The sequence below is a fragment of the Janibacter cremeus genome (assembly GCF_013409205.1).
Taxonomy (GTDB): Bacteria; Actinomycetota; Actinomycetes; order Actinomycetales; family Dermatophilaceae; genus Janibacter; species Janibacter cremeus.
In genome coordinates this window covers 2,953,301-3,183,986 of record NZ_JACCAE010000001.1, presented here as the reverse complement: position 1 = coordinate 3,183,986, position 230,686 = coordinate 2,953,301, and the positions used below count along the sequence as shown (strand labels likewise).

Genomic DNA, 230,686 nt, shown 5'->3' with positions numbered 1-230,686 from the left:
CCGCGGCGACGGTCCGCGGGGGCCAGCGCGATCCACGCCACCGCCGGCACGAGGGCGACGAGGGAGACCGTGGCATTGACCCCGCCGAGGCAGGCCGTCAGCAGGCCGGTCGCCGCCGCCCCGCTGCGGCGACCGGTCGACCCGGCCGCGGGCGCGACCATCCGGTCCGCCGCGAGCACCAGCCAGGGTGCGAGCGCGTACGGCCACACCTCGACGGAGATCTCCGCCAGCACCGTGAGTACCCGAGGTGACAACGCGAAGACGAGCGCGGTGACCAGGGCGGGCACCGTCGGCAGACCGACGACGCGACGGGCCAGCCGCTCCGCCCCCACGAAGGCGACGACGAGCAGCAGGGTCCACCACAGCCGCTGGGTCACCCATCCGGGCAGGCCGACCGCGTCCCCGGCGAGGAAGAACGAGCCCATCGGCCAGAGATAGCCGTACGCCTGGTTCTGCAGCTCGCCGATCCCGGTGTGGTCGTTCCACGCCCACAGGGCCCGCTGGAGGTACCTGGCCGGGGAGACCACGAGGTCGGTCTTGGTGTCCGGCTGCAGCCGTCCGGGCGCGATGAGCCACGGCAGGAGACCCACGAGCAGTGTCGCCGCCAGCCGCTGCACCCGGCGTCTGACCTCCTCGACGCCTCCCATCTCCGCCGCCGACGCGGTCTCCTGCGCGGTCATCGCCGCCGGAGGACGAGCAGGAGGTTCCAGGTGACGACCTCACGGACACCCGGCAGCCGCAGAACCGTCGCGCACCAGTCGGGCAGGTAACGAGGTCGGGCGGCGAGGACGTCGGCATCCGACCTGCGGGCCCACTCGAGCCCCTGGCGCACGGACACGCGGTGGAGCGTCTCCCCCACCCTGTTCTTCGGCGGGTGCCCGTGCCTGCGCTCGTACCGGCGGATGGCCCGCTGCCCCCCGAGCCAGTGCCAGGGTGAGGTCTCGTGCCCGCCCCACGGCGAGAGCCAGTTGGTGTAGGAGAGGAAGACGATCCCCCCGGGTCGGGTCACGCGCAACAGCTCGTCGGCGACCGCCTCAGGGTCCGGCACGTGCTCCCACATGTTGCTGGAGAAGACGACGTCCACCGACGCGTCGGCCAGGGGCAGTCGCAGCGCGTCGCCGACCACACCACCGTCACGTACCGAGGCAACGCTCGCGTCGTGGTCGAGCGGGATGTACCTCGCTCCCTCCTGCCGGAAGGCCCGCGCGAACTCCCTCGGCCCCGCACCGACGTCCAGCACCGTCCGGCCGTGCAGACCGGTGTGCTCACGCAGCAGGTCGATGGAGTCGGCCGCGAGCTCGGAGTAGAAGCGGTGCGGGTCGCTCTGCTCGACGAGGAAGGCCGAGAAGAGACGCACCGAGCGTCGGATCCCACGATGCGCGGAGGGTGGGGTGGTCATCGACCCGCCATCCATCGGCGGAACTGCACCACGAGCACCTGATTCGCCTGCCCGACGGGCGAGCAGGTGAAGCGTGGGCCGGGTGCGCGGTCGTACCAGGCGCTGCGCGAGGACGATCGGCAGACTCGCGACGGCTGAGGCGACCACTGCCCTGGACGCGAGCACGCCGCGGGGTCGCGGCCCCGGTCGCACGGCCCGGGCCACGCTGGCGGCATCGACGCTCAGACTGTCGAGCAGGAGGCGACGCACCTCGATGTCGACGAAGCCGGCCGCCTCGGCGGCCCGGGTCAGCGAGTCCGCGGTGAAGAACCGCACGTGCGTCGGGTCCTCCAGCATCCACCAGGCGGCCCCGTACCGCTCCACAGCCGTGCCGTCACCGGCCGGGGTGAGGAAGCTCACGCGCCCGCCGGGACGCAGTAGGTCGTGGGAGGCCGCGAGCGCCCGGTGGGGGTTGTCCACGTGCTCGAGGACGTGGATGCCGTAGACGAGGTCCTGGTCGCCCGGCAGGTCTGCCGTCTCCTCGATGCCTCCGACGCGCAGGTCCCCGTGGGCCCGCACCACCGGGTCGACGTCGACGAGGAGCTGGTCGGGGTCGACTCCGGCGACCTCGGCACCGTCGTCGAGGAATCGGCGCAGGAGGGATCCGGCCCCGTACCCGATCTCCAGCACGCGCCCCGGCCTGCCGTCGCGCACGAGCTCCCGGTGGGTCAGGTCGAGACGGATCCGGTCGAGAGTGGGTTCGCCCCCGTAGGCGAGGTCACGGTGGTCGGCCGGACAACGCCCGAGATCGCGCTCGATGTGCCCGCACCGGGTGCAGCGATCGAGGACGCACCCGCCCTTGATGGCCTCGCCGACCACTGAAGAGCCGCACATCTCACACTCGGATCGGGGCCGTTGCCCTACCGTTGGGTAACTCACGGCAGTAGCCTAACCGTCGGTGCCGTGATCTCCCCGGCACCGGCAAGGAGAGACGATGACGATCAGCGGGACCCGCCCGAAGACCCCCCTTCGGGTGCTGTACCTGTCCTGGCGCGACCGCGAGAACCCGGAAGCGGGTGGCGCCGAGACCTTCACCGAACGCACCTCCGAGGTCCTCACCCAGCAGGGTCACGAGGTGACGATCTTCACCGCCTCCTACCCCGGCGCCAGCCCCACCACCCGGCACGGCGACGTACAGGTGGTCCGCCGCGGCTCGAAGTTCAGCGTCTACCTCCACGGCATGTGGCACCTGCTGCGCCACGGCCGCGACTACGACGTCGTGCTCGACGTGCAGAACGGCGTGCCCTTCTGGTCCCCGCTGGTGTCGAGGACCCCGATCATCAACATCGTCCACCACGTCCACCACGACCAGTGGCAGGCCGTCTTCAACGGCACGGTGGCCCGCATGGGCTGGTTCCTGGAGTCGAAGGTCGCGCCGTGGGTGTACCGCAACAACCGGTACGTGACCGTCTCCAAGTCGACCCGCAACGAGCTTGCCGGCCTGGGCGTCGACCCCGGCCGGGTGGATCTCGTCTACTCCGGCAACGATCGGCCGGGCGACCTGGACCACTACGCGGCGCTCGAGCGCACCGATGCTCCCTCGATCCTCTTCCTGGGTCGCCTCGTGCCGCACAAGCACGTCGAGCAGGCCGTCGACATCCTCGCCTCACGCGCGACGACCCACCCCGACCTCGAACTGCACGTCGTCGGCGGCGGCTACTGGGAGGCCGAGATCGCCAGGCACGCGCAGGAGCGCGGCGTCGCCGATCGCGTCCATCTCCACGGCTTCGTCGACGAGCCGGTCAAGCACGAGCTGCTGGCCCGGGCCTGGGCCGTCGTCATGCCCTCGCACAAGGAGGGGTGGGGCCTGACGATCGTCGAGGCGGGCCTGCACGGCACCCCTGCGGTGGCCTACGCCTTCGCCGGGGGCCCGAGCGAGTCCATCGTCCACGCTCGCACCGGTCTTCTCGCCGACTCCGTGGAGGAGTTCGAGGAGCACGTCATCGAGCTCATCGACGACCCGGTGCTCCGGCGCACCCTGGGCCGCACGGCCCGCCTCTACGCCAGCTCCTTCGACTGGGGCCGTACCGGTCGGCGTCTGGAATCCGTGATCGCCTCCGTCATCGGCCACGCCGACCGCTACCGTGATGACGTCATCGACCTCGACGCCCTCATCGCCCGGGCGCCCGAGACCCCCGCCACGGAGGTGGCACACGAGGAGGACCTGGCGGCCATGGCGTCCTGAGGCACGACGAAGGGGCCGGCCACCATGCGGTGGCCGGCCCCTTCGTCGTGGTGCGGGATCAGCTGTTGTAGTTGATGACCTGCTGGTTCTCCTGGGGCATGGAGGCGCTGTTCTGCGACTGGACGATGCCAAAGATGGCCAACGCCGCCACGAGAGCGCCCAAGACGGTGCCGCCGACGTTGTAGGCGATCTTCTTCGAGCCGGTGTTCACAGGGAAGCCTCCAGGAGTGGATGTCTTTCGTCCATGGTAAACCCGCGAGTCACTACGGCGCCACTCATACGGGAGTGCGTCGTGTCTCACCGCGACGTGACCGCACGCCCAGACCGACGGACACGAGGACGGCAATCAGCGTACCGACCAACCCTGCAGCCGCCAGAGGGCCGCTTGAGGTGGTCGTTGCGTTCGAGCGCCCGAGGTCGTGCACCTCGAGATCACCGGTGACGAGGGCCGGCTCACCGGGAAGGTCCGGCACCGACCGCGCCGGAGCCGGTTGGTCCGTCTGGACGACGACCCAGCGCACGCCCTCCTGACGCAGGACGTCGGCCAGGTCCGTGCCCGCCGCCAGCGACGCGGTCACGGCAGCCGCCGAAGGGCCCTCCCCCGCAACGGTCGGCTCGCCGCGCAGGGCGAGTCGGTCGTCGGTGACGACCCGCTGGGGCAGGAGTCGGTTCCACGGGTCGAGGACGACCCGGTCGTCGTTCCAGTCGTAGCGACGGTAGGTCGACCACGGGAAGACCGCCACCGACTCGGTCGAGGTCGACAGCCGATCGGTCACGGTCTCGAACTCGTCCGGCCAGCTGACGCTGCCCCAGGTGCCCGAGTGCCCCCACGCCAGTGTCGGGAGGGTGGCCACGGGCCAGGCCACGGCGACAGCCAGCAGGACCACCGGGAGTCGTTGCACCCGGATGCGGTCGACGACCCGAGCCGTGGCGACCGCCAGGAGGAGCACCCACAGTGCCGCGAACTTCTGGCCGTCACGCAGGATGCCACCGCCGGGGACGGTCGTCACCACGGCCTCGAGGAGCAGGTGCCCTGCGGGCAGGGCACCCAGCCCCGCCAGGACCAGCCCCAGGACGCCGCCCACCGTGGCGCCCCGGGAGAGCGGGTCCGCCCACCAGTGCCGGCGACCCAGGCAGAGCAGGAGCAGGGCGAGCACCGCCAGCAATGCTCCCGCGGCCACCGGCCAGGTCGTGCGTTCGACGAACCACGTTCCCTCGTGCCAGAGCCCGCCGCCGAGGGCCAGTGAGCCCAGGGCCCCGAAGGGGGTGTCCCCCGCCGCGGCGAAGGCACGTGCGCCGTCCGGGTCGGCCGCGTGGGAGGCCGAGCGCAGGAAGGGATACCACCACGACGCATTGGCCAGCAGTGCGGTGCCGACGACGATCGCGAGGTGCCGCGGACGGGGCCGTCCCGGTCCGCCCGGGAGGAGCACCACCACCGCCGCGAGGATCGTCGCGATGACCCCGGGGGTCGAGCCGGCGAGCGCCGACGCCGTGAGCGTCGCGACGAGGGCGGCGACCCCCTTCCCCGAGGACCGCAGACGGGCTGCGGCCGCGAGGACCCACGGCAGCAGGGCGAAGCCGACGAGGTAGCCCCAGTGGCCGATGCCGAGCCGTTCACCCACCCACGGGTTCCACGACCACCAGGTCGCAGTGGCCACGGCACCCATCCGGGTGGTGGCCAGCCGTCCGGCCCCGGCGCCACCGAGCACGAAGCTGCCCAGGAGGACCAGCTTCTGCACCACCCATCCCGGCAGGACCAGGGACGCGAGTGCGACCAGCAGGTCGTTGGGGACGGCACGCGGCACGGTCCCATCGGTGCCGAGGGTGCGTGCCGACAGCGGCAGGTCCGGGACGAAGACGAGGTCGTAGTGCAGCGTGTAGCCCGGCGCCAGCGCCGGGCCGAGGACGAGGATGCCGAGCACGAGGCCGACGCCTCCCCCGACCGTCACCGGCCGCAGCCGGGAGCGTGTGCGGTCCATCAGCGCGACCGGTGCAGCGCCTCGACCTCGCTGAAAGCCGCGCCCATGGCCACGCACTGTGTTGCCAGATCGTGGTGGGTCAGGGCATGGCGTCGGTTGGCCACCCCGACCTCGGCGCGTCGGACCGGGTCGGCCAGGTGGTGCAGGATCCCCTCGGCCAGTGCCTCGGCCGAGTCCTCCACCAGGTGGTTCGGCGGGTGGACCGCCTCGTCGTTGGTGCCGCACCGGGTGGTGACGATGGCCAATCCGCTGGCCAGGGCCTCGAGATAGGCCAGGCCCAGCTGCTCGGTCCACTTCCAGGTCGCGCGCGGCGCCGTGGTGAACACGGCGGCAGAGCGCATGACCTCGGCCACGCCGGCGGCGTCCAACGTCCCCATGAGTTCCACACCGTTGCGCGGGTCCTCGGCCTCGGCCCGCACGAGGTGCTCCAGGGGCCCCCTGCCGGCGACCCGCAAGCGGGCCTCGGGGATCGAGCGGCGCACGATGCGCATGGCCTGAAGAACGCGGTCGATGCCCTTGTTCTCCGCCAACGGCGAGGCGAAGACGACGACCGGCTCCTGCGTCGGCTCCTGCGCCGGGTGGAACAGCGCGGTGTCCACGCCCGGCTTGACCACCCGGATCAGCTCCTCGTCGAACCCGTTGGCCAGCAGGTGGTCCTTGGCCGCGTCGACCATGCACAGCAGCAGGTCGGCGTCACGACAGGAGTTCAGGGCCTGGCGGTAGGGCGGGATCCGGTAGAGGGGCTGGTCGGGCAGGTTCTCCCACGTGACCACCGCCTGCAGCGGACGAGCCGAGCCGGCGGCGCGTGCCGCACGGCGCCACGCCGACGCCTGTCCCGTCACGAGCGAGCAGAGCTCGAGCGAGGCCACCCAGTCGTGCGCCAGGGGATCCTGCTCGTCCAGACCGCGGACCCAGGCGAGAGCCCCTGCCTCGACGAAGCGCTTGATGGGCCGGCGATAGGTGCTGGGGATCCAGTCGACCTCCCCCACGGGCTCCTGCCGAGCCATCGCCCGAACCCGGGTGCCGGGCATGCGTGACATCCAGTACAACTCGCGGCGGGCTCGCTGGTCGGGCAGCGAGACCCACAGCATGCGTCGCACGTCGTCGGACCCCGGGCTCATCGTCCCGCCTGCCCGGTCCGGTCCCGTCGTCCCCGGCGGGCACCGAGCGCGTAGCCACCGGCCTCAAGAGCGCGCAGCAGCACCATCCCCGCAGCGTGCCCGGGTTGCCGCAGCAGGCGGCGGTGGTTGCGCACGTAGGACTTCACGACGGCCCGGCCCTGCGCCGTCACGGCACCGTCGTGCTCCTGGGCGAAGGCGGGGATGCTGCGGCCGTAGTAGTACCGCTTGCGGATGACGTCAGCAACCGTGAGCCGTCCCTCGTCGTGATCGATGATGATCGGGGCCAGCTCGATGCCGGCGCCACTGGAGCGCATCTTCATCCGCAGGTCGGCGTCCTCCGGCCCCGACATGTCCAGGTGGAAGGCCCCGTCCCCGAGCAGGTAGTCGCGCCGCACCAGTCGCGGGTTGTGCAGCCACGGGTCGTCGAGGTAGCACTCGCGCTCCAGGGCACGGCACGCCGTCCAGAACCCGTCGCCGATCGTGCGCTCCGGCAGGGCGATCCCCATCGCACCCGTCGCGTGCGCCGTCTCCAGGGCCAGGGCGATCGTCCGGGGCGGGAGGATCATGTCGCTGTCGAGCCACAGCACCCACTCGGACGTCGCGGCGCGCACTCCGGTGTTGCGTTGTGCCGAGCGCTCCGGTCCGGCGGTGATGACCCGGTCGGCGATCTCCTCGGCGATCTGCGGGGTGCCGTCACTGCTGTGGTTGTCCACGACGATCAGCTCGACGTCGGGGTGGGTCTGGTCGACGACCGAGCGCAGACACGCCTCGATCGTGCGCATGTTGTTTCGGGTCGGGACGACGACTGTCACGGAGGTCACAGGCCGGGCTCCTCTGGTGGGTCTTGTCGCATGAAGGTACCGAGGACCGCGAGCACGAGGCCGGCACCGGCGATGTGGTGGGGCACGAGGGCCGACTTGACCGCATCTGCACTGACCGTACCCAAGGTGTCGGTGACGAAGCCGGCGTACAGGACGAAGACTGCTGCGGACAGCAGGACGAGTCCGGCCCCGGCCGTGATGAGGAGGCCGGGGCGCGCGGCCCGGCGGCGCACGAGGAACACGACCGCCAGCGCAGCCAGGCCACCGCCGACCCCGGTCAGGGCGGCGGTGCCCAGAACGAGTCCGGCCTCGACCGCCAGTCGTCGACCACCACGCTGCTCGGTCAGCAGCTCAGCGAGCCCACGGGTGACGGGACGGTGGCGCAGACCATGGATCCGAGCGGACCGGGTCGGTTCACCGTCCACGGCAACGGCGTCGTCGCCACCCGGGAGGGAGCCGGCACCGCTGTTGAAGGGGTCGTCTTCGGGCACGTCACCGGCGAGGAAGGCATCGTCCTCGCCCGTGGTCGAAGGTGGGCCCTCGGCGGAGGAGGCGGGCGGCCCGCCGGGCTCATGCTCCCACTCGCTCTCCCGCTCGGTGCGCAGGCTGGCGACACGACGTCGCACAAGGGGGCCGAAGAAGACCGCGATGGCCACGAGCAGTCCGGCCCCGGACAGCCCCAGGGCGACGTTCGCCCGCCGCTGCGGCCCGTACCCGATGTGGACGGTGTGCGCATCGAGGTCGTCGACGTACCAGCCGACGGCGTACCCGTTGACGACGACCGGCTCACCCAGGTCGGTCCCGTCCTCGAGGGCCGCGTTCCAGCGGGGGTCGTAGCCCTGACCAATGGACAGGAAGTAGGGCTCCTGCGCCCGACCGACGTCGACGGTCATGCCGGAGGTGAAGGTCTTTCGCTCCACCTCGACGACGGGCGAGGGCACCTCCTCGACGACCTCGCTCCCGTGGACGTCGCGCAAGCTCAGCTCGTCGAGCTGGAAGTCCTCGACCGGGCGCAGTCGGTGCTCACCCCAGACGAGTGGCTGCTCCTCGCACCCGACCCAGGGGGTGCCGTGGCCGTCGGTCCCGCCGATCTGCTCCGGGTCCTTCGGCCGCATGCGGACGGGCTCACCGTCGATGGTGGCGACCGTGACGCACGGGCGCTCGATCCCTCCGCCGGTGACCGTGGCGCCGGTGTCGATGGTCACGAACCTCGCCGGCAACTCACCCCGTGACTCGTCCACCTCATCGATCCGCAGGCGAACGGTCCTACCGCTCGTGCCGGGTGGCAGCCCGATCGTGGCCGTGCCGGGGCCCAGACTCCCGGTCGCGACCTCCTCGCCGTCGACGAGCACGGTGGCGGTGGTCGCCCAGGCCGTGTCGTCATCGTCGCCGGGGCCCGGCTTCTGTGTGACCGTGACCTGCGAGAGGTCCCGCTCCGCTCCGGTGAGCTGCCACCACGCCTCGGTGATCTCGCCACCGGGCACCCAGGCCGTCTTCGCCGAGCCGTCGGCAGCCTTCGAGGCACGACGAGCGAGCGAGTCGAAGTACGTGCGATTGGAGCGGGCCCGATAGGTGTCGTCCATCCCGGAGAGCCGGTCGGCCGCCGGCTCGAGATCACCGCGGACACGTACCCGGGCGCCGACCTCGAAGGTCCGCTCGTCCGGGAGCGTGAAGTTGCGGCGCAGGTCGGTCTCGGTGTCGTCGTCAGGGTCCGAGGTGTTGTCCACCCGGGTGAAGAGCACGTCGAGCGGGGCGTCCGCGAAGTCCCGGCGCTCCTTCGCGGACAGCTCGCCGTACAGGCGCGAGAAGGTGTCGGGCGTCTCGATCGCGCGCTCGGCGACGAGGCCGTCGTCTCCCAGGTCGACCTCGGAGACGCCCACCAGGCTGACGCCCTCGCCTCGCAACCCCGTGACGGTCAGCTCCACCTCGTCGGTGCGCACGCCACCCAGGTCGATCGTCGCGGTGCCGTCCTCGGCGACCTCGACCGTCCGCGCCACGTCGCCCGCGCGCACCTCGAGTGAGGAGATCGCCACATCACCCAGCGACGTGGTGTGGATGCTCACCGTGTCGAGGGTGCGCTTCTCCGGCAGTCGGAGGGTGAGCGATTCCCCCTTCGCTCGCCGGAAGTCACCGAAGAGCCACGAGGTCGACGGGTCCCCGTCGACGGCGTTCTCCGCAACGCCGTACGGCAGGTCGAAGAATGCGCCGCCCTCGCTGGTGGCATCGACGAGCACGCCGCTCGCGGTGAGCGTGCTCTGGTCCTCGGCACTCCCGAGAGCCCGGGTGATCGTCGGTGTCTCGTCGGGAGGCAGCACGGCTCCCTGGTTTGCGGTCAGCCGGTTGGTGATGGCCTCACGACGCTGGTTGGTGTCGGTGAGGACCATCCGGGACTGCTGCTCGAGGAGATCCCTCAACTCCTCCTGCGACATGTCCTGGGCATAGCGCATGGCAGGTGACCCCTTGAGCAGCCCCTGCTGGGCCATCGCAGGGATGGCCCACGCGTCACCTGCCACGACGAGGCTGCCGGGCACCGTCGACGCGCGCACCATCCCCCGGGAATCCTTGACCCCGTACAACTGCAGGGGCGGGAGCAGGGCCTCCGACTCGGGTTCGGGGGGGACGGCCCGGGTGAACATGTTCTGACCCGATTGGCCGAAGTTCTGCAGACCCTGGAGGCCATCGTCCTCACTCAGCGCCCGGGCATTGTGCGCCGGACGGGCCCCTCCGGTGTCCTCCCACTCCACGTCATGGCGCAGCAGGACGTGGTCGACCCCCAGGTAGCGGGCGAAGGGAGAGATGTCCGTACTCCCAGACGTCCCCGACTGCAGGGTGGTGTTCAGCGCCGCCAGGTAGTTGCCACCCCACTGGGAGGTGTTGGGGATGGTCTCGGGGATGACGGCATCACGCTCGAACAGAGAGTTGGGCAGGTCGTCCGGTCGATCGAGGCTCCAGCGGTAGTCGGACCTGGTCTGCCCGGGCAGGAGGAGCGCCCTGTGGTTGGGGTCGCCCGTGTCGACGGCGTCTGCGGCCTGCTCCCAGTAGTCCGGCACGTCCAACGGCGAGACGTAGAGGTTGCCGGTGACCGCGGGGGCGACCAGCGCGATCACGGCCGCGGTGCCCAGGGTACCGACAACCGGCGCACCACCGGGTCGTCGCACGAGGGTGGGCAGCAGGCGGACGATCGCCCACCCGATCACGAGCGCGAAGGCCAGTGCCAGGCCTGCACCGACCTTGTTGGTGGTGCGGAAGGCCACGAGTGGCCCGACGTGCTCGAAGACCTGGCGCAGAACGAGCGCGAAGAGCGATCCGCCGCTGCCGCCGGGGTAGAGCCCGACCATGATCACCGCGACGATGCCGGTGGCCACCGCCGACAGCCGGGCCAGGCGTGTCGGCACCACCTTCAACGCCAGGAGCGCCAGCGCCGGCCAGAGCATGGTCAGCAGGATGATCACGGCGCTGGTGAAGTACATGGCGAACTGCGGCAGCCACGGGCCGGCGTCTCCCGACCCGTAGTACGACCACAGCCCCAGACCACGCAGGACCTCGACGAAGGAGCTCGTACGGGCGATCCCGTCCAGCGACTCCGACCCGGCGGCGATCTGGGTTCCCGTGTCCGTGGCCGCCGCACCGGGGATCAGCCAGTAGAGGGAGACGACGATGACGAACAGGGCACTCCTGCCCAGGGAGGCCGCCACCTGGGACCAGCGCAGACCCTGCTCGGCGCGCACGTAGAGGGCCACCGGGATGACCAGCAGGAGCTGGTAGACGGGGATGATGCCGACGTTCATCCCGCTCATGCCGAAGAAGACCAGTCCGACGGCGGCCGGCCACGCCCAGCTCGACGGGGTGCGCAGCGACTTCGTCACCGCGACGAGCAGCCAGGGCAGCAGGGCCATCGGCAGGGCGACCGCCAGAGTGCTGCCCGCGGCCACCGCGTAGGGGTTGGCGATGTAGGCAACACCGGCGAGCAGGCCTGCCCAGACGCTCGCGCTGGGGACGAGGGTGCGCAGGAGACGGTTGGTCCCCCATGCGGCCAGCGCCCAGAGGATGAGGTGGTAGATCTTGAAGGCCAACTCGGGGTCGAAGCCGAGTTGGCGCAGGAGGGCCGTCGTGGCCAGGACCGGGACCAGTCCCACGTTGAAATTCGGCGACCCGAGGTAGGGCGAGGACGTCCACGCCGACAGGTACCGCGGAAGCATCTCGCCGGGGTTGAGATAGACCTCTGGTTTGATGTCGGTCTGGAAGACACCCCAGCTGTTGGCGAAGACGATGACGGCCAGGACCACGAAGAGGATGGCGGAGACCGTCCGAACGGAGACCGCACGGGGTAGCCGGAGCCGGCTGCGCACGCTGACGTCTCCTCTCGTCCGGGTTCTGGGGTGACGCACCTGCAGCACGCCGGTCGAGCGATCCTAGCCGACGGGACTGACGCTGCTACCGGGGCGTAACATCTAAGCCGTCTACCCACCCATCGACCGCATCAGGAGTGCCATGTTCTCGCGCACTCGCCGGATGCTGCCGACCGCCGGGCTGCTGCTCGGGGTCGCGATGGGGCTGGCCAACGTCATGGGCTACGTCTTCGTCGCCCTGGTCTCGGCGACCCTGGGGCCCGCTGACTTCGGTGGGTACTCCGCGCTGAACACCTACGGCATCCTGCTCGCGATGCCCGCCGGGGCATTCCAGGTGATCGTCGCCCGGCGCCAGACCCGCACGCACCGTGACCAGCACCGTCACGTGACCGGACTGGGGACCTCCCTCGTCGTCGGCGTGGTCCTTGCCGCGATCACCATCGCCCTTGCTCCCCTGCTGCGCGACCTCCTGCGCCTCGAGACGGCCTCGTCGGTCGTCTGGTTGGCGTTGATGCTGCCGCCGATGACCGTCACCGGCGCCCTGCAGGGTGTGCTGCTCGGGCGCGAGGCCTACGCGCGTCTCTCACTCGTCTACCTCGTGACGGCCGGCACCCGACTCGCCGCCGCCGGGGTCGCCGTCGGCTGGCGATTCGACGTGGCCGAGGTCTTCGCGGCCACCTTCGTCGCGTCGGTGGCCACGATCGGGGCTGCTCTGGCCCTCGCCCGGAGGGATCTGGGCGCGGGAACCCGTGCACCACGGATCCTCGAGTTGCTGGACGACCTCGTCCGCAGCAATGTCGCGCTCGCCGGACTGATGGCCCTGTCGAGCCTTGACGTGGTGCTCGCTCGCACGGTCCTGACCGACCACGACAGCGGCTCGTACGCCCTGGCCGCGCTGTTCGGCAAGGTCGTCTTCTGGGGGACGCAGTTCGTCGCCCTGGCGATCGTGCCCGCCCTGGCCGACTCCCGCACGGGCGGGCAGGTGCGCACGACGCTGCACCGCTCCGCCCTGGGTGTACTGCTCATCGGCTCCGCGGTCTCCATCGGGTGCGCCCTCTTCCCCGGCCCGCTCGTCGCGCTCTCGGGAGGCTCGGCATTCGTCGACGCCGAACCGCTCCTGGTGTGGGCCGCCGTCGTCGGGACCCTGTGGGCCATCGTCCAGGTCTGGCTCTTTGCCGGGATGAGCCGCGGCGACCACGTCATGACGGTCGTGGTCTGGTTCGCCGCGGGTGTCCAGGCCGTCCTGGTGCTCGTGGCCTTCAACAGCTCGCCCTACGAGATCTTCGCGACCGTGGGGACCACCGCCGGGGTCGTCGCCCTCATCGGTCTGGCGCGAGTGCCCAGGGGTGGGATGACCCCGGCCCCGGACTCGGCCGAGACTGCGGAGGCACTGGGCATGACGCGGGAGTGACCCGCGGTGGTCCCGATCAGCCCTGATCGATCGAGCTGGCCTTCTTGGATGGGTAGAGCTTCTTGGCCAGCGGGATGAGCTCCGGGAAGTGATGGATCGCCTTCCAGGCCGCCTTCTGGCCCGGCCCCAGCGAGGCCAGGTAGGCAAGGCGGCGCCAACGCACGTCCCAGGGCTCCTCGCTGCCTCGTGCCGTCGCCTCGTCACGGCGGAAGCTCAGGGCGTGCAGGCCGTTGGCCCATCGCGGATCACCGTTGACCTCGGCATCCCACCGGCGCTCGACGCGCCACTGCGGGTGCCGCGCGATGAACTCCTCGTGTGCACCGCTCACCATCGGGTAGCTCGCGTCGTCGACGAGGATGATCGCCTCATCGGCCAGCCACGGCTCGATGATGCCCAGCGCGAGGTAGTGCGAGAGCCCGGTGTGCTCACCGTCGTAGAAGTAGACCCCGACCGGTTTGTCGATGATCCCGGGCCGACGCAGCAACGAGAAGCAGTTGCCCTCGATGAGGCGCACGTCCGCGTGGGCGGCGAACGTGGCCAGGTTGCGCTCGAGTTCCACACGGGCCGCCCGGCCCTGCATCCCGAACTCGAGGTAGTTCTCGACGACGTAGAACGTCTTGTCGTCAACGTCCTGGACCGCGGCGGACATCGAACGACCCTTGTAGCTGCCGACCTCGAGGTAGCACTCGTCAGCGGGCATGACACGCGCCGCCGCGTTCAGCACCGCGAGCTCGTTGGCCGAGGTGTAGCCGTTGACGGACTCGGCGATCTCGACGAAGCGCGGGTCACGTGGCGCGCTGGCCTGCGGGTCCCCGTCGAAGGCCCGTTCGACCTCGGCGAGGAACTCCTCGACCCGCATCAGCGCCAGCCGTCCGAGGACCAGTCGTCGTCTGCACGGCGCCGGGGAGCCGGGGACGCGAAGTCGTCGTCCCGCAGTACCGAGCGGCGTCCTCCGCGGCGGCGGCGGGCCGTCCGGCTGTCCGCGACGTCGAGGTCGTCATCGACCGCGCGGTCACGTCCGTTGTCCACACCGCGCAGGCCTTCGGACCGCTCCGCGGTGGGCGGTACGTCGTCACCGCGGTCGCGCAGGTCCTCATCGCGGTCGCGCGTGTCGGCGCGCAGGTCGATGTCGTCGTGCCCGCGGCGACGCGGGCGGTCGTCATCCCAGTCCTCGTCGTCGCGCCGACCGCGCAGCAACCAGAACGCGCCCAGCCCCACCAAGGAGACCCCGGAGAGACCGGAGTAGATCGCCTTGTTGCGGGCGACCGTCTCGGGGTCGTTGCAGACGTTCTTCGCGTCGGTGTTGGGGGAGCTCGGGGATCCGCACTTGAAGATGCCCTGCTGGCCACCGGTCTCGAGGACGACCGGGCTGGTGTAGAAGAACACCGCGGCGAAGATCAACGGGATCCCGAGGATGATCGCCAACGGAGCGATCTGCCGTGTGGTGGACGTCGCCTCGGTGTGCTCATTCATGGAGCGAACATTACCCGCCGGTCGGGTAATAATGGCCTCGCCCCCTTCGGAATCAGGTCATGACCGCGACAACCTCAGCCCCCCAGCACAAGTCCCTGCCCTACCGTCCCGCCATCGACGGTCTGCGGGCATTCGCCGTCCTCGCCGTCATCGCCTTCCACCTGCTGCCCGGGACCTTGCCCGGAGGCTGGTTCGGCGTGGACGTCTTCTTCGTCATCTCCGGTTTCCTCATCACCGCTCTCCTGCTGGCCGAGTACCGCCGCGAACGAGGCCGCATCAATCTCGTCGGCTTCTGGCTCGCCCGCGCCCGTCGGCTCCTGCCCGCCCTCTTCGTCGTGCTCGCTGCCGTCCTCGTCGGCGCGACATTCCTGACCATGTCGGGACGCACCGGAAATGTCGCGGGCGATGTGCTGGCCACCCTCGGGTATGTGGCCAACTGGCGCTTCGTCCTCGGCGATGAGGCCTACTTCGGTCAGGTGGCCTCGCCCTCACCCCTGCGGCACGCCTGGTCGCTGGCGGTCGAGGAGCAGTTCTACCTCATCTACCCCATGATCCTCATCGGCCTGCTCGCGCTCATCCGACGCCGGGTCACCCTCTTTGCGGTCCTCACGGTCGTCAGCGGCGCCTCGGCGGTCCTCATGGCCCACCTGCACCACCCCGGGCTCGACCCGAGCCGCATCTACTACGGCACGGACACCCGCGCCCACCAGCTGCTCGTGGGCGCAGCCGTCGCCGCGCTGATCAGCGGGGGCCCTGGAGCAATCGACCGCGACAAGGCCCGCATCCTCGACACGTGGTGCCGTCGGCTCGCCCTCCCTGCGCTGCTCGTGGTGCTGTCGGCCTTCTGGTGGGCCGGCCCCGCCCAGAGCGTGATCTTCGAGGGCCTGGCCGTACCGCTCTCCCTGGCCATCTGCGTGGTGCTCGTCGCCGCGACGAGCCCTGCCGCATCGCTGACCCAGAGACTGCTCTCGTGGGAGCCCTTGCGACGGATCGGGATGGTCTCCTACGGCCTGTACCTGTGGCACTGGCCCATCATCGTCTTCCTCAACGACCAGGTCCTGCCCATCCCGACCGCACCACGGGTCGTGCTGCAGGTGGGGCTCACCTCGCTGCTGGCCTGGCTGTCCTACCGGTATGTCGAGCGTCCGGTCCGGCGGGAGGGCATCAGAGCCCTCGTGCCCCGGTTGCCCAGGGCGAGCGTGGTCTTCGCCTGGGCCGCGGTCCCCGCCCTGGTCGTCGGCGCGGTGACGATGCCGGCTGCGGCCCGCACCGTCGCGACGACGACCGCGTCACCGAGCGAGCTGACCATCCCCCAGCCCGCGTATCGTCCCGGTGGCCAGATGGTCTCGGTCATCTTCATCGGGAACTCGGTTCCGCAGAGCCTGATCACCTACTTCAAGCCATCGAACCACCCTGACCTTCGCCTGTTCGACACGACGAACATCGGCTGTGACCCTTTGGCTGCCGCCAAGTTCAGCAACGGCAAGGTGCAGCCTGAGCAGGAGGGGTGCTCTGCCTGGCGGGCCGGATGGGGTGAGGAGATCGCGTCGGATGATCCCGATGTGGTCCTCTACTTCGTGGCGCACACCATGGTCACCGACCGAATCGACCGCGGGACCGTGGTCGAATTCGGTTCGCCCGCGTGGGTCGACCTCATCGAAGAGGGCCTGGACAGCGCTCGATCGGCCGCCGGAAGCCACCAGTTCGCCGTGATCAACGTCTCCTGCCACAAGATGCCGACGTTCAACAGCGAAGAGATCAAGCGCGTCAACGACGCGGAGTACGTCACGACCCTCAACGAGGCTGTCTCGGCCTGGGCGGAGGACAACAACGTGCCGGTCCTGGACCAGTACTCCCTCCTGTGCCCCGGGGGCGAGTACCACGACACGATCAACGACGTCCCGCTCTACCAGGACGCGATCCACTTCACGAACGAGTCGGGCCCGATCTTCTGGCGCTGGTTGGCACCACGCCTGCAGCGAGTCTCCCGCGGGGAGGACCTCTCCTGAGCCGCACCGATGCCGTGATCCTTGCCGGGGGCCTGGGCCGGCGGATGCACCCGCTGACGCAGGACTGCCCCAAGCCGCTGCTCCCCGTCGGGCCGTGGAGCCTCGTCGAGCACCAGATCGCTGCGCTCGCCCGAGCCGGTGTCGGGCGGGTCGTCCTCTCCACCGGGTACCGCCACGCGGACTTCGAGAAGCTGGTCACCACGCTCCGGGCGAAGGGGGTCGACCTCATCACGGTCGTCGAGGACACCCCACTGGGGACCGGGGGTGGCCTCAGGGAGTCGCTACGGGCCCTCCCCGGCGCCGAGGCCGTCATCGTCCTCAACGGGGACCTGCTCACCGGGCACGGCCTCGCAGCCCAGGTGGACCTCCTGCGTGCCGCTCCTCCTGCGGTGGCCGCCGCCGTACACGTGCGGGAGGTGCCCGATGCCCGGCCCTACGGCAGCGTGCTCGCCGATGGTGACGGGCGGATCACCGCCTTCGTCGAGAAGTCGCCCACTCCCCCTTCGTCCACCGTCAACGCCGGCACCTACGTCGTGCGCCCCGCGCTGCTCGATGCCATCCCCGACACCGGGGCCGCCTCCCTCGAGCGGGACGTCTTCCCCCCTCTCGCCGAGCGGGGAGCCCTGCTTGCCCACCGCGAGGACGCCTACTTCCTCGACGTCGGCTCCCCGGCAGCGCTCGTGCGGGCCACCCGGGACCTGCTGCTCGCCCCCTGGCCCGGCGCGGCCCCGACGCCGCGCGGGGAGTCGCTCGTGCTGCCGGGCGCCGTCGTGGCCCCGGGGGCCAGGCTGTCCGCCGGCACCGTCGTCCACGCCGACGCGCGCATCGGAGCGGGAGCGCGACTGGAATCGGCCGTCGTGCTCCCCGGCGCACGGGTCGACGACCACGCCGAGGTGGTCCGGTCGGTGCTCGGTCGCGGTGCCCGTGTCGGCGCCGGTGCCCAGGTCGTCGACTCCGCGCTCGGCAGTGGCCAGCAGGTGGCCCCGGGCGAGCACCTCACCGACGCAGTCCGCCCCGAGGTCTGACCCGCCCCGCCCCGATCAGTGGGCGGCGTCGTGCCAGCTGTCGCCGAGCCCGATGGACACGTCGAGCGGGACATCCATCTCGACCGCAGCGCCCATCTCTGCCCGGACCAGCTCCTCGACCTTCTCCGCTTCGCCGGAGGCGATCTCGATGACCAGTTCGTCGTGCACCTGGAGCAGGACGCGCGAGTTCAGGGCGGCGCGGGTCAGTGCCTTGTCGACACGCAACATCGCCAGCTTCATGATGTCGGCCGCGGACCCCTGGATCGGCGCGTTGAGCGCCATCCGCTCCGCCATCTGACGCCGCTGACGGTTGTCGCTGTTCAGGTCGGGCAGGTACCGGCGTCGACCGAGCATGGTCTCGGTGTACCCGGTGGCACGTGCGCGGTCGACGATCTCCTCGAGGTAGTCGCGCACCCCGCCGAAGCGCTCGAAGTACTCCTCCATGAGCCCGCTCGCCTCGCCGGTGGAGATGCCCAGCTGCTTGGACAGGCCGAAGGCGCTCAGCCCGTAGGCCAGGCCGTAGGACATCGCCTTGACCTTGCTGCGCATCTCCGGCGATACCTCATCGGGCGCGACGGAGAAGACCCGGGCACCGACGAAGCGGTGCAGGTCCTCACCGGTGCGGAATGCCTCGATGAGCCCCTCGTCCCCGGACAGGTGCGCCATCACACGCATCTCGATCTGGCTGTAGTCGGCCGACATCAGGGTCTCGTACTGCGGGCCGACGACGAAGACCTCGCGGATGCGTCGACCCTCCTCGGTCCGGATCGGGATGTTCTGCAGGTTGGGGTCGGTCGAGGACAGCCGGCCGGTGGCCGCGATCGTCTGCTGGTAGGTCGTGTGGATCCGCTCGTCATCGGCGATGGACTTGATCAGACCCTCGACGGTGACCCGCAGACGGGTGGCGTCGCGGTGACGCAGGAGGGCCTCCAGGAAGGGGTGCTCCGTCTTGGCGTAGAGGTCCGCGAGCGCATCGGCGTCGGTGGTGTACCCCGTCTTGGTCTTGCGGGTCTTGGGCAGGCCGAGGGTGTCGAAGAGCACCGCCTGCAGCTGCTTCGGCGAGCCCAGGTTGATCTGCTCGTCACCGATCGCCGCCCACGCATCCGCCTGGGCGGCGGCCACCTTGCCGGCGAAGTCCGACTCGAGCCCGTCCAGAGCGGCGCGGTCAACGGCGATCCCTGCCGTCTCCATCTGGGCGAGTACCCCGACGACGGGCAGCTCCACCGCGCGCATCAACTCGGTGCCACCGGTCTCCTCGACCTGCGCCTCGAGCACCTCGGCGAGCTCCACGGCGGCTGCCGCGCGGACCATCGCCTCACGCCCGGCCTCGGCGTCGTCCGCGGAGAAGTCGAGCATCCCCTGGTCCTGGGGCTCCTCGTCGCCACCGGCGAGATCTCGGCCCAGGTGACGGACGGAGAGGTCAGCCAGGTCGTAGGAGCGCTGATCGGGACGGACGAGGTACGCCGCGATCGCGGTATCCACCGCCAGCCCGTCGAGAGGCAGTCCGGATGCGGTCAGGGCGAGCAGCGGGCCCTTCGCGTCGTGGAGGACCTTGGGTCGAGCCTCGTCGGCAAGCCAGTCACGCAGGGCCGACTCGTCAGCAGCATCGAGGCGAGGGACGCTGACGAATGCCGCCGTGCCATCGACTGTGGCCAACCCGAGACCGGTGACCTCGCCCGTGCCCCGTCCCCACTCACCGACGACGTCGACACCGAGCCGCCCCGAGGCGTGCTCGGCGAGCCACCCGGCCACCTCGCCCTCGGCCAGCACCGTGCCATCCACCTCGATGCCACCGCTGACCTCGGTCTCGGCCGTGTCGAAGGTCGAGAAGAGTCGGTCGCGCAGCACCCGGAACTCCAGGCTGTCGAAGAGGGTGTGGACCTTCTCCCGGTCCCACTCCCTTCGCTCGACATCAGCGACACCGACCGGGATCGGGGTGTCGCGCACCAATGCGTTGAGCCGACGGTTGCGCAGGACCTGGTCGAGGTTGTCGCGCAGCGACTGGCCGGCCTTGCCACCGATCTGGTCGACCGCCGCGACGATGCCCTGCAGGTCGCCGTGGGCATTGATCCACTTCGCCGCGGTCTTGGGGCCGACTCCCGGGACACCCGGAAGGTTGTCACTCGCCTCACCGACGAGCGCCGCGAGGTCGCTGTATCGCTCGGGCCCCACCCCGTACTTCTCCGTCACCGCTGCTGGCGTCATCCGGGCCAGGTCCGAGACCCCCTTCTTGGGATAGAGGACGGTGGAGTGCTCGTCGATCAGCTGCAGGGTGTCGCGGTCACCGGAGCAGATCAGCACGTCCATCCCGGCCTCTCGGCCCTGGGTGGCGAGGGTGGCGATGATGTCGTCCGCCTCGTAGCCCTCGAGCTGCACATGAGTGATGTTCAACGCATCGAGGACCTCCTGCAGGAGGGGTATCTGCCCGGCGAAGGCGTCCGGCGTGGCGCTGCGGCCGGCCTTGTACTCGGCGTACTCCTCGCTGCGGAAGGTGGCGCGCGAGACGTCGAACGCCACGGCGACGTGGGTCGGGTCCTCGTCGCGCAGCACGTTGATCAGCATGGCGACGAAGCCGTACACGCCATTGGTGTGCTGACCCGTGCTCGTCGAGAAGTTCTCCGCAGGGAGGGCGAAGAAGGCGCGATAGGCCAGGGAATGTCCGTCCAGCAGCAGTAGTCGACTCACGCGCGCCAGCCTAAGTGCTTGGGCCGACAGCTCCTCCTCGTGGCAGGCTGTCCCGAGACCATCGACGGATGTAGGAGACACCGATGACCGACACCAGTGTGCCGCGCGGGGAGAACGCCTTCTCTCTCGACGAGCTCAACGCCTACCGTGGCGCCCTCCCCGAGCGCATGGGCATCGAGATCCTCCAAGCGAGCTCCGAGCGGGTCGTCGCCCGGATGCCCGTCGAGGGCAACACCCAGCCGTACGGGATCCTCCACGGAGGCGCGAGCGTCGTTCTCGCGGAGACGGTCGGATCTATCGGTTCCGCGATCCACGGCGCCCTCTCGGGCAAGATCTCCGTCGGCCTGGACATCAATGCCACCCACCACCGCGCGGCCCGGTCGGGCTGGGTCACCGCGACCGCCATCCCCGTGACGCTCGGTGGCACAGCCACCTGCTACGACGTCACGATCACCGACGACAGCGGCCGACGCACCTGCACGTCCCGGATCACGTGCTTGCTGCGCGAGCAGCCCCCCGGCGCCTGAGTGCCACTCCGAGCGCGCTCGGTCCGCCGGACCCGACGTCCCCTTCCCACTGCCCTCGACCCCCGGTGCTGGGGACCCACGGACCGGTTCCTCGCCCTGGCGATCCTGGCGGTGCTGCTCGCACCGACCGTCGCAGTGATCAGGGCGATCTCCCAGGACTGGGCACCCAACGGCGACGACGCAACCGTCGCCCTGCGCAGCGCCGGAGTCCTCGACGGTCACTTCCCGCTGACCGGGATGCGAAGCACGGCCGGCAACGGCGTTGACGTCAACCTCTCCACGCACCACCTCGGGCCGCTGCAGTTCTACCTGCTTGCCCTCCCCCTCGCCGCGACCGGCGGGGCCGCCGCGGGCGTAGCGATCGGTGGCGCGCTCATCGCAGCCATCGCGTCGGTTCTCACCGTCGTGTGGGCACGCCGTCTTGGCGGCACCCTCGCAGTCGCCGTCTTCACCTGCGGGCTGCTCCTCGCGCAGTGGGCGCTCGGTGCGGAGGCGATGTTCCGTCCGCTCAACCCGTATGCGCCGCTGCTGCCGACCTACCTTGCGCTCCTCCTGCTGTGGGCGCTGGCTCGCGGCGACCACCGGGCGTTGGCCCCCTTCGTGGTCGCCGTCTCGCTTCTGGCGCAGGCCAACCTCGCCTTCCTACCGCTCGCGGGAGTTCTCGTCCTGGCCGCGGTGGCCGTGTCCGTGTGGCCACCCACGGACACCCCGCGCCCCGACCGTTCGGGTCGGCGGGGCCGACGGCCGGGACACGTGACCACAGCGCGTGCCCACTCCCGGCGGTGGGCCGTGGGGTTGGGTGTCCTGGTGTGGCTACCGAGCCTGCTCGAGCTGTTCGTCCACCGGCCCAACAACCTGCGCCAGTTCGTGCGTTGGGCCACCTCCGGCTCGGGCGACCCGATCGGTGTGCTCGCCGGCATCGAGCACCTGAGCCTGTTGGCGCCGGTGCCCGGTGGGTTTCGCCGCTACTCGCCGGACCTGCTCACGACGGGCACCACGGTGGGGACCGCGCTCGGGGTCCTCGCGCTGCTCGTCCTCGTGGCGATCAGCACCGGATGGCGTGTCCCGCAGGGCCGCGCCAGCAGCGCCTGGCCCGCGCGCGTGGCCCTGGTGGCCAATGTCGGCATGCTCGCGACCGCATCCCGCCTGCCGGAGTGGCCGGCCGCCCCCTACTGGGTCATCACCTGGTTACCGGTCGCGGCCTTCACCTGGGCTGCCTTCGCCTGGCGGGGCCTGGCCTACCTCGAGAGCGCCACTCCCCGACTACCTCACGGGGTCGCCGTGCCCGTCGCCGGAGGTCTCGTGGTCGGCGGTCTCGCCGCGGCACTCCTGGCCACGCAGCCCAACTGGTCGCAGACCCGGACGATGACCGCTGTCGCTCGGACCAGCGTCTCCGAGATGGGGCCCGGCGATGAACGTCCCGTCCGCATCTCCGGCTTCGGTTTCGTACCAACCCTCGGCGCGGCTCCAGCGATCGCCTGGGAGGCGCACCGGGCCGGGTGGGAGCCGCACTACCTGTCCTCGTGGCCCTTCGAGGAGGATGCCGAGTACCTCTGGGCCGGGTCGGCCCCGCAGGGCGCGGACGAGCTCTTCGTCATCGACAGCACGGAACCCGAATTTCACGACGGCGTCCCCGAGACGGCCCGGGAGGTCGCCGCGGTGAAGTTGACCTACCGGGACGGAACCATCTCGGTCTACCGTGAGCCCGGACCCACCAACGGACCGAGCCAGTGACCGCGACGAAGGGCGACTGAGTGAGCTTCATCGGCGCGGGCACCGCCCTGAACGTCCTGACGGTGATCGTCGGTGCCCTGGCCGGCATGGCCATCGGAGGACGTCTTCCGCAGGCGACCCGGGACGTGGTCACCGACTGCCTCGGGCTGGTGACGCTCCTGATGGCGGCCCTGTCGGTGATGGAGGTGCTCTCCCCGGCCCTGACCGCGGCCGTGGGGTCGAGCGCCCCGGTACTCATCGTCCTCGGCTCGCTGCTCATCGGCAGCATCCTCGGTTCGCTGGTCGGTATCGAGCGCCGGTTGGAGTCGCTGGCCGGCCGGGTCCAGGGGTACCTGGGCCGGGGCCGGTCCGACCACGACGCCCGTGAACGTTTCATCGAGGGCTGGCTGACCGCGAGCCTGCTCTTCTGCGTCGGTCCGCTGACGATCCTCGGCAGCCTCGACGACGGTCTCGGGCGGGGCATCGACAAGCTCGCGCTGAAGTCCGCTCTCGACGGCTTTGCCGCGCTCGCCTTCGCCTCGACCTTCGGAATCGGGGTGCTCATGTCAGCCGTCAGCGTGGCGGTCGTCCAAGGTTCCCTGACCATCGCCGGAGTCGCCCTCGGCGCCGTGCTGCCGGAGGCGTACATCGCAGCCCTCACCGCCACGGGAGGCCTGATCCTCGTCGGGATCGCCCTGCGGCTGCTGCGGATCCGTCAGATCCCGGTGGGAGACATGCTCCCGGCGCTGGTGATCGCGCCGGTACTCACGCACCTCGTGGTGGTTTTGGGCTAGATCAGGCCTTGTCCATGCCGGAGACGACCGCGTCGGCGACCTCGCGCATGCCCAGTCGCCGGTCCATCGCCGTCTTCTGGATCCACCGGAAGGCCTCTGCCTCGGTGATCTTCAACTTCTTCATCAGCACACCCTTGGCCTTCTCGACGGCCTTGCGGGTCTCCAGGCGCTCACCGAGGTCCGCGACCTCGGACTCGAGGGCCTTCAGCTCCGCCCAGCGAGACAGCGCCACCTCGACGGCCGGCGTGACGTCGGAGACGGTGAAGGGCTTGACGATGTAGGCCATCACGCCCGCGTCGCGGGCCCGCTCGACGAGCTCCTTCTGCGAGAAGGCCGTGAGCATGATCACCGGGCAGATTCGCTGCTCGCCGATCGTCTCGGCGGCGGTGAGCCCGTCCATGACCGGCATCTTGATGTCCATGATGATCAGGTCGGGCTGCAGCGACTCGGCCAGGGAGACGGCTTCCTCCCCGTTGCTGGCCTGCCCGACGACCTCGTACCCGGCCTCGGTGAGCATCTCGGCCAGGTCGAGACGGATCAGCGCCTCGTCCTCGGCGAGCAGCACCCGCTGGCCCTGCTGGGCGTCCGTCTGCGCCGTCATGGTCCATCCTTCGTCGTTGAGTCGTACCTGGTGCCGAGGGCGGGACTCGAACCCGCACGCCCTTTCGGGCAGAGCATTTTGAGTGCTCCGTGTCTGCCATTCCACCACCCCGGCCGGAGTGCGCCGCAATCATACCGACCCGCGCAGGTGCTCCTGCCCTCAGCCCATCCCTCCGGGCAGGGCACCGTCCACGGTGGCTGCGTCCTCCTCGTAGGCGACCGCCGTCTTGTTCCTCGCATCACCGATCCGATGCACCCGCAGGGCATTGGTCGATCCGGGCACGCCCGGCGGGGATCCGGCGACGATGACCACCAGGTCACCCTCCACGCACCAGTCCAGTCCGAGCAGCTGCTCGTCCACCTGGAGGGCGTACTGGTCGGTGTGGGTCACCGGTCCGGTGAGGAAGGTCTGGATCCCCCAGACCAGGGAGAGCTGGGACCGGGTGTCCTGCACGGGCGAGAAGGCGAGCATCGGCAGGCCCGAGCGCACCTGGGCCAGACGACGGGCGCTCCCGCCCAGCTGGGTGAAGGCGATGAGGTACTTCACCCCGAGGGCCTCCCCCACCTCGGCCGCCGCCGCCGTGACGACACCGCCCTGGGAGGTCGGCGGGGACATCAGCGAACGCATGCGACCCAACCCCTCCTCCTCGGTGGCCTCGATGATTCGCGACATCGTCCTGACGACCTCGACGGGGAACTTGCCGACCGCCGTCTCCCCGGAGAGCATCAGCGCGTCAGCGCCGTCGAGCACCGCATTGGCCGCGTCGGACGCCTCCGCCCGGGTCGGGCGCGAGTTGTCGATCATCGACTCGAGCACCTGCGTGGCCACGATGACCGGCTTGGCGCGCTGGCGGCTCAACTCGACGGCCCGCTTCTGCACGAGCGGTACCTCCTCGAGGGGCATCTCCACACCGAGGTCACCGCGGGCGACCATGATGCCGTCGAAGGCGTCGATGATCTCCTCGAGGGCGTCCACGGCCTGGGGCTTCTCGATCTTGGCGATGACCGGGAGGCGCACCCCGACCTCGTCCATGATCTCGTGCACACGGTCGATGTCACGGGGCGAGCGCACGAAGCTCAGTGCGATGTAGTCCGCGCGCAGTCCCAGGGCCCAGCGCAGGTCCTCCTCGTCCTTGTCGGACAGGGCGGGAGCGCTCACGGCGGCGCCGGGCAGGTTGATCCCCTTGTTGTCCGAGAGCGGTCCCCCGTAGACGACGACGCAGCGCACGTCCTCCTCGTCGACGTCGTGGACCGTCAGGGTGATCTTGCCGTCGTCGACGAGGATCCGGTCACCGGCACCGACGTCACCGGCCAGGCCGGAGTGGGTCGTGCCGACGATCTCCTGGCCGCCCTCGACATCTCTCGTGGTGATCGTGAAGTGGTCGCCCGCCTTGAGGTGGATCGGCCCGTCGGCGAACCTGCCGATACGGATCTTGGGGCCCTGCAGGTCCACGAGGACGCCGACGGCGCGACCGACCGCGTCACTGGCGGCGCGCACGTTGCGGTAGTTGGCCTCGTGGATCGAGTGGTCACCGTGGGAGAGGTTCAACCGTGCCACGTCGACACCCGCGGCGACGAGCTCGCGGATGCGATCGGGAGTGGAGGTCGAGGGGCCGAGCGTGGAGACGATCTTGGCGCGTCGCATGGTTCCACCCTAACGCTCAGGGGCTCACGGCCCTGGCGGCCTGCGCCCCCGAGTACCCCCCGATAGCACTCGCTGGCCGCGGCAGGCCAGCGTCCCCGAGTGCCCCGAAGAGCACTCGGAGACAACGCCTTTCACGCCGTGAGCGGCCGGTCCGTCGGGTTGACGGGCCGGGGCAGCTGGGAACTGCCCGTGAGGAAGGTGTCCACACCGTTGGCCGCGGCCCGCCCCTCGGCGATGGCCCACACGATGAGCGACTGCCCGCGGCCGGCGTCGCCGGCGACGAAAACACCGGGGACGCCGGACTGGTAGTCGCCACCGCGGACGATGTTCGAGCGCTCGTCGGTCGCCAGGCCCAGCTGGGCGACGATGCCGTCCGGCTCGGGGCCGAGGAAGCCCATCGCCAGGAGGACGAGCTGGGCCGGCAGGACCCGTTCGCTGCCCTCCACCGGCTCGAAGCCGGACTCGGCACGCTTGACCTCGGTGAGACGCAGACCGTCGACGCGCCCCTCGTCGTCACCGACGATCTCGGTCGTCGACACCGAGTAGACACGCTCACCTCCCTCCTCGTGGGCCGAGGCGACCCGGAAGAGCATCGGATAGGTCGGCCACGGTTGGCTGCCGGGACGCTCCGGCCCGGGCTGCGGCATGATCTCCAGACTGGTGACCGAGCGCGCTCCCTGACGGATCGAGGTGCCCAGGCAGTCGGCGCCGGTGTCGCCGCCACCGATGATGATGACGTCCTTGCCGTCGGCGCTCACCCGGCCCTCGACCTCCTCGCCGAGGGCGGCCCGGTTGGCCTGGGGCAGGAAGTCCATCGCCTGGACCACGCCATCAAGGCCCCGGCCGGGAACCGGCAGGTCCCTGGGCACGGTCGAGCCGATCGCGAGCACGACGGCGTCGTACCGGTCCCGCAGCTGCTGGCCGGTCAGCTCGGCGCCGACGTCGATGCCGGAGCGGAAGCGGGTGCCCTCGGCCTTCATCTGCTGGACGCGGCGGTCGACGATCCGCTTTTCCATCTTGAACTCCGGGATCCCGTAGCGCAGGAGGCCGCCGGGGGCGTCGTCCCGCTCGTAGACGGCGACGGTGTGCCCGGCGCGGGTGAGCTGCTGGGCGGCTGCGAGCCCGGCCGGGCCGGAGCCGATGACCGCAACGGTCTTGCCGCTGAGCCGGTCGGGGATCTGCGGCGGGACGTCACCGCGACCGAAGGCCTCCTCGATGGTGGTGACCTCGACCTGCTTGATCGTCACGGCCGGCTGGTTGATACCCAGCACGCACGCGGTCTCGCAGGGCGCCGGGCACAGTCGGCCGGTGAACTCGGGGAAGTTGTTCGTCGCGTGCAGTCGTTCGATGGCTTCGTGCCACTCACCGCGCCGCGCGAGGTCGTTCCACTCCGGGATGAGGTTGCCCAGCGGGCAACCCGAGTGGCAGAACGGGATGCCGCAGTCCATGCACCGGCCGGCCTGGCGCTGCAGTTCCCCTTGCTGCTGCTCCTCGTAGACCTCCTTCCAGTCCTTGATGCGCACGTCGACGGGTCGGCGAGCCGGCAGCTCACGCTCGCGGGTGCTGAGAAAGCCGTGCGGGTCAGCCACGGGAGGCCTCCATGATCCGGTCCCATACGAGCGGCCCATCGATGTCCAGGCCCTCGGCCTCGGCATCGGTCCGCACGTCCAGGACACGCTGGTAGTCGCGGGGCAGGACGAGCGAGATGCGGTCGAGACCGACCTCCGCATCATCCAGCAGTGCCTTCGCCACGGCCGAGTCGGTGTGCTCGAGGTGCTGGCCGAGCAGCTCCAGGACCACCTCTCGGTCCGCCGGGCGAAGGGGGGTGACGTCGACGAGCTCCCGGTTGACGAGCGACTCGTCCAGGTCGAGGACGAAGGCGTTGCCACCGGACATCCCGGCCGCGAAGTTGCGGCCGGTCGGTCCGAGCACGACAACCGTGCCACCGGTCATGTACTCGCACCCGTGGTCGCCCACTCCCTCGACGACGGCGGCGGCTCCGGAGTTGCGCACGCAGAAGCGCTCGCCGACGATGCCGCGCAGGAAGAGCTGCCCGGACGTTGCTCCGTAGCCGATGACGTTGCCGGCGATGACGTTCTCCTCGGCAACGTAGCGCGCGTCGAGAGGGGGCCGCACGACGACCCGGCCACCGGAGAGGCCCTTGCCGACGTAGTCGTTCGCGTCTCCGACCATGCGGAGCGTGATCCCGGCCGGCAGGAACGCGCCCAGACTCTGGCCGGCCGACCCGGTGAGCGTCAGCTCGATCGTCCCGTCGGGCAGGCCGTCCGGACTCAACTTGGTCACCTCGTGCCCGAGCATCGTGCCCAGCGTGCGGTTGACGTTGCGCACCGGGATCTCGGCCCGCACGGCAGCACCGCTCGCCAGGGCGGGTGCAGCGAGCTCGATGAGCTGATGGTCGAGAGCGTTGTCAAGGCCGTGCTCCTGGGCGCGGGAGTGCCGCACGCCGGAGCCGTCGAAGGAGGCGACCTGCGCGAAGATCGGCCCGAGGTCCAGCCCGGAGGCCTTCCAGTGCTCGACCGCTGCACGGGTGTCGAGCAGGTCGACCCGACCGATCGCCTCGTCGAGGGTGCGCAGGCCCAGCTCAGCAAGCAGCTCGCGTACCTCCTGCGCGATGTACTCGAAGAAGGTCTCGACGAATTCCGGCTTGCCGGAGTAGCGCTCCCGCAGTTCGGGGTTCTGGGTCGCGATGCCCACCGGGCAGGTGTCCAGGTGGCACACGCGCATGAGGATGCAGCCGCTGACCACGAGCGGCGCGGTCGCGAATCCGAACTCCTCGGCCCCGAGCAGGGCACCGATGACCACGTCCCGCCCGGTCTTTATCTGACCGTCCACCTGGACGACGATCCGGTCACGCAGCCCGTTGAGCACGAGTGTCTGCTGGGTCGAGGCGAGGCCGAGCTCCCACGGTCCCCCGGCGTGCTTGAGCGAGGTCAGCGGCGAGGCGCCCGTTCCACCGTCGTGCCCGGAGATGAGCACGACATCGGCGTGGGCCTTGCTCACACCCGCGGCGACCGTACCGACGCCGACCTCGCTGACCAGCTTCACGTGCACCCGCGCGCGAGGGTTCGCGTTCTTCAGGTCGTGGATCAGCTGGGCCAGGTCCTCGATCGAGTAGATGTCGTGGTGCGGCGGCGGGCTGATCAGGCCGACGCCCGGCGTGGAGTGCCGGGTGCGGGCCACCCACGGGTAGACCTTCGGACCGGGCAGCTGCCCCCCTTCGCCCGGCTTGGCGCCCTGCGCCATCTTGATCTGGATGTCGTCGCTGTGGGTGAGGTACGTCGAGGTCACGCCGAAGCGTCCCGATGCGACCTGCTTGATCGAACTGCGACGCTCCGGGTCGAGGAGGCGGTCGAGGTCCTCGCCGCCCTCCCCCGTGTTGGAGCGTCCGCCGATGCGGTTCATCGCGACCGCCAAGGTCTCGTGCGCCTCACCGCTGATCGAGCCGTAACTCATGGCCCCCGTCGAGAAGCGCCGCAGGATCTCGCTGATCGGCTCGACCTCGTCGATGCTGATCGACGTCCTGCCCTGCCCGCCGCCCAGGGAGAAGAGTCCGCGAAGCGTCATCAATCGTTCGGCCTGCTCGTCCACCCGCGAGGTGTACTGCTTGAAGATGTCATACCGACGTGCCCGGGTGGAGTGCTGTAGTCGGAAGACGGTCTCCGGGTCGAAGAGGTGCGGCTCGCCCTCCCGGCGCCATTGGTACTCGCCGCCGACCTGAAGCGTGCGGTGCGGCAGGCGCACCCCTTCCCTGGGGTAGGCACTGGCGTGCCGGGCCGCGGTCTCCGCGGCGATCACGTCCAGGCCGATGCCGCCGAGCTGGCTGACGGTGCCGGTGAAGTACTCGTCGACGAGATCCTGCCCGAGGCCGAGCGCCTCGAAGACCTGCGCTCCGCGGTAGGAGGCGACCGTGGAGATGCCCATCTTCGACATCACCTTCAGCACACCCTTGCCGAGTGCCTTGATGAGGTTGACGACGGCAACCTGCTCGTCGACCTCGGTGATCACCTCCCGTCGGGCCATGTCCTCGACGGACTCCATGGCGAGGTAGGGGTTGACCGCCGCGGCGCCGTAGCCGATGAGAAGGGCGACGTGGTGCACCTCGCGGACGTCACCCGCCTCGACGATGAGCCCGACCTGGGTGCGCGTGCGCTCCCGGATGAGGTGATGGTGCACAGCAGAGGTGAGCAGCAGCGACGGGATCGGAGCACGGTCCCGGCCGGAGTCGCGGTCCGAGAGCACGATGAAGCGCGCGCCGTCCGCGATCGACTCGGACACCTCGTCGCAGATCGTGGTCAGGCGGGCACGCAGCGTCTCGTGCCCACCGGTGACGTCGTAGCAACCGCGCACGACGTGGGTCGCCTTGCCGGGCCGCTCCCGGTCGGCATCGATGTGCACGATCTTCGCCAGCTCGTCGTTGTCGATGACCGGGAAGGGCAGCACGACCTGGCGCGCGTGGCTCGGATCAGCGGAGAGAACATTGCCCTCCGGCCCGATCGCCGTGCTCAGCGCCGTCACCAGCTCCTCGCGGATCGAGTCGAGCGGCGGATTGGTCACCTGCGCGAACATCTGGGTGAAGTAGTCGAAGAGCAGCCGGGGCTTCTCCGACAGGACGGCCACCGGGGTGTCGGTGCCCATCGACCCGAGGGCCTCGGCTCCCTTCGTCGCCATCGGCGTGAGCAGGATCTTCAGCTCCTCCTGCGTGTAGCCGAAGGTCTGCTGCCGACGCGCGACAGAGGCGGGTGTGTGCATGATGTGCTCCCGCGGTGGCAGGTCCGCCAGCATGATCCGCCCCTCGTCGAGCCACTGCCCGTAGGGGTGTTCGCTCGCGAGCTGCTCCTTGATCTCCTCGTCCTCGATGATCCGTCCCTCAGCGGTGTCGACGAGGAACATACGACCGGGTTGGAGGCGCCCCTTGGCGACCACGTGCTCCGGCTCGATGTCCAGGACCCCCGTCTCCGAGGCGAGGACGACGAGCCCGTCGTCACTGACCTGGTAGCGCCCGGGGCGCAGGCCGTTGCGGTCGAGCACCGCCCCGACGAGGCGCCCGTCGGTGAAGGTCACGCAGGCGGGGCCGTCCCAGGGCTCCATGAACATCGAGTGGAACTCGTAGAAGTCCCTCAGCGCGGGATCCATCGTGGCGTGGTTCTCCCACGCCTCGGGAATCATCATCAGCACTGCGTGCGGGAGCGAGCGGCCACCGAGGTGGAGCAGCTCGAGGACCTCGTCGAAGGACGCCGAGTCCGATGCCTCCGGCGCGCACGTCGGCATGATCCGCTGCAGGTCACCGGGGATGATGTCGCTGCGCAGGAGCGACTCCCGGGCCCGCATCCAGTTGCGGTTGCCCTTGACGGTGTTGATCTCCCCGTTGTGGGCGATGAACCGGAAGGGGTGGCTCAGCGGCCAGCTGGGGAAGGTGTTGGTTGAGAAGCGCGAGTGAACCAGACCGAGCTCGCTCTCGAACCGCTCGTCGGACAGGTCGGGGTAGAAGGGCTCGAGTTGCGCCGTGGTCAGCATGCCCTTGTAGACCATGGTCCGCGCGGACAGCGACGCGAAGTAGACGCCGGTCTCCCGCTCGGCACGCTTGCGAGCGACGAAGGCCAACCGCTCGAGGGTGAGTCCGGAGACCTCCCCACCGGGAGCGGCAACGAAGAGCTGGTGGAAGTCCGGCATGCAGTCCCGAGCCATCTCGCCGACGATCTCCCGGTTGACCGGGACCTGCCGCCAGCCGAGGACCTGCAGTCCCTCCTGGGCGATGATCTCCTCGATCCGGTCGACCATCGCCTCGCGCTCGGCTGCGTCCGTCGGCACGTACGCCGTTCCGACCGCATAGTGCCCGACCTCCGGCAGGTCGAAGTCGACGACCTCACGGAGGAACCGGTCCGGCACCTGGGTGAGGATGCCCGCTCCGTCACCGACCAGCGGGTCGGCGCCGGTCGCACCGCGGTGCTCGAGGTTGGTCAGGGCGAGCAGCGCGTGGTCGATGATGTCGCGCCCGGCGTGACCCCGCATCGTCGCGACCATTGCCACGCCGCAGGCGTCGCGCTCGGTGTCGCGGCGGTAGAGACCCGTGTCAGGGGGGAGGGACGACCAGCGCTCGTACGGGGAGAAGGACACAGAAGTCACGTCGGTCACCGTCCTCGGGTGAAATCGGGTCGGACAGGCTCCGATCGATCTGGGATGGACGTCGCGGATACCTGCTGGTGGGATCCGCAGACAGCGGTGGCCGCGGGTGGTGAAGACTAGCAGCGTCTCGTCTCACTGGATGAGAACTTCGTTCTCATCCAGTGAGATTTCAAGCGCGGACGCGTTCACGCCTCCCGAAAATCCAGAAGATGACGACTCCGAACGTGAAGACGATCACACTCACCCAGATATTCACGCGAAGTCCCAGAATCGTGTTCGCCGCGTCCGTACGCATCATCTCGATGAAGAGTCGGCCCGCGGGGTACCCGGCGACGTAGAGGGCGAGGACCTGCCCCCGCGCCAGCACGACCCGGCGGTCCACGACGAGCAGCACGATCGCCAGGGCGAAGAGGAAGAGCGACTCGTAGAGGAAGGTCGGCTGGAAGGTACCGAGGACGATCGGGGTCCCTGCCGCATCCACCACCGCGTGGCCGGAGGCCGCATCGAAGCGGTGGATCTCCAGCCCCCAGGGCAGGTCGGTGGGCTCACCGTAGATCTCGTTGTTGAACCAGTTGCCCCAGCGGCCGATCCCCTGGGCGACGAGCACGCCGGGCGCGACGGCGTCGGTGAAGTCGAGAAAGCGGACATCGGTCTTGCGCAACCCGATCCAGGCGCCGACGGCGCCGAGGGCGACCGCGCCCCAGATGCCCAGGCCGCCCTGCCAGATCTTCAGGGCGTCGACCGGGCTGCCGTTCTCCCCGAAGTACGGCTGGGGTGTGGTGATGACGTGGTAGAGCCGACCACCGATGATGCCGAAGGGCACGGCCCACATGGCCACGTCGAGGACGACCCCCTCCTGCGCACCGCGGTCGCGCAGGCGCCGGTCCCCCATCCAGACGGCCACCGCGATCCCGACGAGGATGCACAGGGCGTAGGCGTGGATGGTCAGGGGGCCGATCTCGATCGCAGCGGTCGTCGGCGAAGGGAGCGCCGAGGGGTGGGTCACTGCGTAGCCACCAGGTCCTCAGGGACCTTTCCGCTGGTGAGGATCTGCTTGAGCCGGTCGGTGTCGACCTGCTGCTTCTCCTGGTCGATGAGCCCACCCCAGTTCAACCGCGTGCCCTCGACCTCGATGACCGGCGTTCCGGTGATCCCGTCCTGCACGGAGGCGTCATCGACGCTCTGGACGTAGTCGACGTAGCTGTGTGCGTCCGTGCACTGCTGCCACGCGGCGAGGTCGTCACCGCTCAGACCAGCCATTTTCGCGGCCTCGGTGTACGTTTCCTCGGCGAAGCCGTCCTTGGTCTCACTCGCCGGCTGGAGCGCGAAGAGCGCCTTGTGGTACTCGGTCCACTTCCCCTGGTCCGCGGCGCAGATCGCACTCGATCCGGCCACGGCGGAGGACTCACCGCCGGTCAACGAGTCGATGACGGTCTTCAGATGCACCCGCAGTCGGATCTCTCCGTCCTCGGCGAGCTGGGTGATGGTCTCGCCGGTGGCCTGCTCGAACCCCTTGCAGGCCGGGCAGCGGAAGTCCTCGTAGACATCGACGACCGGGGCGTCCTCGGGCGGATTCGTGCCTGCGTACGGCTCGAAGGGCTGACCCTCCTCCACCCCCTGCGGCAGCTCGCTCGCGGAGTCAACGCCCCCTGACTGGGTCGTCGCCCAGATCGCACCGCTGACGATGACGACCATCGCGATGATGACGACGATGCCGCCGACGACGAAGGCATTCGCTCCGCGGTTCGAGCGGCTGGCGGCGGCCGCCGCCTTCGCCTTGCGGTCCTGGCTGCTCATGCGTGCTCCTTGTTGTCTCCGAAGAGGGTCCGGTCAAGACTGTAGGTGGAGGACTCCCTCACCACGAGCCAGACCCCACACAGGGCAAAGCCGACGTCCCGCAGGATCTCCCGGCCATACTTCGTTTCTGACTCCGCCACCTGGCCGCCACCACCGAAACACCCGCAGTCGATGGTCAGACCGCGCGCCCATGCCTGGGCGATGCCGACGACGAAGGCGAACATGAGCAACGTCCCCAGCACGGCGCTGATGCGTGTGAAGAGGCCCAGGACGAGGAGCAGCCCGATGACGATCTCCACCCAGGGCAGGGCGTAGCCCACGTACCGAGCCACCTCGAAGGGCATGACGTCGTAGCCCTGCACGGCACGAGCCGACCCCAGGGGATTGCCCACCTTGGCACCCCCCGCGACGAGGAGGACGGCCCCGAGGACGAGACGGGCCGCCAGTCCCACGAGGTCGAGGACACGTTGTCGGGTCATGCCCTGCCCCGCACGCCCTCCGCCAGCTCCCGGGTGAGGTCACGCAGCGCGACCAGCCCCTCCTCGGGATCACGATCGAGCATGGTACTCACCAGGGCGGAGCCGACGATGACCCCGTCGGCGAAGGAGGCCACCTCGGCGGATTGGGCACCCGTGCTCACCCCGAGACCCACGCAGAGCGGCAGGTCGGTCGTCGCCCGGACGCGGGCGACGAGGTCTGACGCCGCCCCTCCCACGCTCCCGCGGGCACCGGTGACGCCCATCGTCGAGGCGGTGTAGACGAATCCGCTCGTCGCTGCGGTGACCACGCTGATGCGCTCGGTCGTCGAGCTCGGCGCGACGAGGAAGATGCGGTCGAGTCCGTGCCGCTCACTCGCGGTGCGCCACTCGCCGGCCTCCTCCGGGATGAGGTCCGGGGTGATGATGCCCGCGCCCCCGGCCGCGGCGAGGTCGGCAGCGTAGCGGTCGACCCCTCGGCGCAACACGAGGTTCCAGTAGGACATGACGACCGGCACGGCTCCTGCCTCCCGGGCGGCCGAAACGGCCCGGAAGACGTCGTCGACGTGGACCCCCTTCGCCAACGCCTCGGTGGCCGCACGCTGGATGACGGGGCCGTCCATGACCGGGTCGCTGTAGGGCATGCCGACCTCGACGATGTCGGCACCGGCCTCGGCCAGGGTGCGCACCGCGTCGATGGAGCCCTGGACGCTCGGGTACCCGACGGGCAGGTAGCCGATGAGGGCAGCGCGACCCTCTCGGCGGCACGTGGCGAAGACGTCGGCCAGACCTGTCGGGGCACTCATGCCTGACCTCCTTCGTCACCATCGACGAGGCCGAACCACTCTGCGGCCGTGTGCATGTCCTTGTCCCCGCGGCCGGAGAGGTTGACCAGCAGCAGGGCATCGCCGCCGAGCTCGCGGCCGAGCTCGAGCGTCGCGGACAGGGCGTGCGCCGACTCGAGGGCCGGGATGATCCCTTCGGTGCGGCAGAGCAGCTCGAAGGCGTGCATCACCTGCTCGTCCGTGGCGTAGTGGTACTCCGCCCGGCCGGAGTCACGCAGGAAGGAGTGCTCCGGGCCGACGCTCGGGTAGTCCAGGCCGGCGGAGACCGAGTGCGTCTGCAGGGTCTGGCCCTCCTCGTCCTGCATGAGGTAGCTCATCGCCCCGTGCAGCACACCGGGCTCGGCGGTCGCGAAGCGCGCCGCGTGCCGTCCGGTCCCGATGCCCTCGCCACCGGCCTCGACGCCGATGAGACGCACGGCCTCGTCGCTGATGAAACGGTGGAAGATGCCCATCGCGTTCGACCCACCGCCGACGCAGGCGATGACGGCGTCCGGGAGGCGTCCGGTCAGTTCCAGGACCTGCTCGCGAGCCTCCTCGCCGATGATCTTGTGGAAGTCACGGACCATCTCGGGGAAGGGGTGCGGCCCGGTGACCGTGCCCAGCACGTAGTGCGTGTGCTCGACGTTGGTCACCCAGTCGCGCATGGCCTCGTTGATCGCGTCCTTCAGGGTCGCACTGCCGTGCTCGACCGGCACGACGTTCGCCCCGAGGACCCGCATGCGGGCGACGTTGAGCGCCTGGCGCTCGGTGTCCACGCGCCCCATGTACACCGTGCACTCCAGGCCCATGAGCGCCGCGGCCGTCGCGGTGGCGACACCGTGCTGGCCGGCGCCGGTCTCCGCGATGACCCGACGCTTGCCCATGCGCCTGGTCAGCAGCGTCTGGGCGAGGACGTTGTTGATCTTGTGACTACCGGTGTGGTTGAGATCCTCACGTTTGAGGATGATCCGCGCTCCCCCGGCGTGCTCCGCGAAACGGGACACCTCGGTGATGATGCTCGGCCGGCCCGTGTAGGTGCGGTGCAGCCGGGCCAGCTCGTCGAGGAAGTCGGGGTCGACCATGGCCTTCAGGCGTGCCTCGTCCAGCTCCTCGAGCGCGGGGACCAGCGCCTCGGGCACGTAACGGCCGCCGAAGGCGCCGAATCGTCCCGGCGTGGGGGTCTGGTCGTCGGTCATCGTGCTGCTCCCGCCTCGATCATGCTGCGCACTCCCGCCGCCGGGTCTCCCCCGATCACGAGGGCCTCGCCGACGAGGATGGCGTCGGCTCCGGCGCGGGCGTAGAGCTGCGCCTCGTCAGGGCCCTGCACCCCGGACTCAGCGACCCGCACGCACGTCTGTGGGATGAGCGGGGCCAGTCGGGCAAACGTGTCGATGTGGACCTCGAGGGTCTTCAGGTCGCGGTTGTTGACCCCGATCACGGTGGCCCCGAGGTCGACCGCCCGGGTGGTCTCGGCCTCGTCGTGGACCTCCACCAGGCAGGTCATGCCGAGCGTCCCGGCCAGGTCCATCAACGAGGCCAGCCGCCGGTCGTCGAGGGCCGCGACGATGAGCAGGATCATGTCGGCGCCCCTGGCCCGGGCCTCCCAGACCTGGTACTCGCTGACCATGAAGTCCTTGCGCAGCACCGGCAGGTCGACGGCGTCGCGGACGGCCGTGAGATCGTCCAGGGACCCGGAGAAGCGCCGTTCCTCGGTGAGCACCGAGATGGCGGTGGCCCCGCCCCGGGCGTAGGCGCTCGCCAGCGCCGCCGGGTCGGGGATCTGGGACAGGTCGCCCTTGCTCGGGCTCTTGCGCTTCACCTCGGCGATGACGGACAGTCCCGGACGCCGCAGCAGGGCTTCCGCGTCGCGTGGTGCCGGCATGCCGTCGCACTGTCGCTGGAGCTGCTGGAGCGGGAGCCGGGCCTCGCGCCCGGCCAGGTCCTCACGGACACCGTCGATGATCTGGTCGAGGACAGTGGGCATGTCCACAGGCTAGTCGACGCTCGGGTCGTCCCCGCGTGTGACCCGGTCCCAGTCGGAGTCGACGCGCTCACCGCGTGCCCCACCCGCCTGTGTGGGGTCGTCCCCGGTCGGCCGCTCGTACTTGCCGCCGAGCGCCCCCCACCGGCTACCGCCCAGGACCGCCCCGACCGCGGCGAGCAGCAGCACCACGGCGCCGATGACGGCGACCCATGGCCAAGCGCTGGCGGAGCCGGTCGCCTCGAGGGTGCCCGTGGTGCCGGAGCCCTCGGCTGCGACGACCCCGAGTACCGCGGGGGCACTCAGCACGGCGCGCACCGACAGCGCGATGACCCCGACGCCGACACCGATCATCGCCAGGATGCTGACCCACCGTGCGATCCGACCGGAGGTCGTCGCCGCGACCGCGGCCGCCATCGCGACGAGCGCCAGACCGGCCAGGCCGGGGGCGGCGTCGGTCCCGACCGCGCTCGCCTGCATGGGCCCGGCCGGTCCGTCGACGGTCCCGGAGATCCAGTCCGCCCGACCGGCCGCGAGCATGATGATCCCGGCAGCGATCGCGAGCAGCACCACGACGGGCTTGCGCGTGAGCATGCTCATCGGGCCGTGCACCCCACGGGGCGCACCGCCCTGGCGGCCGCGACGGCTGCCAGGGCCGAGCCGGCCTTGTGAACAGTTTCCTCCTGCTCCAGGGCGGGGACGGAGTCCGCGACGATGCCGGCACCGGCCTGCACGTGTGCGATGCCGTCCTTGATCAGGGCGGTGCGGATGGCGATCGCCATGTCCATGTCCCCGTGGAAGTCGAGGTAGCCCACGACTCCGCCGTAGACTCCGCGGCGGCTGCGTTCGTACTTCTCGACCAGCTGCAGCGCCCGTGGCTTCGGCGCCCCTGACAGGGTCCCGGCGGGGAAGGTGGCGACGAGCACGTCGAAGGCGTTCACCCCCTTCGCCATCTCGCCGACGAGAGTGGACTCCAGATGGATCACGTGGCTGTAGCGGCGCAGGTTCATGAACTCGACGCAGTCGACCGTCCCGGCGGCACACACCTTCTGCAGGTCGTTGCGTCCCAGGTCGACGAGCATGACGTGCTCGGAGCGCTCCTTGGGGTCCCCGATCAGGTCCTCCTCGAGCGTCAGGTCGTGCTCGGGGGTCTTCCCGCGCGGCCGGGTGCCGGCGATCGGGTGGGTGATCGCCCGGCGGCCGGTGACCTTGACCAGGGCCTCCGGCGAGGAGCCGACGACGTCGTAGGTGGACCCGTCGGGGTGCGGCAACCGCACGAAATACATGTAGGGGCTGGGGTTGGATCGACGTAGCGCCCGGTACACCTCGAGCCCGTCGACGGGGCACGGGGTGGAGAAGCGTTGGGAGAGCACGACCTGGAACACCTCGCCGGCGCGGATCTCCTCCTTGGCCTCCTCGACGATCTCCTCGAACCGCTCGACGTCCACGTCGCTGACGACCTCGGTGCGAGCCGCTGCGGCCACGTCGGGGTCAACCGTCGCCACCGTGCTCGCCGCCGGCTCCGCGAGGCGCTCGGCCATCGCGTCGAGTCGGGCCACGGCGTCCTGCCATGCCTCCTCGACGCGGTCGTCGGTGTCGTCGTAATTGATCGCGTTGGCCACGAGCAGCAGTGAGCCGTCGCTGTGGTCGAGCACGGCGACGTCGGTGGCCAGGACCAGGCCGAGCTCCGGCACCCCGAGGACGTCCGGCAGCTGACTCGGGATCTTCTCCCACCGGCGCACCGCGTCGTAGGAGACGGCGCCGACCATGCCGCTGGTGAACGGCGGCAGACCGTCGATGGGCTCGGTGGCCAGAGTCTCCAGGGTGGAGCGAAGGGCGGTGGTCGGGTCGCCCTTCGTCGGCACCCCGACGGGCGGATCACCGATCCAGTGCACCTGCCCGTCCTGCTCGGTCAGCGTCGCGCGGCTCTGCGCGCCGATGATCGACCATCGGGACCACACGCCCCCGTGCTCGGCGGACTCCAGCAGAAAGGTCCCCGGAGCACCACCACCGAGCTTGCGGTAAACGCCGACAGGCGTCTCGCCGTCGGCGATCAGGCGGCGTATGACCGGCACGACCCGACGATCGCGGGCGAGGACGGTGAAGGCGTCGAGGTCGGGCCAGGTGCGACCCGGGGTCAGGTCGGGGATCTCGGTGCGGGGCGCGCTCATGCACGCGCCCCCACGACGGCCCCGAGGTCACCGGCATCGAAGCAGGTGCGCTCCCCGGTGTGGCAGGCCGCACCGATCTGGTCGACGCCGACCAGGAGCGCGTCACCGTCGCAGTCGAGGGCGACCGAGCGCACGTGCTGCGTGTGGCCCGACGTATCGCCCTTGCGCCAGTACTCCTGGCGGCTGCGCGACCAGAAGGTCACCCGACCGGAGGTCAGGGTGCGGCGCAGTGCCTCGTCGTCCATCCAGCCGAGCATCAGCACCTCACCGGTGTCGTGCTGCTGGACGATGGCCGCGACGAGTCCGGCGGAGTCACGGCGCAGGCGGGCCGCAACATCTGCCGGCAGGGGCGAGGACTCGGGGGTGGACACGCCTGCCATTCTGCACCCCGGCGACTGACACCGCCGAGCCGCCCACGCCCTGCGCACCGGGTCTCGAATGGGCCACGGGCGGGCGGCCCGCACGTCGCGCTCAGGCGACGGGGCTACCCTTCCACGTCAGACACCCCCGCCTACCGACCCGGAGTACCGATGATCCGCCATGCCAGCATCGAGCGAGCCGCCCTGTGCGACACCTTCCTCGAGGTCGGGCCCGACGCGCCCACGCTCTGCGGTGGCTGGACCAGTGGGGACCTGCTGGCCCACCTCCTCGTTCGCGAGGGACGGCCTGATGGTGCCGCCGGGATCCTCGTACCGGCGCTGGCCGGCCGGACCGAGAGAGCGATGGCCCGGCTCCGGGAGGAACACGACCACGCATCCCTCGTGGAGAGGCTGCGTCAGGGGCCACCGGTATGGCACCCGACCCGTGTCCCCGCGGTCGACGAGAAGGCCAACCTCGTCGAGATGTTCGTCCACCACGAGGATGTTCTGCGCGCCGGGCTCGGCGCTCCCCGACGCTCCTTGAGTGCGGCGCTGGTCTCAGCTCTCGGTGACCGGCTCGAAGCGATGGCGCCCCTGCTCTTCCGCCGTACCCGTGGGGCACGCGTGGAACTCGTCACGGCCAAGCGCCGCACCCGGATCGGCTCCGGTGACGGGCCGGTGGTCCAGATCCACGGGCGTCCGGGCGAGATCCTGCTCTTCGGTTTCGGTCGGCGCGATGTCGCCGAGGTCGAGCTGATCGGCCCTCCCGAGGCCGTCGAGACGGTCCGGACGACCGACTACGGGCTCTAGGAGCCACTCCCGTCGACTCCGGCGTCACCTCGACGCACCGCGTGCCCGGCGGCGGCCAACACATCCTTGACCGCCCCGATCGTCACCTCACCGAAGTGGAAGATGCTCGCTGCGAGAACGGCATCGGCGCCGGCGTCCACGGCCGGTGGGAAGTGCTCTGCAACGCCCGCTCCTCCGCTGGCGACCACCGGTATGTTCACCTCGGGCCGGACCGCCGCGATGAGCTCGAGATCGAAGCCGGCCTTGGTGCCGTCCCCGTCCATCGAGTTGAGCAGGATCTCACCGGCACCGAGCTCGGCAGCCCGGGCGCACCACTCGACGGCATCGATCCCGGTGCCGCGGCGACCGCCGTGGGTCGTCACCTCGAAGCCACCCACGAGCGAGCCGTCCTCGGCCCGCCGGCGTCGAACGTCAGCGGAGAGCACGAGCACCTGGGCGCCGAAGCGGTCGGCGACCTCGCTGATCAGCTCGGGGCGCGCGATGGCTGCGGTGTTGACCCCGACCTTGTCCGCTCCGCAGCGCAGGAGCCGGTCGACGTCCTCGACGGTGCGCACTCCCCCGCCGACGGTCAACGGGATGAAGACCTCCTCGGCGGTGCGGGTGACCACGTCGTAGGTGGTCGACCGGTCACCGCTGCTGGCGGTGACGTCGAGGAAGGTCAGCTCGTCCGCGCCCTCGCGTCCGTACCGACGGGCGAGCTCGACCGGGTCACCGGCATCGCGGAGGTTCTCGAAGTTGACGCCCTTGACGACCCGTCCGGCGTCGACGTCGAGGCAGGGGATGACACGCACGGCAAGGGACACGCTGGCAGCCTACCGAGTGGCGGCGCAGGCTACGCTTCGCCCCGATGCCGCCCCTGACCCAGATCCTCGCCCACGCCCGCGACGCGCCCCCGTCCTGCGGTCGGGTGCACGTGATCGGAGTCGACGGCCGCAGCGGGGCGGGCAAGACGTCGCTGGCGCACCAGGTGGCCACGGCATGGTCGGCGCCCGTGGTGTCCATGGATGAGATCTATCCCGGCTGGGACGGCCTGGCGGAGGGTGCGGCGATCCTCCTGTCCCATGTACTCATTCCCCTGTCGAGGGGCCGCAACGTGGCGGTTCCCACCTGGGACTGGGTCCGCGACGCCCCCGGGGCACCCCGGAGGCTGGAGGTCGGTGATCGGCTCGTCGTCGAGGGGTGCGGCAGCACCGTCGGCCCCGCTGCGGACCTCATCGGCACCTTGGTGTGGCTCGACGGCCACGAGAGCGTGCGGCGGGAACGCGCCATCGTCCGTGACGGCGAGGTCTTTGCCGCGCACTGGGACATGTGGGCGCAGCAGGAGGCGCGGCTCTTCGGCGCGGACCGGACCCGTGAGCGAGCCGATCTGGTCCTGCGGGTCTAGCCTCAAGGGGGTGACCCACGAGGAACTTGCCCGCGAAGCGGCTCAGACCATCGTCCTGTGCCTCGGGGTCGCGGTCGTTGCCGTCATCCTCTCCGACGTCCTCGCGCGGTGGCTGCCGCTGCCCACGGTCGTGCTCGAGATCCTGGGGGGCATCGTCATCGGGCCCGCCGTGCTCGGCATCGCCACGGACAACCTGATCGTCTCGTCGTTCTCGGAGCTCGGGCTGGCCGTGCTGATGTTCCTCGCCGGCTACGAGCTGCAGCTGTCACGCATCGCCGGGGCACCACTGCGCTCGGCCTGCACCGGATGGGTCGCCTCGCTGCTGATCGGTCTCGCAGCGGGTATCACCGTGGTGAAACTGGCCGGCCCGGAGCAGGACGTCTCCAGTGGTGTCATGCTCGGTCTCATCTTCACCACCACGGCGCTGGGGACCATCCTGCCCATCCTTCGCGACGCCGGGGAGCTGGACACCCGGTTCGGCAGCGTCGTCGTGGCCGCCGGCGCGGTGGGCGAGTTCGGCCCCATCCTCGCCATCGCGCTGTTGTTGTCCGGCCAGTCCCCGCTCCGCACGGTTCTGGTGCTCATCATCTTCGCGGGGGTCGCCGCGATCGCTCTGGCGATGGCATCGCGACCGCGATCGCCCCGGCTGGGCCGACTCCTGAGCCACACCCTGACGACCAGCGGCCAGCTGGGTGTGCGCATGGCCATGTTCATCGTCATCCTGCTCGCGTGGATCGCGGGGCACCTGGGCCTCGATGTTCTCCTCGGGGCCTTCATCGCCGGCTTGGTCGCCCGGCTGTTCCTGTCCGGTGTCGACGAGCACGCGCAGGAGCAGACCATCGCTCGCCTGGAGGGCGCCGGCTACGGATTCCTGGTGCCGATCTTCTTCGTCGTCAGTGGCATCCGGTTCGACCTCGACTCCCTGCTGGCCTCCCCCTTCGCGCTGGTCATGATCCCGCTGTCGCTCGTCGCCTTCCTCCTCATCCGCGGGGTCCCGACCTACGTCGCGCTCCGCGGAACGCTCTCCGGGAGGGAAAGGACGGGTGCGAGCATCTACACCGCCACCGCTCTCCCCCTCATCGTGGTCATCACCACGATCGGGGTCGACAGCGGGGAGCTCACCCGGGCCACCGCCGCCGCTCTCGTCGGGGCGGGGATGGTGTCAGTCCTGGTGTTCCCTCTGATCGCCACCCACGTGCGAGGCGTCTCCACTCCGCCGTCCGCCGGCAAGTGGGCAGGCACCTCCGACGCGCTCTAGCGACCTTCGGCAGAGGCGCCATGGCTCCCGACGAGGTCGGCCAGGCGTTGCGCGTCATCGAGAGACCGAGGACCATCGGCCCGCTGGATGGCCATGACGGCCATGTCCATACCGTCGGCGAGGTCGATGCGCACCCACGGCATGCCCTGCGAGAAGCGCACCGCGACGATGTCCTCCCACGGCACGTGCTCCCCCGGCCCGAGGTTGCGCACCCACAGGCCGTCCGCATCGGGCCGGGCGTGGATCGTCGCGTAGCGGTGCAGGAACGCAGCGGTCGCCACCCCGATCCCCGCGATGGTGAGCCGGTCCACGACGCCGTAGTGCCCGGGCATGGTCATGGCGAGCACGATGGCTCCGACGAGAATCCCCACCCCGATGACGATGGGGACGATCCGGCCGCGCACCGGCCGAAAGGCCTGCGTCGCGGCGCTGTCGGCGTTGGTCACAGCCGGCACGCAGAGATCTCGGTGACGAGAATGGCGCGCGCTCCGAGGTTGTACAGCTCGTCCATGATCCGGTTGGTCTGCCCCCGCGGAACCATCGAGCGCACGGCGCACCACGACTCGTCGTGCAGCGTGCTCACGGTCGGCGACTCCAGGCCGGGTGTCAGGTGCACGGCGCGATCCACGAGCTCGGCGGGACAGTCGTAGTCGAGCAGCACGTACTCACGGGCGGTGACGACGCCCCGGATACGGCGGTGGAGCACGTCGATCCCGGACTCACTGGCGTCGGACCGGCGGATGAGCACGGCCTCGCTGCGCAGGATCGGCTCACCGAAAACCTCCAGGCCCTGCTGGCGCAGCGTCGTGCCGGTCTCGACGACGTCGGCGATCGCGTCGGCGACACCGAGGGTGATGGCGGTCTCCACAGCACCGTCGAGGCGGACGACCTCGGTCGAGACCCCCTTCGCCGACAGGTGGCTGCGTACGAGGCCCGCGTAGGAGGTGGCAACGCGCCGACCGTCGAGGTCCGCGGCGGAACTGGCCTCGCCCGGGCGCGCGGCGAAGCGGAAGGTCGATCCCGCGAAGCCCAGGCCCATCACCTCGGTCGCGGCCGACTCGGAGTCGAGCAGCAGGTCGCGGCCGGTGATGCCGGCGTCGACCTGCCCCTGCCCGACGTAGACGGCGACGTCCCGGGGACGCAGATAGAAGAACTCGACGTCGTTGTCGGGGTCGGCCACGATCAGCTCCTTGCTGTCGCGGCGGACCCGGTAGCCCGCCTCGCGGAGCATTTCCACGGCGGGTTCGGACAGGGAGCCCTTGTTGGGCACGGCGATGCGCACGTCGGTCCTCTCAGAGGTGGGTGTAGACGTCGTCGGGGGTCAGGCCACCGTCGATCATCAGCACCTGCAGGTGGTAGAGCAGCTGGCTGATCTCCTCGGCCAGCTCCTCCTTGCTCTCGTACTCCGCAGCCATCCACACCTCAGCGGCCTCCTCGACGATCTTCTTGCCGATCGCATGGGTGCCGGCGTCGAGCTGGGCGACGGTGCCCGAGCCCTCGGGCCGTTCCGCGGCCTTCTGGGTGAGTTCGGCGAAGAGGGTGTCGAAGGTCTTCACAACGGTCCAGCCTAGTTGGCCGCGGCCGATGTCGACGCCACGGGTTCACCGTCCGGACTCTCGGCCCGGGTCGCGCGTCGCCAGACGAGGAAGCCGTAGAGGACGAAGAGGGCGTAGACCGCGTAGAGCAGGGCGGTCGGCAGGTATCCGCTGTGCCACAGCAGGGGCACTCCCACGAGGTCCACGCCGATCCAGATCAACCAGAACTCGTTCCAGCCCCGGGCCATCGCGTACGTCGCGAGCAGCGAGCCCATAAAGATCCACGCGTCCGCCCAGTAGTACCAACGCGGCGCCGGCCAGCCCGCACCGAGCGTGGCGAAACCCTGCTGCACGACGACGATCCCGATGACCAGGGTGAGCGCCAGACCGAGGCGCTCGGTCCCCTTCGCCCACCGTGGGGTGATCGCTCGGCCATCACCGTCGTGCCGCTGCGCCTTGACGTGCTGCCAACGCCACCAGCCGAAGAGCGAGGTGGCGATGAAGAAGATCTGGCGGGCCGACTGGCCGAAGAGCGGCGCCTTGTCGTGGACGCCCATCGTGATGCCGATGTAGACGAGGAAGAGGATCGCATTGCCGACGATCCCGATCGGCCAGGCCCAGATCTTGCGGAGCATTCCTCCGATCGCCGAGGCGAGACCGAAGCCGATCCCGATGACCTCCATGAGCGACAGGCGGTAGCCGGCGATGTCGACGCCCGCCGAGTAGATCCAATCGATGATGGACACGCGTCGTCCCTGACCTGACCGAGCGGCTCAGTGGGCGTGGCGGAGCGCCAGCTCCCGAAGCTCGTCGACCGCGGACGCGGCCTCGTGCGCCCCGTACACGGCTGACCCGGCGACGAAGACGTCAGCGCCTGCCTCTGCGCACTGCTCGATGGTCTTGGCGGAGACGCCGCCGTCGACCTGGATCCAGATGTCACCACCGTGCTTCTGCACGGCCTCGCGCACCTGCGTCACCTTGGGCATCTGGTCGGCCATGAAGGACTGCCCGCCGAAGCCCGGCTCGACGGTCATGACGAGCACCATGTCGACCTCGGTCAGCAGCTCCTCGTAGGGAGCGAAGGGGGTCCCCGGCTTGATCGCCATGCTTGCCCGGGCGCCCTGGGCGCGGATGTCGCGGGCGAGGGTCACCGGGTCCTTCGCCGCCTCGATGTGGAAGGTGACGCTCTTGGCTCCCGCCTCGGCGTACGGCGGCGCCCAGTGGTCCGGGTCCTCGATCATCAGGTGGCAGTCGATCGGGATCGGACTGACCCGCAGCAGCGACTCGACGATCGGCAGACCGAGCGTCAGGTTGGGCACGAAGTGTGCGTCCATGACGTCGACGTGCGCCCAGTCGGCGTTGCTGATGGCGGCCAGCTCGGACTCGAGGTTGGCGAAGTCTGCGGACAGGATGCTCGGGGAGATCTGCACGGGGGCCAGTACACCACTAGTCGGCGGCGAGCTTGGTGTCGGTGCCCAGGATCTGCAGGGTCGCAGCCGGAGTTGGTGCCGTCGCCGTAGTTGTATCGGTAGTCCTGCGCTGCGACCTTGAACTGCACGGTCCACGAGAGCAGCCGGGGAGGTTTGCTGACCTCACCGGGCTGCAGGCCGTTGTCGTCCGGCCAGTGCGCGGCGTAGAAGGTCTCCAGGCTGATCAACGCCTTCAGGCCCACGGGTTGGATGCTCGCGGTGGGCTTGCTGAAGGGCAGCTTCCTGTAGGCGTTCGGGATTCGCGCGAAAGTCGGCACAGGCGGCGCTTCGACGGTGACCTCGACGGGCTCGCCGTCAGCGTCGGGAAGGGACACTGATTCGGGGGTGCCGCAGTAGATATCGATGTACGTCCAGGGGCCGTCGTTGGTACTGGCGTAGACCTTGGTGGGCGGCTCGAAGTCGTTCAGGTTGCCGGAGTCGACCATGCAGGCCGTGCGCGTGTTCGCGCAGATGGGTCGCCCATGTCGGTGCACGCCTCGGTACGGATGTCGACATCGACCTTCGGTGGTGCATTCGAGACCGACGGTTGGCGAGCGGTCGAATCGGAGAGATCCGTGGGGTCGAAGTCTGGCGCCGGCGCCACCGGCGTGGGGTCACTTGCTGCTCCTGCAAGATCCATGCTGACTTCTGAAGCGGCTTCTGCCCAACGATCGCCCAGTTGTGCCTTTGGGTCGCTATCCATAGTCGTGGGAGCCCCCAGAAGGAGTAACGAAGAGGCCAGGACGGGTGCGATGTTCACTTGGTTTATCCAGTTCAGGAGCACCGAGCCGTCGTCCTCCCACGTCGTATGCGTGACGAAGGTGTATTCCGCGCCTTCGTAAGTCTGCTTCTTCACGCCTTTGGCATCGACCATCGAGTTGCGCGTGCTCCTCGTCGGCAGACTGACTCGGTAACCCTTCCCGTTGGCGCGTGTGGTGGCAGTGGGGCTCCCAACCTGAATCGGGACACAGTTGGACGTCAGGCCTTCGTCAGCGTCTTCGCGAGCCAGGTCAAGAAAGCTCTGGCAGGCCTCACAGCGCTCGTCGGTGTCAGCTTCCAACCAAGAAAGATCGCCGAGTGCGTCGCTCTGGCAGATTGCTCGAACCAGAACTTCGTATAGGCCATTGCGCCCACTTTGGTCTTCGCTTGTGCGGCGGCTGGCACATCGTCGGCGCTGCCGCCTGATGCGCCATCGCTGGGGCCCGATGTCTCGGACGGCGAGTCGGTACCCTTGTCGATGGGCGAGGCAGTCGTCGCGGGAGGCGTCGGCCCGCTCTCATCCCCACACGCCGACAGACCGCTCATCGCCAAGGCGGTGGCGACCAGCAGGCCTGCTCCACGACCGAACCTCATCCAGGACCCCTTCATCGTCAGACAGCACCTCGCGGTGCTCGCTGCCATCCGGGCCGGCTGCCAAGGTAGCCAAATCTCGCGTCACCGCATCTTGGAAACCACAGGCGCCAACCGCTCCGCGATACGACCGATTCAGCGTGGGCACACCTGTTGACATCATCGAACAGGTGTTCGACTATGGATGGCAGTAGCGAAAGGGGAACCAGATGGTCCAGGCGATCGAGTCGCAGGAGTCGGGCTCAGGGCTGCCCGCGCTGCTTGCTGACACGGTGGCATGGCTGTCTGACATCGCTGTACAAGGACTGACGCAGGCGGAGCGCCTACAGGTTGTGGAGACACTCGAGGCGGCGAAGGGAGTCGCTGCCGCCGTGCAGGCCCGCGCCACGGACTCCTTCGTGGCCGAGCGAGATGCGGACGCGCAGGCGGCGGCCGCGCGGGGAGAGATCAGTCGCCGCGCAGCGGCGCGAGCTCGCAGCGCGGCCCGAGCAGAGGTGGCCCTGGCACGACGGTGCTCGCCGGGACAGGCCGATCGGCACGTCGGACTCGCACAGGCACTGACCCATGAGTTGCCATGCACGATGACAGCCCTGACCGCGGGCGACATCAGTGAGTGGCGCGCGACCATCGTCGCCCGGGAGACCGCGTGCCTGACGCGCGCGGACCGACTGGAGGCAGACCGTCGGCTGGCGGGCGAGCTGACCCGATTGGGAGACAAGGCGCTGGCCGGAGCTGCCCGCCGCGCAACCCTCGACCTCGACCCGGACGCGGTCGTCGAGCGTCGTTCCCGTGCCGTCCCGTCACGCTGCGTGACGGTGCGCCCGGCCCCCGATGGGATGGCCTACCTGAGCATCCTGGGGTCGATGATCGACGTCGTCGGCGCGCAGGCCTCGCTGACCATGGCGGAGAAGGCCCGCTTCGTGGCCACCGGCGATCCGGTCCTGGACAACTCGCGAGCTGAGGACGATCGCTCCCGAGGGGCATGGATGGCTGACACCGCGCTGGAGCGGCTCTCCGGCCGCGCAGCAGATCAGGCACAGCCGATCGAGGTCTGCCTGGTGATGAGCGAGTCCGCGTTCTTCCCCGGTCAGGACGGCCATGCCGACCATGAGAGAAGCGAGGGCGGTACCGAGGTTCCCGGATGGGGCGCGGTACCGGCATCAGCGGCCCGGGAGCACCTGCTCACCCTGCTCGAGGACGACGAGCAGCTCGACGACGAGAGCACGGAGACAGCCGGGGTCTGGCTTCGGCGGCTGTGGACCGGCCCCGGTGGCCGCGACCTGGTCGCGATGGACTCCGCGCGTCGGCTGTTCAGTGGTTCGCTGCGGCGCCTGCTCCAGCTACGGGACCCGGTCTGCCGGATGCCGTGGTGCGACGCGCCCGCCCGACAGGTCGACCACATCCACCCGGTGGCCCGTGGCGGACACACCGTCGCCATCAACGCCGCAGGACTGTGTCAACGCCACAACCTGGTCAAGGAAGAACCCGGTTGGTCGGCCGAGGTCACCGTCACGGGGCTGGACCCCGGCGGTGGACCCCACGAGTTCCACCTGACCACGCCCACCGGTCGCGAGCACCGCTGCGTCGCTGCGCCTCTGTTCGGCCACGGCCGACAACCGCGCACACGTGCACATCCCGAGTCGGAGCTCGAGCGGACACTGGAACGCTTCCTCGACGCTGCCTGACCTGACGCGCTCCCGGCTACCCCCGCTTACGCAGCACCGCCAGGAACATCCCGTCCGTGCCGTGGATGTGCGGCCACATCTGAGCGGCGGGACCGGCCCCGAGGTCGGTGAGGTCCCCCGTCGCGACCTGGTCGAGCAGCTCACGAGCATCGACCTGCTCCACGTCGTCGCGCTTCTTCACCACGTCACGCACGACAAAGGTCGTCTCGGACAGGTGCGGGCTGCATGTCGCGTAGGCGATGACGCCACCCGGTCGGGTCGCCTCGATCGCGGAGATGAGCAGGTCACGCTGGAGGGGGCCGAGGCCGACGAGGTCGCTCGGCTGGCGCCGCCAGCGTGCCTCCGGGCGCCGGCGCAGGGCGCCCAGGCCGGTGCACGGTGCATCGACGAGGACGCGGTCGTAGCGTTCGGGCTCGTCGACGCCGACCTCACGTCCGTCGCCGGTCCGGACCTCGAGGTGTCGGCCGGCAGCCTGCGCGGCATCCAGAGCCGGACGCAGGGTCTGGCGCACCAGGTCGGTGCGGTGGTCGCTGACATCATTCGCGACGAGGTCAGCCCCCTGTGCCAGCGCCTCGGCTGCGAGCAGTCCGGCCTTCCCCCCGGGCCCCGCGCACAGATCGAGCCACCGCTCGGTCGAGCCGTCCTCGTGTGCGTCCAGCGGGACGGCCGCAAGAGCCAGCGCGAGCAGCTGGCTGCCCTCGTCCTGGACGGCCGCGCGTCCCTCGCGGACTGCCTCGATGGCACCGGGGTCCCCACCATCGAGCTCGGCCGCGAAGGGGGACCAACGCCCGACGTGGGCCCCGGCCCCGAGCAGCTCGTCGACATCGGCAAGACCCGGGCGGGCGACGAGGGAAACGGGCGCGGGGACGTTGTGCGAGGCGAGCAGCTCCTCGATGGCTGCGTCACCGGTCTCGGGCGTCGCCAGACCGTGGCCGATGAGGGCCTGGCGCAGCGCCTTGATGATCCACACGGGGTGGGAGTGCTCGATCGCGAGTCGCTCGGCGAGCGGCTCCGTGGGCACGACCCGCTCGCGCCACTCCTCCACACTGCTCTCGGAGACGCGACGCATGACGGCGTTGACCAGGCTTGCTGCGCCCGGGCCGGCGACCGAGCGGGCCAGGCCGACGGCCTGGTCGGCGGCGGCGTGGTCCGGCACCCGCATGGCGAGGACCTGGTGGATCCCCATCCGTAGGACGTCGAGGACGCCGCCGTCGAGTCGACTCGTCGGACGCCGGGTGGCCTCGGCGATAACGGCGTCGTAGAAGCCCTGCATCCGCAGGGTGCCGTACGTCAGCTCGGTGGCAAAGGCCGCATCCCGGCCGTCCAGCCGTGCATGTCGCAAGGCCTTGGGCAGCTCGAGGTTGGCGTAGGCGCCGTCGCCGACGGCCCGCAGCACGGCGAGTGCGATCCTGCGCGCGGGACTGCCCTGACGTGAGCGCTGGGCGGGCGCGGTCCGCGACTTCTGACGAGGACCGCGGCGCTGGCCACCCCCGTCATGCTGTCCCCGAGGCCCACCGGACCCCGATCGTGCATCGCTCATGCCTGCTCCTCGCCCAGTCGTTCATCGGTGGCCACCCGCACGCCCCGAGCCCAGTCGGCGGCGGGCATCGGCTTCTTGCCCAGGGGGGTGACCTCACCCAGGCGGACGGCCCGGTCGGCGGTGCCGACGAGAACCTCGCGCTTGCGCGCATCGACGAGACCTGCCGACAGGGTCTCGTCGGTGATCGTCACCGGACCCAGCTTGAGCCGGTCGCCACGGAAGGTCGTCCACGCGCCGGGCTCCGGGGTGCAGCCACGGATCTGGCGATCGACCGCCATCGCTGGATGGGTCAGGTCGACCCGGGCGTCCTCGACGGTGAGCTTGGCGGCGTGGCTGATCCCCTCGGTCGGCTGTTCCTGTGGCTCTAGTTCGCCGGTCTCGATGCCGTCCATCGTCGCCACGAGAAGGGGAGCGCCCGCCTCGGCGAGCCGGTTGAGGAGATCTCCCGAGGTGTCGTCGGGCCGGATCCGCTCGGTCATCGTCCCGAAGACGGGCCCGGTGTCGAGGCCGGCCTCGATCAGGAAGGTGCTCGCGCCCGTGATCTCGTCACCGACGATGATCGCGCGCTGCACGGGAGCCGCGCCCCGCCACTGCGGCAGCAGCGAGAAGTGGAGGTTGACCCACCCGTGGGTCGGGATGCCCAGGACTTCCTGCGGCAGGAGCGCCCCATAGGCGACGACCGGGCAGCAGTCCGGTGCCAACTCGGTCAGGGTCGCGATGAATTCGGGGTCCTTCGGGCTGGTCGGGGTGAAGACCGGCAGACCCATCTCCTGCGCCGCCGTCTTGACCGGTGACGGCTCGAGGCGACGCCCCCGTCCGGCCCGGGCGTCGGGTCTGGTGACCACCGCGACGACCTCGTGGTCGGAGTCGGCCAGGGCACGAAGGGAGGGGACGGCGACCTGTGGGGTCCCGGCAAAGATCAGTCGCACGGGTGCGATTCTAGGCGGCATCGTCATGCGGCCGTCCTGTGCACCCACACCGCACGGTCCGAGTCGTCACAGTGCTCCGAGGTGACCCACCTTCACCGAGGTCAGGGCTTCTGCCTTGCGGGCGCTTTCTCCTGCCCTGAGATCCTTCAACGCTGCAGCGACGAGCGGCCCGTCGGCGAACGGAGCCTTGACGACCAGGCGCCGCTGCTCCTGCGAGTCGGCGACCGGCAGCGGGCCGAGCAGCTCGGCGTCAGGCGCCACCGAGCGCACGGCGTGCTCGATGGGCTCCACCCGCTTGCGATGCGCGATGACCTCGGCGGTCCAAGTGGTCGGGGGCAGGGAGAGCTCCGCGCGCTCGGCCAGCTCGCGGCCGGCGAACCACTGCGGGTCCCACCGCACGAGTGCCTCGACCGGCGGGATGGTCACGTGGCTCGGGGCGCCACAGAGCACAACCACTCCCCCATCGATCCACGACCGGCACAGTCCGGCAGCCGCGAACCAACGACGTACCGCTTCCTCCGCTGCCCGCAGGTCCGGACGGTCCAGACTCGCCCAGGCGTCCAGCAAGAGGACTGCGGCGTACCCCCCGTCCGCCACGGGCTCCGCTCCGGGGGTGGCCACGACGATCGCCGATTCATTGCCGACGCGCGCGTGCACCTCACCCGCGCCCGAGGTGATGACCTTGGTGTCGGGGAAGGACCGGCCGATCTCCTCGGCCGTCCTACGGGCGCCGATGACACCGGCCCGCAACCGGTCCCCATCGCAGTGCGGACAGACGAAGCCGCGGGGTGCACGACCACACCAGCCGCACTCCGGCGTCCGGTCCGGCGAAGGCAGGGCCAACGGACCACGGCAGTCCGGACACCTCGCCGGCGCACGACACGATGCGCACGACATCGCGGGGAGGTACCCGCGGCGCGGCACCTGGAGCAGCACCGGCCCCTGCGACAGCGCGGCCGAGGCGGCCCGGTGGGCTGATGAGGGTATGTGCGCCCGGGCTCCCGGACCATCCCTTTCCTCGTCGGTCCCCTCCCCGGCGACGAGCACTCGCGGGGCATCCCGTCGCGCGGCGGAGCCACCCACGAGGTGGACCCGCCCCGAGTCGACGAGCGCCGCGATGTCCGTGGACATCGTCACGCCCCCGACGAGCAGGGCCGCGTCCTCGATGTCGGCGCGCGTCGTGAGCACTTGGCGCACGTGCGCGTACGGGGCCCTGGGCTCGATGTGCAGGTCATCCCCGTCGTCCCACCACCCGACGAGCCCGAGATCGTGCACCGGCGCGTACGCGGCGGCCCTGGTACCGACGACGACGCGCACGTGTCCGCGCAGGACTCTCAGCCAGGCGGTGTAGCGCGCCTGCGGGCCCTGGTCGGCGGTCAGCCGCACGTGCTGATCGGGCCCGAGGAGCTGCGTCAGCGCCTCGTCGACACGGGTCACGTCCCGCTGGTCGGGTACGACGAGCACCGAGCCGCGACCGGAGGCGAGTGCCGCACGAGCGGCCTGTGCGAAGGCGACCGGCCAGTCCGATGCGGCCGGTCGCGAAGGGGCGGCCAGCCACGCGGCGCGTGGCGACTCCCCCGCAGCCACCCTGGACCACCATGCGGTCCCGGCCCGGTAGCCGGCCCACACGTCAGGCGTGGTGAAGACCTCGTCACCGGTGGTGGTCGCAGTGTCAGCATCGGTCTCCGCGGAGACGGTGTCCGCACCACCGGCAGGTGCGTCGGGCGCCTGAAGTGGAAGGGCCTTCTCCGCCCGCGCGTGCCGGGGCGGGATCGCCAGACGAAGCGTGTCACCACTCGTGGCTGCCTGGTGCGCGGCCAGTCGCCGGGCCAGCTCGAGGACCGGTGGAGTGAGCACCGGCTCGTCGGAGACGACCGTGCGGATCGGAGCCAGACGTCCGGCGTGCTCGGCGGCGTCCGACCGCTCGACGAGGTAGCCGGGCCGATCGCGACCGGCGAAGCGCACCTTGACCCGTACGCCCGGCTGCGCTGCCTCGTCGAGCTCCTCGGGCACGAGGTACTCGAAGGGCCGGTCGAGGTGGACCAGCCCCGTGTCGACGAGGACCCGGGCGACGGGCAGGGACAGGAGCACGGGACAAACGTAACCGGGTGGGGTGTCAGCCCGCCCGGGCGCCTCGACTCAGCGGCCGACAGCCGCCCGCAACGCCTCGACCTTGGTCGTCTGCTCCCACGGGAAGGCGTTGTCGTACCCGGCAGCCGAGGTGCGCCCGAAATGGCCGTAGGCGGCCGTCGGTGCGTAGATCGGACGCAGGAGGTCGAGTTCCTCGACGATCGCCAGCGGTCGCAGGTCGAAGACGCTGTCGACCGCCTTCTGGATCGTCTCGACGGGGACCGTCTCCGTGCCGAAGGTCTCGATGTAGAGACCGACCGGCTGGGCGGTGCCGATCGCGTAGGCGACCTGGACCTCGCACCGCCCGGCGAGCCCGGCGGCGACGACGTTCTTGGCCACCCACCGGGTGGCGTACGCGGCGGACCGGTCGACCTTCGAGGGGTCCTTGCCGGAGAAGGCACCGCCACCGTGGCGAGCCATGCCGCCGTAGGTGTCGACGATGATCTTGCGCCCCGTCAGGCCCGCGTCCCCCATCGGGCCGCCGATGACGAACTTCCCGGTCGGGTTGATCAGGGTGCGGTAGTACGAGGTGTCCAACCGCACACCGGAGTCCTTCAGCTCGGTCATCACGGGGTCGAAGACCTGCGCCATGATATCGGCCGGCAACTGCTTCACGTGGTCGACCTCCGCGGAGTGCTGGGTCGAAAGGACCACTGTGTCCAGCCGCATCGGGCTGTCCCCGTCGTAGTCGATGGTCACCTGGGTCTTGCCGTCGGGACGCAGGTAGTCCAGCACCCCGTCCTTTCGGACCTCCGTGAGTCGCTGGGAGAGCCGGTGCGCGAGGTAGATCGGCAGCGGCATCAGATCGGGGGTGTCCTGGCAGGCGTACCCGAACATCAGGCCCTGGTCGCCCGCGCCCTGCTTGTCCTTGGGGTCGATCCCGCCGGTACGGCTCTCGTAGGCGGTGTCGACACCCTGGGCGATGTCGGGGCTCTGCGCGCCGATGGACACGGAGACGCCACAGGTGCGTCCGTCGAATCCCTTCTCGGATGAGTCGTAGCCGACGCGGTCGGCGATGACCGAGCGGACCAACTGCGGGATCTCGACATAGGCCTCGGTGGTGACCTCACCGGCGATGTGGACCAGACCGGTCGTCACCATCGTCTCGACGGCGACGCGACTGTGCGGGTCGGCCTCGAGCATGGCGTCGAGGATCGAGTCCGAGATCTGGTCGCAGATCTTGTCGGGGTGACCCTCGGTCACCGACTCGGAGGTGAAGAGACGTCCGGACACGCAGTACTCCCGGGTTCGACTGGCAGGGCGAAGAAACCGCCCAGTAGGGCCTCGTCAGTCTAGGACCCGCCGCCCCGTGGGGTGGAGGCAGTCCACGACCGCGTCCCAGATGCCGTCGGAGACGACCCGCTTGCTCGCGGGACCGATGTCAACCGTGTCGTCGCTGCCACGGGTGAGGACGTGCACCGTGGTGTCCTCGGCACCGAAGGTCAGGCCCTCGCCCACCTCGTTGACGACGAGCAGATCGCAGCCCTTGCGAGCGAGCTTGGCTCGACCGAGGTCGAGCACGGAGCCGGTCGCGTCGCCGGTCTCTGCGGCGAAGCCGACGAGCAGTGGTGCGGCGGCATCCCCGCGTGCCGTGACCAGACCGGCGAGGACGTCGGGGTTGCGTACGAGCGCGATGGAGGGGGCCGCATCCGGATCGGCTGGGTCGTGCGTCTTCTTGATCTTCGCCTCGGCGTAGTCGGCGGGACGGAAGTCCGCGACGGCGGCCACCATGACGACGACGTCGTGGCCGGCGGCGCGTGCGTCCATCTCGGCCTGCAGCTCCAGCGCGGTCTCCACCGGGACGAGGTCGATCCCGGGAGCGACCGGCAGATCGAGGTTGGCCGCGACGAGGGTCACTCGGGCACCGCGTGCAGCGGCGGCCTCGGCCACCGCCAGTCCCTGCTTGCCGGACGAGCGGTTGCCCAGGTACCGCACGGGATCGAGCGGCTCGCGGGTCCCGCCGGTGCTCACGAGCACCGAACGGTCAGTGAGGTCGTGCACGCTGCCTGAGCCTGCTGCGAGGCCGCGCGCGCTGACTCCCGGGAACTGCGGGCCGGCAGTGCAGTCAACCGCAGCCATCGCCGCAGCGTGGATGTCCTCCGGCTCGGGAAGGCGACCGGGTCCGGTGTCGGTACCCGTCAACCGTCCCGACGCCGGCTCGATGACGCTGACCCCGCGCTCACGCAGGGTCGCCACGTTGGCCAGGGTTGCGGCGTGCTCCCACATCTCGGTGTGCATGGCCGGAGCCAACACAACGGGACAGCGTGCGGTGAGCAGCACGTTGGTCAGGAGGTCGCCCGCCAGTCCGTGGGCGGCCTTGGCCAGCAGGTCCGCCGTCGTCGGTGCGACGACGACGAGATCGGCCTGCTGGCCGATGCGCACGTGGGGCACATCGGTGATGTTGCTCCAGACGTCGGTCTGGACCTGTCGACCGGAGAGTGCTTCCCAGGTCGGTGCCCCGACGAAGTGCAGCGCCGCCTCGGTGGGGACGACGGTCACCTCGTGCCCGCCCTCGGTGAACAGGCGCAGCAGCAGCGCCGCCTTGTAGGCCGCGATGCCGCCGCCCACGCCCAGGACGATGCGCACGAAGGTGGCCTCAGACCTCGTCGGTCGCCGGGATGTCCACGATGGACTCGACCGTGGCGTCGGCGGGCTTGCTGGCTTCCTTGGTCAGCAGGCCCTCGTCGATCTCGCGCAGGGCGATGGACAGCGGCTTCTCGTGGACCTGCGCGTCCACCAGCGGGCCGATGTACTCGAGCAGGCCCTCCTGCAGCTGCGAGTAGTAGGCATTGATCTGGCGGGCGCGCTTGGCCCCGTAGATCACGAGGGCGTACTTGCTGTCCGCCCGCTCGAGGAGGTCGTCGATCGGCGGCTTGGTGATGCCGATGGGATTGGCCTTGGTACCGGACACGTCGAGGTGGTCCTTTGTCGTCGGGGTCAGTGGGATCTCATCAATGATACGAGTTCCTCGGCGGCACGACGAATGTCGTCGTTGACGACGACGTGATCGAACTCGTGCTGGGCCGCCAGCTCGACCTTCGCGGTGTCCAACCGGACGGCCCTCTCCTGCGCCGTCTCGGTCCCACGGCCCTCGAGCCGGCCGACGAGCTCGTCCCACGACGGCGGGGCGAGGAAGACGAAACGAGCGTCCGGCATCGAGGCGCGTACCTGACGCGCTCCCTGCAGGTCGATCTCGAGCAGGGGGAGCTTGCCCTCGGCCAGCGCGCGGTCCACAGGACCCCGCGGCGTGCCGTAGGAGGCGCGGCCGTGGACGACGGCCCACTCGAGCATCTCACCCTCGCCGACCTTGTCAGCGAAGTCCTCACCGGACATGAAGTGGTAGTGCACCCCGTCGACCTCGCCGGGGCGCGGCGGTCGCGTGGTGGCCGAAACCGAGAGCCACACCTCGGGGTGGTGCTCACGGATCCAGGCGGCAACGGTTCCCTTGCCGACGGCGGTCGGGCCCGCGAGGACGGTCAGACGCGACGTCATGGGCGTTCGAACCTCTCGACGAGGGCCCGGATCTGGTGTGGACCGAGACCACGGACCCGGCGCGACCGGGCGATACGGTGCTCATCCATCAGCCGGCCGGCCCTGACCTCTCCCACGCCCGGCATCGACTGGAGGAGCTCGAGGACCTTCAGCTTCGCGATCGCCGGATCGTCGGCGCCCTCGGCGATGACCTGGCCGATGGTCACGCTCCCCTGCTTGAGCCGACGCTTGACGGCAGCACGCTCACGACGAGCAGCTGTGGCGCTGGTCAGGGCGTGCACACGCTGCTGCGCACTCAGCGAGGGGACGGGCACGAGCACTCCGGGGTCGAGCGAGACGGGTGCGTCCACCATACTCAGACCCCCGTGATGTCAGCGACCTCGCCGGCGACCGCTCGGGCACGCTCCCGCAGCGTGGTCACGTCGGGGCCGGCGCGCAGGACGTCGCGGCTGCTGCTGGCGAGGACCTGCGGGAGGGCTCCGGCGAAGACCGCACGCACGTCCTGGGCCGTCGCGCCCTGGGCGCCCAGCCCCGGAGCGAGGATCGGGCCGGCCATGGCCGGCAGGTCGACGCCCAGGTCGGACACTGCGGAGCCGACGGTGGCTCCGACGACGAGCCCGACGCTCCCGAGCCGGCCGTTGGCCCGCTCGTCGGCGTTGTCCTGAGCCGCACCGTCTGCGACGGCTCCCGCGACCGAGCGTCCGTCCGCCAGGCGGGCGTGCTGGACCTGCGCCCCTTCAGGGTTCGACGTCAGTGCGAGGACGAAGACTCCGCGCCCGGTGGCGTGGGCGAGGTCGATCGCCGGGCGCAGCGAGCCGTAGCCCAGGTAGGGGCTGAGCGTGATCGCGTCCGCGGCGGTCGGCGCGTCCTGGCCGAGGAAGGCCTCGCCGTAGGCGTCGACGGTGGTGCCGATGTCACCACGCTTGACGTCCAGGACGGTCAGCGTGCCGGCCGCACGCAGCTCGGCGAGGGCACGCTCGAGGACGGCCACTCCCTTCGCCCCGAAGACCTCGAAGAAGGCCGACTGGGGCTTGACGGCCGCAACCGATCCCCCGAAGGCCTCGACGCAGGTCATGGTGAACCGCTCCAGACCCGCGAGGTCGTAGGACAGTCCCCAGGACTCCAGGAGCCCGCGGTGCGGGTCGATCCCCGCGCAGAGCGGGCCGTGCTCGGCCATCGCGACCTGCAGACGCAGGCCGAAGGGGACGCGGTCGGTGGTCATGGCGTGCACCTCGAGTACCTCATGCGGTGAACCTCTCGTGGGCGATACCGACGACGTCGGCGAGCCGCCCGAAGCCCCGATCCGCGACGAGCTGCTCCAGCTCGACACCGACCCGGTGCGGGGCGCTCGGGTCGTTGAAGGCCGCGGTCCCGACCTGGATGGCGGTGGCACCGGCCGCGACGAGCTCCAGCGCGTCCGTGCCGTGGCGCACTCCCCCGACGCCGACGATGGGGACCGTCCTGATCCGGCCCTCGCGCATCGCACCGGCCACCTGCCAGATGGCCCGCACGGCCATCGGGCGGATCGCGGGGCCGGACAGACCGCCGGTCGCCGCAGCGAGGTGGGGACGGAGTCGATCCGTGTCGATGGCCACCCCCAGGGTGGTGTTGATCATCGTCAGACCGTGTGCCCCGGCTTTCAGGACGACCTCCGCAATGCCCACGATGTCCGTGACGTCCGGGCTGAGCTTCGCCAGCATCGGCAGGCCGCGCGGAACCTCCTCGCGCACGAGCGTGAGCACCTTGTGGGCACCCGCCGGGTCACACGCGAAGACCAGTCCTCGGTTGGCGACGTTGGGGCAGGAGATGTTGACCTCGATCGCCGCGACGGCGTCGGCGTACCGGCTGCGCACGATCGCCCGGGCGACGCGGGCGAACTCCGAGGCGGTGTTGCCGGCGATGGAGACGACGACCCGGGCGCCGATCGAGTGCAACCACGCGAGGTCCTTCTCGACGAAGGCGCTCACGCCCGGGCCCTGCAGGCCGATCGAGTTGAGCATGCCCGAGGGGGTCTCGGCCATGCGGGGGGTGCCCCGCCCGGACACCGGGTCGAGCTTGACGGACTTCGTGACGAAGGCACCCAGCGTGGTGATGTCGATGAAACGGTTCAACTCGCGGCCGTTGGCGGCGCACCCACTCGCGGTCATCATGGGACTGGGCAGGCGGACGCCGGCGATGTCCACGGACATGTCGACGGAGTGTGTGGGCGCACTCATCAGCGCACCGCCTTCGGCGCGCCGACGGTGTCCTCGGGGACACGGCAGTACCCATCATCGAAGGCCTCCCACCGCACGCGGTCGCCACGGAAGACGGGACCGTCCAGGCAGCTGCGGACCATGCTCGTCGTCCCCGACTCGTCGCGCACCGGCATCACGCAGGTCATGCAGATCCCGACGCCGCAGGCCATGGCCTCCTCGACGGCGACCTGCGCGACGATGCCGTGCTCGTCGGCGATGGCGCTCAAGGAGCTCAGCATCCCCATCGGTCCGCAGCCGTAGACCACTGCGGCGCCGGACCGCTCGATCAGCTCGGGGACGACGTCGGAGACCCAGCCCCGGGTCCCGACCGAGCCGTCGTCCGTGGTGACGGTGACCCCGTCACCGACCCGACGTGCCTCCACGACTCCGAAGAGACGATCCGCAGACGCCGCGCCGAGGACGATCTCGACCGCGCAGCCACGCTCGCGCAGTTGCTCCGCGAGCCAGAAGAGTGGAGCCGAGCCGTATCCGCCGCCGACGAGGATGCACGGCACGGGCTGCGAGGGGAGCGGGAAGCCCCGCCCGAGTGGGCCGATGACTCCGACGTTCTCCCCCGGCTCCAGTGCGGTCAGGATCCGGGTGCCCTCCCCGTGCGCGGCGACGACGATCTCCGTCGTACCGCCGTAGGTCCCCGCCGGGGAGACCTTGTGGATGGAGAAGCTGCGGCGCAGCAGCATCGAGCTCGTGCCGTCACCGACGGACAGGGCGACGAACTGCCCCGGGCGCGCCAGCTCGGCCAGGCCGGGCGTGACGAGCGTGAGGTGCCGATAGCCGCCGGCGGCGACGTTGCCGATCACCTCGGCCTCGACCTGCACCACCCCGGCGCCTTCGCGGGCGGCGATGGTGCGGGTCACTGGTGGGCTCCGTACAGGTCGAGGTCGTAGGCGTGCTCCTGCAGCGGCTTGACGTCCAACTCACCGTTGATCCGCGACTCGATGGCCTGGACCGCCGCGCCGAGCTGCTGGACGGTCGTGATGATCAGCTTGTCCATCGCCGTCGTCGCCGCACGGATGGCGTAGCCGTCCGCCCGGGCGTGCTGGCCGGAGGGGGTGTTGAAGACGATGTCGATCTCGCCGGCGAGGATCCGATCGACGACGCTCGCCTCCCCCTCGACGCGTTCGGAGTGCTTGGTCACGACCTCGCACTCGACGGCGTTGCGTCGCAGCACGTCCGCCGTCCCTTGGGTGGCGAGGATGTTGAAGCCGAGGTCCATGAGGACCTTGATCGGGAAGATCATCGCCCGCTTGTCGCGGTTGGCGACCGAGACGAAGACCGTCCCCGAGGTCGGCAGGCCGGTGGAGAGCGTGCCCAACTGGCTCTTCGCGAAGGCGGCGCCGAAGTCGGCGTCGATCCCCATCACCTCACCGGTCGAGCGCATCTCCGGGCCGAGGAGGGAGTCGACGACCTCGCCCTCGGCGGTGCGGAACCGCTTGAAGGGCAGCACGGCCTCCTTGACCGACATCGGTGCCCGCGCCGGCAGCGAGCCACCGTCGAGGTCCTTCGGGAGCATGCCCTCCGAGCGCAGGTCCGCGATGGTGGCGCCGAGCATGACCCGGGCTGCGGCCTTGGCCAGCGGCACGCCGGTCGCCTTCGCCACGAACGGGACCGTCCGGGAGGCCCTCGGGTTCGCCTCGAGGACGTATAGGACGTCCTGGGCAAGGGCGAACTGCACGTTCATCAGGCCGCGCACCCCGATGCCCTCGGCGAGCCTGCGGGTCGCCTCGCGTACCCGCTCCAGCTCGCCCGAGCCGAGCGTCGCGGGCGGGAGGGTGCAGCTGGAGTCACCGGAGTGGATCCCGGCCTCCTCGATGTGCTCCATGATCCCGCCGAGGTACATCTCGTTCCCGTCGTAGAGCGCGTCGACGTCGATCTCGATCGCGTCGTCGAGGAAGCGGTCGACGAGGATCGGGTGCTCCGGTGAGGCCACGGCCGCCCGGGTGACGTACTCGCTCAGGGTCGTGTCGTCATAGACGATCTCCATCCCTCGGCCACCAAGGACGTAGGACGGACGCACCAGGACCGGATACCCGATCTCGCGCGCGATCTCGACGGCCTCGTCCGCGCTGAAGGCGGTGCCGTGCTTCGGCGCGTTGAGCTGCGCCTCGTGCAGCACCCGCCCGAAGTGACCGCGGTCCTCGGCGAGGTCGATGGCCTCCGGGGAGGTCCCGACGATCGGCACCCCGGCGGCCTTGAGGTCCTTCGCCAGGCCGAGCGGCGTCTGACCGCCCAGCTGGACGATGACGCCGGCGATGGGTCCGGCCCGGCCCTCGACGTGGATGACCTCGAGGACGTCCTCGAGCGTCAGCGGTTCGAAGTACAGGCGGCTGCTCGTGTCGTAGTCCGTCGAGACGGTCTCCGGGTTGCAGTTGACCATGACCGTGTCGTACCCGGCGTCGCGCAGCGCGAAGCTGGCGTGGACGCAGGAGTAGTCGAACTCGACGCCCTGACCGATGCGGTTGGGCCCCGAGCCGAGGATGATCACGGCCGGACGCTCACGCGGCTCGACCTCACTCTCCTCGTCGTAGGAGCTGTAGTGGTACGGCGTGCGAGCGGCGAACTCGGCGGCACAGGTGTCCACGGTCTTGTAGACGGGACGGATCCCCAGAGCGTGCCGGACCCCGCGCACGACCGACTCGTCCATGCGACGCAGCCGGGCGACCTGGGCGTCGGAGAAGCCGTGTCGCTTGGCCAGGCCCAGCAGCTGCGGGTCCAGCTCGTCCGCGTCGTGGACCTGCTGGGCGAGGTCGTTGACCATCGCCATCTGGTCGAGGAACCACGGGTCGATCTTCGTCGCCTCGTGTACCTCCTCGACGTCGATGCGGGCACGCATGGCCTGCTGGACCTGCACGATCCGCCCGTCGGTCGGGACCCTGGACTGCTCGAGCAGCGCCCGGGCCTGCTGAATCGTCGGCTCCTCGCCGTCCCAGTGGAAGGCCGAGCCCGAGCGTTCGATGGACCGCAACGCCTTCTGCAGCGCCTCGGTGAAGTTTCGCCCGATGGACATCGCCTCGCCGACGGACTTCATCGTCGTCGTCAGCGTCGGGTCCGCTGCCGGGAACTTCTCGAAGGCGAAGCGAGGGACCTTGACCACGACGTAGTCGAGAGTCGGTTCGAAGCTCGCGGGAGTCTCCTGGGTGATGTCGTTGGGGACCTCGTCGAGGGTGTAGCCGATGGCCATCTTCGCGGCGATCTTGGCGATCGGGAAGCCGGTGGCCTTCGAGGCCAGGGCCGAGGAGCGCGAGACGCGCGGGTTCATCTCGATCACGATCATCCGCCCGTCGGCCGGGTTGATCGCGAACTGGATGTTGCACCCGCCGGTCTCCACGCCGACCTCGCGGATGACCGCGATGCCCACGTCGCGCATCGTCTGGTACTCACGATCGGTCAGTGTGAGCGCCGGGGCGACGGTGATCGAGTCGCCGGTGTGCACACCCATCGGGTCGAGGTTCTCGATGGAGCAGACGACGACGACGTTGTCGACGTTGTCCCGCATGACCTCCAGCTCGAACTCCTTCCACCCCAGGATCGACTCCTCGAGGAGCACCTCGGTGGTGGGGCTGGCTCTCAGGCCGGCTCCCGCCATCCGACGCAGGTCGTGCTCGTCGTAGGCGAAGCCCGAGCCCAGGCCACCCATGGTGAATGAGGGGCGCACCACGACCGGATACCCGAGCTCCTCGGCTGCGGCGAGAGTCCGCTCCAGCGCGTGGCTGACCCGCTGGCCCGGCGTCGACCCGGCAGGTGCGTCGTCGGCGTTGCAGATGATCGACCTCGCCGACTCGGCACCGCAGCGCTCGACGACGCCCTTGAAGCGTTGCCGGTCCTCGCCGAGCTGGATGGCCTCGACGCTGGCGCCGATGAGCGGACAGTTGTACTTCTCGAGCACGCCCGCGTCGTGCAGGGCGATGGCTGCGTTGAGCGCGGTCTGCCCCCCGAGGGTGGCCAGCACGGCATCCGGACGCTCGCGCTCGATGATCTTCTCGACCACCTCGGGGGTGATCGGCTCGATGTAGGTGGCGTCCGCGAACTCGGGGTCGGTCATGATCGTCGCAGGGTTGGAGTTGACCAGGACGACCCTGATCCCCTCCTCGCGCAGGACGCGGCACGCCTGGGTTCCGGAGTAGTCGAACTCGCAGGCCTGCCCGATGACGATCGGGCCGGAGCCGAGGACGAGGACGCTGGTGATGTCGTCGCGCTTGGGCATCAGGCCTGGTTCTCCTTGGTGGTCGTGGTGCTGGTGGTCTCCAGCAGGTCGACGTAGCGGTCGAAGAGGTAGCCGGCATCACGCGGGCCGGCCGACCCCTCGGGGTGGTACTGGACGGAGAAGGCCAGCAGCCGGCCCGCAGCACTGCGTAGTTCCAGGCCCTCGACGACGTCGTCGTTGAGGCAGACGTGGCTGACCGTGACGGTGCCGAAGGGGGTCGACGTCGCCCCGTCGAGGGGAGCCTTGACGGCGAAACCGTGGTTGTGGGCGGTGATCTCGACCTTGCGGGTCGAGCGGTCCATCACCGGTTGGTTGATGCCGCGGTGCCCGTACCTCAGCTTGTAGGTATCGAAGCCCAGCGCGCGGCCGAAGAGCTGGTTGCCGAAGCAGATCCCGAAGTAGGGCAGTCCCTCCTGCAGCGCCTGTGTGAGCAGCTCGATCTGCTGTCCGGCGGTGGCCGGGTCACCCGGGCCGTTCGAGAAGAAGAGCCCGTCCGGAGCGACGGCGCGCACGTCGTCCATCGTCGACGTCGCCGGCAGGACGTGGACTTCGATGCCGCGCTCGGCGAGGCTGGCCGGGGTCGAGGTCTTGATCCCCAGGTCGATGGCCGCCACGGTGAAGCGCTTCTCCCCCTTCGCCTCGACGACGTAGGGCGCTCTCGTGCTCACCCGATCGGCCAGAGCTGCACCGACCATCTCGGGTGCGCTGCGGACCCGTTCCAGCAGCGTCGCCTCGTCGGCGAGGGCCGCGCCGGAGAAGATCCCGACGCGCATCGCACCGCGTTCGCGCAGGTGCCGGGTCAGCGCGCGGGTGTCGATGCCGCCGATACCCACGACACCGTGCTCGGTCAGGGCCTGCTCGAGGGTGCGGCGCGAGCGCCAGCTGCTCGGCCGGATCGCGGGGTCACGCACGACGTAGCCGTTGACCTGGACCCGGTCGGACTCGTCGTCCTCGTCGTTCCACCCGGTGTTGCCGATGTGCGGAGAGGTCATGACGACCACCTGGCCGCAGTAGCTGGGATCGGTGAGGGTTTCCTGGTAACCGGTCATGCCGGTGGTGAATACGGCCTCGCCGACCGTCTCGCCGACGGCGCCGTAAACGCTGCCGGAGAAGGTGCGGCCGTCCTCGAGGACGAGGAGTGCGGGCTGGGTGGCTGAGTTCGTGATCATGGGCGAACCTCTCCGTCGGCTGCCGTGATGCGGCCGTTCAGGATCGTGGTGCGGACGCGACCGGTGAGGGTCCGTCCGGCGAAGGGGGTGTTGCGGGACAGCGACAGCGACGCGCCGGGGTCGACCGTGACCTCGGCACCGGGGTCGACGAGGACGAGGTTGGCGGGTGAGCCCGGGCGGATCGTCTGCCCGTGATCGGCCAGCCCCGCGATGCGGGCGGGGCCGGTGGACATCCGCTCGATGAGCATCGCCCAGTCCATGCGGCCGGAGGCGACCATCACGTCGTGCACGACGCTGAAGGCCGTCTCCAGACCGAGCATCCCGAAGGCCGCGTCGGGGAAGGCGTGCTCCTTGTCGTGCCGGGCATGCGGCGCGTGGTCGGTGGCGACCGCGTCGATCGTCCCGTCGACGAGCGCCTCGCGCAGGGCGTCGACGTCCTCCTGGGGACGCAGCGGCGGGTTGACCTTGTACACCGGGTCGTAGCTGCGCAGCAGGTCGGTCGTCAGGAGGAGGTGGTGCGGCGTCACCTCGGCGGTGATTCGGGCCCCACGCCGCTTGGCCCACCGCACGGCCTCCACTCCCTCGGCCGTCGTCACGTGCGCGACGTGGACCCGCGAGCCGGTGTGCAGCGCAAGCTCCGCATCCCGCGCGATGATGCTGGACTCGGCCACCGCGGGCCACCCGGTCAGACCGAGCCTGCCGCTGATCTCGCCCTCGTGGCAGCAGGCGCTCGGTCCGGCGAGTGCCGGGTCCTGGGCGTGCTGGGAGACCACTGCGTCGAAGGCCCGCACGTACTCCAGGGCACGACGCATCACGCGGGAGTCGTGGACGCACCTGCCGTCGTCGGAGAAGACGCGCACCCGGGCCCGGGAGCGGTGCATCATCCCCAGCTCGGCCAGCTCGACCCCCTGGAGGCCCTTGGTCACGGCGCCGATCGGTCGTACGTCGGCCAGACCGGCAGCCACACCGAGATCGAGGACGTGCTCGGCCGCCTCACCGGTGTCGGTCACGGGTGTGGTGTTGGCCATCGCGAGGATGGCGGTGAAGCCTCCGGCTGCCGCGGCAGCGGACCCGGACCGCACGGTCTCGGCGTCCTCACGGCCCGGCTCGCGCAGGTGGGTGTGCAGGTCGACGAAACCGGGCAGCAGCACCAGGCCGTCGGCGTCGACGCGCTCGACGTCGGTCCCGCTGCCGGCGGTGTCCGCCGTGGCTTCTGGGCCCACGGCGACGACGAGGCCGCCGCGGACGAGGACATCGGCGCGCTCGCCGCCGAGAACGGCCGCTCCGGTGACGAGGAGGTCGTTGTGGCCCCTCATGCCGTGTCCGTTCATGCGTGGCTCCCCTTCGTGGCTCGTCCCTCGCGCCTCAGGTCGGCGCCTTCGACGGTGCCGTCCGAGGCGAGGAGGTGGTACAGGACACTCATCCGCACGGCGACACCGGCGCTGACCTGGTCGAGCACGAGACTGCTGGCCGCGTCGGCGGCGTCGGCGGCGATCTCCAGGCCGCGGTTCATCGGGCCGGGGTGGCAGATGACCGCATCCGGGTTGTGCGCCGTCAGTGCCGCGAGCCGATCACGGGTGAGTCCGTAGCCGACCGTGTACTCGCGGGGCGTGGGGAAGAACCCGCCGGCCATGCGCTCGCGCTGCACCCGCAGCATCATCAGCGCGTCGACGCCCGAGTCGATGACCTCATCGAGGTCGTCGGCGAGGGCGAAGCCGTCGGCTGCGGCCCAGGCGGTGACCCCGCTGGGCATGAGCGTGGGCGGTGCGACCACGGTGACGTGCGCACCGAGCCGTGGCAGGGCGAGCACGTTGGAACGAAAGACCCGTGAGTGGGTGATGTCACCGACGATCGCGATCCGCTTCCCCTCGAGCGAGCCGAGCCGCCGCTCGAGGGTGTAGGCGTCCAGGAGGGCCTGGGTGGGGTGCTCGTGGGTACCGTCACCGGCGTTGAGGACCGAGGTCGCGACCCCGGACTCGTCGAACCAGTCTGCGACCTGGTGGGCGGCCCCGGATGCCTGGTGGCGCATGACGATCGCGTCCACGCCCATCGCGGCGATGGTACGCACGGTGTCACGCAGGGACTCACCCTTGGAGGCCGACGACCCCTTCCCGGTGATGTTGATCGTGTCCGCGCTCATCCACTTGCCGGCGATCTCGAAGGAGGACCGGGTGCGGGTGGAGTCCTCGAAGAAGAGGTTGATCACGGTGCGTCCGCGCAGGGTCGGGATCTTCTTGACCGCACGGTGCTGCACGTCGTGCATCTCGGTTGCGGTCGAGAGCACGGAGCGGAGGGCATCGTCGTCCAGGTCGGCGACGGACAGCAGGTGTCGGGTCATCCCTCCCTCCTGGAGATCGTCACGGAGTCGTCGACGTCGTCATGGCCGGTCAGGCGGACCGTCACCCGCTCGGAGTGGGAGGTGGGGAGGTTCTTGCCGACGTGGTCGGCACGGATCGGAAGCTCTCGGTGACCTCGGTCGACGAGCACGGCCAGTCGCACGGCTCGTGGCCGGCCGTAGTCGGCCAGCGCATCGAGGGCGGCCCGCACGGTGCGTCCGGAGTAGAGCACGTCGTCGACGAGGACCACCACGCGGTCGTCGACACCGGAGGAGGGGAAGTGGGTCTGGTGCGGGGTCTTCGTCGGACGACCTCGCAGGTCGTCCCGGTACATCGTCACGTCGAGCGAGCCGACGGGCACCTCACTGCCCTCGATCTCGGCGATGAGGGCGCCCAGGCGGCGGGCGAGCTCTACACCGCGGCTGGGGATGCCCAGGAGGACGACGTTGCCGGCCCCCTTGTTGCGCTCGACGACCTCGTGGGCGATGCGGCGCAGCGCTCGGGAGATGTCACCGGCGCTGAGGACCTCGCGGTTGGGCGGGGACTGGTCGGGGGCCTGCGGGGGCGGCGAGTCCGGACACATGGGTGTCGTAGACCTCCTTCTCTGCCTCACGGGACAGTGGTTAAAGGATGTCGATCGGTGTGCCGATCGGGTCGACCCTACCGCTCCTGCCCGGGCGCCCGCACAACGGTCCGTGGTTCGGCGCCCGGCCGGGGTCGCCTGTCCGGCCGGTCGTCACGCACCGTCGTGATCGCCGGCCGCAGCGCCATGATGGCGTCCACGGATCCGAGCCCGGCGAGCTCCTCGACGATGACCCGGGTCGGCGTGAGCATCGTCACCCGCCCGGTCCCCAACCCCGCCAGCAGCCCGGTCACCGACTCCCACCCGGAATGGGTGGCCTCGGTCGTGGAGTGCTCTGGTTGGCTCGCCGCATCCCGGGGAACGTGCAGCACGTAGAAGGCGACGTCGAAGCGCTTGGGGACGATCTCGGGCGTGACCCAGCGGTCCCACGGCACCAGGGCGGTCGGCTCGGCCACCATCCCGGTCTCCTCCTGCAGCTCGCGCAACCCCGTCGCGAGCAGTGTCCGCGCCTCCCGGGCACCGGCGCCGGCACTGGTCTCGGCCCAGCGCCGCACGTGGTCCTCGACCACGTCGGCGGGAAGGGGGATGCGTGCCCCCGCAACAGTGTCCGCCGCGTCGCACCGCCCCCCGGGAAAGACCACTGCGCCGGCTGCGAAATCCATGGTGGCCTGCCGATGTTGCACGAAGACCTCCAGCCCCATCGCCGCGTCCCGAACGGGGATGACGCTGACCGCGGGGCGGGGTTCCACGACGGTTCTCGCCAAGGGAACACGCATGATGATCCGACGGCCTCCGGCATCGAGGCCGGCTGCGCGTTCCCGCGCCCGTGTCGCCCGGACCGGCTCGGGCGCAGTGACCTCCTCGATCTCACGGAACCCCAGTTGGCGGTAGAAGGGCCCGTCCCACACGATCTCGGCGTAGGTGCACACAGTCAGCTCGTCGTGACCGCGACGAGCCGCCTCTACCAGTGCGGCGGTGACGAGTTCACGCCCGATACCCCTGCGCATGCTGTCCGGGTGCACCGACAGCTGGTCGAGGTGCGCGTGGCCATCGAGGTCGAGGACGTGTGTGAACCCAACCGGTGGGTCGCCGGCGACGAGGACGAACCCCGGCCGCTCCAGTCGCTGTTCCCCCGATGGCGCCGCGGCCCGGTGCGAGGTGTCCATGACCTCGGCGATCATCTCTCCAGCGGCATCCTCGAGGGCGGCGAGGGCGGCGAGCGCCGGGTCGCCCGGTGCGACTGGCTTCACCAGCGTGTGTGGGGATGGCATGTGGCGATCCTGCGCGCTCGGTCCGCACGGCCAGTCCTGGGGCCCGGTCAACTGAAAAGGCGGTCGAGGAGCCGCGCAAGCGGTCCGGGTGGTGGCGTCGGGTGCGCGTCGGCCGCCGCTCGGGGACGGGGCTCCTGGTCGGTCCCGGACCGCGCCTGCAGGTACGCCCGCTCAGCTCGCTCAGCCGCCCGCCACCCCTCATCGGTCTCCGAGCGCACATCCTGCGGGTGCACGGCCCCGGACCTCAGGTTCGCCTGCTCGCTGAGGTAACGCACGATGACAGCGCCGACGGCAGCGGCCGGCACAGCGAGGAAGGCCCCGACGATGCCGAAGACCGTGCCACCGACGGCGACGGAGAGCAGGATGATGCCGGCATGCAGCTGCATCGAGCGGCCCTGCAGGAAGGGCTGGAGCACATTGCTCTCCAACTGCTGCACCACGATGATGAGCACGAGGACCAGGACGGCGGTCGTCGTCCCCTTCCCCACGAGGGCGACGAGGACCGAGAGTGCTCCCAGGGAGATGGCACCGACGATGGGGATGAAGCCGGCGAAGAAGGTCAGGATGGCCAGAGGGAAGGCCAGCGGCACCCCGAGCACGACGAGACCGATCCCGATGAACACGGCATCGACCCCGGAGACGAGAGCTTGGGTACGGATGAATCCGCTGAGGGTGGTCCATGATCGCGAGGCGACCTCGGTCAGGTGGGCTCCGGCTCGCTCACCGGCGACTCGGCGGACGAAGGGGAGGAACTGTGGCCCGTCCTTGAGGAAAAAGAACGACAGAACGAGCACGAGGATGAGGGTCACCAGTCCCCCACCCACCGCGGAGGCACCCGCTAGTGCACCCGAGGCGATGTCCCCGCCGCGGGCCTGGAGCCATTCCGTGGCTGACTCGACCCCGTCGTCGATCGTCGCGCTGTCGAGGTTGAAGGGAGGTTGACCCGCCCGCTCCTGCAAGTCGGTCAGTCCTTTGCTCGCCGAGTCGGCCAGCTCACCGGACTGGCTGACCAGCGATGGGGTGATCGCCCCGAGGACACCGAAGAAGATCGCCAGGGCGCCGATGAGGACGATGACGGCGGCCACGGCCGACGGCACGCGGTGACGACGCAGCCACGCCGTCGGTGGCCACATGACGCTGGTGACCAGGAGTGCCAGCAGCACGGGGAAGACGCCGACCCACAGGGCACCGAGGACCCACCATGCGAGAGCGGCTGCAGCAGCAACGATGAGCATCCGCAGGGACCAGCGGGCGAGCCACGTGAGGCCCTCACCGATCACAGCACCTCGGTCCGGGGGGTCGGGCGTCGTACTCGTCCTGGGTGCCTGCTGCGGGTGCACTGGAGTCTCCTCACGATTGGGATGGTTCAGACGAGCGTGGGCTTGACCTCGACGATCCGCGCGAGCAGACCGTTGATGAAGCGGGGGGACTCATCGGTGCTCAGCTGCGTGGCCAGGGCGACGGCCTCGCTGACGGCGACCTCGTCGGGCACGTCGTCGCAGTACAGGATCTCCCAGGCACCAAGGCGAAGGATCGCGCGGTCCACGTCGGGCATCCGCGCCAGGCTCCAGCCCTGGCTGTAGGTCGTCAGGGCGTCGTTGATGTCGCTCCAGTGCGCGACGATCCCCCGGACCGCGGTGATCGTGTACGGGTTCAGCGGCGCCGGGGTCACGGGCCGCTCGGCCCGCTCCTGTGCCAGCTCACCGGCGTTGAGCTCTCGCGACTCCGCCTCGAAGAGCAGGTCGATGGCCCGCTTGCGGGCCTTGGTGCGTGCGCTCACTCAGTTCACGCGACCGAGGTAGGAGCCGTCGCGGGTGTCGACCTTCACGCGAGTGCCCTGCTCGAGGAAGAGCGGCACCGAGATCTCGGCGCCGGTCTCGACAGTGGCCGACTTGGACCCACCCGTGGAGCGGTCACCCTGCAGGCCCGGCTCGGTGTAGGTGATCTCGAGCTCGACCGACGGCGGCAGCTCCACGTAGAGGACGTTGCCCTCGTGCCTGGCCACGACCGCCTCGTTGTTCTCGAGGAGGAACTTGCTGGCCTCTCCCATGACCTCCGGCGTGACCGGGATCTGGTCGAAGGTGCCCGGATCCATGAAGATGAAGTCGGTGCCGTCGTTGTAGAGGTACTGCATCGTCTGCTTGTCGACGTTCGACGTCTCGACCTTGGTGCCCGCGTTGAAGGTCTTGTCGATGCTCTTGCCGCTGGTGACGTTCTTCAGCTTCGTGCGCACGAAGGCCGGCCCCTTGCCGGGCTTGACGTGCTGGAACTCCACGACGGTCCACAGCTGCCCCTCGAGGTTGAGGACCATGCCGTTCTTGAGGTCGTTCGTCGATGCCACGTGCTGCTCGCCTTCGCGTCGGAGTCGTTGTCATCCCCGTGCGCCCGTCCGGCGCACGAGGGCCGCCCAGCATCCTAACCGGCGAAGGCGCCGGTCACCCCTTCGCGCTCGTTGAGCGGTCGAGGAGGAGGTAGGTGGCACCACCGCCCATGCGACCACTCGGTCGCGCATCCTTCCGGAGCGGCAGCGCAGGGTGCAGGATGGCGGGCATGAAGTCCAAGGCCATCCTCACCACGCTCGCTGCCGGAACCATCGGGATCGCCGCCCGCGACCTGCTCCAGAAGAAGCATGCGCTCAGTCGCAACTTCCCCGTCATCGCCAACGCTCGCTACCTGCTGGAGAAGATCGGGCCAGAACTGCGGCAGTACATCGTCACCAGCAACGACGAGGAGCGGCCCTTCAGCCGGGACCAACGCTCCTGGGTGTACGCCTCGTCGAAGAGGCAGAACAACTACACCGGCTTCGGCACCGACAACGACGTCGAGCACCTCGATGGCTACGCGATCTTCAAGCACCGCACCTTTTCGGACGTCGCCGCCTCCAGCTCGGTCACCGACTCCGATCGCATCACGCTCCCGTCCGCGAAGGTCCTCGGGGCGCCCAGGGGACGCCGACATGCCTTCCGCCCCGAGTCCGTGGTCAACATCTCCGCGATGAGCTTCGGCTCCCTCTCCGGCAATGCCATCACCGCGCTGAACAAGGGCGCCAAGCAGGCCGGGATCATGCACAACACCGGCGAGGGCTCGCTCTCCCCCTACCACCGCCAGGGCGGCGACCTGATCTTCCAGATCGGCACCGCCTACTTCGGGTGCCGCGACGACAACGGCCGCTTCGATCTGGCCATGCTCAAGGACGTCGTCCAGTCCGCACCGGTCAAGGCGATCGAGATCAAGCTGAGTCAGGGCGCCAAACCCGGCTTGGGCGGGCACCTTCCCTCGGAGAAGATCTCCGAGGAGATCGCGCGCACCCGCGGCATCCCCATGGACCGGGATTGCGCCAGCCCGGCCCGGCACAGCGAGTTCCACGACGTCGACTCCATGCTCGACTTCGTCGAGCTGATCGCGCAGGAGACCGGCCTGCCCGTCGGGATCAAGTCCGCGGTCGGTGGCACGGGTCTGTGGGAAGGCCTGGTCGAGCAGATGGCAGACGGCCAGCGGGGCGTGGACTACATCCAGATCGACGGCGGCGAAGGGGGGACCGGGGCGGCCCCTCTCGTCTTCTCGGACGCGGTGGCCCTGCCCTACCGGCTGGCCTTCACGCGGGTCTACTCCCTCTTCGCGCAGGCCGGCATGACCGACCGGGTCACCTGGATCGGCAGCGGGAAGCTCGGCCTGCCCGAGAACGCCCTCGTGGCCTTCGCCCTCGGGGCCGACATGGTCAGCGTCGCGCGCGAGGCCATGCTCTCCGTCGGCTGCATCCAGGCACAGAAGTGCCACACCGACCGCTGCCCCACCGGCGTCGCCACGCAGAACCCGTGGCTGGAGCGTGGACTCGACCCGACGTTGAAGGCCAACCGTCTCGACAACTACGTGCGCACCCTGCGCCGTGACCTGCTCAAGGTCTCAGAGGCGTGCGGGGTCTGGCATCCGGGCCTGCTCACCGTCGATGACATCGAGATCCTCGACGGTCATCGCTCGGCGGTCCCGCTCGGCGACATCTACGGGTACCAGAACGGCTGGGGCACCCTCAACGAGTCGGATGCTGCGCAGATCGTCGACCTCATGTCCAGCACGGCCACCCATGGCGAGACGCGCCGTCATCCCGAGGCCACCCTCGTCTGAGCGGGCGCACACGCCACGGCCCGGTCGCCCCCTGGGGTGACCGGGCCGAGGCGTGTGCGGGCTACTTCACCTCGCGGGTGAGCACCCGCCAGGTCCCGACGGCGATCGGCAACCCGACCCAGACCAGGCTCGCGGTGCCCAGCTGCGCCCAGTTCTCCCCGGTCATGCCGGCACCCGAGAGGAGCAGACCGACCGGCTGCTCGAGGTTGAGCCAGGGGGCGACGTCACGCAGCGCCGTGATCAGGCCGATGGCGATGGTCCACGCGGTCGGCAGCACGAGCGAGGCCACGATGGCGAACGGGGTGTTGAGGAAGGCCAGACCGAAGCCGGCGCCCTGCAGGACGAAGATGACCATCGCCAGCACCATGCCGCCGACGGACACCCCCGCCAGGCTCCACTGCCCCCCCACGAGGGTCGTGACGAGCCCGGCGGCGACGAAGGCCGCAGCGAGGACGAGGAGGCCGAGGACGATCGAGGCGACCAGCTTCGCGGCGACGACCAGGCCGCGACGCGGCTCCAGGGTGAAGGTGACCAGCCCGGTGCGCGTGCTCCACTCCTGGGTGGCGAGCATGATGCCCACGATCGGCAGCAGCATCATCAGGGGGGTGCCGGTGAGGCCGAGGAAGGTCGCGAACGTGCGCCCCTCGTCCGGCCCCCAGATGGCGAAGGCGCCCACGACGACGAGCGAGATGCCCGCCATGACGATCATCAGCCACATCCCGGCGCGGGTGTTGACCGACTTGCGCAGCTCGATGGCCACGAGCCGCAGGAAGGAGACCTTCCCGACGTCCTCGAGGACGGGCAGCGTGGGTGGTACGTCGGTGGTGGGTGCGGTGATGGCGCTCATGCCGCTACTCCTTCGCGTGCGTCGGCGGCGGTGATCTCCAGGAACATCTCCTCCAGGCCGCCGGCTCCACCGGCGCGCAGCTCGAGCAGGACGACTCCGGCCTCCAGCGCGACCCGCCCGACGTCCTCGGGCGGTGCTGGGACCACGAGACCGGACCGGTCGGTGGTCACGGTGTGGCCGGCCACCTCCAGGGCAGTGGCCAGCCGGGCATCATCGAGCGAGCGCACCCGGGTCCCGCGGGCATCGAGCAGCTCGCTCGTGCGCCCCCGGGTGACGATCCGGCCGTGGCCGATCATCACGATCTCGTCGGCGATGACCTGCACCTCGCTGAGCAGGTGCGAGGAGAGCAGCACGGTACCGCCGGCGTCCGCGAAGTCGCGCAGCAGTCCACGCATCCAGTGGATGCCCTGCGGGTCGAGCCCGTTGGCCGGCTCGTCGAGGATGAGCACCTGCGGGCGTCCGAGCAGCGCTGCCGCCAGACCCAGTCGCTGACGCATCCCGAGCGAGTAGTTGCGCACTCGCCGGGCCGACTCCTTCTCGGTGAGGCCGACGCGGCCCAGGGACTGGCGGACCTCGTCGTTGCCGAGCCCGAGGTGCATGGCCGCCAGTCGCAGCACCTCACGACCGGTGCGACCCGGGTGCTGCGCGGAGGCATCCAGCATGACGCCCACGTGCCGGCCCGGGGTGGGCAACTCCTTGTAGGCGCGCCCGAGCACAGTGGCCCGGCCGCTCGTGGGGGGAGTCAGACCCGTCATCATCCGCATCGCGGTGGACTTGCCGGCACCGTTGGGTCCCAGGAACCCGGTGACACTGCCGGGTCGGGCCTGAAAGGTGATGTCGTCGACGGCGACGAGACCGCCGTAGCGCTTGGTGAGGTTCTCTACCGAGATCATGTCCCCAAGCATGCTGGTCGCCGATCGCGAGCGCATCCGCCCCCGGTCGTGACCTCACCCACGACTTTGGGAGGGGGTCGGCGCGACCCCTGCCCTTCCACGGGAGGATCCGCGACCGTGGTCGCGGGCCTACGGTTGGAGCGTGACGAGGACCGGAGCACCCCGGGAGCGCGACCCGAATCGGCTCACGTGGTGGGACACGACGTGGCGGGTCGCCACTGCGCTGTTCATCGGCACCGTGATCTGGGTCTCCACGGCCATCGTCGTCTTCCCCGAGCCCGACAGCGACCCGCAGCTCCTGCCGGGCCTGTGGCTCGTCGTCGTCGATCCGGTCCTGGGTCTCGTGGCCACGGGATTGCTCCTGCTGCGACGCCGGTGGCCGGTCGGCATCGCGGCGGCCACCACTGCCATCACTGCGGTGTCCGCCGTGTCGGTCGGCGCCCAGACAGTGGTTCTCGCATCGCTGGCGACCCGGCAACGGTGGCGCGAGATCATCCCCATCGGCGTGCTCACGACGGCCGCGGGTCTCGCGCTGACACGGTTCGTATACCCCGACCCGGAGCCCTTGCCCCCGCCCGTCGAAGCCGGCTTCGGCGTCCTGGTCACCGGCATCGTCGTCGCCGTCGGCTACTCGATCGGCTCGCGTCGCGCCCTCGTGCGCTCCTGGGTCGACCGGGCCCGCACCGCGGAGGCCGAGCAACGGGCCCGCGTGGCCCAGGCGCAGACGAGCGAGCGTGCCCGGATCGCCCGGGAGATGCACGACGTCCTCGCCCACCGCATCTCGCTGGTGACGATGCACTCCGGCGTGCTCACCTACCGTCAGGATCTGCCCGAGGCCGAGCGGCGGGATGCCCTTGCCGCGATCGACAGCAACGCGCGGGCCGCCCTGACCGACCTGCGCGAAGTGCTCGGGGTCCTGCGCGACCCGGAGGGGGCCGGCCCCCTTCGCCCCCAGAGCACTCTGACCGACCTGCCGGAGCTGGTCGAGGGTGCCACCTCCGCGGGTACGCCGGTCACCCTCGAGTGGCGTGACGTCGACGCCGCCACCGTCCCCGAGACGATCAGTCGTACCGCCTACCGGGTCGTCCAGGAGGGCCTGACCAACGCCCGCAAGCACGCCCCCGGCGCCACGGTGGTCATCACCCTCGCCGGTCGGCCCGGGCGCGAGCTGCACCTCGAGGTGAGCAACCCCCGTTCGGTCGGGGTCGCACCCGAGGTCCCCGCCTCCGGTCTGGGGCTGCTCGGACTGGCCGAGCGGATAGAGCTGTCCGGGGGACGGATGCAGCACGGCTGGGTGGGCGCCGACGAGCACCGCCTCTGCGTGTGGCTACCGTGGCCGGCATGACCCCGATCCGAGTCGCGCTCGTCGACGACGATGCGATGGTGCGCACCGCGCTGTCGATGATCCTCGGCGGCGACCCCGGGATCTGCGTCGTCGCACAGGCCCCGGACGGCCGGGAGGGCCTGCGCGTCATCGCCGAGCACTCCCCCGATGTCGTGCTCATGGACATCCGGATGCCTCGGCTCGACGGTTTGTCCGCGACCGAGGAGCTGGTGCGCAACGGCTCGGCGAGCAAGGTCATCGTCCTGACGACCTTCGACGCCGACGACGACGTCATGCGGGCGCTCCAGCGCGGGGCAGACGGGTTCCTGCTGAAGGACACTCCCCCGGACCGGCTCATCGAGGCCGTCCGGCTCGTCGCAGCCGGACAGTCGATCCTCTCCCCCAGCGTCACCTCCCAGGTGCTGGAGAGCGTCCGTGGCGCTGCACGCCCGGGCGCCGACCCCTCGCGCTCCGTCGCACGGGACCGGCTCGCCACACTCACCGGGCGCGAGCACGAGGTCGCCCGGGCCGTCGGCGCGGGCTGGTCCAACGCGCAGATCTCGGGAGAGCTCTTCCTCAGCGTCGCGACGGTCAAGGCGCACGTCGGGCGCATCCTCGACAAGCTCGACGCCGACAACCGGGTGCAGGTCGCGATCATCGTGCACCAGGCCGATCTGGACGACTGATCCGGCGGGTCTCAGGTCAGGGCGGCGTACGCCTCGCGCAGCAGGGACTCGTCGGGACCCTCGAGACGCGTGGGCTGCGCCGGGCCGTCGAGGACGACGAACCGCAGCGTGCCCCCGCGGGTCTTCTTGTCCCGCCGCAGGGCGGCCAGCAGGTCGCCGAAGTCGGCCCGGGCATAGGTCGTGGGCAACCCGAGCAGGCCGAGGACGTAGCGGTGCCGCCCCAGCAGGTCCTCGTCCATGTGACCTGTGCGGTGGGCCAGCTCGGCGGCAAAGACCATCCCGATGGACACCGCCTCGCCGTGGCGCATCCGGTACTGCTCGTGGTGCTCCACCGCATGGCCGAGCGTGTGCCCGTAGTTGAGGATCTCGCGCAGGCTCGACTCGCGCAGGTCCGCGGCGACGACCGAGGCCTTGACGGCGATCGTGCGCTCGATGACCTCCCGCAGGGCGGGCGATCCGGGATCCTGGACGCCGGCGGCATCGCTCTCGACGACCTCGAGGATCCGCGGGTCGGCGATGAAGCCGCACTTGACGACCTCCGCCAGCCCCGCGGCCAGGTCTGCGGGCGGCAACGAGGGCAGGTGGTCGAGGTCGCACAGGACCGCGGCCGGGGTGTGGAAGGCCCCGACGAGGTTCTTGCCCTCGGCGGTGTTGATACCACTCTTGCCGCCGACCGCGGCATCGACCATGCCGAGCACGGTGGTGGGCACGTGGACCACGGCCACACCACGCAACCAGGCCGCGGCCGCCCAGCCACCGAGATCAGTGACGCTGCCACCACCGACGGCGACGACGGCGTCGCTGCGGGTGAATCCGGCCTGGCCCATACGTGCCCACAGATCGCTGGCGACCTCGATGGTCTTCGCCGCCTCGGCATCGGGGACGGCAGCGAGGTGCACGTCGAGTCCGCCCCGGCGAAGGGAGGTGGCCACCGGCTCGGCGAGGTGGCCCAGGGGTTCACCGTGGACGACCAGTACGCGCGCGACACCGTCCGGCAGCACCTCGGCGACCCGTGTGGAGACGCCGTGGCCGACCAGGACGTCGTAGTCCTGCCCGACCGGGACGGTCGTCACGTCACTCATGCGTCCGCCTGCAGCAGGGGCACTGCCTCGGCGACCACGGACTCCGCGTCGCGCCCGGCCGTGTCGACCCGCCACCGAGCCAGCCTTTCGTACGTCGGGCGACGCTCCTCCATCGTGGCGATCCACGACTGGCGCGGGTTGACCGCCATGAGAGGACGGGAGCGGTTGAAGCCCAGGCGCTTGGCGGCGTCGGCAATGCCCACGTCGAGGAAGAGGACCCGATGGCCGGCGAGCGCCTCGGCCACCGCCGCGGTCATCGGGGCGCCGCCCCCGAGCGAGAGGACGATCCCGTCCTGCGCCAGGGAGTCGATCACCGCGCGTTCCTCGGCCCGGCGGAAGTACTCCTCGCCGACCTCGACGAAGAGATCCGGGACGGATCTGCCTTCGCGCTCCTCGACGAGGGAGTCGGTGTCGACGACCCGACGGCCGGTCCGCTCGGCGATGCCGACCGCCACGGTCGACTTGCCCACCCCGGGCGGGCCGATGACGACGACGAAGGGAGCAGCCACGGCGTTCACGCGTCCCACGACCGCATCAGCTGCGGGATCGACGCGAGATAGCCGCGGTGGTTGCGTGCGCTCTCCGCGACGGAGTCGCCGCCGAACTTCTCCACGCAGGCCTGCGCGAGGACGAGGGCGACCATCGCCTGGGCGACGACGCCGGCGGCCGGGACGGCACAGACGTCGGATCGTTGGTGGATCGCCGTCGCCGGGTCGGTGCCCGCGACGTCGATGGTGTCGAGGGCACGCGGAACGGTGCTGATCGGCTTCATGCCGGCGCGCACGCGCAGCACCTCACCGGTGCTCATCCCGCCCTCGGTCCCTCCCGCACGGCCGGTGCGCCGACGGATGGTCCCGTCGACGGCACGCTCCATCTCGTCGTGGGCCGCCGAGCCGCGTCGACGGGCGGTGGTGAAGCCGTCACCGACCTCGACCCCCTTGATCGCCTGGATGCCCATCAGGGCACCGGCGAGCCGGGAGTCCAGACGGCGGTCCCAGTGGACGTGGCTGCCCAGACCCGGGGGGAGGTCGTAGGCGAGGACCTCGACCACGCCGCCGAGCGTGTCCCCGTCCTTCTTGGCCGCCTCGATCTCCGCGACCATCGCGTCGGTGCCCTCCCGGGTCCACGCGCGCACGGGGTTGGCGTCGAGCTCCTCGACGTCGTCGGGGGTCGGCAGCGGACCGTCGGCCGGGGCCGCCCCTTCGCCGATGGCGACGGTGTGCGCGACGAGGCGGATGCCATAGGCCTGCTCGAGGAACCGCTCCGCGACCTCGCCGAGGGCGACGCGGGCCGCGGTCTCCCGTGCGGAGGCGCGCTCGAGCACCGGACGGGCCTCGTCGAAGCCGTACTTCTGCATGCCGACCAGGTCGGCGTGGCCGGGTCGAGGGCGGGTCAGCGGCCTGTTGCGGGCCAGCTCCTTCTCGGCGCCGACGTCGTTCGACCGGGCCAGGGCGGCGTCATCGACCGGGTCGGCACCCATGACCGTCTCCCACTTGGGCCACTCGGTGTTGCCGATCATCACGGCCAGGGGTGAGCCGAGGGTGCGACCGTGGCGCACTCCGCCGAGGAAGGTCACCTCGTCGCGCTCGAACTTCATCCTGGCCCCGCGCCCATAGCCCAGCCGGCGCCGGGCCAGGGCATCGGCGACGTCGGACGTGGTCACCTCCACCCCTGCAGGCAAGCCCTCGAGTGTCGCCACGAGCGCCTGTCCGTGGGACTCACCGGCAGTCAACCAACGCAACATGGGGCAAATCCTCGCATCCCGGCCGGGTGGACGACTCAGGCGTCCGGGGAATGGCCCAGTGCGGCTCGACCGGCCGCCTGCATCGCCGCCACCGGCGCGCTCTGCCCCGTGAAGAGCTCGAACTGCCTCGCGGCCTGGTGGACGAGCATCTCGAGACCGGAAACGACCCGTGCGCCGTGGTCGGTGGCCGCGCGGGCCAGGGGCGTCGGCCAGTCCGCGTAGACGACGTCGAGGACCGTGGCGCCGGCGAGCCCGTCGTCCGCGTGGCCCGCCGCGGCGGCGTTGGCGCTCCCGCCCGGCAGGGTCGAGACCACCGCGGGTGCGCCGGTGCGCGACCAGTCCTCGATCGGGACGACCTCCAGCACCACGTCGGCGACGTCGCCCAGCGCCTCCGCCCGCTGCGGGGTGCGGGCGGCGACGGTGATGTGCGTGGCGCCCAGACCCACCAGCCCCAGCACGGCCGAGCGGGCGGTCGCCCCCGAGCCGACCACGGTCGCCCGGTCCACGCGCATCACGCCCACCTCACGCAGGGCGGCCGTGATCCCGTGGACGTCCGTGTTGTCGGCGGCCCAGCCGGTGTCCGTGCGCACGAGGGTGTTGACCGCCCGGGCGGCCCGGGCGGTGTCGGTGACACTCTCGGCCAGGTCGGCGGCGGCGACCTTCAGCGGCATCGTCAGGCTCAGGCCCCGCCAGTCGTCGGTGAGGCCGGCGACGAAGGGGGGCAGTCCCCCTTCGTCCACCTCGTGGGCCGTGTAGGACCAGTGCGTCAGCCCGGCAGCCGCATACCCGGCCCGGTGCAGCGTCGGGGACAACGAGTGCCCGACGGGGGACCCCAGCACACCGGCGCGCAGGGTCTCCCGTGAGGGCACGGGGTCACTCACAGCTACCCGTATTGCGACAGAACTCCTGGACGTTCTGCTGGTGCTCTGCCTGCGTCCTGGCGAACTTCGTCTCGCCCGTGGACGGATCCACGGTGACGAAGAAGAGCCAGTCACCCTCGGCCGGGTTCCCCGCTGCCTCGATGGCGGCCGCACCGGGGTTGTTGATCGGTCCCGGAGGCAGGCCCTGGTTCTTGTACGTGTTGAACGGGCTGTCGGTGTTGCGCTCCTTGTCGGAGGTCGTCACCGTCCCCCGCTTCTGCAGCAGGTAGTGGATGGTCGAGTCCATCTGGAGCATCCCGCGGGTCGGGCCCGTGGGGTCGGCCAGACGGTTCTCGACCACGCGGGCGACCTTCGCTCGGTCCGCCGCCCCGGCCTCGCCCTCGACGATCGAGGCGACGGTCAGGGTGCGCTCCCACTCGTCCTTCGGGACCCCGGCCTCCCTCAGGTGCGAGAGCGTCTGGTTGATCATCTTGTTCATCTGCTGCACCGCGCTCGCGTCGTCGACGAACTCGTAGGTGGAGGGGAAGAGCCAGCCCTCGACCTCGCCCTCCGCCTGCGGCGGCAGATCGAGCTCGTCCGACTTCTCGGCCTGCTCGTACTCCTTGATGGGCACGCCCGTGCCCTTCGAGAGGCGCTCGTAGATCTCCGAGCGCCACAGGCCCTCGGGGAGGGTGACGCCCTTGGCCACGCGGTTGGCCGGCTCGAGGAGACGGTCGAAGGCGTCGGCGGCCGACATCTTCTGCAGCATCGCGTAGGTCCCCGGCTGGATCGAGGCCGCCTGCTCCGGCTCGGCCCGGGCCACCGCGGTGAAGCTGCTCGTGGTCTTCACCACGCCCGCCTCCTGCAGTGTCCGGCCGATCATCGACCCGGACGCGCCGGAGTCGATGACGACCTCGACCTTCCCGCTCCCCGGACCGGCGTAGTCGTTGGGCTCACCCCACCCGGGCAACAGCGAACGAAGGGATCCGAAGGCGAACCACCCAGCGGCCAGGACGAGGACACCCGCCAGCAGGACCGCCAGGCAGGAGATGCCCCGACGTCGACGACGGGCGTCGTCCCGGGGGCGAAGCCCGCGACGGCGGCGGTTTTTGCGCCGCTCGGCCCGGGACCGGTGCAGCTCGCCGTCCCGGTCCTCGAGGGCCTCGTGCGCACCGTCGTCGAAGATGCTGTCGTCGAGCCCGGTCATGCGTCATTGCCCTTCCGCGGTGTGCGACGGCGCGGCCGACCGACCCGTTCCCCGGGGGGTCCACCGGTTGCGCGCTCCGTGTCCAGTGCCGTCTGCAGGATGAGTACCGCGGCCGCCTGGTCCACCACCCGACGGTGGTTGCGCCCGGCCACGCCACTGTCCCGCAGACCCCGATGAGCATCCACGGTCGAGAGGCGTTCGTCCACCAGGCGGATCGGCGTGTTCCCGATCGGCGCCCCGCGCAGGGCAGTGCGCAGCGACTGCGCCCAGTCGCGCACGCCTCGTGCAGCAGGGCCCTCCCCACCGTCGAGCGAGCGCGGCAGGCCGACCACGACCTCGATCACCGACAGCTCGACGGCCAGCTCGATGACCCGGTCGATGTCGCTGTCGTGCTCGAGGTCACGGGCAACCGTCTCGACCGGGGTCGCCAGGAGCCCGGAGGGGTCGCTCGTCGCGACCCCCACCCGGGCGTCGCCGACGTCGATCCCCAGCCGTGTGCCGGTGCGCATGCGCGGGTCAGGATCCGATCTCGCGCTCGAGTGCGGCGAGTGCCTCGGACACCTTGTCGGGGTCCTGGCCACCGCCCTGGGCGAGGTCGTCCTTGCCGCCGCCCCCGCCGCCGAGGGTCTGTGCCGCGACCCGCACGAGGGCGCCGGCCCGCACCCCCTTCGCCCGGGCCGACTCGTTGGTGGCGACGACGACCACGGGCTTGCCCGAGCCGTCACCGGTGAGGGCAACGACCGTGGGCCGCTCCTCGCCCAGCCGGCCACGGGCGTCGGTGACCATGCGTCGCAGGTCGTCACCGGACGCGCCCGGGATGTGCCGGCCGACGAAGGTGACCCCCGCGACGTCCTTCGCCGAGTCGGTGAGCGAACCCGCGGAGGCAGCGACCTGCTCCCGACGGACCTTCTCCAGCTCCTTCTCGGTCTCGCGCAGGCGGGTGATCATGTCGGACACGCGCTCGGGGAGGTCACCCGCGGGTGCCTTGACGAGGTCGGAGAGCTCGGCGACCAGCGCCCGCTCGGTGGCCAGGTGGGCCAGGGCGTTCATCCCGACGAATGCCTCGAGGCGGCGCACTCCGGAGCCGATGGAGGACTCACCGGTCAGGGTGAGCGCACCGATCTGGCTGGAGTGACGCACGTGGGTGCCACCGCACAGCTCCCGCGACCACGGTCCGCCGATCTCGACGACGCGCACCTGCTCGTCGTAGGTCTCCCCGAAGAGCGCCAGTGCGCCCTGCTCACGGGCCCGGGGCAGGCTCATCCAGTCCGCGGAGACCGGCAGGTCATCGCGCACGGCGAGGTTGGCGGCGTGCTCGATCTCGGCACGCGCATCGGCGGACAGGGACTGGTTCCACGCGAAGTCCAGGCGCAGGTAGCCGGGTTTGTTGTAGGAGCCGGACTGCAGCGCGGAGGGGCCGAGCACCTGGCGCAGGGCGGCGTGCACCACGTGCGTGCCGGAGTGGGCCTGACAGGCGTCGACACGCCAGCCCGGGTCGACCTCGGCGGAGGTCTCCTGGCCGACCCGCACGGGGCCGTCGGCGACCTCGACGGTGTGCGCGACGAGTCCCTTGACCGGTCGCTGCACGTCGCGCACGAGCAGGCGGGTGCCGTCGGCGACGATGATCCCGGAGTCGGCGATCTGACCGCCGGACTCGGCGTAGAAGCTGGTGCGGTCGAGCACGACCTGGCCGGTCTGGCCCGGCTGGAGCTCCTCGACGCTCGCGCCGTCGCTGACGAGGCCGACGACCGAGCCGTGGGTGGTCAGCTCCTCGTAGGCGCGCCAGTCGGTGGCGCCGAGGGAGCGCAGCTGCTTCCACACCTCGGTGTTGGCCTGGCCGCCCTTCTTGGCCCGCGCGTCGGCCTTGGCCCGCTGGCGCTGCTCGTCCATCAGCCGCACGAAGCCCTCGCGGTCGACCGTCAGGCCCTGCTCGGCCGCCATCTCGAGGGTGAGGTCGATCGGGAAGCCGTACGTGTCGTGGAGGGCGAAGGCCTTCTCCCCGGTGAGGACGTCGCGACCGGACTGCTTGGTCTCACTGACCGCGGTGTCGAGGATCGTCGTGCCCTGGGCCAGAGTGCGGCGGAAGGCCTGCTCCTCGCCGTAGGCGATCTGCGCGATCCGGTCGAAGCCGGTACGCAGCTCGGGGTACGAGGCGCTCATCCGCTCCATGGAGATCGGCAGCAGGTGCGGCAGGGCCGGCTCCTGATAGCCGAGCAGGCGCATCGCACGCACCGCGCGCCGCAGCATCCGACGCAGTACATAGCCACGTCCCTCGTTGCCGGGGGTGACACCGTCACCGATGAGCATGAGCGAGGACCGCACGTGGTCGGCCACGACGCGCAGATGGACGTCATCGGGGTGGGAGTCCCCCGCGGTCTGGCCGGAGGAGGCGCCGTAGTCGCGACCGGTCATCTCCGCGGCCTTCTCCAGCACCGGGTAGACCTCGTCGATCTCATACATGTTGTCGACGCCCTGCAGGATGCTCGCGATGCGCTCCAGACCCATGCCGGTGTCGACGCTCTGTGCCGGCAGCGGGCCGGCGACGTCGAAGTCGTCCTTGGCCCGCACGGCCGAGAGCTCGTACTGCATGAAGACGAGGTTCCAGATCTCCATGAACCGGTCCTCGTCCACCTCCGGGCCTCCGTCGACGCCGTACTCCTCGCCGCGGTCGTAGAAGATCTCGCTGCACGGACCGCCGGGCCCGGGCACGCCCATGCTCCAGTAGTTGTCGAGCTCACCGCGCCGCACGATGCGCTCGGCCGGGATCGCGGTCTCCTCGAGCCAGAGACGCTCGGCCTCGTCGTCGTCCTTGTAGACCGTGGCCCACAGGCGCTCGGGCTCGAGGCCGTAGCCGCCCTCCTCCTGGGGTGTGGTCAGCAGCTGCCAGGCGAAGGCGATGGCCTCCCGCTTGAAGTAGTCGCCGAAGGAGAAGTTGCCGTTCATCTGGAAGAACGTGCCGTGCCGGCTGGTCTTGCCGACCTCGTCGATGTCCCCGGTGCGCACGCACTTCTGCACGCTCGTGGCACGGTCCCACGGAGCGCTCTCCTGACCGGAGAAATACGGCTTGAAGGGGACCATGCCGGCGTTGACGAACAGCAGGGTGGGGTCGTCGTGGATCAGGGGGGCGGAGGGGACGACCGTGTGTCCCTTGGCCTCGAAGAAGGTCAACCAGCGGCGCCGGATCTCGGCAGTTTCCATGGGTGTCTCGTGTCCAATCAGTGCTGTTGCAAAGAGTGTGCTGCGGGGTCTCGGGCAGGAGCGAAGGGGGCGTCCCGGGCGTCAGGCGCGGGCCGACCCCGCGATAGCTCGCAGCGCGATGGTCGGCTGCGGTCGTCCGAGAAGCACGGTCATGCCACCCACCTTACTCACCGGTCCTCGCGGTACCCGCGGCTGCGACGCCTGGGAACATGCACGCGCGCCACCGGCGGCGCCCTCGTCCCCGACGGCGGGATCATCGCGCGGAGCGGGTCAGCCCTTGCCGCGCAGGCAGCGTCGTAGCCAGCCCCACCGCTCCTGCAGCCGGGCCTCGAAGCCCCGGTCGGTCGGCCGGTAGTAGGACCTCTCGGCCAGCTCGGCATGCAGGTCGTCGGGCAGGTACTGCTGCGCGGCGACACCGTCGGGCTGGTCATGGGCATAGACGTACCCCTCGACCTTCGCTCCTCCGCTGGCGCCGGCGGCCCGGTCCGATGCCTGGGTGTAGCCGCTGCCGCGCAGGTGCGGCGGGACGGCCTGCACCTTGCCGGCCCGCACGTCGGCGATGGCCTCGTTGATGCCCGTGTAGGCCGCGTTGGACTTCGGCGCGAGCGCGTTGTGGACGACAGCCTGGGCGAGGACGATCCGCGCCTCGGGCATCCCGATCTGGGCGACGGCGTGCATCGCGGCGACCGCCGTCTGCAGGGCCGTCGGGTCGCCCAGACCCACGTCCTCGGCGGCGGCGATGACGATGCGGCGCGCGATGAAGCGCGGGTCCTCCCCCGCCTCGAGCTGGCGCGCCAGGTAGTGCAGTGCCGCATCGACGTCCGAGCCGCGCATCGACTTGATGAAGGCGGAGGCGACGTCGTAGTGCTGGTCACCGGTGCGGTCGTAGCGCACGGCTGCCCTGGCGACCGCCTGCTCGACGTGGGCGAGGGTGAGCGGGATGGTCTTCGGGGTGTCTGGTCCGAAGGGGACGTCGCCGTCGGCGACACCGGCCGCCGCCTCGAGGGAGGTCAGCGCCCGACGGGCATCTCCTCCGGCGATCGCGACGAGGTGATCCCGGGCCTCCTCGGCGAGGGCGTAGCCACCGGCCAGACCCCGCTCCTCGGCCAGGGCCGCGTCGATGACCTCACCGACCTCCTCGCGGGTCAGCGACTCCAGGGTGACGAGGATGGAGCGGGACAGCAGCGGCGCGATGACGCAGAACGACGGGTTCTCCGTGGTCGCCGCGACGAGCACGACCTCGCGGTTCTCCACGCCGGGCAGCAGCGCGTCCTGCTGGGCCTTGGAGAAGCGGTGGATCTCGTCGAGGAAGAGCACCGTCTGGCGGCCGTACAGGGAACGCGACCGCGCAGCACCCTCCAGGACCGCGCGCACGTCCTTCACTCCCGCAGTCACTGCGGACAGCTGCACGAAGTCGCGGTCGGCCGCGGTCGCGACGAGGTGGGCCAGCGTCGTCTTGCCCGTGCCGGGCGGACCCCAGAGGATCGCCGACATCGGTCCGGTGACCGAGCTGACGCTGCCCTCCACGAGTCGGCGCAGCGGGGAACCCTGCCGCAGCACCTCCTGCTGACCACGCACCTGGCCGAGATCACGGGGGCGCATGCGTACTGCCAGCGGCGCCTGCAGGTCCGCCGCCCCACCGTCGGGTTCCCCACCGGCGGAGGCGAAGAGATCGAAGGAGGTCACGAGTGGCACGCTATCCCGGTGGGCAGACACCGGGACACCTCCACCTACCTGCACCGGCTCGGCGTGCAGGTGGCAAAGCACCCTGTCACCGTCCTGGTCACCTGGCTGGTCCTCGCGGCCTTCTCCCTCGCGCTGGCGCTGGGCACGGTCACCGGCCACGCGCTCTTCGACGACCTCTCCAGCGGTGAGATCACCGCCCCGGGCCAGGCGCAGGAGGCCCGTGACCTCATCGTCGAGGCCGGCGGTGGCGACTTCGCCACGGACACCCTGATCGTCGAGGGGTCGCCGGCCACCTCCCCCTTCGTCCGGCAGCAGGTCGCGGCAGCGGTGGAACGCATCCACGAGACCGAGGGCGTCGCCCGGGTCGTCAACCCACTGGTCCTCCGGGAGGGTGTCGAGGACCCTCGCGCGGGTCCCCTCGTGCAGGAGCAGGGCGATGGGCGCTATGGCTTCGTCACGGTCGTGGAGTACGAGCAGGACCTCGAGGGCGAGGCACTCCAGGAGGCACAGCGCGCCGTCGACGTCCAGCTCGGCGAGATCGTCAACGGCTCGCAGGCCACGGACAGCCGGCGCGGCAGCGTGCAGATGCTCCTCGACGAGATCATCGGGCAGGTCAGTACCGACCTGGCGTTCGGCGAGGGCATCGCCCTGCCGATCACCTTCGTGGTCATGGTGCTGATCTTCGGCGGCTTCCTCGCTGCCGGGATCCCGTTGCTCGGCGCCCTCGCCTCGATCGCCGGCGCGCTGGCGACGCTGTGGGGATTCGCCCACGTCATCGACCTCGATGCGACCGTCGTCAACATCGTCACCGTCCTCGGTCTGGGTCTGTGCATCGACTACGGCCTGCTCATCGTCTCCCGGTTCCGCGAGGAGCTCGCCCTCGAGCTCGACGGGGACGACCCGACCGGGGGCAGCCGTCACCTCGTCCAGCAGGCCACCGGCCGCACCCTCGACCGCGCCGGCCGCACCGTCGTCTTCTCCGCGGTCACCGTCGCCATCGCGATGTCCGGGCTCTTCTTCTTCCCCGCGACCTTCATGCGCGCCTCGGGCGCTGCCGGTGTCTCGGTCGTGGTGCTCTGCCTGGCGGTCGCGACGACGCTGGTGCCCGCCCTGTGTGCCCTGTGGGCGCGGCGCCTGGTCAAGGGACGCACCGAGCAGGTACAGGACGACGGGGCCTTCGCCCGGCTGGCCGGCCGTGTGCAACGTGCGCCGTGGCTGGTCATCGTCCTGGTGATCGCGGCGCTGGGCGCCATGGCGCTGCCGGCGACCCGCATGGCGGTCACCTCCTCCGGGACCGAGCTGCTGCCCGTCGGCAGCGACCAGCGGACCTTCTTCGCCGAGCTCGCCGAGGACTACCCGCAGTTGGCGCCCCCGGACGTCCAGGTCGTCACCACCGCCGACGGGTCGCGGGTGCGTGCCTGGGCGCAGGACGAGGCGAGCGTGCTGCCGCACGTGGACTCCGTGGAGGTCAGCGAGGTGGGCACCACACCGGACGACGAGACGGTGCTCACCGTCGACCTGCGCACCAGTGACGAGCCCCTCGGCGACGACAGCCGCGCCCTCGCCGCCCACCTCAGGGCGGACGGGCCTCCCTTCGAGGCCCACATCGGGGGCCAGGCCTCCGGGCTGACCGATTTCGTCGACGCGCTGGTCGACCGCGCACCGTGGGCGGCAGCGACGGTCATCCTGGCGACCTTCGTGCTGCTCTTCCTGATGACCGGGTCCCTCGTCGTCCCGATCAAGGCCCTGGTGATGAACGTCGTCTCCCTCGGCGCCTCGCTCGGGGTGCTCGTGTGGGTCTTCCAGGACGGACACCTGTCCGGTCTGCTCCACTTCGACTCCGTCGGCGCGGTCGAGGTGTCCATCCCGGTCCTCGTCCTCGCCTTCGCCTTCGGCCTGTCGATGGACTACGAGGTCTTCCTGCTCTCCCGGATCGTCGAGCTGCACGAGCAGGGTCGGCCCACCGACGAGGCCGTGCGGCTGGGGCTGCAGCGCTCCGGGCGGATCATCACCAGCGCGGCCCTGCTCATGGTCATCGTCTTCTCCGGCTTCGTCCTCGCCCAGATCCTCGCCGTCAAGCAGACCGGCGTCGCCCTCGTCGTCGCGATCATCATCGACGCCACGCTCGTGCGGATGCTCCTCGTGCCGGCGACGATGTCTGTCCTCGGCGAGTGGAACTGGTGGGCGCCGCGCTGGATGAAGCGCCTGCACTCCCGCTTCGGGGTGACCGAGTGAGCGTCGAGCGCATCCCCCTGCCGGGCCTCGCCGCGTGGACGGGTGGCGACCGCGTGGTCCTGGCGGAATCCACGCCCCTGCCCGGGTCCGACGCGCTGTGCGTCCGGCGCGGGGACGCCTGGGCGGTCGCCTTCGCCCGGCCCACGTACACGCACGGCACCAACCTCATGCTGCACGGGGACGACGGCAGCGGTCGCCTCGTCTCCCCGGCCGTCGTCGCCGCACTCGAGGAGCTGGTCGCATCGCCCCCCTTCGCCCGATGGCTCGCGCACCTGCGGAGGAAGGGGGTGGATGCGATCTCCCTCCCCCGCGCCGCAGCGCATGTCGGCGGGCTGCTGCCACGGCCCCATGGTCTGTGGGAGTGGATGTGGACGACTGCACCCCCGGTGGAGCCTCTCGGCGACGGGACGGTCGAGCTGGCCAGCCGGGACCGAAGTGATGTGCAGGCACTGCTCGACGCCCACAACCCCGGTACCGACGGCCAGCCCTTCGCCCGGTCCGGTCAGCGCTGGGTCGGCGTCCGTGATGGCGAAGGGGGTCTGCTCGCCGTCGGCTGCTGCGAACCCGAGCGGTCGGGCACTCCGGTCCTCTCCGGGATCACCGTCGCCCCGGCCGCCCGCGGCCGGGGTCTGGGTCGGGTGGTCACCGCCGAGCTGACACGAGGCGCCATCGCCACCCACGGGTGGTGCACTCTGGGCATGTACTCGGTCAACGACACCGCGCGGCGCCTCTACCACTGCTTGGGGTACGAGACCGGGGCGGTCTGGAGCAGTGGAGCACTGGGATGAGCAGATCAGCGGCAGTCGACTTCGCGCGACCCGTCTTCTCCTTCGGACCCAGTCCGGTCCGGCGGTGGGTCGCCCTGCGCGCGGCCCTGGCGATCGGCCTGCCACTGACGGTCCTCACCCTTGCCGGATACCCCCAGGAGGCCTTCCTCGCCGGTCTCGGTGTCTTCGCGGTGCTGTACGGCGCGGGGGCGCCCGTGCGCAGACGCCTGCGCATCATTCCCTCCGCCGGTGCGGGCCTGCTCGCCTCGCTGGCCCTGGGAGTCGCGACAGCCGGACACCCCTACCTCGCAGTCGTCCTGATGGCGGTCGTGGCGACGATGGCGACGTTCCTGACCTACTCCCTGCAGATCGGCCCGCCGGCCGGCTTCTTCTTCGCCCTCGACCTCGGCATCGGCAACCTCGCCGCCGCACACGGTGCCGATCCCCGGGTCATCCTGGGGGTCGCCGCGATCGGAGTGTGCTCGGCGGTCCTCGTGGGGACCTCGGACCTGTGGTTCGGCGCCCACGGTGTCGAGGAGGCTGCCGTCGCCACCGCCGAGGAACTCGTCGAGCAGTACATCACCGAGACGGACGCGTCCGAGATCGCCCGCTCCCGACGCACTGCCTCCGCTGCCCTGAACCGCGCGTGGACGGCTGTGACCGATGGCGGGAGCCAGGACCACTTCGGTGGCCGGCTGCAGCGGATGCACTCGCGCTACGCCGCCGCCGTCTCCCGTGCCGTCGGCGGCCCCGACGAGGAGGTCACCGCCGAGCTGGCCCTGCACGAGGCCGCGAGCGCCCGCCAGGTCTCCCTCGGCCGCCCCCGGGCCCTGTGGTCGCTGCGGCAGGCGCTGCGCTGGCCCAGCGAGGACCTGCTCGTGGCAGCCCGGGTGCTCCCCGCAGGGCTGGTCGCCGGCACCATCGCCTTCGCGCTCGACAACGCGCACGCGTACTGGGCAACGGCCTTCGCGGTCCTGATCGTCCACTCGGGCGGCACCCGACGCGCCCAGCTCCAGCGCTCCTTCCAACGCACGATCGGCACGGCTGCCGGGCTGCTCGCCTTCGGCCTCGTCCTGGGCCTCGATCCGAGCCACTGGGCGCTGATCGCGCTCGTGGTCTGCCTGCAGTTCGTCGTCGAGATGCTCGTGACCCGCAACTACGCGGCGGCCGTCGTCTTCCTCACGCCGCTGGCGCTGTCGATCTCCGTCTCCGTGACCGACATGGACCCGTCGACGATCCTCTACGACCGTGGTGTCGACACCGTGATCGGTGTGGGTGTGGCCCTGGTCGTGGTCGTGGTCTCCGGCGCCCTCGGGCGGCCCGAACTGCTCCTGCGGGCCCACGCCCGACGAGTGGTGCTCGCGCTCGATGACGTCCTCACCGATCTCGCGGAGCGCCGCACCCGCACGCCCGAGGGGATGCAGGCCCACCTCCACCACTGCCGCCAGCTCTACGTCGAGCTGCTGGCGTCCGACCAGGTTGCCCTGAGGACACTGGCCGATGCTCCCAAGGTGGTCGCGCCCTACCGGGAGATGGAGCAGCTCCTCGCACACATCGGTTATCTCGTCCTGGGCGCCACGTGGAACCCCCGGGTACGTGGTGAACGGGAGCGAATGGCTCTGGCGCGCGAGCGACTCGGGGGGATCCTCGACCACAAGGTGACCCGCACCCGTGCGGCAGCGGACATCACGACCGAGCTGAGGTGTGTGGAGGCCGCTCTGACCGGGTCGTGACCCCCGCCACACCGGGCGAGACCCGGAGTTCCCGTTTTGACCCGCAGCGGTCCGTACCGCCATTGTGCCAAGCGACGAATTCCTTCGAGTCCAACCCTGCAGCGAGCAGATGTGGTTGGCTTCACAGGAGCCCACGACCCCACGCCAAGGAGAGCAGGCGAGTATGAGCGCATCGTCGAACGCCACCGACGACCCGAGACAAGACCATCACGACGACCCGGATCACCGCACCGAGGACGAGCGCATCACCCAGCAGCTCCTCGACCACGGCGTCCGGCTGGGCCCGGGCGGCATCGCCCCGAGGGTGTTCTGGCCGGCCCTGATCGTCGTCATCGGCGTCTCTCTCTTCTCGATCATCTTCAGCGAGACCGCCGGGCAGCTGTGGAACTCGATCCAGGGCCACATCGTCAGCGGCTTCGGCTGGTTCTACACCCTGGCCATCGCCTCCTTCGTCGTCTTCGCGATCTTCCTCGCGGTGAGCCGCTTCGGAAACATCACCCTCGGACGTGAGAACGAGAAGCCAGAGTTCAACCTGGTGTCCTGGTTCGCCATGCTCTTCGCAGCCGGCATGGGGATCGGCCTGGTCTTCTACGGCGTCGCAGAGCCGTTGACCTTCTACACCAGCCCCAAGCCGGGGGTCGAGGGAACCGAGGCCGAGCTGGCCAACCAGGCCATGGCCCAGACCTTCCTCCACTGGGGTCTGCACCCGTGGGCGGTGTACGTCATCGTCGGCCTCGCCCTCGCCTACGCGATCCACCGCAAGGGACGTCCCGTCTCGCTCCGATGGGCGCTGGAGCCGCTCCTGGGCGATCGCGTCAAGGGATGGATCGGCGACGTCGTCGACGTCCTGGCCATCGTGGGCACCCTCTTCGGTGTCGCCACCTCGCTGGGTCTGGGCGTCACCCAGGTCTCGACCGGGCTCATGGAGCTGGGTGTCATCGACGAGGCCTCCAACACCTTCATGGTCGTGCTCATCGCGGTGATCACGGCCATCGCCACCATCTCGGTCATCAGCGGGGTGGGCAAGGGCATCCAGTGGCTGTCCAACGCCAACCTCGGTCTGGCCGGGGTCTTCCTCGTCCTGGTCATCGCACTCGGCCCCACCCTGTTCCTCCTGCGGGACTTCGTCCAGTCCATCGGGGCCTACAGCGCGAACCTCCTGCCGAACACGTTTGACGCCTTTGCCTACACCGGGCAGGCAGGCCTCGACTGGGCCGGTGGCTGGACCATCTTCTACTGGGGCTGGTGGATCGCCTGGTCCCCCTTCGTCGGCGTGTTCATCGCCCGGATCTCGCGGGGTCGCACGGTCCGGGAGTTCGTGACGGGCGCACTGCTCGTGCCGACGCTCATGGGGTTCGTGTGGTTCACGGCTCTGGGCGGGACCGCCATCAACCGGCAGCGCACGGTCGGGGACCTCGTGCCGGACGACGGCCTCGTGGCCGAGGTCGCCCTCTTCGACACGCTGGCGACGCTCCCACTGGGCAGCGTCCTGTCGGCCATCGCCATCATCCTGGTGGTCATCTTCTTCGTCACCTCGTCCGACTCGGGCTCCCTCGTCGTGGACATGCTCGCCTCCGGTGGGCACCCGGACCCGCCGACCTGGAGCCGGGTGCTGTTCGCCGTCCTCGAGGGAGTTGTGGCAAGCGCCCTGCTCCTGGCCGGGGGAACGGAAGGACTGTCTGCACTGCAGGCAGGCTCCGTCGCGACAGGGGCCCCCTTCGCCATCGTGATCGTCTTCATCATGATCGCCCTGTACAAGGCCCTCAACAGCGAGCACCGGGCGATCGTCGACACGGAGGTGCGGATGCGTCGCCGGGCGATGGCAGGCGAGCTCACGGAGAACTTCGACGACGTCTTCGGCGAGCAGGTCGACGACCGCATCGACTACGCGCTCACCAGCACCAAGGGCATCTGGGGCCGGGAGCGTACTGCGGTCACCACGGTCACCAGGGCCCGTGAGCTGGAACGCGAGAACGGCCACCACGACGACTGACCGAGCGGGAGCGGATCGCTCGGACACGTTCGGGCCCCCGCGGACGCCCCAGGTGCGTCTGCGGGGGCCCTCGTGCGTCCCGCGACGGTGGGTTGGGTCGTCAAACGCGCCCGCGCCCGCACGAGCTCGTCGTGGCGCCCCAGACGGACTTCCTCGGCCGCTTGGCGGACGTGGCTGCGCGCTAGGCCTGCGGACCCGGTCGCCGCTAGGGGGTGCCCGCGAGGGCGGGCACGAGCGGCTGCAGGGCCTGCCGCAGCCCTGCCGCGCCACTCGCCGGGACATGGTGGACCGCCCGGATGCCGAGCGCCCGCGCCGACTCGACGTTCACCGGCACGTCGTCGACGAATCCGACCCGGTCGGCCGGCACACCCGGATCGTCGAGGACGTGCTCGAAGAAGGCAGCGTCGGGCTTCATCGCCCCCACCTCGCTGGACCAGTACGCGCCGTCGACGATGTCGTCGTACCCGTGGACCTCGCGCATCACGCGCACCCGGTGGTCCTGCTGGTTCGTCGCGAGCAGGCAGCGGACCCCGAGGCTCCGGACCTCGTCCACGAGCGCGATCGCTTCTCCTGCTCCAGCAGGTCGGTCAGCACCGCTCGCAGGCTGCGCTCACCGCGTAGCGCCGGGAGTTCGGCCTCGAAGACCTTGCGGGCGAAGCCCGGAGCAACCGCGGTGTCCAGGCGCTCGCGCCAGTCGAACCGACCGTGCTGGAGGACACCGTCGCAGTCCCACAGGAGGACTGCGACGGTGTCCGTCGTCATGACTTGGCGGCTGTACCTGCCGCCGCCGACGATCCGGCGGCATCCGCTGCGTCCTGTGCGCTGCGCGGTGTCGCGTCGATGCCGGCTTCCTTGCGCTGCTCCGGGGTGATCTGGGCGGGCGCATCGGTCAGCGGGTCGTAACCGCCGCCGGACTTGGGGAAGGCGATGACATCGCGGATCGAGCCGGCGCCGAGCAGGAGCATGACGATGCGGTCCCAGCCGAAGGCGATGCCTCCGTGCGGGGGCGCGCCGTACTTGAATGCCTCGAGGAGGAAGCCGAACTTCTCCTGGGCCGACTCCTCGTCCAGGCCCATGACGGAGAAGACCCGCTCCTGCACGTCACGCTGATGGATACGGATGGACCCACCGCCGATCTCGTTGCCGTTGCAGACGAGGTCATAGGCGTAGGCCAGGGCGGACCCCGGGTCGGTGTCGAAGGTGTCGAGGAACTCCGGCTTCGGGCTGGTGAAGGCATGGTGGACCGCGGTCCAGGCACCGGCCCCGACGGCGACGTCACCGGCGGCGACGGCATCGCCCGTGGGCTCGAAGAGCGGGGCGTCGACGACCCACACGAAGGACCACTGGGACTCGTCGATGAGGTCACAGCGCTGGGCGATCTCCTGCCGCGCTGCGCCGAGCAGCGCCCGCGCGGCCCGGGGCTGGTCCGCCGCGAAGAAGATGCAGTCGCCGGGCCGGGCACCGACGTGCGCGGCCAGACCGGCCTTCTCCTCCTCGGAGATGTTCTTGGCGACGGGCCCACCCAGCTCGCCCGTCTCGCCGACGGTGACGTAGGCCAGCCCCTTGGCGCCACGCTGCTTCGCCCACTCCTGCCAGGCGTCGAACTGCCGGCGCGGCTGGCCGGCCCCACCGGGCATGACGACAGCGCCGACGTAGTCGGCCTTGAACACGCGGAAGGGGGTGTCGGCGAAGAACGCGGTGCAGTCCTGCAGCTCCACGTCGAAGCGCAGGTCGGGCTTGTCGCTGCCGTAGCGTTCCATCGCCTCCGCGTAGGTCATCCGTGGGAAGGGAGCGGACAGTTCGACACCGATGGTGCCCCAGACCGCCTTCGCGATGGACTCACCGAGCTCGATGACGTCGTCCTGCTCGACGAAGGACATCTCGATGTCGAGTTGGGTGAACTCCGGCTGCCGGTCGGCGCGGAAGTCCTCGTCGCGGTAGCAACGGGCGATCTGGTAGTACCGCTCCATCCCGGCGACCATGAGCAGCTGCTTGAACAGCTGCGGGCTCTGCGGCAGGGCGTACCACTCACCCGGTGCGAGCCGCGCGGGGACGAGGAAGTCACGAGCACCCTCGGGAGTGGACCGGGTCAGGGTCGGGGTCTCGATCTCGACGAAGTCGCGCTCGGCGAGGATCGATCGTGCTGCGGCGTTGACCTTGCTGCGCAACCGCAGACCCGCACCGGCACTGGCCGTGCCGGGGCGGCGCAGGTCGAGGTAGCGGTGCTTCAGACGGGCCTCCTCGCCGACGGAGACGCGCTCATCGATCTGGAAGGGCAGCGGGTCCGCCGTGCTGAGCACCTCGATGGAGGAAGCGAGGACGTCGACCTCGCCCGTCGACAGGTTCGGGTTGACGTCCTTGGGGTCGCGCGGGGCGACCTCGCCGACGACCGTGATGACGTACTCGTTGCGCAGGTCGTGCGCCGCTCCGGTCAGGACCTCGTCGCGGGCGACGACCTGGACGACGCCGGAGGCGTCGCGAAGATCGAGGAAGGCCACGCCACCGTGATCACGTCGCCGAGCCACCCATCCGCTGAGGGTGACGGTCTGGCCGGAGTGGTCGGCACGCAGGGTGCCGGCGTCATGGGTGCGGAGCACGGGGAGTTCTTCCTTGTCCTCATCGGGGCGCCCGGCGGTCGTCGGGCGTGGTCCATCCTACGGATATCAGGCGTGGTTGCGGTTGCTCGGATGCTGCGGCCACGGGCTGTCGGCCGGGCGAAGGGAGGTCCAGCCGTGGTCGCGCATCCGCTGGGCCGCCAGGACGCCGATGACGAGTGTGGAGTTGTGCACGTCCCCGGCGAGGACGGCGTCGACCACCTCGTCCAGGGGCACCCGTCGGTGGAGGATGTGGGCCTCCTCGCCCTCGCGCTCGTGCCGCTCCGCGGCGGGCACCTCGCTCAGGTCGCGGGCGAGGTAGATCCGCAGCGCTTCGTTCATGCCGCCGGGCGAGCTGAAGTAGTCCACCAGCACCGCCCAGTGCTCGGCGACGAGATCTGCTTCCTCGGCCAACTCGCGCTGCGCCGCGAGGAGTGGGTCCTCGCCGGCGACGTCGAGCAGTCCGGCGGGGATCTCCCACTCGTGGGAGGAGATCGGGTGCCGGTACTGACGGATGAGCAGCGTCCGGTCCTGCTCGTCGAGTGCGAGCACGGCAACGGCGCCCGGGTGGTCGATGACCTCCCGCACCAGCCGCTCACCTTCGAGGTCGAAAGCCTCCCGGCGCACGTCCCAGACGACACCGTCGAAGACGATCTCGCTGTCGACGACCGGCGAGGGGACGATCTCGTCGCGCAGGGGTGGGTGCTCGGAGGTCATCTCAGAGCGTCTCGTCCGCGACGAGCGACGCCTCGGTCGGCGGCTCGACCTCGACGAGGCGGGAGTCACGCTGGGCCTGCACTGCGGCGCCGACGAGGCCGCTGAAAAGAGGGTGCGCCTTGTCCGGGCGCGACTTGAACTCGGGGTGGGCCTGCGTGGACACGTAGTACGGGTGCACCTGACGGGGCAGCTCGACGAACTCGACGAGCCCCAGCTGCGGGTGCGAGCCGCTGACGACCAGACCGGCCTCCTCGAGCTGGGCTCGGTAGCCGTTGTTGACCTCGTAGCGGTGGCGGTGTCGCTCGGTGACCTTGGTCGAGCCGTAGGCCCCCGCCGTCACCGAGCCCTCACGCAGGTCGGCCGGGTAGGAGCCCAGGCGCATGGTCCCGCCGAGGTCGCCGGCGCCGTCGACGAAGGACTTCTGCTCCTCCATCGTCGCGATGACCGGCGCGACCGACGCGCTGTCGAACTCGGTCGAGCTCGCTCCCTCGATGCCGGCGACGTTGCGTGCGTACTCGATGACCATGCACTGCAGACCCAGGCAGATGCCCAGGGTGGGCACCTGACGCTCACGGGCCCAGCGCAGCGCGCCGAGCTTGCCCTCGATGCCCCGGACACCGAAACCGCCGGGCACGAGGATCGCGTCGACCCCACCGAGGGCCCTGGTCGCCCCGGCCTCGGTCTCGCAGTCGTCGGAGGGGACCCACCGGATGCGTACCTTGGCGTCGTTGTGGAAACCACCGGCGCGCAGCGCCTCGGTGACCGACAGGTAGGCATCCGGCAGGTCGACGTACTTGCCGACGAGAGCGATCTCGACCTCGTGGGCGGGCTGGTGCACGCGGCGCAGCAGGGTGTCCCAGCTGTCCCAGTCGACGTCGGTGAAGTTCACGCCGAGGCGGCGGATGACGAAGGTGTCCAGGCGCTCGCGGTGCAGCACCTTGGGGATGTCGTAGATGCTCGGCGCGTCGACGCAGGCGGCCACCCCGTCCTTCTCGACGTCACAGCTCATCGAGATCTTGCGCTTGATGTCCTCCGAGATCTCCCGGTCCGCACGCAGCACGAGCGCGTCCGGCTGGATTCCGACCTGGCGCAGGGCGGCGACGGAGTGCTGGGTCGGCTTGGTCTTCATCTCGCCGCTCGGCGCGATGAAGGGCACGAGCGAGACGTGCAGGAAGAAGCAGTTGTCCCGGCCGAGCTCGTGGCGCACCTGGCGTGCGGCCTCGAGGAAGGGCTGGGACTCGATGTCGCCGACGGTGCCGCCGATCTCGGTGATGATGATGTCCGGCGCGCCGGCATCCTCGACGCCGGGGCTGCCGGCTGCGGGTGCGCGCATCCGGGAGATGATCTCGTTGGTGATGTGCGGGATGACCTGGACGGTGTCGCCGAGGTACTCCCCCTTGCGTTCCCGGGCGATCACCCGGCTGTAGACCTGTCCGGTCGTGACATTGGCCGCACCGTCGAGGTTGCGGTCGAGGAAGCGCTCGTAGTGACCGATGTCGAGGTCCGTCTCCGCCCCGTCCTCGGTGACGAACACCTCACCGTGCTGGAAGGGGTTCATCGTCCCCGGATCCACGTTGAGGTAGGGATCGAGTTTCTGCATGGTGACCGAGAGGCCACGCGCCCGCAGGAGATGCCCGAGGCTCGAAGCCGTCAGACCCTTGCCGAGTGAGGAGACAACTCCTCCGGTCACGAAGATGTGTTTCGTCAGTGCCACCACGGGCTTTCACTTTACGTCACCGGAGCGGCTCTTCGTACCGCGGGGCGTCACGAGTTGGTCGCCGGTTCCTCGTCGTCACTCAGGAAGGCTGGGAGAGCGACCCGCGGCACTGCTCGAGGAGCTCACGGGCGTGGGTGAGACCGACCTCTGTGTCCCCGCCCCCCATCATCCGGGAGAGCTCCCCCAGGCGGTACTCGCCCTCGACGACGCGCACGTCGCTGGACGTGACCTGCTGGTCGTGGCTCTTGTGCACGACCAGGTGCCGGTCGGCGTGAGCGGCCACCTGGGCCAGGTGGGTGACGACGATGACCTGGCTCGTGCGGGCCAGTGCGGCCAGACGGGCGCCGACGTCGAGCGCGGCTCGTCCGCCCACCCCGGCATCGACCTCGTCGAAGACGAAGGTGGGCACCTGCGCCCGACCGGAGCCGGCCGTGGCGACCTCGATGGCCAGCATGATCCGGGACAGCTCACCGCCGGAGGCGGCCTTGCTCACCGACCGTGGCGGGTCCCCGCGGTTGGCGGCGACACGGATCTCGACCGAGTCCGCGCCCTCTGCGGAGACGGTGCGCTCCCCCTCCGGCCCCGGAAGCCGGGCACCTGCGTCGTCGGTGCGGGCCCCGACCGCGATCTCCACGCGCGCACGGTCCATCCCGAGGCGGGCCAGCTCACCCTCGACGGTCTCGGCCAATGTCGCTGCGGCCGCCGCACGGGCCGCGGTGAGCCGCTCGAGCGCCGCGCCGAGGTCCTTCGCGAGGTCGTCGACGCGGCCGGTGAGCTCCTCGATGCGCTCGTCGGCTCCCTCGAGGGTCAGCAGGCGTTGCCGGGAGGTGTCGCGGTGGGCGAGGACGGCTGCGGTGTCCTCGCCGTAGCGCCGGGTCAGGTCGGTCAGCGCGGCCCGGCGCTCCTGCACGACGCCCAGGCGTGCCGGGTCGGCCTCGACGTCGGCGGCATATGCGGACAGCTCGCCGGCGACGTCCGCTGCCAGTACGCCGAGCTCCCCGAGTCGGCGGTGGACCTCGGCCAGACGTGGATCGTGTCCGACGATCCGGGAGAGCTCGTCACCGGCCCGGGCGATCCGACCCACGACGTCGTCGCCGCTGAAGCTGTCCGGGTCCGACAGCAGCCGGTGGGCCAGGTCGGCGCCCACGCGCAGGTCCTCGGCGTTGCCGAGGACCTCTGCCTCTCCGGCCAGCTCCGCGTCCTCCCCGGGCTGCGGGTCCACGGCGTCGATCTGCTCCAGCTGGTGGGTCAGCAGCTCGACCTCCTGCAGGCGGGTGCGTTCGCCCTCGACGAGGCCGGCCAACTCCCCCTTCGCCTCCTGCCACGCCGTGTAGAGGTAGGCCACCTGCGCCAGTGGACCGGCCACCGTCTCGCCGCCGAAGGTGTCGAGCAGCGCCCGGTGCTGCGCAGGCCGGCGCAGGCGCCACTGGTCCGCTTGGCCGTGGACGGCCACGAGGTCCTCCGCGAGGTCGTTCAGCGTCGCGATCGGTGCCCGCCGACCCCCGACGTGGGCCCGGGAGCGACCCGCGGCGGAGACCGTGCGGGCGAGCAGCAGCTCGTCCTCGTCCGCGGCGGCACCGGCCTCCGCGGCCCTCTCGCGGGCCGGGTGCTGCGGGTCAAGCTCGAGAGCCGCCTCGACGACGGCCTCCCCCCGGCCCGAGCGGACCAGGCCGGCATCGGCGCGACCACCCAGGACGAGGCCGAGACCGGTGACGACCATGGTCTTGCCCGCGCCCGTCTCGCCCGTGACGACGGTGAAACCGGCATCCAGCGGCAGCGTCGCGTCCTCGATGACGCCGAGGTCGCGGATGTGCAGCTCACGCAGCATGCGTCAGGCCTCCTGCTGGCTCTGGCGTCGTCCGCGCCAGCCGTGCACGGACAGGTCGAACTTCGCGACGAGGCGATCGGTGAAGGGCGAGTCGCTCAGCCGGGCCAGGCGCACCGGCTCGGCAGAGCGGCTGACTTCGACGCGGGCCCCGGGCGGCAGGTCCACTGTGCGCCGGCCGTCGCACCACAGGACCCCGTGCCCTTCGGTCCCCGGGACCAGGTCCACGGCCAGGTCCGACGTGGGTGCCACGACGAGCGGGCGGGCGAAGAGTGCGTGCGCGCTGATCGGCACGACCAGCATGGCCTCGACCCCCGGCCACACGACCGGGCCGCCGGCCGAGAAGGCGTAGGCGGTGGATCCGGTGGGGGTCGCCATGACGACGCCGTCGCAACCCCATGTCGACAGGGGCCGTCCATCGATCTCCACGGTCAGGACGAGCACCCGTTCGCGCGAGGCCTTCTCGACCGTGGACTCGTTCAGTGCCCAGGTGCGGGCGATCTCCTGACCGTCCAGGGTCGCGACGACGTCGAGGGCCATGCGCTCCTCGACGCGGTAGGCACGGTCGACGATGTGCTCGACGGTCGCGTCGACGTCCTCACGCTCGGCCTCGGCCAGGAAGCCGACGTGGCCGAGGTTGACCCCCAGGACGGGCACGCCGGCCCCCCGGGCGGTCTCCGCGCCGCGCAGGATCGTGCCGTCGCCGCCGAGGACCACGACGAGCTCGACCCCACTCGCCGGGTCATCACCCTCGTGGACCACGGAGACGGGGTGCTGTCCCAGGATGCTCTCGGCGATCTCTCCGGCGGGCACCCGGACCTCGATGTCGGCCTCGGCCAGGCGTTCGGCGACCCCGATGGCCACCTCGAGCGCCTCCGGCCGGCCGGGATGGGTCATCAGGAGCACCCGTCGCTGGTCGCTCACGTGTCCTCCTCCTGCACCAGTTCGCTGATCCTCACCAGCTGAGCCTGCCACGTCAGGCCGACGTCGGTGCGGCGGGTGAGGTGTACGAGGTACTCGTGATTTCCTCCTCCCCCGCGCACGGGGCTCGCCGTCAGACCAAGCACGGACAGCTCGACTTCGGCTGCCCGGGCCAGGACGGCCTCGATCGCGTCGGCGCGGGCAGCCGAGGAAGCGACGATGCCTCCACGACCGACGCGGTCGCGGCCGACCTCGAATTGCGGCTTGATGAGCAGCACGGCCTCGCCGTCGTCGGTGACCAGCCCGGCCACCTCAGCCAGCACGAGGCGAAGGGAGATGAAGCTCAGGTCACCGACGACCACCTCGACGGGCCCGCCGAGGTCCGCGGCGGTCAGCCCCCGGATGGTCGTCCCGCTGCGGTCGTCGACCCTCGGGTCCGCTTCGAGCTCGGGGACGAGCTGGCCGTGGCCGACGTCGAGCGCCGTCACGTGTGCCGCACCGTGCTCGAGGAGCACCTGCGTGAAACCGCCGGTGGAGGCGCCGACGTCCAGGCACCGACGTCCTACGACGTCCAGGCCGAACCCCTCGAAGGCGCCCACGAGCTTGAGTGCGGCTCGACCGACCCACCGGTCTGCGCCCGCGGAGACGCTCACCTCGCAGGCGGAGGCGATGCGCTCGGAGGCCTTCGTGACCGTGACGCCGTCGACCAGCACGTCCCCCGCGACGATGAGCGAGTTGGCCCGAGTGCGGCTGCGAGCGAGGCCTCGCTCGACGAGGACGACGTCCAGCCGGGAGTCTGCCGCCACTCAGGTGCCGAGGTCGGACAGGCGCGCGGTCAGTGTCGCGTGCACCGACTCCCCCGCGGCGAGCATCCCCGGGAGATCCGTGCCATCGACCGCGGCGAGATCGCGCAGCGTCGCATCGACGACGATGTCCCCGGTTTCCGGCGGTGTCGTCACCCCGAGCTCCTGCGCTGAGGTCGCGGTCCCGGCACCGTCCGCCGACGATCCTGCGCGGTCCGCCGGAACCGGGGCCACTGGTCTCGCGGGACGCGGCTTCGCAGGCCCGGGCACGGGCGCGCTGTGGGAGTGGTCCATGAACTCAGGCATCCGGGAGGACGACGAGGCTGGGTGTCTCGGGACGGGCACTCGCCTTCTTCGCCGGGGCCCTCTTGGCCGCGGCCGCCTTCGTTGACGCCGGAGTCGTCGCCGAGGTCTTCTTCGCAGAGGTCTTCTTCGCAGAGGTCTTCTTCGCAGCGGACTTTGTCGGAGTCTTCTTGGCGGCGCTCTTCTTCGCCGAGGTCTTCGTGGCAGCCGTCTTCGCGGTCGATGCGTTCCCCGCCTGCTTCTTTGCCGGGGCCTTCTTCGCGGCACTCTTCTTCGCTGGGGCCTTCTTCGCCGGGGAGCCCTTCCTCGCGGCACTCTTCCTCGCGGCGTCCGACGTGGGCTCCTTGCGAGCCCGCAGTGTGGCGCTCAGCGCATCGAGATCCGCCTGCTCCTCCTCGGGCCACACGGGCTCGGGGTCGTCGCTCGTCGTCCCACCCTCGCTCGGCACGGCGGAGGCCACGAGCAGGGTGTCCACAAGGCGGACGACGTCCAGGGTCCGGTCCAGGGTCGTCTCGGTCATCTTCAGGCCAAGATGGATCATTCCGCGTACTGGGTCCACGTCACTCCTCGTGTCGGCTACCGGTCCACGTTACCTGCTGACCATCAGCGCGCGAGCGTCCTGCGAGGTGATCCGCCCCGCGTCGACGGCGGCCCACACGGCATCCAGCCCGGCTCGGACCGCGTCGATCCCGCGACCGCGGACATCGAGGCGCTCCCCACACCTGGCCATGGCATCCCCGCGGGCGAACCAGTCACCGTTCCTGCTGCCCACGGGGTAGTCGCGCTCCAAACCGCGCAGGTCCTCCAACACGTACAGCGGCCGACTCTGCGGCGATGCGCCTGCCGCGTCTGCGGGGCCGTGCACACCGGTGAGGACCAGCACTCCGGGCATACCGGACGCCGTGGCTCCCGCGATGTCGGTCTCGAGACGGTCACCGACAGCCATCGTCCGGGCCGCCTGCGCACCAACGAGCTCGGCGGCCAGCGCATAGATCGCACGACTCGGCTTGCCGACGATCACTGGGTCGACCTCAACGGCCGCTTGAACGGCAGACACGAGCGAACCGTTGCCGGGCAGGGGGCCCTGCTCCGTGGGGAGGGTCAGGTCCGCGTTCGTCGCGACCCACCGCGCGCCGGACCGAATGGCAACCGCGGCGGCCCCCAGGTCCGCGGCCGTGACCTGCGGCCCGTATCCCTGCACGACGGCCGCGACGTCCCCTTCGTCCTGCGGTGATCGGGGCTGAAGACCGACCGAGCGAAGGGAGTCGGCCACCCCGGGGCCGCCGACGGCCATCACCGCGGACCCGGGGGACAGCATGTTCGCGAGCTCGCGAGCGGCCGCCAGCGAGGAGGTGAGCACATGGTCCGCGCTCGCGTGGACACCGTGTCCGCGAAGCGTGGCCGCCACCTCCATCGGAGTGCGTGAGGCGTTGTTCGTCGCGAAGACGACCGGGATCTCGAGAGAGTTGAGTACGTCAACGGCGTGCGCGACCACACTCGACCCGGCGACGACGACACCGTCCACGTCGCAGATGAGGGCATCGAAGCCGTCGATGAGTCGGGTCACGCCTGCGGGTCCTGCCCGTCGACCTCCTCGACGAAGACCCCATCGATCTCCTCGATGCGCTCGACCGCATCGGTCGCACCGTCCTGGTCGGCCACTGCCGCCTTGCCGAACCAGTCCCGGGCGTCGTCGGTGCGGCCCACCTCGAGCAACGCGTCGGCATAGGCGTACCAGACCCGCGCGGCCCACGGCTTGCCCTTGACCTTGTCGACCTGGCCCTGCAGCGCGAGCACGGCTGACTGCGGTTGTCCCATGTCGCGTCGGATACCCGACCCGACGATGAGCAGCTCGACCTGCTCCTCCCGGCCCAGGGACCCTGCCTCCGGGGACGCGAGCAATTCCAGCGCCCGCTCCGGTCGCCCCAGACCCCGCTCGCAGTCGACCATCAGCGGCAACAGGTGCGAGGATCCACTCAGTCGCCGGACGGTGCGGAACTCGGTCAGTGCGCGGGCGTAGTCACCCAGGCGGTAGGCGACGAAGCCCAGCGCTTCGCGCGCAGCGGGCACGCGTCCTGCGCGGCGCACAGCAGTCTCCGCATGGGCCAACGCGCCGTCCATGTCCTCCGCCTCGAGGAGCAGCGCCACCATCACGAGGTGCTGGGCGACGCCGTCGGCGTTCTCCTTGCTCAGAGTCCGCAGCTGCTGGCGCACGCTGCGGTCCAGCTCCGCTCCCGTGACTTCGGGTGAGATCGCCGGCTCGGGCTTGCGCCCCTCCTTGGGAACCAGGCGCGATCCACCCCGATCGTCCTCGCCCCTGCCGGAACCGGCGCGCCCGGGACGGGACGACCGAGTATCCCGATCGCCCGGCCGGTCATCACGGCGTTCGGAGCCGCCCTCGCGCCGGCCGGGAGGACCTCCGGTGCGTCCGGGCCGCCCACCCTGGGGGCGGCCACTCCCGCGTCCGCCACCGTTGCCTTGTCCACGCTGCGCTCCGCTGCGCCTCTCGTCCACTGTTCAACCCTCTCTCTGCCACCCGGTGGCCTTCACGACCCAGACTTCCCTGCCATGTCCATCGATGCAAGAAGATCTCGTTCTCGCGCCTTCGATTCGCTTGGTCGTTGGGACGTACGAAAGCCCCCGACGACTCGTCGGGGGCTTTCGCTTTTCTAATGGTTGTCCGGCTGCGTCCTACTCTCCCACACCGTCTCCAGTGCAGTACCATCGGCGCTGAAAGGCTTAGCTTCCGGGTTCGGAATGGGACCGGGCGTTTCCCTTTCGCTGTGACAGCCGTAACTCTATGGAAATACGATTTGCCGTGCCCCCTTGGTGGGTCAAAGGGGGGGTCTGACCGTATCTCGGGAACTGCACAGTGGACGCGGAGCACTACTTCTTTACGCAACAAGTGTTGTGTGTGTATCAAGTCATCGGCTTATTAGTACCAGTCAGCTCCATGCATTGCTGCACTTCCACATCTGGCCTATCAACCCAGTCGTCTACTGGGAGCCTCTCGAACCGTAGTTCATGGAAACCTCATCTTGAGACATGCTTCCCGCTTAGATGCTTTCAGCGGTTATCACTCCCGAACGTAGCTAATGAGCGGTGCCCTTGGCAGAACAACTCACACACCAGAGGTTCGTCCAACCCGGTCCTCTCGTACTAGGGTCAGCCTCTCTCAAGTTTCCTACGCGCACAGCGGATAGGGACCGAACTGTCTCACGACGTTCTAAACCCAGCTCGCGTGCCGCTTTAATGGGCGAACAGCCCAACCCTTGGGAGATACTCCACCCCCAGGATGCGACGAGCCGACATCGAGGTGCCAAACCATCCCGTCGATATGGACTCTTGGGGAAGATCAGCCTGTTATCCCCGGGGTACCTTTTATCCGTTGAGCGACGGCGCTTCCACAAGCCACCGTCGGGTCACTAGTTCCGACTTTCGTCCCTGCTTGACATGTCTGTCTCGCAGTCAAGCTCCCTTGTACACTTGCACTCGCCACCTGATTGCCAACCAGGCTGAGGGAACCTTTGAGCGCCTCCGTTACATTTTAGGAGGCAACCGCCCCAGTTAAACTACCCACCAGGCAATGTCCCTGATCCGGATCACGGACCGAGGTTAGATAACCAGAACGACCAGAGTGGTATTTCAACGATGACTCCACACACACTGGCGTGCATGCTTCAACGTCTCCCACCTATCCTACACAAGCCGTCCCGATCACCAATACCAAGCTATAGTGAAGGTCCCGGGGTCTTTCCGTCCTGCTGCGCGTAACGAGCATCTTTACTCGTAATGCAATTTCGCCGAGTTCGTGGTTGAGACAGTGGAGAAGTCGTTACGCCATTCGTGCAGGTCGGAACTTACCCGACAAGGAATTTCGCTACCTTAGGATGGTTATAGTTACCACCGCCGTTTACTGGGGCTTAAATTCTCAGCTTCGCCCTCAAAGAGAGCTAACCGGTCCTCTTAACCTTCCAGCACCGGGCAGGCGTCAGTCCGTATACATCGTCTTGCGACTTCGCACGGACCTGTGTTTTTAGTAAACAGTCGCTTCTCCCTGGTCTCTGCGGCCCTTTCCCCTAGCCCGTAAAGAGCTTCAGGGTCCGGGCCCCCCTTCTCCCGAAGTTACGGGGGCATTTTGCCGAATTCCTTAACCACGATTCACTCGATCGCCTTGGTATTCTCTACCCAACCACCTGAGTCGGTTTGGGGTACGGGCGGCTAGAACCTCGCTAGAGGATTTTCTCGACAGCATAGGATCACCCTGCTTCCCGCAAAAGCGGTCACCATCAGGCCTTGGGCACATGAGTCGCGGATTTACCTACGACTCGCCCTACACCCTTGGACGTGGACTACCATCGCCACGCGGAGGCTACCTTCCTGTGTCTCCCCATCGCTTGACTACTACCAGATCGGGTCACGCGTTCCACCCACCGGCGACATCCGAAGATGCCTGTGGTGAGCTTCAGGCGCTTAGCATCACTGGATTCATCAGGGGCGGTTCTTCGCCGGTTCCGGAATATCAACCGGATGTCCATCGACTACGCCTGTCGGCCTCGCCTTAGGTCCCGACTTACCCAGGGCAGATTAACTTGACCCTGGAACCCTTGGTTATTCGGCGGACGGGTTTCTCACCCGTCATTCGCTACTCATGCCTGCATTCTCACTCGTGTGGCATCCACGACTGGATCACTCCGCCGCTTCACTCGCCACACGACGCTCCCCTACCCATCAACACGCCTGGACACACAAAGTGCGTCAAGCAATGCGTCAATGCCACAGCTTCGGTGGTGTGCTTGAGCCCCGCTACATTGTCGGCGCGGAATCACTTGACCAGTGAGCTATTACGCACTCTTTCAAGGATGGCTGCTTCTAAGCCAACCTCCTGGTTGTCACTGCAACTCCACATCCTTTTCCACTTAGCACACGCTTAGGGACCTTAGCTGGTGATCTGGGCTGTTTCCCTCTCGACTACGGAGCTTATCCCCCGCAGTCTCACTGCCACGCTCTCACTTACCGGCATTCGGAGTTTGGCTAACGTCAGTAACCTGGTGAGGCCCATCAGCTATCCAGTAGCTCTACCTCCGGTAAGAAACACGTGACGCTGCACCTAAATGCATTTCGGGGAGAACCAGCTATCACGGAGTTTGATTGGCCTTTCACCCCTACCCACAGCTCATCCCCTCAGTTTTCAACCTAAGTGGGTTCGGTCCTCCACGACGTCTTACCGTCGCTTCAACCTGGCCATGGGTAGATCACTCCGCTTCGGGTCTAGACCCAGCGACTATGACGCCCTCTTCGGACTCGCTTTCGCTACGGCTTCCCCACACGGGTTAACCTTGCCACTGAGCACTAACTCGCAGGCTCATTCTTCAAAAGGCACGCCGTCACCCCACAAGGAGGCTCCGACGGATTGTAGGCACACGGTTTCAGGATCTATTTCACTCCCCTCCCGGGGTACTTTTCACCTTTCCCTCACGGTACTTGTCCGCTATCGGTCACCAGGGAATATTTAGGCTTATCGGGTGGTCCCGACAGATTCACACGGGATTTCTCGAGCCCCGTGCTACTTGGGAACACAACACAAGAGTCTGCATCATTTCGTCTACGGGGGTCGCACCCTCTATGCCGAGCCATTCAAGACTCTTCGACTATGACGCAGATTTATCACTCCCGCCCGGGATGTCAGTCCCGAGACGTCATGTCCCACAACCCCGCACCTGCAACGCCTGACAGCTATCACACAGGTGCGGTTTGGCCTGATCCGATTTCGCTCGCCACTACTCACGGAATCACAATTGTTTTCTCTTCCTGCGGGTACTGAGATGTTTCACTTCCCCACGTTCCCTCTACCCGACCTATATATTCAGCCGGGAGTGACTGGACTTGCCTCCAGCCGGGTTTCCCCATTCGGAAATCCTCGAATCACAGTCTGGTTATCGACTCCCCGAGGCTTATCGCAGATTCCTACGTCCTTCTTCGGTTCCTGGTGCCAAGGCATCCACCGTGCGCCCTTAAAAACTTGAGCCACAAAGATGCTCGCGTCCACTGTGTAGTTCTCAACATACGGGCAGCACCCTGCAACTGAAACGCACACGCCCACCACCACACCCGAAGATGCACGTAGCAGTTCGCCTGCCAGGCAGGGCCCACAACCAACAACCCACCACCACAACAGCAGCGAGCCTTCTCGTTGGCCATCAGGAACAAGCTCACGCCCGAACCCTCAGGACCCAACAACGTGTCCGACACCCACACCACACCCAACACGCCCGCTCCACCACACCCCCACACAACATGAGACTGCAGGTACTAGAACGGCCAGGCACGGCCACGATGTCATGATCGATGTTCCACCCAGAGCACCCGGCTGCCGGACACTCGCCGACACAACCGAGCATTAACCACCCACCACACACGTGGCAGACAGCAATTCAAAGCTCCTTAGAAAGGAGGTGATCCAGCCGCACCTTCCGGTACGGCTACCTTGTTACGACTTAGTCCCAATCGCCAGTCCCACCTTCGACGGCTCCCCCCACAAGGGTTGGGCCACCGGCTTCGGGTGTTACCGACTTTCGTGACTTGACGGGCGGTGTGTACAAGGCCCGGGAACGTATTCACCGCAGCGTTGCTGATCTGCGATTACTAGCGACTCCGACTTCATGGGGTCGAGTTGCAGACCCCAATCCGAACTGAGACCGGTTTTTTGGGATTCGCTCCACCTTACGGATTCGCAGCCCATTGTACCGGCCATTGTAGCATGCGTGAAGCCCAAGACATAAGGGGCATGATGATTTGACGTCATCCCCACCTTCCTCCGAGTTGACCCCGGCAGTCTTCCATGAGTCCCCACCATTACGTGCTGGCAACATAGAACGAGGGTTGCGCTCGTTGCGGGACTTAACCCAACATCTCACGACACGAGCTGACGACAACCATGCACCACCTGTATACCGACCAAAAAGGGGCACCCATCTCTGGATGTTTCCGGTATATGTCAAGCCTTGGTAAGGTTCTTCGCGTTGCATCGAATTAATCCGCATGCTCCGCCGCTTGTGCGGGCCCCCGTCAATTCCTTTGAGTTTTAGCCTTGCGGCCGTACTCCCCAGGCGGGGCGCTTAATGCGTTAGCTGCGGCACGGAACTCGTGGAATGAGTCCCACACCTAGCGCCCAACGTTTACGGCATGGACTACCAGGGTATCTAATCCTGTTCGCTCCCCATGCTTTCGCTTCTCAGCGTCAGTAGTGGCCCAGAGACCTGCCTTCGCCATCGGTGTTCCTCCTGATATCTGCGCATTTCACCGCTACACCAGGAATTCCAGTCTCCCCTACCACACTCTAGTCTGCCCGTACCCACTGCAAGTCCGAGGTTGAGCCTCGGATTTTCACAGCAGACGCGACAAACCGCCTACAAGCCCTTTACGCCCAATAATTCCGGACAACGCTCGCACCCTACGTATTACCGCGGCTGCTGGCACGTAGTTAGCCGGTGCTTCTTCTGCAGGTACCGTCACTTTCGCTTCTTCCCTGCTGAAAGAGGTTTACAACCCGAAGGCCGTCATCCCTCACGCGGCGTCGCTGCATCAGGCTTTCGCCCATTGTGCAATATTCCCCACTGCTGCCTCCCGTAGGAGTCTGGGCCGTGTCTCAGTCCCAGTGTGGCCGGTCGCCCTCTCAGGCCGGCTACCCGTCGTCGCCTTGGTGAGCCATTACCTCACCAACAAGCTGATAGGCCGCGAGCCCATCCCAAACCGAAAAACTTTCCAGACACTACCCATGCGGGCGTATCTCATATCCAGTATTAGACGCCGTTTCCAGCGCTTATTCCAGAGTCTGGGGCAGGTTGCTCACGTGTTACTCACCCGTTCGCCACTGATCCACCCCAAGCAAGCTTGGAGCTTCACCGTTCGACTTGCATGTGTTAAGCACGCCGCCAGCGTTCGTCCTGAGCCAGGATCAAACTCTCCGTTGATGATAAAAACCCCCAACCCCACACAAAATGCAGGACCAAGAGCCAATCAATAACCCAACAAAGGGCTCACAATCCCAGCTGAGCAAGAACAACTAGCAAAAACTGCTAATCATCTCAATCAACCAAAGAAAATATGCTCCCCAACCAACCATCACCAACCACAAAAGTAGCCAGCAACAATCAGCCAAGAAACGAGGTATTGGCATCGATCATTTGACACGCTGTTGAGTTCTCAAGATTCACACGCACACCCCACACAACCCACCAACCAGTGAACCGCACAAGGGGCAACTTCGCTAACTTACTACTCGGCCGCAACAGAGTCAAACTCACTGTCCTCGTCCTGATCGGATGAGGCCAGCAGATTTTGGTCTGCGGCGACTTCCCACCTTAGCAGTCCGACTGCCTCGGCTCCAACTCGGTTTTCCGTGTTCACCCTGAGGTGATCGGACCGTCCTGGGAGGGAATCAGCCCAGTGGGACCGGCCTACTTGGTGTGACCCTTCAAGGGCCACCGCGTGGTGTCCGTTCCTCCCTCTCGGGCTGACATGAAGAACACTAGAACACGGATCTCTCGCACGCCAAATCGGGTGTCGGACAGACCCTCTCGGGTCAGTTCAGGCGAGCTGCGGCAAGGTTCTTGCGGCCCCGGCGCACCACGGCTACGCGGCCGTACAGGTAGTCCCCCGGCCCGAGAACATGGGCTTCGTCGCCGACCTTGTCCCCGTTGATCGAGACGGCACCGTCGCCGATCGCGCGACGAGCGGCCTTCTTCGACTCCACCAGGCCTGTGGCAACCAAGGCATCGAGCAGTCCGGTGCCCACCGGCACCTGGGCACCGGGGAGCTCGCTGGTGGCGTCCACGAGGGTCTGCTCGTCGAGGGTGCGGACATCGCCCTTGCCGAAGAGTGCCTCGGAGGCCGTCTGCACCGCGGCGGTGGCCGCCTCCCCGTGGACGAGGGTGGTCATGTCGGCGGCAAGGGTCCGCTGGGCTGCGCGGCGCCAGGGCTCGTCCGCCACGAGCCGCTCGAGCTCCGCGACTTCCTCGGGTGTGCGGTCGGTGAAGACCTTGAGCAGGTGGGCCACGGAGGCGTCCTCGACGTTGACCCAGTACTGGTAGAAGGCGTACGCGCTCGTCATCTGCGCGTCGAGCCACACCGCATTGCCCTCGGACTTGCCGAACTTGTTCCCGTGGGCGTCGGTGATCAGCGGTGTCGTCAGCAGGTGCACCGACTCCCCCTCGGCCCGGTGGATCAGGTCCGAGCCGGCGGTGAGGTTGCCCCACTGGTCCTGACCGCCCGTCTGCAGCGTGCAGCCGTACTCGCGGAAGAGCTGGAGGAAGTCGAGTCCCTGCAGGATCTGGTAGCTGAACTCGGTGTAGGAGATGCCCTCGTCGCTGTTCAGCCGCGCGGCCACGGCGTCCTTGCGGATCATCTGGTTGACGCGGAAGTACTTGCCGACGTCCCGCAGGAAGTCCAGGGCCGACATCGGGCCGGTCCAGTCGAGGTTGTTCACCGTGATCGCGGCGTTGGCACCCTCGAACTGCAGGAAAGGGCGCACCTGGTCCTGGATCCGGGTGACCCACTCGGCGGTCTGCTCCTTGGTCTTCAGCACCCGCTCCGCGCTCGGTCGTGGATCACCGATGAGTCCGGTCGATCCGCCGACGAGACAGATGACCCGGTGCCCGGCACGCTGCAGGTGGCGCAGCACGATCAGCTGCACGAGATTACCGAAGTGCAGGGACGGCGCCGTGGGGTCGAACCCGCAGTAGAGGGTGATCGGTCCCTCGGCGAGCGCCGCCCGCAAGGCGGCCTCGTCGGTGGTCTGCGACACCAGTCCGCGCCACTGCAGCTCGTCGAGGATGTCGGTCACGTGATCTCGGTCCTTCCCGGGTGGTTCGGGCGTGCCTGCTGGCCGTCCGGGGACAGCCTTTCATGCGCCTTCGACGCTGCGTGGAGCCACACCGATCCGCCATCCGGAACGGGGTGACGGCCGGGGGCGGCATGGGTTAAGGTATGCCTTGCCTCACCAACGAAGGGACATCTGGTGATCGTGTGCAACTGCGCCGTCGTCGGCGACAAGCAGATCGCTGACGCCGCGGCCGCCGGCGCGACCACCCTCTCCCAGGTGTGCGCGAGCACGGGAGCAGGGCGCGATTGCGGTGCCTGTGTCTTCTCCGTGCGCCGCATTCTCTGCGACACTGTGGAAGCCGAGGGTCCGCAGGACTCCTTCCCCACTGTCGCGGAGGTCGAACGTGCAGCCAGCTGATCCGAAGGTCATCACCCTCCTGAACGAGGCGCTCACCATCGAGTTGACCGTCGTCAACGGGTACTTCCTCAACGCCCGCATGCTCGACAACTGGGGAATGCCCCGCCTCGGGAAGGTCTTCTACGACCTCTCCATCGGCGAGATGAAGGACGCAGACGAACTCATCGAGCGCATCCTGATGTTCGACGGGCACCCCAACGTGCAGAAGTTGAACAACATCCAGGTCGGCGAGAACGCCGTCGAGATGCTCGAGCTGGCCCTGGCCAGCGAGCTGCACGCGATCAAGACCTTCAACGCCGCTGCCCATGAGTGCCACGGATTCGGCGACCACGCCACCGCCAACGTCTTCGAGGGCATGGCCCGCGACGAGGAGGCCCACGCCGACTGGTTCGAGGCCCAGCTCGACGCATGCACCCGCGTCGGCATGGAGAACTACCTCGCCCAGCAGGTCGACGTCTCCGTCAATCCGGCCTGACCCTGCGGGCCCTGCCCGGGCGGTACACCGAGACAGTCGGCTCGCCGTCGATCCAGTACCGCCACGGGTAGAGCGCCCCGTCGCCCCCGGGGCCGGAGACTCCCACCCGGGGCCCGGTGCGTACCGATGCGTCGGGGAGCGCTTCCCGCGGCGCGTACAGCGCGAAGGGAGCATCCCGTCCCGTCAACGGCGCCCCGTCGTCCTCGCCGTCGATCGCCATCGCCCGGGTGAGCCGGCCGGGGCCACGGGCGAACTCGCGCCGGCCGAACCCCGGCCGGCGTTCGGCCACGAGGTCCTCCCCCGCCACCACCTCACCGGCACGCACGAGGACGGCTGCGCACTCCCCCTTCGTCCCGCAGACGATGTTGCAGCACCAGTGGATGCCGTAGCTGCGGTAGACGTACAGGTGCGCAGCCGGGCCGAACATCACCCGGGTGCGCGGGGTCATCCCCCGGTACCCGTGCGATCCGGGATCCACCTCGCCGTGGTACGCCTCGACCTCGGTCAGTCGCAGGGTGACCCCGCGACCGACGAGGTGCGCGCCCAGCAGCGACCGGGCGACCTCGAGCGGGTCCCGCGCGAGGTCGCCGACGTTCAGGCGCCGGCCACGGGAGGGTGCGATCAGCGCGCCTCGATCCGGGTGGCCGCCCAGGCGCCGAGATCCTCGACCCGGGCCCGTGCGGCGCCGATCTGGTCGCGGACCCGGTCGGGGGCAGTGCCGCCCTTCGCGTCCCGGGAGGCCAGTGACCCGGCGACCGAGAGCACCTCGCGCACCCCGGGCGTCAGGTGACCGCTGATCCGGGCGAGGTCCTCGTCGGTGAGGTCCCACAGCTCGATCTGACGGTCCTCGCACTCCCGGACGCAGGCACCTGCGACCTCGTGCGCGACACGGAAGGGCACACCTTGACGAACGAGCCACTCGGCGATGTCGGTCGCGAGGGAGAAGCCCTGCGGCGCGAGGGCGGCCATCCGACCCCCGTGGTAGGTCAGCGTCGCGACCATCCCGGAGAACGCCGGCAGGAGCAGCTCGAGGGTGTCGACCGCGTCGAAGACCGGCTCCTTGTCCTCCTGCAGGTCACGGTTGTAGGCGAGCGGCAGGGCCTTCAGCGTGGTCAGCAGCCCGGCCAGGTCCCCGACGAGGCGACCGGCCTTGCCGCGGGCCAGCTCGGCGACGTCCGGGTTCTTCTTCTGCGGCATGATGCTCGACCCGGTCGAGAAGGCGTCGTCGAGGGTGATGAAGGAGAACTCCTTCGTGGCCCAGAGGATGACCTCCTCGGCCAGGCGGGAGACGTCCACGGCGGACATCGCCGCGACGAAGCAGAACTCGGCGACGAAGTCGCGCGAGGCGGTGCCATCGATGGAGTTCTCCACCGCACCGGAGAAGCCGAGGTCGCTGGCGACGGCCTCGGGGTCGAGCCCGAGCGAGGACCCGGCCAGCGCACCGGACCCGTACGGACTCAGCGAGGTGCGGCGGTCCCAGTCGACGAGGCGTTCGACGTCACGCAGCAGCGCCCACGCGTGGGCGAGCAGGTGGTGACTGAGCAGCACCGGCTGGGCGTGCTGCAGATGGGTGCGCCCGGGCATCGGGACGTCGATGTGGGTCTCGGCCTGCTCCACCAGCGCCGTGACGACCTCGAGGAGCATCCCGGCCACGACCCGGGCGTGGTCGCGCAGGTACATCCGAAAGAGGGTGGCCACCTGGTCGTTGCGCGAGCGGCCCGCACGCAGCCGGCCGCCGACGTCGGTCCCGACGCGCTCGATGAGCCCACGCTCCAGCGCCGTGTGCACGTCCTCGTCGTCCTCGGCGGGGACGAAGGCGCCGGTCTCGACGTCCTCGGCCAGCCGGGCCAGCCCCTGCAGCATCGCCGAGAGGTTCGCCTCGTCGAGCAGGCCGGCGGAGTGCAGCACCCGGGCGTGGGCCCGAGAGCCGGCGATGTCGTAGGGCGCCAGTCGCCAGTCGAAGTGGGTGGACTTGCTCAACGCCGCCAGGGCGTCGCTCGGACCGCCGGCGAAGCGACCACCCCACAGACTGACCCGCTCCCCCGAGAGTGCGCTCGGTGCGGGCTGGTCCGGGCTGTCCGGTGTCACGGTGTCTCCTGGGTGTCGGGGGCGGTCTGGGTCAGGCCCAGCAGTCGGTCGGTCAGGGCCAGGCCCTCGTCGGGCGAGCCCGTGATGACCATGATCGTGTCATCCCCGGCGATCGTTCCGAGCACCTCGGGCCAGCGCGCGTGGTCGATGGCCGAGGCGAGGTAGTTCGCGGCACCCGGCGGGGTGCGCACCACGACGAGCTGGGCGCTGCTGCGTGCGGTGACGAGCAGCTCCTCGCACAGACGCCGCAGCCTGTCGTCGATCTCGATCCGGCCCACCGCGGCGCGAGGGGTGCGATCACCCCCTTCGCCGGGAAGTGCGTAGACGAGGTCCCGACCGATGCGCACCTTCTCGGCGCGCAGCTCGAGCAGGTCACGCGACAGGGTCGCCTGGGTGACCTCGATGCCGTCGGCGGCGAGCAGGGCGAGCAGCTCGGTCTGGCTGCGCACGGCGTGCTCGCGCAGCAGCTCGGTGATGCGGGCCTGCCGCCCCGGTCGGGTGGCGGGGATCATGACGAGGCGGTCAGGAGGAAGGTCATCAGGGCCTTCTGCGCGTGGAGTCTGTTCTCGGCCTCGTCCCAGACGACCGACTGGTCGCCGTCGATCACCTCGGCCTCGATCTCCAGGCCCCGGTAGGCCGGCAGGCAGTGCAGGACGATCGCGTCCCCGGCAGCGTGCGCGAGCAGCTCCCGGGTGACGGCGAAGGCGGCGAAGGGAGAGGACTGGCCGGTGCGGTCGCCCTTCTCCCCCTCCATACCCATGGACACCCAGGTGTCTGTCGCGAGCACGTCGGCCCCGTCGGCGGCGGTCACCGGGTCGGCGGTGACGAGCACGGAGCCGCCCTGCTCCGCAGCGATCGTCTCTGCGCGGGCGAGGACGTCGGCGGCTGGTCGGTGCGCAGTGGGCGTCCCGATGCGGACGTGCATCCCGGCCATCGCGCAGGAGAGGAGGTACGAGTGCGCCATGTTGTTCGCGCCGTCGCCGAGGTAGGCGAGGGTGCGGCCGGCGGTCCCGCCCTTGTGCTCACGGATCGTCAGCAGGTCTGCGAGCAGCTGGCACGGGTGGTAGTCGTCGGTCAGTGCGTTGATGACCGGCACGTCGACGTGGGAGGCGAGCTCCTCGAGGCGGTCCTGCCCGTGGGTGCGCCAGACGATCGCGCTCACCTGGCGGCCGATCACCCGAGCCACGTCGGCGATCGACTCCCGGGTGCCGATCTGGGCGAGGCTCCCGTCGACCGACATCGGGTATCCGCCGAGTTCTGCCACACCAGTGGCGAAGGACAGCTGGGTGCGCAGCGTGGGCTTGTCGAAGATGACGGCGACGGCCCGCGGCCCGGCGAGGGGCTGTTCGGCGTGGCGGTCGGTCTTGAGGTGCTCGGCCAGGTCGAGCACGGCGGACTGCTCGGTCGGGGTCAGGTCGTCGTCGGCGAGCATGTGGCGGGTGGTCATGGTGTCTCCGGGGTCTGCTCGGCGGCCGCATCGAGGATCGCCGGAAGGGCGTCGACGAAGGTGGCGAGCTGGTCGGTCGTGATGATCAGGGGCGGGGCCAGGCGCAGCGCATCGGGCGCCACCGGGTTGACGATGAAGCCGTGGGCGCGGCAGCTGGCCGCGACGGCCGGGGCGATCGGCTCGGTGAGACGGATCGCCCGCAGCAGGCCGGCTCCGCGCACGCCCGCGATCAGCGGGTGCCCGAGGGAGGTGACCCGCTCGACGAGGAACTGCCCCGCCTGCACGGCGTGCTCGAGGAGCCCCTCCGACTCGATCGTCGCGATGACGGCCAGGGCGGCGCTGCAGGCCAGGGGGTTGCCGCCGAAGGTCGACCCGTGCTGACCGGCAGTGAGCAGCCCGGTGACCTCGGGACCGAAGGTGACGAGGCCACCGATCGGTACCCCGCCGCCCAGTCCCTTGGCGACGGTCATCGCATCCGGGGTGACTCCCTCGAGCTGGTGGGCGAACCACGCGCCGGTACGACCGACCCCGGTCTGGATCTCGTCCAGGACGAGCAGGGCTCCCGCCTCGCGGGTGATCTCCCTGGCCTGCGCGAGGTAGCCGGGCGGGGTGGGGACCACGCCTGCCTCCCCCTGGATCGGCTCGAGCAGGACCATCGCGGTCTCCGGCCCGACGGCGGCGCGCAAGGCGTCGATGTCTCCCGGCGCAACGTGCGTGACCCCGGGAAGGAGGGGCTCGAAGGGGGCTCGGTAGGCCTCCTTGTGCGTCAGGCTCACCGCCCCAGTGGTGCGGCCGTGGAAGGCGCCGCCGGCGGCGACGATGCCGGTGCGGCCCGTGCGCCGGGACAGCTTGATCGCCGTCTCGACCGCCTCGGAGCCGCTGTTGGCGAAGAAGACGCCCGACCCCTGCGGCGCCTGCGCGATGCGCAGCAGGCTCTCGGCGGCCTCGATCTGCGTCGGCGTGGTGAAGAAGTTGCTCACGTGCAGGGCAGCGCCGGCCTGCGTCGAGACCGCCGCGACGAGCTCCGGGTGGCCGTGTCCGAGAGCGTTGACGGCGATCCCGCCGAGCAGGTCGAGGTAGCGGTTGCCGTCAACGTCCCACACGTACGCACCCTCGCCGTGCGAGAGCACGAGGCCGGGCATGCCGAAGACCCCGATGTGGCTGGCGCGGTATCGCTCCAGGAGTGCCTGCTGGTCCGGGGAGACGGTGTTCATCAGGGGGTGCCCTCACCTTCGGTGTCGTCGGCGTCGGTGTCCGTGGTGCCGTGCTCGTCGGGCAGGATCATCGTCCCGAAGCCCTCGGAGGTGAAGATCTCCAGCAGCATCGAGTGCGGCTGGCGTCCGTCGACGACGTGGGCCTGTGGCACCCCCTTCGTCACGGCGCGGATGCACGCCTCGAGCTTGGGGATCATGCCGGTGTCGACCTGGTCGAGCAGGTCGCGGGCGCCGGAGACGCTCAGGTGGGACAGCAGCGAGTCGCGGTCGGGCCAGTCCGCGTAGATGCCCTCGACATCGGTGAGGACGACGAGCTTCTGAGCATGCAGGGCAACGGCCAACGCGGAGGCCGCGGTGTCGGCGTTGACGTTGAGCACCTGGCCGTCGGCGTCGAGGTCGGGTGCGATCGTCGACACGACGGGGATGCGGCCGGCGTCGAGGATGTCGAGGACCGCGGCGGGATCCACGGACTCGACGTCACCGACGAGTCCGATGTCCACGCTCTCCCCGTCGACCTCCAGCCGGCGACGACGACCGCCGAAGAGTCCCGCGTCCTCGCCGGACATGCCGACGGCGACGGGACCGTGCTGGTTGAGCAGCCCGACGAGCTCGCGTCCGACCTGGCCGGTGAGCACCATCCGCACGACGTCCATGACCTCGGGGGTGGTGACGCGCAGCCCGCCCTTGAACTCGCTCGCCAGGCCGAGACGGTCGAGCATCGTCTGGATCTGGGGACCGCCGCCGTGCACGACGACCGGACGCAGGCCTGCGTAGCGCAGGAAGACGATGTCCTTGGCGAAGGCGGCCTTGAGCGTCTCGTCGGTCATGGCGTTGCCGCCGTACTTGATCACGACGAGCGCCCCGCGGAACTGCTCGAGCCAGGGCAGGGCCTCGACGAGTGTCGTCGCCTTGCTCCGCGCCACGCGCAGTGCGGCGGCGTCGATCGCACCGCGCAGGGTGGTGTCCGAGTGCATGTGGTGGTCTTCCTGGTGCGTCAGGCGGAATGGGTCAGGTGGAGTAGGCGGAGTTCTCGTGGATGTAGTCGTGGGTGAGGTCGTTGGTCCACACCGTGACCTCCTCGGCGCCGGCGTGCAGGTCGACCTCGACACGCACCTCACGCTGCTCGAGGTCGACGAGCGAGCGGTCCTGACCGACCCCACCGGCACGGCACACCTGCACGTCGTTGATCGCCACGTCCAGCTGGTGGGGCTCGAATGCTGCTCGCGTGGTTCCCACGGCGGCGAGCACGCGGCCCCAGTTGGGGTCCCTGCCGAAGATCGCGCACTTGAAGAGGTTGTTGCGCGCGATGCTGCGGGCGACCTCGAGGCCGTCCTCCTGCGACGCCGCGTTGCGCACGATGATCTCGATGTCGTGGTGGGCGCCCTCGGCGTCACCGATGAGCTGACGGGCCATGTCGGCGCACACCTGACGGATCGCCCCGGTCAGGTCCGCCCGGTCGACGGACACGCCAGAGGCCCCGGAGGCCATCGCGAGCACCGTGTCGTTGGTGGACATGCAGCCGTCGGAGTCGATCCGGTCGAAGGTGGTGCGCGTCGCCTCCTTCAGGGCGGCGTCCAAGTCGGCGGCGCTCGTCACGGCGTCGGTCGTGACGACCACGAGCATCGTGGCCAGCGCCGGGGCGAGCATGCCGGCCCCCTTCGCCATGCCGCCGACGCTCCATCCGCGGCGGGTGACGGCAGCGGTCTTGGCCACCGTGTCGGTCGTCATGATCGCCTCGGCCGCAGCCGCTCCCCCGTGCTCGTCGAGGGCACCGGCGGCAACGGTGACGCCGGCGGTGAGCGTGTCCATCGGTAGGAGCTCACCGATCAGGCCGGTGCTGCACACGACGACGTCACCGGCCGAGACGTCGAGCGCGGCAGCGGTGTGCTCGGCCGTGGTGTGGGTGTCGGTGAAGCCCTGGGTCCCGGTGCACGCGTTGGCGCCACCGGAGTTGAGGACGACGGCGTCGGCGCGCCCGTCCGTGAGGACCTGGCGGGACCACGTCACGGGTGCCGCCTCGACCCGGTTGGTCGTGAAGACCGCTGCCGCATGGCGGTCGGGTCCGTCGTTGACGACGAGCGCGACGTCGCGGCGGCCGCTCGGCTTCAGGCCTGCGGTCACGCCCGAGGCGCGGAATCCGGCCGGTGTCGTCGTGCTCACGGCGCCACTCCCGTCATCGGCAGGCCGGTCGTCTCGGGGAGCCCGAGCGCAAGGTTCATGGACTGCACCGCGGCACCCGCGGTGCCCTTGGTCAGGTTGTCCTCGGCGGCCACGGCGACGACGCGACCGCTGCGCTCGTCGAGGGTGACCTGCACGTGGACGAGGTTGGAGCCCAGCACGCTGCCGGTGTGCGGCCACCGGCCCTCGGGCAGGAGGTGGACGAAGGGCTCATCCGAGTAGGCCCGCTCCCACGCCGCGCGCACGGCTGCCGCGTCCACGCCGTCAGCAGCGCGGGCGGTCGTCGTGGCGAGGATGCCGCGTGGCATCGGGGCGAGTGTCGGGGTGAAGGAGACGCTGGCGGGCCGCCCCGCGGCCCGGGTGAAGTTGCGCTCGATCTCCGGCGTGTGCCGGTGCCCTCCCCCGACGCCGTAGGGGCTCATCGCTCCCATGACCTCGGCACCGATGAGGTGCGGCTTGGTCGAGCGGCCGGCCCCGGAGCTGCCGGACGCGGCGACGACCACGATGTCCTCGGGCTCGATGACGCCGGCTGCCAGCCCGGGTGCCAGCGCGAGGCTGATCGCCGTCGGGTAGCACCCGGGGACGGCGATGCGACGGGCACCGACGAGGTCCGTGCGGTGCTTGTCGCCACCCGCACGCACGAGCTCGGGGAGACCGTAGGGCCACGTACCGGCGAAGGGGGTGTCGTAGTAGTGCGTCCAGTCCTGCTCGTCATCGAGCCGGAAGTCGGCGCCGCAGTCGATGATCGTCACCTCGGGCGGCAGAGCCTCGGCGATGGCCGCCGAGTGACCGTGCGGGAGGGCGAGGAAGACGACGTCGTGGCCGACCAGCGTCTCGGCGCTCGTCGGCTGCAGGACCGTGTCGGCGACCGGCTGCAGGTGTGGCGCCAGGTCGCCGAATCGGGTCCCTGCATTACCGGAGGCGGTGAGGGCGCCGACCTCGATGTCGGGATGGGCCAGGAGGAGGCGGACGATCTCGGCACCGGCGTATCCACTGGCACCGGCAACGGCTGCGGTGATCATGGTGCATGAATATACGCGTTAACGACAGTCCATGCAATCAGCGGAGCGGGTCATCCTCGCCGTAGGGGACCAACCCCACGGTCCGGTGCCCCGGCGCCAGCGTGGGGGTCGCCGCCAGGAGGGCTTCCACGGTGTCATCGCCGGCCCGGACCATGCGACCGGACCACGCGTCCAGGCGTCCGTCGGTCAGGGCGAGGAAGAGCTCGACGACCTCGGCCGGGTCGGTCCACTCGGTGCGGTCGTCGTGGCGCGGCATCGACCGCGTCATGTCGGTGCGCACGACTCCCGGAGCGAAGTCGAAGGCCAGCACGCCGTGCCGCCGTCCCGACTGGTGCGTCGACCCGGTGATCCGGCCGAGCGCGGACTTGCCGACGTTGTAGGCGGAAGCGACCTCACCCGGCTTCGTGCCGGACCCGGAGTTGAGGTTGACGATCCGGCCCGAGCCCTGCTCGAGCATGATCGGCAGCACCGCCCTGGTCATCAGGTAGGGGCCGCGGACGTTGACCTCGATCGAGCGCCACCAGTCGTCCGGGTCGGACTCCTCGAGCGGCACCTCGGCATCGACGACACCGGCATTGTTGACGAGCAGGTCGATCCGCTCGTGCCGGGCGAGCACGTCGTCGACCCACCGACGCACCGACGCGGCATCGGTGACGTCGGCGACGGCACTCGACCCGCGCTCGACGCCCCAGCCGGCGCCCTCGAGGGCTTCGGCGAGCAGGCGCCCGATCCCCCGTGACGCCCCGGTGACGACCGCGACCCCGGTCATCGCTGCTGGGCCCCGGTGGCCGAGGAGGCCGCGCCCACCGCCTTGTCGCGCAGGGCGCTGACCTCGTGGGTCTTCAGCGTGCGGTTGGTGCGGAAGGTGAGCCGGTAGGCCAGTGACTTGCGGCCCTCGCCCACCTGGTCGCCGCGGTAGACGTCGAAGAGAGTCAGCGTCTCCAGTGCCTCACCGGCTCCCGAGCGCAGGGCCGACCCGACCGCGCTGGCGGGCACCGCCTCGTCGACGACGAGGGCGACGTCGGTGTTGGCGACCGGGTAGGTCGAGAGCTGGTCCGGTCTGACCGGCTCCCCGGAGGCGTCGATGACGGCGTCGAGGTCGACCTCGGCCGCCACGGTGCGCTCGGGCAGCTCCAACCGACCGACTGCCTTGGGGTGCAGCTCGCCGGCGTGCCCCACGACGGTCCCGTCGGGCAGGGAGAGCGCGACGCATCGTCCGGGATGGAAGGGCGTGCGCTCGGTGGCGCTCACCTGCAGGTCGAGGCCGAGGCAGGACCCGACGATCCGGGCCCACCCGACCACGTCGCCGGCATCGACGGCCCGGGCCTCGCCCCACGGCCCGGCCGGGACGACGTTGCCGGCCGCCACGATGGCGACGTGCCTGGGCTGGCGGGGCACCCCCTTCGTGATCTGCTCGAGGTCCTGGGCGCCGGGCAGTGCACCGCCCGGAGGCAGGGGAAGGGGTCGCACCCCCTCGGCCGTGACCAGGCCGATCTCGTAGAGGGCGACGTCGCGGTGGCCACGGGAGACGTTGCGGCGCAGGGTGTCGACGAGGGTGTCCAGGATGGACGTGCGCATCAGGGGCGCCTCGTCCTGGAGCGGGTTGGCCAGGCGCACCGTCTCGCGACGGGGGTCGTCCGCCGCATGGCCGAGCTCGTCGTGGCGGTCGGTCCCGGTGAAGGGGTAGGAGAGCACCTCGATGAGGCCGCTGCCGGCGAGGGAGCGCGCGACGACACGGCGGGAACGCTGTCCGTGGGTCAGGCCCCGACCGGCAGTGGCCCTGGGAACGACCGACGGGATCTGGTCGTAGCCGCGCACCCGGGCGACCTCCTCGACCAGGTCGGGCCCGTCGACCAGGTCGGGGCGCCAGGTCGGCGGCGTCACAACGAGCCTCTCGCCGTCGCCGGTGACGGTGCACCCGATCGCCGTGAGGGTCTCGACGACCTCCTCCCGCGGGTACTCGAGGCCGATGTAGCGGGTGGGCAGCTGCGGGTCGATGGAGAAGGCCGGCGGGAGGAGCGGCGTGCCCTCGTCGGTTCCGGTCGGGTCCGCAGTACCGCCACCGTGCTCGACGAGCAGGTCGACGGCCAGCTGGGCCGCGGCGGCCGCGATGGCCGGGTCGACGCCACGCTCGAATCGCTTGGAGGCCTCTGTGGCCAGTCGGTGGCGACGGGCGGAGCGGGCGACCGTGACGGGGTCGAAGTGGGCGGACTCGACGAGCACGTTCCTCGTCGAGGCGGAGACCTCACTCGTCTCACCGCCCATGACCCCGGCGATCGCCAGCGGTGTGGTGCCGCCGTCGGTGATGAGCAGGTCCGCGGGGCTGAGCTGACGCTCCACGTCGTCGAGTGTCATCAGCGTCTCGCCCTCGCGGGCCCGACGGACCTCGATCGCCCCGGAGAGCGTGTCGAGGTCGAAGGCGTGCAGCGGCTGACCGAGGAGCATCATCACGTAGTTCGTGACGTCGACGGCCAGCGAGATCGGTCGCATGCCGACCTCGGTCAGGCGGTGGCGCATCCACTCGGGCGAGGTCGCCGTCGCGTCGATGCCGCGGACCACCCGTGCGACGTAGCGGTCGCAGCCGGGGACACCGTCGATCGGTGCGTCGTCAGCCAGACGCACCTCGTAGCCGGGGCCACTCGCGTCGGCGACCGGCAGGTCGGCCGGGTCGTGGAATGCGGCTGAGGCGGAGAGCGCGTACTCCCGCGCGATGCCGCGCATGGAGAAGCAGTACCCGCGGTCAGGGGTCACGTTGACCTCGACCGTCTCGGCGTCGAGACCGAGCACGGGGATGAGGTCCTCGCCCGGGGTGAGCCCGGCGAGGACGTCCGGGCGGCCGGCCAGATGATCGGTGAGCACGATGATCCCGTCGTGGTCCTGCCCGAGGCCGAGCTCGAGCAGGGAGCAGATCATGCCGGCGCTGACGTGGCCGTACGTCTTGCGTGCGGAGATCTCGAAGTTCCCGGGAAGCACGCCACCGGGCAGGATCACCGCGACCAGGTCACCCACGTCGAAGTTGTGCGCGCCGCAGACGATGCCCTGCGGCTCACCAGTGCCGTTCGCGGACCCCACATCCACCTGGCACCAGTTGATCGTCTTGCCGTTCTTCTGCTCCTCGGGCACTCGCTGCAGGACCCTGCCGACGACGAGGGGTCCGGTGACCCCGCCGCCGTGGATCTCCTCCTCCTCGAGACCGACGCGTACGAGGGTGGCGGCGACGTCCGCCCCCGTGGCCTCGGGGTCGACCTCGGTCAGCTCACGCAGCCACTCGATGGGGGCCCGCATCAGATCTCCATCCCGAACGCGGCCGAGAAGCGCACGTCTCCCTCGATGATGTCTCGCATGTCGGCGACGCCGTGGCGCAGCATGAGCGAGCGCTCGATGCCCAGGCCGAAGGCGAAGCCGGTGTACTCGTCCGGGTCGATCCCGCCGGCCGCCAGCACACGGCGGTTGACCATGCCGGACCCACCCATCTCGATCCAGCCGGTGCCACCGCACGTGCGGCAGCCGGTGTCCTCGCCGAGGCACACCCAACAACGGCAGTCGATCTCGGCACTGGGCTCGGTGAAGGGGAAGAAGTTGGGCCGCAGCCGAGTCTCCACCTCCTCGCCGAAGAGGGCCTGCACGAAGGTGTCGAGCGCTCCGCGCAGGTGCGCCATCGTGATGCCCTTGTCCACGACAAGACCCTCGAACTGGTGGAAGACCGGTGTGTGCGTCGCGTCGAGGTCGTCGGTGCGGAAGACCTTGCCCGGACACAGCACGTAGATCGGGGGCTCCCGGTCGAGCATGGTGCGGATCTGGACCGGGGAGGTGTGCGTGCGCAGGATGACGCCCGCGTCCGCGGGCTCGACGAAGAAGGTGTCCTGCTCACCCCGGGCCGGGTGGTCCGGGCCGATGTTGAGCGCGTCGAAGGTCAACCACTCGGACTCGATCTCCGGACCCTCGGCGATCTCCCAGCCCATCCCGACGAAGATGTCCTCGACCCGCTCGATGACCAGACTGATCGGGTGCCGAGCGCCCAGGCGCGGATGCGCACGCCCGACCGTCAGGTCGAGGGTCTCCTCGACGAGGATCCGCTCGTCCCGCTCCGCCTCGAGCTCGGCCTGCCTGGCCTTGAGGGCCTGGGCGACCTGGCCTCGGGCCCGGCCGACGCGCTTGCCGGCATCGGCCTTGGCGCTCGGCGGCAACGCGCCGATCTCGCGGTTGGCCAGAGCCAGCGGGGACTTGTCCCCCTGGTGGGTGGCGCGCGCTCGCTTCAGCTCGTCGAAGCTCGCGGCCTCCGCGACGGCAGCGAGGGCGGCCCGGACGGCCTCCTCGATCGTCTGCGGATCGAGCGCGGCGACCTCGACCGGGTCGTAGTTCGTGTTGGGTCCTGACACGAGGCCAGAGTCTACGGTGGGCCCTGCGCGTGGGTCCCGCGGGTTTGGCTCCCGCCCACGTCGTGGGCGGTCAGCCGCTCGCGCGGCGCCAGTGGACCCCGGAGCAGGGACAGGAGCCCATGGGCGCGCTGGTAACGCCGGTAGGGCGCCGCGCCGGACTCGTAGAGCTGGTGGAGCCGCCCGTCGACGACGACCGACCCCTCCGCCATCGGGGGAAGGGGGGTGTCCCGGCCGTTCTGCGCCGTCCAGCCACCGTCCGCGGCCAGGTCCGCCGCCTCCACCCGGGTGAGGACCGAGGGCCGGCTGCGCCCCCAGCTGCGGGAGAAGTACACGGTCCCGTCCGGCGCGAAGGCCACCCCCTGGGTCTGCGGCGGCACCGTGAAGACTGCTCCGGTCTCGACGGGGGTGCCGTCCTGGTCGAGGTCATAGCGGTACATGCGCTCGGGCCGGTCACGTCGGAACGTCGTCACGTAGAGGCCGTCCTGGTGGGAGGTCACCGTGGAGCTGGCCCTCACCCTCACGGTCATCAGCGGCTCGCCGATCCCCTGCCGCAACCGCTGGGTGGCGTGGACCTGCACCGCCCCGGCACCGCAGACATAGGTGCGCCCGCCGTGGAGGGTGATCCCCCCGTAGTGGCCCAGCCCGCTCAGCGGGGCCTGTGCGCTGACCCTTCCGTCGCGGTCGGCGAAGACGACCCGGCCGGCGGTGTGGTCGTCGGCGTCGTAGAACGTGTAGACGAACTCCTCGTGCTCCTCGTCCCAGGCCAGTCCCTGCGGCACGTCGGTGCTGTCCGGGCGAAGGGGGATGACCGCCCCGGACTCGTGCGAGTCGGTCGGTGACCGGCGTAGTCGGCGCAGCAGGTCGCGCAGTCGCTGGCCGAGGCGGCGCAGCCGATCGAGCAGGTGGCGCAGGTTCATGGTGGGCAACCTACGTTCCGACGTCTCGTCCGGGCGGTCGAGAGCGCCGCTCGTTTCTTGACTCATTCAAGTATTGGTGGGATTCTTGTTCGTGATGAGCACCATGATCGATCCAGACGTCGCCGCCGGGCTGCTGCGTGAGCGCTCCATGCGCGTCACGGCCCCGAGGGTCGCTGTGCTGCGTGAGCTGTCCGCGCACCCGCACGCCGACGTCGACACGATCACCCGGTGCACACGTGAGCGACTCGGGTCCGTGAGCACCCAGGCCGTCTACGACATCCTCGCGGCCCTGGCCGGGATCGGTCTCGTGCGCAAGTTCGAGCCGGCCGGCCACCCGGCCCGGTTCGAGATCGAGCTCGGCGACAACCACCACCACCTCGTCTGCCGCACCTGCGGGTCGATGACCGACGTCGAGTGCGCGCCGGGCAAGGCCCCGTGCCTCGACGCCGCAGACGACCACGGCTTCACCATCGACGAGGCCGAGGTCATCTACTGGGGCATCTGCCCCGCCTGCGCCGCGACCGCGGTCGCCATACCCTGACCTGTACTGCACCCCACCCCACAGAGAAAGAGGAGCAGCAGATGTCCACCACTCCCGCCACCCCCGAGCCCAGGTCCGACGCCCGAGGAGCTCTCGACGTCTCCGGCCCCTCGACCCAGATCAACGGCTCCCCCACGGTCAGCGACCGCAACAGCCTCTCCGTGGGGAGCAATGGACCGCTGCTGCTGCACGACACCCACCTCGTCGACATGCTCGCGCACTTCAACCGCGAGAACATCCCCGAGCGGAAGCCGCACGCCAAGGGGGCCGGCGCCTTCGGCCGCTTCGAGGTCACGGCGGACGTCTCGAAGTACACCAAGGCCGCCGTCTTCCAGCCCGGAGCCACGACCCGGATGCTCGCCCGCTTCTCCACCGTCGCCGGCGAGCTCGGCTCCCCCGACACCTGGCGCGACGTACGCGGCTTCGCGCTGCGTTTCTACACCTCCGAGGGCAACTTCGACCTCGTCGGCAACAACACGCCGATCTTCTTCCTCCGGGATCCGCTGAAGTTCCCCAACTTCATCCGCAGCCAGAAGCGCCTGCCCGACAGCGGGCTGCGCGACAACACGATGCAGTGGGACTTCTGGACCAACAACCCCGAGTCCGCCCACCAGGTCACCTACCTCATGGGCGACCGCGGGCTGCCCCGCTCGTGGCGGAACATGAACGGCTACGGCAGCCACACCTACATGTGGGTCAACGCCTCGGGCGAGAAGTTCTGGGTGAAGTACCACTTCCACACCCAGCAGGGCGTGGAAGGCATCACCAACGAGGCGGCCGACCGCATCGCCGGTGAGGACGCCGACTTCCACCGTCGCGACCTCTTCGAGGCCATCGAGCGGGGCGAACACCCGACGTGGACGCTGTCCGTGCAGATCATGCCGTACGAGGACGCGAACACCTACCGGTTCAACCCCTTCGACCTGACGAAGACCTGGCCGCACGAGGACTACCCGCTCATCGAGGTGGGCACGATGACCCTCGACGAGAACCCGGTGAACTTCTTCGCCCAGATCGACCAAGCGGCCTTCGCGCCGAGCAACACCGTCCCGGGGATCGGCTTCTCCCCGGACAAGATGCTCCTGGGACGTGTCTTCGCCTATGCCGACGCCCACCGGGCCCGAATCGGTCCGAACTTCCACCAGCTGCCGGTCAACCGGCCGGCCGTCGATCAGGAGAACCACTACTCCTTCGACGGGCCGATGCGCTACGAGCACTCCGGCGCCGCGCCGACATACATGCCCAACAGCTTCGGCCGCCCGCACGCGGACGAGCAGGGCCCGGTCGACGACGGCTGGGAGACCGACGGCGAGATGGTGCGCTCCGCCTACGAGCTGCATTCGCAGGACGACGACTTCGGTCAGCCGGGAACACTCGTGCGCGAGGTGTTCTCCGACGCCCAGCGCGACCGCCTCGTCGAGACGGTCGCCGGGTCGCTCGGCGGCGTGGCGGACCCGGTCCTGTCCCGGGTCTACGAGTACTGGACCAACATCGATGCCGAGATCGGGCGCCGCGTCAAGGAGACCAATGAGGCAGCCCATGCCGGTGACGTGGAGACCGGCGAGGTGCTGCGCGAGGCCAGCAGCTGAGCCACGGCAGGATGAAGGGGGTGGGAGCAGTTCACGCTGGTCCCACCCCCTTCGTCATGCCCCCCGGCGGGCGCCTGCGTGCCGGCGCACCTCGACGTACCCGGTGAGCCCGAGGACGAGCACCGCCGCCATCGCGAGCAGGGATGCGGCGGGCACGGCGACGCTGGCCGGCACGAGCACCAGGCTCAGCCCCACGGCCGGGATCGACCACGGCACCACCGCGCGGGCCGGTTGCCCGTACCGCAGCGAGACGACGGCGTTCGTCAGGTAGAACAGGGCCAGACCGCCGCCGAGGGTGATCCCTGACCCGATCGGGAGGGTGTCGAAGGGGGCCGAGATCGCCGTCGAGATCGCCCCCGCCATCGCGGTGACGCCCACCACGAGCAGGAAGGGCATCAGCAGTGCCGTCAGCACGACGCCGCCGAAGTCCCGCCTGCGCGCCAACCTCTCCAGCCCCTCGTTCAGCGTGCCGATGCCGTACTGGAAGAACGTCCAGCCCAGCAGGGCCACCACGAGGAAGCCCAGCGCGCCCGTGAGCCGGGCGCCCGGGCTCCACAGCGCCGAGACCTGCATGACGATCGTGAACACGGACTCGCCGAGCACGATGACGACGAACAGCCCCAGGCGCTCGGCGGCGTGCTCGACGTTGATGCCGGCGATCCCGGTCTCGGGTTGCAGCCGCGCACTCACAGCCACCATGACCACCTCGACGAGGATCGCCACGGCCCACACGACGACGGCGCTGTCCAGGGGCAGCAGGGCGGCCACCAGCCACAGCGCGGCGGTCCCGCCGTTGTAGATCCAGATGCGCCACCGCGACGCTGCGCCGCTGGCGTGGCGCTGCCTGTGGAGCCACAGCACGAGCAGGACCACGCGCAGGGCGGCGTTGGCCACGGAGAACGCCCAGGCCCGGTCGCCGAGCGCCTCGGGTGCAGCAGCAGCCATGAGGCCGGCGGCTGCCATCGCAGTGAGCATGGACAGGCCCAACCCGCGGGCGGTCAGGTCGGGCAGGAGGTTGACCACCGCGACGATGTTCACCCAGGCCCACCACGCCGGGAAGAACAGCAGGACGAAGGTCGCGATCTCACGCCACCCCGGGTCACCGTGGATCCCGTGCGCCAGCTGGCCCACGAAGGCGACGAAGACCAGGTCGAAGAGCAGCTCCATCCAGTGCACGCGCCCCGCCGCGCGCGCCGGACCACCACGCGGCGCGCGGACGGGCTGCCCGTTCGACGCTGCGGCTGTGGCCATGTGGTCCAGTCAAGCGCACTCAGGGCACGCGCTGGCTCCGAGCGGAGGTGTAGAGGCAGATCGTGGTCGCCATCGCGAGGTTGAGGGACTCGGCGTGGCCGTGGATCGGCACCCGCACGACGTCGTCGCACGCCTGCCGGGTGTCCGGCTCCAGGCCCCAGGCCTCGTTGCCCATGACCCAGGCGTGTGCGGTGGTCAGATCGACCTCGTCGATGGTCCGCTCCCCCACCCCGTCTGCCGCGAGGCGGCGCACCCCGGCATCGTCCAGCGCGGTCAGGGTCGCGGCGACGTCGAGGCCGGTGACGACCGGCAGGTGGAAGATCGACCCGGCCGTGGAGCGCACGGTCTTGGGACCGGTGACGTCGACCGATCCCTCGCTGACGAGGACCGCGTCGGCACCGGCCGCGTCCGCGCCGCGGATGACGGTACCGAGGTTGCCGGGGTCGCGCACGTGGGTGAGCAGCACGAGCAGCCGGGGCTCCCGGGCGAGCACGGCCGCCAGCGTCGTGGGCGTCCAGTCGACGACGGCCGCGGTGCCCTGGGGCGTGTCGGCGTCGCACATCGCGGCGAGGACCTCCTCGCTCGCCTCGTGGACGAAGACACCCCGGTCGCGGGCCGGCCCGACGAAGTCTGCATACCGCTGCGCGGCCTCCCGCGTGACGTAGAGGTCACGGATCCGCTCGGGCACGAAGCGCACCGCTTCGCGCACCCCTTGCGGGCCCTCGACGAGGACGCGGCCGGTGCGCCGACGCACAGAACGCCGGGAGAGCCCACGTACCTGCTTCACCCGCTCGGCGGCGGGGTTGGTCAGGGGTGGGCGCTCCCGGCGTCCAACGTGATCGCTCAGGCCTGCGCCTTGGCGTCGGCGGCCGGAACGTTGGCCTTGGCCACCTCGACGAGGGCGGCGAAGGCAGCCTCGTCGTTGACGGCCAGCTCGGCGAGCATCCGACGGTCGACCTCGATCTCGGCGCCGCGCAGACCCTGGATGAACCGGTTGTAGGTCATCCCGTTGGCGCGGGCGCCCGCGTTGATCCGCTGGATCCAGAGGCGACGGAAGTCGCCCTTCCTGGCGCGGCGGTCACGGTAGCTGTACTCCAGCGAGTGGGTGACCTGCTCCCGGGCCTTGCGGTAGAGGCGGGACCGCTGGCCCCGGTAGCCGCTCGCGCGCTCGAGAACGACCCGGCGCTTCTTGTGGGCGTTGACCGCCCGCTTCACGCGTGCCACGTGAGTACTCCTTCAGGTATGGGGGAATTCAGGCTCAGATCAGCGACCGAGCAGCTTCTTGATCTTCTTCTCGTCGGCCTTGGAGACCTGGACATCGTTCGCGAGGCGCCGCGCGTGCTGCGGGGTCTTCTCGTGGAACTTGTGGACGTGATTGGCCCGCTCGCGCATGATCTTGCCCGAGCCGGTGACCCGGAAGCGCTTCTTGGCACCACTGTGCGTCTTGTTCTTCGGCATGGTCGCCGATCTCCTTCGTGTTGCTGTGCTGGTCTTCGTGCCGGCTCAGGACTCGGCCGGGGCGTCGCTGTCCTTGCTCTCGGCTGCCTTGGCGGCTGCCTCGTCGTCCTTCTTGCGGCGCGCCTCGGCGCGGGCCTCGGACTTCTTCTTCGTCGGACCGAGCACCATGACCATGTTGCGCCCGTCCTGCTTCGGGGCGGACTCGACGGTGCCCAGCTCGACCACGTCCTCGGCCAGACGCTGCAGCAGCCGGAAGCCCAGCTCGGGGCGGGACTGCTCGCGTCCGCGGAACATGATCGTCACCTTGACCTTGTCGCCGGCACCGAGGAAGCGCTCGACGTGGCCCTTCTTGGTGCCGTAGTCGTGGCTGTCGATCTTCGGTCGGAGCTTGATCTCCTTGATGACCGTGTTGACCTGGTTCTTGCGCGCTTCACGCGCCTTCATGGCGGCTTCGTACTTGTACTTGCCGAAGTCCATGAGCTTGGCCACGGGCGGCTTGGCCATCGGAGCGACCTCGACGAGATCGAGGTCCGCCTCGGCAGCGAGCCTGAGGGCATCCTCCACGCGGACGATGCCGACCTGCTCCCCGTTGGGGCCGACCAAACGCACCTCTGGGACGCGGATTCGGTCATTGATGCGAGGCTCGCTGATGTGCTGCTCCTTAGCTCGGTGTGTCACTCCCGCCACCGACGAAGAAAGGCTCCTCGCCGATCGCGAGGAGCCTCACCAGAGCACGATGCCCACGAACACCTCGACGAAGACCGCCGGCGGTTCGTACCGCACCGAGACCTGAGACCCGGCAACCATGTGGTCGTCGCGGGTGGGAAGCGAGGCTCCTCTTGCGTCACCGTCGCAAGACGATGACCGGTCGGTCCCAACGATAGCAGCGCGACCCTCGGGACAGGAAATCAGGTGATGGCGAAGCTCAACCCGTCGACCCGGGCACGCAGCTCGCCGTCGGTGGCCAGCTCCTCGGCCATGGTGGTCACGAGCTGCTCGATCCCCTCCTGGCCCAGGCCCGGCACGAGGGTCAGCTCGATCTGGAGCACCCCTTGGCCGTCCGGTGCTCCCGCCGAGAGGACGTGGCCGGTGACCTCCTCGTGGGTGCCGCACACCCGCGCGATCGAGGCCTCGACGAAGGGGTCCTCGTGCGCGGGCAACCACTCGCGCTGCTGGGCCAGTGCCCAGACCATCGAGGCACGGATCTCGAAGGCCTGCTCGCTCGCGCAGTCGAGCACCATGAGGTCGGCACGCTCGCCCACCGCTGCCTGCGCCGCCTTCGACGCCTCGACCGGCACCGGCCGCATCGTGGAGCTGAAGGCGGCCAGGGCCTCCATCGAGGTGAAGACGGGCAGCGCCGTGCGTCCGTCCGGGTGCTCCAGGAGGGCGACGGCCATGTCCCCCTCCTTGTCGGCGACATGGCCGTCCACGCCCTCGCCGAGCTCGCCGGCGACCGCGGTGACGGGGACGATCAGGCGAGCCTTCGCCAGCGTACGCATCACGTCCGCCTCGCCACCGGTGGTCAGGGCCCGCATCAGAGCGGGATCGGCGGTGCCGGTGTCACCCTCGAATCCACCCGTGGGCAGCTCTCGTCCCTCCCACGGCACTCCGGCCGAGTCGCCGGGCGTGGTCATGGCCGACCCGCTGCATCGAGGGCCTCGGTGAGGGTCACCGTGCCCTTGTACAGCGCCGAGCCGATGATGGCCCCCTCGACCCCGACGGGCACCAGCTCGCGCAGGGCGACGACGTCCTCGCGGGTCGTCACCCCACCGGAGGCGACGACCTTGGCCGGGGTGGCCTGGCAGACGCTGCGCAGCAGCTCGAGGTTGGGGCCGGCCAGCATGCCGTCCTTCGCCACGTCGGTGACGACGTAGCGGGTACAGCCCTCGGAGTCGAGACGGGCGAGTGTCTCCCAGAGGTCGCCGCCCTCCCGGGTCCAGCCTCGTGCGGCCAGCGTGGTGCCGCGCACGTCGAGGCCGACCGCGATCCGGTCGCCGTGCTCGGCGATGGCCCGGGCCGTCCACTCGGGGTTCTCCAGTGCGGCGGTGCCGAGGTTGACCCGGGCGCACCCGGAGTCGAGCGCCGCCGTGAGCGAGGCCTGGTCCCGGATCCCGCCGCTCAGCTCGACCTTGAGGTCGAGCCGGCCGACGATCCCGGCGAGGAGGTCACGGTTGCTCCCTTCGCCGAAGGCCGCGTCGAGGTCGACCAGGTGGATCCACTCGGCGCCCTCCTCCTGCCAGGCCCGGGCAGCCTGCAGGGGGTCGCCGAAGTCCCAGCCCGAGCCGGAGATGCCCTGCTGCAGCTGCACGGCCCGCCCCTCGCGCACGTCGACGGCGGGAAGCAGCTCCAGCCGTGCGGTCTCGGTCGTGGTCACAGTGACATCACCCAGTTCTTCAGAAGGTGCAGTCCCGCGTCCCCGGACTTCTCCGGGTGGAACTGCGTTGCGGACAACGGGCCGTTCTCGACGGCCGCGACGAAGGGGGCCCCGTGCTCGCTCCACGTGACCCGAGGGGCGGTCGCGGCCAGCCCTCCGGGCGCCACGCGCAGGTCCCAGGCGGCCACCCCGTAGGAGTGGACGAAGTAGAAGCGCTCGTCCTCGATGCCGCCGAAGAGCACGCTGCCCGCGGCCGGGGTGGTCGTCGACCATCCCATGTGCGGGACGACGGGCGCTCGCAGCCGGGTGACGGTCCCCGGCCACTGCCCCAGACCCGCCCTGGCCGGAGCGGTCCCGCTCGGCTCGTCGGACCCCTCGAACATCACCTGCATCCCGACGCACACTCCCAGGACAGGGCGTCCCCCGGCCAACCGGGCATCGATGAGAGCTCCGCCGCCGACCGCCTCGAGGCCGGCCATGCAGGCGTGGAAGTTGCCGACACCGGGGACGAGGAGCCCGTCCGCGGCGAGGACACGGTTGCGCTCGGCCGTCAGCTCGACGTCGGCGCCGACATGGGCGAGGGCGCGCACGACCGAGTGCACGTTGCCGGAGCCGTGGTCGAGCACGCTCACACGGGGCCTGGTCACTGGTGCACATCCTTCACGGCGGACTCGAAGCCCGCGATCGATCGCGCGTGGGGGGCGATGACCGGGCCGAGGTGGGTGTCGGTGCCGTCGAGCACCCTGCCGCCGGGAAGCCCCAGGACCGTGATCACCTCGACCAGCCACTCGTCGTGGGTCAGCTCGCTGCGGTGCCAGAGATCACGGACCCGGCGAATCGGCACCTCTCGCGTGGCGGGACCACTGGCGAGGGTGCGGTGCAGGTCCTCGGGTGAGAGCCGGGGCAGGTCCTCTCCCCCCACGACCCTGCCGTCGCCGTCGCGCAGCGCCCACCGGGTCGACGCCCGACCGGCCGCGCGGCCGGTCAGCACGGCGACGTCGTCGAAGCGGAAGAGCCCGATGGCAGGACCAAGCCGGGGCCTGATGTGCCGGGAGGCCAGCACGGTCAGCGCGTCGTCGTAGGGAGCGCCGGCGGCCGCACTCGTGCGTGCCGGGACGACGACCGACCACGAGGCGTGCTCGAGTACGTGGCACGGGACGATCCCGCGGCGCACCCAGTCGGCGGCGCTGGCCGCGGTCGCGGAGAGACAGACCACTCCCCTGCTGGCTGTGCTCATCGCATGCCGATCTACAGCGCGCCCTTGGCGCTCGGGATGCCGCTGACCCGCGGGTCATGGGCGACCGCGGACCTCAAGGCCCTGGCCAGGGCCTTGAACTGGGCCTCGACCACGTGGTGCGGGTCGCGTCCGGCCAGGACGCGCACGTGCAGCGCGATGCCGGCGTTGTACGCGAAGGACTCCATGACGTGGCGCGTCAGTGACCCGACGAAGTTGCCGCCGATGATCACGTACTCCTGCCCGACGGGCTCGCCGGTGTGCACGACGTAGGGGCGACCGGCGACGTCGACGACCGCGTGCACGAGTGCCTCGTCGAGTGGGACGGTGGCGTCACCGAACCGGCTGATGCCGCTCTTGTCACCGAGCGCCTCCCTGACCGCCTGCCCGAGGACGATCGCGACGTCCTCGACGGTGTGGTGGGCGTCGACGTCCACGTCACCGTCGGCGCTGACGGTGAGGTCGATGAGGCTGTGCTTGGCCAGCGACAGCAGCATGTGGTCGTAGAAGCGCACCCCGGTCGAGACGTCGCCGACGCCGGAGCCGTCGAGGTCGACGCTCACCTCGACGCGGGACTCGGACGTACCTCGACGCACTGTGGCGGTGCGGGACTGGCTGCTCACGGGTTCTCCTTCGTCATCATGTGGGCGGGGACGAGCCGGGCCATGGCCGCCAGGAAGCGGCTCGTCTCCTGCGGGGTGCCGGCCGTGACGCGCAGGTGGTGTGCGATCCCCACGTCACGGACGAGCACGCCGTCCTCGAGCAGAGCCTGCCACGTCGCCGGGGCATCGGCGAGGCCGCCGAAGAACACGAAGTTGGCGTCGCTGGGGACGGGGGCCAGGCCGAGCTCGGTGAGCTCGGTGACGATGCGGTCGCGCTGCTCCTTGATCGCCTCGACCGTGGTGAGGAGGAGGTCGGCGTGCTCGAGCGCGATGCGGGCGAGAGTCTGCGTGGGTGTGGACAGGTGGTACGGCAGGCGCACCAGACGCAGGGCGTCGATGATGTCCGGGCCCGCCGCGAGGTAGCCCAGGCGTCCACCGGCGAGGGTGAAGGCCTTGCTCATGGTGCGGGTGACGACCAACCGCGGGTGGTCGGCGAGCAGTGACAGCGCGGTCGGCGTGCCGGGGCGGGCGAATTCGGCGTAGGCCTCGTCGACGACCACCAGCGCGCGCGGAGCGGCCTCGAGCATCGCCTCGATGACCTCGAAGGGCAGGGCCGACCCGGTCGGGTTGTTGGGCGAGCAGAGGAAGACCAGGTGCGGATCGACCTCCCGTGCCTGCTCCACCGCGGACTCGACCGTGAGGTCGAAGGTCTGCGCGTCCCGCTGCCCATCGACCCAACGGGTGCCGAGCGTCTCGGTGATGATCGGGTGCATCGAGTAGGCGGGGGTGAAGCCCAGCGCGGTCCGCCCGGGACCACCGAAGGCCTGGACGAGGTGCTGCAGGACCTCGTTGCTGCCGTTGCCGGCCCACAGCTGCTCGGGTCGAAAGGAGACACCGGCGTGTTTCGCCAAGTAGTCCCTGAGGGCCTCGCGCAAGGCGGTGAACTCACGATCGGGGTACCGATTCAACCCGCTGAGTTCCTCGTGCAGTGCCGCGGAGACCGCTCGCACGACCTCGTCGGGAACCGGGTACGAGGACTCGTTGGTGTTCAGCTGGACGTCGACGTCCAGCTGGGGCGCTCCGTATGGCGTGCGTCCGCGCAGCTCGGGACGCAGCAGCTGTTCGATCATCTCGCTCACCGCTGCCCCTGCCCCGTCGTGCGTGCCGACACGGCCTCGCCGTGGGCGGGCAGGTCCTCGGCCTCGGCGAGGGCGAGCACGTGCGCGGCGGTGGCGGCCAGGGCCGTGCGGGTGTACTCCACGACGTGGACACCCCTGAGGAAGGACTGCACCGACAGTCCGCTGCTGTGGGCAGCGCTGCCGCCGGTGGGCAGGACGTGGTTGGATCCGGCGGCGTAGTCACCCAGGCTCACTGGGGAGTACGGGCCGACGAAGATCGCTCCGGCGTTGCGCACCCGGGCGGCGACCGCCGCAGCGTCCGCGGCGATCACCTCCAGGTGCTCGGCCGCGTACGCGTCGACAACCCGCAGCCCGGCGTCGAGGTCGTCGACGAGGACGATGGCGGACTGGCGCCCGCCCAGTGCCTCGATCACCCGCTCGCTGTGCTTGGTCGCGGCGGCGCGGCGCTCCACCACCACCGTGACCGCGTCGGCCAGGTCACTCGAGTCGGTGACGAGGACGGACCCGGCCAGCGGGTCGTGCTCGGCCTGGCTGATCAGGTCCGCGGCCACGTACTCCGGGTCGGCACCGGCATCGGCGAGCACCGCGATCTCGGTGGGTCCGGCCTCCGCGTCGATGCCCACCATGCCCTTGAGCAGCCGCTTGGCGGCGGCGACGTAGATGTTCCCGGGGCCGGTGACCAGGCTGACCGGCTGGCACTGCCCCCCTTCGCCCTCGTCGACGAACCCGTGCGCGAACCCGGCCACGGCCTGGGCGCCGCCCATCGACCAGACCTCGTCGACGCCCAGCAGGGCGCAGGCGGCGAGGATCGTCGGGTGCGGGTAGCCGGCGAAGACGCCGACGTTCTCCTTCTGCGGTGGGCTGGCGACGGCGACGGAGCCGACCTCGGCCAGCTGCGCCGGCACGACGTTCATCACGACCGAGGAGGGGTAGACCGCCCGGCCGCCGGGGACGTACAGGCCGACCCGCTCGACAGGGATCCACCGCTGCGTGACGCTGCCGCCGGGGACGACCTGGGTCGTGGTGTCGGTCCGGCGCTGGGCGGCGTGCACGGTGCGGGCCCGCTCGATCGAGACCTCCAAGGCCGCGCGCACGTCCGGGTCGAGCGCCTCGACGGCCGACTCGAGGACATCCCGGGGGACGCGAAGGGAGGTCGGGCGCACCCCGTCGAAGCGCTCGGCGTAGTCGTAGAGCGCGTCGGCGCCCCGGTCACGGACCTCGTCGCAGATGGGCCGGACCGCCGCGAGTGCGGCCTCGACGTCGTACTCGGCGCGTGGCAGTGCAGCGCGCAGCTCCCGGGCGCCAAGGGGCTGGGAACGCAGGTCGATCGTGGCGAGCATGCAGCCAGTCTAGATTCGTCGCGGGTGGGCTCCCTCCCGCGTCTCACCAGCGCGGCCTCGGTGTGGGACGAATCACTCCTCGCCGTAGAAGACACGGTCGACCACGTGCCGGGCGTGCCTCGCGGTACGACGGTAGGACTCGGCGAGGGCGTGCCCCGACTGCGGCTCCATCCCGACGATCCGACCGACGCCATCGGCCTCGAGCAGGTTCGAGGGGACGGAGTCGACCGGACGCCCGCGGAAGAGCATCCCCGCGTTGCGCAGCAGCGAGGCCATCGACCAGGCCTCGCGGAGCACGAGCTCGTCCTCCGCCGAGAGCAGGCCCGCCTCGACCGCGGCGGTCATGGCCGGCAACGTGCGTGGCGTGCGCAGTGCGGGGTACTCGTGCGCGTGCTGGAGCTGGATCAGCTGGATGGACCACTCGACGTCCGAGAGTCCACCCATGCCGAGCTTGAAGTGGGCCCGTCGGTCGGCGCCGCGCGGCAGTCGTTCGGCCTCCATGCGGGCCTTGAGGCGCCGCACCTCGCGCACCTGACGCTGGTCGAGCCCACCCTCCGGCCAACGGATGGCGTCGATGAGCGCGGTGAAGCGCTCACCGAGGGGTCTGTCCCCGGCCACCGGCCGGGCCCGCAGCAACGCCTGGGCCTCCCACGTGTGCGACCAGCGCTCGTAGTACGCCGCGTACGAGGCCAGCGAGCGGATCATCGGGCCGTTCTTCCCCTCCGGACGCAGGTCGGCGTCCAACCCGAGCGGTGGGTCCGATCCGGCCGCGCCGAGGAGTCGCCGCAGCTCGGCGACGACGGCGAGCGCGGCCTCCTGTGCCAACTGCTCGTCCACGCCCGGGTGCGGCTGGTGGACGTAGAGGACATCGGCGTCAGAGGAGTACCCGAGCTCGCGACCGCCAAGACGTCCCATCCCGACGATGATGATGTCGGTCCCGAGCGCCTCCCCGCGCTCCGAGGCCACGTGCGCCGCAGTCACCTCGAGGGCGGCCTCGATCGTCGCCTCGCTGAGGTCGGTCAGCGCCTCCCCCACGCGGTCGAGCGCGAGCCGATCCTCCAGGTCGGCGACGGCGATGCGGAAGATCTCCGCCCGCCGGATCGTCCGGATCGCCGCGATGGCGGAGTCCGGGGATTCCTTGCGGCCGGCGGCCGAGCGCATCCGGCGCAGCAGCTCCTCCCGGGTCCGGGGCCGCAGCCCGTCACTCTCCCCGAGCATCTGCACCGCCTGCGGGCTGACCAGGAGCAGATCACCGGCGAATCGACTGGCCCCCAGGGTGTGGGCGAGAACCTGGGCGGCCTCCCCCTCGTCCCGCAGCAGGCGAAGGTACCAGTGCGTAGCACCCAGCTCCTCGCTGACCTTGCGGAACGCGAGCAGGCCGGCGTCGGGGTCGGCCATCTCGGCGAACCACTCGAGCATCACCGGCAGCAGCTGGCGCTGGATGGCTGCCCGTCGGCTCATGCCGTCGGTGAGGACTTCGATGTGTCGCAGCGCGCCGGCCGGGTCGCGGTAGCCGAGGGCGCCCAGGCGCTCCCGGGCCGCGTCAGGGGTGAGCCGGGCCTCGGCCGGGCTGAGACGTGCGACGGCCGAGAGCAGCGGTCGGTAGAAGAGTCGCTGGTGGAGGCGACGGACCTCGCGGGAGTAGCGCGTGCGCAGTGCCACGACCTTCGTCTGCGGCTCGTCCCACAGCAGGAGCGAGCGACCGAGACGACGCAGGTCGGCCTCCGACGTCGGCATGAGGTGGGTGCGCCGCAGATGGTGCAGCTGGACGCGGTGCTCGATGGTACGCAGCACCCGATATGCCTCGTCGAGGACGACAGCGTCGTCGCGCCCGACGTAGCCGCCCGCGGACAGCGCCGCCAGGGCCTCCAGCGTGGTGCGCGAGCGCAGGGTCTCGTCGGTGCGACCGTGGACGAGCTGGAGGAGCTGGACGGAGAACTCGACATCACGCAGCCCCCCGGGGCCGAGCTTGAGCTGTCGCTTCGCCTCCGCCCGTGGGATGTGCTTCTCGACGCGGCGACGCATCGCCTGGACGTCGACGACGAAGTCCTCGCGCGATGCCGCCTGCCACACCAGCGGCCCGACCGTCCCGAGGTACTCCGCGCCCAGGCTCGGGTCACCGGCAAGGTGGCGGGCCTTGAGCAGGGCCTGGAACTCCCACGTCTTGGCCCACCTCTCGTAGTACGTCCGGTGGCTGGCGACGGTGCGCACCAGGGGACCCTGCTTGCCCTCGGGGCGCAGGGCGGCGTCGACCTGCCACAGGCTGCCGTGGGCGGTCACGTCACTGCACACGTGCATCACCCGGGTGGCGATGCGTGCGGCGGTCTCCAGGGCGGCGGCCTCGTCGACACCAGCTACCGGCTCGGCGACGAAGATCACGTCGACGTCGGAGATGTAGTTCAGCTCGCGGCCCCCGGCCTTGCCCATACCGATGACGGCGAAGCGAACCTGACGGCCCTGCTCGCCCTGTTCTTGGGCGGCGATGCGCACGGCCGCCTCGAGGGCGGATCCGGCCAGGTCGGCCAGCGCAGCTCCCGCGTCCGGCAGGTCCGCGACGGGATCGTCGCTCGTGACATCGATCGCCGTGATCCCCAGGAGCTGGCGACGGTAGGCCACCCGCATCGCGTCCTGCGGTTCCAGGACGCCGGGGTCGGCGATCTCCGCGAGCACCGCCTCGGTGCGCTCCTGAGGGGTCATCGGCTCCGCGTCGACCGCATCGCGCCACTGCTCGGGATGAGCCACGAGGTGGTCCACGAGAGCGGTCGACACGCCGAGCACGCCGACGACACGGTCGCGTACCCGCTCGTCCTCGCGCAGGGCCTCGCGCAGCTCCTCTGCTCGCTCGCCGGCGGACTCGAGCACCCGTACCAGCCCGAGCAGTGCCCCGTCCGGGTCGGCCGCCCGCGTGAGCGCCCGGATCAGCCGATCCTGCTCGACCCCCTCGGACAGGTCGAGCACGGGGTCGGTGAGCAGACGCTCGGCGCGGCGGGTGTCGGTGAATCCGTGCCGGGCGAGGGTGGGTCCGGGGCGTGGTGGCGGGGTCACGAGGGGTTCACAGGCGCGGCAGCAGCCGTTCCAGCTCGAAGGGGGTGACCTGGTGGCGGTAGTCGGCCCACTCCTGACGCTTGTTGCGCAGGAAGAAGTCGAAGACGTGTTCGCCCAGCGTCTCGGCGACCAGCTCGCTCTCCTCCATCGCCTCGATGGCCTCGGACAGGCTCGCGGGCAACGGGCGGATACCCATCGCCCGACGCTCCCGGTCGGTCAGCCCCCACACATCGTCCTCGGTCTCGACGGGCAGCTCGTACCCCTCCTCGATGCCCTTCAGGCCGGCGGCGAGCATCACGGCGAAGGCGAGGTAGGGGTTGCAGGCAGCGTCCAGGCTGCGTAGCTCGACCCGACTCGAGTTGCCCTTGTCCGGCTTGTACATCGGCACGCGGACCATCGCCGAGCGGTTGTTGTGGCCCCAGGTCAGGTGGGCGGGCGCCTCGCCTCCGCCCCACAGTCGCTTGTAGCTGTTGACCCACTGGTTGGTCACGGCCGTGAACTCCCGCCCGTGGCGCAGCAGGCCGGCCATGAACTGCCGACCGACCTTGCTCAGCTGGTATGGCGCTCCCGGCTCGTAGAAGGCATTCGTGTCCCCCTCGAAGAGCGACATGTGCGTGTGCATCCCGCTGCCGGGATGCTCGGCGAACACCTTGGGCATGAAGGTCGCGTAGACACCCTGCTCGAGGGCGACCTCCTTGATGACGGTCCGGAAGGTCATCACGTTGTCCGCAGTGGAGAGCGCATCGGCGTAGCGCAGGTCGATCTCGTTCTGCCCCGGCGCACCCTCGTGGTGACTGAACTCCACGGAGATCCCCACCGACTCGAGCATCGTGATGGCCTGGCGGCGGAAGTCGTGGGCCTCCCCCTTCGGCACGTGGTCGAAGTACCCCCCGTCGTCGACGGGCACCGGGCGGCCGGTGTGCACGCTGTCCGGCTTGAGCAGGAAGAACTCGATCTCGGGGTGGATGTAGAACGTGAAGCCCATCTCCCCCGCCTTGTCGAGGGTGCGCCGCAACACGTAGCGCGCGTCCGACAGCGAGGGGGTGCCGTCAGGCAGGTGGATGTCGCAGAACATGCGGGCCGTCCCGGGTGACTCGCCGCGCCACGGCAGTACCTGGAAGGTCGCCGGGTCGGGCTGGGCGAGCATGTCCGCCTCGTAGACGCGGGTGAAGCCCTCGATCGCCGACCCGTCGAATCCGATGCCCTCCGCGAAGGCCCCCTCGAGCTCCGCGGGGGCGATGGCCACGGACTTCAGTGTGCCCAGGACATCTGTGAACCAGAGCCGGACGAACCTGATGTCCCGTTCCTCGATGGTGCGAAGGACGAACTCCTGCTGACGATCCATGTGTCCATCCTGCCCCACCGGCGACGACGGTGGTGGACCCCGCTCGTCAGGGCCCACCACCGTTCGGTCTGCGGTCTTCAGCGGCTCTTCGTACCCGCCTTGACCATGACGACCATCTGGTCCTTGTGTCGCTGCTCGGCCAGCACGCGGATCCTCGTGCCCGATCCGGCCACCTTCGTCGAGCCGAGCGGGTTGTCCTCCGACCAGTAGCGGTTCGGGTCCGAGTCACGGAACAGGCGCTTGCCGTGGCGCGAGCGGACCGTCTCGGCGGTCCCCTGGTTGTGGAAGGTGACGCGATCAGTGCGCTGCGTGCCGAAGGTGGCGTCGAAGGGCTGGCGCCGATTGCCGAGCATCGCGCCGTTGCTGAATGTCACCGGCTCCGGGCGGGCGTCCACGGGCAACACCTGACCGTAGCCAGGGTGCTGGCTGGTGTTGTTGTCCGTGTACGCGTTGTTGACGTACCAGACGAGCAGACCGTCCTGATAGGGGAAGCGCTCGACCCAGTTGGGCCGGGTCGTGCCCCAACCGAAGTTGTACGGACCGGTCTTGAGGTACTTGTCGTACCCCGAGTAGAAGCGGTTCTCCGCGAGGTAGTAGTTCTGCACCTGCACCGACGTCGAACCGCTCATGCGGGTGAAGCCGTCAGCGGCCCAGCCGTTCTCACCCGACTCGACGTCATCGGAGAGCACCGTGGCCCCGTCGACGACGATCTCGATGTCATCGATGAAGGCGCCGTCCTGGGCCACGCCACCGTCGGACTGGTAGCGCCACCGGAACTGGACGGGCTGACCGACGTAGGAGCTCAGGTCGTACTCGACCTCGTTCCACGACAGGTCACCACCGTCGACCTCGTCGAGCTCGGTCCACGACTGCCCACCGTCGGTGGACACCTCGGTGTACAGGAAGTCGTAGCCCACCTCGATGTCCGTGGCCATGTGGGCGGCGACCGAGGCGGACCCGGCGTCGGTCAGGTCGATCTCACGCGTGAGGGTGTTGTTGAGGTTGTCGGCCGAGCCGGACCACCACTCGTAGCTCCCCGAGTACGGGGTGTTGTAGTCCGTCGTCACGGTCTGCTCGGGCAGCAGCACCGCGAGCGCCTGCGCCAGTTTCCTGTGGTCACGGTCGGCAGGGCCAAGGCGTGTGACGTGCCGCTCACCGGGTTTGATCGTCTCGTGGTCCAGCCACCCGAGCTGCAGCTTCGACCACGCACCCATGTAGCCGGGCTTGGAACCGATGTCCTCCGTGCCGGGGTTGAGCCACGAGCCACCCGACATCAGCGTCCAGAAGCCGGTGCCGTTGTCACCGCCCGCGGTGTCGTAGAGGTCGGGCAGGCCGAGGTCGTGGGAGAACTCGTGGGTGAAGACACCCAGGCCGCCGTTCTCCGGCTCGGTGGTGTAGTCGCCGATCCAGATGCCGGAGTCGCCCAGCTGGATGCCGCCCATCTGGTTGTCCGCCGGGCCGTACTTGCCGATGCCGTCGGAGTGGACGTACCAGCGGTGGCTCCAGATGGCGTCCTCACCCTGGGCGCCGCCACCGGCCTCCTCACCCTCACCGGCATGGATGGCCTGGAAGTGGTCGATGTACCCGTCCGGCTCGTTGAAGTCGCCGTCACCGTCATGGTCGTAGCGGTCCCAGACGTCGAACTGGGCCAGGTACTCCTGGATCTCGGCGTCGGACTTGCCCCGGGCCTTCTGGTCCTCGTACCAGGCGGTGGCGGTGTCCTGGATGAAGCTCCAGTACCCGTCCGCCTCGGACGTGCCGTCACCATCGACCGGGTTGTGGCCGTAGCGGGCCTCGTTGTACGGCACCTGCACCCAGTCACTCACGTCCCCGTCGGCCACGAAGCGGCCGTTGGACTGCTTGAGGAAGAAGTCGCGGAACGACTCCTTGTCATCCGCGAACATCAGGTCCATGTAGTGGTCACGGTCGAAGTTCTCGGTCCAGATGGTGGAGTTGTCATCACTGCTGCCGCCGTCCCAGTCACGGTCCGGCTCGGCGATCTGGTTGTGGACCGGGCCCGGCTGACCGCCGGTGGCCGGAAGCGTCTGGTCGCCGAAGTCGGTGAGGATGGTGAATACCGAGGCTTCCCGGTCGACGTCGTACTGCACGTACTTCTTGTCGTGACCCTTGCCCTTGTGCTGACGGTCCCGGTTCTTGCGGGTGTCCTTGCCGGGGCCGCCGGGCCCGCGTGCGTAACTCTTCGACGGGTTCTCGCTGGCGATCTCGATGACGCTCGATCCGCCCTTCGTCACCACGCGTGCCTCGCCGGTGAGGAGCTTGGTGACTGCGTCCTTGCGCAGGGCGCGCTGGGCGTCACCGAGGGGGTTGGGCAGGTCATCGGGCCGGACTGACGAGGATGAGGGGTTGTCCTCCTGGGGTGGCACGCCTCCACCAGCCTCCTGCGCACTCGCCGACAGGGGCACGAGCGCTAGCACGAGAGCGGATGTGGCGAGACCGGACACGAGATGGGTGTGGCGTCTCTTCACGGATCCTCCTGTTTTTTGTGTGGCTGGTGGCCACAGCGGTGTGCGCACTCAACCAAGATTCGATGGCCCGCGGCAGGGATCACCGGAAATTCTGAAGAAACTCTTACTGATGCATGTCGTCACGTCCACAATCCGCCCACCGGCGCCGGACGTCTGCCGGCGATCCCTACCTCTGACCGGTCCGCCTAGGGTGGAGCCATGAGCACGCCCTCCACGCCCTCACCTGATCCGACCGCAGAGACCCCGGCCCCCTACGCGGGTCAGGCGCCTGCTGCCCCCGCCCGACGCAAACGCACCCGGATCCCGCACCTGCGGGCGATGAAGGAGCGCGGCGAGCGGTGGGCGATGCTCACCGCCTACGACGTGAACACCGCGCAGATCTTCGACGAGGCCGGAATTCCGGTACTCCTCGTCGGTGATTCCGCCGGCAACACCGTCTTCGGCTACGACACCACCGTCCCGGTCACCCTCGACGAGATGGTCGCGCTGACCCGGGCCGTCGCGACGGGAGCCGCCAGCGCACTCGTCGTGGCCGACCTCCCCTTCGGCACCTACCAGGCCTCCCCCGAGCAGGCCTACCTCTCGGCTGCGCGTCTGATGAAGGAGGGACTGGCCCACGCCGTCAAGCTCGAGGGCGGCGCCGAGATGGCCCCGACGATCGAGCGGTTGACGAGGGGGGGCATCCCCGTCATGGCGCACATCGGCTTCACCCCACAGAGCGAGCACACCCTCGGCGGCTACCGGGTCCAGGGGCGTGGTGACGCGGCCGCCCAGCTGCTCGAGGACGCCCGCGCCGTCCGGGCCGCAGGTGCCTTCTCCGTGGTGATCGAGATGGTCACGGCCGACGCGGCTGCCGCGGTCACCGCCCAGGTGGACATCCCCACGATCGGGATCGGCGCCGGCGTCGACTGCGACGCGCAGGTCCTCGTCTGGCAGGACATGGCGGGGCTGGGATCGGGACGGACACCGCGCTTCGTCAAGCAGTACGCGGACGTGCGCTCGGTCCTGACGGACGCCGCTCGTGCCTACGCGGCGGATGTCGCCGCGGGCTCGTTCCCGGCCGCGGAGCACTCCTTCGAGAGCTGATCACGGTGTCGCGGGCGCTGGTCCTCAGGCCCCGCCCTCGTCCCACTCGCGCTCCCGACGCTCCTCCTCGTCCCACTTCTGCGTGTTCTCCCGGGCGGTCTGCAGCGCGGCTGCGGCCTCGGCCTCGGTGTCATAGGGCCCCATGACGTCCGCATTCTGTGAGCGGTTCTCGTCGGTCTCGACCTGACGGGTCTCGATGTTGAACCAGTACGCCATCGCCTGTCGTCCTCTCCGCGGGCCGGGTACCCGCACACCGGAGCGCATCGTGCCAGCGCCCGTTGCCTAGACTCCACAGCATGTCCGCGTCCACCGCAACCGTCATCCCCGGCGTGGTGTCACCCCGCCGCGCCGTCCCCGCAGGTATCGACCGACCCGAGTACGTCGGCAAGGCCGCTCCGACCCCCTTCGCCGGATCCGAGATCAAGAGTGCCGAGACCATCGAGCTGATGCGTACCGCAGGCCGGATCGCAGCGGGCGCGCTGGCCGAGGCCGGCCGCGCGGTCGTCCCGGGTGTCACCACCGACGAGGTGGACCGGGTCGGTCACGAGTACCTCCTGGACCACGGCGCCTACCCCTCGACCCTCGGCTACCGGGGATTCCCCAAGTCCTTGTGCACCTCGATCAACGAGGTGATCTGCCACGGCATCCCGGACAGCCGACGCATCGAGGACGGGGACATCGTCAACATCGACATCACCGGCTACATCGGTGGCGTCCACGGTGACACCAACGCCACCTTCCTCGCCGGTGGCGTCGACGAGGAGTCACGCCTGCTCGTCGAGCGCACTCACGAGGCGACGATGCGCGGGATCAGGGCAGCACTGCCCGGGCGGCAGATCAACGTCATCGGCCGGGTCATCGAGAAGTACGCGAACCGCTTCGGCTACGGGGTGGTGCGCGACTACACCGGCCACGGCATCGGCACCTCCTTCCACTCCGGCCTGGTCATCCCCCACTACGACTCGGCACCCTCCTACGACACCGTCATCGAACCGGGGATGACCTTCACCGTCGAGCCGATGCTCAACCTCGGCACCGCGCAGTGGACGCTGTGGGACGACGGCTGGACCGTCGTGACGAAGGACCTGCGCCGGTCCGCCCAGTTCGAGCACACCATCCTCATCACCGAGGACGGCAACGAGATCCTCACCCTCGAAGCGTCGGCCGGAGGGTAGACATGGCCACCCACCATGCCCTGGGCATCGACATCGGCGGATCCGGGATCAAGGGAGCACCGGTCGACCTGGACAAGGGCCGATTCACCGAGGACCGGCTGCGCATCGCCACGCCCGAGGAAGCGACGCCCGACGCCGTCTGCGACATCGTCGAGCAGATCGCGCAGCACTTCTCGCTCGACACGGACGTCCCGCTGGGCATCACGCTGCCTGCCGTCGTCACCCACGGGGTCGTGTGCAGCGCGGCGAACATCGACCGCTCCTGGGTGGACCTGGACGCCGACACGCTCTTCGGCGAGCGACTGGGTCGACCCATCCACCTCGTCAACGACGCGGACGCTGCAGGCGTCGCCGAGCTCCATCACGGAGCCGCGAAGGGGCACAAGGGCCTGGTGGTCCTGACCACTCTGGGCACCGGGATCGGCTCGGCCCTGATCATGGACGGGGTGCTCGTGCCCAACACCGAGCTCGGCCACCTGGAGATCGACGGGTACGACGCCGAGACCCGCGCCGCCGAGTCCGTGCGCGACCGCGAGGGGCTGGACTGGCAGCAGTGGGCCCAGCGCCTGCAGACGTACTACGCCCGCCTGGAGTCGCTCCTGCGACCGGACCTCATCGTCGTCGGTGGCGGCGTGAGCAAGCAGGCCGACCAGTTCCTGCCCCTGCTCGACCTGCGCACCGAGATCGTCCCGGCCAAGCTGCGCAACAAGGCCGGGATCATCGGCGCCGCCCACCTGGCCGCACGAGGAAACTGACACCGGACCGTGTCCCCAACGGGTGCGGATGTGGCGAACGCCCACGCCCGCGATGCGGCAGGGTGGTGGCCATGACGAACTCCTCGGGTGCGCCGACTCGGCCCCTGGATCGACGTCTGGGCCTGCGGGACGGCGTCGCACTGGGCCTCGCAGCGATGATCGGGGCGGGCCTGTTCAGCGCCTTCGCCCCGGCAGCAGCCAGCGCCGGCCGGTGGCTGGCCCTCGCCGTCGTCATCGCGGCCGCCGTGGCGAGCGCCAATGCCCACTCCATGGCCCGCCTCGCGGCCCGATACCCCCACTCCGGCGGGGCATACGTCTACGGGCGGGAGCGCTTGGGTGTGCCATGGGGCCACCTGGCCGGGTGGGCCTTCGTCGTGGGGAAGGTTGCCTCGTGCGCTGCCATGGCCATGACCCTCGCCGTGCACGTGTGGCCCAACTTCGCCAAGCCGATCGCCGTCGTGGTCGTCCTCGCCGTCCTCGCCCTCAACCTGCAGGGTGTGCAGCGCTCCGCCCGCGTGGCCTTCGGCATCGTGGCGCTCGTGATGGCACTCGTGGTCACCTTCGGCCTCGTCATGCTCGTCGCTCCCCCGGTCACCGTCGACACCCCACCGCCGGCAGCTCCCGGGTCGGGCACCGTCATCGGTGTCATCCAGGGTGCGGGTTTCCTGTTCTTCGCCTTCGCCGGCTACGCCCGGGTGGCGACGCTCGGTGAGGAGATCACCGACCCGCGCCGCACGATCCCGCGAGCCATCGGCATCGCCCTGGTGATCGTGCTCGCCCTGTACACGCTCGTCGCGGTGGCACTCACCAGTTCCCTCGGGGCCGGCTGGGTCGCTGCCCGTGAGGCCCCACTGGCGGAGGCCGCGGAGATCTCCTCGTGGCCGTGGCTGGGGCCGGCCCTACGCGTGGCTGCCGTTCTGGCTGCCGGGGGTGCGCTGCTCGCGCTCGTCCTCGGCGCGTCCCGCACCCTGCTGGCCATGGCCCGGGACCGTCACCTGCCGCCGGCGCTGGCCGTGGTCGACGGCCCCCACGGCACGCCACGCCGCGCGGAGGCGGTGATCGCCGGTCTCGTGATCATGCTGATCGTGCTCGTCGACCTGCGCGGGGCGATCGGATTCTCCTCCTTCCTCGTGCTCACGTACTACGCAATCGCCAATGCCAGCGCGTTGACGCTCGAGCGGCGCCCGGCCGCCAAGATCGTGCCGACCCTCGGTCTCGTGGCCTGCGTCGTCGTCGCCGTCCTCATGCCCTGGCAGTCCGTGGTCGCCGGAGTGGTCATTCTCTCGATCGGGGCGTTCATCGGCTGGGCGCGGTACACCACGCGCGAGGGGCCCGACGCGTAGACTGCTGGTGGATGAGTCGGCCGGACGGCTGCGTCACCGCTTCGGCGGTGTCGAGGAAAGTCCGGGCTCCACAGGGCGTGGTGGTGGCCAACAGCCACCCGGGGCGACCCGCGGGACAGTGCCACAGAAAGCAGACCGCCTCGTCCACCTCGGTGGACGAGGTGAGGGTGAAAGGGTGGTGTAAGAGACCACCAGCGATCCGGGTGACCGGATCGGCTCGGTAAACCCCACCAGGAGCAAGTCCGGACAGTGCGCGTTCGAGGGCGGCCCGCCCGAGCGCACGGGTAGGACGCTGGAGGTCGTCGGCAACGGCGACCCGAGATGGATGGTCGTCGCTCCGACCCCGGCAACGGGGCCGGAGAACAGAACCCGGCTTACAGGCCGACTCATCCCCATCCCTTGACCTACCGGGGATCTGGTGACCCCGCTGGGAGCGGCGCCCTACGCGCCCGAAGCGCCTTGGGTGCGTACTCGGGGTGGTTCATGTCGAAGGTCGGCCGCTCGGAGCGGATCGGCGGGATCGACGTGAAGTTGTGCCGCGGCGGCGGGCAGGAGGTCGCCCACTCCAAGCTCGCTCCGTAGCCCCACGGGTCGTCGACCTCGACCATCGGTGCGCTCGTCTGGGTCTTCCACACGTTGTAGAAGAAGGGCAGGAAGCTGACCGCCAGGATGAGGGAGCCGACCGTCGAGATCTGGTTCGCCAGCTGGAAGTTGTCCTCCGGCATGTAGTCCGCATAGCGGCGCGGCATGCCCTCCACACCCAACCAGTGCTGGATGAGGAAGGTCGTGTGGAAGCCGACGAAGACCAGCCAGAAATGGACCTTGCCCAGGAAGTCGTCCAGCATCCTTCCGGTCCACTTCGGCCACCAGAAGTAGATCCCGCCGAAGGTGGAGAAGACGATCGTGCCGAAGAGCACGTAGTGGAAGTGGGCGACGATGAAGTACGTGTCGTGGATGTGGAAGTCCATCGCCGGGCTGGCCATGATGATGCCCGTCAGGCCACCGAAGAGGAAAGTGGCCAGGAAGCCGAGCGCCCACACGAATGGCGCCTTGAACTCGAGCTTGCCGCCCCACATCGTGCCGACCCAGTTGAAGAACTTCAATCCTGTCGGGATGGAGATCGCCATCGTCATGACCGCGAAGAAGGGCAGGAAGACCTGACCGGTGGCGTACATGTGGTGGGCCCACACGGAGACCGAGAGGCCCGCGATGGCGATGGTGGCGAAGACCATGGTCTTGTATCCGAAGAGCGGCTTGCGGGAGAAGACCGGAGTGATCTCGGAGACGATGCCGAAGAACGGCAGGGCGATGATGTAGACCTCGGGGTGGCCGAAGAACCAGAAGAGGTGCTGCCACATCAGGGCACCACCACTGTCGGCAGCGAAGATCAGTCCACCGAAGCGGCGGTCCACCCCCAGCGCGATGAGGGCCGAGGCCAGGACCGGGAAGGCCATCAGGATCATCACCGAGGTGATCAGGACGGTCCAGGTGAAGAGCGGCACCCGGAACATCGTCAGGCCCGGGGCCCGCATGCAGATGACCGTGGTGATGAAGTTGACCGCACCCAGGATGGTGCCGAAACCGGCCAGGGCCAGCCCCCAGACCCACAGGTCACCCCCGACACCGGGGCTGTAGGTCGGGTTGGACAGCGGCGCGTACCCGGTCCAGCCGAAGGCCGCTGCACCACCGGGGGTGAGCAGACCGGCTGCGGCGATGATGCCGCCGAAGAGGTAGAGCCAGTAGGCGAACATGTTCAGCCGCGGGAAGGAGACGTCCGGCGCCCCGATCTGCAGCGGCATGACGGCGTTGGCGAAGCCGGCGAAGACCGGGGTCGCGAACAACAGCAACATGATCGTGCCGTGCATCGTGAACATCTCGTTGAACTGCTCGGGGTTGTCCACCACCTGCAGACCCGGGGCCCACAGCTCGAGCCGGATGACCAGCGCCATCAGGCCACCGAGCAGGAACCACACGAAGCCGGTGACCAGATACATGTGGCCGATGACCTTGTGGTCCGTCGAGGTGATCAGGCGGAAGAACTGGCTTCCCGCCTTCTCCCGGCGCACGAGGGTCTTCTCCGAGATCTCCGTCTCGTTCGTGTTCCGGGACAGCGGCCCGGAGATGGTCGACATCGATGCCTCCCTGACGTGGCGATTTGCTTACCATACTCCTGCCGTGTTGGACGAATCGAGCCCCCGTGCCCGGGTCAGATCCAGCCCAGTCCCTCCGCGATGAGCACGATGCCGAAGAGCGCAAAGGCGGCCGCGGCGCCGTAGGTGATGATCCTCTCGGGCAGCTTGCGCCCCAGGACGGCCCCGACGGCGATGGCCAGGGCATCGGCGGCAACCATGCCGATCGTCGAGCCGATCCAGGTGCCGAACCAGTCCTCACGCACCGCGAGCGTGATCGTGGCGAGCATCGTCTTGTCGCCGAGCTCGGCGAGGAAGAAGGCGATACCGACGGCCAGCAGGGCGGAGCCGGTGGCCTTCCTCGCCTTCTGCTCCTCGTCCTCGGTCAACTCGTCACCGCGCAGCGTCCACAGCGCGAAGCCGAGGAAGGCGATGCCGGCGGCGACGGCGATCGGGCCCTGGTACTTCTCGAAGCTCGATCCGATGAAGTAACCGATCCCCACCGAGGCGAGGTGCACCAGCAGCGTCGCCCCGGTGATCCCGAGGATGACGTCACGGGCCCGATACCGGGTGGCGAAGGTCATCGCCATCAGCTGGCTCTTGTCGCCGAGCTCGGCGACGAAGATGACCACGGTGCTGAGCACCAGTGCTTCAACCATGAAAAAGGCTCCTCGTCCACCCGGGCGAGGAGCCGTGTGTCGACAATCTTGTTGGGGACTACTCCCTTTCGACAGCCACCATAATCCATGGCGAAGGGGGTGGTTCAGATGACCTCGAAGGTCGCTCTGCCCCGATCCGGGTCCACCTCGGACAGGCGCACGGAGACCTTGTCACCGAGGTCGGCCTTCCCCTTCGCCCGGGCGATGACGGGCGGGTCGATGACCTGGATCTCGATCTCGCCCTCACCCTCGCCGTCCGGGACGTCGATGACGACTGCGGTGAAGGTCTGTCCGACCCGGTCGACGAGCGTGGCCGCCTCGATCACGTCCATGGCGCCGCGTTCCACGCCGCCGGCGAGCCGGTCGGAGGCCTCCATCAGGTCGGGCACCTCCGACAGTGCCTGCCGCAGCCACGTCGGGACCTCGTCACCGGCACTCACGGCGGCACACAGGGCCAGGCCGAAGCGGTCGACCAGGCGCCGCAGCGGCGCCGTGACGTGGGCATAGGGCGCTGCGATCGCGGCCTGCTCGACGAGCTCGGGCACTCCCCCGTCGAAGACGGTGTACCCGGCTCCGCGGAAGAGGACGGTCGACTCGTGGATCAGGGCGAGGTGGCGGGAGTCGCTCCCGTCGAGCGATCGCAGCAGATCCCCGTACGTCTGCTCGGCCGGCCAGTCGACCTCGAGAGCCGAGGCGATCTGCCGCAGCTGGCGCAGCGCGTCCTCCCCGGGCCCGGGCATCGTGCGCAGGATGCCGACCTCCGCGTGCAGCATCATCTCGGCGGCGACCATGCCGGTGAGCAGCGAGATCTGGGCATTCCAGTCCTCGGCGGGCACCAGCGGATGCAGCCGGAGCCGGAACCCGCCCTCGACCTGCTCGACCTCCTGATCGGGCATCGGCAGCGAGGCACCGCCCCGCTCCTGCTCCAGCGCGATGCGCTTGACGCCGATCTCCGCCAGCAGCGCCAGGCGCTCGTCGTCTCCCCCCTCGTCCACGCTCGCCTGCACCTGGGTGTACTCGAGGCGATCGACGCTGCGCACCATCGCCGGGTAGACCTCGGCGGCCGTGTGCTCGCCCCGGGCGTCGAGGCGGATGTCCCACACGTACGCGGGGCGGACCTCGTCGGGCAGCAGGCTGGCGGCGCCCTCGCTGAGCACGGGCGGGTGCAGGGGCGTGCGCTTGTCGGGGGCGTAGATCGTCTGGCCGCGACGGCGGGCCTCTGCGTCGATGGCGCCGCCCGGCTCGACGAAGGACTCCAGGTGGGCGATGGCGTAGCGCACGCGGTAGCCGTCACGATGACGGGAGAGGTGCATCGCCTGGTCGAGGTCCATGGACCCGGGTGGGTCGATGGTGAGGAAGGGCACGTCGGTCTCGTCCCGCTCCGGAAGCGAGAGTGGCTGCGCGGCAACGCGCTCGGCCTCGACGAGCACCTCGGCGGGGAACTCCTCCGGCACCTCCAGCTCGGCGCGGAGCGCGTCGAGGCGCGAGCGCAGGCCGGCAGCATCGACGCCCTCGCGGGTCGCTGGGTCGGCTGGTCGGAGGATGCCACTGCGCTGTCCCATGCTGGACACCCTAGGCGCACCCCGTAGGGTTCCGGCGTGCTCGTGCTACTGCCTCCGTCGGAGTCCAAGACCGGTCGTTCCCGGGGCAAGGCCCTTGACCTCGACGCGCTGTCCTTCCCCGCCCTGACCCCGGCGAGGCGGCGTGTGCTGGCCGCCCTCGCGGACGTCAGCGCCCGTGAGGACGCCCACGAGGTGCTGGGGGTCAGCCCCAACCTCGTCGCGGAAGTCGCCCGCAACACCGCCCTGACGACCGCACCGGCGCCACCGGCATCGCACGTCTACAGCGGCGTGCTCTACGACGCGCTGGACCTCGCGAGCCTCTCCCCCGGCGCCAAGCGTCGCGCCGGTCGCTGGCTGGTCATCGTCTCGGCGCTCTTCGGCGCAGTCCACCCCGGCGACCGCATCCCGCCCTACCGGCTGTCCATGGCGGTCAATCTCCCGGGCGTCGGTCCGCTGGCTACCCACTGGCGCGAGGTCCTCGATCCCGAGCTGACCGCGGCGGCCGGAGCCGGCCTGGTGGTCGACTGCCGCTCGAGCACGTACGCAGCGGCCTGGCAGCCCGCGGGGGCGACCGTGAAGCGGTGGGTCCACGTGCGCGTCCCGGGAGCGACCCACATGGCCAAGCACACACGGGGCCTCGTCGCCCGCCACCTGCTGGGCGTGGACCGTGAGCCACGGACCCCGGAGGCGCTCGTGGCCGCGCTCGAGCCTGCCTTCGAGGTCGACCTGTCGGCTCCGACGAAGGGGGCCGGCCCCCTTCTCCTCGACGTCACCGCGAGGTAGCGCTCAGCCGAGCCCGTCGAGGGCCGCGGTGAGGTCGGCGACCAGGTCGGTGGCCCCCTCGAGGCCGACGGAGATGCGCACGGTCGCGTCGGTGATGCCGATGGCTGCGCGCCCCTGCGGGCCCATGCGGCGGTGGGTCGTCGTCGCGGGGTGGGTGACCAGTGACTTCGAGTCGCCGAGGTTGTTGGAGATGTCGACCAGGCGCAGGGCGTTCATCAGCGCGAAGGCCTCGGCCTTGCCGCCGTCGATGGCGAAGGTGATGACCGTGCCGCCACCACTCATCTGGGTCCGGGCGAGCTCGTGCTGCTCGTGGTCCGGCAGCCAGGGATGGATGACCTGCGTCACCCGCGGGTGTGCCTGCAGCTCCCGCGCCAGGACGAGCGCGGACTCGGCCATACGACGCACCCGTAGGTCCATGGTCTCCAGGCCCTTGAGCAGCACCCAGGCGTTGAAGGGCGACATGGACGGTCCGGTGTGCCGGATGAGGTTGCGTACGGGGCCGTCGATGTAGCGGGCCGGACCGAGGATCGCTCCGCCGAGGACGCGTCCCTGGCCGTCGATGTGCTTGGTCGCGGAGTAGACGACGACGTCGGCGCCGTGGTCGAGCGGCCGGGAGAAGACGGGCGTGCCGAAGACGTTGTCGACCACCACCTGCGCCCCTGCGGCGTGGGCGAGCTCGCTCACGGCGGCGATGTCGACGAGCTCCTGCATCGGGTTGCTCGGCGTCTCGAAGAAGACCGCCGTCGTCGGCTCGGACAGTGCCTCGCGCCACTGGTCGAGGTCCCTCCCGTCGACGAGCACGGTCTCCACGCCCCATCGCGGCAGGATCTCGTCGACAACCACGAAGCAGCTGCCGAAGAGCGAGCGCGAGGAGACCAGACGATCGCCCGCACCGAGGAGCGCCGCGAGCGCGGTGAAGACCGCGGACATCCCCGACGACGTGGCGAAGGCCGCCTCGGCGCCCTCGAGCACGCGCAGCCGCTCCTCGAGCATGCCGACCGTCGGGTTGCCGTAGCGCGAGTAGACGTATTTCTCCACGCTCCCCGAGAACGCCGCCTCGGCCTCCTCGGCGCTGCCGTAGACGAAGCCCGAGGTCAGGTAGAGCGCCTCGGACGTCTCGTCGAAGGTGCTGCGAGCCTGACCGCCCCGCACGGCCAGCGTCTGCGGCGACAAGCCGCTCGGGTCCAGGTAGGGCTCGGGGTTGCCCGGGCCGAAGGGGGATTCGCTCACCCCTGCCGCCACGGCAACCCGGCCTGCTTCCAGCCGGCGACGGACCGGTGTCCCTGCTCGTCGACGGGCCCCTCGAAGCCGTCGAGGACGTTGTACGCGCTGGTCCAGCCGGCGGCCGTGGCGGCCTCGGCGGCGGCTGCGGAGCGCGCACCGGAGCGGCAGAGGAAGTACACGGGCGCCTGCAGCGGCACGGCCTCGTGCAACTGCTGCAGGAAGGCGCCGTTGAGCGTGCCCGTCGGGAAGGAGCTCCACTCGATGGGGACCATCTCCTTGCCGATCGCAGTCAGATCGGCGACCCCGACGAAGGCCCACTCCGCCTGGGTGCGCACATCGACCAGGACGGCCTGCGGGTCGGACACGAGGCCCTCCCACGTCTGCTGCGGGCTGAGGTCTCCGGCATACGTCATGCGCACAGAGTATGCGCGGACGCCGCGAGCCCGGTACGCCGATCGGAGCCCGAGACGCTCAGAAGTCCAGCTGGATGCCCTGGACCACCAGCCACGACGTGATGAGGAATCGGGCCAGGCACCCGATCGTGGTCACGACGACGAAGAGGGTCAGCGAGATCCCCTTGATGCCCGCAGCGACCGTGACGACGGCCAGCGGCGGGAAGCCCACCCCGGAGCTGGCCAGTATGACCAGAGGCCCCAGTCGCGGACGATCGAGCACGTCGATCATCGATTTGCTCCACCGCGCGAGACGCTCCCTGACGGCACCCCGTGGCCGCCGCGACTTGGCGGCAGTCCGCGCCTCCTTCTCCTCACGTCGCTTGACGAAGGCCTCCGCCCCCTTCTCAGCGGCGATGAAGTGGGTCACCTTGCCGACGACCAGCCCGCCCGTCATCGCGGACACGTGGAGGACCCAGAGGTCGGGGAAGATCACTGGTGCGGCCACCGCGTAGATCTCGGCGTTCAGCGGCGGGAAGTACGCCGAGAGCAGCCCGAAGACGACCGCGCCGACGACGCCGGACGCGGTCAACCAGGTGGGAAGGTCCTCGATCGCTGCGCTCCTCAGGTCCGGTTGGTGAAGGCGACGACCGCCTCGCCGTCGGGCCAGGCCTCGATCGCGGTCAGCGAGCCCGGGGCGCTGGCCAGGCGCCCCATCCGCTCGTGCGGCATGCCGAGGACGTGCGCGAGGACGAGGAGGATCGGCACGCGGGGGCAGGCGATGACGACGGTGCCACCTCCGGCGACGGCGCGCTCCCACGCGGCGATGACCCTGGTGGCCATGTGGTCATGGGTCTCCTCCTGCGACCGCTCTCCCCAGCCCGCATCGGCCTGGGGCTCGACCTCGAGCCGCTCGGCGAGGATGCCGCCGGTCTGCCGGGCCCGCGCCAGATCGCAGGTGAGGACGCGCACGTCCGCGTCGCCGACGAGGGCGGCCACCCGGACGCCGGCACGCTTCGCCTGCTCCGTGGCGCCGTGGCGCACCAGGACGACGCGGGTCGGCTCGCCGCGTCCCGGGTGGGGCGGCTGCGGGACCTGCTCGGCGTGCCAGTCCTGCACGTCCTCGCCGTCCATCCCCCGGTTGGACAGGGCATCGGCGGCCGTATTGGCCTCGCGGGGTAGCCAGGTGAACTCGACCGAGCCGCCGGCAGCGCAGATCTCGGCCACGAGATCGCGCCCCCGCAGAGCGAGGGCACGCATGTCGGGGTGCTTGATCTTCCACCGACCCGACATCTGCTCGACGACGAGCTTGGAGTCCATCGCGACCTCGACGTCGGCGCCGGGGTCGATGCTCCGGGCGGCCTGCAGGCCCTCGAGCATGCCGCGGTACTCGGCGACGTTGTTGCTGGCCCTCCCCAGCGGGGCGGCGAGCTCGACGAGCAGCTCATCGGTCTCGACGTCCCGGACCAGGGCCCCGTATCCGGCCACACCGGGGTTGCCCCGGGAACCACCATCTGCCTCGACGCGCAGGGAGCGCCCCATCAGCTCTGCGGAGCCGGGATGCGCACGAGGATGCGGTCGCACTCCTCGCAGCGCACCACCTCGTCGACGGGTGCCTTCTCGATCGAGGCGAGGTCGACCGGGTTGAGCTCGAGCTGGCACCCTCCGCAGCGGCCGTGCTTCAGCTCCGCGGCGGCCAGGCCACCGGACTTCTCACGGATCCGGTCGTAGAGCGTGATCAGGGCGTCATCGATGCTCGCCACCAGTTCGGCGCGGGGCGCGGCGACCTGCTCCTTCTCGGCGTCGAGCTCGGCCAGCGCCTCGTCGCGCTCACGGGTCAGCCGCTCGACCTCGGCCTGCATCTCGGCCTGCTTCTCGCTCCCGGAGGCAACGCGCTCCTCGGCGGCCTCCTGGCGTTCCATGGCCTCGATCTCGACCTCCTCGAGGTCGCCCTGACGGCGCGCGAGCGACTCGATCTCGCTCTGCAGCGCCGTCAGGTCACGAGAGGTCATGCCGGCTCCCGTCTCGAGGCGCTGCTGATCGCGGGCGGCCCGGTCGCGCACCTGCTGCACATCCGCCTCGGCTCGGGCGACCTCGCGGCGGATGTCACTCAGGCCGGTTTCGGAGCGCACGACGTCGTCCTGGGCACGCTGCAGCTCGGCCACGGCCTGCTCGAGGGCGGCGACCTGTGGCACCCGCGTGCGGGCGTGGGCGATCTGCTGCAGCCGGGTGTCGAGCGCCTGCAGCTCGAGCAGCCGTGCCTGGACGAAGGGGTCTGCCTTCACTGGGGATCTCCTTGGGCTGTCTGTGCGCCGACGGTGAAGGTCCATGGGTCGGTGCAGATCGTGCTCACGTGGGTCTCCCATCCCACCATGTCGGCGCCGGCGGCTGCGAGGCGGTTGCGCAGCCGGTCCAGCAGCTGCTCCAGCCAGAGGGACTCGCTCGCCCAGTGGCCGGCATCGATGAGGAAGGGGGTCCCCCCAGCGGTGATGGCCTCCTCCCGGGCCTCCAGGGCCGGGTGGTGGCGCAGGTCGGCGGTGACGTAGACATCGGCACCCGCCGCACGGGCGACGTCGATGAGGCCGTCACCGGCCCCGCCGAGCAGGGCGACCCGGCGCACCCGACCGCCGGCCGGACCGGAGACGCGGATGCCACCGGGTGCGGGAGGAAGGGCGCCGGCAAGCCGCTCGGCGAAGTCCGCGAGGGAGACCTCCTGGGCCAGGTCACCGACCCTGCCCAGGGCGCTGCCCTCCTCGACGCTGAGTGGCTCCGTCGCGGTCAGCCCGCAGGCCTGCGCGAGGGCTGTGTTCACACCCGGATCGGCAACGTCGGCGTTGGTGTGGGCGACGTACAGGGCGGTGTCGGAGACGACGAGCGAGGTGACGCTCGCCCCCTTCGCGCTCGTCGTGGCGACCGAGTGCACGCCGCGCAGCAGCAGCGGGTGGTGCGTGATGAGCAGGTCCGCGCCCGCGTCGCGGGCCTCCTCGATGACCTCGAGGGTGGGGTCGACCGCGGCGTGGACTCGTCGCACGGGCTGGTCCGGGTCGCCGGTGACCAGACCGACCCGGTCCCAGGACTGGGCCGAGTCGATCGGGTACATCTCTTCCAGGACAGCCAGCACGTCACGCAGGCGCAGTGTGCTCATGTGGGCCCGGCCGGTCTCGAACCGACGACAACCGCGGTGTAAACGCGGTGCTCTACCAACTGAGCTACAGGCCCCGGCGCGCGGTGCGCCGCGGTCATTCTGACAGGCCGACCCCGCAGGGTCGTCAGCGGCGCGCGTCCTCGATGAGGTTGATCTCGTAGAGGACCTCATCGAGGGCGTCCGCGGCGCTGATCGGCGAGAAGCGCTGGGGCGTCTGCGGCGTGACCGTGCTCACCAGCGGGTTGAGTACCGTCCACGGCGTCGGGTGGCTGAACTGGACGACCGAGTAACGATCGCCCTCCTGCCCGGGGGCCGCGACGACCCGGTGGATGCCCGGCTCGATGACCCCGTTGGTCACGACCTCGAGCATCAGACCGGTGTTGATGATGGCGCCGCCCTCGGGGGCGACGGCGTCGATCCACTCTCCGCTGTCCTTCAGGCGCACCTGCAGGCCGGCGGCGGTCGCCCGCGGCAGGGCGGTGATGAGATTGATGTCGGCGTGCTCGGCGGCCCACACGTGCGGGGCGTCCGGCGCGGACTGCATCGGCGGGTAGTGGATCGCCCGGGAGAGGGTCGGCCCGTCGACGAGCATCTTCTCGAAGTAGTCGGGGTGGGCACCCACACCGGTGGCGATGATGCGCAGCACCCGGCGCTGGAGACCGGCGACCGCCTCGTGGAAGGCCGTCAGGGTCTCGGTGATACCCGGCACGGCCGACTCGGGCAGGACCGGGTCGTGGTAGCGGTGCGGGTAGCGCGTGCGAAGGGGGTGCCCGGCCGGGATCGAGGGTCCCCAGTTGAGCATTTCCTTCCAGTCCGCGTCCCGTGAGGTGGCCGCGGTCTCGACCAGCAGGTCGGTGTAGCCGGTCTGGCCGTGGGTTCCGGGGGCGATGAACTGCTGCTTGACCTCGCGCTCGGCGGTGAAGAACTCCTCGAGCATCCCGTAGGCGGTGTCGATCAGGTCCTCGGACAGGTCGTGACGCACGTAGACGAAGCCGGTGTCCAGGGAGGTCATCAGGCCGTCGACGACGGCTCGCTCGCGCTGACCGTCCCCAGACTCGTAGGCCAGCAGATCCACCTCGAGGATGTCGTCACTCATGGACGCGGAGACTACCTGCCCTCGACCGCTGCGGCGCCACCGAGCATTTCCTGCAGGGCGTGGTCGTAGCCACCGAAGTCGCGCCGCTCACCCGCGGGGTTGACCAGCCGCCAGGCGACCCGCCCGTCACGACCGACGAGGAAGGTGCCCCGGCCCGCCATGCCGGCCCCTTCGTCGAAGACACCGTAGGCGGATGCGACCTCCCCGTGGGGCCAGAAGTCGGAGAGCAGCGGGAAGAAGTACCCCTCGCGGTCCGCCCACGCCCGCAGACTGAACATCGGGTCGCAGGAGATGGCCAGCGTGGTCACGTCCGCCGACTCGAATCGCCCGAGATCGTCGCGGATCTCGCGCAGCTCGCTCGTGCAGACCCCGGAGAAGGCGAAGGGGTAGAACACCAGCAGCACGGCGCGCTGCGCGGTCAGCTCGCCGAGCGTGACGTCCGCGCCGTTCTGGTCGCGGAGGGCGAAGTCCGGGGCGACGTCGCCGACGGAGAGAATCTGCTCACTCATGCCGGCAGTGTGCCGGCGCGGCTCAGGCGACACCCTTGCGGGCCGCCAGTCGCGTCGCGACCCAGTCCTGCGAGCACATCACCGAGCCGGAGGTGTGCAGGCCGGCGGTCGTCGCGGCCTCGTCGACCTCGCTCGGGTCGACCTCGCCGTCCTGGCCCGGGCGCGGCGTGAGGAGGACGATCGAGGACCCCTCGGCGAGCGTGCCCAGGGTGTCGACGAGTGCGTCGGTGAGATCACCGTCGTCGTCGCGCCACCACATGATCACGGCGTCGACGACGCCGGTGTAGTCCTCGTCCTCGAGTTCGATTCCGACCACGCTCTCGATGGCGGCCCGCAGGGCCTCATCGACGTCGTCGTCCCAGTTGTACTCCTGGACGATCTGGTCGTGGGCGAAGCCCAACTTGTCCACGGCGCCGCGAGTCATCTCGTCTCCCTGGGCCGTCGAGTCCCCACTCAAGGTCGTCTTCCTTTCTGCTGTTTGCTGATCAGTCATCAGGGCCAGTCCACAGTGTCCGGCGTCGGATCGCAACCAACGGGCCCGCCAGAGCGCTGCCTGGCGTGGCTCGCACGCTCCGCTGCGAGGTACGCAAGGCCCTGCGCATCAGCCGTCGAGAGGTGCTTCACGTCAGGTCGTACGGGCCCCACGGTGCTGACGAAGTCGACGCTCGCGAGGTCGAGACGGCGCGCCCATGGACCCTGGTGGAGGGCCATCGACTGGATGCGCCCCCACGGCACGACCTGCAGCACCCGATCGAGCCACCCGGAGCGGATCAGCAACGCGCGTCGGCCGGGGAGGTGGCCCATCCGTCGGTGGGCGAAGGGGTGGAACCACCGGGCCGCACGTGGGACCCCGACGAAGCCCTCGGGCGTGTCGTGGACGAGTGAGGCGACCTCCGCGGTCGTGCCGGGGTCGGCGGTCACCGCCTCGAGCAGGTGGAGCACCTCGGCGGTGGTCGCGACCGGGACGAGCACGCTCTCGCCGGAGTCCCCGTCGGCGGAGGCGATCCTGGCCCCGGCGACGTTGACCTTCAGCGCCCACCAGCCCGGACGGCGCCACAGGACCGGCTGCCTGATCTCCAGCGCCTGCACCCGGTGCAGGGGTACCGAGGAGTGCCGGGTGTCGGTCAGTCCCCGCTGGCTGGTGAGCGTCTCCCCCCGCAGCGCGACCGTCAGCCCGTACCACCGGGTGAGCTTGATGAAGCTGCGCATGCCGGTGATGAGGGCGAGCGGCAGGAAGCCGCCGATGGCCACGCCGAGGTCGGCGAACGTCAGGGCGAGCGCCAGGACAAGGAGGGCGGCGAGGACGATCGTGTCCCACGAGAGCAGCACCGAGGCCACGAGCCGCTCGACGGGCATCTTCAGCAACTGCTCCGACTCGGGGGACTCCTGCCCGGGCACGGTGGAAGAGCCGGGGTGGCCGCTCTCGGCGGCCGAGTCTGCTGGGCCCGGGGGCAGATCCGTCCCTTCCACCGCGCCGGAGGAGACGGGCGGGGCCGCCACCCCCTTCGCCTCGGCGGACAGGCCGACCAGCCGGGCGCGGACCGCCTCGGCCTCGGCGTTGCGCAGGTAGGCGATGGACACGTGCGAGTCCCCGCCCCCGGCGGACTCCACCCGCACCTCGGACAGGCCGGTGATGCGCGCGAGGAGCGGACGGACGAGGTCGACGGCCTGGATGCGGTCGTAGCGCACCTGGCGGTGCTGGCGCATGATCGCGCCCGAGTGCATCTCCAGGTCGCTCTCCCCGAGCCGGTAGCGGGTGAACCACCAGGACAGCAGACCCAGGAGCACCGCCCCGAACACGGTCAGCGCCACGATGACGGCCGGGATGAGCAGGGGGGTCGAGCCCTCGCCGGGCGCTGGTGGACCGGCAGCGCCGACGATCCGGTCGATCTGCTGGGAGAGGACGTAACCGAAGACGGCGATGACCACCAGGCCACCGCGGATGAACGGCGAGAGGGGATGGACTCGCGAGAAGCCGTCGCCACCCCCTTCGCCACCACCGGGGGGATCGTCGAGCGTCACAGGCCCGCCCACTGCGCCTCGCCGTGCGCCGCGAGCCGGACGCGCAGCTCCTCGGCCACGTCGACGGGCAGTCCGGGGATGTCCCCGCTGCTGGCCGGGGAGGCGGTGTTGACGGTGATGTCGGCCAGACCCTTCGACCGCTTGTACGGCCCTGAGGAGATGTCGACGTACTGGATGCGGCCGTAGGGGATGGTCACCATCGAGCGCCACATTCGTCCCTTGCGGATGGCCAGCTCCTCCGGCAGCTCCACCCAGCTGATCGCGCGCACCTGCCGCGGGATGAGCCACATCAGCCACGACCAGACGATCGCGAGGACCGCGGTGGCCACGGCCAGCCACGGGGTGAGGAACACGGCGGCCGCGGCGGTGGCGAGGGCCAGCGGCACCAGGACCGCCGTGGCGCTGACCCGCCGCACGGTGCTCAGCTCGGGCGAGACCGGTCGCCAGGGCGCGCCGTGGTCCCCCAGCAGCGGAAGCACCGCCGGTGGGGGCGAAGGGGGCTGGGGCTCGTGATCATCCACGGGCACCATCACACCAGACCTCGTCCGTAGGCTGGCCACATGGTCGGACGAGGAAGGAGGGGCCCATGGGACGGATGACACAGCGGTTGCGCGTGCAGCGCATGGGTGACCGATCGGTCAGCAGGATCGAGTCGCTCGCCGTCGAGGAACCCCTGGAGATCCGGGTGGCCTCCCTCCCAGCCGCCGGGCTGGCCGCGGGTGGCGCACCGAGCGAGCTGCGACCGCCGTCGACGACCGTGACGACGACGATGCGCCTGCCCGGTGACGACTTCGACCTCGCGCTGGGGCACCTGGTCGCCGAGGGGCTCATCGGGGACGCCGAGGACGTCGCCGCGATGATGCACTGCACCGATACCGGCCCGGACGGTTCCCCGACCTTCAACGTCGTCGAGGTCACCCTCGCGGCGGGCGTCTCGCTGCGGCGACCGGTGACGGCGCGGACCGAGGTCGCGACGAGCGCGTGCGGGGTGTGCGGCTCGACCTCGGTCGACGACCTGCTCGCGGCGCTCCCCCACCAGCCCTCCGACGACCCGGCGAGTCACTCGCTGGAGCACATCCACGCCGGGATGTCAGCCATGCGCGATCGCCAGAAGGTCTTCGAGGCCACCGGCGGCGTCCACGCCGCCGCCCTGCTCGACCCCGACGGGCGCCTCCTGGCGGTCCGGGAGGACATCGGTCGGCACAACGCCGTCGACAAGATCATCGGGTGGGCCGCGCGCGAAGGGGGTCTCCCCCTTCGCGGGCACGTCCTGCTCGTCTCCTCCCGGGCCGGCTTCGAGATCGCCCAGAAGGCCGCCGTCGCCGGCGCCCCGGTGCTCGCCTGCGTCTCCGCCGCGACCACCCTGGCCGTCGAAGTGGCCGAGCGCAGCGGGCTGACCCTGCTCGGGTTCGTACGGGAGCCGAGGGCCACCGCCTACGCCCACCCGGAGCGCGTCGACGCCTGATCGCCATGATCGCGGACGTCCGTGCGGGTCCGTCACCTGACCCCGGCTTGTGACGCGCGACACGGGCGAGGGAAGATGAGTGTGTCTTCCGACACCCCCGGGGGACAGTTCTTCGGAAAGGACGACGACGTGCCCGGATCTGCCGATCACCTCAGCGACGGCCCCATCCTCAACGGCATCCCCACCCACCTGCCGGACATCGACTCCGAGGAGACGGCGGAGTGGCTCGAGTCGCTCGATGCCGTCATCGACGCATCGGGGCGGGAGCGGGCCCGGTACGTGATGCTGCGGTTGCTCGAGAGGGCCCGGATGAAGAGCGTCGGCGTCCCGTCGTTGACCACCACCGACTACGTCAACACCATCTCCCCGACCAACGAGCCGTGGTACCCGGGCGACCAGGAGGTCGAGCGTCGCTACCGTGCCTGGATTCGCTGGAACGCCGCGATCCAGGTGCACCGCGCCCAACGGCCCGACATCGGGGTCGGCGGGCACATCTCCTCGTACGCGTCCGCCGCGACGATGTACGAAGTCGGCTTCAACCACTTCTGGCGCGGGAAGGACCACCCCGGTGGCGGGGACCAGATCTTCTTCCAGGGGCACGCCTCCCCCGGCATGTACGCCCGCGCGTACCTCGAGGGCCGCCTGAGCGAGGAGCAGATGGACGGCTTCCGCCAGGAGGCGTCGACTCTGGCCGGCGACTCCGACCTGGGGATGCCCTCCTACCCGCACCCGCGCCTGATGCCGCAGTTCTGGGAGTTCCCGACGGTGTCGATGGGCATCGGCCCGATGAATGCGATCTACCAGGCCCAGTTCAACAAGTACCTGCAGAACCGGGGCATCAAGGACACCTCGGAGCAGCACGTGTGGGCCTTCCTCGGTGACGGCGAGATGGACGAGGCGGAGAGCCGCGGTCTGCTGCAGACGGCGGCCAACGAAGAGCTGGACAACCTCACCTTCGTCATCAACTGCAACCTGCAGCGCCTCGACGGTCCGGTCCGCGGCAACGGCAAGATCATCCAGGAGCTCGAGGCCTTCTTCCGCGGCGCCGGGTGGAACGTCATCAAGGTCGTCTGGGGACGAGGCTGGGACCCGCTGCTGGCCGCCGACCACGACGGCGCGCTGATCAACCTGATGAACCAGACGCCCGACGGCGACTACCAGACCTTCCGGGCCAACGACGGCGCCTACGTGCGTGAGCACTTCTTCGACCGCGACCCACGCACCCGCAAGCTGGTCAAGGACTGGTCCGATGCGGACGTGTGGTGGAAGCTCAAGCGAGGCGGCCACGACTACAACAAGGTCTACGCCGCCTACCGCGCGGCCATGGAGCACACGGGCCAGCCGACGGTGATCCTCGCCAAGACGATCAAGGGCTATGGCCTGGGGTCGAGCTTCGCCGGGCGCAATGCGACCCACCAGATGAAGAAGCTCACTCTCGAGGACCTCAAGGGCCTGCGCGACGGCCTGCGCATCCCGATCTCCGACGAGGAGCTGGAGAAGGACCCGTACCTCCCGCCGTACTACCACCCCGGCGAGGACGACGAGGCCATCCAGTACATGAAGGAGCGTCGCGAGAAGCTCGGCGGCGGCCTGCCGGAGCGGCGCGTGAAGTACGAGCCGCTGGCCCTGCCCTCCAAGGAGAAGTACGGCCAGCTCGCCAAGGGTTCCGGCAAGCAGGAGATCGCCACGACGATGGCGTGGGTGCGCCTGCTGAAGGACCTCATGCGGGAGAAGGGCTTCGGCAACCGCATCGTCCCGATCATCCCTGACGAGGCCCGCACGTTCGGCATGGACTCGTTCTTCCCGACGAAGAAGATCTACAACCCGCACGGGCAGAACTACACCTCCGTCGATGCTGACCTCATGCTCGCCTACCGCGAGTCCGAGCAGGGACAGATCCAGCACACCGGGATCAACGAGGCCGGCTCCGTGGCCGCCTTCACCGCTGCCGCGACGAGCTATGCCACGCACGGCGAGCCGATGATCCCCGTCTACATCTTCTACTCGATGTTCGGCTTCCAGCGCACCGGTGACGGCATCTGGGCTGCCGGGGACCAGATGTCGCGCGGCTTCATGCTCGGCGCCACCGCCGGTCGCACGACCCTGACCGGTGAGGGCCTGCAGCACGCCGACGGGCACTCCCCGCTACTGGCCTCGACCAACCCGGCCGTCGTCTCCTGGGACCCGGCCTACGGCTTCGAGATCGCGCACATCATGCACCAGGGTCTGGAGACGATGTACGGCGGTGACGCCCCGCAGGGCGACTCCAGCCGCAACGTCATCTACTACCTCACGCTCTACAACGAGCCGATCGTCCACCCGCCCGAGCCGGAGGGGCTGGACGTCGACGGACTGCTGAAGGGCATGTACCGGTATTCGGCCGGCGACACCTCAGGCCTGGGCGACACCCCACCGCGCTGTCAGCTGCTCGCCAGTGGTGTCGGGATGCCCTGGGCCCTGGAGGCGCAGGAGCTGCTGCGCGATGACTGGGGCGTCGTCGCTGATGTGTGGTCCGTGACGAGTTGGACGCAGCTGCGTCGCGAGGCCATGTCCTGCGACGAGGACCGCTTCCTCCGACCGGAGCAGGAGCGCCGGGTCCCGTACGTCACCCGTGCCCTCCAGGACTCGATCGGCCCGATCGTCGCCGTGTCCGACTTCATGAAGCAGGTGCAGGACCAGATCCGGCCGTGGGTGCCGGAAGAGTTCTCGGCACTCGGCACGGACGGGTTCGGGTTCTCCGACACCCGCGCGGCCGCACGCCGGTACTTCCACGTCGACGGTCCGTCGATGGCGGTGCGGGCGCTGCAGATGCTCGCCGACCGCGGGTGGGTCCCCGAGGACGTCCCGGGTCAGGCCGCCGAGAAGTACCGCCTCCTCGATGTCACCGCCGGTACCTCGGGCACCACGGGTGGCGACGCCTGACGCGCTGCACCCGTCGAAGGGGGTGTCCGCAACCGTGACAGGATCATGACGTGGGCACCCCCGTCGTCGTTGCCGTCAGCCGTGACGAGTTCCATCGGTTCAGCAAGACCCCGTGCGAGCACATCGAGCTCGTGGAGGGTCTGGGTGTGCGCGGCGACGCCCATGCGGGCACTGTCGTGCAGCACCTCTCACGTCTGCGGCGCAACCCCAACCAGCCCAACCTGCGCCAGGTCCACCTCATCCAGTCCGACGTGCTGGACGATGCCCGGGCCGCCGGGCACGACGTCGGTCCGGGCTCTCTCGGGGAGAACGTCCTGACTGACGGGGTCGACCTGCTCGGAGTGCCCACCGACACGCGGCTGATGATCGGCGACGCCGTCGTACGAGTGACCGGACTGCGCAACCCCTGCCGCCAGATCAACGAGCACTCCGCCGGGCTGCTCAAGGTAGTCGTCCGGCGGGTCGACGGCGCGGCCTCTGACTCCGACGTCGAGCTCGGGCCCACCGGTGGCGCCCTCAGCCTCGACGGTGTCGGCATCGTCCGACGCGCGGGCGTCATGGGCGTCGTCGAGCGCAGCGGCTCGGTACGTCCCGGCGACACCCTCGAGGTTGTGCTCCCGGACGAACCGCACACTCCCCTGGCGCCGGTCTGAGCGGCCACCTGCTACCGGCAGCAACTGTCTCATCGGCAGGACCGGGCGCATCAGTCCTGCGTCACGTACCGCGAGCGCGCCTGGGCGCACACGTCCGGCTGGTCGCAGAAGATCCCGTCGATACCGGCCGTCAGGTGGACCATCACCTCATCGACCAGACGACCGTGGGCAGCTGGGTCGTCGCCGGTGCGGTAGTCCAACGGCAGAAAGGCATTCTCCGCACGGAAGGTCCAGGGGAAGACCTCCAGGCCGGCTGCGTGGGCATCGGCGACGACGCGGGTCGGCTCCCCCAGCCTGTCGTCCACGGTCCAGGGGATGACCTGCGTCTTCTCCGGGCTGATCGCGTCGGCCCACCGGGCGACCTTCTGCAGGGCCTGCGGGGTGAGCAGGTCGGCGTACGTGGTCCCCTGCTCACGCAGGTCGAAGGGAGCCCCGCCTGCCTCGGTGAGGAGGAGCGACCGACCGCGGTATCCGGCGGTACGCAGACTCTCCAGGGCGGTCGGCTCGAAGGACTGGACCCACGCCGGGGCGCTCCGAGCGTTCAGGTCGTGCTCCTGAAGCAGTCGGGTCACCTCGCCCTCGGGGTCGAAGCCCAGCTCGCGCAGGTAGGTCGAGTGCTTGATCTCGGGAATGATCCCGATGGGTCGTCCGCTCTCGCGCGCCAGGTCCGAGCGCTGCCGAAGTACCTCCTCGAAGGTCATGACCGGGTACCGACCGTCGAAGCGGGCCGAGCCGGGGCGCAGGCTGCCCAGACGCTCCCTGGCCCGAAGCGTCCTCAGCTCCGCCAGGGTGAAGTCGTCGACGAACCAACCTGTCACAGCCGTGCCGTCGACCCCCTTCGTGCGCCTGCGTCCGGCGAACTCAGGGTGGTCGGCGACGTCGGTCGTCTCGGAGATGTCCGGCTCGTGCCGGTCCACGAGCACGCCGTCGGCGGTCATGACCAGATCGGGCTCGATGTAGTCAGCCCCCATCTCCACCGCCAGCTCGTAAGCGGCAGATGTGTGCTCGGGCCGATACCCGCAGGCGCCACGATGGGCGAGGAGGAGGATGTTCGTGCTCACCATGCCCCGAGCGTAGGCACGACCGACTGCTCGAGGTGGGACCTCGCCGTGTCCACTGGGTGACCGTCGGGTGGCAGCAGGTCGTCGGTTGCCGCATCAAGGTCATAAGGTGGGGCGCGTGTCCAAGGTACTCACATCCCTCCCTGTTGGTGAACGTGTCGGCATCGCCTTTTCCGGTGGTCTCGACACCTCGGTGGCCGTCGCGTGGATGCGCGAGAAGGGGGCGGTGCCGTGCACGTACACCGCCGACCTGGGCCAGTACGACGAGGACGACATCGAGTCGATCCCCGGCCGAGCGGGCCAGTACGGTTCCGAGCTCTCCCGCCTCGTCGACTGCAAGGGACCCCTGGTCGAGGAGGGGCTGTCCGCCATTGCCTGCGGCGCCTTCCACATCCGCAGTGGTGGCCGCACGTACTTCAACACCACACCCTTGGGCCGTGCCGTGACCGGCACGCTCTTGGTACGTGCCATGAAGGAGGACGGCGTCTCCATCTGGGGCGACGGCTCGACCTTCAAGGGCAACGACATCGAGCGCTTCTACCGCTACGGCCTCATGGCCAACCCGGGTCTGCGGATCTACAAGCCGTGGCTCGACGCAGATTTCGTCACCGAGCTCGGTGGACGTCAGGAGATGTCCGAGTGGCTGACCGAGCGAGGGCTGCCGTACCGCGACAGCGCCGAGAAGGCCTACTCCACCGACGCCAACATCTGGGGCGCCACGCACGAGGCCAAGACCCTCGAGCACCTCGACGAGTCGATGGAGATCGTCGCCCCGATCATGGGCGTCCCCTTCTGGGACCAGTCCGTGACCATCGAGCCCGAGGACGTCACCGTGCGATTCGAGCGCGGACGCCCGGTCGCCATCAACGGTGACGACTTCGGCGGCGACGCCGTGGCCCTGGTGCGCACGGCCAATGACATCGGCGGCCGCCACGGCCTGGGCATGTCCGACCAGATCGAGAACCGCATCATCGAGGCCAAGTCCCGAGGCATCTACGAGGGCCCGGCGATGGCGCTGCTGCACATCACCTACGAGCGCTTGGTCAACGCGATCCACAACGAGGACACGATCGCGAGCTACCACGCCGAGGGTCGCCGACTGGGCCGTCTGCTCTACGAGGGTCGGTGGTTCGACCCGCAGGCGCTCATGATCCGCGAGTCGCTGCAGCGTTGGGTCGCCTCCGTCGTCACCGGCGAGGTGACCATCCGGCTGCGTCGCGGCGAGGACTGGACCATCGTCAACACCACGGGAGAGCACTTCAGCTACCATCCGGACAAGCTGTCGATGGAGCGCACCGAGAACGCCGCCTTCGGCCCGGTCGACCGCATCGGTCAGCTGACGATGCGCAACCTCGACATCGCGGACAGCCGCAGCAAGCTCGAGGTCTACGCCGCACAGGATCAGCTCAGCGGCGGCTACCTCGAGATCATGGGCGAGCTCGAGGCGGGTGGCGGCGACCAGATCGCGGCCAATCCCCTTGCGGCAGGCAGCGACGACGACGACGAGGCCCTCGACCGCGCGGCCATGGAGTTCGGCACCGACTGATCCGAGCAGGTCGTTGGAGGGTCCTCGGGGCGCAGGTCACCCAGCAAGCGTGAGCCCCCGCGATTGTGCTGTTCACACATAGACTGCCCGCATGTCCCGTCGTGGCCTCGTCTCCCTCACCACTCGTCGCTCGGTGCGGCGCAAGGGTGGTGAGCTCGCCACCGCCGCGACGCGGCGACTCGAGGACAGACACGACTGGTACGCCACGCTCAGCGCTCGTGAGCGCTCATGGGTCGGCATGGTCGCGCAGGCCGGCATCGCCAACTTCATCGACTGGCTCAACGGCACCGGGCCCGCAGACACCCGCACCATCTTCGGCGCAGCACCGTGGGAGCTGACCCGAACCATCAGCCTGGCCCAGACCCTCGAGCTCGCCCGTACCGTCGTCGAGGTGGTCGAGGAGCGCGTGGAGGACCTGGCCCGTCCGGGGGATGTGACTGACCTGCGCGTGGCGGTCCTGCGCTACTCCAGCGAGATCGCCTTCGGCGCAGCGCTGGTCTACGCCCAGGCCGCCGAGCAGCGCGGCGCCTGGGATGCACGGCTGGAGTCACTCATCATCGACGCAGTGATGCGCGGCGAGGTCGACGAGTCGATACGCACGCGCGCTGCAGCCCTGGGCTGGGACAGCGTGGCGAATATCGTTGTGCTGGTGGGGAATTCACCACACTCACCCGAGGGGGACGACCCTGCGGGGGCCGTCAGCGCCGTCCACCGGGTCGCCCAGCGACACAACTTCCCGGTACTCGCAGGAGTCCAGGGCGCCCGGCTCGTGGCCGTGATCGGTGAGGCCACCGACCCGCGGACACGGGTACGCGACCTCGCCGAGTGCTTCGCCGACGGCGACCTCGTCCACGGACCCCTGGTCGAGGACCTCGCCCAGGGCGCCGTCTCCGCGCACGCCGCCGTGGCGGGCCACCTGGCCGCCCACGGTTGGCCCGGTCGCCCGCGACCGGTCGCGGCCGACGACCTGATGGCCGAGCGCGCGGTCGCCGGCGACACCCTCGCCCGCGCGGCGCTCATCGAGACCGTCGCCGCCGTGCTGGCCGAGCACCCGAGCCTGCTGGAGACGGCCCGCACGCACCTCGACTCCCCCGGCCTCGAGGCGACGGCCCGCGCCCTGTACGTCCACGTGAACACCGTGCGCTACCGGCTGGGCCGAGTCACCGACATCATCGGGTACGACCTGACCAACCCGCACGAGGCCTTCACCGTGCGGGTGGCACTCACCTTGGGGTCGATTGTGGAGGATTCCTCCAAAGTCATCGGGTGAATCTCTGGCAGGGTCGATGTCGCGCAGACCCCCCTTCGCCCGGGAGTCTTGAGACGTGCTCGCCATCACCTGTCCAGGCCAGGGCTCCCAGACGCCCGGCTTCCTCGCCCCGTGGCTCGAACTCCCCGGCGTCTCCGACCGCCTCCACTGGCTCTCGGCCGTCGCCGGCATGGACCTCGAGGCGCATGGCACGACCTCCGACGAGGAGACCATCAAGGACACCGCGGTCGCCCAGCCGCTGATCGTCGCCTCGGGTCTGCTCTCCCTGCTCGCACTCTTCGAGCACCCGGCCGACGGCTTCCGCGTCGTCGGTGCCGGTGCCGGACACAGCGTCGGGGAGATCACCGCAGCCGCGGCCGCCGGCGTGATCAGCGCGGAGCAGGCCATGGTCCTGGTCCGTGAACGTGGTCGCTCCATGGCCACGGCGGCCACGACCACCCCGACCGGCATGAGCGCCGTCCTCGGCGGCGACCCGGACGAGGTCGCCAGCGTCCTCGAGTCCCACGGGCTCACCCCGGCCAACGTCAACGGCGCCGGACAGGTCGTCGCCGCAGGCACCCTCGAGCAGCTCGCCGCGCTCGCCGACAACCCCCCGGCCAAGACCCGGGTGATGCCGCTGAAGGTCGCCGGCGCATTCCACACCGAGCACATGGCCCCCGCCGTCGACGACCTGGCGCGTCTGTCCCGCGCCGTCTCCGTCCACGACGCGCGGGTGCCGCTGGTCTCCAACGTCGACGGCGAGGTGATCCACTCGGGCCGTGAGGCCCTGCGGCGGATCGTCAGTCAGGTGCGCAACCCGGTGCGCTGGGACCTGTGCATGGAGACGATGCGCGACCTCGGCGTGACCGGAATCATCGAGATCCCGCCGGCCGGTACCCTTACCGGCCTGGCGAAGCGCGGCCTGAAGGGCGTGGAGGTCCTCGCGCTGAAGTCACCGGAGGACCTCGACGCCGCACACCGCATGGTGCGCGAGCACGGCTCGGCCCGCGAGGCCTCCCAGCCCACCTGGCGGCTGGTCACCGCCCCCGTCAAGGGAACCGTGGCGATCACCGCGAGCACACCGGGAACCGCCGTCCCGGCCGGTGACGTCGTCGCCCGGATCTCCTCCCTGCGTGACACCCGCGAGGTGCTGGCCGACCACGCCGGAACCGTCGTGGAGTGGCTCGTCGAGGACGGCGACCCCGTCTCCCCCGGCCAGCCGCTGCTGCGCCTGCACCCCGAGGGCTCGATCGCATGACGAGCGGCCTGGCAGTTCCCACCGAGCTCCACCACGCCCGGATCACCGGTACCGGCAGCTACCGCCCGAAGCGGGTGGTGCCCAACAGCGAGATCATCGAGGCGATCGACTCCTCCGACCAGTGGATCCGCGAGCGATCCGGCATCGAGTCGCGTCACCGCGCCGCACCGGACGAGAGCGTCGTCGACATGTCCGAGCACGCCTCCCGGGCAGCCCTGGAGTACGCCGGCATCGACGCGGGCGAGCTCGATGCCGTCATCGTCGCCACCGTGACCCACCCGTACCAGACCCCCGCTGCCGCACCGGAGCTCGCTGCCCGGTTCGGCTCCACTGCTGCGGCCTTCGACCTGTCGGCCGCGTGCGCCGGCTTCTGCCACGCCCTGTCCGTGGCCAACGACCAGGTCCGCGTCGGCACGGCGGAGCACGTGCTCGTCGTCGGCGTGGAGAAGATGCTCGACTTCACCGACCCGCAGGACCGGGGGTCGGCCTTCATCTTCGGTGACGGCGCCGGAGCCGCGATCGTCTCCCGCAGCGAGACCCCCGGCATCGGTCCGACGGTGTGGGGCAGCGACGGCGAGAAGAAGGCACTGATCACCTCGCGCAACTCGTGGATGGAGCTGGCCGAGGACCGCGACATGCCGTGGCCGGCGATCATCATGGAGGGGCCGAGCGTCTTCCGCTGGGCAGTCTGGTCGATGGCCAAGGAGGCCCAGCGGGCCCTCGACGCCGCGGGCGTGCGGGCCCAGGACCTCGCCGCCTTCATCCCCCACCAGGCCAACGTGCGCATCATCGACCAGATGGCCAAGGAGCTCGGCCTGCCGAAGGACCTGCCCATCGCCCGCGACATCCGCACCACCGCCAACACCTCGGGCGCATCCGTCCCGCTGGCGATGGACCGGATGCTGCGCGAGGGCGAGGTGGCCCCGGGCGGCCTGGCCCTGCTGATCGGCTTCGGCGCCGGCCTCGTCTGGGCGGCGCAGGTCGTGACCCTCCCCTAGTTCACCCGTCGGTCCGACGGGATCTCGGACCACCCCACACCCCGCAACACCCCGACACACAAGGAGTACCGACATGGCCCACACCGAGCAGGACATCCTCGCCGGCCTCGCCGACATCGTCTCGGAGGAGACGGGCGTCGACGCGTCCGAGGTCACCGCGGACAAGACCTTCACCGACGACCTCGACGTCGACTCGCTGTCGATGATGACCATCGCGGTCACCGCCGAGGAGAAGTTCGGGGCCAAGATCCCCGACGAGGAGGTCAAGAACCTCAAGACCGTCGGCGACGCCGTCAACTACATCAAGGCCAACCAGGCCGCCTGAGGCCGGTGACCTCCCCCCTTCGTCATGAGCGAAGGGGGGAACCGCCCCTCTCCCACCCCGCAGCAACAGGAGCCCACATGACCTCTCCCCGGCCCACCGTCGTCGTCACCGGTCTTGGCGCGACCACCCCGCTCGGCGGCACCGCCGAGGAGACCTGGCAGGCCGCCCTCGCCGGCCGGTCGGGCGCCGGCCCGCTCGATGCCTCGTGGGTCGAGGACTACCAGCTCCCGGTGACCTTCGCCGCACAGCTGGCCACCCCCGTCACCGAGGTGCTGAAGAAGGTCGAGACCAAGCGCCTCGACCCCTTCGCCCAGTACGCGCTCGTCGCCGCCCGTGAGGCCTGGGCCAACGCCGGCGCCCCCGAGGTCGAGCCCGAGCGCCTCGCGAGCTCCGTCGGTACCGGCATCGGCGGCGTGCAGACACTGCTGACGGCGTGGGAGTCACTGCGCACCAAGGGAGCCCGACGCGTCTACCCGCTGTCCATCCCGATGCTCATGCCCAACAGCGCTGCCGGCACCGTCTCGCTGGAGTTCGGCGCCCGTGCAGGAGCGCACACCCTCGTCTCCGCCTGCTCCTCCGGCGCGGAGTCCATCGCCTACGGGCTGCACCTCATCCGCGAGGGCCTGGCCGATGTCGTCATCGCCGGCGGCTCCGAGGCGTCGATCCACCCCCTGCCGATCGCCGGGTTCACCCAGATGCAGGCGCTGTCCACCCGCAACGACTCCCCGGAGACGGCCTCGCGCCCCTACGACACCGACCGGGACGGCTTCCTGCTGGGTGAGGGTGGCGCGATCCTCGTGCTGGAGTCCGAGGAGCACGCCAAGGCGCGCGGCGCGAACATCATCGCCACCCTCGCCGGAGCCGGCGTCAGCGCCGACTCGCACCACATCGCCGCGCCCGAGCCCGAGGGCGCCGGCGCCGCCCGGGCCATGGTCGATGCCGTCCGTGACGCGGGTGCCACTGCGAAGGACCTCAGCCACATCAACGCGCACGCCACCTCCACCCCCGTGGGTGACGTCGCCGAGGTCGCGGCGGTCCGGCGCGCCTTCGGCGCGGACGCCGACCACATGGCCATCAGCGGCACGAAGTCGATGACTGGTCACCTGCTCGGTGCCGCCGGTGCGCTCGAAGCGGTCTTCGCCGCACAGTCGGTCCGGGACCGCAAGGCCCCGCCGACGATCAACATCGAGAATCTCGACCCGGCCGTCGACCTCGACATCGTGCGCGACACACCGCGCGACCTCCCCGAGGGCGACCTGCTCGTGCTGGACAACTCCTTCGGCTTCGGCGGGCACAACGTCGCCCTCGCCTTCGGGAGCTACTGATGGCGCGCCAGCCCAACGCGGCCTCGGCGAGCGTTGGGAAGAAGGTCAAGGTCCCCCGCGAGGAGGACCCCCGCAACCCGAACCATCGCCTGGCCGACTTCCTCGACGACGGCTCCCTCGAGTTGATCACCGCCGACGACGACTCCGGCATGCTCGCCGCGACCGGCACCGTCGACGGCCGGCCCGTCGTCACCTTCTCCAGCGACGCCACGATCATGGGCGGTGCCATGGGTGTCGCCGGCTGCAAGGTCGTCGTCGCCGCCTACGAGCGCGCCCTGGCCGACGGTGTCCCCGTGGTCGGGCTCTGGCATTCCGGTGGGGCCCGACTGCCCGAGGGCGTGGTCTCCCTCCATGCCGTCGGTGAGGTCTTCGCGATCATGACCCGCGCCTCGGGAAGGATCCCGCAGATCTCCGTGGTCATCGGTGCGGCCGCCGGTGGCGCCGCCTACGGGCCGGCGCTGACCGACATCGTCATCCTCGCCCCGGAGGGGCGGATCTTCGTCACCGGGCCGGACGTCGTCCGCTCGGTCACCGGCGAGGACGTCGACGCCCTGCGCCTCGGCGGTCCCGAGCCCCATGGTCGCCGCTCCGGTGTCGTGCACGTGCTCGCCGAGTCCATCGACGACGCCTACGCCCGCGCGGGCGTGCTGTGCGAGCTGCTCTCCAACCAGGGCACCTTCGCCGTCGGCGACGTCGCCGATGTTGATCTGGCCGAGCAGCTGCCCGAGTCGACCAAGCGCGCCTACGACGTGCACCCCCTCATCGAGATGCTGCTCGACGCGGGGCCGGTCCAGGAGCTCCACGCGCGGTGGGCACCCAACATCGTCACCAGCCTCGGCCGCCTCGGTGGCCGTACCGTCGGCGTCGTCGCCAACAACCCGATGCGTCTGGGTGGTTGCCTGGACTCCTCGTCCGCGGAGAAGGCGGCACGGTTCGTGCGGATGTGCGATGCCTTCGGGGTGCCACTCGTCGTCCTCGTCGACGTCCCCGGGTACCTACCGGGCGTCGGCCAGGAGTGGGACGGAGTCGTGCGCCGCGGCGCCAAGCTGCTGCACGCCTTCGCCGAGGCGGTCGTGCCACGTGTGAGCGTCGTGACGCGCAAGACCTACGGTGGTGCCTACATCGCGATGAACTCGCGCTCGCTGGGCGCCACGAAGGTCTTCGCCTGGCCGGACGCGCAGGTCGCCGTCATGGGCTCGGTGGCTGCCATCCGTATCCTGCACCGTCGCCGTCTGGCGGAGGTCGAGGAGTCCGAGCGCGCCGCCGTCGAGCAGGAGCTCGCCGACGAGCACGACCGCCTCTCCGGGGGCCTGCCGCGTGCCGTCGAGATCGGGGTCGTCGACGAGATCGTCGAGCCGACACGGACCCGCTCGGCCGTGGCCACCGCCCTGGCCGAGGCGCCCGCACGACGTGGGGAGCACGGCAACATCCCGTTGTGATCACGTAGCCTCGCGGTACCGGGACCACCGGCCCCATCCGAGTGGAGGTTGCTGTGAACGACACCCCGCCCCGCACGATGTCCGCCGGGGAGTGCTGGCAGGCGCTCCGCGAGCACGAGTTCGGCCGACTCGCCTACCGCCTGCTCGGCGAAGTGCACATCACGCCGATCAACTACGTCGTGGACGGCGAGCGGCTGCTCTTCCGCACCGCGCAGGGCAACAAGTTGCTCAGCGTCGTCATGCACGGGCCGGTGGCGCTGGAGATCGACGAGCTGGGCGTCGAGGAGGCGTGGTCGGTCGTCGCACGCGGGTCCGCCCGGGTTCTCGAGGGCGCCGACGCCGGGCGATCGGAGCAGCTGCCGCTGCGGCCCTGGGTGGGCGGTGAGAAGGAGACCGTCGTGCGGATCGACCCGGAGGAGGTCACCGGCCGCCGCTTCCGGCTGTCCAAGCCGTGGGAGCACATGATGCCCACCTCATGATGCGTCCGGGCATGACGAAGGGGGCTGCGCCAAGGAGGAAGCGCAGCCCCCTTCGTCATGGGGCGGTGGTCCCTAGCCCACCTTGTGCAGCCAACGCACGGGTGCCCCGTCGCCGGCGTGCCGGAAGGGCTCGAGCTCGGCATCCCAGGCCTCGCCCAGGAGCTCGCCGATCATGTCCTCGACGGCTTCACCGGCCCCCTGGGCAAGCGTGATGACTTCGCGCAGGCGGTTCTCGTGGAGGACGACGTCACCGGAGGCGGAGATCGTCGCGTGGTGGATGCCCAGGGTCGGGGTGTGGCTCCAGCGGGAGCCGTCGAGGCCCGGGGTGGGCTCCTCGGTCACTTCGTAACGAACGCCCTCCCAGCCGCGCAAGGCGGAGGCCAGAACCGCTCCCGTGCCGGGGTCTCCCGTCCAGGAGAACTCGGCACGCTTGAGGGACCGGCCGAGCGGCTGCTCGGTCCAGTCGAGGACCACAGACTGATCCAGCACGGACTCGAGAGCCCACGTGATGTGGGGACACAGGGCCGTGGGGGTGCTGTGGATGAACACCACGCCGCGGGTACTGATGCGCTTTCCTGCAGACATCCTGATCCTCCTTGAGTGCGATGGACGTCTTCCCCAACGCCAGACACTCTGGATCGAACGGCTGCTGCGCGTGTCGCGGTGTGCTGCTCGAGCAATATGTGCACCGAAGTGCTTGTGTTGGTCATTGTGCCCCACAGATCACAGGAGCACCAGCCCGCACGGGAACCACACCCGCCCCACGGGGCGCAGACAAGTCGGGGTAACCTCACGCCGTCGCGTCTTGCGACATCGGGGCGGTAGCTCAGTCGGTCAGAGCACCGGACTCATAATCCGTCGGTCCCGGGTTCAAGCCCCGGTCGCCCCACCGCAGACTGCCGATCAACCGGTTCGCGAGGTGCTGACCCGAACGACCCGCTGCGCGGTACGGGCCGCACTGACAGCATTCCAGCGCACGGCACCCAGCAGGTCGCGGGCATGCTCGGCCGCGGTGTGGTCCGGACGGGCGGAGATCGCCGCGAGGGCCCGGTCTAGATCGTGTCCCTCCTGCCCCAGCACCACGGAGAAGTCGCGACGCAGCGGACCCAGCGCTTCGTAGCCGGCGTTGCGGTAGTGACGCGCGAACCACGGCTTGTGGAGTCGGGCACGCTCGTGCAAGCCGGAGGAGTGCGACATGGGGTTCTTCGGCCGGTCCAGGACGTAGTCGGGGAGCAGGTCGGCGAAGGCGTGCCGCAGGATCCACTTCTCCCGACCGTCGTGGACCTTCAGTCCCATGGGGATCCGCGTGGCCAAGGCGATCAGAGCTGGATCGAGGAAGGGCACGCGCACCTCGACCCCCTGCCCCGTGCCGGTGCGGTCGACGCGTTGCAACTCGGTCCGGGACAGGTTGCGGATCTTGTGCTCGAAGAGTCGACGCGCCGCTTCCGGTGGCACCTCGTCGTACATGGCATACCCACCGAAGAGCTCGTCCGAGCCGTCCCCCGCGATGGCGATGTCGATACCCGCCCGACGCATCCGGGCGAACAACGGGACGGAGACGACCGCATTGATGACGTCGCCGTACTCCGTGCACTCCGACATCCGGATGGCCGTGCGCACATCGTGTCGGCTGATCCGCTCCGGGACCACGTCGATCACCTCGTGCCGCACCCCGAGATCGGCGGTCAGTCGCCGCGCATACCGGACGTCCTCGCTGTCCGGGCTGCCGATCGTGAAGGCCACGCAGTCCGGGTGGCTTCGGCGTACGAGCGCCAGCACCAGCGATGAGTCGAGGCCACCGGAGAGGACCACGCCCACCTGCGCCTGCGTGTCGCAACGCGCCAGGACGCTCTCCTCCAGCGCCGCGCGCAGCAGAGCGGACGCCCGATCGACGTCGGTGACCGGCGTACCGTCCTCGGTGTGGAACAGGTCGACGTACGGCTTCGCCTGCGGGATGCGTCCGGGTTCGGCCCATGCGTGGTGTCCCGGCGGGATCTCGTGGATCGCCGTGCCCGTGGGGACCAGTGACTTCACCTCCGAGCCGACGTGGAGGCAGCCATCCGCCCACGACCAGTAGAGCGGCCGGATGCCGACGGGGTCCCGCCCCAAGTAGGCCCGGCCCGTGCTGACCTCGATGATCATCAGGGCGAAGTCCCCCCGCAGCCGGGCGAGGCCGGCTCCGCCCCAGCAGAAGAACGCGGCCACGACGACTTCGAGGCTGTCACCATCACGAAGGGGGTGTCCACCCTCGCGGAGCTCGTCACCGAGCTCGGCACCGTTGTAGATCGTCCCGTCGAGACACGCGATCCACTCGCCGTCCATCGACTGCCATGTCCTCGTGGTGTCCTCGTGGTCACCGGCGGCGGTCCTCGTGCTCGCGAGCACCCCAGGCGCCTGGCTGCTCTCCTCGACCTCTCCGCGTCCCGCAATGGCCCGTCGCATCCGATCGAAGCGGGCGCGATTCGCGGACGCTCCGACGATGGCAGCGATGCCGCCCATGGTCTCAGTCCTCGATCCGTGCCGCGTCGTGTGTGCGCAACCCTGCCAGTGCGTCGGGGCTGATGCACACGTGCCACGCCTGGCCCTCGTTGATGACGTTGACCCGCCCCTCGTCCTGGTGGGCCCAGAGCACGTCTGCGAGCACCTCGCAGACACCGAAGCGCTCGAACCATCGCATCTCGAGGTCGACGGCATGCCCTGTGCAGTGTGCACTCGGCAGGACCGCCGAGTACCCCAGGGACCGCAAGTGCTGCTGGTGCTCGATGCTCCGCGTCATGCTGGTCACCCACAGCGGTGGCGTCTCCGGGGGCGCGATCCGGTGGAAGTCAGCGGAGATCTCCTCGAGCAACATGCTGACCTCCGGCCGGGTCCGCGGGCTGACGACCCCAGCGGTGCGCGGCGTGCGATCCGGCACGATGCGACGTTCGACGGCCCGGGCCAGCCGGTGCACGCGAGTCCTGGGCTGCACGCGGCATCGCACGGAGGATCGCCCCTGTCTCGCGCTGCGCACGTCGACGAGCTCGGTGGTCGAATCCACCGTATGCGTCGTCCGGTAGGCCGGCACGTGCCCCCACCACATGGCATCGATCTGGGCCAGCATCAGGATCCGGACCAGGGACGGCAGGTCGGCGGCGGCGCTCCTGGTGTTGGGGCGGTACTCGGAGATCTCCCGGCTCATCGAGGCCACGGCACGGCTGGCTCCGTCGGGCGTCAGCTCGAGTGCGCGCGTGATCTCCGCAGCGAGCCTGCTCGGGTCGAGGAGTTGTGTCGCCCGGCGCCGTTGCACCTCCAGGCCCACGCCACCCACGTCGCTGACGAGGTCATCGACCGCCTCACGATAGCTCCCGAGAGCGATCATCGAATGGGGGAAGGAGCCCTCGGTGGAACAGTCCCTCGTCATCGTCGCGGACCACCGGGACGGCCGGACCCGATCAGATCACTGGTCCTCATCGGGCGTCATGACGGTGTAGTTGACCGTGGTCGCGTCCGAATCGGAACTCACCGCGACGTTGGCATTCCAGTCGTCGCTGCCCATGGTGAAGGAGCGCATCTCGAAGTCGTCCCCGCCCATCGAGTTCGTCGACAGGATCTCGAAGCCAGCGGCCTCGGCGCGGGACTTCAGGTCGTCATGGGTCTGCTTGACGTCAGCGTCCTCGCTGGTGAAGTGCACGGTGAACGACTGGTCATCAGCAGTGCCCATCGACATGGACGCCTCGAGTGTGAAGTCGTCCGGCAACGGCACTTCCTCGGGGAAGTCATCGGGGAGCTCACTGCCACCGATCTCCAGCGAGCCCTCGTCGGACTCGATGCTGACCTTGCCGTCGCCGTCGCTGTCGATGTCGACGTCACCACCACCGGCGGCCTCCATCCCCTTCTCGGCGACCTTCTCCCCGGCCTTGTCGGCAATCGCCGAGCAGCCTGTCACGAGCGTGGCGGCCAGCGCGACGCTGGCGACACTCTTGACGGTCCTGTGAATCTTCATCGTGGCGTCCTGTTCTCCGTGGCTGCGTCATCCCTGTGACGATGCGGGAGCAGCGCCGGAGACGAAGCACGATCTTCAGCAAACATTCAGCATAGATGAAGGGTGCGGCGTTGTGTGGGGGACGCCTCATGCCGTGATGGCGTCACGCCGGTCGGCAGTGAGGGTCGGGCATCCGGTTCAGACGGCTCGGCCGGTCATCGAGGCGAGCTCTTTCTCCTGCGGGAGGTCGAGTTCGGGCTCCTCACGCATCTTCCTCAGGTGCTCCTTGGTGCACCCGGTGGCCCACGCGCCGATGACCAGCGAGCCCCAGCCGATGAGCATGCCCGCGACGTTGTCCAGGACGTAGTGCCAACCGAAGTAGAGCGTCGCCACGGAAGTCAGGGCGAAGAAGGTCCAGGCGGCCGTGCGCGCGATGGAGTTGCGGGTGGTGCGCTGCAGGAACAGGGCAGCGGCAAAGGTCACGGACACGTGGAGCGAGGCGAAGGCTGCGACACCGTGGATGGCGTCGCTGGTGAGCGGACTCGTCAGGAACTCCAGCCGGTTGTCCAGCAGCGCCTGCTGCAGCGAGCTCACTCCCGTGCCGGGCAGATCAACGTACAGGTCCGGGCGGGAGTAGACCGGACCGACCGCGGGGATGACGTAGTAGCTGACGACCCCGAAGACCCAGTTCAGGCAGAGTGTGGTCGCGTACCAAGCGCCCACCCGCACATCGCGGCTGAGCACAAGGAAGACACCGAGGCTGATCGGCACGAGTGGCATGTACGACAGGTAGACGAAGGACAGCAGCATCGCCGTGATGTCGGTGCCCAGGACTGCGTGCAGCACCGTGGCGGGGTCGTGGCCCGCGAAGAACCACCGGTCGGTCTGCAGCAGCCCGCGGTCGTAGAGCGTGTCGTCACGATAGAGCGGCAGGACGTTCTTGAGGTTCCGGTACGCCACGTAGCTGACGTAGAACGTCACCAGGCCCGTCATGATGTAGAGGGTGCGGCGCAGGGTCCACTCGTGCTTGATGACCTCGCTCACCCCGCGCGGGATGCGGCGCCAACCGCGTCTGCGCGTGGCCGCAATGAGAACACCCACCCCGGAGAGGAGCAGGCCCAGCAGCGGCAGACGTACGTAGGCAGGGCCGAGGAAGCCCTCGGGGTCCTTCAACGGGATCCCCAGGACTTGGCTGCCGATGATCGAAGCGATCCCGACGAGGACCGACACGCTCACCGCAACCGTGTACGGCCACTTGCGAACGAGATGCATCCCCCGATTATGACGGATCGGTGACCAAAGTGTGAACTGACACTCTTGCCTGCTGATCGCCCACGACGAAGGGCCCCGGCCCGCATGGCGCGGATCGAGGCCCTTCGTCGTGTGGCTCCCCCGGCTGGACTCGAACCAGCAACCCTCCGGTTAACAGCCGAATGCTCTGCCAATTGAGCTACAGGGGATCGCGCCGAGGCGCTGCGCCACCATAGCAAGAACAGGGCGTGTGTCTAAACCCAGGGCTCACGGCTCCTGCCCGACCTGCTCCGCCAGTCGGGCAGCGACCTGCTCGGTCATCGCGACGAGCTCCGCGTCGTCGGGGTCGCAGCCACGCGCGACGATCGTCTGGGCGAGCACCGCGTCGCTGGTGAGGTCCTTGCGCAGCACCACCCGGGCCCGCCGCGACCGGTCCAGGCGCACGTGCTCGACGAGGAGCACGGAGGCGTTGACCCGCTCGTGGAAGGCATCGGGGACACCACCCGGGTCGGTGAGGTGCCAGTGCCCCGCGGCGCTCCCGTCGACCCACGAGACCGCGAGGGCCGACTCGTCCGGGTCCCACCGACCGCTGTCGACAAGATGCCACGGCTTGCCCCGGGCTGCGTCCTCGCCGGGAGCGATGAGCCGACGTGAGGTGATCACCAGCGCCCCGTCCCGGGTGGAAGCCGTGGCGAGCACCCGCTCCCCCGACTCGAGCTCGACGTCCGCGGGGACGGCAACCGCCTTGTTCTTCAGGACCTTCAGCCAACCCATCAGAGAATCTCCTCACGCAGCGCGGCGCGTTGGCGCTCCAGTGATTGCAGGGACAGCGAGAGCTCACGCAGGCTCTGCTGGTCGGTGCCCGGGTCCGCCGCCATGCGTCGCATCCGCGACATCGAGTCCGAGATGCGTCGGCCGACCGCCACCTCCCGAACGCGCACGAGCAGGGATCGGGTGTAGCTCGCCGGAGGCAGGCCGGTCGACTGGTCGTGCAGGACGGGAAGGGGGGCGACCGACAGCTCGGCGACGAGCGAGGCGACCGCCAGCGGGGTCTCCTCGTCGACGCGCATGTGCCAGGCACCCAGGGTCTCACCCTCCCGCAACGGGCCGACCGTGCGCACGGCGGCGAAGACCGCCTGGTGCGCGGGCGCGGCAAAACCCTCCGGCTCGACGCCGTCGAGGTCCTGCGAGGTGAACAACGAGGGATGCTGGAGCATCGCCTGGAGCAGCTGTCGCTCGGCACGCACGATCGGGTCACGCAGGTCGGGTGCCGGGACCCCGCTGCCGGCCTCGGCCGAGGTCGGTTCCGGTGTCTCGGGATTGGCGCGGGTCTCCCCCTTCGCCTCCTCCTTGGCCTTGATCCGGCCGGCGCGGGCCACCTGGTCTCGCATCTGCTCGACCTCGACACCGACCCAACCGGCGACCGTGCGCACGTACTCCGGCCGCAGCGAGGAGTCACGGATGCTGTTGATGATCGGCGCGACCGCGGACATACCGCGCACGCGGCCCTCGGCGGTGGACAGGTCGAAGCGCGCCAGCGTCGTGCGCACCGCGAACTCGAACATCGGCACCGCGTCGGCCACGAGCTCGCGTACCGCGATCTCCCCCTCGCGCAGACGCAGGTCGCAGGGGTCCATGCCCTCCTTGGCGACAGCGACGAAGCTCTGGCTGGCCCAGCGCTGGTCCTCGGCATAGGCCTTCATCGCGGCCTTCTGTCCGGCGGCATCACCGTCGAAGGTGAAGATGACCTTGGCCGGGGCGAGATCTGCCTCGTCGCGCATGATCCGGCGCAGCACCTTGATGTGGTCGACACCGAAGGCGGTGCCGCACGTGGCGACCGCACCCTCGACACCGGACAGGTGGGCGGCCATCACGTCGGTGTACCCCTCGACGATGACGGCCTGCCGGTCCTTGGTGATCGACTTCTTGGCCAGGTCGAGGCCGTAGAGGACGCTGGACTTCTTGTAGATCGGCGTCTCGGTGGTGTTGAGGTACTTCGCCGCGATCCTGTCGTTGTCGTAGAGCCGCCGCGCGCCGAAGCCGACCGTCTCACCGGTGATGTCGCGGATCGGCCAGACCAGTCGCCCGCGGAAGCGGTCGTAGAGGCCGCGCGAACCGCTCCCGCACAGGCCCCCGATCGTCAGCTCCTCGGCGGTGAATCCCTTGTCGCGCAGGTGACGGGCGAGCTCCTCCCCGCCACGGGGTGCGTACCCGATGCCGAAGAGCTTCGCCTCGGGGCTGCGGAAACCACGCTCGCGCAGGAAGTCCCGACCGATCCGTGCCTCCGGGGACTCCAGCAGCCGCTCGTGGTAGAACTCCGCCGCGGCACGGTGGGCCTCCAGCAGACGGGTGCGCTTGCCGAGCCCGACCCCGTCGCGAGGACCGCCCCCTTCCTCGTAGCGAAGCTCCATGCCCAGCTTGGCCGCGAGGCGCTCGACGGACTCCGCGAAGGTCAAGTGGTCCAGCTTCTGCACGAAGGAGATGACGTCACCGCCCTCACCGCAGCCGAAGCAGTGGTAGGCGCCGACGGCCTCACGCACGGTGAAACTCGGCGTCTTCTCGTCGTGGAAGGGACACAGGCCCTTCATCGACCCGATACCGGCGGGGCGCAGCGAGACGTGGTCGCGGACGATGTCGGTGATCGAGGAGCGCTCCTTGACGGACTGCACGTCCTCGGCTCGGATCCGGCCCGCCACCTGGCACCTCACTCCCTGATCGACCACGCGTGGCGCTCAGTCTAGGTCGCACGGTGGAGCTCCGCCCACCCTCATGCCCAGGGGGTGGTGCGCCGGGCTCCGGAGGAATATCGTCGGTTGTGTGGTACAAGCACCTGTCGATGGTTTGGAGACAGGACCCTCACCGAGAGCCGGGGCCCTCAGGAGAGCAATGGAAAGTGACCACGACACGGTCCGTGGCGACCGACCCGCCGCCCCACCCCACGAGAGTTCAACGACGCCGCACTCCTGTTGGCGCGCCGACGCCGCCTGCTCAAGGGTCGGTCGATTCATCGACCTGACGACACAAGGAGGACGCAATGGCGCAGAACACACAGAACATCGATGCCCTCATGGCAGAGGAGCGAACCTATCCACCGGATCCCGAGTTCGCCGCCCAGGCGAATGCCCAAGCGGGCTTCTACGACCAGGACCCTGACGAGTTCTGGGAGAAGGAGGCCCGTGAACGGATCACCTGGTTCACCGACTTCAACGCACTCAAGCAGTGGGACCGTCCCCACGCCCGGTGGTATCTCGGCGGCCGGCTCAATGCCTGCTACAACTGCGTGGACCGCCACGTGGAGAACGGTCTGGGCGACAAGGTCGCCTACTACTGGGAGGGCGAGCCGGCCGACGAACGACTGACCATCACATATGCGGACCTGCAGTCCCGGGTCGTCAAGGCGGCCAACGGCTTCAGGTCCCTGGGCATCGGCAAGGGCACCAAGGTCGCGGTGTACATGGGCATGATCCCCGAGTCGCCCGTCACGCTACTGGCGCTGGCCCGCCTCGGGGCTCCCTTCACCTTCGTCTTCGGTGGTTTCTCCGCGCAGGCGCTGGGCAGTCGTATGGTGGAGATGGAGTGTGAGTACCTGGTCACCCAGGACGCGAGCAACCGCCGCGGGAAGGCCTCCCCGCTCAAGCCCATCGCCGACGAGGCGATGGACATGGCGCCAACCGTCAAGCACTGCGTGACGGTGCGCCGCACCGGCAGCGACGTGACGATGAAGCAGGGGCGCGACCTGTGGTGGCACGACGTCGTCGACACCCAGTCCGACGACCCGGCGTCGTGCCCGTGCGAGCCGATGGACGCCGAGGACATGTTCTTCCTGATGTTCTCCAGCGGCACCACGGGACGGCCCAAGGGGATCGTGCACTCCACCGCCGGCTACCTGGTGGGCGTCGCGACGACCCACTACTACGTCTTCGACATCAAGCCGGACACGGTCTACTGGTGCGCGGCGGACATCGGCTGGATCACCGGCCACAGCTACATCGTCTTCGGTCCGCTCGCCAACGCGACCACCAGCGTGATTTACGAGGGCACGCCCGACTTCCCGGACAAGGCCCGCTGGTGGGAGATCATCGAGCGCTACCGGGTCAACGTGCTCTACACGGCACCGACCTCCATCCGCACGCACATGAAGTGGGGTGCCCACCACGCCGAGCAGCACGACCTGTCCTCGCTGAAGGTGCTCGGCTCGGTCGGTGAACCGATCAACCCCGAGGCATGGCTCTGGTACCGCGACCACATCGGCGCGGGGAGGACTCCGGTCGTCGACACGTGGTGGCAGACCGAGACCGGCATGATCATGGTCTCCCCGTTGCCGGGGCTGACCACCCTCAAGCCGGGGTCGGCCACCCGGCCCTTCCCGGGGGTCGAGGCTGCGGTCTATGACGAGCAGGGCAAGGAGATCGCACCCGGCGAAGGTGCCGGGTACATGGTCGTCAAGGCGCCCTGGCCGTCGATGTTCCGCACGCTGTACGGCGACGACGAGCGCTTCCGGGAGACGTACTGGGACAAGTTCCCCGACGCCTACCTGGCCGGTGACAGCGCCCGCGTGGACGCCGACGGCGACTTCTGGCTGATGGGCCGCATCGACGACGTCATGAATGTGTCCGGACACCGGCTCTCGACCACCGAGATCGAGTCCGCCCTCGTCGACCACCCGGACGTCGCGCAGGCCGCCGTCGTCTCGCGCTACGACGCGACCACCGGCCAGGCGATCGTGGCGTACGTGACGCTGAAGGAGGGCGCCGAGGGGAGCACCGAGAAGCTCGCCGAGCTGCGTGATCACGTCGGCACCCAGATCGGTCCGATCGCCAAGCCGGCGAACCTCGTCTTTAGCGACGAGCTGCCGATGACCCGCTCCGGCAAGATCATGCGGCGCCTGCTGAAGGACGTCGCGGAGAACCGCGAGCTGGGCGACACCACCACTCTCGCCGACCCCTCCGTGGTCGACGAGCTCAAGCAGCGCTCCGAGAACTGACCCGCGCACCGGGAGCACTCCCGGAAGGAGGTGGTCATCCCACAGATCGTCACGAGCCGCACCCGGACGACATTGCCGAGACGTCTCCCCAAACGAGTCCGAGTGGAGCCCGCGCCCACATCCTGTGGCGCCGGGGCAGATCCGCGGCGCACCACTCCAAAGGAGACGAAATGTCACAAGCAACACATCCACACGTCGACGCGCCGGCACCCGCAGCCATCCCGAAGCCGGCACCGGGCAGCTTCATCGCCGATCCAGCCGCCCTGGGCCTCGCCGGGTTCGCCCTGACCACCGTCGTGCTCAGCGTGGTCAACGCCGGGTGGGTACCCAGCACTGTCGAGCCGGTCGTCTTCGGCCTCGCCTTCGCCTACGGCGGCATAGCCCAGCTCTGCGCCGGCCTGTGGGAATTCGCCAGGGGAAACACCTTCGGAGCCACCGCGTTCAGCTCCTACGGCGGCTTCTGGTTGTCGTTCTGGTACCTGACCGGCCACACCGACCTCAGCGGCGCGGGCTCGGACATCAACCAGGGCCTGGGGCTCTACCTGATGGCATGGGCAGTCTTCACGCTGTACATGACGGTGGCGGCGATGCACACCAACAACGCCGTCCTGACCGTCTTCGTGCTGCTGACGATCACCTACATCCTGCTTGCCCTCGGTGAGTTCTTCACCGCGGACGCCATCACCACAGCGGGTGGCTACGTCGGCATCCTCACCGCGCTGGCGGCCTGGTACGGATCCTTCGCCGTCGTCACGAACTCGACATTCAAGCGGGCGGTGGTGCCGATCGGTCCACGGGAGTAGCCAGTCGCCGGTGCAGCTCCAGGGCTCGGACATCGGTGAGCGAGGACACCTGGTCGACCACCACACGCAGCCGGGCGTCCTCGCTCTGCGCGCCCGCCAGATCATGACGCAGGTCGGGGTCGAGCCGCTGCTCGGGATCCGCTGCGAACCACTTCGCGAGGTCGGCAACAACCTCGCGCTGGTACGCGTACTCATCGTCCCGCTCCCCGGAGAACATGACGAAGTGCGCCGCGACGGCCTTGAGTACCGCGACCTCCGCCAAGGAGTCGTCGGGCACGACCAGACGGGCCTCGTAGCGGCCGAGATCCCCCGGCCCGTGCACCGACCGGGTCGCGGTCTCGGCCGCGTGCACGAAGCGCCCGATCACCCGTGAGGTCATGTCCTTCAGTCCGGCGAGCGCCTGCCGGGAGCCGTCGTAGGTCTTCGGGACCGCCCCGGTCGCGAGCAGCCGCTCCAGCCCCTCCCCCACGGCGTCGCGGCCGAGGTCGGCGGCGAAGTGGGTCACGGCGACGTCGAGCACTGCGTCGGTGTCGTGCGCGTCGCGCAGTTGCCGCAGGTCGAGCCGGCCCGAGGCGATCGCGTCCTCGACGTCGTGGACGCTGTAGGCGACGTCGTCGGACCAGTCCATGACGTCGGCCTCGAGGCAGCGCACGAAGCTGTCGGTCCCCGGGCCGACCGAGCGCATCCACGTGAACACCAGGAGGTCGTCCTCGTAGACGCCGAACTTCGGGGTCGGGGCCGGGCCCTCTCCCCGACGCCATGGGTACTTCGTCGCCGCGTCGAGGCTGGCCCGGGTGAGATTGAGACCAGCCGGTTGCCCGTCCGCGTGGACGCGCTTGGGCTCCAGGCGAGTGAGGATCCGCAGCGTCTGCGCATTGCCCTCGAAGCCACCGATGTCGGCGGCGATGGAGTTCAGCGCGCTCTCACCGTTGTGGCCGAAGGGGGGATGCCCCAGGTCGTGCGCGAGGCAGGCGACCTCCACCACGTCCGCGGCGCACCCGAGCACCCCACCGAACTCGCGGCCGATCTGCGCCACCTCGAGGCTGTGCGTGAGGCGGTTGCGCACGAAGTCGTCGCTACCGGGACCGAGCACCTGGGTCTTGGCCGACAACCGGCGCAGGGCGGCGGAGTGGATCAGCCGCCCGCGGTCACGCGCGAAGTCATCCCGGTCGGCACGCTTGTGCACCGGGTCCTCGGAGACCCACCGCTCGCGGTCGCTCTGGCTGCTCACGCTGGTGAGCCTACGACGGACCGGCGGCCCGCCCCCTTCCCACTGCGCGGGATACCCCGGCGAGTGCACTGCGCCCCCAGTAGCCTCAGGTGAGAACCGCCACACCCGGAGGGGCCCATGTTCCGCAAGATCCTCGTCGCCAACCGAGGCGAGATCGCCATCCGCGCATTTCGCGCGGCCACCGAGCTCGACGCGACCACCGTCGCCGTGTTCCCCGCGGAGGACCGCACCTCCGAGCACCGGATGAAGGCGGACGAGGCGTATCAGATCGGCGAGGAGGGCCACCCGGTCCGTGCCTACCTGGACCACGAGGACATCGTGCGGGTGGCCCGCGAGGCCGAGGTCGACGCGATCTACCCCGGGTACGGGTTCCTCTCGGAGAACCCCCAGCTGGCCGAGGAATGTGCCCGGCACGGCATCACCTTCATCGGTCCCGGGGCCGAGGTGCTCGAGCTGACCGGCAACAAGGCGCGCGCCATCGCCGCGGCTGACGCGGCCGGCCTGCCGACGCTCCAGGGCGCCGAGGCGACGACCGACCTCGATGCGCTCGAGTCGGCAGCCGAGCAGATCGGCTTCCCGGTCTTCGTCAAGGCCGTCAGCGGTGGTGGCGGACGAGGAATGCGTCGTGTCGAACGGCGCGCGGACCTGCGCGATGCCCTCGAGGCCGCCCAGCGCGAGGCGGAGTCGGCCTTCGGCGACCCGACGCTCTACCTCGAGGAGGCCGTGATCAACCCGCGGCACATCGAGGTCCAGGTGCTCGGCGACGCCAGCGGCGAGGTGATCCACTTCTGGGAGCGGGACTGCTCCGTGCAGCGCCGCCACCAGAAGGTCGTCGAGATCGCCCCCGCACCCGACCTCGACCCCGACCTGCGCGAGCGGATGTGCGCCGACGCGGTGCGCTTCGCCGAGTCCATCGACTACGTCAACGCGGGCACGGTCGAGTTCCTCCTCGGCGAGGACGGGCGGTACGTCTTCATCGAGATGAACCCACGCATCCAGGTCGAGCACACGGTCACCGAGGAGGTGACCGAGCGCGACCTCGTCGTCGCGCAGATGCAGATCGCCGCCGGCGCGACGTTCACCGACCTGGGCCTGCGGCAGGATGACATCCGCACCCGCGGCTTCGCACTCCAGTGCCGGATCACGACCGAGGACCCCGCCAATGGCTTCCGGCCCGACTCGGGGACGATCTCGGCCTACCGCTCGGCCGGCGGGTCCGGGGTGCGGCTGGACGGCGGCACCACCTTCGTCGGCGCGGAGATCAGTCCCCACTTCGACTCCATGCTCGTCAAGCTCACCTGCCGGGCCGCGACGTTCCCCCTGGCCGTGCGGCGCGCCCGCCGGGCCCTCGCGGAGTTCCGCGTGCGCGGCGTGGCGACGAATCTTCCCTTCCTCGACGCCGTCCTGTCCGACCCCACCTTCCAGGCCGGTGAGGCCACCACGAGCTTCATCGACGAGCGTCCCCACCTGCTGGACGCGCCCAGCGGCAAGGACCGCGCCACCAAGCTGCTGACCTACCTCGCCGACGTCAGCATCAACCAGCCGCACGGGCCCCGCACCAGCGACGTCCGGCCCGCCAGCAAGCTCCCGGGCCTACCGGAGGGCGACCTGCCCGAGGGGAGCCGCGACCGCCTGCTGCGTCTGGGCCCGGCCGGCTTCGCCGCCGACCTGCGCTCGCGCACCGACGTCGCGGTCACCGACACCACCTTCCGCGACGCCCACCAGTCCCTGCTCGCGACCCGTGTGCGCACCCGCGACCTCGTCACGGTCGCCGAGCACGTCGCTCGCCTGACCCCGCAGCTGTTGTCGGTCGAGGCCTGGGGTGGCGCGACGTACGATGTCGCCCTGCGCTTCCTGCACGAGGACCCGTGGGAGCGGCTGGACGCCCTGCACGAGGCGATGCCCAACGTCCCCCTGCAGATGCTCCTGCGTGGACGCAACACCGTCGGCTACACGCCCTACCCGACGAGAGTCACCGATGCCTTCGTGGCAGAGGCGGCCCGCAGCGGACTGTCGATCTTCCGCATCTTCGACTCACTCAACGACGTCAGCCGGATGCGTCCCGCGGTCGAGGCCGTGCGGGCGACCGACACCGCCCTTGCGGAGGTCGCCCTGTGCTACACCGGCGACCTGCTCGACCCGGGCGAGAAGCTCTACACGCTCGACTACTACCTGCGGTTGGCCGAGCAGATCGTCGAGACCGGCGCCCACGTCCTGGCGATCAAGGACATGGCGGGGTTGCTGCGCGCACCCGCGGCGGACACCTTGGTGCGAGCGCTACGAAGCCGTTTTGATCTGCCGGTGCACCTGCACACGCACGACACGGCGGGCGGCCAGATCGGCACCCTCCTGGCGGCCGTCAACGCCGGGGTGGACGCCGTGGACGCCGCCAGCGCGACCATGGCCGGGACGACCTCCCAGCCGTCCCTGTCGGCCCTGGTCGCCGGGACCGACGGAACCGACCGGCCGACCGGTCTGGACATCCGCAACGTCTTCGCGCTGGAGCCGTACTGGGAGGCCGTGCGGCGCACCTATGCCCCCTTCGAGTCCGGGCTCTCCTCACCGACGGGGCGCGTCTACCGCCACGAGATCCCTGGCGGGCAGCTGTCCAACCTGCGCCAGCAGGCCATCGCCCTCGGCCTCGGGGAACGGTTCGAGGAGATCGAGGACATGTACGCCGCGGCCAACACGATACTCGGCAACATCGTCAAGGTGACCCCGAGCAGCAAGGCCGTTGGCGACCTGGCCCTCGCCCTCGTAGGCGCGGGTGCCGATCCGTCCGAGTTCGAGGCCGAGCCGTCACGCTTCGACATCCCCGACTCGGTCATCGGCTTCCTGCGCGGTGACCTCGGCGACCCGCCCGGCGGGTGGCCCGAGCCCTTCCGCACCAAGGCCCTCGCGGGCCGGGAGGTGGACCCTCCCTTCGTCGACCTCACCGACGAGCAGGAGCAGGCGCTGGGGCAGAGCCCGCGGGAGACGCTCAACGAGTTGCTCTTCCCCGGTCCCCACGAGGAGATGCGGCATGCGCGGGAGACCTTCGGCGACACCTCCGTGCTCGACACGGGCATCTTCCTGCACGGCCTCGAGCACGGCGAGGACCACGACGTCGAGATCGAGCCGGGCAAGACCCTGACGCTGGGCATCTCCACGGCCAGCGAGCCGGACGAGCACGGCATGCGCACCGTCATGGGCACCGTCAACGGCCAGCTGCGCCCCGTCCAGGTGCGCGACCGGTCGGTCGAGGCCGAGGTCGTCGCGGCCGAGAAGGCCGACCCGGACGACGACGGTCAGGTGGCGGCCCCCTTCGCCGGGGTCGTGACGCTGCAGGTCGATGAGGGGGCCGAGGTCGAGGCGGGAGACACGGTCGCGACGATCGAGGCGATGAAGATGGAGGCGTCGATCACGACCTCGCAGGCCGGGACGGTGCGGCGGACCGCCGTCGGTGGGCGCACGCAGGTCGAAGGGGGCGACCTGCTGGTCGTCGTGGAGTAGCACCGGCGGCCGCGGGCCACGCCCGTGGAATGCGCGCCGACCCGACGGTCAGAGCAGCTTCGCCAGCATCGCTGCGGCGCGGACGGCCCCGTCGGTCTCGACGTCAAGGCCGTGCGTCACCCGGCCCAGCTCCTCGACCATGGCCGTGACCAGCGCATCGGGATCGCACGCCTGGGCGTAGTCCATGCAGGTGCCGGCGCCATAGCGTTCCAGCCGGTGGCGCACGTGCACGTTCTGCTCGAAGTGGTGCTGGAGGGGCACGTAGATGAAGGGCCGGTGCGAGGCGGCCAGCTCCATGCACGTGGTGAGGCCGCCCTGCACCACCGCGAGGTCGCACGCGGCGAGCTGCCGGTACAGGTCGGGCACGTAGCCGCGGTAGCTGACACCCCTGCGCCGCGGGAGGGTCTCCGGGTCGATCCGGGGCCCGGTCACCACGAGGAAGCGCAGTCCGGGGATGCGACGTCTGGCCAGTGGCACGGCGTCCAGGACCCGGCGCAGCAGGGATTCGCCGACGCCGGAACCTCCGACGGTGACCACACAGAGCAACTCGTCATCACGACAGCCGAGTCTTCGGCGGGCGGCAGCCCGCTCGTCGTCAGTCGGCGGGACGAAACCGGTGACGTAGCCGGCGAAGTCGAAGTTCGCCTCGGTCCACTCCCGGATACCCGGCAGACCCGGACCGAACGGCAGGTCGACCACGTCGTCAGGCGTGCCGACAAACACCGAGGCGTCGCGCACCCTGCCGAATCGGGCTCGCTGCTCGATCATCTCGGCGTTGTAGTCCGCCGTGAGCGCCACCTCGTGCTCTCCGCCGTCGGGCATCGGCACCCAGCCGACGAAGTCGGTCAGCCAGGCGAACGGGAACCTCTTCAGTTCGGGATTCTCGTGCAGGAAGTAGTCGACATCCCAGGCCTCGTCACCCACGACCAGGTCGTAGTCGCCCTCCTCCACGACGTCGGCGAAGACCATGAAGTTGTTGACCTGGATCTCGTCCATCCGCCGGATCGCGTGAAAGGCATGCAGGTCATGGTCTGCCGACTCGTCCTCAAGGTGCCTGGACTCGCTCCCCAGCCACTCGGACGCCGGGTGCACGCGTTCACCCGCCTCCTGCAGCACGCGGGTCACCGGGTCCTGCGTGAGCCAGTCGATCTGCAGCTCGGGGTGCTGGCCCCTCAGCGCGGCCGCTATCGCCATGTCCCGTCGGCAGTGACCGAGTCCGATGGGAGAGGAGAGGTAGAGGACCTTCGTCGGACGCGACTGCGCCCGGGTCCAGGTCCGACGCACCGGAGGCGAGGGAGCAGCGCTGTCCTGGGCAAAGTCCTTGATCAGCTGGTTGATGCGGACCGGGTCTCGCCCGGGCAGCCCGTGCCCGCCGCCCGTGACCAACACGAGGTCACCGCCGGTCAGCTGCGCGAGGCGCTCTCCCACGGCCGGTGGCCGGACGGCGTCCTCGGTGCCGTGCACGACGAGCACGGGGCACCGGACCTGTGCGCACAGTGGCTCCAGCGCGACCTTGACCGCTCCGTCCCGGCCGAGCCGACCGGCCGTCGTGTCGACGAGGGTCTGCGGGCTGATCTGGTGCCCCCACCGCACGACGTCCTCGACCTGCTTGGTGGAGTGCGGCTCGGTGAATATCTGATGGGCGAAGAAGTCGATGAAATCGTCGTAGCCGCCGCCCAGCCAGTAGTCACGGTTGTACTTGGCCCAGCCCTGCGTCGTGTCCAGCTGCGCCTCCCACCCGAACCGCTCCCGGTCGGGAGTGGCCACCCTGAGCCCGCAGGACGGTCCGATGGCGACGATCGCCTGCACACGATCGGGCAGTGTGGCGGCCAGGTGGATCGACCACGTCGCACCGCACGAGTACCCGACGACGACGGCCCGCTCGGTCTCCGTGGCATCCAGGACTGCCACCGCGTCGGCGGCATACTGCTCGTCGGCGTATCCCGGGGATCCCGCCGGCCGGTCCGCGTCACCACTCCCGCGCCCGTCGAAGGTCACCACCCGCAGGTGCCTGGCCAGGTACGGGACCTGGGCCTTCCACCAGCGTGAGGGCACGAGGGACCACGTCGGCAGGAGCAGGACCGTCACCTCCCCGCTTCCGTGCACGGCATAGGGGATCCGCACGCCGTCACGGACGACGGACCCGGTGGTGTGCGGTGGAGAGCAGGTGCGCGGCTCCTCCCCGGGGACCGGGAGAGGGACCCGAAGGGGGGCGGCGCTGGAGTGCACTGCATGGGCGCGACTCATCACGAACTCACTCTCCTCCGGGTCCTCGACAATGACCAGACCCGCGATCAGGGTCGGATCTGCAGCACCCGGTTGAAGGGGGTCTCGGCCACTGATGCGAACCGGGTGAACCCGCCCGCTGTGGCGACGTCCCGGATTCGGGCAGGACCGGCCTGCGTCCCGAGCGCCAGACCAACATCCTGGGAGAGGGACGCCGGCGTGCACAGCAGGGTGGAGAAGGCGTAGTAGGCCCGACCGACCGGATTGAGGTTGTCCTCGACGTGGTCACCGGCCATCGGTTCAACGACCATCCAGGTGCCGTCCGGGGCCAGTGCCGCGCGGACCTGCTCGGCCGCGCCGACAGGGTCGCCCATGTCGTGCAGGCAATCGAACATGGTCACCAGATCGAAGCCCTTCCGCGGCATGGCGTCTGCCGATGCGACCTCGAAGTACACGCTCTCGGCCACACCGGCATCGGCGGCGCGCTGCCGTGCTGTCGCGATGGACTCCGGGTGGTAGTCGTAGCCGATGAAGCGTGATTGCGGGAAGGCCTGCGCCATCAGGACAGTGGAGGCCCCGTGCCCGCACCCCACGTCGGCCACCAGAGCTCCCGCGTGCAGCTTGGCCACGACCCCGTCGAGGGCTGGTAGCCACTCGGCCACCAGAGCGGCGTTGTAGCTCGGCCGGAAGAACCGCTCGCAGCCGTCATGGACGTCGGTGACGTGCTCGTGCCAGCCGAAGCCACCGCCGTTGCGGGCGGCGTCGAGCACGTGCTCCACGTCGTGCACCGTGCCCAGGGCGAGCTGGAACAACCCGGGCAGGAAGGCCGGGCTGTCCTCCACGGTGAGAGCGACCGCCTGCTCCGGCGGAAGGGTGTAGCGCGCGGTCGCCGGATCATAGGTGAGGTAGTCCCCTGCGGCCTGGGCGTTGAGCCACTCCCGGGCGTAGGGCTCGGCCGTGCCGGTGCGCTCCGCCAACTCGGCGGGCGTGCTCGGCCCGTGCGCAGCCAAGGCCCGGTAGTACCCCAGCTTGTCGCCGAGGACGACGAGGGCGGCGTTCAGGCTCGCCCCGACCTCGTCGACGGCCCGGAAGACGAAGGACATCAGCACATCCATGTCCACCTGCGGCTCGTCAGTGCCCCGGTCCGCTGTCGCGGTGGTTCCGGGGGTGTTCGTGTCAGTGCTCATCGGGAGCCTCCTGGATCAGGGTTGATGCCTGAAACGTAGGTCTGATCCCCCTCCGGCCGCGTCCGGTGCCCCACCTAGTCCCTAGACTGTGCCGGGTGGCGCTCGTCGGCAGATCGACCGAGCAGGAGGCACTCTCCCGGCTCCTGGCGTCAGCGCGCCTCGGACGAGGCGGAGCACTCGTCGTGACTGGCGAACCGGGCGTTGGCAAGACCGCACTGCTGGCTGACGCACTCGCACCGCGGGACGGGCCGACCGACACCCACCTGCTCCGGGTCACCGCCACGGAGATCGAGCAGGACCTTCCGTTCGCCACCCTGCACGCGTTGCTGCACCCCGCACTCGATGTCCTGGATGAGCTCCCGGAACCTCAGGCCCACGCGTTGGCGATGGCGTTAAGACTGCGGGCGGGAGTTGGCAGCGACCGATTCGCGATCGGGGCAGCCACCCTCGGGCTGCTCACTACGTTCGCCGAGGGAGCTCCGGTGATCGTGGTACTTGATGATCTGCACTGGGCCGACGTCCCTTCGATCGAAGCCTTGGCCTTCGCCGCCCGCAGACTCTCCAACGACCCGATCGCCATGCTGCTGGCCGGGCGCAGCGGTGAGCTACCGACTGCGGTGAGCGACCTGGACATGCTCGAGGTGCCCGGCCTGACGGCCGCGGGATCCGCTCGGCTGATGGCCAAGGAGCACCCGGCGCTGGGGCACGCGACGGTCCGGGAGCTGCATCGCACCACCGGTGGGAACCCACTGGCGCTGCTCGAGCTCAGCACGGATCCGACCTCGCTGACCGCATCACCGGTCAGCGAGGTCGCCCCGGGGGTTCTCGCCACGTTGCCGGACCGACTGCGCTCCGCCTACACCAGACGTCTGGACTCTCTGGCTCCGGATACGCGGGTGAGCGCCCTCGTGGCAGTGGTGGCCGGCGGCGACCCTCGGCTGGTGCGCGCTGTCTGCCAACGCCTGGGGGTGGACGATGAGGCCGAGCTGCAGAGCGCCCAGGAAGGCGGTCTGCTCCGGGTCGGGTCCCACATCACCTTCCGCCACCCGATCCTGCGATCTGTGGTCTACGACTCCGCCAGCGCGCGCCTGCGGCGAACCGTTCACCTGGCGGTGGCCGACGAGCTGACCACCGAGTCCGACCGGGACCGACAGATCTGGCACAGGGCCGCCGGAGCGACCCGCCTGGACGAGGCCCTGGCCCGGCAGCTCGACGAGCTCGGACGGCGAGCGAGCGAGCGGGCGGCCTTCACCGTGGCGTCCACAGCGCATGAGCGTGCCGCCCGATGGAGCCCCACCCCCCAGGGGTGCCGGTTCCGGCTGGTCACGGCTGCCGACGCCGCCTGGGACGGGGGCCAGCGGGAGCGGGCTCTCGCCCTGCTCGACGAGGCGGAGCCGGCCGGTGGCACCGTGACCTCCTCGGGCTCGCGGCTGCGGGCGAGGATCGCGACGCAGTCCGGATCGCTTCGCGAGGGGCTGGTCCTGCTCGAGCGGGCCGCTGGGATCGCCGACCCCGACGACCGCGTGCGTCTCCTCGCCGAGGCGTGCCACGCCTGCATGTACCTCACCGACATGACGAGTCTGCACCGCGTGGAAGCCCAGCTGACCACGAGCCTGACGAGGGCCACGGGACCCGACACCCGAGCGATCGGGCTGGCTGCCGCGGGTGCTGCACAGGTGCTGCTGGGTCAGGGCGGTGCTCCGCTGATCCGGGCGGCGCTCCCTCGGCTCGGCCTGCAGATCGGCCCTCTCGCCGACCCGTCCGCGCTCACCTGGCCGATGCTCGCAAGGCTCTTCCTGCGGGAGACGGACCAAGGCGGCCAGCTGCGACGTCTGGTCGACGACGCCCGGACCCGGATCGGCATCGGGGCCCTTCCGAGCCTGCTCTTCCACGTCGCACGGGACGAGGCCACGACCCGCGCCTGGGACCGTGCCGAGGCGAACTACGACGAGGCAATCCGCTTGGCCCGTGAGACAGGACTGAGCACGGAGCTGGCGATCTCGTTGGCGGGCCGCGCGTGCCTGGAGTCCCGGCGGGGCGGCGTCGCGGCCTGCCGGACGTACGCGCAGGAGGCACTGGAGCTGTGCCGCGCGCGGTCCCTGCACTTCGGCGAGATCTGGTGCGAGCTGGCTCTGGGTGATCTGGACCTGTCGCAGGGGTCAGCCCCGGAGGCTGCCCTCCGGTACCTCGCACTGAACCAACTGCTGCAGGAGCATGGTGTCCGCGACCCTGACCTGCACCCCGGACCGGATCTGGTGGACGCTCTGCTGCGTCTGGGGAGGCGGGATGAGGCCGCAGAGGTCGCCCACGGGTTCATCGACCTGGCACGCGCCCTGGGCCGGCCGTGGACGCTGGCCCGCGCGGAGCGAGCCCTGGCCCTCATGGCTCCCGACCAGGACGTTGACGCCCATGTCTCGGCTGCCCTGACCCATCACGACCGAACCCGCGACGTCTACGAGACCGCCCGCACCCATCTGGCCCACGGGATCCGCCTGCGTCGTGCGGGACGGCGCGTCGATGCCCGCGAGGCCCTCCGGCGAGGGCTGGCGATCTTCGACGAGCTGGGAGCCGCCATCTGGGGGGACGCCACCCGCTCCGAGCTCGAGGCAACGGGTGAGAGGGTCCCGGCGCGCGAGGCGACCGGTCCGCGAGCGCTGACCCCCCAGGAGCTTCAGGTCTGTGTGCTCCTGACGGAAGGAAGGACGACCCGCGAGGCGGCGGCCGCGCTCTTCCTCAGTCCCAAGACGGTTGAGTACCACCTGCGCAAGGTGTACCTGAAGCTGGACATCCACTCGCGCGGCGAACTGGCCACGATCATCCACAGCATGAACTGACCCGGCCGCGCCGGACCGGAGGATGGTCGTTCCCCCCGGGTGATGACCACGCTCAGGTGGCGGGTCAGCCGGTCCGGCCCCCGGAAGGGGCCCCACCCGCAGGCGGAGGAGGAGGAGGGGTGCCGCCCTCCGAGGGGCCACCAGCCGGTCCCCCGGCGGGTCCACCCTGCTCACCGAGCTTGTCGACGCCGCCCTTCGCCGCGCCCGTGGCCTTGTCGATCTGACCCTCGAAACGACCCTTGGTGGCCTTGTTGGCCGCGTGGCCCGCCTTGTCGAGGCTCTGACCGATCGTGTCGCCGTGCTCGCTGGCGTACTGGCCGGCCTTGTCCTTCAGCTGTTCACTCCTACCGAGGAGCTTGTCGAAGAAACCCATGGTGCCCTCCAGGTGCGTGCGGGTCCGTTGGTCGACCCTAGTCCCTGGTGGTCATCCCCGACAGGCCCTCAGCCGCCATCGACGACGGACTGCTCCGCCTGGACCACCTGCGCATGCTGGCCGGCGTCGAGCTCACGGCTGGCGAGCCAGTTCTCCGGGAGGGCGACGACGCGCGAGGAGCCGGCGCGGCCGCGCTGGCCCTCCGCGGCCTCACCCGGCCACGGGGTGTCCGGGTCGAGCGTGGCGATGAGGTCGTCGAGCGCCGCGAGGGAGTCGACGAGCGCGAGCTGGTTGCGCACCGTCGAGCCGGCGGGGAACCCCTTGAGGTACCACGCGATGTGCTTGCGGATGTCGCGGCAGGCGCGCAGCTGGTCGCCCTCGTAGAAGTCGGTGAGCAGCTCGGCATGCCGGCGCAGCGTCGCGGTGACCTCACCGAGGGAGGGACGGATGCGCATCTGCGTGCCGTTGAATGCCGCCGCCAGGTCGGCGAAGAGCCACGGACGCCCCAGGCAGCCGCGACCGACGACGACGCCGTCGACGCCGGTCTCCTCGACCATCCTCAGGGCGTCCTCGGCGGACCAGATGTCGCCGTTGCCCAGGACCGGGACGGAGGTGATGGTCTCCTTGAGCAGCTTGATCCGCGACCAGTCGGCGGTACCGGAGTAGGCCTGGCTGGCGGTGCGGGCGTGCAGCGCGACGGCCGCGACGCCCTCCTGAACCGCAGCAGTGGCGGCATCGAGGTAGGTGTGGTGCTCCTCGTCGATGCCCACGCGCATCTTGATGGTGACGGGGACGTCGCCCTTCGCCCCCTCGGTGACCGCCGCGGAGACGATCGCGCGGAAGAGATCGCGCTTCCACGGCAGCGCCGCACCGCCGCCCTTGCGGGTGACCTTGGGGACGGGGCAGCCGAAGTTGAGGTCGATGTGGTCGGCACGGTCCTCGGTCACGAGCATCCGCACGGCCCTGGCAGTGGTCGCCGGGTCGACGCTGTAGAGCTGCACGCTGCGCGGGGTCTCGTCCCCGTCGTGCTCGATCAGGCGCATCGACTCCGGGGTGCGCTCCACCAGGGCGCGGGAGGTGACCATCTCGTTGACGTAGAGGCTGTGCGCGCCCGTGGCTCCGCTCGCGGCCAGACCGGCATCGCCGGCCTCGCGGCACAACCGCCGGAAGGCGCGGTTGGTGATCCCGGCCATCGGGGCGAGGACGACGGGCGAGTCGATGACGTGCCGACCGAGGCGAAGGGGTGGCAGCACCCGCTCGCCGGTGGTCGGGAGGGTGTCGAGGGTCTGGGTCAGGGTGGTCATGACGATGCCCAGTGTCTCACCGGGGCACCTGGCAGGGACAATCGTGGACATGGACGGGGACACGACGCAGGACGCTGGCCGGGACGACACGGAGCGCGTCTCCCTTCGCCCGGCGGTGCCCTGGCTCGTGGCGATGCTGGCCCTGGGCGTGGCCGCCGTCGTCATCGGGGTGCTGCGCCTGGACCAGCTGCCGGATCCGTACCCGGTGCACTTCGGGCCGGCCGGCGATCCCGACCGCTTCGCCGACCGATCGCTCGGCACCGTCCTCATGCCCCCGATCGTCGGTCAGCTGAGCGGTCTGGCGGTCTTCGCCGTGCTCCTGCTGGCGCGTGGCCGGGGACTGCGCCGGCTCGTCATGCCGCTTGCGGCCATGGGCCTCGTCGTCGGCGGTGGGATCTGCGCGATCTCGATCGCCCAGTACCTCTCCAGCGACGCGGTCGCACCCGGCTGGGGCTTCTGGCTGCTGCTCGCCGGGATCCTCGTGACCACGGTCTGGGTGATCGTCGCCTCCGTACGCACCGGACGCGAGACCACCGACGACCGCGAGGGCTGGAGGCTCGGCGGTCTCGTCTACGCCAACTCCGACGACCCGGACGTCTTCGTCACCAAGCGGGTGGGGGTCGGGACCACGGTCAACTTCGGGCGTCCGATGGGCTGGGTGGTCATGGGACTGATCCTGCTGCCGGGCATCCTCATCGTCGTCGCAGTCGCCGTGTGGACATGACCGCGACCTCGAGCTCCCGGAAGCACCTGGAGAAGTTCGCCTGGCTGTCGATCGCGGCGGCCCTGGCCACGATCGGCCTGAAGACCGGCGCATGGTGGATCACCGACTCGGTCGGCCTGCTCGCCGACGCGGCCGAGTCGATCGTCAACCTCGTCGCCGCCGTCGCCGCGCTGATCGCCCTGAGGGTCGCCGGGCGCGCGGCCGACGACGACCACCACTTCGGGCACTCGAAGGCCGAGTACTTCTCCGCCGCGATCGAGGGGGCGATGATCTTCGTCGCCGCCGGCTTCATCGTCTGGCAGGCGATCGGTCGGCTGCTCGACCCGCAGCCCATCGACCAGGTCGGCCTGGGTCTGGCGATCTCCGTGGTGGCCTCGATCATCAACGGCGCCGTGGCCTTCGTGCTCATCCGGGCCGGGCGCCGACACCGCTCGATCACCCTGCGCGCCGACGGGCAGCACCTGCTCACGGACGTGTGGACGTCCGTGGGTGTCCTCGTCGGCGTGGCACTCGTCGTCATCACCGGCATCGAGGTGCTCGACCCGCTCGTCGCCCTGCTCGTCGGCGTCAACATCCTGCTGACCGGGTGGCGGCTGCTCAACGAGTCGGGCACCGGTCTGATGGATGCGGCACTCAGCCCACAGGAGAATGCCGACCTCGCCGATACCATCGCCGCCCAGTGCACCGACGAGGTCACCGTCCACGGGCTGCGCACCCGCGTGGCCGGGCACGTCTCCTTCGCCGAGTTCCACGTGCTCGTCCCCGGCGCATGGTCGGTACGACGGGCGCACGACGTCGTCGAGGACATCGAGGGGGTCATCGCCGAGCAGCACCCGGGTCTGCGCGTGACGGTCCACCTCGAGCCGCGCGAGGACCCGCGCTCCTACGATGACTTCGGCGGCTACGAGGTCCCCATCGAGCCACTGCCCGAAGCGCAGTCCGGCACCGACGTCCCCGCCGAGAAGGAGACCCCATGAGCGCTCTCGTCGACCCGACCTCCCTGCGGGAGGAGCTCGCCGACCACAGCCGGCCGGGCCCTCTCGTCCTCGACGTGCAGTTCACCCTCAGCGGCGACGGACCGGACCTGTACGCTGCCGGGCACCTTCCGGGGGCCCCCTTCGTCGACCTCGACGCCGTGCTCGCCGGTGAGCCGGGCGCGGGAGGCCGTCACCCCCTTCCCGAGCCCGGCGTACTCCAGTCGGGCCTGCGAGCCGCCGGCGTGCACAACGACTCGCGCGTCGTCGTCTACGACCAGGCGACCTCGCTCGCCGCAGCCCGCGCCTGGTGGGTGCTGCGCTGGGCGGGGCTGACCGATGTCCGCGTCCTCGACGGTGGCCTCGCCGGCTGGCAGGCCGCAGGAGGTGCGGTCTCGACCGAGCCCACATCCCCCACAGCGGGGTCCGTGACGGTCCGACCGGGGTCCGTGCCCGTACTGGAGGCACAGGACGTGGCCACCCTCACCCGGGCGGGTGTCCTCGTCGACGCCCGGACCCCCGAGCGGTACCGCGGGGAGAGCGAACCCATCGACCCCGTCGCCGGGCACGTCCCCGGGGCGGTCAACATCCCGATGGGTGAGCTCACGACGGGCGAAGGGAGGCTGCGCTCCCCCGAGGAGCTGCGGGAACGATTCGCGGCCGAGGACATCGACGCGAGCACCGTGGTCGGCAGCTACTGCGGGTCGGGCGTCACTGCCGCGCACACCGCGCTGACACTGCACGAGATCGGGATCGAGGCCGCCGTCTACGTCGGCAGCTGGAGCCACTGGGTCACCGACCCGGGCCGCCCGGTCGCCACCGGTGACTGAGCCGACGGCTCAGGCGGGCAGGGAGGCGGCGAAGGAACGGATGGCCGTGGCGACCGGGGCCGCATGAGTCATCGGCGCGAAGTGTGTGGCCCCGGGGATGTGCACGACCTCGAGGTCGTGGCGCAGCGCTCGGGCCGTGCCCTCCCCGACGCGGAACTGGTCGTACTCGCCGTTGATCGCGAGGACCGGCACGTCGACCTCGGCGAGCGACTTCAGGTCCACCTCGTTGATCACCGCGTCCCAGGCGTCGGGGATCGCCTCGAGCCCGGGCCCTCGCTGCAGGACCGCAGCGGCGGTCCGCGCCCCGATGATCCGGCGCAGCGAGGCGGCGTCGGTCTCCCGGAGGGACTCCGCCCTGCGCACGTCCTCCAGGCCCGCCCGGAGTGCGCTGCCGAAGGCACGGTAGACCCCGGCCAGTCGTGAGGAGGGCTGGGCGGTCGAGCCCATGAGGACGAGCCCCGCAAGCACGCCGTGATTGCGCGCCGCCCACTCCATCGCCACGTAACCACCGAGACTGTGCCCGCCCAGGACGATCCGGTGCCGGCTCGCATCGAGCGCCTCGACCGCATCGCCGACCGCCGCGATGGCGCCCTCCATGGTGAACGGCACCTGCTGCTGAAGTCCGTGACCGGGCAGGTCGATGTGCTCGCAGACGATCCGTCCCAGGAGGATCTCCTCCAGGGGGATCCAGGCAGCCGCGTTGAGCCGGCTCCCGTGCACGAGCAGCAGCCGGATCGGCGCCCCCGGGGCGGTCATGACGCCTAGCAGCCCAGGAGGCGGGGAGCGAGCCAGGCCTCGACCTGGTCGATCGAGACGCGCTCCTGACGCATCGAGTCGCGCTCACGGATGGTCACGGCGTTGTCCTCGAGCGTGTCGAAGTCGACGGTGATGCAGTACGGCGTCCCGATCTCGTCCTGGCGACGGTAACGCTTGCCGATCGCCTGGGCATCGTCGAAGTCGACGTTCCAGTTCTTGCGCAGCTGCGCGGCCAGGTCGCGGGCCTTCGGCGAGAGGTCGGCGTTGCGCGAGAGCGGCAGCACAGCCGCCTTGACGGGAGCCAGCCGGTGGTCGAGGCGCAGCACCGTGCGCTTGTCCACGCCCCCCTTCGCGTTGGGGGCCTCGTCCTCGGCGTAGGCGTCGACGAGGAAGACCATGATCGAGCGGGACAGGCCGGCCGCCGGCTCGATGACGTAGGGGGTGTACTTCTCGTTGTTCGCCTGGTCGAAGAAGGACAGGTCCGTGCCCGAATGCTTGCTGTGGCTGCTCAGGTCGAAGTCGGTGCGGTTGGCGATGCCCTCGAGCTCGCCCCACTCGTTGCCGGTGAAGTTGAACCGGTACTCGATGTCGACGGTGCGCTTGGCGTAGTGGCTCAGCTTCTCGGTCGGGTGCTCGAAGTGACGCAGGTTGTCCGGGTCGATCCCCAGGTCCGTGTACCAGCGAGTGCGCTCCGCGATCCAGTACTCGTGCCACTGCTCGTCATCGCCCGGCTTGACGAAGAACTCCATCTCCATCTGTTCGAACTCACGGGTGCGGAAGATGAAGTTGCCCGGCGTGATCTCGTTGCGGAAGGACTTGCCCGTCTGCGCGATGCCGAAGGGCGGCTTCTTCCGCGAGGTCTGCAGGACGTTGTTGAAGTTGACGAAGATGCCCTGGGCGGTCTCCGGGCGCAGGTAGTGCAGCCCCGACTCGTCCTCGAGGACCCCGAGGTAGGTCTTGAGCATCATGTTGAACTCGCGCGCCTCGGTCCACTCGCCACGGGTGCCGCAGTCCGGGCAGGCGACCTCGCTCATCGGCACGTCGTCCGGGTCGACGGCCTCGCCCTTCTTCGCTGCCTTGTCGGCGACCGCCTCCTGCAGGTGGTCCTGGCGGTGCCGCTTGTGGCAGTTGCGGCACTCGGTCAGCGGGTCGGTGAAGGTGCCGACGTGCCCGGAGGCCACCCAGGTCTCCCGCGGCAGGATGATCGAGGAGTCGAGACCGACGACGTCGTCGCGGCCGGTGACCATCGACTTCCACCACTGACGCTTGATGTTCTCCTTCAGCTCCACGCCCAGGGGGCCGTAGTCCCAGGCGGAGCGGGTCCCGCCATAGATCTCGCCGCAGGGAAAGACGAAGCCTCGGCGCTTGGCGAGGTTGACGACGGTGTCCACGGTTGAGGTCGGCTTGGCCATGGCAGAGAGGCTATCCGGGACCCCGCCCGAGAGCCGCATCGGGCCACCTATCCTGTGGACGTGCCCACCAACGACACGCCCCGCCCCGAGCCCGTCGCGACCAACGCCTTCGAGCGCGTGAGCCTGCCGGCGACGCGACTCCTGGCCGGACTGCCCTCGTACGTCCCGGTGGTCGTCGTCTTCGCCCTCGTGCTCCTCGGGGCCTTCCTCGGCCCATGGGGGGCCATTCCCCTCGGACTCGTCGTGCTCTTCCTCCTCTGGATGCTCGCCCTCAGCTGGCCGCGGCTGCGTCCGAGCGAGCGACTGATGCGCATCGCGGTCGTCGCCCTCGTGGTCGGCCTGGCGATCATCAAGGTGGTCCCCCGCTGACCCGAGGCGGCATCGGGGGCTCCGGGGGCGCAGGTCGCCCTGCTACCCCGCTGACCCGAGGGGTGCGTCGGGGGAATCCGGGGGCGCAGGTCGCCCTGCTACCCCGCTGACCCGAGGGGTGCGTCGGGGGAATCCGGGGGCGCAGGTCGCCCTGCGATCGTGAGCCCCCGGACGATGAGATTGACAATCGTTCTCACCGGGAGTGAGAATCATTCTCATGTACCGGACCGCGGTCACCGTGACCACATCTGCCCTGCTGCTGGCCCTGACTGCGTGCGGGTCCACGGACACGTCCGCCGAGCACGAGGACACGGTCACGGTCACCACGTCCTTCTATCCCCTTCAGTACGCCACCGAGCAGGTCGGCGGGGAGCACGTCCAGGTCAGCAACCTCACCCAGCCCGGCGCCGAGCCGCACGACCTCGAGCTGAGCCCCAAGCAGGTCCTTCAGGCCAGCCGCGCCGACCACCTGATTTATCTCTCCGGGTTCCAGCCCTCGGTCGACGACGCCGTCACACAGACCCAGGAGACCGCCTTCGATGTCTCCGAGTCGGCCCGGCTCGACATCGCCGCGGACGAGCACGAGGGGCACGACCACGGCGAGGGGTCGCACGGTCACGACCACGGCGCGCGGGACCCCCACTTCTGGCTCGACCCGACCCGGTACGCCGACGTCGCCGACGCGATCGCCGAGTTACTCGCCGAGGACGACCCGGCACACGCCGAGGACTACCGGGCCAACGCGACGGCCTTCACGGCCGAGCTCACCGACCTCGACCAGGAGCTGGAGCAGGACCTGTCCGTCTGCAGCCAACGCGACCTGGTCACCGGGCACGCGGCCTTTGCGTACTTCGCCGATCGCTACGACTTCCACCAGGTCTCGGTCAGCGGACTCAGCCCCGATGCGCAGCCGAGCTCCGCAGCGATTGCCGAGCTCATCTCCCACATCAGGGCCGAGGACATCTCGACCGTGTACGCCGAACCCCTCGTGCCCCGCGACCTCGCCGACACGATCGCACGCGACTCGGGCGCCACGGTCGCCGTGCTCGACCCGATCGAGGGCGTGACGCAGGAGTCGGCGGGCTCGGACTACTTCGAGATCATGCGCAGCAACCGCGACGCGGTCCGCGAGGGGCAGGGGTGTCGATGAGCGACCCGACGGTGATCGAGTTACGCGGCGCTGCCTTCGGCCACGAGGACCGCACGGTCGTCAGCGACATCGACCTGACCGTCAGGCAAGGTGAGGTCGTCGCCGTGCTCGGCCCCAACGGCGCGGGCAAGTCCACCCTCGTCAAGGGCCTCCTCGGACTCGTCGAGCTGCAGGCGGGCAGCGCCCGGGTGCTGGGGTCCCCGATCGGCTCCCGCCCCGCCCACAACGGCATCGGCTACGTCCCGCAGCGCCACACCCTCGCCTCCGCGGTCAAGGCGACGGCCGCCGAGATCGTCACGATGGGTCGCACGGTACGCACGCCCTGGTGGGCGCCCTGGCGGATCCGCTCCGCGGGCAACCGGGCCATCGTCCGGGAGGCGCTGGCCGTCGTCGGTCTGGGCACCCTGGCCGCCCACGACGTCGCCACGCTCTCCGGTGGGCAGCAGCGCCGCGTGCTCATCGCCCGTGCGTTGGCCAGCCGCCCGGAGGTCTTCCTCATGGACGAGCCCACCGCGGGCGTCGACCGGGGACACCAGCAAGTGCTCGTCGCGGTGATGCGCCGTCTCGTGGAGCGCGGCGCCACGCTCGTCGTCGTCACCCACGAGTTGGACGCGCTGGCAGACCTGGTCACCCGAGCGGTCGTCGTCAGCGGCGGTCGGATCAGCCACGACGGGCCACCGGAGGAGATCGCCCCGCACGCGGTGGACCACACCCACCACGTGGGCGAGGACGAGCCACCACCCTCCCCCGTCCCCACGACGTTCCTGCCGACGACGGGAGGCCCCCGATGATCGACCTGCTCAGCCTGGAGTTCATGCGCAACTCCCTCATCGCGGCCGTGCTCGTCGGCGCCTCCGCCCCACTGGTCGGTGTCTTCCTCGTCCAGCGCGGCATGTCCCTCATCGGCGACGGGATGGGGCACGTGGCCCTGGCCGGTGTCGGCATCGGGGTGCTCACCCAGAGCTCCCCCGTCCTGGCCGCCCTGATCGTCGTCGTCGTCTCCGCGGTGGCGATCGAGCTGCTGCGGCACTTCGGCCGCACCAGCGGGGACCTTGCCCTGGCCGTGATGTTCTACGGCGGCATCGCGGCCGGTGTCGTCATCCTCGCCAAGGCCCCCCAAGGGTCCTCGACCAACCTGCAGGGCTATCTCTTCGGCGCGCTGAACACCGTCTCCCGCAGCGACCTGATCGCCTTCGCCGCCCTCGCCGGGGTCGTGCTCGTGACGGTGCTCCTGCTGCGCGAGCGACTCTTCGCGGTCGCCCAGGACGAGGAGTACGCCAGGGCCTCGGGCCTGCCGGTCCTGGCGACGAACGTCCTGCTCGCGGTGCTCACCGGCGTCACCGTCGTCATCTCCATGCGCGTCATCGGCCTGCTGCTCATCAGCGCACTGATGATCCTGCCCAATGCCACCGGCCAGCGCCTCGGGCATTCCTTCCGCAGCAGCCTGGTGTGGGCCGTCGCCGTGGGACTGACCACGAGCGTCGGCGGGGTGGTCACCAGCTTCTACGCAGACACCCCGTCCGGCGCGACGATCGTCCTGCTGGCGATCGCGGCCTTCATCACCTCGGCCGTCGGTGCCTGGCTCGTCCACCTCATCGGGCGTGGTCGGCACACGACCACCGGGGGCCACGAGCACATCCACTGGGAGGACTGCGGGCACGAGGCCGTCCTCCACGGGGACCACGTCGACTACCTCCACGACGGCCACCGCCACGCCGAGCACGGTGACCACTGGGACGAGCACGCGCCCGGGCACGAGGAGCCACGCTCGCCCCTCGAAGGGACCCACCGATGACCGACATCCGCACCCGACGCCCGACGAAGCAGCGCATCGCCATCGAGGCGGACCTCGAGGAGTTCGAGGAGTTCCGCACCGCGCAGGAGATCCACGCCAGCCTCCACGCCGCCGGCGACAAGATCGGGTTGGCGACCGTCTACCGCACGCTGCAGACCATGGTCGAGGAGGACATCGTCGACCAGCTGCGTACGGATGAGGGTGAGCAGATCTTCCGTCGCTGCAGCACGGGCCACCACCACCACTTGGTGTGCCGCGACTGCGGTCGCACCGTCGAGGTGGAGGGGCCGACCGTGGAGCGATGGGCCGATCGCGTGGCCATCGAGCACGGATTCACCCAGGTGGCGCACACCCTGGAGCTCTTCGGACGCTGCGGGAGATGCGCCGGGGAGTGACCCCCTTCGCTCCTCAGGAGGCGGTGGGCGCGTTCACCGCACCGCCGTACCGCCGTTCACGACCCGCATAGACCTCGATCGCCTCCCAGAGGTGGCGCCGGTCGTAGTCCGGCCACAGGGTGTCCTGGAAGACCATCTCGGCGTAGGCGGACTGCCACAGCAGGAAGTTGCTCGTGCGCTGCTCACCCGAGCTGCGCAGGAAGAGGTCGACGTCCGGCATGTCCGGCTCGGTGAGGTAGCGCGCGATCGTCCGCTCGTCGATGCGCGAGCCCTTCAGCCGCCCGGACTTCACGTCCTGCGCGATCCCCCGCACGGCATCGGCGATCTCGGCGCGACCGCCGTAGTTGACGCAGAAGTACAGCGTCATCGCGTCGTTGTCCTTGGTCATCTCCTGGGCGGTCTCGAGCTCCTTGATCACCGAACTCCACAGCTTCGGCCGTCGCCCGACCCAGCGCATGCGCACACCCCATGCGTGCAGCTGGTCGCGCCGGCGGCGGATGACGTCGCGGTTGAAACCCATCAGGAAGCGGACCTCGTCGGGCGAGCGCCGCCAGTTCTCCGTGGAGAAGGCGTAGGTCGACAGGTGCTGCACGCCGATCTCCAGGGCCCCGGCGACGACGTCGAGGAGCGCGCCCTCCCCCGCCTCGTGGCCCTTGGTGCGCGCCAGTCCGCGCTGGTTGGCCCAGCGGCCGTTGCCGTCCATCACGACGGCGACATGGCCGGGCACGAGGTCCGCGGGCACCGGCGGTGGGGTGGCTCCACTCGGATGGGCGAAGGGGGTGGCGTAGCGACTCATCCGGTCCTCTGCGGTTGGGTGCGGTCGGCAGGGTCTCGATCGACGCTGCGATCAACATGGCGGAGGGAGAGCACCCCGCGCTCGAGGTGCCACTGGAGGAAGGCAGCCGCCAGCCCCGAGCCCTCGCGGCGGTGCCGGTCGAGGGAGTCATCGGCGCTGGCCCAGTCACCGGTGAGCAGCGCGGCGAGCAGATCGAGCGTCTGCGGTGCGGGCGCCGACGAGCCGGGCATCCGGCAGCTGCGGCACAGGACCCCACCGGAGGCGACGTGGAAGGCCCGGTGCGGGCCCTCTTCGCCGCAGCGGGCGCAGTCGTGGAAGCTCGGCGCCCACCCGGCGACCGCGAGGGCACGCAGCAGATAGGCATCGAGCACCAGCTCCGGCGCGTGCTCGTCGTGCGCGAGGGAGCGCAGCGCTCCGGCCAGGAGCAGGTACTGCTGCACGGCCGGCTCGTGCTCCTCGGTGAGCCGATCGGCGGTCTCGAGGATGGCGCTGGCGTTGGTCCAGCGTCGGTAGTCGCGTGCGAGGGCATCGCCCCAGGCGTCCAGCGACTCCGTCTGCGTCACGGTGTCGAGGTTGCGCCCCTCGTAGCACTGGAGGTCGACGTGCATCCCCGGCTCGAGGCGGGCGCCGAACTTCGACTTGGTCCGGCGCACTCCCTTCGCCACCGTGCGGATCTTGCCGCGGCCGCGTGTGAGCACGGTGATGATCCGGTCGGCCTCACCCAGCTTGTGGGTGCGCAGCACGACCCCGGACTCGCGGTAGAGGGGCACCCCTGCATTGTCCCCCTTCGTCCTCGCGCGACACGCACCCCCACGCCGGTGCGCCGCTTGTCGAACACCCGTTCGATGCGCTGCTACGCTCGATGTCAGTGTCAGGGTGATGGCGCCGCTGTTGCTGGCGGTGGTTGGATCCTGAGCACTGGGTGTCTGGCTCTTACGCTCCCTGTCGCCTTCGGGCTGATGAGCATGCGTTCTGTCGACACTTGGTGTGAAGGACCGGCCGGCGTGACTTGATAGGAGCGTGGCATCGCCCCCACTGAGATGTGTCCGCCGACCGGCCCAACCGTCCAGTCACTCGTCAGTGAAGGAGGCAACCACCATGGTTGTTGTTGGAGCCGATGTCCACAAGCGCACGCACACGTTCGTCGCCGTTGACCAAGTCGGCAAACAGATCGGGCAGGTCACCGTCGAGGCGGTCACGGCCGGTCACCACAAGGCGCTCAGGTGGGCCCGGGAGGAGTTCGGCGAGGAGGTCGTGTGGGCGATCGAGGATTGCCGGCACCTGTCCGCCCGTCTGGAGCGGGACCTGCTGGCCAGCGGTCAGCAGGTGGTGCGGGTGCCGCCGAAGATGATGGCCGAGCAGCGGCGCGTGGCGCGTACCCGCGGCAAGTCCGACCCGATCGACGCGCTGGCCGTGGCCCGTGCATACCTGCGTGAACCGAGCCTTCCGACGGCTTCGCATGACGAGGCTTCACGTGAGCTGAAGTTGTTGGTCGATCGCCGGGAAACGCTTGTCGCGCAACGCACCGCGACGATCAACTCGCTGTTGTGGCGGGTGCACGAGCTCGACCCGGACCACGCTCCGAAGGCCCGCTCGTTGGACCTGACCAAGCACCAGCAGGCCCTGCGCGTCTGGCTGGCCACCCTGCAGGGTGTCGTGGCCGAGCTCGCGTTGGACGAGCTCGACGACATCATCACCATGACCGCCCGCGCCAAGGCCTATGCCAAGCGCATCACCGAGCTGACCGAGCAGGCCGCGCCCACGCTGATGGCGATGCCCGGTTGCGGGCCGTTGACCGCCGCGAAGCTCGTCGGTGAGTCCGCCGGCGCGGCCCGCTTCCACAGCGAGGCCGCGTTCGCCCGGCATGCCGGCGTGGCGCCGATCCCGGTCTGGTCGGGCAATACCGCTGGGCGGGTGCGCATGACCCGCTCGGGCAACCGTCAGCTCAATGCCGCGCTGCACCGCATCGCCATCACCCAGGTCCGCCTCGACGGCTCCCTGGGCAAGACGTACTACGAGAAGAAGAAGGCCGAAGGCATGTCCAACCGCGAAGCTCTGCGTTGCCTGAAACGACGCCTCGCCCGCATCGTCTTCCACCACCTGACCACCGACCAGGCAGCACCCGCGACTGGACTCGCGGCCGCAGCTTGACATAGGAGTAACGCATGCAGGCGCTCCAGTCCTCGCTCTTCGACACCGCCGACGCCCCGACCCTCGGGGACCTGCAGTCGCGCCATCGTCGCTACCTCGACGGCAGCGCGTGGGTCGATCAGGTGCCCGGCTGGGCATGCGGCGCCGACGACGTCCTCGAGACGCTGCTGCACGAGGTGCCGTGGCGCTCCGAGCGGCGCACCATGTACGACTCGGTCGTCGACGTGCCGCGGCTGACCTGCTTCTACTCCGCGGGCGAGGCGCTGCCCCACCCGATGCTCGTGGACATGCGCGAGCGGCTGACCGAGCACTACGCGCCGGAGCTCGGCGAGCCCTTCGTCACCGCCGGACTGTGCCTCTACCGCGACGGCTCCGACTCGGTGGCCTGGCACGGGGACCGCATCGGCCGCAGTCGCACCGCCGACACCATGGTCGCGATCGTCTCGCTCGGCTCGGCCCGCCACCTGACCTTCCGACCCCGCGACGGTGGTCGCTCCCAGCGACTGTCACTCGGCCACGGTGACCTGGCCGTCATGGGTGGGGCCTGCCAGCGCACGTGGGACCACTCCGTTCCCAAGACGAGCGCCGCCGTCGGTCCACGTATCTCGATCCAGTACCGGGTCGCCGGGGTGCGGTGAGTCCCGGCCCGGTGTCGGGCAGATGTCTCAGGCGCCCGGGCGGTCTCTCGCTACCCACGCCTGCGGTGAGTTCTCGTCGAGCTCGTGCCACGTGCGCAGTGGCATCCCCGTCATGGCCGTGGTGTCCGATGTGCTGACCAGTCCCCGCTGCGCCAGTTCCTCCAGGACCCCGGCGCGCGATCCCCGGTACCACTTCTCCTCCGGCGTGATCTCCCGCCACCGCTCTCGCCACGGGCGCCTGATCCCTGGTCGAGCCTTCACGAGCATGAAGACGAAGACCACCAGCCCGGCCACCGCGGCGATCAGGGCATAGAACGCGAACGCCGACCACCCACCAGCCCGAGGCGTCGTGAACAGCAGCCCGACGCTCGCGAAGGAAGCCGCGCTGCTCCCACCGCTGAGGAGGAGATCCATGCGTGCCCGCCGCCTGGTGGTCCACCACATCAGGATGGGAAAGACGGAGATGACGATCGCAGCGAAGAACTCGATCCGCAGAAGGACGAACCACCAGCTGTCCTCCGGAACGCTCCGGTCGAGCACGACGCGGGATATGACGAATCCGAGCACGACGAGCGGCGAGCCAAACGTCACCACCACCATCGGGAGCGCGATGAGGTATCCGACCAGACTGCGCACCCGGTCGTTCTTCCTCAGCATCGGGTCCATCTGGTCCCGCGCAGGTGGTGGATCCGCCAGGATCACGGCCTCGACCTCACCCCAACGGACCGGATCAGGAAAGTCAGACGTCTTCGCCCATCGCTTCAGGGCCTCGAACTGCGGGTCCTCGACATACGTGCCCAACGGTCCTCCGGTCAGTGCATCTCGATCAGCGACGGTGCCCGTCGCGGGCGTCACCGTACCGTGGAGACGAGCGAAGAGGGTCGGTCACCATGACCGACCCCCTTCGTCCTACCTGATCAGACCTCGGCGACCTCGGCGTCCCGCTCGGCGCGATTGACCGCGGAGAGGATCGCGCGCAGCGAGGCCTTGACGATCGAGTCGTGCAGGCCGACACCCCAGAGGACCCGTTCGCCCACGGCGCACTCGACGTAGGAGGCGGCCCGGGCGTCGCCACCGGCGGACAGGGCGTGCTCGGCGTAGTCGAGGACACGGACGTCGACGCCCAGCGGCTCGAGCGCGTTGAGGAAGGCCGCGATCGGACCGTTGCCGCTGCCGGAGATCTCGACCTCCTGGCCGCGGTCGAGGATGTGCCCCTCGATCCGGTCGAGACCGTCGTCCTCACCGGTCAGCGTGGTGCGCACCGGCTGGTAGCGGCCCCAGCCGTCCGTGTCCTCGCCGTGCAGGTACTCGTCGTTGAAGACGTCCCACAGCGCCAGCCCGCTCATCTCGCCACCGCCGCTGTCGGTCTTGCGCTGGACGACGGAGGAGAACTCCATCTGCAGGCGTCGCGGCAGCTCCAGCCCGACCTCGGACTTCAGCAGGTAGGCCACGCCGCCCTTGCCGGACTGGCTGTTGACGCGCACGACGGCCTCGTAGTCGCGCCCGATGTCGTGGGGGTCGATCGGCAGGTATGGCACCCCCCAGTCGATGCCGTCGATGTCGGTCCCGGCCGCCTTGGCGCGGGCCTCCATGTCGATGAAGCCCTTGGAGATCGCGTCCTGGTGGGACCCGGAGAAGGCGGTGTAGACCAGATCGCCACCCCACGGGTGGCGCGGGTGGACCGGCAGCTGCGTGCAGTGCTCGACAGTGCGCCGGACCGCGTCAATGGCGGAGAAGTCGATCTGCGGATCGATGCCCTGGCTGAAGAGGTTCATGCCCAGGGTCACCAGGTCGACGTTGCCGGTGCGCTCTCCGTTGCCGAAGAGGCAGCCCTCGATGCGGTCGGCGCCGGCCAGGTACCCCAGCTCGGCGGCCGCGACACCCTCACCACGGTCGTTGTGCGGGTGCAGGGAGAGCATGATCGACTCGCGCCGGTCCAGGTGGCGGCTCATCCACTCGATGGAGTCCGCGTAGACGTTGGGGCTGGCCATCTCCACGGTCGCCGGAAGGTTGATGATCATCTTGTGGTCCGGCGTCGGGTCGATGACGTCGATGACCTCGTTGCAGATGCGGGCGGCGAAGTCGAGCTCGGTACCGGTGTAGGACTCCGGAGAGTACTGGTAGTAGACGGTGGTGGTGTCGGCGACCGTCTCCTCGAGCTTCTTGCACAGCCGCGCGCCCTGCAGGGCGATGTCGACGATGCCGTCCTGGTCGGAGTTGAAGACGACCCGACGCTGGACGATCGACGTCGAGTTGTAGAAGTGGACGATCGCCTGCTTGCTGCCGGCGATGGCATCGAAGGTCTTCTCGATCAGGTGGTCCCGGCACTGGGTGAGCACCTGGATCGTCACGTCGTCGGGGATGTGTCCCCCGTCGATCAACTGGCGGCAGAAGTTGAAGTCGGTCTCGCTCGCGCTCGGGAAGCCGACCTCGATCTCCTTGTAGCCCATCTTGACCAGGAGCTGGAACATCGTCAGCTTGCGCTCGGCATCCATCGGGTCGATGAGTGCCTGGTTGCCGTCGCGCAGGTCGACCGCGCACCAGCGGGGCGCCCGGGTCATGACCTGGTCCGGCCAGGTGCGGTCAGGCAGCTCGACCGAGATCTGGTCCTGGAAGGGGATGTACTTCTGGATCGGCATCCGGGTGGACTGCTGGGGGTGGATCATGCGTTGTCCTTCGTCACGTGAAGTGGGTGGAGCGGCACCACGAACTCCGCGACGAGGTGGCCGTCTGTCAGGCCTCGCCGCGGCAGAGAAGGAGGAGATCCGTCCGCATGACCATTGACCCTACTCCCTGTGACACAGCGCCGAGACGCTGGTCACGATCTGGACGAGAGCGGCCGGCCACCACCAGGTGACCGGCCGCTCTCACCACGTGGTGCCGTGGATCAGCCCTTGCGGGCGACGACCGCCTCGGCGATCTGGACGGCGTTGAGCGCGGCGCCCTTGCGCAGGTTGTCACCGGCGACGAAGAGCGTCAGGCCCTTGCCCTCGGGTGCGGCCTGGTCGGCCCGGATGCGACCGACGAAGACGTCGTCCTTGCCGGCGGCGTGGAGCGGGTTGGGCACGTCGGTGACGACGACGTTCTGCGCGCCCTCGAGGACCTTCGTGGCCTGCTCCGGGGTGATCTCCCGGTCGAACTCGGCGTGGATCGCCAGCGCGTGGCCGGTGAAGACCGGGACGCGGACACAGGTGCCGGCCACCCGCAGCTCGGGCGCGTGCAGGATGCGACGCGACTCGTTGCGCAGCTTCTGCTCCTCGTCGGTCTCCAGGCTGCCGTCGTCGACGACCGCGCCCGCGACCGGGACGACGTTGAAGCCGATGTGCGCGTCGTAGACCTGCGGCTCGGGCAGGGTCAGCGCCTCGCCGTCGGTGGCGAGATCCTTGGGGTCGCCCGAGGCGTAGCCGGCGCGCAGCTGGCTGTCGAGCTCATCCAGGCCCTTGCCGCCGGAGCCGGACACGGCCTGGTACGTCGCCACACGAAGGGAGGTCAGCCCCGCCTCGTCGTGCAGCGGCTTCAGGACCGGCATCGCGGCCATGGTGGTGCAGTTCGGGTTGGCGATGATCCCCTTGGGCAGCTCGTCGATGTCCGCGGCGTTGACCTCGGAGACGACGAGCGGGACCTGCGGGTCCTTGCGCCAGGCGCTGGAGTTGTCGATGACGGTCGCGCCTGCGGCCGCGACCTTGGGCGCGTACTCCTTGCTGGAGGAGCCGCCGTTGGAGAACAGCGCGATGTCCAGTCCGGAGAAGTCGGCGGTGGCGGTGTCCTCGACGGTCACCTCCTGTTCCTTCCACGGCAGGGTCGACCCGGCGGAGCGTGCAGAGGCGAAGTAGCGGATCGAGGTGACGGGGAAGTCCCGCTGCTCGAGCAGCTCACGCATGACGGATCCGACCTGGCCGGTGGCACCAAATATTCCGATGTGCATGCGCTCCAGTCTAAGCGCGACGACGGCCCCGCCCGAATTCGATGAGGTCGGTCACACCGTCCCGCCGCGCGGGTCGCGGCTCAGAAACCCAGACGCTGCATCTGCTTCGGGTCCCGCTGCCAGTCCTTGGCGACCTTGACATGGAGGTCCAGGAAGACCCGCTGCCCGAGGATCTTCTCGATGCCCCGTCGGGCCGTCGTCCCGACCTCCCGCAGCCGCGACCCGCCGCGACCGATGATGATCGCCTTCTGGCTGTCGCGCTCGACGAAGACGTGGACGCGCACGTCGAGCATCGGCGAGTCGTCCGGACGCCCCTCGCGCGGCACGATCTCCTCGACGAGGACCGCGATGCTGTGCGGCAGCTCGTCGCGCACCCCCTCGAGCGCCGCCTCGCGCACGAGCTCGGCGATCATCCGCTCCTGCGGCTCGTCGGTGACGGCGTCCTCGGGGTAGAGCGGTGCGGGCGAGGGGGGCAGGTGCTCGGCGAGTACCGTCAGGACGTCCTCGACCTGGTCACCACGTACGGCCGAGCACGGCACGATGGCCGCCCAGTCCCCGAGCCGATCGATCGCGATGAGGTGCTCGGCCATCCGCTCCTTGTCCACGGCGTCCGCCTTGGTCGCGATGGCCACGACCGGCACCTTCTTCGCTCGCTGCAGCTCGATCAGGTCGGCGGCGATGAAACCGTCACCCGGGCCGATCTTCTGGTCCGCCGGCAGGCAGAAGCCGATGACGTCGACCTCGAGCAGCGTCTCGCGGACGAGGTCGTTCAGGCGCTCCCCCAGCAGCGTGCGCGGCTTGTGCAGCCCGGGGGTGTCGACGAGGATCAGCTGCTCGCGCTCGCCGGGCCGCGTGACGATCCCGCGGATGGTGTGCCGGGTCGTCTGTGGCTTGCTCGAGGTGATCGCCACCTTGTCCCCGACAAGGGCGTTGGTCAGCGTCGACTTGCCGGCGTTGGGCCGTCCGACGAGAGCGGCAAAGCCTGCCTTCCACTGCGCACCGTCCACGCTCATGCCCCGATCTCCTGGTCCGTCATCTCGTCCGCGTCCGGCGCCGCGACGCGCTCGACGATGACCGTCGCGACACGGTGCCGTCGTCCGGACATCTTCTCAGCCGTCAGCGACAACCCTGCCACCTCGCAGTGGGCACCGCTGATCGGCACCCGACCGGTGACCTTCCCGAGCAGCCCTGCGACGGTGTCGACCTCCTCGTCCTGAAGATCCACGTCGTAGAGCTCGGCCAGGTCGTCCACGCCGAAGGCGGCCGGGACCCGGTGGCGACCGTCCCCGAGGTCCTCCACGCCGGGCCCCTCGCGGTCGTACTCGTCGGCGATCTCACCGACGATCTCCTCGAGGATGTCCTCGATCGTCACCAGACCGGCGGTTCCCCCGTACTCGTCGACGACGATCGCGGCGTGCGTCTGGTCGACCTGCATCTCGCGCAGCAGCTGGTCGACCGGCTTGCTCTCGGGGACGAAGGGGGCCGGTCGCATGAACGTCGAGACCGCCCGCTCCAGTGCTCCCTCGTCGGCCAGGAGGGAGCGCACGACGTCCTTGAGGTAGACCAGCCCGACGATGTCGTCGCTGGACTCGCCGACGACCGGCACCCGGGAGAACCCGGACCGGATGAAGAGGTTGAGCCCCTTGCGCGCCGGCTTGTCGGACTCGATGGTGATCATGTCGGTGCGCGGGACCATCACTTCGTGGGCGAGCGTGTCACCGAGCTCGAAGACCGAGTGGAGCATGTCGCGCTCCTCGTCCTCGATGAGCGCGTTCTCTCCCGCGAGGTCGAGCAGGTCGCGCAGCTCGGCCTCCGAGCGGAAGGGTCCGTCCCGGTAGCCACCTCCGGGCGTGAAGGCGTTGCTGACGGTGACCAGCAGCCGGGCGAAGGGCCCGAGGATACGGCGGAGCCAGATGACGAAGGGGGCCGCGACCAGGGCGATCGCGGTGCTGTGCAGCTGTCCCAGCGTGCGTGGCGAGACACCGACGAGCACGAAGGTCACCACGACCATGATCGCCACGGAGATGATCAGCGCGAGCCAGGTGCGCTCGACCTGCTCGACGACGACGAGCGCGATGAGCACGGCGGCCGAGGCCTCGGCGATGGCCCGCAGGAAGGCGATGACCGAGATCGGTCCGGCGCTCTCGGCGAGGATGGCGCGCAGTTCCTTGGCCCCGCGCCGGCCCTCGCTCTCGGCGTCCTCGGCGGCGACGCGGGAGGCGGAGCCGATGGCGGCGTCGATGAGCGTGAGGACGAAGGCGACGACGATCGAGACGACGGCGCCGACGATGAAACCGGTCACGCCCCGGTCTCCCTCCCCCGCTGCGCGAGGAAGGTCAGCAGGAGCTGGCGCTGCAGCTCGAACATCTCCTTCTCCTCATCGACCTCCGCGTGGTCGTAACCCAGCAGGTGGAGGATTCCGTGCGTGGTCAGCAGCAGCATCTCCTCGATCGTCGCGTGACCGGCCTCGGCGGCCTGCTTCATGGCGACGGAGGGACACAGGACGATGTCGCCGAGGATGCCCTCCTCGGGCTCCTGGCCCTCACCTGCGGGCTCGAGCTCGTCCATCGGGAAGCTCATGACGTCGGTCGGTCCGGGCAGGTCCATCCACTGCTCGTGCAGGACGGTCATCGTGTCCTCGCCGACCATCCGGATGCACAGCTCGGCCTGTGGGTGGACCCGCATCTCGGACAGGACATAACGGGAGATGGCGACGAACTCGCCCTCGTCGATCTCATGGTCGGTCTCGTTGAGGACCTCGATGCTCACTGCTGACCCTTCGTCGCGTCGTACCGGTCATAGGCGTTGACGATCTCCCCGACGAGGCGGTGCCGCACGACGTCGGTGGCATCGAGATGGGCGAACTGCACCCCGTCGACGTCGGCGAGGATGCGCTGGACGATCTTCAGACCGGACTGGACGCCGCCCGGCAGGTCGATCTGGCTGGTGTCGCCGGTGACGACCATCTTGGAGCCGAAGCCCAGTCGGGTGAGGAACATCTTCATCTGCTCGGGCGAGGTGTTCTGCGCCTCGTCGAGGATGATGAAGGAGTCGTTCAACGTACGCCCGCGCATGAAGGCCAGCGGGGCGACTTCGATCGTCCCGGCCGCCATGAGCCGCGGGATCGACTCCGGGTCGAGCATGTCGTGCAGGGCGTCGTAGAGCGGCCGCAGGTAGGGGTCGATCTTGTCACCCAGCGTGCCGGGCAGGAAGCCGAGTTTCTCCCCTGCCTCCACGGCCGGTCGGGTGAGGATGATCCGCTGGACCTGCTTGGCCTGCAGGGCCGCGACGGCCTTGGCCATCGCCAGATACGTCTTGCCGGTACCGGCCGGACCGATCCCGAAGATCACCGTGTTGTCCTCGATGACATCGACATAGTGCTTCTGCCCCAGTGTCTTGGGGCGGATGGTGCGGCCGCGGTTGGAGACGATGTTGGTCGTCAGCACGTCGGCGGGGCGCTCGCGCGCCTGCCCGCGGAGCATGGTGATCGAGCGCTCGACGGCATCCCGGTTCAGCGGTTGCCCGGCCTCGATGATCTCCATCAGCTCGTCGAGGAGACGATCGATGACCCCGAGGTCGTGCTCGGGCCCGCGCAGGCGGAACTCGTTGCCGCGCACGAGGATCTCGGTCCGGGGGAAGGCTCGCTCCATCGTCCGCAGCAGCTCGTCCGTGGGCCCCAGGAGATTGACCATGGGCACGTTGTCGGGCAGCACGATCGTCTGCTGCAGCGTCGCGGACGTGGAGTCCTCACGTCGCGGGTCGTCGGAGATCGGGCCGAGGGCGCGCAGGTCGGGTTGGTCTGGTCGAGGCATCGTGCGCACCAGTCTACGTGGGGCGATGGTCCCGCCACGAGTGCGCCGGGTCCGCTCCCCGGCTCCGGGCGCCCGCGGGCGAGACCCCGATGACGGGATCAGCCAGGGTCCGGTCGAGCACCCTGGCCGCGTCCCGGCCCATCGCCCGCAGAGTGGACTCGCGAAAGAGGGCCCGGCTGGCCATGCCCTCGGCGGGGTAGCCCTCGGCCACCATCGCCGTCTCCATGGCCGTGAGGACGGCCACGGGGTCGCCGACCCCGATCTGCCACCAACCGAAGGACCCCTCGCCCACTCGGCCGTGACGCAGGACGGCGTTCGCCCCATCCGGCCCGTCGGCTCCTCGGACCGACCCGTTGACGACGACTGCCGGAGGCCGGACGGCTCGTTGCAGGAAGGAGGCGACCCGGCCAGTGGCCGTGGCGGTGCTCGGAGCGATGAAGGCCCGGCCGGGGTCGACGCTCGCCCACGGCACGGCCGCTGCCGGTGCGTCGGCGGTGGCCCGCAGCACGAGCCCACCACTGCGCACCTCGTGTCGGCGGCGTCTCGCGGCCAGCAGCAGGAGGACGAGCGCCATCCCGACGAGCACCGTGGCAGCGAGGAAGATGGCGACGACGTCTCGGGCGAGATCCTCCGGGGAACCGACCAGCGCCCGCAGGACCCCGAAGGCCAGACCCAGGTCCACGGCGAGCAGGGCCCCCTTGCCCCACAACCGCGCGTGGACCCCGCCACGGAATCGGGCCAGCAACGGACCCATGTCCGCCGCCCTGGCGTCGGACCAGCTCGCGAGCTCCGCCTGGTCCTCGTCGGTACCGCCGTGCCACTCGAAGAACTGATGCGTCACGGTGGGGCGTCCGGCCGTCATCGAGGGCAACGCTCCTTCGTCTCTTGGGAATGCAGCGACCGTAGTCACTTACCCGGCCAGCCTCACGCCCAACCCCACCGACCGCGGGTGCTGATGGTGGCAACCGCCGCCGGCCCCGCGGTGGACGCCCGCAGGACGTGCGGCCCCAGCCGCACCGACCGCGCGCCGGCGTCGGTGAGAAGGCCCATCTCGTGAGGTGAGATACCCCCTTCGGGCCCGACGATGAGGAGGATCTCCCCGGCGTCGGGCAGCTCGACGCCCGCCAGCGGGGTGGTCGCGTCCTCGTGCAGGACGAAGGGGGTGACCCCCTTCGCGTGGCATCGCTCGGCGAGCCCGGTCGTCGTGACGAGCTCGCCGAGGCCGGGCCACCGCCCGCGGCGGGATTGCTTGGCGGCGCGCTCGATGACGTTGACCCACTTGCGCCGGCCCTTGTCGACCTTGGCACCCTTCCACCGCACGATCGAGCGGTCCGCCTGCCACGGGATGACGCCGTCGACCCCGAGCTCGGTGGCGGCCTCGACGGCGTCCTCGTCGCGCCCGTCCTTGGCCAGTGACTGGACGAGCACGAGGCGCAGGGAGGGCGCCGGCTCGTCCATTCGGCGGGTCACGCGCAGGGACACGAGGTCGCTGGCCACGGATGCGGCGGCGGTGCACACGCGGGCACCACCGCGATCGGCGACGAGGACCTCCTCGTCGACCCGCAGCCGCATCACCGTGGCGGCGTGGTGCGCCTCGGAGCCGGTGAGCTCGACGACGTCGTCGACCCCGAGGCCGTCGAGGGCCCCGGGGTCGACGAGGAAGAGAGGTGCGGTCACCGGCGCGATCCGGGTCCGGTCACCGCTTGAAGGCCGAGCGCAGCCGCCCGACGAAGCCATCGTCGACGTCGTCCAGCTCGCCGTCGGGCTGCTCCTCGTCGCGGACGCTCGCCAGCTGGCGCAGGAGTTGCTCCTGCTCGCTGTCCAACCGGGTGGGAGTGCGCACATCGATGTGGATGATCAGGTCGCCGCGACCCTCGTGGCGCAGGTGGGTCACGCCCAGACCGGGCAGGATGATCGTGTCGCCGGGCTGTGTCCCCCGCTTGATGGTGATCTCCTGCTCCCCGTCCAGGGTCATGAAGCTCATGTCGACACCGAGCGCGGCCGCCGTCATCGGCACTGGCACGGACGCGTGCAGGTCATCGCCACGACGCGTGAAGGTCTCGTGCTCGGCGACCCGCAGCTCGACGTAGAGGTCGCCGGCCGGACCGCCGCCGGGACCGACCTCCCCTTCGCCGGCCAGGTGGATGCGGGTGCCGGAGTCCACGCCGGCAGGGATCTTGACCGTCATCGTGCGGCGGGTACGAACCCGGCCCTGGCCGGAGCACTCGTGGCACGGGTTGGGGATGACCTCGCCGAAGCCCTGGCAGGTCGGGCACGGGCGGCTGGTCATCACCTGGCCGAGGAAGGATCGCTGCACCTGCTGGATCTCGCCGCGGCCGGCACAGGTGTCACAGGTGCGCCGGCCGGTGCCCGGCTGCGCCCCGTCGCCGTCGCACGCCGAGCACGCGGTGGCGGTGTCGATGATCAGGTCCTCCTGGCCGCCGAAGACGGCGGTCGCCAGGTCGATCTCGAGCCCAACGAGGCCGTCCTGCCCCCGCGAGCGGCGCGAGCGCGGCCCGCGGCCGCCCCCGGCCTGGGCGCCGAAGAACTGCTCCATGATGTCGCTGAAGCTGAAGCCCGCGCCGAAACCGTCGTGCGCACCGCCGTAGGGGTCGCCGCCCATGTCGTACTGGCGACGCTTGGTCTCGTCGGAGAGCACGTCATACGCCTGGGAGACGCGCTTGAACTTCTCCTCGGCGTCCTCCCCCGGGTTCACGTCCGGGTGCAGGGTACGGGCGAGCTTGCGGTAGGCCCGCTTGATCTGCTCGGGGCTGGCCTCGCGGCTGACGCCGAGGTCCTCGTAGTAGTCGTTCACGCTGTGACGTCCTCGTAGGTCGTGGGTCTGTCTGGTCGATGCGGACGGGAGCCGGTCAGGCGTCCATGATCCGCGAGAGATAGGTGGCGACGGCACGCACCTGCGCCATCGTCGCCGGGTAGTCCATGCGCGTCGGTCCGAGCACCCCGACGGTCCCGACCTGCTCGTCGCCCGAGCCGTAGCCCGAGGTGACCAACGAGGTCGTGTGCAGGCCGCTCACGGGGTTCTCGGAGCCGATGCGCACGGAGACACCCGCCTCGTCCTGGTCGGCCTCGACGCCCAAGAGCTTCAGCAGCACGACGTGCTGCTCCAGTGCGTCGAGGACGGGCTCCAGCGTCATCGGGAAGTCGCTGGGGCTACGGGCGAGGTTGGCCGTCCCCGCGAGGGCGACCTTGGTCTCGCGCTCGTCGGCGAGGGCGTCGTCGAGCGCATCCAGGACTCCGGCGGTGAGTGCGTCCTCGGTGCCGGTGTCCTCGGCGTGCAGGGTGCCGAGCGCATGGAGTGCCTCGGTCAGGCGCCGGTCACGGGTCGCGGCGTTCACCCGGGAACGGGCCCGCGCCAGTGCCTCGAGGCCGGGCCCGTCGGTGTAGTCGACACCCGTGGGCACGACCCGCTGCTCGACCCGGCCGGTCCCCATGATCACGACCACCATGAGCCGGGTGTCGCTCATCGGCACCAGCTCGATGTGCTTGACGATGCTCCGGGTCAGCGACGGGTACTGCACGACGGCGACCTGGCGGGTCAGCGTCGAGAGCAACCGCACGGTGCGGTCCAGGACGGCGTCGAGCTCGTCGGCGCCCTCGAGGTAGTCGGTGATGGCTGCCCGCTCGCCCCGCGACATCGGCCGAATGGCCTGCAGCCGATCGACGAAGAGGCGGTACCCGGCGTCCGTGGGGATCCGGCCGGCGGACGTGTGCGGGGCGACGATGAGGCCCTCGTCCTCGAGCGCGGCCATGTCGTTGCGCACGGTCGCGGCCGAGACGTTGAGCCGGTGCCGGTCCAGCAGGGCCCGCGAGCCCACGGGCTCCGAGGTCTGCACGTAGTCCTCCACGATGGCGCTGAGCACCGCCATCCGTCGCTCATCACTCATGGAGTCCTCCTTCCGACATCGCCGACCGCACCGCCTTGGCACTCGGTCCACCTGAGTGCCAAGTCTACGACCGACCGACGCATTCCCCGGAATCCGGCGTGCCCTGCCGCCCGGAGCGCTCCGCTCGGCCTAGCGTCAGGCCTCGTGAACGACCGATACGGCAATGACGTGCTCTCCGGCGACTGGCGCTCCTCCGGCCGCCTCGCCCGCCCCACCTCGCGCCCGATCGAGGCGAGGCACGGCACCGTCGTGGAGGACGTCGAGACCGGCTGGGTCGGCGCCGTCGTCGGCGTGGAGAAGGCCGGTGGTGTCCACGTCGTCCACCTCGAGGACCGTCGTGGCAAGGTACGCGCCTTCCCCCTGGGTGCCGGGTTCCTGCAGGACGGTACGCCGGTGGCGCTCACCGCACCGAAGGGGGCGCAGCGGGCCGCCCTGGCGAAGGCCGAGGAGGCCGCCTCGCGCACGGCCAGCGGATCCGTCGCCGTGCGCGACGCCAGGGCCCGGGTCGCCCGCGGGTCGCGGATCTTCGTCGAGGGGAGGCACGACGCCGAGCTCGTCGAGAAGGTGTGGGGCCACGACCTGCGCATCGAGGGAGTCGTGGTCGAGATGCTCGACGGCGTCGACGACCTCGCGGCGGTCATCCGGGACTTCTCGCCCGGCCGCGGTCGACGGATGGGCGTGCTCGTCGACCACCTGGTGCCGGGCACGAAGGAGTCGAGGATCGTCGAGAAGGCCAACCGGGTCGCCCCCGAGCACGTCCTCGTCGTCGGCCACCCCTATGTCGACGTCTGGCAGTCCGTGCGACCGCAGCGGCTGGGCATGCAGACCTGGCCACAGATCCCACGCTCCATGGAGTGGAAGCGCGGGATCTGCGCGCACCTGGGGTGGCCGCACGACTCCCAGGCCGACATCGCCCGGGCGTGGAAGCAGATCCTAGGCACCGTCCGCAGCTACGCCGACCTCGAGCCGTCTCTGCTCGGCCGGGTCGAGGAGCTGATCGACTTCGTGACCGCCGAGGGCTGAGCCTCAGTCCTTGGGGCCACCGGCCACGTAGATGACCTGCCCGGAGACGAAGCCGGCCTCCTGCGAGAGCAGGAAGGACGCGGTCGCCGCGATGTCCTCCGGCTGTCCGACGCGCTGGACCGCGGTCTCCTTGGCGGCATGGGCGAGGAAGTCATCGAAGGGCACGCCGATCCGCTCGGCGGTCGCCGCGGTCATGTCGGTCTGGATGAAGCCCGGGGCGATGGCGTTGGCCGTGACCCCGAACCTGCCCAGCTCGATCGCGAGAGTCTTGGTGAAGCCCTGCATGCCAGCCTTGGCCGCGGAGTAGTTGACCTGGCCGCGGTTGCCGAGGGCCGACGTCGAGGAGAGGTTGACGATCCGGCCGTACTTCGCGGCAGTCATGTGCGCCTGGCATGCCTTGGTCATCAGGAAGGCGCCGCGCAGGTGTACCGACATCACGGCGTCCCAGTCCTCGACATCCATCTTGAAGATCAGGTTGTCGCGGATGATCCCCGCGTTGTTGACCAGCAGGGTCGGGGCGCCCAGCTCAGCAGCGATCCGGGCCACCCCTGCCTCGACCTGCTCCGGGTCGGAGACGTCGACGCCGACCGCGATCGCGGTGCCGCCGCCCTCGGTGATCTCGTCGGCGACGACCTGGCAGGCCGATTCGTCGAGGTCGAGCACCGCGACGTGGTGCCCGTCGGTGGCCAGTCGGTGGGCGACGGCGCGGCCGATGCCGCGGGCGGCTCCCGTGACGACGGCGGTGCGGGTGGTGCTCATGGTGCGGCTCCTGATGATCGCGAAGGGGGGTTCCTCCCCATCGTCGTGCATCCACGCCGCCGGTGGCACCCCGGTGGTCCCGATCGCTCAGTCCTTGGGATGCGCGGTGATCCACCGGGGCTCGGTCGGCAGCCGCCAGCCGCGCTTGCGGGCCAGCACGCAGATGCCACCACCCACGGCTGCGGCGATGAGCGAGGCGCCCGTGCCGGGAATGACGATGTCGAGGACGACGAAGATCGCGCCCGCGACGAAGGCTGCGCTCGCGTAGAGCTCGGACTGCTGCAGGATCACCGGCACGCGGCCGAGCATCATGTCCCGCACGGCGCCGCCACCGCACGCGGTGAGCACGCCCAGCAGTATCGCCGGCAGCCAGTGGATGTCGTTGAGCAGGGCCTTCTGCGTGCCGACGACGGCCCAGGTACCCAGGGCGATCGCGTCGACCCAGGGGAACCACTGGCGCCAGCGTCGCCCCTCGAGCGGGACCAGGAAGGCGACGCCGGCGGCGACGAGGGCGACCGTCAGGTAGTCCAGGTCCGTCAGGGCGATGGGCGTCAGGTCGAGCAGCACGTCGCGGATCGCCCCGCCGCCCAGGGCCGAGATGATCGCCAGGACGGTGAACCCGACCGGGTCGAGGTTGAAGCGGCGGGCGACGGCTCCGCCGAGCAGGCCGTTGGCGAGCACGCCGAGCAGGTCCAGGAAGCGGATGATGTCCGGGACGACTGCAGGCGAGTCAGTCATGGGTCGCGCTCACCTGAGCGGGATCCGGTCCCCCGGCGATGAGGTGGTGGACGACGGTGTCGGCGAGCAGGCGTCCCCGACGGGTGAGCACGACGTCGCCGCCGACGGCGGCACGACCATCGACGAGACCGTCGGCGACCAGGCCGGCCACCGCCCTTCGTCCCTCCGGCGCCAGCCAGGCGGTGGGCATGCCCCGCCGCAGCCGGACGCCCAGCAGGATCTGCTCGTCGCTGCGCTGCTCGTGGGTGAGGAGCTCCCGCGCGGCCGCCGGGGAACCCTGCGCCAGGCGCTGGGCCCAGGCAGCGGGGTGCTTGACGTTCCACCACCGCACACCGGCGACGTGGCTGTGCGCACCGGGACCGACACCCCACCAGTCGTCGCTGCGCCAGTAGGCCTCGTTGTGCCGGCACCGGCCGGCGGGCGTGCGTGACCAGTTGCTGATCTCGTACCAGTCGAACCCCGCGTCGGCGAGCAGTTCGTCCGCGAGCTCGTACTTGTCGGCCTCGTCATCATCCGTGGGCCGGGGCAGCTCGCCCCGGCGGACGCGGGCGGCGAGCTTCGTGCCCTCCTCGACGGTGAGGGCATACGCCGAGACATGGTCCGGCTCGAGCGCGATCGCGGTCTCGAGCGAGGTGCGCCACTGCTCGAGGGTTTCCCCCGGCGTGCCGTAGATGAGGTCGAGGCTCACCGCCAGACCCACCTCGCGGGCGGCCGCGACGGCCTTGGCGACGTTGGCGGGGTCGTGGGTGCGGTCCAGTGTCGCCAGGACCCCCGGAACGGCCGACTGCATGCCCAGGCTGACACGGGTGAACCCGCCCTCGGCGAGGACGCGCAGGGAGTCGACGTCCACCGAGTCGGGATTGGCCTCGGTGGTCACCTCGACGTCGTCGGCCAGTCCCCAGCGCTCGCGGACGGCTGCGAGGAAGCGCACGAGGTCCTGCGCAGGCAGGAGCGTCGGGGTGCCGCCGCCGACGAAGACGGTGGACACGACCGGTGGGTCCCCCAGGACCTGCTGGGCGAGCTCGAGCTCGGTGATCGCCGCGTCGACGAAGGTGGCGACACTCGCCCCTTTCGCTCCCCCGACGGGGCCCAGCTCGGTGGCCGTGTAGGTGTTGAAGTCACAGTAGCCGCACCGGACGGTGCAGAAGGGCACGTGCAGGTAGATCCCGAAGGGTCGCTGTCCGACCGTGTCACGGGCGGTGGCGGGCAGGGCACCGTCGCGCGGCGCCTCGTCTCCGTCGGGCAGGGCAGGCACTGCCCCATCCTCCCACCCACAGGACGCCGTCCCGACACCAACCGGTGGCCCTCCTGTCAGCCTCGCTGGCTACGGTGAGGAGCATGACCCACTGGATCGAGCTCGACGGCGTCGTCAACATGCGCGACCTCGGAGGGCTGCCCACCCTCCGCGGCGGGCGGACCCGCGACGGCCGTCTCGTGCGCAGCGACAACCTCCAGGACCTCACGCGTCAGGACGTACTACGCCTCGTCGGCGAGGTGGGCGTCACCGACATCATCGACCTGCGCACCGACGTCGAGCGCGAGCTCACCGGGCCCGGCCCCCTGAGCGAGACGTCGTTGGCGCACCACAACCTCAGCTTCATCGCCGAGGACCGCCACCCGGGCGCGGCCCGCAGCAGCGCCGACAGCGGCAAGGAGGCCCTGGTGCTCTCCGAGGGCGACCCGGACCGCGGCACCCCCGACTTCTGGACGCGCCACTATCTGGGGTACCTGCACCAGCGTCCCGACTCCGTCGCAGGTGCGCTCAGCGTCATCGCGGACAGCCGTGGCGGCGCCGTCGTGCACTGCGCCGCGGGCAAGGACCGCACCGGGACGGTCACGGCGATGGCGCTGTCGGTCGCCGGGGTACCCGACGAGGAGATCATCGCCGACTACGCCGCCAGCGGTGAGCGGATCCGGCAGATCATCGACCGGCTGATCGACATCGAGCCGTACAAGTGGGGGCTGCAGGGGCGCTCGCTCGACGAGCAGACACCGCAGCCGGAGACGATGGAGATGATCCTGCGCACCCTCGAGGATGAGCACGGTGGGGCCACCGGGTGGCTGCGCGGGCAGGGCTGGGACGACGACCGGCTGGACCTGCTGCGCGGCCGGCTCCTGGGCTAGGAGCAGGCATTCCCGTCGGTGGAGGTGAACGCGCCGACGATTCACCGGCGAGTCGACGTCCACCCAGGTGGATCAGGTGTGCTTCGTCGGCTTCATCGACACGTAGACCGGGATGACGCCCTCGACGACGACCACGCCGTCGGTGCGCACCGCCTTGACGCGGATGTCGACGTCACCGGGGGTGCCGGCCCAGTCGACCGCGTCGGTCTCGGCGATGCAGAGCAGGTCGGTGGTCGACTTCGCCAGGTAGTCCACCCGCAGACCGCGCGGCAGCCACCGCTTGTCCGCCGGGCAGGTGGCCTCGGCGAGCAGTCCCATCGCTGCCTCCAGGCCGTTGCACACGGCGATGGCGTGCAGGGTGCCGATGTGGTTGTGCACGGCCTTGCGGTTGGCGATGGACAGCTCGGCGTAGTTCTCCCGGACCTGACGCACCTTGGGCCGCACAGTCGCGAAGTAGGGCGCCTTCCTGGCGTAGAGCAGCGAGAAGATCTGCTTGCCTCGCGGGAGTCGGGAGATGCGCTTGTACAGGGTGAAGGTCTGCTGTGCCACGAGTGCGACCCTATGTCCCACCCCACCCCGGGCGTACCGCCCACCGGCGTCGCCTTGGTCACGTCACCCGGCGTACGTGCCGAAGCTCCACGAGTTGCCCTCCGGGTCGAGGATGCTGAAGCCGCGTGACCCGGTAGTCGGCGTCCTCCATGGGCCGGGTGACGGCCGCGCCGGCCCCCTTCGCGCGCGTGTGCACGGCGTCCGGGTCGTCGGTGACGACATAGAGCATGACCCCACCGATCGGCGTGGTGAAGTGCGGGTCGTCAGGGCGGGCGCTGGAGATCATGGTCTGCTGTGTGGTGTCCATGACCTCAGGATCGCGCACCGGTGGCCACCTCGTCTTGGACGAATGCGATCTCGTCCTCGCGGCGCCACCTGGTCGGCGACGTGCCCGCGAAGGCGAGCCAGTCACGGTTGAGGTGGCTCTGGTCGGCATACCCGGCCCGGGCCGCAGCCTCCGCGAGCGGGCGACCGGCCGCGATCAGCCGGTGGCTCTCTTGGAACCGCAGGACGCGCGCCGTCGTCTTGGGCGCCTGCCCGAACTCCTGCCGGAAGCGCTCCCCCAGGTGTCGTGGTGACCAGCCCACCTCGCGGGCCACCTCCCGGACGGGGGCCCGGCCACGACTGCGGGCGAGGAGCTGCCAGGCGTGATCTACCTCCGGCCGCGGCAACCACCGTGCCTCACGACGAGCGAAGAGGGCCTCGACCACGAGGTCGAAACGACGACTCCAGTCAGGTGTTTCGCTGAGCCGCTCGTGCAGCCTCCGTGCGGACGGCCCGACGAGCTCCCCCAGGTCGACCGAGGTGCCCGAGATCTCGCCCGGCGGCCCGCCCAGCAGCAGAGAGGCTCCGTGCGGCGTCAGGTCGAGCTGGATGCCGTGCTGGCAGCCGTCGTGGAGGATGTGCGCCGGCGACGCGTGCATCCCCGCGATCAGGGTGTCGAAGCGCCCCCTTCGTCCATCTGCACCGACGAGGTGCAGCGGCTCGTCGAGGGCGAGCACGAGGGTGACCGTGCCGGACGGCATGCCGATGTGGGTCCCCGGTGACGCCCCGTCGATGCGGTAGCC

At 69.9% G+C, this 230,686-nt stretch carries 204 protein-coding genes, 4 tRNA genes, 3 rRNA genes and 1 other RNA gene (2 of these 212 cut by a window edge); 56 read left to right on the top strand and 156 right to left on the bottom strand.

The features are described from left to right. Together BJY20_RS15110 and BJY20_RS16225 are read right to left on the bottom strand one after the other, a co-directional pair. Nucleotides 1-680, bottom strand: partial view of an alpha-(1->3)-arabinofuranosyltransferase domain-containing protein gene (locus tag BJY20_RS15110; protein WP_185992283.1) — the 5' end (the start) only. 3,391 nt of this gene lie to the left of the window's left edge; the window shows 680 of its 4,071 coding nt (coding positions 1-680); it begins with the start codon at nt 678-680; the stop codon falls past the left edge of the window. Then, on the bottom strand, nt 677-2,272 hold the full coding sequence (locus BJY20_RS16225) for a methyltransferase domain-containing protein (protein WP_246297169.1): 1,596 nt from the start codon (nt 2,270-2,272) through the stop codon (nt 677-679). Before BJY20_RS16225 ends, BJY20_RS15110 begins: the two co-directional genes overlap by 4 nt. A 100-nt stretch (nt 2,273-2,372) precedes the next feature. Between BJY20_RS16225 and BJY20_RS15095 the strand changes: the two genes are divergently transcribed. Then, nucleotides 2,373-3,623 (top strand): glycosyltransferase family 4 protein, encoded by a 1,251-nt coding sequence (locus tag BJY20_RS15095; RefSeq protein WP_185992282.1) that lies wholly within the window; start codon nt 2,373-2,375, stop codon nt 3,621-3,623. Between the two features lie 58 nt (nt 3,624-3,681). Here the strand turns inward: BJY20_RS15095 and BJY20_RS15090 are convergent, their stop codons facing one another. The 5 genes from BJY20_RS15090 to BJY20_RS15070 all read right to left on the bottom strand — a co-directional run bounded on the left by BJY20_RS15090 (nt 3,682) and on the right by BJY20_RS15070 (nt 11,893). After that, complete coding sequence (locus tag BJY20_RS15090) at nt 3,682-3,834, bottom strand: hypothetical protein (protein ID WP_185992281.1); 153 nt, start codon at nt 3,832-3,834, stop codon at nt 3,682-3,684. A 64-nt stretch (nt 3,835-3,898) separates the two neighbouring features. Then, nucleotides 3,899-5,602, bottom strand: coding sequence for an MmpA family trehalose lipid delivery protein (locus BJY20_RS15085; RefSeq protein WP_185992280.1), 1,704 nt, complete (start codon nt 5,600-5,602; stop codon nt 3,899-3,901). After that, on the bottom strand, nt 5,602-6,723 hold the full coding sequence (locus tag BJY20_RS15080) for a glycosyltransferase family 4 protein (RefSeq protein WP_185992279.1): 1,122 nt from the start codon (nt 6,721-6,723) through the stop codon (nt 5,602-5,604). Before BJY20_RS15080 ends, BJY20_RS15085 begins: the two co-directional genes overlap by 1 nt. Next, a complete protein-coding gene (locus BJY20_RS15075; protein WP_343062933.1) occupies nt 6,720-7,544 on the bottom strand; it encodes a glycosyltransferase family 2 protein in 825 nt (274 codons plus the stop codon). The genes BJY20_RS15080 and BJY20_RS15075 overlap by 4 nt, the downstream gene beginning before the upstream one ends. Continuing rightward, nucleotides 7,541-11,893 carry an alpha-(1->3)-arabinofuranosyltransferase domain-containing protein gene (locus BJY20_RS15070; RefSeq protein ID WP_185992278.1) on the bottom strand — a complete coding sequence of 1,451 codons (4,353 nt, stop codon included), beginning with the start codon at nt 11,891-11,893 and terminating at the stop codon, nt 7,541-7,543. The genes BJY20_RS15075 and BJY20_RS15070 overlap by 4 nt, the downstream gene beginning before the upstream one ends. A 142-nt stretch (nt 11,894-12,035) precedes the next feature. Between BJY20_RS15070 and BJY20_RS15065 the strand changes: the two genes are divergently transcribed. After that, nucleotides 12,036-13,304: an oligosaccharide flippase family protein gene (locus BJY20_RS15065; protein WP_185992277.1), complete on the top strand. Its 1,269-nt coding sequence runs from the start codon at nt 12,036-12,038 to the stop codon at nt 13,302-13,304. Nucleotides 13,305-13,320: 16 nt separating this feature from the next. On the opposite strand, the gene BJY20_RS15060 is transcribed toward BJY20_RS15065, so the two are convergent. Both BJY20_RS15060 and BJY20_RS15055 read right to left on the bottom strand, forming a co-directional pair. Next, a complete protein-coding gene (locus BJY20_RS15060; protein WP_185992276.1) occupies nt 13,321-14,163 on the bottom strand; it encodes a class I SAM-dependent methyltransferase in 843 nt (280 codons plus the stop codon). Beyond that, nucleotides 14,163-14,777, bottom strand: coding sequence for a hypothetical protein (locus BJY20_RS15055; protein ID WP_185992275.1), 615 nt, complete (start codon nt 14,775-14,777; stop codon nt 14,163-14,165). The genes BJY20_RS15060 and BJY20_RS15055 overlap by 1 nt, the downstream gene beginning before the upstream one ends. 59 nt (nt 14,778-14,836) lie before the next feature. Here BJY20_RS15055 and BJY20_RS15050 point away from each other — a divergent pair, with 59 nt between their 5' ends. Together BJY20_RS15050 and BJY20_RS15045 are read left to right on the top strand one after the other, a co-directional pair. Beyond that, nucleotides 14,837-16,786 (top strand): acyltransferase family protein, encoded by a 1,950-nt coding sequence (locus tag BJY20_RS15050; RefSeq protein ID WP_185992274.1) that lies wholly within the window; start codon nt 14,837-14,839, stop codon nt 16,784-16,786. A gap of 14 nt (nt 16,787-16,800) precedes the next feature. Further along, nucleotides 16,801-17,811, top strand: a complete 1,011-nt coding sequence (locus tag BJY20_RS15045) for a sugar phosphate nucleotidyltransferase (protein ID WP_185992273.1) — start codon at nt 16,801-16,803, stop codon at nt 17,809-17,811. Between the two features lie 15 nt (nt 17,812-17,826). Here the strand turns inward: BJY20_RS15045 and polA are convergent, their stop codons facing one another. Next, entirely contained in the window at nt 17,827-20,496 is a 2,670-nt protein-coding gene (gene polA / locus BJY20_RS15040) for a DNA polymerase I (protein WP_185992272.1), read from the bottom strand. An 83-nt stretch (nt 20,497-20,579) separates the two neighbouring features. On the opposite strand from polA, the gene BJY20_RS15035 reads away from it, so the two are divergent. Genes BJY20_RS15035 through BJY20_RS15025 form a run of 3 tightly spaced genes read left to right on the top strand, consistent with a single transcriptional unit; the run spans nt 20,580 to nt 23,530 of the window. Continuing rightward, the gene (locus BJY20_RS15035; protein ID WP_185992271.1) at nt 20,580-21,023 is read left to right on the top strand and encodes a PaaI family thioesterase; all 444 of its coding nucleotides are present in this window, start codon (nt 20,580-20,582) and stop codon (nt 21,021-21,023) included. Further along, nucleotides 21,024-22,757 (top strand): hypothetical protein, encoded by a 1,734-nt coding sequence (locus BJY20_RS15030; RefSeq protein WP_185992270.1) that lies wholly within the window; start codon nt 21,024-21,026, stop codon nt 22,755-22,757. It begins immediately after the preceding gene. 20 nt (nt 22,758-22,777) lie between these two features. Then, nucleotides 22,778-23,530: a DUF554 family protein gene (locus BJY20_RS15025; RefSeq protein ID WP_185992269.1), complete on the top strand. Its 753-nt coding sequence runs from the start codon at nt 22,778-22,780 to the stop codon at nt 23,528-23,530. Nucleotide 23,531: 1 nt separating this feature from the next. Here BJY20_RS15025 and BJY20_RS15020 read toward each other — a convergent pair whose 3' ends face one another. From BJY20_RS15020 to hisI, 14 genes are all read right to left on the bottom strand, one after another. Then, entirely contained in the window at nt 23,532-24,131 is a 600-nt protein-coding gene (locus tag BJY20_RS15020; RefSeq protein WP_185992268.1) for an ANTAR domain-containing response regulator, read from the bottom strand. Between the two features lie 28 nt (nt 24,132-24,159). Beyond that, nucleotides 24,160-24,245 (bottom strand) — tRNA-Leu (locus tag BJY20_RS15015). Between the two features lie 45 nt (nt 24,246-24,290). Continuing rightward, nucleotides 24,291-25,775, bottom strand: coding sequence for a pyruvate kinase (gene pyk, locus BJY20_RS15010; protein WP_185992267.1), 1,485 nt, complete (start codon nt 25,773-25,775; stop codon nt 24,291-24,293). A 131-nt stretch (nt 25,776-25,906) separates the two neighbouring features. Beyond that, nucleotides 25,907-27,364, bottom strand: coding sequence for a glutamate synthase small subunit (locus tag BJY20_RS15005; RefSeq protein WP_185992266.1), 1,458 nt, complete (start codon nt 27,362-27,364; stop codon nt 25,907-25,909). After that, on the bottom strand, nt 27,357-31,928 hold the full coding sequence (gene gltB, locus BJY20_RS15000) for a glutamate synthase large subunit (protein WP_185992265.1): 4,572 nt from the start codon (nt 31,926-31,928) through the stop codon (nt 27,357-27,359). Before gltB ends, BJY20_RS15005 begins: the two co-directional genes overlap by 8 nt. A gap of 160 nt (nt 31,929-32,088) precedes the next feature. Beyond that, a complete protein-coding gene (lgt, locus tag BJY20_RS14995; RefSeq protein WP_185992264.1) occupies nt 32,089-32,925 on the bottom strand; it encodes a prolipoprotein diacylglyceryl transferase in 837 nt (278 codons plus the stop codon). Further along, nucleotides 32,922-33,716, bottom strand: coding sequence for a DsbA family protein (locus BJY20_RS14990; RefSeq protein WP_185992263.1), 795 nt, complete (start codon nt 33,714-33,716; stop codon nt 32,922-32,924). The genes lgt and BJY20_RS14990 overlap by 4 nt, the downstream gene beginning before the upstream one ends. Next, on the bottom strand, nt 33,713-34,195 hold the full coding sequence (locus BJY20_RS14985) for a MauE/DoxX family redox-associated membrane protein (RefSeq protein ID WP_185992262.1): 483 nt from the start codon (nt 34,193-34,195) through the stop codon (nt 33,713-33,715). The genes BJY20_RS14990 and BJY20_RS14985 overlap by 4 nt, the downstream gene beginning before the upstream one ends. Further along, nucleotides 34,192-34,998, bottom strand: a complete 807-nt coding sequence (gene trpA / locus BJY20_RS14980; protein ID WP_185992261.1) for a tryptophan synthase subunit alpha — start codon at nt 34,996-34,998, stop codon at nt 34,192-34,194. The genes BJY20_RS14985 and trpA overlap by 4 nt, the downstream gene beginning before the upstream one ends. Next, the gene (gene trpB, locus BJY20_RS14975; protein ID WP_185992260.1) at nt 34,995-36,212 is read right to left on the bottom strand and encodes a tryptophan synthase subunit beta; all 1,218 of its coding nucleotides are present in this window, start codon (nt 36,210-36,212) and stop codon (nt 34,995-34,997) included. Before trpB ends, trpA begins: the two co-directional genes overlap by 4 nt. After that, on the bottom strand, nt 36,209-37,000 hold the full coding sequence (gene trpC / locus BJY20_RS14970) for an indole-3-glycerol phosphate synthase TrpC (protein WP_185992259.1): 792 nt from the start codon (nt 36,998-37,000) through the stop codon (nt 36,209-36,211). Before trpC ends, trpB begins: the two co-directional genes overlap by 4 nt. Nucleotides 37,001-37,009: 9 nt before the next feature. Next, complete coding sequence (locus BJY20_RS14965) at nt 37,010-37,597, bottom strand: Trp biosynthesis-associated membrane protein (RefSeq protein ID WP_185992258.1); 588 nt, start codon at nt 37,595-37,597, stop codon at nt 37,010-37,012. Beyond that, on the bottom strand, nt 37,594-39,168 hold the full coding sequence (locus BJY20_RS14960; RefSeq protein WP_185992257.1) for an anthranilate synthase component I: 1,575 nt from the start codon (nt 39,166-39,168) through the stop codon (nt 37,594-37,596). The genes BJY20_RS14965 and BJY20_RS14960 overlap by 4 nt, the downstream gene beginning before the upstream one ends. Beyond that, nucleotides 39,165-39,548, bottom strand: coding sequence for a phosphoribosyl-AMP cyclohydrolase (hisI, locus tag BJY20_RS14955; protein ID WP_185992256.1), 384 nt, complete (start codon nt 39,546-39,548; stop codon nt 39,165-39,167). The genes BJY20_RS14960 and hisI overlap by 4 nt, the downstream gene beginning before the upstream one ends. A gap of 150 nt (nt 39,549-39,698) precedes the next feature. Between hisI and BJY20_RS14950 the strand changes: the two genes are divergently transcribed. Continuing rightward, complete coding sequence (locus BJY20_RS14950; protein ID WP_185992255.1) at nt 39,699-40,337, top strand: TIGR03085 family metal-binding protein; 639 nt, start codon at nt 39,699-39,701, stop codon at nt 40,335-40,337. Here the strand turns inward: BJY20_RS14950 and hisF are convergent. Continuing rightward, complete coding sequence (hisF, locus tag BJY20_RS14945) at nt 40,334-41,140, bottom strand: imidazole glycerol phosphate synthase subunit HisF (RefSeq protein WP_185992254.1); 807 nt, start codon at nt 41,138-41,140, stop codon at nt 40,334-40,336. The genes BJY20_RS14950 and hisF overlap by 4 nt on opposite strands. A gap of 44 nt (nt 41,141-41,184) precedes the next feature. Between hisF and BJY20_RS14940 the strand changes: the two genes are divergently transcribed. Both BJY20_RS14940 and BJY20_RS14935 read left to right on the top strand, forming a co-directional pair. Further along, entirely contained in the window at nt 41,185-41,721 is a 537-nt protein-coding gene (locus tag BJY20_RS14940; RefSeq protein WP_221935342.1) for a nucleoside/nucleotide kinase family protein, read from the top strand. A 10-nt stretch (nt 41,722-41,731) separates the two neighbouring features. Continuing rightward, nucleotides 41,732-42,979, top strand: a complete 1,248-nt coding sequence (locus BJY20_RS14935; RefSeq protein ID WP_185992253.1) for a cation:proton antiporter domain-containing protein — start codon at nt 41,732-41,734, stop codon at nt 42,977-42,979. Here BJY20_RS14935 and BJY20_RS14930 read toward each other — a convergent pair. The 7 genes from BJY20_RS14930 to BJY20_RS14900 form a co-directional block, all read right to left on the bottom strand. Beyond that, entirely contained in the window at nt 42,976-43,425 is a 450-nt protein-coding gene (locus BJY20_RS14930; RefSeq protein ID WP_343062932.1) for a PH domain-containing protein, read from the bottom strand. The two genes, BJY20_RS14935 and BJY20_RS14930, sit on opposite strands and share 4 nt — an antisense overlap. Beyond that, nucleotides 43,422-44,261 (bottom strand): ATP phosphoribosyltransferase, encoded by an 840-nt coding sequence (gene hisG, locus BJY20_RS14925; protein ID WP_185992252.1) that lies wholly within the window; start codon nt 44,259-44,261, stop codon nt 43,422-43,424. Before hisG ends, BJY20_RS14930 begins: the two co-directional genes overlap by 4 nt. Nucleotides 44,262-44,271: 10 nt before the next feature. Next, nucleotides 44,272-44,535, bottom strand: a complete 264-nt coding sequence (locus BJY20_RS14920; protein ID WP_185992251.1) for a phosphoribosyl-ATP diphosphatase — start codon at nt 44,533-44,535, stop codon at nt 44,272-44,274. Nucleotides 44,536-44,546: 11 nt separating this feature from the next. After that, nucleotides 44,547-45,260 (bottom strand): nicotinamide mononucleotide transporter family protein, encoded by a 714-nt coding sequence (locus BJY20_RS14915; RefSeq protein WP_343062931.1) that lies wholly within the window; start codon nt 45,258-45,260, stop codon nt 44,547-44,549. Nucleotides 45,261-45,287: 27 nt separating this feature from the next. Beyond that, complete coding sequence (rpe, locus tag BJY20_RS14910; protein WP_185992250.1) at nt 45,288-45,944, bottom strand: ribulose-phosphate 3-epimerase; 657 nt, start codon at nt 45,942-45,944, stop codon at nt 45,288-45,290. Nucleotides 45,945-46,407: 463 nt separating this feature from the next. After that, nucleotides 46,408-46,857, bottom strand: a complete 450-nt coding sequence (locus BJY20_RS14905) for a hypothetical protein (protein ID WP_185992249.1) — start codon at nt 46,855-46,857, stop codon at nt 46,408-46,410. Between the two features lie 104 nt (nt 46,858-46,961). After that, nucleotides 46,962-47,336, bottom strand: a complete 375-nt coding sequence (locus BJY20_RS14900) for a hypothetical protein (RefSeq protein WP_185992248.1) — start codon at nt 47,334-47,336, stop codon at nt 46,962-46,964. Nucleotides 47,337-47,542: 206 nt separating this feature from the next. On the opposite strand from BJY20_RS14900, the gene BJY20_RS14895 reads away from it, so the two are divergent. Then, complete coding sequence (locus tag BJY20_RS14895; protein WP_185992247.1) at nt 47,543-49,018, top strand: HNH endonuclease signature motif containing protein; 1,476 nt, start codon at nt 47,543-47,545, stop codon at nt 49,016-49,018. A gap of 16 nt (nt 49,019-49,034) precedes the next feature. On the opposite strand, the gene BJY20_RS14890 is transcribed toward BJY20_RS14895, so the two are convergent. From BJY20_RS14890 to efp, 20 genes are all read right to left on the bottom strand, one after another. Beyond that, nucleotides 49,035-50,558, bottom strand: coding sequence for an RsmB/NOP family class I SAM-dependent RNA methyltransferase (locus tag BJY20_RS14890; protein WP_185992246.1), 1,524 nt, complete (start codon nt 50,556-50,558; stop codon nt 49,035-49,037). Next, complete coding sequence (fmt, locus tag BJY20_RS14885) at nt 50,555-51,487, bottom strand: methionyl-tRNA formyltransferase (protein ID WP_185992245.1); 933 nt, start codon at nt 51,485-51,487, stop codon at nt 50,555-50,557. Before fmt ends, BJY20_RS14890 begins: the two co-directional genes overlap by 4 nt. Before the next feature lie 66 nt (nt 51,488-51,553). Further along, complete coding sequence (locus tag BJY20_RS14880; RefSeq protein WP_343062930.1) at nt 51,554-53,578, bottom strand: primosomal protein N' family DNA-binding protein; 2,025 nt, start codon at nt 53,576-53,578, stop codon at nt 51,554-51,556. Nucleotides 53,579-53,626: 48 nt separating this feature from the next. Further along, nucleotides 53,627-54,850: a methionine adenosyltransferase gene (gene metK / locus BJY20_RS14875; RefSeq protein ID WP_185992244.1), complete on the bottom strand. Its 1,224-nt coding sequence runs from the start codon at nt 54,848-54,850 to the stop codon at nt 53,627-53,629. A gap of 54 nt (nt 54,851-54,904) precedes the next feature. Then, on the bottom strand, nt 54,905-56,203 hold the full coding sequence (locus BJY20_RS14870; protein ID WP_185992243.1) for a phosphopantothenoylcysteine decarboxylase domain-containing protein: 1,299 nt from the start codon (nt 56,201-56,203) through the stop codon (nt 54,905-54,907). Nucleotides 56,204-56,213: 10 nt separating this feature from the next. Further along, the gene (gene rpoZ / locus BJY20_RS14865; protein ID WP_185992242.1) at nt 56,214-56,528 is read right to left on the bottom strand and encodes a DNA-directed RNA polymerase subunit omega; all 315 of its coding nucleotides are present in this window, start codon (nt 56,526-56,528) and stop codon (nt 56,214-56,216) included. A 26-nt stretch (nt 56,529-56,554) separates the two neighbouring features. Next, nucleotides 56,555-57,109, bottom strand: coding sequence for a guanylate kinase (gene gmk / locus BJY20_RS14860; protein WP_185992241.1), 555 nt, complete (start codon nt 57,107-57,109; stop codon nt 56,555-56,557). After that, a complete protein-coding gene (gene mihF / locus BJY20_RS14855; RefSeq protein WP_221935341.1) occupies nt 57,106-57,462 on the bottom strand; it encodes an integration host factor, actinobacterial type in 357 nt (118 codons plus the stop codon). Before mihF ends, gmk begins: the two co-directional genes overlap by 4 nt. Before the next feature lie 2 nt (nt 57,463-57,464). Further along, nucleotides 57,465-58,331: an orotidine-5'-phosphate decarboxylase gene (pyrF, locus tag BJY20_RS14850; RefSeq protein WP_185992240.1), complete on the bottom strand. Its 867-nt coding sequence runs from the start codon at nt 58,329-58,331 to the stop codon at nt 57,465-57,467. A gap of 19 nt (nt 58,332-58,350) precedes the next feature. Continuing rightward, nucleotides 58,351-59,325: a dihydroorotate dehydrogenase gene (locus BJY20_RS14845; RefSeq protein WP_185992239.1), complete on the bottom strand. Its 975-nt coding sequence runs from the start codon at nt 59,323-59,325 to the stop codon at nt 58,351-58,353. Continuing rightward, complete coding sequence (locus BJY20_RS14840) at nt 59,325-60,221, bottom strand: dihydroorotate dehydrogenase electron transfer subunit (RefSeq protein WP_343062929.1); 897 nt, start codon at nt 60,219-60,221, stop codon at nt 59,325-59,327. Before BJY20_RS14840 ends, BJY20_RS14845 begins: the two co-directional genes overlap by 1 nt. Next, nucleotides 60,218-63,568, bottom strand: a complete 3,351-nt coding sequence (gene carB, locus BJY20_RS14835; RefSeq protein WP_185992238.1) for a carbamoyl-phosphate synthase large subunit — start codon at nt 63,566-63,568, stop codon at nt 60,218-60,220. The genes BJY20_RS14840 and carB overlap by 4 nt, the downstream gene beginning before the upstream one ends. Continuing rightward, entirely contained in the window at nt 63,568-64,737 is a 1,170-nt protein-coding gene (gene carA / locus BJY20_RS14830; protein ID WP_185992237.1) for a glutamine-hydrolyzing carbamoyl-phosphate synthase small subunit, read from the bottom strand. The genes carB and carA overlap by 1 nt, the downstream gene beginning before the upstream one ends. Beyond that, nucleotides 64,734-66,053 (bottom strand): dihydroorotase, encoded by a 1,320-nt coding sequence (locus BJY20_RS14825; protein WP_185992236.1) that lies wholly within the window; start codon nt 66,051-66,053, stop codon nt 64,734-64,736. The genes carA and BJY20_RS14825 overlap by 4 nt, the downstream gene beginning before the upstream one ends. A gap of 11 nt (nt 66,054-66,064) precedes the next feature. Beyond that, complete coding sequence (locus tag BJY20_RS14820) at nt 66,065-67,075, bottom strand: aspartate carbamoyltransferase catalytic subunit (protein ID WP_185992235.1); 1,011 nt, start codon at nt 67,073-67,075, stop codon at nt 66,065-66,067. After that, the gene (gene pyrR, locus BJY20_RS14815) at nt 67,072-67,656 is read right to left on the bottom strand and encodes a bifunctional pyr operon transcriptional regulator/uracil phosphoribosyltransferase PyrR (RefSeq protein ID WP_185992234.1); all 585 of its coding nucleotides are present in this window, start codon (nt 67,654-67,656) and stop codon (nt 67,072-67,074) included. The genes BJY20_RS14820 and pyrR overlap by 4 nt, the downstream gene beginning before the upstream one ends. 77 nt (nt 67,657-67,733) lie before the next feature. Further along, nucleotides 67,734-68,927 (bottom strand): GNAT family N-acetyltransferase, encoded by a 1,194-nt coding sequence (locus BJY20_RS16220; protein WP_246297166.1) that lies wholly within the window; start codon nt 68,925-68,927, stop codon nt 67,734-67,736. 47 nt (nt 68,928-68,974) lie between these two features. Beyond that, a complete protein-coding gene (locus tag BJY20_RS14805; RefSeq protein WP_343062928.1) occupies nt 68,975-70,207 on the bottom strand; it encodes an AI-2E family transporter in 1,233 nt (410 codons plus the stop codon). An 86-nt stretch (nt 70,208-70,293) separates the two neighbouring features. Then, entirely contained in the window at nt 70,294-70,707 is a 414-nt protein-coding gene (gene nusB, locus BJY20_RS14800; protein ID WP_185992233.1) for a transcription antitermination factor NusB, read from the bottom strand. Further along, nucleotides 70,708-71,268 (bottom strand): elongation factor P, encoded by a 561-nt coding sequence (gene efp / locus BJY20_RS14795; RefSeq protein ID WP_185992232.1) that lies wholly within the window; start codon nt 71,266-71,268, stop codon nt 70,708-70,710. It abuts the gene before it with no gap. 209 nt (nt 71,269-71,477) lie between these two features. Between efp and BJY20_RS14790 the strand changes: the two genes are divergently transcribed. Next, nucleotides 71,478-73,049 carry an FMN-binding glutamate synthase family protein gene (locus BJY20_RS14790; RefSeq protein ID WP_185992231.1) on the top strand — a complete coding sequence of 524 codons (1,572 nt, stop codon included), beginning with the start codon at nt 71,478-71,480 and terminating at the stop codon, nt 73,047-73,049. Nucleotides 73,050-73,110: 61 nt separating this feature from the next. On the opposite strand, the gene BJY20_RS14785 is transcribed toward BJY20_RS14790, so the two are convergent. Both BJY20_RS14785 and BJY20_RS14780 read right to left on the bottom strand, forming a co-directional pair. Then, on the bottom strand, nt 73,111-73,896 hold the full coding sequence (locus BJY20_RS14785; RefSeq protein WP_185992230.1) for an ABC transporter permease: 786 nt from the start codon (nt 73,894-73,896) through the stop codon (nt 73,111-73,113). Continuing rightward, nucleotides 73,893-74,789, bottom strand: coding sequence for an ABC transporter ATP-binding protein (locus BJY20_RS14780; protein WP_185992229.1), 897 nt, complete (start codon nt 74,787-74,789; stop codon nt 73,893-73,895). Before BJY20_RS14780 ends, BJY20_RS14785 begins: the two co-directional genes overlap by 4 nt. A gap of 142 nt (nt 74,790-74,931) precedes the next feature. Here BJY20_RS14780 and BJY20_RS16555 point away from each other — a divergent pair, with 142 nt between their 5' ends. Further along, a complete protein-coding gene (locus BJY20_RS16555; protein WP_185992228.1) occupies nt 74,932-76,134 on the top strand; it encodes a histidine kinase in 1,203 nt (400 codons plus the stop codon). Beyond that, on the top strand, nt 76,131-76,799 hold the full coding sequence (locus tag BJY20_RS14770; protein ID WP_185992227.1) for a response regulator: 669 nt from the start codon (nt 76,131-76,133) through the stop codon (nt 76,797-76,799). The genes BJY20_RS16555 and BJY20_RS14770 overlap by 4 nt, the downstream gene beginning before the upstream one ends. A gap of 11 nt (nt 76,800-76,810) precedes the next feature. Here BJY20_RS14770 and aroB read toward each other — a convergent pair whose 3' ends face one another. The 8 genes from aroB to BJY20_RS14730 all read right to left on the bottom strand — a co-directional run bounded on the left by aroB (nt 76,811) and on the right by BJY20_RS14730 (nt 86,576). Continuing rightward, a complete protein-coding gene (gene aroB, locus BJY20_RS14765; RefSeq protein ID WP_185992226.1) occupies nt 76,811-77,881 on the bottom strand; it encodes a 3-dehydroquinate synthase in 1,071 nt (356 codons plus the stop codon). Continuing rightward, nucleotides 77,878-78,408 carry a shikimate kinase gene (locus BJY20_RS14760; RefSeq protein WP_343062926.1) on the bottom strand — a complete coding sequence of 177 codons (531 nt, stop codon included), beginning with the start codon at nt 78,406-78,408 and terminating at the stop codon, nt 77,878-77,880. Before BJY20_RS14760 ends, aroB begins: the two co-directional genes overlap by 4 nt. Further along, complete coding sequence (gene aroC, locus BJY20_RS14755; RefSeq protein WP_185992225.1) at nt 78,396-79,625, bottom strand: chorismate synthase; 1,230 nt, start codon at nt 79,623-79,625, stop codon at nt 78,396-78,398. The genes BJY20_RS14760 and aroC overlap by 13 nt, the downstream gene beginning before the upstream one ends. 35 nt (nt 79,626-79,660) lie before the next feature. Continuing rightward, nucleotides 79,661-80,506 (bottom strand): shikimate dehydrogenase, encoded by an 846-nt coding sequence (locus tag BJY20_RS14750; protein ID WP_343062925.1) that lies wholly within the window; start codon nt 80,504-80,506, stop codon nt 79,661-79,663. Next, nucleotides 80,499-81,692: an endolytic transglycosylase MltG gene (mltG, locus tag BJY20_RS14745; RefSeq protein WP_185992224.1), complete on the bottom strand. Its 1,194-nt coding sequence runs from the start codon at nt 81,690-81,692 to the stop codon at nt 80,499-80,501. The genes BJY20_RS14750 and mltG overlap by 8 nt, the downstream gene beginning before the upstream one ends. Beyond that, nucleotides 81,689-82,201 (bottom strand): Holliday junction resolvase RuvX, encoded by a 513-nt coding sequence (ruvX, locus tag BJY20_RS14740; RefSeq protein ID WP_185992223.1) that lies wholly within the window; start codon nt 82,199-82,201, stop codon nt 81,689-81,691. Before ruvX ends, mltG begins: the two co-directional genes overlap by 4 nt. A 7-nt stretch (nt 82,202-82,208) precedes the next feature. Further along, nucleotides 82,209-84,890 carry an alanine--tRNA ligase gene (alaS, locus tag BJY20_RS14735; RefSeq protein ID WP_185992222.1) on the bottom strand — a complete coding sequence of 894 codons (2,682 nt, stop codon included), beginning with the start codon at nt 84,888-84,890 and terminating at the stop codon, nt 82,209-82,211. 270 nt (nt 84,891-85,160) lie between these two features. Then, nucleotides 85,161-86,576 (bottom strand): replication-associated recombination protein A, encoded by a 1,416-nt coding sequence (locus tag BJY20_RS14730; protein ID WP_343062924.1) that lies wholly within the window; start codon nt 86,574-86,576, stop codon nt 85,161-85,163. Between the two features lie 18 nt (nt 86,577-86,594). Here BJY20_RS14730 and BJY20_RS14725 point away from each other — a divergent pair, with 18 nt between their 5' ends. The 4 genes from BJY20_RS14725 (at nt 86,595) to BJY20_RS14710 (ending at nt 93,304) form a co-directional block, all read left to right on the top strand. Beyond that, nucleotides 86,595-88,811, top strand: a complete 2,217-nt coding sequence (locus tag BJY20_RS14725) for an MMPL family transporter (RefSeq protein WP_185992221.1) — start codon at nt 86,595-86,597, stop codon at nt 88,809-88,811. Continuing rightward, nucleotides 88,808-89,599, top strand: coding sequence for a GNAT family N-acetyltransferase (locus BJY20_RS16550; RefSeq protein ID WP_185992220.1), 792 nt, complete (start codon nt 88,808-88,810; stop codon nt 89,597-89,599). The genes BJY20_RS14725 and BJY20_RS16550 overlap by 4 nt, the downstream gene beginning before the upstream one ends. Continuing rightward, on the top strand, nt 89,596-91,311 hold the full coding sequence (locus BJY20_RS14715; protein ID WP_185992219.1) for an FUSC family protein: 1,716 nt from the start codon (nt 89,596-89,598) through the stop codon (nt 91,309-91,311). Before BJY20_RS16550 ends, BJY20_RS14715 begins: the two co-directional genes overlap by 4 nt. A 163-nt stretch (nt 91,312-91,474) precedes the next feature. Then, complete coding sequence (locus tag BJY20_RS14710; protein WP_246297165.1) at nt 91,475-93,304, top strand: BCCT family transporter; 1,830 nt, start codon at nt 91,475-91,477, stop codon at nt 93,302-93,304. 205 nt (nt 93,305-93,509) lie between these two features. Here BJY20_RS14710 and BJY20_RS16205 read toward each other — a convergent pair whose 3' ends face one another. The 16 genes from BJY20_RS16205 to tyrS all read right to left on the bottom strand — a co-directional run bounded on the left by BJY20_RS16205 (nt 93,510) and on the right by tyrS (nt 112,028). After that, on the bottom strand, nt 93,510-93,857 hold the full coding sequence (locus BJY20_RS16205) for an HAD-IA family hydrolase (protein ID WP_343062923.1): 348 nt from the start codon (nt 93,855-93,857) through the stop codon (nt 93,510-93,512). Beyond that, the gene (locus BJY20_RS16200; protein ID WP_246297164.1) at nt 93,785-94,066 is read right to left on the bottom strand and encodes a hypothetical protein; all 282 of its coding nucleotides are present in this window, start codon (nt 94,064-94,066) and stop codon (nt 93,785-93,787) included. Before BJY20_RS16200 ends, BJY20_RS16205 begins: the two co-directional genes overlap by 73 nt. Continuing rightward, nucleotides 94,063-95,901, bottom strand: coding sequence for an aspartate--tRNA ligase (gene aspS / locus BJY20_RS14700; protein WP_185992217.1), 1,839 nt, complete (start codon nt 95,899-95,901; stop codon nt 94,063-94,065). Before aspS ends, BJY20_RS16200 begins: the two co-directional genes overlap by 4 nt. Nucleotides 95,902-95,967: 66 nt before the next feature. Beyond that, entirely contained in the window at nt 95,968-96,615 is a 648-nt protein-coding gene (locus BJY20_RS14695; RefSeq protein WP_185992216.1) for an NUDIX domain-containing protein, read from the bottom strand. Between the two features lies 1 nt (nt 96,616). Then, complete coding sequence (gene pyrG / locus BJY20_RS14690) at nt 96,617-98,332, bottom strand: CTP synthase (RefSeq protein ID WP_343062922.1); 1,716 nt, start codon at nt 98,330-98,332, stop codon at nt 96,617-96,619. Between the two features lie 79 nt (nt 98,333-98,411). Continuing rightward, on the bottom strand, nt 98,412-100,160 hold the full coding sequence (recN, locus tag BJY20_RS14685; protein ID WP_185992215.1) for a DNA repair protein RecN: 1,749 nt from the start codon (nt 100,158-100,160) through the stop codon (nt 98,412-98,414). A 3-nt stretch (nt 100,161-100,163) separates the two neighbouring features. Further along, entirely contained in the window at nt 100,164-101,081 is a 918-nt protein-coding gene (locus BJY20_RS14680) for an NAD kinase (protein ID WP_185992214.1), read from the bottom strand. Then, nucleotides 101,078-101,884, bottom strand: a complete 807-nt coding sequence (locus BJY20_RS14675; RefSeq protein WP_185992213.1) for an SAM-dependent methyltransferase — start codon at nt 101,882-101,884, stop codon at nt 101,078-101,080. The genes BJY20_RS14680 and BJY20_RS14675 overlap by 4 nt, the downstream gene beginning before the upstream one ends. Further along, on the bottom strand, nt 101,885-102,037 hold the full coding sequence (locus BJY20_RS14670) for a hypothetical protein (RefSeq protein ID WP_185992212.1): 153 nt from the start codon (nt 102,035-102,037) through the stop codon (nt 101,885-101,887). A 142-nt stretch (nt 102,038-102,179) separates the two neighbouring features. Then, complete coding sequence (locus BJY20_RS14665) at nt 102,180-102,704, bottom strand: hypothetical protein (protein ID WP_185992211.1); 525 nt, start codon at nt 102,702-102,704, stop codon at nt 102,180-102,182. 69 nt (nt 102,705-102,773) lie between these two features. Continuing rightward, nucleotides 102,774-103,751, bottom strand: a complete 978-nt coding sequence (locus BJY20_RS14660; RefSeq protein WP_185992210.1) for an HAD-IIA family hydrolase — start codon at nt 103,749-103,751, stop codon at nt 102,774-102,776. Then, nucleotides 103,748-104,398 (bottom strand): tetratricopeptide repeat protein, encoded by a 651-nt coding sequence (locus BJY20_RS14655; protein WP_343062921.1) that lies wholly within the window; start codon nt 104,396-104,398, stop codon nt 103,748-103,750. Before BJY20_RS14655 ends, BJY20_RS14660 begins: the two co-directional genes overlap by 4 nt. Nucleotides 104,399-104,862: 464 nt before the next feature. Then, nucleotides 104,863-104,979 (bottom strand): 5S ribosomal RNA (gene rrf, locus BJY20_RS14650). A gap of 120 nt (nt 104,980-105,099) precedes the next feature. Continuing rightward, nucleotides 105,100-108,212 (bottom strand): 23S ribosomal RNA (locus BJY20_RS14645). A 420-nt stretch (nt 108,213-108,632) separates the two neighbouring features. Beyond that, nucleotides 108,633-110,157 (bottom strand): 16S ribosomal RNA (locus BJY20_RS14640). Together the 16S, 23S and 5S rRNA genes form the textbook arrangement of a ribosomal RNA operon. Nucleotides 110,158-110,768: 611 nt before the next feature. Continuing rightward, nucleotides 110,769-112,028, bottom strand: coding sequence for a tyrosine--tRNA ligase (tyrS, locus tag BJY20_RS14635; RefSeq protein ID WP_185992209.1), 1,260 nt, complete (start codon nt 112,026-112,028; stop codon nt 110,769-110,771). A 174-nt stretch (nt 112,029-112,202) separates the two neighbouring features. Here tyrS and BJY20_RS14630 point away from each other — a divergent pair, with 174 nt between their 5' ends. Beyond that, nucleotides 112,203-112,424 (top strand): (2Fe-2S)-binding protein, encoded by a 222-nt coding sequence (locus BJY20_RS14630; protein ID WP_185992208.1) that lies wholly within the window; start codon nt 112,203-112,205, stop codon nt 112,422-112,424. Then, entirely contained in the window at nt 112,411-112,899 is a 489-nt protein-coding gene (bfr, locus tag BJY20_RS14625) for a bacterioferritin (protein ID WP_185992207.1), read from the top strand. Before BJY20_RS14630 ends, bfr begins: the two co-directional genes overlap by 14 nt. Here bfr and BJY20_RS14620 read toward each other — a convergent pair. The 12 genes from BJY20_RS14620 to BJY20_RS14565 are packed head-to-tail and all read right to left on the bottom strand — an operon-like array spanning nt 112,886 to nt 126,144. Continuing rightward, nucleotides 112,886-113,497, bottom strand: coding sequence for a DNA-3-methyladenine glycosylase (locus BJY20_RS14620; RefSeq protein ID WP_281366142.1), 612 nt, complete (start codon nt 113,495-113,497; stop codon nt 112,886-112,888). The genes bfr and BJY20_RS14620 overlap by 14 nt on opposite strands. 23 nt (nt 113,498-113,520) lie before the next feature. Next, complete coding sequence (argH, locus tag BJY20_RS14615; protein WP_185992206.1) at nt 113,521-114,987, bottom strand: argininosuccinate lyase; 1,467 nt, start codon at nt 114,985-114,987, stop codon at nt 113,521-113,523. Beyond that, nucleotides 114,984-115,499 carry an arginine repressor gene (locus BJY20_RS14610; RefSeq protein WP_185992205.1) on the bottom strand — a complete coding sequence of 172 codons (516 nt, stop codon included), beginning with the start codon at nt 115,497-115,499 and terminating at the stop codon, nt 114,984-114,986. The genes argH and BJY20_RS14610 overlap by 4 nt, the downstream gene beginning before the upstream one ends. Next, nucleotides 115,496-116,434, bottom strand: coding sequence for an ornithine carbamoyltransferase (argF, locus tag BJY20_RS14605; RefSeq protein WP_185992204.1), 939 nt, complete (start codon nt 116,432-116,434; stop codon nt 115,496-115,498). The genes BJY20_RS14610 and argF overlap by 4 nt, the downstream gene beginning before the upstream one ends. Beyond that, nucleotides 116,431-117,648, bottom strand: coding sequence for an acetylornithine transaminase (locus BJY20_RS14600; RefSeq protein ID WP_185992203.1), 1,218 nt, complete (start codon nt 117,646-117,648; stop codon nt 116,431-116,433). Before BJY20_RS14600 ends, argF begins: the two co-directional genes overlap by 4 nt. Beyond that, entirely contained in the window at nt 117,648-118,622 is a 975-nt protein-coding gene (gene argB / locus BJY20_RS14595; protein WP_185992202.1) for an acetylglutamate kinase, read from the bottom strand. The genes BJY20_RS14600 and argB overlap by 1 nt, the downstream gene beginning before the upstream one ends. 34 nt (nt 118,623-118,656) lie before the next feature. Next, on the bottom strand, nt 118,657-119,808 hold the full coding sequence (gene argJ, locus BJY20_RS14590) for a bifunctional glutamate N-acetyltransferase/amino-acid acetyltransferase ArgJ (RefSeq protein WP_185992201.1): 1,152 nt from the start codon (nt 119,806-119,808) through the stop codon (nt 118,657-118,659). Next, entirely contained in the window at nt 119,805-120,848 is a 1,044-nt protein-coding gene (gene argC, locus BJY20_RS14585; protein ID WP_185992200.1) for an N-acetyl-gamma-glutamyl-phosphate reductase, read from the bottom strand. The genes argJ and argC overlap by 4 nt, the downstream gene beginning before the upstream one ends. Before the next feature lie 37 nt (nt 120,849-120,885). Continuing rightward, entirely contained in the window at nt 120,886-121,617 is a 732-nt protein-coding gene (locus BJY20_RS14580) for an SDR family oxidoreductase (protein ID WP_185992199.1), read from the bottom strand. Next, nucleotides 121,614-124,133 (bottom strand): phenylalanine--tRNA ligase subunit beta, encoded by a 2,520-nt coding sequence (gene pheT, locus BJY20_RS14575; protein ID WP_185992198.1) that lies wholly within the window; start codon nt 124,131-124,133, stop codon nt 121,614-121,616. The genes BJY20_RS14580 and pheT overlap by 4 nt, the downstream gene beginning before the upstream one ends. Beyond that, nucleotides 124,133-125,227, bottom strand: a complete 1,095-nt coding sequence (gene pheS / locus BJY20_RS14570) for a phenylalanine--tRNA ligase subunit alpha (RefSeq protein WP_185992197.1) — start codon at nt 125,225-125,227, stop codon at nt 124,133-124,135. Before pheS ends, pheT begins: the two co-directional genes overlap by 1 nt. An 11-nt stretch (nt 125,228-125,238) precedes the next feature. Continuing rightward, entirely contained in the window at nt 125,239-126,144 is a 906-nt protein-coding gene (locus tag BJY20_RS14565) for an SMP-30/gluconolactonase/LRE family protein (protein ID WP_185992196.1), read from the bottom strand. A gap of 94 nt (nt 126,145-126,238) precedes the next feature. Between BJY20_RS14565 and BJY20_RS14560 the strand changes: the two genes are divergently transcribed. Next, nucleotides 126,239-126,685 (top strand): Fur family transcriptional regulator, encoded by a 447-nt coding sequence (locus tag BJY20_RS14560; RefSeq protein WP_185992195.1) that lies wholly within the window; start codon nt 126,239-126,241, stop codon nt 126,683-126,685. Nucleotides 126,686-126,726: 41 nt separating this feature from the next. Further along, a complete protein-coding gene (locus tag BJY20_RS14555) occupies nt 126,727-128,274 on the top strand; it encodes a catalase (protein ID WP_185992194.1) in 1,548 nt (515 codons plus the stop codon). A gap of 54 nt (nt 128,275-128,328) precedes the next feature. On the opposite strand, the gene BJY20_RS14550 is transcribed toward BJY20_RS14555, so the two are convergent. The 15 genes from BJY20_RS14550 to BJY20_RS14480 all read right to left on the bottom strand — a co-directional run bounded on the left by BJY20_RS14550 (nt 128,329) and on the right by BJY20_RS14480 (nt 144,548). Further along, on the bottom strand, nt 128,329-129,525 hold the full coding sequence (locus BJY20_RS14550; RefSeq protein WP_185992193.1) for a low temperature requirement protein A: 1,197 nt from the start codon (nt 129,523-129,525) through the stop codon (nt 128,329-128,331). A gap of 19 nt (nt 129,526-129,544) precedes the next feature. Then, nucleotides 129,545-130,312: a TrmH family RNA methyltransferase gene (locus BJY20_RS14545; protein WP_185992192.1), complete on the bottom strand. Its 768-nt coding sequence runs from the start codon at nt 130,310-130,312 to the stop codon at nt 129,545-129,547. A gap of 56 nt (nt 130,313-130,368) precedes the next feature. Continuing rightward, nucleotides 130,369-130,749: a 50S ribosomal protein L20 gene (gene rplT, locus BJY20_RS14540; protein ID WP_185992191.1), complete on the bottom strand. Its 381-nt coding sequence runs from the start codon at nt 130,747-130,749 to the stop codon at nt 130,369-130,371. Between the two features lie 39 nt (nt 130,750-130,788). Further along, nucleotides 130,789-130,983: a 50S ribosomal protein L35 gene (gene rpmI / locus BJY20_RS14535; protein WP_185992190.1), complete on the bottom strand. Its 195-nt coding sequence runs from the start codon at nt 130,981-130,983 to the stop codon at nt 130,789-130,791. 45 nt (nt 130,984-131,028) lie between these two features. Continuing rightward, nucleotides 131,029-131,661 (bottom strand): translation initiation factor IF-3, encoded by a 633-nt coding sequence (gene infC / locus BJY20_RS14530; RefSeq protein ID WP_343062920.1) that lies wholly within the window; start codon nt 131,659-131,661, stop codon nt 131,029-131,031. A gap of 230 nt (nt 131,662-131,891) precedes the next feature. After that, a complete protein-coding gene (locus BJY20_RS14525) occupies nt 131,892-132,617 on the bottom strand; it encodes an SseB family protein (RefSeq protein ID WP_185992189.1) in 726 nt (241 codons plus the stop codon). Beyond that, nucleotides 132,614-133,357 carry a bifunctional 1-(5-phosphoribosyl)-5-((5-phosphoribosylamino)methylideneamino)imidazole-4-carboxamide isomerase/phosphoribosylanthranilate isomerase PriA gene (priA, locus tag BJY20_RS14520; protein ID WP_185992188.1) on the bottom strand — a complete coding sequence of 248 codons (744 nt, stop codon included), beginning with the start codon at nt 133,355-133,357 and terminating at the stop codon, nt 132,614-132,616. Before priA ends, BJY20_RS14525 begins: the two co-directional genes overlap by 4 nt. Further along, the gene (hisH, locus tag BJY20_RS14515) at nt 133,354-134,004 is read right to left on the bottom strand and encodes an imidazole glycerol phosphate synthase subunit HisH (RefSeq protein ID WP_185992187.1); all 651 of its coding nucleotides are present in this window, start codon (nt 134,002-134,004) and stop codon (nt 133,354-133,356) included. Before hisH ends, priA begins: the two co-directional genes overlap by 4 nt. Further along, nucleotides 134,001-134,594: a hypothetical protein gene (locus BJY20_RS16195; RefSeq protein ID WP_185992186.1), complete on the bottom strand. Its 594-nt coding sequence runs from the start codon at nt 134,592-134,594 to the stop codon at nt 134,001-134,003. The genes hisH and BJY20_RS16195 overlap by 4 nt, the downstream gene beginning before the upstream one ends. Before the next feature lie 11 nt (nt 134,595-134,605). Further along, complete coding sequence (gene hisB / locus BJY20_RS14505; protein ID WP_185992185.1) at nt 134,606-135,214, bottom strand: imidazoleglycerol-phosphate dehydratase HisB; 609 nt, start codon at nt 135,212-135,214, stop codon at nt 134,606-134,608. Further along, nucleotides 135,211-136,323, bottom strand: coding sequence for a histidinol-phosphate transaminase (locus tag BJY20_RS14500; protein ID WP_221935724.1), 1,113 nt, complete (start codon nt 136,321-136,323; stop codon nt 135,211-135,213). The genes hisB and BJY20_RS14500 overlap by 4 nt, the downstream gene beginning before the upstream one ends. A 5-nt stretch (nt 136,324-136,328) precedes the next feature. Continuing rightward, nucleotides 136,329-137,672: a histidinol dehydrogenase gene (gene hisD, locus BJY20_RS14495; RefSeq protein ID WP_185992183.1), complete on the bottom strand. Its 1,344-nt coding sequence runs from the start codon at nt 137,670-137,672 to the stop codon at nt 136,329-136,331. 72 nt (nt 137,673-137,744) lie between these two features. After that, nucleotides 137,745-140,717, bottom strand: coding sequence for a bifunctional [glutamine synthetase] adenylyltransferase/[glutamine synthetase]-adenylyl-L-tyrosine phosphorylase (locus BJY20_RS14490; protein ID WP_185992182.1), 2,973 nt, complete (start codon nt 140,715-140,717; stop codon nt 137,745-137,747). Between the two features lie 7 nt (nt 140,718-140,724). After that, a complete protein-coding gene (gene glnA / locus BJY20_RS14485; RefSeq protein ID WP_185992181.1) occupies nt 140,725-142,062 on the bottom strand; it encodes a type I glutamate--ammonia ligase in 1,338 nt (445 codons plus the stop codon). Nucleotides 142,063-142,139: 77 nt separating this feature from the next. Beyond that, entirely contained in the window at nt 142,140-144,548 is a 2,409-nt protein-coding gene (locus BJY20_RS14480) for an immune inhibitor A domain-containing protein (protein WP_343062919.1), read from the bottom strand. A gap of 198 nt (nt 144,549-144,746) precedes the next feature. Here BJY20_RS14480 and panB point away from each other — a divergent pair, with 198 nt between their 5' ends. After that, entirely contained in the window at nt 144,747-145,634 is an 888-nt protein-coding gene (gene panB, locus BJY20_RS14475) for a 3-methyl-2-oxobutanoate hydroxymethyltransferase (protein ID WP_185992180.1), read from the top strand. A 24-nt stretch (nt 145,635-145,658) separates the two neighbouring features. Here the strand turns inward: panB and BJY20_RS14470 are convergent, their stop codons facing one another. Next, nucleotides 145,659-145,850 carry a methionine aminopeptidase gene (locus BJY20_RS14470; RefSeq protein WP_185992179.1) on the bottom strand — a complete coding sequence of 64 codons (192 nt, stop codon included), beginning with the start codon at nt 145,848-145,850 and terminating at the stop codon, nt 145,659-145,661. Between the two features lie 62 nt (nt 145,851-145,912). Here BJY20_RS14470 and map point away from each other — a divergent pair, with 62 nt between their 5' ends. The 4 genes from map (at nt 145,913) to rnpB (ending at nt 149,300) form a co-directional block, all read left to right on the top strand. Then, nucleotides 145,913-146,809, top strand: coding sequence for a type I methionyl aminopeptidase (map, locus tag BJY20_RS14465; RefSeq protein ID WP_425484160.1), 897 nt, complete (start codon nt 145,913-145,915; stop codon nt 146,807-146,809). Between the two features lie 2 nt (nt 146,810-146,811). Continuing rightward, complete coding sequence (gene ppgK / locus BJY20_RS14460) at nt 146,812-147,564, top strand: polyphosphate--glucose phosphotransferase (RefSeq protein ID WP_185992177.1); 753 nt, start codon at nt 146,812-146,814, stop codon at nt 147,562-147,564. A gap of 71 nt (nt 147,565-147,635) precedes the next feature. After that, nucleotides 147,636-148,907 (top strand): APC family permease, encoded by a 1,272-nt coding sequence (locus tag BJY20_RS14455; RefSeq protein ID WP_185992176.1) that lies wholly within the window; start codon nt 147,636-147,638, stop codon nt 148,905-148,907. A gap of 12 nt (nt 148,908-148,919) precedes the next feature. Beyond that, nucleotides 148,920-149,300, top strand: an RNA gene (gene rnpB / locus BJY20_RS14450) — RNase P RNA component class A. Nucleotides 149,301-149,311: 11 nt separating this feature from the next. On the opposite strand, the gene ctaD is transcribed toward rnpB, so the two are convergent. From ctaD to BJY20_RS14435, 3 genes are all read right to left on the bottom strand, one after another. Next, a complete protein-coding gene (ctaD, locus tag BJY20_RS14445; protein WP_185992175.1) occupies nt 149,312-151,039 on the bottom strand; it encodes an aa3-type cytochrome oxidase subunit I in 1,728 nt (575 codons plus the stop codon). Nucleotides 151,040-151,113: 74 nt separating this feature from the next. Further along, nucleotides 151,114-151,695 (bottom strand): TMEM165/GDT1 family protein, encoded by a 582-nt coding sequence (locus BJY20_RS14440; RefSeq protein ID WP_185992174.1) that lies wholly within the window; start codon nt 151,693-151,695, stop codon nt 151,114-151,116. A 104-nt stretch (nt 151,696-151,799) separates the two neighbouring features. Further along, nucleotides 151,800-153,257 (bottom strand): RNB domain-containing ribonuclease, encoded by a 1,458-nt coding sequence (locus BJY20_RS14435; protein ID WP_185992173.1) that lies wholly within the window; start codon nt 153,255-153,257, stop codon nt 151,800-151,802. 36 nt (nt 153,258-153,293) lie between these two features. Between BJY20_RS14435 and BJY20_RS14430 the strand changes: the two genes are divergently transcribed. Next, nucleotides 153,294-154,040, top strand: a complete 747-nt coding sequence (locus BJY20_RS14430; protein WP_185992172.1) for a peroxide stress protein YaaA — start codon at nt 153,294-153,296, stop codon at nt 154,038-154,040. A gap of 3 nt (nt 154,041-154,043) precedes the next feature. Here the strand turns inward: BJY20_RS14430 and BJY20_RS14425 are convergent, their stop codons facing one another. The 12 genes from BJY20_RS14425 to BJY20_RS14370 form a co-directional block, all read right to left on the bottom strand. Further along, nucleotides 154,044-155,270 carry an O-succinylhomoserine sulfhydrylase gene (locus BJY20_RS14425; protein WP_185992171.1) on the bottom strand — a complete coding sequence of 409 codons (1,227 nt, stop codon included), beginning with the start codon at nt 155,268-155,270 and terminating at the stop codon, nt 154,044-154,046. Beyond that, on the bottom strand, nt 155,267-155,677 hold the full coding sequence (locus BJY20_RS14420; protein WP_185992170.1) for a rhodanese-like domain-containing protein: 411 nt from the start codon (nt 155,675-155,677) through the stop codon (nt 155,267-155,269). The genes BJY20_RS14425 and BJY20_RS14420 overlap by 4 nt, the downstream gene beginning before the upstream one ends. Nucleotides 155,678-155,735: 58 nt before the next feature. Further along, a complete protein-coding gene (locus BJY20_RS14415) occupies nt 155,736-156,248 on the bottom strand; it encodes a hypothetical protein (protein ID WP_185992169.1) in 513 nt (170 codons plus the stop codon). A gap of 32 nt (nt 156,249-156,280) precedes the next feature. After that, the gene (locus tag BJY20_RS14410; protein ID WP_185992168.1) at nt 156,281-157,198 is read right to left on the bottom strand and encodes a reverse transcriptase-like protein; all 918 of its coding nucleotides are present in this window, start codon (nt 157,196-157,198) and stop codon (nt 156,281-156,283) included. Further along, nucleotides 157,198-157,941, bottom strand: coding sequence for a CT398-like coiled coil hairpin domain-containing protein (locus BJY20_RS14405; RefSeq protein ID WP_185992167.1), 744 nt, complete (start codon nt 157,939-157,941; stop codon nt 157,198-157,200). Before BJY20_RS14405 ends, BJY20_RS14410 begins: the two co-directional genes overlap by 1 nt. Then, the gene (locus tag BJY20_RS14400; RefSeq protein ID WP_185992166.1) at nt 157,938-158,801 is read right to left on the bottom strand and encodes a Nif3-like dinuclear metal center hexameric protein; all 864 of its coding nucleotides are present in this window, start codon (nt 158,799-158,801) and stop codon (nt 157,938-157,940) included. The genes BJY20_RS14405 and BJY20_RS14400 overlap by 4 nt, the downstream gene beginning before the upstream one ends. 1 nt (nt 158,802) lies before the next feature. Continuing rightward, nucleotides 158,803-158,875: transfer RNA gene (locus BJY20_RS14395), tRNA-Val, on the bottom strand. Nucleotides 158,876-158,925: 50 nt separating this feature from the next. Beyond that, on the bottom strand, nt 158,926-159,897 hold the full coding sequence (locus tag BJY20_RS14390) for an isopenicillin N synthase family dioxygenase (RefSeq protein ID WP_185992165.1): 972 nt from the start codon (nt 159,895-159,897) through the stop codon (nt 158,926-158,928). An 11-nt stretch (nt 159,898-159,908) separates the two neighbouring features. Beyond that, the gene (locus BJY20_RS14385) at nt 159,909-160,406 is read right to left on the bottom strand and encodes a peroxiredoxin (RefSeq protein ID WP_185992164.1); all 498 of its coding nucleotides are present in this window, start codon (nt 160,404-160,406) and stop codon (nt 159,909-159,911) included. Between the two features lie 22 nt (nt 160,407-160,428). Continuing rightward, on the bottom strand, nt 160,429-160,830 hold the full coding sequence (locus BJY20_RS14380; protein WP_185992163.1) for a DUF3052 domain-containing protein: 402 nt from the start codon (nt 160,828-160,830) through the stop codon (nt 160,429-160,431). Between the two features lie 68 nt (nt 160,831-160,898). Further along, a complete protein-coding gene (locus tag BJY20_RS14375) occupies nt 160,899-162,440 on the bottom strand; it encodes a PH domain-containing protein (protein WP_185992162.1) in 1,542 nt (513 codons plus the stop codon). Beyond that, nucleotides 162,425-162,949 (bottom strand): PH domain-containing protein, encoded by a 525-nt coding sequence (locus BJY20_RS14370; protein ID WP_343062918.1) that lies wholly within the window; start codon nt 162,947-162,949, stop codon nt 162,425-162,427. The genes BJY20_RS14375 and BJY20_RS14370 overlap by 16 nt, the downstream gene beginning before the upstream one ends. Before the next feature lie 65 nt (nt 162,950-163,014). Between BJY20_RS14370 and fdhD the strand changes: the two genes are divergently transcribed. The 3 genes from fdhD (at nt 163,015) to BJY20_RS14355 (ending at nt 167,468) form a co-directional block, all read left to right on the top strand. Continuing rightward, nucleotides 163,015-163,893 (top strand): formate dehydrogenase accessory sulfurtransferase FdhD, encoded by an 879-nt coding sequence (gene fdhD, locus BJY20_RS14365; RefSeq protein ID WP_185992160.1) that lies wholly within the window; start codon nt 163,015-163,017, stop codon nt 163,891-163,893. A 75-nt stretch (nt 163,894-163,968) separates the two neighbouring features. Further along, the gene (gene aceE / locus BJY20_RS14360; RefSeq protein ID WP_185992159.1) at nt 163,969-166,815 is read left to right on the top strand and encodes a pyruvate dehydrogenase (acetyl-transferring), homodimeric type; all 2,847 of its coding nucleotides are present in this window, start codon (nt 163,969-163,971) and stop codon (nt 166,813-166,815) included. Between the two features lie 50 nt (nt 166,816-166,865). Continuing rightward, entirely contained in the window at nt 166,866-167,468 is a 603-nt protein-coding gene (locus BJY20_RS14355) for an MOSC domain-containing protein (protein ID WP_185992158.1), read from the top strand. Between the two features lie 50 nt (nt 167,469-167,518). Here the strand turns inward: BJY20_RS14355 and BJY20_RS14350 are convergent, their stop codons facing one another. After that, the gene (locus BJY20_RS14350) at nt 167,519-168,532 is read right to left on the bottom strand and encodes a glycerophosphodiester phosphodiesterase family protein (protein ID WP_185992157.1); all 1,014 of its coding nucleotides are present in this window, start codon (nt 168,530-168,532) and stop codon (nt 167,519-167,521) included. 115 nt (nt 168,533-168,647) lie between these two features. On the opposite strand from BJY20_RS14350, the gene argG reads away from it, so the two are divergent. The 8 genes from argG (at nt 168,648) to BJY20_RS14310 (ending at nt 177,148) form a co-directional block, all read left to right on the top strand. Beyond that, entirely contained in the window at nt 168,648-170,075 is a 1,428-nt protein-coding gene (gene argG, locus BJY20_RS14345; protein WP_185992156.1) for an argininosuccinate synthase, read from the top strand. A 91-nt stretch (nt 170,076-170,166) separates the two neighbouring features. Then, nucleotides 170,167-171,345: a PucR family transcriptional regulator gene (locus BJY20_RS14340; RefSeq protein ID WP_185992155.1), complete on the top strand. Its 1,179-nt coding sequence runs from the start codon at nt 170,167-170,169 to the stop codon at nt 171,343-171,345. A 55-nt stretch (nt 171,346-171,400) separates the two neighbouring features. Next, nucleotides 171,401-172,582 carry an acyltransferase domain-containing protein gene (locus BJY20_RS14335; RefSeq protein WP_185992154.1) on the top strand — a complete coding sequence of 394 codons (1,182 nt, stop codon included), beginning with the start codon at nt 171,401-171,403 and terminating at the stop codon, nt 172,580-172,582. Further along, the gene (locus BJY20_RS14330) at nt 172,579-173,580 is read left to right on the top strand and encodes a beta-ketoacyl-ACP synthase III (protein ID WP_185992153.1); all 1,002 of its coding nucleotides are present in this window, start codon (nt 172,579-172,581) and stop codon (nt 173,578-173,580) included. Before BJY20_RS14335 ends, BJY20_RS14330 begins: the two co-directional genes overlap by 4 nt. 73 nt (nt 173,581-173,653) lie before the next feature. Beyond that, entirely contained in the window at nt 173,654-173,905 is a 252-nt protein-coding gene (locus BJY20_RS14325; protein ID WP_185992152.1) for an acyl carrier protein, read from the top strand. A gap of 77 nt (nt 173,906-173,982) precedes the next feature. Then, nucleotides 173,983-175,230: a beta-ketoacyl-[acyl-carrier-protein] synthase family protein gene (locus tag BJY20_RS14320; RefSeq protein ID WP_185992151.1), complete on the top strand. Its 1,248-nt coding sequence runs from the start codon at nt 173,983-173,985 to the stop codon at nt 175,228-175,230. After that, nucleotides 175,230-176,669 carry an acyl-CoA carboxylase subunit beta gene (locus BJY20_RS14315; RefSeq protein ID WP_185992150.1) on the top strand — a complete coding sequence of 480 codons (1,440 nt, stop codon included), beginning with the start codon at nt 175,230-175,232 and terminating at the stop codon, nt 176,667-176,669. Before BJY20_RS14320 ends, BJY20_RS14315 begins: the two co-directional genes overlap by 1 nt. A 53-nt stretch (nt 176,670-176,722) precedes the next feature. Next, on the top strand, nt 176,723-177,148 hold the full coding sequence (locus tag BJY20_RS14310) for a pyridoxamine 5'-phosphate oxidase family protein (protein ID WP_343062917.1): 426 nt from the start codon (nt 176,723-176,725) through the stop codon (nt 177,146-177,148). 72 nt (nt 177,149-177,220) lie between these two features. Here BJY20_RS14310 and BJY20_RS14305 read toward each other — a convergent pair whose 3' ends face one another. Continuing rightward, on the bottom strand, nt 177,221-177,733 hold the full coding sequence (locus BJY20_RS14305; RefSeq protein ID WP_185992149.1) for a DUF3145 domain-containing protein: 513 nt from the start codon (nt 177,731-177,733) through the stop codon (nt 177,221-177,223). Between the two features lie 230 nt (nt 177,734-177,963). On the opposite strand from BJY20_RS14305, the gene BJY20_RS14300 reads away from it, so the two are divergent. Beyond that, a tRNA-Ile gene (locus BJY20_RS14300) sits at nt 177,964-178,037 on the top strand. Nucleotides 178,038-178,051: 14 nt separating this feature from the next. Here BJY20_RS14300 and BJY20_RS14295 read toward each other — a convergent pair. The 7 genes from BJY20_RS14295 to dnaG all read right to left on the bottom strand — a co-directional run bounded on the left by BJY20_RS14295 (nt 178,052) and on the right by dnaG (nt 185,056). Beyond that, nucleotides 178,052-179,647 carry an asparagine synthetase B family protein gene (locus BJY20_RS14295; RefSeq protein ID WP_185992148.1) on the bottom strand — a complete coding sequence of 532 codons (1,596 nt, stop codon included), beginning with the start codon at nt 179,645-179,647 and terminating at the stop codon, nt 178,052-178,054. A 4-nt stretch (nt 179,648-179,651) separates the two neighbouring features. Beyond that, a complete protein-coding gene (locus tag BJY20_RS14290; RefSeq protein WP_185992147.1) occupies nt 179,652-180,506 on the bottom strand; it encodes a DUF5715 family protein in 855 nt (284 codons plus the stop codon). Nucleotides 180,507-180,584: 78 nt separating this feature from the next. Next, nucleotides 180,585-181,130 (bottom strand): hypothetical protein, encoded by a 546-nt coding sequence (locus BJY20_RS14285; RefSeq protein WP_185992146.1) that lies wholly within the window; start codon nt 181,128-181,130, stop codon nt 180,585-180,587. A gap of 177 nt (nt 181,131-181,307) precedes the next feature. Beyond that, nucleotides 181,308-182,381 (bottom strand): phosphatase PAP2 family protein, encoded by a 1,074-nt coding sequence (locus BJY20_RS14280; RefSeq protein ID WP_185992145.1) that lies wholly within the window; start codon nt 182,379-182,381, stop codon nt 181,308-181,310. Nucleotides 182,382-182,493: 112 nt separating this feature from the next. Then, nucleotides 182,494-182,569 (bottom strand) — tRNA-Asn (locus tag BJY20_RS14275). A gap of 58 nt (nt 182,570-182,627) precedes the next feature. Beyond that, entirely contained in the window at nt 182,628-183,134 is a 507-nt protein-coding gene (locus BJY20_RS14270; protein WP_185992144.1) for a hypothetical protein, read from the bottom strand. Next, a complete protein-coding gene (gene dnaG, locus BJY20_RS14265; RefSeq protein ID WP_185992143.1) occupies nt 183,134-185,056 on the bottom strand; it encodes a DNA primase in 1,923 nt (640 codons plus the stop codon). Before dnaG ends, BJY20_RS14270 begins: the two co-directional genes overlap by 1 nt. Nucleotides 185,057-185,394: 338 nt before the next feature. On the opposite strand from dnaG, the gene acs reads away from it, so the two are divergent. Beyond that, complete coding sequence (gene acs / locus BJY20_RS14260) at nt 185,395-187,344, top strand: acetate--CoA ligase (protein ID WP_185992142.1); 1,950 nt, start codon at nt 185,395-185,397, stop codon at nt 187,342-187,344. A gap of 170 nt (nt 187,345-187,514) precedes the next feature. Continuing rightward, nucleotides 187,515-188,147, top strand: a complete 633-nt coding sequence (locus BJY20_RS14255; RefSeq protein ID WP_185992141.1) for an acetate uptake transporter — start codon at nt 187,515-187,517, stop codon at nt 188,145-188,147. Here the strand turns inward: BJY20_RS14255 and BJY20_RS14250 are convergent. Further along, on the bottom strand, nt 188,110-189,378 hold the full coding sequence (locus BJY20_RS14250; protein WP_185992140.1) for a deoxyguanosinetriphosphate triphosphohydrolase: 1,269 nt from the start codon (nt 189,376-189,378) through the stop codon (nt 188,110-188,112). The genes BJY20_RS14255 and BJY20_RS14250 overlap by 38 nt on opposite strands. 117 nt (nt 189,379-189,495) lie before the next feature. Here BJY20_RS14250 and BJY20_RS14245 point away from each other — a divergent pair, with 117 nt between their 5' ends. Next, entirely contained in the window at nt 189,496-192,870 is a 3,375-nt protein-coding gene (locus BJY20_RS14245) for a pyruvate carboxylase (RefSeq protein WP_185992139.1), read from the top strand. 48 nt (nt 192,871-192,918) lie between these two features. Here the strand turns inward: BJY20_RS14245 and BJY20_RS14240 are convergent, their stop codons facing one another. Together BJY20_RS14240 and BJY20_RS14235 are read right to left on the bottom strand one after the other, a co-directional pair. Beyond that, complete coding sequence (locus tag BJY20_RS14240; protein ID WP_185992138.1) at nt 192,919-195,117, bottom strand: alpha/beta fold hydrolase; 2,199 nt, start codon at nt 195,115-195,117, stop codon at nt 192,919-192,921. Between the two features lie 47 nt (nt 195,118-195,164). Then, nucleotides 195,165-196,283 carry a class I SAM-dependent methyltransferase gene (locus BJY20_RS14235; RefSeq protein ID WP_185992137.1) on the bottom strand — a complete coding sequence of 373 codons (1,119 nt, stop codon included), beginning with the start codon at nt 196,281-196,283 and terminating at the stop codon, nt 195,165-195,167. 95 nt (nt 196,284-196,378) lie between these two features. Between BJY20_RS14235 and BJY20_RS14230 the strand changes: the two genes are divergently transcribed. Next, nucleotides 196,379-199,117: an AAA family ATPase gene (locus BJY20_RS14230; protein WP_185992136.1), complete on the top strand. Its 2,739-nt coding sequence runs from the start codon at nt 196,379-196,381 to the stop codon at nt 199,115-199,117. A 64-nt stretch (nt 199,118-199,181) separates the two neighbouring features. Here BJY20_RS14230 and BJY20_RS14225 read toward each other — a convergent pair whose 3' ends face one another. After that, on the bottom strand, nt 199,182-199,490 hold the full coding sequence (locus tag BJY20_RS14225) for an antitoxin (RefSeq protein WP_185992135.1): 309 nt from the start codon (nt 199,488-199,490) through the stop codon (nt 199,182-199,184). A 68-nt stretch (nt 199,491-199,558) separates the two neighbouring features. Further along, nucleotides 199,559-200,794, bottom strand: a complete 1,236-nt coding sequence (dusB, locus tag BJY20_RS14220; RefSeq protein ID WP_185992134.1) for a tRNA dihydrouridine synthase DusB — start codon at nt 200,792-200,794, stop codon at nt 199,559-199,561. Nucleotides 200,795-200,843: 49 nt separating this feature from the next. Between dusB and BJY20_RS14215 the strand changes: the two genes are divergently transcribed. The 3 genes from BJY20_RS14215 to BJY20_RS14205 are packed head-to-tail and all read left to right on the top strand — an operon-like array spanning nt 200,844 to nt 203,322. Beyond that, nucleotides 200,844-201,518: a DUF1648 domain-containing protein gene (locus BJY20_RS14215; protein WP_185992133.1), complete on the top strand. Its 675-nt coding sequence runs from the start codon at nt 200,844-200,846 to the stop codon at nt 201,516-201,518. Continuing rightward, nucleotides 201,515-202,495 carry a cation diffusion facilitator family transporter gene (locus tag BJY20_RS14210; RefSeq protein ID WP_185992132.1) on the top strand — a complete coding sequence of 327 codons (981 nt, stop codon included), beginning with the start codon at nt 201,515-201,517 and terminating at the stop codon, nt 202,493-202,495. Before BJY20_RS14215 ends, BJY20_RS14210 begins: the two co-directional genes overlap by 4 nt. Further along, nucleotides 202,492-203,322 carry a sulfurtransferase gene (locus tag BJY20_RS14205; RefSeq protein ID WP_185992131.1) on the top strand — a complete coding sequence of 277 codons (831 nt, stop codon included), beginning with the start codon at nt 202,492-202,494 and terminating at the stop codon, nt 203,320-203,322. Before BJY20_RS14210 ends, BJY20_RS14205 begins: the two co-directional genes overlap by 4 nt. Nucleotides 203,323-203,331: 9 nt before the next feature. Here BJY20_RS14205 and BJY20_RS14200 read toward each other — a convergent pair whose 3' ends face one another. Both BJY20_RS14200 and BJY20_RS14195 read right to left on the bottom strand, forming a co-directional pair. Beyond that, nucleotides 203,332-204,078, bottom strand: a complete 747-nt coding sequence (locus BJY20_RS14200) for an alpha/beta fold hydrolase (protein ID WP_185992130.1) — start codon at nt 204,076-204,078, stop codon at nt 203,332-203,334. A gap of 5 nt (nt 204,079-204,083) precedes the next feature. After that, nucleotides 204,084-205,490 (bottom strand): glycine--tRNA ligase, encoded by a 1,407-nt coding sequence (locus BJY20_RS14195; protein ID WP_185992129.1) that lies wholly within the window; start codon nt 205,488-205,490, stop codon nt 204,084-204,086. A gap of 60 nt (nt 205,491-205,550) precedes the next feature. Between BJY20_RS14195 and BJY20_RS14190 the strand changes: the two genes are divergently transcribed. From BJY20_RS14190 to BJY20_RS14170, 5 genes are all read left to right on the top strand, one after another. Continuing rightward, a complete protein-coding gene (locus BJY20_RS14190) occupies nt 205,551-205,859 on the top strand; it encodes a DUF6703 family protein (protein ID WP_185992128.1) in 309 nt (102 codons plus the stop codon). A gap of 217 nt (nt 205,860-206,076) precedes the next feature. After that, nucleotides 206,077-207,009, top strand: coding sequence for a metal ABC transporter substrate-binding protein (locus BJY20_RS14185; RefSeq protein ID WP_185992127.1), 933 nt, complete (start codon nt 206,077-206,079; stop codon nt 207,007-207,009). After that, nucleotides 207,006-207,800, top strand: coding sequence for a metal ABC transporter ATP-binding protein (locus BJY20_RS14180; RefSeq protein ID WP_221935338.1), 795 nt, complete (start codon nt 207,006-207,008; stop codon nt 207,798-207,800). The genes BJY20_RS14185 and BJY20_RS14180 overlap by 4 nt, the downstream gene beginning before the upstream one ends. After that, on the top strand, nt 207,797-208,804 hold the full coding sequence (locus BJY20_RS14175) for a metal ABC transporter permease (RefSeq protein ID WP_185992125.1): 1,008 nt from the start codon (nt 207,797-207,799) through the stop codon (nt 208,802-208,804). The genes BJY20_RS14180 and BJY20_RS14175 overlap by 4 nt, the downstream gene beginning before the upstream one ends. Next, on the top strand, nt 208,801-209,199 hold the full coding sequence (locus BJY20_RS14170; protein ID WP_185992124.1) for a Fur family transcriptional regulator: 399 nt from the start codon (nt 208,801-208,803) through the stop codon (nt 209,197-209,199). Before BJY20_RS14175 ends, BJY20_RS14170 begins: the two co-directional genes overlap by 4 nt. Nucleotides 209,200-209,212: 13 nt before the next feature. Here BJY20_RS14170 and BJY20_RS14165 read toward each other — a convergent pair whose 3' ends face one another. Further along, nucleotides 209,213-209,995, bottom strand: coding sequence for an isoprenyl transferase (locus BJY20_RS14165; protein WP_185992123.1), 783 nt, complete (start codon nt 209,993-209,995; stop codon nt 209,213-209,215). Then, on the bottom strand, nt 209,992-210,765 hold the full coding sequence (recO, locus tag BJY20_RS14160; RefSeq protein ID WP_185992122.1) for a DNA repair protein RecO: 774 nt from the start codon (nt 210,763-210,765) through the stop codon (nt 209,992-209,994). The genes BJY20_RS14165 and recO overlap by 4 nt, the downstream gene beginning before the upstream one ends. 310 nt (nt 210,766-211,075) lie before the next feature. Between recO and BJY20_RS14155 the strand changes: the two genes are divergently transcribed. Both BJY20_RS14155 and BJY20_RS14150 read left to right on the top strand, forming a co-directional pair. Next, nucleotides 211,076-212,146, top strand: a complete 1,071-nt coding sequence (locus tag BJY20_RS14155) for an IS110 family RNA-guided transposase (RefSeq protein WP_343062913.1) — start codon at nt 211,076-211,078, stop codon at nt 212,144-212,146. 14 nt (nt 212,147-212,160) lie between these two features. Further along, nucleotides 212,161-212,784 carry an alpha-ketoglutarate-dependent dioxygenase AlkB gene (locus BJY20_RS14150; RefSeq protein WP_185992120.1) on the top strand — a complete coding sequence of 208 codons (624 nt, stop codon included), beginning with the start codon at nt 212,161-212,163 and terminating at the stop codon, nt 212,782-212,784. 27 nt (nt 212,785-212,811) lie between these two features. On the opposite strand, the gene BJY20_RS14145 is transcribed toward BJY20_RS14150, so the two are convergent. From BJY20_RS14145 to hrcA, 11 genes are all read right to left on the bottom strand, one after another. After that, nucleotides 212,812-213,639 (bottom strand): hypothetical protein, encoded by an 828-nt coding sequence (locus BJY20_RS14145; protein WP_185992119.1) that lies wholly within the window; start codon nt 213,637-213,639, stop codon nt 212,812-212,814. Nucleotides 213,640-213,701: 62 nt separating this feature from the next. Next, entirely contained in the window at nt 213,702-215,450 is a 1,749-nt protein-coding gene (leuA, locus tag BJY20_RS14140) for a 2-isopropylmalate synthase (protein WP_185992118.1), read from the bottom strand. A 221-nt stretch (nt 215,451-215,671) separates the two neighbouring features. Then, nucleotides 215,672-216,709: an aspartate-semialdehyde dehydrogenase gene (locus BJY20_RS14135; protein ID WP_185992117.1), complete on the bottom strand. Its 1,038-nt coding sequence runs from the start codon at nt 216,707-216,709 to the stop codon at nt 215,672-215,674. An 80-nt stretch (nt 216,710-216,789) separates the two neighbouring features. Beyond that, the gene (gene era, locus BJY20_RS14130) at nt 216,790-217,722 is read right to left on the bottom strand and encodes a GTPase Era (protein WP_185992116.1); all 933 of its coding nucleotides are present in this window, start codon (nt 217,720-217,722) and stop codon (nt 216,790-216,792) included. Next, entirely contained in the window at nt 217,719-219,011 is a 1,293-nt protein-coding gene (locus tag BJY20_RS14125; RefSeq protein WP_185992115.1) for a CNNM domain-containing protein, read from the bottom strand. Before BJY20_RS14125 ends, era begins: the two co-directional genes overlap by 4 nt. Next, a complete protein-coding gene (ybeY, locus tag BJY20_RS14120) occupies nt 219,008-219,478 on the bottom strand; it encodes an rRNA maturation RNase YbeY (protein WP_185992114.1) in 471 nt (156 codons plus the stop codon). The genes BJY20_RS14125 and ybeY overlap by 4 nt, the downstream gene beginning before the upstream one ends. Continuing rightward, nucleotides 219,475-220,521, bottom strand: a complete 1,047-nt coding sequence (locus BJY20_RS14115) for a PhoH family protein (RefSeq protein ID WP_185992113.1) — start codon at nt 220,519-220,521, stop codon at nt 219,475-219,477. The genes ybeY and BJY20_RS14115 overlap by 4 nt, the downstream gene beginning before the upstream one ends. 13 nt (nt 220,522-220,534) lie before the next feature. Beyond that, nucleotides 220,535-221,383 (bottom strand): hypothetical protein, encoded by an 849-nt coding sequence (locus tag BJY20_RS14110; protein WP_185992112.1) that lies wholly within the window; start codon nt 221,381-221,383, stop codon nt 220,535-220,537. A 62-nt stretch (nt 221,384-221,445) separates the two neighbouring features. Then, nucleotides 221,446-222,198 carry a 16S rRNA (uracil(1498)-N(3))-methyltransferase gene (locus BJY20_RS14105; RefSeq protein WP_185992111.1) on the bottom strand — a complete coding sequence of 251 codons (753 nt, stop codon included), beginning with the start codon at nt 222,196-222,198 and terminating at the stop codon, nt 221,446-221,448. A gap of 19 nt (nt 222,199-222,217) precedes the next feature. Continuing rightward, a complete protein-coding gene (dnaJ, locus tag BJY20_RS14100; protein WP_185992110.1) occupies nt 222,218-223,336 on the bottom strand; it encodes a molecular chaperone DnaJ in 1,119 nt (372 codons plus the stop codon). Between the two features lie 55 nt (nt 223,337-223,391). Then, nucleotides 223,392-224,426, bottom strand: coding sequence for a heat-inducible transcriptional repressor HrcA (gene hrcA / locus BJY20_RS14095; protein WP_185992109.1), 1,035 nt, complete (start codon nt 224,424-224,426; stop codon nt 223,392-223,394). Between the two features lie 144 nt (nt 224,427-224,570). Here hrcA and BJY20_RS14090 point away from each other — a divergent pair, with 144 nt between their 5' ends. After that, nucleotides 224,571-225,449 (top strand): DUF3097 family protein, encoded by an 879-nt coding sequence (locus tag BJY20_RS14090; protein WP_185992108.1) that lies wholly within the window; start codon nt 224,571-224,573, stop codon nt 225,447-225,449. 3 nt (nt 225,450-225,452) lie between these two features. Here BJY20_RS14090 and fabG read toward each other — a convergent pair whose 3' ends face one another. The 3 genes from fabG to hemW form a co-directional block, all read right to left on the bottom strand. Continuing rightward, complete coding sequence (gene fabG, locus BJY20_RS14085) at nt 225,453-226,208, bottom strand: 3-oxoacyl-ACP reductase FabG (RefSeq protein ID WP_185992107.1); 756 nt, start codon at nt 226,206-226,208, stop codon at nt 225,453-225,455. 87 nt (nt 226,209-226,295) lie between these two features. Then, nucleotides 226,296-226,946, bottom strand: coding sequence for a trimeric intracellular cation channel family protein (locus BJY20_RS14080; RefSeq protein ID WP_185992106.1), 651 nt, complete (start codon nt 226,944-226,946; stop codon nt 226,296-226,298). Beyond that, the gene (gene hemW / locus BJY20_RS14075) at nt 226,939-228,201 is read right to left on the bottom strand and encodes a radical SAM family heme chaperone HemW (RefSeq protein WP_185992105.1); all 1,263 of its coding nucleotides are present in this window, start codon (nt 228,199-228,201) and stop codon (nt 226,939-226,941) included. Before hemW ends, BJY20_RS14080 begins: the two co-directional genes overlap by 8 nt. Nucleotides 228,202-228,284: 83 nt before the next feature. Here hemW and BJY20_RS14070 point away from each other — a divergent pair, with 83 nt between their 5' ends. Further along, the gene (locus tag BJY20_RS14070) at nt 228,285-229,070 is read left to right on the top strand and encodes a tyrosine-protein phosphatase (RefSeq protein ID WP_185992104.1); all 786 of its coding nucleotides are present in this window, start codon (nt 228,285-228,287) and stop codon (nt 229,068-229,070) included. 72 nt (nt 229,071-229,142) lie between these two features. On the opposite strand, the gene BJY20_RS14065 is transcribed toward BJY20_RS14070, so the two are convergent. The 3 genes in view from BJY20_RS14065 to BJY20_RS14055 are tightly spaced (at most 58 nt apart) and all read right to left on the bottom strand, a layout consistent with a single transcriptional unit that may run on beyond the window. Next, nucleotides 229,143-229,619, bottom strand: coding sequence for a DUF4442 domain-containing protein (locus BJY20_RS14065; RefSeq protein WP_185992103.1), 477 nt, complete (start codon nt 229,617-229,619; stop codon nt 229,143-229,145). A gap of 58 nt (nt 229,620-229,677) precedes the next feature. Beyond that, a complete protein-coding gene (locus BJY20_RS14060) occupies nt 229,678-229,926 on the bottom strand; it encodes a VOC family protein (protein ID WP_185992102.1) in 249 nt (82 codons plus the stop codon). A gap of 4 nt (nt 229,927-229,930) precedes the next feature. After that, nucleotides 229,931-230,686, bottom strand: the 3' portion of a protein-coding gene (locus BJY20_RS14055; protein WP_185992101.1) for a helix-turn-helix domain-containing protein. Its footprint extends 63 nt past the window's final position; 756 of the gene's 819 nt are visible here — the last part of the coding sequence; its start codon lies beyond the right edge, outside the window; it ends in the stop codon at nt 229,931-229,933.

Coding starts and splice junctions, on each gene's coding strand:
- BJY20_RS16225 (WP_246297169.1), bottom strand. CDS start 2,272: ATGTGCGGCTCTTCAGTGGTCGGCGAGGCCATCAAGGGCGGGTGCGTC.
- BJY20_RS15095 (WP_185992282.1), top strand. CDS start 2,373: ATGACGATCAGCGGGACCCGCCCGAAGACCCCCCTTCGGGTGCTGTAC.
- BJY20_RS15085 (WP_185992280.1), bottom strand. CDS start 5,602: ATGGACCGCACACGCTCCCGGCTGCGGCCGGTGACGGTCGGGGGAGGC.
- BJY20_RS15080 (WP_185992279.1), bottom strand. CDS start 6,723: ATGAGCCCGGGGTCCGACGACGTGCGACGCATGCTGTGGGTCTCGCTG.
- BJY20_RS15065 (WP_185992277.1), top strand. CDS start 12,036: ATGTTCTCGCGCACTCGCCGGATGCTGCCGACCGCCGGGCTGCTGCTC.
- BJY20_RS15060 (WP_185992276.1), bottom strand. CDS start 14,163: ATGCGGGTCGAGGAGTTCCTCGCCGAGGTCGAACGGGCCTTCGACGGG.
- BJY20_RS15055 (WP_185992275.1), bottom strand. CDS start 14,777: ATGAATGAGCACACCGAGGCGACGTCCACCACACGGCAGATCGCTCCG.
- BJY20_RS15050 (WP_185992274.1), top strand. CDS start 14,837: ATGACCGCGACAACCTCAGCCCCCCAGCACAAGTCCCTGCCCTACCGT.
- BJY20_RS15035 (WP_185992271.1), top strand. CDS start 20,580: ATGACCGACACCAGTGTGCCGCGCGGGGAGAACGCCTTCTCTCTCGAC.
- BJY20_RS15020 (WP_185992268.1), bottom strand. CDS start 24,131: ATGACGGCGCAGACGGACGCCCAGCAGGGCCAGCGGGTGCTGCTCGCC.
- pyk (WP_185992267.1), bottom strand. CDS start 25,775: ATGCGACGCGCCAAGATCGTCTCCACGCTCGGCCCCTCGACCTCCACT.
- BJY20_RS14990 (WP_185992263.1), bottom strand. CDS start 33,716: ATGAGCAGCCAGGACCGCAAGGCGAAGGCGGCGGCCGCCGCCAGCCGC.
- BJY20_RS14985 (WP_185992262.1), bottom strand. CDS start 34,195: ATGACCCGACAACGTGTCCTCGACCTCGTGGGACTGGCGGCCCGTCTC.
- trpA (WP_185992261.1), bottom strand. CDS start 34,998: ATGAGTGCCCCGACAGGTCTGGCCGACGTCTTCGCCACGTGCCGCCGA.
- trpB (WP_185992260.1), bottom strand. CDS start 36,212: ATGACCGACGACCAGACCCCCACGCCGGGACGATTCGGCGCCTTCGGC.
- trpC (WP_185992259.1), bottom strand. CDS start 37,000: ATGCCCACTGTCCTCGACCAGATCATCGACGGTGTCCGTGAGGACCTG.
- BJY20_RS14965 (WP_185992258.1), bottom strand. CDS start 37,597: ATGAGCATGCTCACGCGCAAGCCCGTCGTGGTGCTGCTCGCGATCGCT.
- BJY20_RS14960 (WP_185992257.1), bottom strand. CDS start 39,168: ATGAGCGCGCCCCGCACCGAGATCCCCGACCTGACCCCGGGTCGCACC.
- hisI (WP_185992256.1), bottom strand. CDS start 39,548: ATGGCAGGCGTGTCCACCCCCGAGTCCTCGCCCCTGCCGGCAGATGTT.
- BJY20_RS14950 (WP_185992255.1), top strand. CDS start 39,699: ATGATCCGCCATGCCAGCATCGAGCGAGCCGCCCTGTGCGACACCTTC.
- BJY20_RS14940 (WP_221935342.1), top strand. CDS start 41,185: ATGCCGCCCCTGACCCAGATCCTCGCCCACGCCCGCGACGCGCCCCCG.
- BJY20_RS14905 (WP_185992249.1), bottom strand. CDS start 46,857: ATGGTCGATGCCAAAGGCGTGAAGAAGCAGACTTACGAAGGCGCGGAA.
- BJY20_RS14900 (WP_185992248.1), bottom strand. CDS start 47,336: ATGAGGTTCGGTCGTGGAGCAGGCCTGCTGGTCGCCACCGCCTTGGCG.
- BJY20_RS14895 (WP_185992247.1), top strand. CDS start 47,543: ATGGTCCAGGCGATCGAGTCGCAGGAGTCGGGCTCAGGGCTGCCCGCG.
- BJY20_RS14890 (WP_185992246.1), bottom strand. CDS start 50,558: ATGAGCGATGCACGATCGGGGTCCGGTGGGCCTCGGGGACAGCATGAC.
- gmk (WP_185992241.1), bottom strand. CDS start 57,109: ATGACGTCGCGTCTGACCGTCCTCGCGGGCCCGACCGCCGTCGGCAAG.
- mihF (WP_221935341.1), bottom strand. CDS start 57,462: ATGGTGGACGCACCCGTCTCGCTCGACCCCGGAGTGCTCGTGCCCGTC.
- pyrF (WP_185992240.1), bottom strand. CDS start 58,331: ATGACCACCGACCGCGTCCCCTTCGGCCTGCGTCTGCAGGTCGCGATG.
- BJY20_RS14845 (WP_185992239.1), bottom strand. CDS start 59,325: ATGAGTGCGCCCACACACTCCGTCGACATGTCCGTGGACATCGCCGGC.
- carB (WP_185992238.1), bottom strand. CDS start 63,568: ATGCCCAAGCGCGACGACATCACCAGCGTCCTCGTCCTCGGCTCCGGC.
- carA (WP_185992237.1), bottom strand. CDS start 64,737: ATGATCACGAACTCAGCCACCCAGCCCGCACTCCTCGTCCTCGAGGAC.
- BJY20_RS14825 (WP_185992236.1), bottom strand. CDS start 66,053: ATGAGGGGCCACAACGACCTCCTCGTCACCGGAGCGGCCGTTCTCGGC.
- BJY20_RS14820 (WP_185992235.1), bottom strand. CDS start 67,075: ATGACCCGACACCTGCTGTCCGTCGCCGACCTGGACGACGATGCCCTC.
- pyrR (WP_185992234.1), bottom strand. CDS start 67,656: ATGTGTCCGGACTCGCCGCCCCCGCAGGCCCCCGACCAGTCCCCGCCC.
- BJY20_RS16220 (WP_246297166.1), bottom strand. CDS start 68,927: ATGCCATCCCCACACACGCTGGTGAAGCCAGTCGCACCGGGCGACCCG.
- BJY20_RS14790 (WP_185992231.1), top strand. CDS start 71,478: ATGAAGTCCAAGGCCATCCTCACCACGCTCGCTGCCGGAACCATCGGG.
- BJY20_RS14785 (WP_185992230.1), bottom strand. CDS start 73,896: ATGAGCGCCATCACCGCACCCACCACCGACGTACCACCCACGCTGCCC.
- BJY20_RS14780 (WP_185992229.1), bottom strand. CDS start 74,789: ATGATCTCGGTAGAGAACCTCACCAAGCGCTACGGCGGTCTCGTCGCC.
- BJY20_RS14770 (WP_185992227.1), top strand. CDS start 76,131: ATGACCCCGATCCGAGTCGCGCTCGTCGACGACGATGCGATGGTGCGC.
- aroB (WP_185992226.1), bottom strand. CDS start 77,881: ATGAGTGACGTGACGACCGTCCCGGTCGGGCAGGACTACGACGTCCTG.
- aroC (WP_185992225.1), bottom strand. CDS start 79,625: ATGTTGCGTTGGTTGACTGCCGGTGAGTCCCACGGACAGGCGCTCGTG.
- mltG (WP_185992224.1), bottom strand. CDS start 81,692: ATGACCGGGCTCGACGACAGCATCTTCGACGACGGTGCGCACGAGGCC.
- ruvX (WP_185992223.1), bottom strand. CDS start 82,201: ATGCGCACCGGCACACGGCTGGGGATCGACGTCGGCGACGCCCGGGTG.
- alaS (WP_185992222.1), bottom strand. CDS start 84,890: ATGGAAACTGCCGAGATCCGGCGCCGCTGGTTGACCTTCTTCGAGGCC.
- BJY20_RS14715 (WP_185992219.1), top strand. CDS start 89,596: ATGAGCAGATCAGCGGCAGTCGACTTCGCGCGACCCGTCTTCTCCTTC.
- BJY20_RS14710 (WP_246297165.1), top strand. CDS start 91,475: ATGAGCGCATCGTCGAACGCCACCGACGACCCGAGACAAGACCATCAC.
- BJY20_RS16200 (WP_246297164.1), bottom strand. CDS start 94,066: ATGACGACGGACACCGTCGCAGTCCTCCTGTGGGACTGCGACGGTGTC.
- BJY20_RS14695 (WP_185992216.1), bottom strand. CDS start 96,615: ATGACCTCCGAGCACCCACCCCTGCGCGACGAGATCGTCCCCTCGCCG.
- recN (WP_185992215.1), bottom strand. CDS start 100,160: ATGCTGCGTGAGCTGCACATCCGCGACCTCGGCGTCATCGAGGACGCG.
- BJY20_RS14665 (WP_185992211.1), bottom strand. CDS start 102,704: ATGACCGAGACGACCCTGGACCGGACCCTGGACGTCGTCCGCCTTGTG.
- BJY20_RS14610 (WP_185992205.1), bottom strand. CDS start 115,499: ATGATCCCCGCCACCCGACCGGGGCGGCAGGCCCGCATCACCGAGCTG.
- argF (WP_185992204.1), bottom strand. CDS start 116,434: ATGACCACCCGCCACATGCTCGCCGACGACGACCTGACCCCGACCGAG.
- BJY20_RS14600 (WP_185992203.1), bottom strand. CDS start 117,648: ATGAACACCGTCTCCCCGGACCAGCAGGCACTCCTGGAGCGATACCGC.
- argB (WP_185992202.1), bottom strand. CDS start 118,622: ATGCACTCGGACACCACCCTGCGCGGTGCGATCGACGCCGCCGCACTG.
- argC (WP_185992200.1), bottom strand. CDS start 120,848: ATGATCACCGCAGCCGTTGCCGGTGCCAGTGGATACGCCGGTGCCGAG.
- BJY20_RS14580 (WP_185992199.1), bottom strand. CDS start 121,617: ATGACCGGGGTCGCGGTCGTCACCGGGGCGTCACGGGGGATCGGGCGC.
- pheT (WP_185992198.1), bottom strand. CDS start 124,133: ATGCGGGCCCCCATCGAGTGGCTGCGTGAGCTGACCGAGGTCGACCCC.
- BJY20_RS14565 (WP_185992196.1), bottom strand. CDS start 126,144: ATGAACCTGCGCCACCTGCTCGATCGGCTGCGCCGCCTCGGCCAGCGA.
- BJY20_RS14560 (WP_185992195.1), top strand. CDS start 126,239: ATGAGCACCATGATCGATCCAGACGTCGCCGCCGGGCTGCTGCGTGAG.
- BJY20_RS14555 (WP_185992194.1), top strand. CDS start 126,727: ATGTCCACCACTCCCGCCACCCCCGAGCCCAGGTCCGACGCCCGAGGA.
- BJY20_RS14550 (WP_185992193.1), bottom strand. CDS start 129,525: ATGGCCACAGCCGCAGCGTCGAACGGGCAGCCCGTCCGCGCGCCGCGT.
- rpmI (WP_185992190.1), bottom strand. CDS start 130,983: ATGCCGAAGAACAAGACGCACAGTGGTGCCAAGAAGCGCTTCCGGGTC.
- BJY20_RS14525 (WP_185992189.1), bottom strand. CDS start 132,617: ATGACCACGCCCGGCGACTCGGCCGGAGTGCCGTGGGAGGGACGAGAG.
- BJY20_RS16195 (WP_185992186.1), bottom strand. CDS start 134,594: ATGAGCACAGCCAGCAGGGGAGTGGTCTGTCTCTCCGCGACCGCGGCC.
- BJY20_RS14500 (WP_221935724.1), bottom strand. CDS start 136,323: ATGATCGAACAGCTGCTGCGTCCCGAGCTGCGCGGACGCACGCCATAC.
- hisD (WP_185992183.1), bottom strand. CDS start 137,672: ATGCTCGCCACGATCGACCTGCGTTCCCAGCCCCTTGGCGCCCGGGAG.
- glnA (WP_185992181.1), bottom strand. CDS start 142,062: ATGGATCGTCAGCAGGAGTTCGTCCTTCGCACCATCGAGGAACGGGAC.
- panB (WP_185992180.1), top strand. CDS start 144,747: ATGAGCACGCCCTCCACGCCCTCACCTGATCCGACCGCAGAGACCCCG.
- BJY20_RS14470 (WP_185992179.1), bottom strand. CDS start 145,850: ATGGCGTACTGGTTCAACATCGAGACCCGTCAGGTCGAGACCGACGAG.
- ppgK (WP_185992177.1), top strand. CDS start 146,812: ATGGCCACCCACCATGCCCTGGGCATCGACATCGGCGGATCCGGGATC.
- BJY20_RS14455 (WP_185992176.1), top strand. CDS start 147,636: ATGACGAACTCCTCGGGTGCGCCGACTCGGCCCCTGGATCGACGTCTG.
- ctaD (WP_185992175.1), bottom strand. CDS start 151,039: ATGTCGACCATCTCCGGGCCGCTGTCCCGGAACACGAACGAGACGGAG.
- BJY20_RS14440 (WP_185992174.1), bottom strand. CDS start 151,695: ATGGTTGAAGCACTGGTGCTCAGCACCGTGGTCATCTTCGTCGCCGAG.
- BJY20_RS14435 (WP_185992173.1), bottom strand. CDS start 153,257: ATGGGACAGCGCAGTGGCATCCTCCGACCAGCCGACCCAGCGACCCGC.
- BJY20_RS14420 (WP_185992170.1), bottom strand. CDS start 155,677: ATGACGTATGCCGGAGACCTCAGCCCGCAGCAGACGTGGGAGGGCCTC.
- BJY20_RS14410 (WP_185992168.1), bottom strand. CDS start 157,198: ATGGGGCGCTCCCTGCGCGTCGAGGCAGATGGTGGTTCCCGGGGCAAC.
- BJY20_RS14400 (WP_185992166.1), bottom strand. CDS start 158,801: ATGAGCACACTGCGCCTGCGTGACGTGCTGGCTGTCCTGGAAGAGATG.
- BJY20_RS14390 (WP_185992165.1), bottom strand. CDS start 159,897: ATGAGTGACGACATCCTCGAGGTGGATCTGCTGGCCTACGAGTCTGGG.
- BJY20_RS14385 (WP_185992164.1), bottom strand. CDS start 160,406: ATGAGTGAGCAGATTCTCTCCGTCGGCGACGTCGCCCCGGACTTCGCC.
- BJY20_RS14380 (WP_185992163.1), bottom strand. CDS start 160,830: ATGACTCGCGGCGCCGTGGACAAGTTGGGCTTCGCCCACGACCAGATC.
- fdhD (WP_185992160.1), top strand. CDS start 163,015: ATGGGACGGATGACACAGCGGTTGCGCGTGCAGCGCATGGGTGACCGA.
- aceE (WP_185992159.1), top strand. CDS start 163,969: ATGAGTGTGTCTTCCGACACCCCCGGGGGACAGTTCTTCGGAAAGGAC.
- BJY20_RS14350 (WP_185992157.1), bottom strand. CDS start 168,532: ATGGTGAGCACGAACATCCTCCTCCTCGCCCATCGTGGCGCCTGCGGG.
- BJY20_RS14340 (WP_185992155.1), top strand. CDS start 170,167: ATGTCCCGTCGTGGCCTCGTCTCCCTCACCACTCGTCGCTCGGTGCGG.
- BJY20_RS14330 (WP_185992153.1), top strand. CDS start 172,579: ATGACGAGCGGCCTGGCAGTTCCCACCGAGCTCCACCACGCCCGGATC.
- BJY20_RS14325 (WP_185992152.1), top strand. CDS start 173,654: ATGGCCCACACCGAGCAGGACATCCTCGCCGGCCTCGCCGACATCGTC.
- BJY20_RS14320 (WP_185992151.1), top strand. CDS start 173,983: ATGACCTCTCCCCGGCCCACCGTCGTCGTCACCGGTCTTGGCGCGACC.
- BJY20_RS14315 (WP_185992150.1), top strand. CDS start 175,230: ATGGCGCGCCAGCCCAACGCGGCCTCGGCGAGCGTTGGGAAGAAGGTC.
- BJY20_RS14305 (WP_185992149.1), bottom strand. CDS start 177,733: ATGTCTGCAGGAAAGCGCATCAGTACCCGCGGCGTGGTGTTCATCCAC.
- BJY20_RS14295 (WP_185992148.1), bottom strand. CDS start 179,647: ATGGGCGGCATCGCTGCCATCGTCGGAGCGTCCGCGAATCGCGCCCGC.
- BJY20_RS14290 (WP_185992147.1), bottom strand. CDS start 180,506: ATGATCGCTCTCGGGAGCTATCGTGAGGCGGTCGATGACCTCGTCAGC.
- BJY20_RS14285 (WP_185992146.1), bottom strand. CDS start 181,130: ATGAAGATTCACAGGACCGTCAAGAGTGTCGCCAGCGTCGCGCTGGCC.
- BJY20_RS14280 (WP_185992145.1), bottom strand. CDS start 182,381: ATGCATCTCGTTCGCAAGTGGCCGTACACGGTTGCGGTGAGCGTGTCG.
- BJY20_RS14270 (WP_185992144.1), bottom strand. CDS start 183,134: ATGGGTTGGCTGAAGGTCCTGAAGAACAAGGCGGTTGCCGTCCCCGCG.
- acs (WP_185992142.1), top strand. CDS start 185,395: ATGGCGCAGAACACACAGAACATCGATGCCCTCATGGCAGAGGAGCGA.
- BJY20_RS14255 (WP_185992141.1), top strand. CDS start 187,515: ATGTCACAAGCAACACATCCACACGTCGACGCGCCGGCACCCGCAGCC.
- BJY20_RS14245 (WP_185992139.1), top strand. CDS start 189,496: ATGTTCCGCAAGATCCTCGTCGCCAACCGAGGCGAGATCGCCATCCGC.
- BJY20_RS14240 (WP_185992138.1), bottom strand. CDS start 195,117: ATGAGTCGCGCCCATGCAGTGCACTCCAGCGCCGCCCCCCTTCGGGTC.
- BJY20_RS14235 (WP_185992137.1), bottom strand. CDS start 196,283: ATGAGCACTGACACGAACACCCCCGGAACCACCGCGACAGCGGACCGG.
- BJY20_RS14225 (WP_185992135.1), bottom strand. CDS start 199,490: ATGGGTTTCTTCGACAAGCTCCTCGGTAGGAGTGAACAGCTGAAGGAC.
- dusB (WP_185992134.1), bottom strand. CDS start 200,794: ATGACCACCCTGACCCAGACCCTCGACACCCTCCCGACCACCGGCGAG.
- BJY20_RS14215 (WP_185992133.1), top strand. CDS start 200,844: ATGGACGGGGACACGACGCAGGACGCTGGCCGGGACGACACGGAGCGC.
- BJY20_RS14210 (WP_185992132.1), top strand. CDS start 201,515: ATGACCGCGACCTCGAGCTCCCGGAAGCACCTGGAGAAGTTCGCCTGG.
- BJY20_RS14205 (WP_185992131.1), top strand. CDS start 202,492: ATGAGCGCTCTCGTCGACCCGACCTCCCTGCGGGAGGAGCTCGCCGAC.
- BJY20_RS14200 (WP_185992130.1), bottom strand. CDS start 204,078: ATGACCGCCCCGGGGGCGCCGATCCGGCTGCTGCTCGTGCACGGGAGC.
- BJY20_RS14195 (WP_185992129.1), bottom strand. CDS start 205,490: ATGGCCAAGCCGACCTCAACCGTGGACACCGTCGTCAACCTCGCCAAG.
- BJY20_RS14185 (WP_185992127.1), top strand. CDS start 206,077: ATGTACCGGACCGCGGTCACCGTGACCACATCTGCCCTGCTGCTGGCC.
- BJY20_RS14180 (WP_221935338.1), top strand. CDS start 207,006: ATGAGCGACCCGACGGTGATCGAGTTACGCGGCGCTGCCTTCGGCCAC.
- BJY20_RS14175 (WP_185992125.1), top strand. CDS start 207,797: ATGATCGACCTGCTCAGCCTGGAGTTCATGCGCAACTCCCTCATCGCG.
- BJY20_RS14170 (WP_185992124.1), top strand. CDS start 208,801: ATGACCGACATCCGCACCCGACGCCCGACGAAGCAGCGCATCGCCATC.
- BJY20_RS14165 (WP_185992123.1), bottom strand. CDS start 209,995: ATGAGTCGCTACGCCACCCCCTTCGCCCATCCGAGTGGAGCCACCCCA.
- BJY20_RS14150 (WP_185992120.1), top strand. CDS start 212,161: ATGCAGGCGCTCCAGTCCTCGCTCTTCGACACCGCCGACGCCCCGACC.
- leuA (WP_185992118.1), bottom strand. CDS start 215,450: ATGATCCACCCCCAGCAGTCCACCCGGATGCCGATCCAGAAGTACATC.
- BJY20_RS14135 (WP_185992117.1), bottom strand. CDS start 216,709: ATGCACATCGGAATATTTGGTGCCACCGGCCAGGTCGGATCCGTCATG.
- era (WP_185992116.1), bottom strand. CDS start 217,722: ATGAGCGTGGACGGTGCGCAGTGGAAGGCAGGCTTTGCCGCTCTCGTC.
- BJY20_RS14115 (WP_185992113.1), bottom strand. CDS start 220,521: ATGCCTCGACCAGACCAACCCGACCTGCGCGCCCTCGGCCCGATCTCC.
- BJY20_RS14110 (WP_185992112.1), bottom strand. CDS start 221,383: ATGACGGCCGGACGCCCCACCGTGACGCATCAGTTCTTCGAGTGGCAC.
- hrcA (WP_185992109.1), bottom strand. CDS start 224,426: ATGAGTGATGAGCGACGGATGGCGGTGCTCAGCGCCATCGTGGAGGAC.
- fabG (WP_185992107.1), bottom strand. CDS start 226,208: ATGAGCACCACCCGCACCGCCGTCGTCACGGGAGCCGCCCGCGGCATC.
- BJY20_RS14080 (WP_185992106.1), bottom strand. CDS start 226,946: ATGACTGACTCGCCTGCAGTCGTCCCGGACATCATCCGCTTCCTGGAC.
- BJY20_RS14070 (WP_185992104.1), top strand. CDS start 228,285: ATGACCCACTGGATCGAGCTCGACGGCGTCGTCAACATGCGCGACCTC.
- BJY20_RS14060 (WP_185992102.1), bottom strand. CDS start 229,926: ATGGACACCACACAGCAGACCATGATCTCCAGCGCCCGCCCTGACGAC.